The 230,686-nt window shown below is 35.8% G+C and carries 183 protein-coding genes, 3 tRNA genes, 1 other RNA gene and 1 pseudogene (2 of these 188 running past the window's edge); 80 read left to right on the top strand and 108 right to left on the bottom strand.

The window, feature by feature from the left end:
* Together P177_RS05565 and P177_RS05555 are read right to left on the bottom strand one after the other, a co-directional pair.
* A protein-coding gene (locus P177_RS05565; protein ID WP_036152735.1) for a calcium/sodium antiporter crosses the window boundary here: on the bottom strand, nt 1–806 show its 5' portion. 133 nt of this gene lie to the left of the window's left edge; 806 of the gene's 939 nt are visible here — the first part of the coding sequence; it begins with the start codon at nt 804–806; its stop codon lies beyond the left edge, outside the window.
* 727 nt (nt 807–1,533) lie between these two features.
* Nucleotides 1,534–2,037: pseudogene (locus P177_RS05555) on the bottom strand (adenine phosphoribosyltransferase); the annotation flags it as partial.
* An 85-nt stretch (nt 2,038–2,122) separates the two neighbouring features.
* On the opposite strand from P177_RS05555, the gene P177_RS05550 reads away from it, so the two are divergent.
* The 10 genes from P177_RS05550 (at nt 2,123) to P177_RS05505 (ending at nt 19,596) form a co-directional block, all read left to right on the top strand.
* A tRNA-Arg gene (locus P177_RS05550) sits at nt 2,123–2,196 on the top strand.
* Between the two features lie 374 nt (nt 2,197–2,570).
* Nucleotides 2,571–5,330: a helix-turn-helix and ligand-binding sensor domain-containing protein gene (locus P177_RS05545; RefSeq protein WP_036152715.1), complete on the top strand. Its 2,760-nt coding sequence runs from the start codon at nt 2,571–2,573 to the stop codon at nt 5,328–5,330.
* Nucleotides 5,331–5,593: 263 nt separating this feature from the next.
* Nucleotides 5,594–8,632 (top strand): SusC/RagA family TonB-linked outer membrane protein, encoded by a 3,039-nt coding sequence (locus tag P177_RS05540; RefSeq protein WP_036152712.1) that lies wholly within the window; start codon nt 5,594–5,596, stop codon nt 8,630–8,632.
* 10 nt (nt 8,633–8,642) lie between these two features.
* Nucleotides 8,643–10,190 (top strand): RagB/SusD family nutrient uptake outer membrane protein, encoded by a 1,548-nt coding sequence (locus tag P177_RS05535; RefSeq protein WP_036152709.1) that lies wholly within the window; start codon nt 8,643–8,645, stop codon nt 10,188–10,190.
* Between the two features lie 12 nt (nt 10,191–10,202).
* On the top strand, nt 10,203–12,002 hold the full coding sequence (locus P177_RS05530; RefSeq protein WP_036152704.1) for a LamG-like jellyroll fold domain-containing protein: 1,800 nt from the start codon (nt 10,203–10,205) through the stop codon (nt 12,000–12,002).
* Between the two features lie 45 nt (nt 12,003–12,047).
* Nucleotides 12,048–13,406 (top strand): glucoamylase family protein, encoded by a 1,359-nt coding sequence (locus tag P177_RS05525; RefSeq protein ID WP_036152703.1) that lies wholly within the window; start codon nt 12,048–12,050, stop codon nt 13,404–13,406.
* An 83-nt stretch (nt 13,407–13,489) separates the two neighbouring features.
* The gene (locus tag P177_RS05520; protein WP_051941940.1) at nt 13,490–14,839 is read left to right on the top strand and encodes a glucoamylase family protein; all 1,350 of its coding nucleotides are present in this window, start codon (nt 13,490–13,492) and stop codon (nt 14,837–14,839) included.
* A complete protein-coding gene (locus P177_RS05515; protein WP_036152702.1) occupies nt 14,829–15,623 on the top strand; it encodes a carboxylesterase family protein in 795 nt (264 codons plus the stop codon). Before P177_RS05520 ends, P177_RS05515 begins: the two co-directional genes overlap by 11 nt.
* Nucleotides 15,624–15,644: 21 nt before the next feature.
* Nucleotides 15,645–17,915 carry a beta-glucosidase BglX gene (gene bglX, locus P177_RS05510; protein WP_036152697.1) on the top strand — a complete coding sequence of 757 codons (2,271 nt, stop codon included), beginning with the start codon at nt 15,645–15,647 and terminating at the stop codon, nt 17,913–17,915.
* A 43-nt stretch (nt 17,916–17,958) separates the two neighbouring features.
* Nucleotides 17,959–19,596, top strand: coding sequence for a sulfatase family protein (locus P177_RS05505; protein ID WP_036152694.1), 1,638 nt, complete (start codon nt 17,959–17,961; stop codon nt 19,594–19,596).
* A 297-nt stretch (nt 19,597–19,893) separates the two neighbouring features.
* Here P177_RS05505 and P177_RS05500 read toward each other — a convergent pair whose 3' ends face one another.
* The 12 genes from P177_RS05500 to P177_RS05445 all read right to left on the bottom strand — a co-directional run bounded on the left by P177_RS05500 (nt 19,894) and on the right by P177_RS05445 (nt 45,755).
* Nucleotides 19,894–21,066, bottom strand: a complete 1,173-nt coding sequence (locus P177_RS05500; RefSeq protein WP_036152692.1) for a glycoside hydrolase family 88 protein — start codon at nt 21,064–21,066, stop codon at nt 19,894–19,896.
* A 9-nt stretch (nt 21,067–21,075) separates the two neighbouring features.
* Complete coding sequence (locus P177_RS05495; protein ID WP_036152690.1) at nt 21,076–22,653, bottom strand: solute:sodium symporter family transporter; 1,578 nt, start codon at nt 22,651–22,653, stop codon at nt 21,076–21,078.
* A gap of 84 nt (nt 22,654–22,737) precedes the next feature.
* Nucleotides 22,738–23,616, bottom strand: coding sequence for an inositol oxygenase family protein (locus P177_RS05490; RefSeq protein WP_036152688.1), 879 nt, complete (start codon nt 23,614–23,616; stop codon nt 22,738–22,740).
* 165 nt (nt 23,617–23,781) lie between these two features.
* Nucleotides 23,782–27,813 (bottom strand): hybrid sensor histidine kinase/response regulator transcription factor, encoded by a 4,032-nt coding sequence (locus P177_RS05485; protein ID WP_036152686.1) that lies wholly within the window; start codon nt 27,811–27,813, stop codon nt 23,782–23,784.
* A gap of 61 nt (nt 27,814–27,874) precedes the next feature.
* The gene (locus tag P177_RS05480) at nt 27,875–29,770 is read right to left on the bottom strand and encodes a metallophosphoesterase family protein (protein WP_084684636.1); all 1,896 of its coding nucleotides are present in this window, start codon (nt 29,768–29,770) and stop codon (nt 27,875–27,877) included.
* Nucleotides 29,725–32,715 carry a glycosyl hydrolase 115 family protein gene (locus tag P177_RS05475; protein ID WP_036157869.1) on the bottom strand — a complete coding sequence of 997 codons (2,991 nt, stop codon included), beginning with the start codon at nt 32,713–32,715 and terminating at the stop codon, nt 29,725–29,727. Before P177_RS05475 ends, P177_RS05480 begins: the two co-directional genes overlap by 46 nt.
* The gene (locus P177_RS05470; protein ID WP_036152685.1) at nt 32,693–33,757 is read right to left on the bottom strand and encodes a phosphatidylinositol-specific phospholipase C1-like protein; all 1,065 of its coding nucleotides are present in this window, start codon (nt 33,755–33,757) and stop codon (nt 32,693–32,695) included. Before P177_RS05470 ends, P177_RS05475 begins: the two co-directional genes overlap by 23 nt.
* A gap of 2 nt (nt 33,758–33,759) precedes the next feature.
* The gene (locus tag P177_RS05465; protein WP_036152683.1) at nt 33,760–36,315 is read right to left on the bottom strand and encodes a glycoside hydrolase family 3 protein; all 2,556 of its coding nucleotides are present in this window, start codon (nt 36,313–36,315) and stop codon (nt 33,760–33,762) included.
* Between the two features lie 36 nt (nt 36,316–36,351).
* On the bottom strand, nt 36,352–38,679 hold the full coding sequence (locus P177_RS05460; RefSeq protein WP_036152681.1) for a GH92 family glycosyl hydrolase: 2,328 nt from the start codon (nt 38,677–38,679) through the stop codon (nt 36,352–36,354).
* 10 nt (nt 38,680–38,689) lie between these two features.
* On the bottom strand, nt 38,690–40,738 hold the full coding sequence (locus tag P177_RS05455; protein WP_084684635.1) for a glycosyl hydrolase 115 family protein: 2,049 nt from the start codon (nt 40,736–40,738) through the stop codon (nt 38,690–38,692).
* 416 nt (nt 40,739–41,154) lie between these two features.
* Nucleotides 41,155–42,780, bottom strand: a complete 1,626-nt coding sequence (locus P177_RS05450; protein WP_036152675.1) for a RagB/SusD family nutrient uptake outer membrane protein — start codon at nt 42,778–42,780, stop codon at nt 41,155–41,157.
* 35 nt (nt 42,781–42,815) lie between these two features.
* A complete protein-coding gene (locus tag P177_RS05445; RefSeq protein WP_051941727.1) occupies nt 42,816–45,755 on the bottom strand; it encodes a SusC/RagA family TonB-linked outer membrane protein in 2,940 nt (979 codons plus the stop codon).
* Nucleotides 45,756–46,065: 310 nt separating this feature from the next.
* Between P177_RS05445 and P177_RS05440 the strand changes: the two genes are divergently transcribed.
* From P177_RS05440 to uxuA, 5 genes are all read left to right on the top strand, one after another.
* Nucleotides 46,066–47,454: a 3-keto-disaccharide hydrolase gene (locus P177_RS05440; RefSeq protein WP_036152672.1), complete on the top strand. Its 1,389-nt coding sequence runs from the start codon at nt 46,066–46,068 to the stop codon at nt 47,452–47,454.
* 5 nt (nt 47,455–47,459) lie between these two features.
* Nucleotides 47,460–48,815 (top strand): Gfo/Idh/MocA family protein, encoded by a 1,356-nt coding sequence (locus P177_RS05435; protein WP_036152669.1) that lies wholly within the window; start codon nt 47,460–47,462, stop codon nt 48,813–48,815.
* 160 nt (nt 48,816–48,975) lie between these two features.
* The gene (locus P177_RS05430; RefSeq protein WP_051941726.1) at nt 48,976–50,811 is read left to right on the top strand and encodes a family 78 glycoside hydrolase catalytic domain; all 1,836 of its coding nucleotides are present in this window, start codon (nt 48,976–48,978) and stop codon (nt 50,809–50,811) included.
* Nucleotides 50,812–50,815: 4 nt separating this feature from the next.
* Nucleotides 50,816–51,631, top strand: coding sequence for an SDR family oxidoreductase (locus P177_RS05425; protein ID WP_036152668.1), 816 nt, complete (start codon nt 50,816–50,818; stop codon nt 51,629–51,631).
* A 19-nt stretch (nt 51,632–51,650) separates the two neighbouring features.
* Nucleotides 51,651–52,826: a mannonate dehydratase gene (gene uxuA, locus P177_RS05420; RefSeq protein WP_036152667.1), complete on the top strand. Its 1,176-nt coding sequence runs from the start codon at nt 51,651–51,653 to the stop codon at nt 52,824–52,826.
* A 10-nt stretch (nt 52,827–52,836) separates the two neighbouring features.
* On the opposite strand, the gene P177_RS05415 is transcribed toward uxuA, so the two are convergent.
* Nucleotides 52,837–55,071 carry a DUF7133 domain-containing protein gene (locus P177_RS05415; protein ID WP_245233008.1) on the bottom strand — a complete coding sequence of 745 codons (2,235 nt, stop codon included), beginning with the start codon at nt 55,069–55,071 and terminating at the stop codon, nt 52,837–52,839.
* Nucleotides 55,072–55,242: 171 nt separating this feature from the next.
* Nucleotides 55,243–56,061, bottom strand: a complete 819-nt coding sequence (locus tag P177_RS05410) for an SDR family oxidoreductase (RefSeq protein WP_036152662.1) — start codon at nt 56,059–56,061, stop codon at nt 55,243–55,245.
* Nucleotides 56,062–56,456: 395 nt separating this feature from the next.
* Between P177_RS05410 and P177_RS05405 the strand changes: the two genes are divergently transcribed.
* Entirely contained in the window at nt 56,457–57,287 is an 831-nt protein-coding gene (locus P177_RS05405; protein ID WP_262493307.1) for a DMT family transporter, read from the top strand.
* Nucleotides 57,288–57,364: 77 nt separating this feature from the next.
* On the opposite strand, the gene P177_RS05400 is transcribed toward P177_RS05405, so the two are convergent.
* The gene (locus P177_RS05400; protein ID WP_036152656.1) at nt 57,365–57,556 is read right to left on the bottom strand and encodes a hypothetical protein; all 192 of its coding nucleotides are present in this window, start codon (nt 57,554–57,556) and stop codon (nt 57,365–57,367) included.
* A gap of 277 nt (nt 57,557–57,833) precedes the next feature.
* Here P177_RS05400 and P177_RS05395 point away from each other — a divergent pair, with 277 nt between their 5' ends.
* From P177_RS05395 to P177_RS05360, 8 genes are all read left to right on the top strand, one after another.
* Nucleotides 57,834–58,370, top strand: coding sequence for a lipid-binding SYLF domain-containing protein (locus P177_RS05395; RefSeq protein WP_036152653.1), 537 nt, complete (start codon nt 57,834–57,836; stop codon nt 58,368–58,370).
* Nucleotides 58,371–58,849: 479 nt separating this feature from the next.
* Nucleotides 58,850–59,977: a hypothetical protein gene (locus tag P177_RS05390; RefSeq protein WP_036152650.1), complete on the top strand. Its 1,128-nt coding sequence runs from the start codon at nt 58,850–58,852 to the stop codon at nt 59,975–59,977.
* Between the two features lie 67 nt (nt 59,978–60,044).
* Nucleotides 60,045–60,575, top strand: a complete 531-nt coding sequence (locus tag P177_RS05385; RefSeq protein WP_157486467.1) for a hypothetical protein — start codon at nt 60,045–60,047, stop codon at nt 60,573–60,575.
* A 19-nt stretch (nt 60,576–60,594) separates the two neighbouring features.
* The gene (gene csgH / locus P177_RS05380) at nt 60,595–60,993 is read left to right on the top strand and encodes a curli-like amyloid fiber formation chaperone CsgH (RefSeq protein ID WP_036152628.1); all 399 of its coding nucleotides are present in this window, start codon (nt 60,595–60,597) and stop codon (nt 60,991–60,993) included.
* Nucleotides 60,994–61,001: 8 nt separating this feature from the next.
* Nucleotides 61,002–61,772: a CsgE family curli-type amyloid fiber assembly protein gene (locus P177_RS05375; RefSeq protein ID WP_036152627.1), complete on the top strand. Its 771-nt coding sequence runs from the start codon at nt 61,002–61,004 to the stop codon at nt 61,770–61,772.
* Between the two features lie 2 nt (nt 61,773–61,774).
* Nucleotides 61,775–62,173: a curli production assembly/transport component CsgF gene (locus P177_RS05370; RefSeq protein WP_036152625.1), complete on the top strand. Its 399-nt coding sequence runs from the start codon at nt 61,775–61,777 to the stop codon at nt 62,171–62,173.
* A gap of 10 nt (nt 62,174–62,183) precedes the next feature.
* Complete coding sequence (locus tag P177_RS05365) at nt 62,184–63,563, top strand: CsgG/HfaB family protein (RefSeq protein WP_036152624.1); 1,380 nt, start codon at nt 62,184–62,186, stop codon at nt 63,561–63,563.
* A gap of 19 nt (nt 63,564–63,582) precedes the next feature.
* Entirely contained in the window at nt 63,583–65,112 is a 1,530-nt protein-coding gene (locus tag P177_RS05360) for a carboxypeptidase-like regulatory domain-containing protein (RefSeq protein WP_157486465.1), read from the top strand.
* 79 nt (nt 65,113–65,191) lie between these two features.
* Here P177_RS05360 and P177_RS05355 read toward each other — a convergent pair whose 3' ends face one another.
* Both P177_RS05355 and P177_RS05350 read right to left on the bottom strand, forming a co-directional pair.
* Nucleotides 65,192–66,010 (bottom strand): glucose 1-dehydrogenase, encoded by an 819-nt coding sequence (locus P177_RS05355; protein WP_036152622.1) that lies wholly within the window; start codon nt 66,008–66,010, stop codon nt 65,192–65,194.
* Nucleotides 66,011–66,159: 149 nt separating this feature from the next.
* Entirely contained in the window at nt 66,160–67,338 is a 1,179-nt protein-coding gene (locus P177_RS05350) for an aldose epimerase family protein (RefSeq protein WP_036152619.1), read from the bottom strand.
* Between the two features lie 382 nt (nt 67,339–67,720).
* On the opposite strand from P177_RS05350, the gene P177_RS05345 reads away from it, so the two are divergent.
* Both P177_RS05345 and P177_RS05340 read left to right on the top strand, forming a co-directional pair.
* A complete protein-coding gene (locus tag P177_RS05345; RefSeq protein WP_036152617.1) occupies nt 67,721–68,413 on the top strand; it encodes an NUDIX hydrolase in 693 nt (230 codons plus the stop codon).
* Between the two features lie 74 nt (nt 68,414–68,487).
* The gene (locus tag P177_RS05340) at nt 68,488–69,510 is read left to right on the top strand and encodes a LacI family DNA-binding transcriptional regulator (protein ID WP_036152614.1); all 1,023 of its coding nucleotides are present in this window, start codon (nt 68,488–68,490) and stop codon (nt 69,508–69,510) included.
* 75 nt (nt 69,511–69,585) lie between these two features.
* Here P177_RS05340 and P177_RS05335 read toward each other — a convergent pair whose 3' ends face one another.
* From P177_RS05335 to uxaC, 4 genes are read right to left on the bottom strand one after another with little or no spacing between them, the layout of a single operon-like run.
* A complete protein-coding gene (locus P177_RS05335; RefSeq protein WP_036152612.1) occupies nt 69,586–70,881 on the bottom strand; it encodes a TRAP transporter large permease in 1,296 nt (431 codons plus the stop codon).
* The gene (locus P177_RS05330) at nt 70,881–71,339 is read right to left on the bottom strand and encodes a TRAP transporter small permease (RefSeq protein ID WP_036152609.1); all 459 of its coding nucleotides are present in this window, start codon (nt 71,337–71,339) and stop codon (nt 70,881–70,883) included. The genes P177_RS05335 and P177_RS05330 overlap by 1 nt, the downstream gene beginning before the upstream one ends.
* A 6-nt stretch (nt 71,340–71,345) precedes the next feature.
* Nucleotides 71,346–72,323, bottom strand: a complete 978-nt coding sequence (locus P177_RS05325) for a TRAP transporter substrate-binding protein (RefSeq protein ID WP_036152607.1) — start codon at nt 72,321–72,323, stop codon at nt 71,346–71,348.
* A 42-nt stretch (nt 72,324–72,365) separates the two neighbouring features.
* Nucleotides 72,366–73,784 (bottom strand): glucuronate isomerase, encoded by a 1,419-nt coding sequence (uxaC, locus tag P177_RS05320; RefSeq protein ID WP_036152605.1) that lies wholly within the window; start codon nt 73,782–73,784, stop codon nt 72,366–72,368.
* A 529-nt stretch (nt 73,785–74,313) separates the two neighbouring features.
* On the opposite strand from uxaC, the gene P177_RS05315 reads away from it, so the two are divergent.
* Complete coding sequence (locus P177_RS05315) at nt 74,314–74,535, top strand: hypothetical protein (RefSeq protein ID WP_036157855.1); 222 nt, start codon at nt 74,314–74,316, stop codon at nt 74,533–74,535.
* Between the two features lie 126 nt (nt 74,536–74,661).
* Here P177_RS05315 and P177_RS05310 read toward each other — a convergent pair whose 3' ends face one another.
* From P177_RS05310 to P177_RS05290, 5 genes are read right to left on the bottom strand one after another with little or no spacing between them, the layout of a single operon-like run.
* Nucleotides 74,662–74,937: an ATP-dependent Clp protease adaptor ClpS gene (locus P177_RS05310; RefSeq protein WP_036157852.1), complete on the bottom strand. Its 276-nt coding sequence runs from the start codon at nt 74,935–74,937 to the stop codon at nt 74,662–74,664.
* 20 nt (nt 74,938–74,957) lie between these two features.
* On the bottom strand, nt 74,958–75,794 hold the full coding sequence (gene prmA / locus P177_RS05305; RefSeq protein ID WP_036152600.1) for a 50S ribosomal protein L11 methyltransferase: 837 nt from the start codon (nt 75,792–75,794) through the stop codon (nt 74,958–74,960).
* 14 nt (nt 75,795–75,808) lie between these two features.
* Nucleotides 75,809–76,558: a triose-phosphate isomerase gene (gene tpiA, locus P177_RS05300; RefSeq protein ID WP_036152597.1), complete on the bottom strand. Its 750-nt coding sequence runs from the start codon at nt 76,556–76,558 to the stop codon at nt 75,809–75,811.
* Nucleotides 76,559–76,598: 40 nt separating this feature from the next.
* A complete protein-coding gene (locus tag P177_RS05295) occupies nt 76,599–77,696 on the bottom strand; it encodes a BT_3928 family protein (RefSeq protein ID WP_036152591.1) in 1,098 nt (365 codons plus the stop codon).
* Between the two features lie 8 nt (nt 77,697–77,704).
* The gene (locus P177_RS05290) at nt 77,705–78,253 is read right to left on the bottom strand and encodes a DUF1599 domain-containing protein (RefSeq protein WP_036152590.1); all 549 of its coding nucleotides are present in this window, start codon (nt 78,251–78,253) and stop codon (nt 77,705–77,707) included.
* A gap of 103 nt (nt 78,254–78,356) precedes the next feature.
* On the opposite strand from P177_RS05290, the gene folP reads away from it, so the two are divergent.
* Genes folP through P177_RS05275 form a run of 3 tightly spaced genes read left to right on the top strand, consistent with a single transcriptional unit; the run spans nt 78,357 to nt 80,818 of the window.
* Nucleotides 78,357–79,181: a dihydropteroate synthase gene (folP, locus tag P177_RS05285; protein WP_036152589.1), complete on the top strand. Its 825-nt coding sequence runs from the start codon at nt 78,357–78,359 to the stop codon at nt 79,179–79,181.
* A gap of 54 nt (nt 79,182–79,235) precedes the next feature.
* Nucleotides 79,236–80,021, top strand: a complete 786-nt coding sequence (locus P177_RS05280) for a diadenylate cyclase (RefSeq protein WP_036152587.1) — start codon at nt 79,236–79,238, stop codon at nt 80,019–80,021.
* Nucleotides 80,021–80,818: a DUF3667 domain-containing protein gene (locus P177_RS05275; protein WP_036152585.1), complete on the top strand. Its 798-nt coding sequence runs from the start codon at nt 80,021–80,023 to the stop codon at nt 80,816–80,818. Before P177_RS05280 ends, P177_RS05275 begins: the two co-directional genes overlap by 1 nt.
* Here the strand turns inward: P177_RS05275 and P177_RS05270 are convergent, their stop codons facing one another.
* Both P177_RS05270 and truA read right to left on the bottom strand, forming a co-directional pair.
* A complete protein-coding gene (locus P177_RS05270) occupies nt 80,819–82,585 on the bottom strand; it encodes an ABC transporter ATP-binding protein (RefSeq protein WP_036152583.1) in 1,767 nt (588 codons plus the stop codon).
* Nucleotides 82,578–83,327 carry a tRNA pseudouridine(38-40) synthase TruA gene (gene truA, locus P177_RS05265; RefSeq protein ID WP_036152581.1) on the bottom strand — a complete coding sequence of 250 codons (750 nt, stop codon included), beginning with the start codon at nt 83,325–83,327 and terminating at the stop codon, nt 82,578–82,580. Before truA ends, P177_RS05270 begins: the two co-directional genes overlap by 8 nt.
* Nucleotides 83,328–83,484: 157 nt before the next feature.
* Between truA and P177_RS05260 the strand changes: the two genes are divergently transcribed.
* Nucleotides 83,485–83,979 carry a metallophosphoesterase family protein gene (locus tag P177_RS05260; protein ID WP_036152576.1) on the top strand — a complete coding sequence of 165 codons (495 nt, stop codon included), beginning with the start codon at nt 83,485–83,487 and terminating at the stop codon, nt 83,977–83,979.
* Nucleotides 83,980–84,022: 43 nt separating this feature from the next.
* Here the strand turns inward: P177_RS05260 and P177_RS05255 are convergent, their stop codons facing one another.
* From P177_RS05255 to P177_RS05245, 3 genes are all read right to left on the bottom strand, one after another.
* Nucleotides 84,023–84,883, bottom strand: a complete 861-nt coding sequence (locus P177_RS05255; protein WP_036152573.1) for a hypothetical protein — start codon at nt 84,881–84,883, stop codon at nt 84,023–84,025.
* Nucleotides 84,884–85,001: 118 nt separating this feature from the next.
* The gene (locus P177_RS05250; protein WP_036152570.1) at nt 85,002–85,499 is read right to left on the bottom strand and encodes a DM13 domain-containing protein; all 498 of its coding nucleotides are present in this window, start codon (nt 85,497–85,499) and stop codon (nt 85,002–85,004) included.
* 261 nt (nt 85,500–85,760) lie between these two features.
* Entirely contained in the window at nt 85,761–86,171 is a 411-nt protein-coding gene (locus P177_RS05245; RefSeq protein WP_036152568.1) for a DUF4293 domain-containing protein, read from the bottom strand.
* 196 nt (nt 86,172–86,367) lie between these two features.
* On the opposite strand from P177_RS05245, the gene rho reads away from it, so the two are divergent.
* Nucleotides 86,368–88,008, top strand: a complete 1,641-nt coding sequence (gene rho / locus P177_RS05240) for a transcription termination factor Rho (RefSeq protein WP_036152566.1) — start codon at nt 86,368–86,370, stop codon at nt 88,006–88,008.
* A gap of 194 nt (nt 88,009–88,202) precedes the next feature.
* Nucleotides 88,203–88,910: a hypothetical protein gene (locus P177_RS05235; protein WP_036152564.1), complete on the top strand. Its 708-nt coding sequence runs from the start codon at nt 88,203–88,205 to the stop codon at nt 88,908–88,910.
* 787 nt (nt 88,911–89,697) lie between these two features.
* On the opposite strand, the gene rpsT is transcribed toward P177_RS05235, so the two are convergent.
* The 4 genes from rpsT to proS all read right to left on the bottom strand — a co-directional run bounded on the left by rpsT (nt 89,698) and on the right by proS (nt 91,735).
* Nucleotides 89,698–89,949 (bottom strand): 30S ribosomal protein S20, encoded by a 252-nt coding sequence (rpsT, locus tag P177_RS05230; protein ID WP_036152561.1) that lies wholly within the window; start codon nt 89,947–89,949, stop codon nt 89,698–89,700.
* Nucleotides 89,950–89,996: 47 nt separating this feature from the next.
* Nucleotides 89,997–90,068: transfer RNA gene (locus P177_RS05225), tRNA-Glu, on the bottom strand.
* 41 nt (nt 90,069–90,109) lie between these two features.
* Nucleotides 90,110–90,181, bottom strand: a tRNA-Glu gene (locus tag P177_RS05220).
* A 78-nt stretch (nt 90,182–90,259) separates the two neighbouring features.
* On the bottom strand, nt 90,260–91,735 hold the full coding sequence (proS, locus tag P177_RS05215) for a proline--tRNA ligase (protein WP_036152560.1): 1,476 nt from the start codon (nt 91,733–91,735) through the stop codon (nt 90,260–90,262).
* 138 nt (nt 91,736–91,873) lie between these two features.
* On the opposite strand from proS, the gene P177_RS05210 reads away from it, so the two are divergent.
* Complete coding sequence (locus tag P177_RS05210; RefSeq protein ID WP_051941724.1) at nt 91,874–93,148, top strand: hypothetical protein; 1,275 nt, start codon at nt 91,874–91,876, stop codon at nt 93,146–93,148.
* A gap of 33 nt (nt 93,149–93,181) precedes the next feature.
* Complete coding sequence (locus tag P177_RS05205; RefSeq protein ID WP_036152557.1) at nt 93,182–94,687, top strand: OmpP1/FadL family transporter; 1,506 nt, start codon at nt 93,182–93,184, stop codon at nt 94,685–94,687.
* A 59-nt stretch (nt 94,688–94,746) separates the two neighbouring features.
* On the opposite strand, the gene P177_RS05200 is transcribed toward P177_RS05205, so the two are convergent.
* Both P177_RS05200 and P177_RS05195 read right to left on the bottom strand, forming a co-directional pair.
* Nucleotides 94,747–96,192 carry a T9SS type B sorting domain-containing protein gene (locus tag P177_RS05200; protein ID WP_036152554.1) on the bottom strand — a complete coding sequence of 482 codons (1,446 nt, stop codon included), beginning with the start codon at nt 96,190–96,192 and terminating at the stop codon, nt 94,747–94,749.
* 124 nt (nt 96,193–96,316) lie between these two features.
* A complete protein-coding gene (locus tag P177_RS05195; RefSeq protein WP_051941723.1) occupies nt 96,317–98,119 on the bottom strand; it encodes a T9SS type B sorting domain-containing protein in 1,803 nt (600 codons plus the stop codon).
* 133 nt (nt 98,120–98,252) lie between these two features.
* Between P177_RS05195 and folE the strand changes: the two genes are divergently transcribed.
* Nucleotides 98,253–98,933, top strand: coding sequence for a GTP cyclohydrolase I FolE (gene folE / locus P177_RS05190; RefSeq protein WP_036152552.1), 681 nt, complete (start codon nt 98,253–98,255; stop codon nt 98,931–98,933).
* A gap of 14 nt (nt 98,934–98,947) precedes the next feature.
* Nucleotides 98,948–100,426, top strand: a complete 1,479-nt coding sequence (gene cysS, locus P177_RS05185) for a cysteine--tRNA ligase (protein WP_036152550.1) — start codon at nt 98,948–98,950, stop codon at nt 100,424–100,426.
* Here cysS and P177_RS05180 read toward each other — a convergent pair.
* On the bottom strand, nt 100,423–101,346 hold the full coding sequence (locus P177_RS05180; RefSeq protein WP_245233006.1) for an AraC family transcriptional regulator: 924 nt from the start codon (nt 101,344–101,346) through the stop codon (nt 100,423–100,425). The two genes, cysS and P177_RS05180, sit on opposite strands and share 4 nt — an antisense overlap.
* A gap of 195 nt (nt 101,347–101,541) precedes the next feature.
* Between P177_RS05180 and exaC the strand changes: the two genes are divergently transcribed.
* The 7 genes from exaC to P177_RS05150 all read left to right on the top strand — a co-directional run bounded on the left by exaC (nt 101,542) and on the right by P177_RS05150 (nt 107,315).
* On the top strand, nt 101,542–103,065 hold the full coding sequence (gene exaC / locus P177_RS05175) for an acetaldehyde dehydrogenase ExaC (protein ID WP_036152548.1): 1,524 nt from the start codon (nt 101,542–101,544) through the stop codon (nt 103,063–103,065).
* A gap of 13 nt (nt 103,066–103,078) precedes the next feature.
* Entirely contained in the window at nt 103,079–103,453 is a 375-nt protein-coding gene (locus tag P177_RS05170; RefSeq protein WP_036157840.1) for a DUF779 domain-containing protein, read from the top strand.
* Between the two features lie 104 nt (nt 103,454–103,557).
* The gene (yidD, locus tag P177_RS19630) at nt 103,558–103,791 is read left to right on the top strand and encodes a membrane protein insertion efficiency factor YidD (protein WP_245233005.1); all 234 of its coding nucleotides are present in this window, start codon (nt 103,558–103,560) and stop codon (nt 103,789–103,791) included.
* A gap of 288 nt (nt 103,792–104,079) precedes the next feature.
* The gene (gene lgt / locus P177_RS05165; protein WP_036152545.1) at nt 104,080–105,042 is read left to right on the top strand and encodes a prolipoprotein diacylglyceryl transferase; all 963 of its coding nucleotides are present in this window, start codon (nt 104,080–104,082) and stop codon (nt 105,040–105,042) included.
* 2 nt (nt 105,043–105,044) lie between these two features.
* The gene (locus tag P177_RS05160; protein ID WP_245233004.1) at nt 105,045–105,536 is read left to right on the top strand and encodes a DUF192 domain-containing protein; all 492 of its coding nucleotides are present in this window, start codon (nt 105,045–105,047) and stop codon (nt 105,534–105,536) included.
* A 30-nt stretch (nt 105,537–105,566) separates the two neighbouring features.
* Entirely contained in the window at nt 105,567–106,088 is a 522-nt protein-coding gene (locus P177_RS05155; protein WP_036152536.1) for a GNAT family N-acetyltransferase, read from the top strand.
* Complete coding sequence (locus tag P177_RS05150; RefSeq protein ID WP_036152534.1) at nt 106,089–107,315, top strand: ATP-binding cassette domain-containing protein; 1,227 nt, start codon at nt 106,089–106,091, stop codon at nt 107,313–107,315.
* 71 nt (nt 107,316–107,386) lie between these two features.
* Here the strand turns inward: P177_RS05150 and secDF are convergent, their stop codons facing one another.
* The 3 genes from secDF to P177_RS05135 form a co-directional block, all read right to left on the bottom strand.
* Nucleotides 107,387–110,374 (bottom strand): protein translocase subunit SecDF, encoded by a 2,988-nt coding sequence (gene secDF, locus P177_RS05145; RefSeq protein WP_036152532.1) that lies wholly within the window; start codon nt 110,372–110,374, stop codon nt 107,387–107,389.
* Nucleotides 110,375–110,490: 116 nt separating this feature from the next.
* Nucleotides 110,491–111,108, bottom strand: a complete 618-nt coding sequence (locus P177_RS05140; protein WP_036152530.1) for a hypothetical protein — start codon at nt 111,106–111,108, stop codon at nt 110,491–110,493.
* 138 nt (nt 111,109–111,246) lie between these two features.
* Complete coding sequence (locus tag P177_RS05135) at nt 111,247–112,173, bottom strand: malate dehydrogenase (protein ID WP_036152528.1); 927 nt, start codon at nt 112,171–112,173, stop codon at nt 111,247–111,249.
* Nucleotides 112,174–112,453: 280 nt separating this feature from the next.
* Between P177_RS05135 and P177_RS05130 the strand changes: the two genes are divergently transcribed.
* The gene (locus P177_RS05130; RefSeq protein WP_157486463.1) at nt 112,454–112,831 is read left to right on the top strand and encodes a hypothetical protein; all 378 of its coding nucleotides are present in this window, start codon (nt 112,454–112,456) and stop codon (nt 112,829–112,831) included.
* Between the two features lie 184 nt (nt 112,832–113,015).
* Here the strand turns inward: P177_RS05130 and P177_RS05125 are convergent, their stop codons facing one another.
* On the bottom strand, nt 113,016–114,032 hold the full coding sequence (locus P177_RS05125; protein ID WP_036152525.1) for a DUF6588 family protein: 1,017 nt from the start codon (nt 114,030–114,032) through the stop codon (nt 113,016–113,018).
* 71 nt (nt 114,033–114,103) lie between these two features.
* Nucleotides 114,104–116,044: a DNA topoisomerase (ATP-hydrolyzing) subunit B gene (gyrB, locus tag P177_RS05120; RefSeq protein WP_036152522.1), complete on the bottom strand. Its 1,941-nt coding sequence runs from the start codon at nt 116,042–116,044 to the stop codon at nt 114,104–114,106.
* A 396-nt stretch (nt 116,045–116,440) separates the two neighbouring features.
* Here gyrB and P177_RS05115 point away from each other — a divergent pair, with 396 nt between their 5' ends.
* Complete coding sequence (locus P177_RS05115) at nt 116,441–116,626, top strand: CsbD family protein (protein ID WP_036152518.1); 186 nt, start codon at nt 116,441–116,443, stop codon at nt 116,624–116,626.
* 89 nt (nt 116,627–116,715) lie between these two features.
* Here P177_RS05115 and asnB read toward each other — a convergent pair whose 3' ends face one another.
* A complete protein-coding gene (gene asnB, locus P177_RS05110) occupies nt 116,716–118,389 on the bottom strand; it encodes an asparagine synthase B (protein ID WP_036152515.1) in 1,674 nt (557 codons plus the stop codon).
* A 246-nt stretch (nt 118,390–118,635) separates the two neighbouring features.
* Between asnB and P177_RS05105 the strand changes: the two genes are divergently transcribed.
* A complete protein-coding gene (locus P177_RS05105; RefSeq protein WP_036152512.1) occupies nt 118,636–119,175 on the top strand; it encodes a DUF2911 domain-containing protein in 540 nt (179 codons plus the stop codon).
* A 65-nt stretch (nt 119,176–119,240) separates the two neighbouring features.
* Here P177_RS05105 and P177_RS05100 read toward each other — a convergent pair whose 3' ends face one another.
* From P177_RS05100 to P177_RS05080, 5 genes are all read right to left on the bottom strand, one after another.
* Complete coding sequence (locus tag P177_RS05100) at nt 119,241–120,866, bottom strand: amidohydrolase (RefSeq protein ID WP_036157835.1); 1,626 nt, start codon at nt 120,864–120,866, stop codon at nt 119,241–119,243.
* A gap of 99 nt (nt 120,867–120,965) precedes the next feature.
* Nucleotides 120,966–121,394 carry a hypothetical protein gene (locus P177_RS05095; RefSeq protein ID WP_036152509.1) on the bottom strand — a complete coding sequence of 143 codons (429 nt, stop codon included), beginning with the start codon at nt 121,392–121,394 and terminating at the stop codon, nt 120,966–120,968.
* A gap of 78 nt (nt 121,395–121,472) precedes the next feature.
* Nucleotides 121,473–123,290, bottom strand: a complete 1,818-nt coding sequence (locus P177_RS05090) for a DUF885 domain-containing protein (RefSeq protein WP_036152503.1) — start codon at nt 123,288–123,290, stop codon at nt 121,473–121,475.
* A gap of 77 nt (nt 123,291–123,367) precedes the next feature.
* On the bottom strand, nt 123,368–124,129 hold the full coding sequence (locus P177_RS05085) for an NYN domain-containing protein (protein WP_036152502.1): 762 nt from the start codon (nt 124,127–124,129) through the stop codon (nt 123,368–123,370).
* A gap of 79 nt (nt 124,130–124,208) precedes the next feature.
* Nucleotides 124,209–125,513: an MFS transporter gene (locus P177_RS05080; protein WP_036152500.1), complete on the bottom strand. Its 1,305-nt coding sequence runs from the start codon at nt 125,511–125,513 to the stop codon at nt 124,209–124,211.
* Between the two features lie 84 nt (nt 125,514–125,597).
* Here P177_RS05080 and P177_RS05075 point away from each other — a divergent pair, with 84 nt between their 5' ends.
* Entirely contained in the window at nt 125,598–126,380 is a 783-nt protein-coding gene (locus tag P177_RS05075) for an NIPSNAP family protein (protein WP_036152498.1), read from the top strand.
* Here P177_RS05075 and P177_RS05070 read toward each other — a convergent pair.
* From P177_RS05070 to P177_RS05055, 4 genes are all read right to left on the bottom strand, one after another.
* Nucleotides 126,377–127,432 carry an OmpA family protein gene (locus P177_RS05070; RefSeq protein WP_036152497.1) on the bottom strand — a complete coding sequence of 352 codons (1,056 nt, stop codon included), beginning with the start codon at nt 127,430–127,432 and terminating at the stop codon, nt 126,377–126,379. The two genes, P177_RS05075 and P177_RS05070, sit on opposite strands and share 4 nt — an antisense overlap.
* Nucleotides 127,433–127,620: 188 nt before the next feature.
* Nucleotides 127,621–129,633 (bottom strand): hypothetical protein, encoded by a 2,013-nt coding sequence (locus P177_RS05065; protein WP_036152495.1) that lies wholly within the window; start codon nt 129,631–129,633, stop codon nt 127,621–127,623.
* 156 nt (nt 129,634–129,789) lie between these two features.
* Entirely contained in the window at nt 129,790–131,544 is a 1,755-nt protein-coding gene (locus tag P177_RS05060; RefSeq protein WP_036152493.1) for a TonB-dependent receptor, read from the bottom strand.
* Nucleotides 131,545–131,573: 29 nt separating this feature from the next.
* Entirely contained in the window at nt 131,574–134,591 is a 3,018-nt protein-coding gene (locus P177_RS05055; RefSeq protein WP_036152482.1) for a tetratricopeptide repeat protein, read from the bottom strand.
* A gap of 155 nt (nt 134,592–134,746) precedes the next feature.
* Here P177_RS05055 and P177_RS05050 point away from each other — a divergent pair, with 155 nt between their 5' ends.
* The 3 genes from P177_RS05050 (at nt 134,747) to P177_RS05040 (ending at nt 138,846) form a co-directional block, all read left to right on the top strand.
* Nucleotides 134,747–135,430, top strand: coding sequence for a cell division ATP-binding protein FtsE (locus tag P177_RS05050; protein ID WP_036152476.1), 684 nt, complete (start codon nt 134,747–134,749; stop codon nt 135,428–135,430).
* Nucleotides 135,431–135,479: 49 nt separating this feature from the next.
* Complete coding sequence (locus tag P177_RS05045) at nt 135,480–136,157, top strand: hypothetical protein (RefSeq protein ID WP_036152475.1); 678 nt, start codon at nt 135,480–135,482, stop codon at nt 136,155–136,157.
* A 61-nt stretch (nt 136,158–136,218) separates the two neighbouring features.
* Complete coding sequence (locus P177_RS05040) at nt 136,219–138,846, top strand: MGH1-like glycoside hydrolase domain-containing protein (protein WP_036152473.1); 2,628 nt, start codon at nt 136,219–136,221, stop codon at nt 138,844–138,846.
* Nucleotides 138,847–138,852: 6 nt separating this feature from the next.
* On the opposite strand, the gene P177_RS05035 is transcribed toward P177_RS05040, so the two are convergent.
* From P177_RS05035 to P177_RS05025, 3 genes are read right to left on the bottom strand one after another with little or no spacing between them, the layout of a single operon-like run.
* Nucleotides 138,853–139,923, bottom strand: a complete 1,071-nt coding sequence (locus P177_RS05035) for a mandelate racemase/muconate lactonizing enzyme family protein (protein ID WP_036152471.1) — start codon at nt 139,921–139,923, stop codon at nt 138,853–138,855.
* Nucleotides 139,920–140,993, bottom strand: coding sequence for a DUF1611 domain-containing protein (locus P177_RS05030; protein WP_036152468.1), 1,074 nt, complete (start codon nt 140,991–140,993; stop codon nt 139,920–139,922). Before P177_RS05030 ends, P177_RS05035 begins: the two co-directional genes overlap by 4 nt.
* Before the next feature lie 8 nt (nt 140,994–141,001).
* A complete protein-coding gene (locus tag P177_RS05025; protein ID WP_036152465.1) occupies nt 141,002–142,063 on the bottom strand; it encodes a pyridoxal-phosphate dependent enzyme in 1,062 nt (353 codons plus the stop codon).
* A 266-nt stretch (nt 142,064–142,329) separates the two neighbouring features.
* Between P177_RS05025 and P177_RS05020 the strand changes: the two genes are divergently transcribed.
* Nucleotides 142,330–143,235 carry a serine hydrolase gene (locus P177_RS05020; protein WP_036152463.1) on the top strand — a complete coding sequence of 302 codons (906 nt, stop codon included), beginning with the start codon at nt 142,330–142,332 and terminating at the stop codon, nt 143,233–143,235.
* 28 nt (nt 143,236–143,263) lie between these two features.
* Nucleotides 143,264–146,083, top strand: a complete 2,820-nt coding sequence (locus P177_RS05015; RefSeq protein ID WP_036152461.1) for an NTP/NDP exchange transporter — start codon at nt 143,264–143,266, stop codon at nt 146,081–146,083.
* Between the two features lie 62 nt (nt 146,084–146,145).
* Here P177_RS05015 and P177_RS05010 read toward each other — a convergent pair whose 3' ends face one another.
* The 3 genes from P177_RS05010 to P177_RS05000 all read right to left on the bottom strand — a co-directional run bounded on the left by P177_RS05010 (nt 146,146) and on the right by P177_RS05000 (nt 150,430).
* Nucleotides 146,146–148,824: an MGH1-like glycoside hydrolase domain-containing protein gene (locus P177_RS05010; RefSeq protein ID WP_316930777.1), complete on the bottom strand. Its 2,679-nt coding sequence runs from the start codon at nt 148,822–148,824 to the stop codon at nt 146,146–146,148.
* Between the two features lie 282 nt (nt 148,825–149,106).
* Complete coding sequence (locus P177_RS05005) at nt 149,107–149,484, bottom strand: VOC family protein (RefSeq protein WP_036152460.1); 378 nt, start codon at nt 149,482–149,484, stop codon at nt 149,107–149,109.
* Between the two features lie 37 nt (nt 149,485–149,521).
* On the bottom strand, nt 149,522–150,430 hold the full coding sequence (locus tag P177_RS05000; RefSeq protein WP_036152458.1) for an NAD(P)/FAD-dependent oxidoreductase: 909 nt from the start codon (nt 150,428–150,430) through the stop codon (nt 149,522–149,524).
* 242 nt (nt 150,431–150,672) lie between these two features.
* On the opposite strand from P177_RS05000, the gene tnpA reads away from it, so the two are divergent.
* The gene (gene tnpA, locus P177_RS04995; protein ID WP_051941721.1) at nt 150,673–151,134 is read left to right on the top strand and encodes an IS200/IS605 family transposase; all 462 of its coding nucleotides are present in this window, start codon (nt 150,673–150,675) and stop codon (nt 151,132–151,134) included.
* Nucleotides 151,135–151,288: 154 nt separating this feature from the next.
* Here the strand turns inward: tnpA and P177_RS04990 are convergent, their stop codons facing one another.
* The 19 genes from P177_RS04990 to aceB form a co-directional block, all read right to left on the bottom strand.
* Entirely contained in the window at nt 151,289–152,581 is a 1,293-nt protein-coding gene (locus tag P177_RS04990) for an APC family permease (RefSeq protein WP_036152453.1), read from the bottom strand.
* A gap of 18 nt (nt 152,582–152,599) precedes the next feature.
* Nucleotides 152,600–153,148, bottom strand: coding sequence for a GNAT family N-acetyltransferase (locus P177_RS04985; RefSeq protein WP_036152450.1), 549 nt, complete (start codon nt 153,146–153,148; stop codon nt 152,600–152,602).
* 151 nt (nt 153,149–153,299) lie between these two features.
* Nucleotides 153,300–155,567 (bottom strand): ATP-binding protein, encoded by a 2,268-nt coding sequence (locus P177_RS19340; RefSeq protein ID WP_051941720.1) that lies wholly within the window; start codon nt 155,565–155,567, stop codon nt 153,300–153,302.
* 301 nt (nt 155,568–155,868) lie between these two features.
* Complete coding sequence (locus tag P177_RS04975; RefSeq protein ID WP_051941719.1) at nt 155,869–156,399, bottom strand: DUF4303 domain-containing protein; 531 nt, start codon at nt 156,397–156,399, stop codon at nt 155,869–155,871.
* 127 nt (nt 156,400–156,526) lie between these two features.
* Nucleotides 156,527–157,177, bottom strand: a complete 651-nt coding sequence (locus P177_RS04970) for a peroxiredoxin-like family protein (protein ID WP_036152446.1) — start codon at nt 157,175–157,177, stop codon at nt 156,527–156,529.
* Nucleotides 157,178–157,355: 178 nt separating this feature from the next.
* Complete coding sequence (locus tag P177_RS19335) at nt 157,356–158,123, bottom strand: DUF6090 family protein (RefSeq protein ID WP_051941718.1); 768 nt, start codon at nt 158,121–158,123, stop codon at nt 157,356–157,358.
* A gap of 293 nt (nt 158,124–158,416) precedes the next feature.
* On the bottom strand, nt 158,417–159,499 hold the full coding sequence (locus tag P177_RS04960) for a serine hydrolase domain-containing protein (RefSeq protein WP_036152442.1): 1,083 nt from the start codon (nt 159,497–159,499) through the stop codon (nt 158,417–158,419).
* A 152-nt stretch (nt 159,500–159,651) separates the two neighbouring features.
* Nucleotides 159,652–160,305, bottom strand: a complete 654-nt coding sequence (locus tag P177_RS04955) for a hypothetical protein (RefSeq protein WP_036152439.1) — start codon at nt 160,303–160,305, stop codon at nt 159,652–159,654.
* A gap of 82 nt (nt 160,306–160,387) precedes the next feature.
* The gene (locus P177_RS04950) at nt 160,388–161,101 is read right to left on the bottom strand and encodes a haloacid dehalogenase type II (RefSeq protein ID WP_051941717.1); all 714 of its coding nucleotides are present in this window, start codon (nt 161,099–161,101) and stop codon (nt 160,388–160,390) included.
* 24 nt (nt 161,102–161,125) lie between these two features.
* Nucleotides 161,126–161,476: a DoxX family protein gene (locus tag P177_RS04945; protein ID WP_036152436.1), complete on the bottom strand. Its 351-nt coding sequence runs from the start codon at nt 161,474–161,476 to the stop codon at nt 161,126–161,128.
* Nucleotides 161,477–161,505: 29 nt separating this feature from the next.
* Nucleotides 161,506–162,168, bottom strand: a complete 663-nt coding sequence (locus P177_RS04940) for a peroxiredoxin-like family protein (RefSeq protein ID WP_036152433.1) — start codon at nt 162,166–162,168, stop codon at nt 161,506–161,508.
* A gap of 22 nt (nt 162,169–162,190) precedes the next feature.
* Complete coding sequence (locus P177_RS04935; protein ID WP_036152429.1) at nt 162,191–162,835, bottom strand: DsbA family oxidoreductase; 645 nt, start codon at nt 162,833–162,835, stop codon at nt 162,191–162,193.
* A 3-nt stretch (nt 162,836–162,838) separates the two neighbouring features.
* A complete protein-coding gene (locus tag P177_RS04930; RefSeq protein WP_036152427.1) occupies nt 162,839–163,153 on the bottom strand; it encodes an EthD family reductase in 315 nt (104 codons plus the stop codon).
* A 67-nt stretch (nt 163,154–163,220) separates the two neighbouring features.
* Nucleotides 163,221–164,213: a type I glyceraldehyde-3-phosphate dehydrogenase gene (gene gap, locus P177_RS04925; RefSeq protein WP_036152424.1), complete on the bottom strand. Its 993-nt coding sequence runs from the start codon at nt 164,211–164,213 to the stop codon at nt 163,221–163,223.
* Between the two features lie 65 nt (nt 164,214–164,278).
* Nucleotides 164,279–165,004, bottom strand: coding sequence for an SDR family oxidoreductase (locus tag P177_RS04920; protein WP_036152422.1), 726 nt, complete (start codon nt 165,002–165,004; stop codon nt 164,279–164,281).
* Between the two features lie 120 nt (nt 165,005–165,124).
* A complete protein-coding gene (locus tag P177_RS04915) occupies nt 165,125–165,673 on the bottom strand; it encodes a carboxymuconolactone decarboxylase family protein (protein ID WP_036152420.1) in 549 nt (182 codons plus the stop codon).
* A 75-nt stretch (nt 165,674–165,748) separates the two neighbouring features.
* Nucleotides 165,749–166,312: a TetR/AcrR family transcriptional regulator gene (locus tag P177_RS04910; RefSeq protein ID WP_036152418.1), complete on the bottom strand. Its 564-nt coding sequence runs from the start codon at nt 166,310–166,312 to the stop codon at nt 165,749–165,751.
* Nucleotides 166,313–166,464: 152 nt separating this feature from the next.
* Entirely contained in the window at nt 166,465–168,096 is a 1,632-nt protein-coding gene (locus P177_RS04905; RefSeq protein WP_036152415.1) for an isocitrate lyase, read from the bottom strand.
* A gap of 74 nt (nt 168,097–168,170) precedes the next feature.
* Complete coding sequence (aceB, locus tag P177_RS04900) at nt 168,171–169,769, bottom strand: malate synthase A (RefSeq protein ID WP_036152412.1); 1,599 nt, start codon at nt 169,767–169,769, stop codon at nt 168,171–168,173.
* A gap of 127 nt (nt 169,770–169,896) precedes the next feature.
* On the opposite strand from aceB, the gene P177_RS04895 reads away from it, so the two are divergent.
* Nucleotides 169,897–171,375 carry a helix-turn-helix domain-containing protein gene (locus P177_RS04895; protein WP_036152410.1) on the top strand — a complete coding sequence of 493 codons (1,479 nt, stop codon included), beginning with the start codon at nt 169,897–169,899 and terminating at the stop codon, nt 171,373–171,375.
* A gap of 45 nt (nt 171,376–171,420) precedes the next feature.
* Here the strand turns inward: P177_RS04895 and P177_RS04890 are convergent, their stop codons facing one another.
* Together P177_RS04890 and P177_RS04885 are read right to left on the bottom strand one after the other, a co-directional pair.
* Complete coding sequence (locus tag P177_RS04890) at nt 171,421–172,683, bottom strand: serine hydrolase (RefSeq protein WP_036152407.1); 1,263 nt, start codon at nt 172,681–172,683, stop codon at nt 171,421–171,423.
* Entirely contained in the window at nt 172,683–174,848 is a 2,166-nt protein-coding gene (locus tag P177_RS04885; protein WP_245233072.1) for a PEP/pyruvate-binding domain-containing protein, read from the bottom strand. Before P177_RS04885 ends, P177_RS04890 begins: the two co-directional genes overlap by 1 nt.
* A gap of 1,024 nt (nt 174,849–175,872) precedes the next feature.
* Here P177_RS04885 and P177_RS04880 point away from each other — a divergent pair.
* Both P177_RS04880 and ppgK read left to right on the top strand, forming a co-directional pair.
* Nucleotides 175,873–176,178 (top strand): hypothetical protein, encoded by a 306-nt coding sequence (locus P177_RS04880; RefSeq protein WP_036152405.1) that lies wholly within the window; start codon nt 175,873–175,875, stop codon nt 176,176–176,178.
* A gap of 135 nt (nt 176,179–176,313) precedes the next feature.
* Nucleotides 176,314–177,063 carry a polyphosphate--glucose phosphotransferase gene (ppgK, locus tag P177_RS04875; RefSeq protein WP_036152403.1) on the top strand — a complete coding sequence of 250 codons (750 nt, stop codon included), beginning with the start codon at nt 176,314–176,316 and terminating at the stop codon, nt 177,061–177,063.
* Nucleotides 177,064–177,139: 76 nt separating this feature from the next.
* Here ppgK and P177_RS04870 read toward each other — a convergent pair whose 3' ends face one another.
* The 7 genes from P177_RS04870 to P177_RS04840 form a co-directional block, all read right to left on the bottom strand.
* Nucleotides 177,140–178,039: a DUF6503 family protein gene (locus tag P177_RS04870; RefSeq protein ID WP_036152402.1), complete on the bottom strand. Its 900-nt coding sequence runs from the start codon at nt 178,037–178,039 to the stop codon at nt 177,140–177,142.
* Nucleotides 178,040–178,073: 34 nt separating this feature from the next.
* Nucleotides 178,074–178,862, bottom strand: a complete 789-nt coding sequence (locus P177_RS04865; protein WP_036152397.1) for an SDR family NAD(P)-dependent oxidoreductase — start codon at nt 178,860–178,862, stop codon at nt 178,074–178,076.
* 294 nt (nt 178,863–179,156) lie between these two features.
* Nucleotides 179,157–180,959, bottom strand: a complete 1,803-nt coding sequence (gene typA / locus P177_RS04860) for a translational GTPase TypA (RefSeq protein WP_036152395.1) — start codon at nt 180,957–180,959, stop codon at nt 179,157–179,159.
* A 106-nt stretch (nt 180,960–181,065) separates the two neighbouring features.
* A complete protein-coding gene (locus P177_RS04855) occupies nt 181,066–181,251 on the bottom strand; it encodes a hypothetical protein (protein WP_036152393.1) in 186 nt (61 codons plus the stop codon).
* A 115-nt stretch (nt 181,252–181,366) separates the two neighbouring features.
* Entirely contained in the window at nt 181,367–181,612 is a 246-nt protein-coding gene (locus P177_RS04850) for a hypothetical protein (RefSeq protein WP_036152392.1), read from the bottom strand.
* A 51-nt stretch (nt 181,613–181,663) separates the two neighbouring features.
* Nucleotides 181,664–182,248, bottom strand: coding sequence for a hypothetical protein (locus P177_RS04845; RefSeq protein ID WP_036152390.1), 585 nt, complete (start codon nt 182,246–182,248; stop codon nt 181,664–181,666).
* Nucleotides 182,249–182,337: 89 nt separating this feature from the next.
* Nucleotides 182,338–182,904: a hypothetical protein gene (locus P177_RS04840; RefSeq protein WP_051941716.1), complete on the bottom strand. Its 567-nt coding sequence runs from the start codon at nt 182,902–182,904 to the stop codon at nt 182,338–182,340.
* Nucleotides 182,905–182,987: 83 nt separating this feature from the next.
* On the opposite strand from P177_RS04840, the gene kdsA reads away from it, so the two are divergent.
* Nucleotides 182,988–183,806, top strand: coding sequence for a 3-deoxy-8-phosphooctulonate synthase (kdsA, locus tag P177_RS04835; RefSeq protein WP_036152389.1), 819 nt, complete (start codon nt 182,988–182,990; stop codon nt 183,804–183,806).
* Nucleotides 183,807–183,864: 58 nt separating this feature from the next.
* Here kdsA and P177_RS04830 read toward each other — a convergent pair whose 3' ends face one another.
* Both P177_RS04830 and P177_RS04825 read right to left on the bottom strand, forming a co-directional pair.
* Complete coding sequence (locus P177_RS04830; protein WP_157486459.1) at nt 183,865–184,332, bottom strand: hypothetical protein; 468 nt, start codon at nt 184,330–184,332, stop codon at nt 183,865–183,867.
* Nucleotides 184,333–184,399: 67 nt separating this feature from the next.
* Nucleotides 184,400–184,774, bottom strand: coding sequence for a DUF1801 domain-containing protein (locus P177_RS04825; protein WP_036152385.1), 375 nt, complete (start codon nt 184,772–184,774; stop codon nt 184,400–184,402).
* 88 nt (nt 184,775–184,862) lie between these two features.
* On the opposite strand from P177_RS04825, the gene P177_RS04820 reads away from it, so the two are divergent.
* Complete coding sequence (locus P177_RS04820; protein ID WP_084684633.1) at nt 184,863–185,765, top strand: phospholipase A; 903 nt, start codon at nt 184,863–184,865, stop codon at nt 185,763–185,765.
* Nucleotides 185,766–185,785: 20 nt separating this feature from the next.
* Here P177_RS04820 and P177_RS19330 read toward each other — a convergent pair whose 3' ends face one another.
* Nucleotides 185,786–186,769 (bottom strand): helix-turn-helix domain-containing protein, encoded by a 984-nt coding sequence (locus P177_RS19330; RefSeq protein WP_051941715.1) that lies wholly within the window; start codon nt 186,767–186,769, stop codon nt 185,786–185,788.
* Between the two features lie 122 nt (nt 186,770–186,891).
* Here P177_RS19330 and P177_RS04810 point away from each other — a divergent pair, with 122 nt between their 5' ends.
* From P177_RS04810 to P177_RS04765, 10 genes are all read left to right on the top strand, one after another.
* A complete protein-coding gene (locus tag P177_RS04810) occupies nt 186,892–189,183 on the top strand; it encodes a TonB-dependent receptor (RefSeq protein WP_245233003.1) in 2,292 nt (763 codons plus the stop codon).
* Nucleotides 189,184–189,268: 85 nt separating this feature from the next.
* Complete coding sequence (locus P177_RS04805; protein ID WP_036152382.1) at nt 189,269–189,988, top strand: DUF4198 domain-containing protein; 720 nt, start codon at nt 189,269–189,271, stop codon at nt 189,986–189,988.
* 9 nt (nt 189,989–189,997) lie between these two features.
* Complete coding sequence (locus tag P177_RS04800; RefSeq protein WP_036152380.1) at nt 189,998–190,330, top strand: hypothetical protein; 333 nt, start codon at nt 189,998–190,000, stop codon at nt 190,328–190,330.
* 1 nt (nt 190,331) lies between these two features.
* The gene (locus tag P177_RS04795; RefSeq protein ID WP_036152378.1) at nt 190,332–190,631 is read left to right on the top strand and encodes a hypothetical protein; all 300 of its coding nucleotides are present in this window, start codon (nt 190,332–190,334) and stop codon (nt 190,629–190,631) included.
* Entirely contained in the window at nt 190,631–192,193 is a 1,563-nt protein-coding gene (locus tag P177_RS04790) for a PepSY-associated TM helix domain-containing protein (protein ID WP_036152376.1), read from the top strand. The genes P177_RS04795 and P177_RS04790 overlap by 1 nt, the downstream gene beginning before the upstream one ends.
* Nucleotides 192,194–192,413: 220 nt before the next feature.
* The gene (locus P177_RS04785) at nt 192,414–193,049 is read left to right on the top strand and encodes a hypothetical protein (RefSeq protein WP_036152374.1); all 636 of its coding nucleotides are present in this window, start codon (nt 192,414–192,416) and stop codon (nt 193,047–193,049) included.
* Nucleotides 193,050–193,070: 21 nt separating this feature from the next.
* Nucleotides 193,071–193,361: a winged helix-turn-helix domain-containing protein gene (locus P177_RS04780; protein ID WP_027064736.1), complete on the top strand. Its 291-nt coding sequence runs from the start codon at nt 193,071–193,073 to the stop codon at nt 193,359–193,361.
* Between the two features lie 54 nt (nt 193,362–193,415).
* The gene (locus tag P177_RS04775) at nt 193,416–193,868 is read left to right on the top strand and encodes a Coq4 family protein (RefSeq protein WP_036152373.1); all 453 of its coding nucleotides are present in this window, start codon (nt 193,416–193,418) and stop codon (nt 193,866–193,868) included.
* Nucleotides 193,869–193,995: 127 nt separating this feature from the next.
* On the top strand, nt 193,996–195,396 hold the full coding sequence (locus tag P177_RS04770; RefSeq protein WP_036152371.1) for a DUF4153 domain-containing protein: 1,401 nt from the start codon (nt 193,996–193,998) through the stop codon (nt 195,394–195,396).
* A gap of 304 nt (nt 195,397–195,700) precedes the next feature.
* Complete coding sequence (locus P177_RS04765; RefSeq protein ID WP_036152369.1) at nt 195,701–196,093, top strand: ribosomal maturation YjgA family protein; 393 nt, start codon at nt 195,701–195,703, stop codon at nt 196,091–196,093.
* Between the two features lie 14 nt (nt 196,094–196,107).
* Here the strand turns inward: P177_RS04765 and P177_RS04760 are convergent, their stop codons facing one another.
* Nucleotides 196,108–197,313: an NAD(P)-dependent oxidoreductase gene (locus P177_RS04760; RefSeq protein WP_036152367.1), complete on the bottom strand. Its 1,206-nt coding sequence runs from the start codon at nt 197,311–197,313 to the stop codon at nt 196,108–196,110.
* A gap of 176 nt (nt 197,314–197,489) precedes the next feature.
* On the opposite strand from P177_RS04760, the gene ssrA reads away from it, so the two are divergent.
* Nucleotides 197,490–197,889: a transfer-messenger RNA gene (ssrA, locus tag P177_RS19625) on the top strand.
* Nucleotides 197,890–198,099: 210 nt separating this feature from the next.
* Here ssrA and P177_RS04755 read toward each other — a convergent pair.
* From P177_RS04755 to P177_RS04735, 5 genes are all read right to left on the bottom strand, one after another.
* Nucleotides 198,100–198,840, bottom strand: a complete 741-nt coding sequence (locus P177_RS04755) for a DUF1963 domain-containing protein (RefSeq protein WP_036152364.1) — start codon at nt 198,838–198,840, stop codon at nt 198,100–198,102.
* A gap of 9 nt (nt 198,841–198,849) precedes the next feature.
* Nucleotides 198,850–200,106, bottom strand: a complete 1,257-nt coding sequence (locus P177_RS04750; protein WP_036157807.1) for a hypothetical protein — start codon at nt 200,104–200,106, stop codon at nt 198,850–198,852.
* A gap of 46 nt (nt 200,107–200,152) precedes the next feature.
* Nucleotides 200,153–200,794: a hypothetical protein gene (locus P177_RS04745; protein WP_036152360.1), complete on the bottom strand. Its 642-nt coding sequence runs from the start codon at nt 200,792–200,794 to the stop codon at nt 200,153–200,155.
* Nucleotides 200,795–200,974: 180 nt separating this feature from the next.
* The gene (locus tag P177_RS04740) at nt 200,975–201,880 is read right to left on the bottom strand and encodes a DUF6892 domain-containing protein (protein WP_036152358.1); all 906 of its coding nucleotides are present in this window, start codon (nt 201,878–201,880) and stop codon (nt 200,975–200,977) included.
* A gap of 20 nt (nt 201,881–201,900) precedes the next feature.
* Nucleotides 201,901–202,344, bottom strand: a complete 444-nt coding sequence (locus P177_RS04735) for an SMI1/KNR4 family protein (protein ID WP_051941714.1) — start codon at nt 202,342–202,344, stop codon at nt 201,901–201,903.
* 213 nt (nt 202,345–202,557) lie between these two features.
* Between P177_RS04735 and P177_RS04730 the strand changes: the two genes are divergently transcribed.
* Genes P177_RS04730 through P177_RS04705 form a run of 6 tightly spaced genes read left to right on the top strand, consistent with a single transcriptional unit; the run spans nt 202,558 to nt 211,687 of the window.
* Entirely contained in the window at nt 202,558–203,613 is a 1,056-nt protein-coding gene (locus tag P177_RS04730) for an SMI1/KNR4 family protein (RefSeq protein ID WP_036152356.1), read from the top strand.
* Nucleotides 203,614–203,669: 56 nt separating this feature from the next.
* Entirely contained in the window at nt 203,670–206,144 is a 2,475-nt protein-coding gene (locus P177_RS04725; protein ID WP_036152352.1) for a hypothetical protein, read from the top strand.
* A 3-nt stretch (nt 206,145–206,147) separates the two neighbouring features.
* Nucleotides 206,148–206,807 carry a DUF1266 domain-containing protein gene (locus P177_RS04720; protein ID WP_036152350.1) on the top strand — a complete coding sequence of 220 codons (660 nt, stop codon included), beginning with the start codon at nt 206,148–206,150 and terminating at the stop codon, nt 206,805–206,807.
* Complete coding sequence (locus P177_RS04715; RefSeq protein WP_157486456.1) at nt 206,804–209,053, top strand: tetratricopeptide repeat protein; 2,250 nt, start codon at nt 206,804–206,806, stop codon at nt 209,051–209,053. The genes P177_RS04720 and P177_RS04715 overlap by 4 nt, the downstream gene beginning before the upstream one ends.
* 25 nt (nt 209,054–209,078) lie before the next feature.
* Nucleotides 209,079–211,055, top strand: a complete 1,977-nt coding sequence (locus P177_RS04710) for a tetratricopeptide repeat-containing sensor histidine kinase (RefSeq protein ID WP_036152345.1) — start codon at nt 209,079–209,081, stop codon at nt 211,053–211,055.
* Nucleotides 211,052–211,687, top strand: a complete 636-nt coding sequence (locus tag P177_RS04705; protein ID WP_036152342.1) for a response regulator transcription factor — start codon at nt 211,052–211,054, stop codon at nt 211,685–211,687. The genes P177_RS04710 and P177_RS04705 overlap by 4 nt, the downstream gene beginning before the upstream one ends.
* Before the next feature lie 12 nt (nt 211,688–211,699).
* On the opposite strand, the gene P177_RS04700 is transcribed toward P177_RS04705, so the two are convergent.
* Entirely contained in the window at nt 211,700–212,692 is a 993-nt protein-coding gene (locus P177_RS04700) for a hypothetical protein (RefSeq protein ID WP_157486454.1), read from the bottom strand.
* A 154-nt stretch (nt 212,693–212,846) separates the two neighbouring features.
* Between P177_RS04700 and P177_RS04695 the strand changes: the two genes are divergently transcribed.
* Complete coding sequence (locus tag P177_RS04695; RefSeq protein WP_036152339.1) at nt 212,847–213,242, top strand: hypothetical protein; 396 nt, start codon at nt 212,847–212,849, stop codon at nt 213,240–213,242.
* Nucleotides 213,243–213,365: 123 nt separating this feature from the next.
* On the opposite strand, the gene P177_RS04690 is transcribed toward P177_RS04695, so the two are convergent.
* From P177_RS04690 to P177_RS04680, 3 genes are all read right to left on the bottom strand, one after another.
* A complete protein-coding gene (locus P177_RS04690) occupies nt 213,366–213,740 on the bottom strand; it encodes a hypothetical protein (RefSeq protein ID WP_036157803.1) in 375 nt (124 codons plus the stop codon).
* A gap of 68 nt (nt 213,741–213,808) precedes the next feature.
* Nucleotides 213,809–214,222 carry a hypothetical protein gene (locus tag P177_RS04685; RefSeq protein WP_084684632.1) on the bottom strand — a complete coding sequence of 138 codons (414 nt, stop codon included), beginning with the start codon at nt 214,220–214,222 and terminating at the stop codon, nt 213,809–213,811.
* Nucleotides 214,223–214,341: 119 nt separating this feature from the next.
* A complete protein-coding gene (locus P177_RS04680; protein WP_036152334.1) occupies nt 214,342–219,336 on the bottom strand; it encodes a DUF4132 domain-containing protein in 4,995 nt (1,664 codons plus the stop codon).
* Nucleotides 219,337–219,596: 260 nt separating this feature from the next.
* Here P177_RS04680 and P177_RS04675 point away from each other — a divergent pair, with 260 nt between their 5' ends.
* Together P177_RS04675 and P177_RS04670 are read left to right on the top strand one after the other, a co-directional pair.
* Nucleotides 219,597–222,137: a leucine-rich repeat domain-containing protein gene (locus P177_RS04675; RefSeq protein WP_036152332.1), complete on the top strand. Its 2,541-nt coding sequence runs from the start codon at nt 219,597–219,599 to the stop codon at nt 222,135–222,137.
* 90 nt (nt 222,138–222,227) lie between these two features.
* Nucleotides 222,228–222,608, top strand: coding sequence for a hypothetical protein (locus P177_RS04670; protein WP_157486451.1), 381 nt, complete (start codon nt 222,228–222,230; stop codon nt 222,606–222,608).
* 86 nt (nt 222,609–222,694) lie between these two features.
* Here the strand turns inward: P177_RS04670 and P177_RS04665 are convergent, their stop codons facing one another.
* Nucleotides 222,695–223,102, bottom strand: a complete 408-nt coding sequence (locus P177_RS04665; RefSeq protein WP_036152327.1) for a response regulator — start codon at nt 223,100–223,102, stop codon at nt 222,695–222,697.
* A gap of 352 nt (nt 223,103–223,454) precedes the next feature.
* Here P177_RS04665 and P177_RS04660 point away from each other — a divergent pair, with 352 nt between their 5' ends.
* Nucleotides 223,455–224,066 (top strand): SIMPL domain-containing protein, encoded by a 612-nt coding sequence (locus tag P177_RS04660; protein ID WP_036152325.1) that lies wholly within the window; start codon nt 223,455–223,457, stop codon nt 224,064–224,066.
* 188 nt (nt 224,067–224,254) lie between these two features.
* Here the strand turns inward: P177_RS04660 and P177_RS04655 are convergent, their stop codons facing one another.
* The 5 genes in view from P177_RS04655 to P177_RS04635 are tightly spaced (at most 22 nt apart) and all read right to left on the bottom strand, a layout consistent with a single transcriptional unit that may run on beyond the window.
* Entirely contained in the window at nt 224,255–225,340 is a 1,086-nt protein-coding gene (locus P177_RS04655; protein ID WP_036152322.1) for a phosphoglyceromutase, read from the bottom strand.
* A gap of 7 nt (nt 225,341–225,347) precedes the next feature.
* Entirely contained in the window at nt 225,348–226,934 is a 1,587-nt protein-coding gene (locus P177_RS04650) for a purple acid phosphatase family protein (RefSeq protein WP_036152320.1), read from the bottom strand.
* A 6-nt stretch (nt 226,935–226,940) separates the two neighbouring features.
* A complete protein-coding gene (pbfA, locus tag P177_RS04645; protein WP_036152317.1) occupies nt 226,941–228,299 on the bottom strand; it encodes a (R)-1-hydroxy-2-aminoethylphosphonate ammonia-lyase in 1,359 nt (452 codons plus the stop codon).
* Between the two features lie 22 nt (nt 228,300–228,321).
* Nucleotides 228,322–230,016: an alkaline phosphatase family protein gene (locus P177_RS04640; RefSeq protein ID WP_167333095.1), complete on the bottom strand. Its 1,695-nt coding sequence runs from the start codon at nt 230,014–230,016 to the stop codon at nt 228,322–228,324.
* Nucleotides 229,979–230,686: the 3' portion of a SusD/RagB family nutrient-binding outer membrane lipoprotein gene (locus tag P177_RS04635; protein WP_036152312.1), read on the bottom strand. Its footprint extends 846 nt past the window's final position; the window shows 708 of its 1,554 coding nt (coding positions 847–1,554); the start codon falls outside the window, past its right edge; it ends in the stop codon at nt 229,979–229,981. The genes P177_RS04640 and P177_RS04635 overlap by 38 nt, the downstream gene beginning before the upstream one ends.

The raw sequence follows: 230,686 nt of genomic DNA, 5'->3' as shown, positions 1-230,686 counted from the left end.
ATATCATTTGTCAAAAGACCTTCATCCATAACCGATATTGGTGTAATTATAGATGTAATTCCCAATACGGCAAGAAGGTTAAAAATATTTGACCCAATTAAGTTCCCTAAGGAGATTGCTTTTTCCTTTTTAATTACTGCTATAATAGATGCTGCCAATTCTGGAATACTTGTCCCTACAGAAACAATAGTTATGGCTATTACACGCTCACTAACACCAAATATAGTCGCCATACCAACAGCTCCACTAATCAAGAGTTCAGAACCTCCCCAAAGTGCACTTCCACCTAGCCCTAATAATAAGGCTGTTTTGTAAGTAGGCATCATAACATCTGGTTCATCTTCTTCATCTATAACAGCAGGTTTTTGAAAACGCAACAGATATATTAAAAATAGAAAAAGGAAAACTACCATGATTATACCTTCATATTGCACAAGCACACCATCAAAATATATAAAGAAGAAAAAGAGTAAAGAAGCCAACATCATTACAGGCCAATCTGTAGTATAGAAACTTTTACTAACATCAATAGGACTAAGCAAAATAGTTATAGCAAGCACCAAACCTAGATTAGCAATATTAGATCCTACTACGTTACCGAAAGCCAGATCTGGAAATCCGTCTAAAGCGGCGTTTATACTTACAATAAGCTCTGGTGCCGATGTAGCAAAAGATACCACCGTCATTCCAATTACGATTTTAGGAATTTTTAGTTTCAACGATAAATCTACCGCAGCTTTTAAGAGCCAGTTTCCACCTGCAATAAGCAATACCAACCCGCCAACAATAAATAAGAAATCTTGCATGAAAATAATTTTGACAAATATAATTAGAAGATATGTGATGACACATGACAATTGATGGCATCTACGAACTAAAATCTTTACCAAGTAATCATTAAATCTATATGCTAATAATGCATAGCTTATTTACTCAAAAAAGAACGGAAAGGCACTTTTTATGTAATAACTTTAAATTTTAGCTCTACGTTTTCTAAACATCATTAAAAAACGACCTTCAATTATTACAATTCAATACACATACGAATAATACTATTATATATTAAAACTCTATTGTAGATAAAAAGTTACTAATTATAACCTATTTAATTTCCACTCTTACACATTAGTATTCAAAATCATTATTTTAACGATTTTCATTTGTGGGAACACTACTACAATCATATCTTTCGAGAACAATCTAAAAATAATCCACCACTAAAACCTTAAAATATGATTACTGTAATAAAAGTTCTTGTTGTCTTCATCTTAAGTATAATCGTAACCTTAGTATATCACTAAATACTTTATAAAAATATATGCATAGCTACTTAACAACTTGATCAAGCGTTAAGTAATTTATGTATTTTTATAAAAATTTTAATTTGAAAAAGAAGCTCTACAAATTAATAGCCAAGCTAAACAAAGCTATCTTACCTTCTTACAGTAAACAACATTTAGATTTATCTAAAGCTAACAAGCTACAAATGGCTCTAATTGGCTGGCGTTATTTTATTACCAAAAAAGCGCTAGACTAGTATTTTACCAAAGATTTTACGGCATAGTCACCAATTCTAGAACCACCTTCTAAAAAAGTGAGTTCTATTAGAAAATTACATTGAACTATTTCTCCTCCCAATCTTTCTATTAAATTACACGTAGCTTTAGCAGTACCACCAGTTGCTAATACATCATCATGAATTAATACCTTATCCCCTTTCTCAATTCCATCAACATGAATTTCCAAGGTATCTGTACCATATTCTAAATCATAAGTCTCACTTAACGTGGTAGACGGCAGCTTACCAGGTTTACGTACGGGCACAAAACCTGCATTTAACTTATGAGCTAACATAGGACCAAAAATAAACCCTCTACTTTCCATACCAACTACTTTGTCTATTTTTTGACCATCAAGCAAATCATACAAAGCATTTGCCGTTTCATTAAGTGCTTTAGGGTTCTGGAGCAAAGAAGTAATGTCTTTAAAAATGACTCCATCTTTAGGAAAATTAGGCACATCTCTAATAAAGCTTTTAAAATCCTTTTAATATTGTGTTCTTTATTTTGTGGTAAATGTAAAAAGAAATATATTTGCACCCCGCTAAGGGAAAATTAAAAATGGCCTCGTGGCGCAACTGAATAGCGCACTTGATTACGGCTCAAGAGGTTACAGGTTTGAATCCTGTCGAGGTCACTAGCAAAACCAGCAATTCCAAAAAGCTTTTTGGAATTGCTGGTTTTTTATTTGCAGAAAAATTCGTTTTTAATATAAAAAACATCCACTAAGAATTGTATTTTTAATTAAAAGACAACAACTAGGAAAACTATCAATATTAAATCATTAAAAGTAATTCCAACATCCTTTTATTTTAAGGAATGGCAAATTGTAAATATGGATTTTTCAATCTAAAATAATGATTACATTTTGTTGAGAGATTTAATGAACACCTCCCTTTTAGTTCAAAAAGAAAATAACGAATAGCTATGATTTAACTTACAATAAGTTTACATACCTAATGATTCTACTATCTTTATCTTAACAGATAATTACAATACCTCCTTAAATCAATGAACTTTAGATTACTTCTTGTCATCGCCTGGTATATTATTCCTACATGGAGTATCGGTCAAAACTTATTTCCACCAATACGAAATTATAGCAGCTATGAGTATAACGCTGCCAGTAAAAATTGGGGTTTGTCCATTGATGATAACGGAGAATTATATGTAGCTAACAACAACGGACTTCTACATTTTAATGGAGAAAGGTGGACACTCAATAAATTACCCAACAAAACTATTATTCGTTCCGTCACCAATGCTAATGGCAAAATTTTCACCGGGTCTTATGAAGAATTCGGATTTTGGAAAATGAACCCGTATGGTTCTTTAGAGTACACATCATTAACACACTTAATAACCGACCATGAATTTACGAACGAAGAATTCTGGCAAATTATACCGCTTGATGACCAGATCATTTTTAGATCATTTTCCACCGTTTATATCTACAAGAATGAAAAAATTACGGTTTTAGATGCTCCTTTTGTTGTCACCAACATAGCAAAGCATGAAAATAAAATTATAGTTGCCGGAGAGCAAAAAAGATTATACTGGATAGAAGACAATAAGCTTATCCCTCTAGAATCACAAGATATCTTAGAAGGTAAAACCATAGTTGATATGGTCTCTTTTAGAGATCATCTATTAATTGGCACCAAACTCAACGGTTGTTTTTTACTTATAGACGGTCAAGTTAAATTACTCGACGATTCCATAAATAATGAATTAAAGGAACATCAATTAAACAAGGTGTTATCAGTAGACCAAAATACGGTTGCTTTTGGCACTATCAAAAACGGAATTTATACTTATAATTTTAAACACAACACATTTCAAAACCTCAACAAATCTTTAGGGCTGCAAAACAATACTGTTTTGGCAATGTTACAGTTTAAAGATCAATTATGGTTAGGTCTTGATAACGGTATAGATAAGATTCAATTAAAAAACCCTATAACTTATTACACTGACCATTCAGGTGTTTTGGGTACGGTGTATGACCTTGTTGATTACAACAATGAACTGTATTTGGGCAGTAATACGGGTATCTATTATTTTAAAGATGCCCAATTACAATTTGTACCAGGTTCACAAGGCCATGTTTGGGATTTAGAAATTATAGACGGTGACCTTTTTTGCGGACACAATACAGGTACTTTCATATTAAAAAACGGAATACTGAATAAAGTCTCGGATATTTCCGGAGGCTACCAAATTGCCAAAGTACCTGAAACCCAATCCTCATATATTCAAGGAACATATACCGGTTTAGCGAATTACAAAAAAGATAAAAATGGAAATTGGACATCTAACCGGGTTACGGGTATTGATTTTCCGGTGAAGCAATTATGTTTTGAAAACGCAACAACCATATGGGCAGCTCACCCATATAAAGGGCTTTTCAAAATAAAAATGAACGATTCGCACACAAAAGTTCTTACAATAACAGAAATAGAATCGGGTACAATACCCAATACATACAACATTAAGTTATACAACATTAAGAATCAGATAATTCTATCAAGTGAAGATAAATGGTTTAAATATGACCCCATATCGGATATAATTTCAGAATTTGAAGAATTCAAGGATTATGTAAACATGAATCTTGTTAACTATAATGACACTAGCTATTGGTTTTTTGATAATGACAACCAGAAGAAGCTAATCCATACAGATTTGGCGAATAATCAATTCACTTTAGATGACGCACTACTTAGAAAAAGACTGGCTATAGAGACCGAAACCATAGTTAATTACAATGATTCTATTTATTACTTTACCCTTACAGATGGCTTTGGAAAACTTAACCTCAATAAATTTGAAAATGAACTAAAGAACGTAGAATTACCTACACCAAGATTAAGCTCTTTTAAGGTTGAAGACAATGAAAACTATTTATTAACCACCGACTCATTTGAAATACCCTATAACAAGTCTAAATCTTTACTTATAAACGTATCTGCCGGTAGTTTTAAACAGTATACTTATTTCTATGAACTTAAGGGGTCAATTGATCAATCTAATTATTTAAACAATGGCACAATCAATCTTCAAAACCTACCATTTGGAGATTATACTTTAAAAATACATACGGTAAGTATCGGCAACGAACTTTCAGTACCTAAAACCATTGAATTCAAAATATTGAGACCATGGTATTTTTCCAATTGGAGTTTACTAGGGTATTTGCTGTTATTTATTGCCAGTATAATTCTCGTACGTTGGTACAACAAACAGAAATTAGCCAAAAAACATAACCTGTTAAAAATTAAAATGCAACGAGAGCAAGATGAACGCTTGGCACAAATAGAGAAGGAGAAGCTAGAAAAAGAAATTAAAAGAAAACAGACCGAACTTGCAAGAACGACAATGAGTGTTGCCAAAAAGAATGAATTGATTATCGAACTTAAAGACCTTATAGCGCTAAATCAAGATGCATTTACCAACAAACAACGTTTTAGATCACTATCTAAAAAACTAGACAATTCTATGAACGAAGATCAAGATTGGAAACATTTTGAGGTTAGTTTTAAAGAATTGCATGAAGACTTTTTTGAAAACCTTTTAAAGAAGTATCCAAAACTAACTCCAAAAGATCTCAGATTATGCGCTTATCTTAAAATGAATCATACTACAAAAGAGATTGCTCCTTTAATGGGTATTTCAATAAGAGGTGTTGAAATACATAGGTATCGTTTGCGTAAAAAATTGAACATAGACAGCTCTCAAAACCTATCAAACTATCTCATTAAATTTAAATAGAACAGGCTTTTTCCGTTTTTAATACTACTACACATATTAAGAATGCGTTAATTGTCTACATCATTACTACATCATTACGTTAATTTTTACTTTTAAATTAACACATCTACTACTGCAAATGCCCTTATTAAAGGGTTTTCACGCTACACACTCCATTGATGTACTTTTTATGTAGTTCAATAAAAAGTAAGGGCAAGTTGTTTTGATAACTTGCTACTGAAATTAACAACTTGATAATTTTACAACTCAATTTTTAAACAATTATGAAAATAGGAATCAAATTTTTAACATTCTGCATTTTACTGAGCCATTTGACGGTTTTTGCGCAAAATGGAATTTCGGTTTCGGGAACTGTTACTGATGATAATGGGCAACCATTACCAGGCGCTAGTATCATAGTAAAAGGTACTACAACAGGAACCCAAACTGATTTTGACGGTTTATATGCATTAAACGATGTACCAAACAATGGTACACTTGTAATTAGCTACATTGGTTACTCTACTCAAGAAACCGCTGTAAACGGGCAAACAGCTATAAATATATCTTTGTCTGAAGATTCACAAGCTTTAGACGAGGTTGTAGTTGTTGGTTATGGTACCCAGAAAAAAGCGGATCTTACGGGGTCTATTACTACGATTAAAACTGAGGATATCACCAGAACCCCTACTAGTGCCGCCATGCAATCATTACAAGGTAAAGTAGCGGGACTCCAAGTAGTGAGTAGCGGTGCACCGGGTACGGGACCAACAATTAGGGTTCGTGGTATTGGATCTTACGTAGGTGGTGCTTCTGATCCATTATATGTCGTGGACGGTACATTCTTCGATGATATCGATTTTCTAAATACAGAGGATATTGAAACTATCTCTGTACTTAAAGATGCGTCCGCTTCCGCAATTTACGGTGTTCGTGCCGCAAACGGTGTGGTTCTAATAGAAACCAAATCTGGTAAAATAAACCAGAAACCAGAAATCACCTATAATGGCTACCAAGGTGTACAGATAGCGCAAAACGTTGTAAAACTATCAAATTCAGAACAGTTTGCCACCTTGGCAAGAGAATCTGGTTCTGATGCAGAAGCACAATCTATAGACAATGCTATTCAGCGTTATGGCAGAAGCAGAATCAACCCTAATGTACCTGATGTAAATACAGATTGGTACGATCTTATTTTGCGTCATGCATTACAACAAAACCATAGTATTGGCGTTGCCGGTGGAACGGAATCCGTAACATATTCTTTAGGTTTAAACTACTTTGAGCAAGAAGGTATCTTGAATATGAAAAATGATTACGAGCGATTCAACATACGTTCTAAGATCAATGTTGATATTACCGATCGTTTAGATATTGGTATTTCTACTCTTTTTAGTAATGCAACAAGATACCGACCTGAAAGTACCGCGTTTGCATTGGCATATTATGCAACCCCTACAATGCCTGTTCTTGACCCTTCAAAAACAGATGCATATCCTAGACCTTATGCCAATGCACAAGATCTAGGCTACAGAGGTACGCAGAATCCATTTCCAGTAATGGAAAACACAGAAAATAGAGACAAAATCAGAAATACGCTGACTACAGTTGATCTTAACTACCAATTGGTACCCGATAAATTGACTTTAAAAACTGCTTTTTATCACAACTTTGAAACTACCGAAACTAGAGAAGTGCGGTTACCTTACTTTTTTGGAAACGGTAACGCTTTTAGGGAAAATGCAGAATTGGTAAAAAGGAATGCTACATTTTCTGAGCAAACTTGGGACAACACCTTAACCTATAATGACAGCTATGGTAAACATAATCTAACAGCATTGGTAGGTACTTCTTACAGGGATCGCTCTTATGAACAATTAGAAGCTAAAGGTCTTAATTTCCCTAACGGACCAGGAATTGGTGATGAATCTTATTTCTTGGACCTTGCAAATTCAATTGATGTAGATGGTGTTGGTGATGACGGTGTTAGACAATACTTCTTCTCTTATTTTGGTCGTATTGCTTATAATTTTGACAGTAAATACCTTCTTTATGGTACATTTAGAGCTGATGGCACTAGTAAATACCAAGAAAAATGGGGTTATTTCCCAACTGTTGGCGTGGGCTGGGTTGTTTCTGAAGAATCTTTCTTAGAGAACAGCAACGTTATAGACTTTTTAAAGCTTAGAGCTAGCTGGGGAGAATTGGGTAATGCCAATGTAGACTCAAGTACCGGCGGAATTACGTCTGACGCGGTTGATGGTGTATTTGGTGATGTTCGCTATCCCGGGCTTGTAACCAGTAGTGATTTTGAAGCCCTAAAATGGGAAGTAACCGCAGAAACCAACGTAGGTTTAACTGCTAGGTTATTCAATAATAAATTAACGATAGATTCTGACTACTATATTCGAGAAACTCGCGATGCGGTTATACCGGTATCTAGATTATTGGTTCCTGGTGAAACTAGACAAAATGTTGGTGTTATTAGAAACTCCGGTTTTGAAATTGTTGCCAATTGGAATCAGAAAGTATCGGATAATTTTAGCTTTAGTGTAGGTGGTAACTTCTCTACTTTAGATAATGAGGTACTTGATTTAGCGGGACAAGAGAATCTTACCTCTGGCGGTGACACTGCACAACGTACAGTTGTAGGTGGTACTATTAGTCCGTTCTTCGGATTAAAAGTTGACGGAGTATACCAAACCGATGAAGAAATTCAATCTGACCCTGCTGCACAAGCTGCCATTGCCGACGGACTGACCGTTGCCCCTGGCGATTTAAAGTTTGTAGATCAAAATGGAGATATGGTGATTGATGCCCAAGATAGAGTCGATCTTGGTTCTTACCTTCCTACCTATTCTTTTGGGTTTAACTTAGGAATGAATTATAGGGCATGGGATTTTAATCTAAATGTAATTGGGCAAGGTGGAAATGTAATCGCAAACCAAAAGCGTTTTGCTATCCGTCAGACTCCAGATGCCAATATTGACAGGGATTTTGCAGTAAATAGATGGAACGGTGCCGGTAGCACCAATAGTTATCCATCGGCAAGGGGAATTAGAAATCCTTGGAGCAACCAATTTTTAAGTAGCTTTTTTGTAGAAAAAGGAGATTTTGTTAGACTACAGAACGTAACCTTAGGGTATACGTTACCTAAGTTAAACGGAAAATTTAATCCTGATATTAGGTTCTACATCACTGCAGAACGTCCGTTGACATTCTTCAACTACAACGGTTTTACTCCTGAGGTTTCCGATGGTAGAGATACCCAAACCTATCCAATACCAGGTGTGTACACATTTGGTGTAAATATTAAAATTTAAAAATACAGCTATGAAATATATAAAAGTTAACAAACTAACAGTGCTTTTAGCCTTTCTAGGTACTGTACTTATAGGTTGTTCAGACGATCTGGACCAACCTGAACTGAACAATAATTTTGCCGGAGGAACAGATTTTTCACAGACAGATGATATGATTTTGTCACTAATCGGGGTTTACCAATCCGTTGCAGATAGAGGTTGGGAACAGCCACTAGTAGTTGCTACAAGAGGCGATGATGTGAATGCTGCGGGTGACCAACAAGGTCTAAAAAATCAAGATCGCTATGTATACGACAACTCCTTCTTTGGTTCTAGAACCTTATGGGAAACGTATTACGGAGATATCATTGGTGCCCATACGGGTATGGAACAGATAGAAAGATATATGGAGTTTGCAGATGATGAAGGTATCGCCTTGGGCAATCAATATATCGCAGAAGCAAAAGTGTTGAGAGCTGTGCTACTCTTTCAATTATCTCAGGTGTATGGTTCGGTATTTATACCAACCTCATCGAACCTTAATGATTTTGCAGATGTTACTTCGGTACCAAGTAAAGATGAAGTAATGCAACACATTTCTGATCAGATGGATGAAGCAATTCCCTTCTTACTTGACCTAAGACCAAACGAACGTACAGATTTACCTGGCGGAGTAACTAAATACACTGCTTTGATGATAAAAGCGGAAGCTAATCAAGAACTGGAGAATTACCAAGCCGTTGCAGACGCTGCAGGTGAAATTATTGCTTCCGGTAAATTCACGTTGTTTCCTGATTATTATGAGCTATTTAAAACTCCGGGTAAACTTAGTGATGAAAACTTATTCGAATTTCAATACTCTGATTTCGGAAATGGTGAAGGCGACAGGGTTAGTCATTTATATGCTCCTTATGGTCCCAACTCATGGAATCCAGAAGTTGATGGCTCTAGTAACGGATGGGGATTTTTTGAGCCTAGCTTAAAATATGTTGAATTTATGCTTGACAGAGGTGAAACCGAGCGTTTAGAAACGTCTGTTTTCTTTAGCCAAAAGGGTATTGACAGCTTAATAGCTACAACTACCTATACTGCAGAAACTCTACCATCATTTGTTTCTCCAACTACAAGAGATGGTGATGAAAATACATCTACCGTCCGGTCTATATTTTCAAGCGGCAAGCACTATTTACCAACAAATCAACTAATACCTGGTCGTACCGAATATGGTAGTAATAAGAACAATATTGTCTTTCGTTACTCAGAAACTTTGTTGATGTACGCCGAAGCATTGGTGCAAGGAGCGAATAATTCGACTATGACTGCTGATGAGGCGGTTAATCTGGTACGTTCAAGGGCAAATATGGCGCCTTTAAGCGGCGTAACACTTGACCAGATCGTAGATGAAAAATATGCCGAGCTTTCAATGGAATGGGGTAAACGCTTTTTTGATATGGTTAGGTTAGGTAGATACGATGAATTAAGTTTTGATGGTAGAACATTTACCGAAGACAAGGCTTTTGTAACCTACCATCAAGATCAAATCGACGAGTTTCCAATATTGGGTGAAATAGCTAACTAAAAACGAACTACAATGAAACATTTTAAAAACATAATTACTTTTTTGTTGGCTACCTTTCTTTTGGTTGCCTGCGAAGATGGTATCGACTCACTTACCGAGGTTGATCCAGGTGCCGATGAAACGGCTCCTAGTATCACCATAACTTCACCTACAGAAGGTTTAGCGGTAAAAGTGAATGAAGAACTAGCAACCATTACCATAAAATTTGAAGCTCAAGATGATATTGAGTTGGCTTCGGTGAATGTTGCTTTAGATGGAAGTACTATCAAAAGCTATGCAGATTTTTTGGATTACAGAAGATTGATAGTAGATGATTTGGTTTACGACCAACTTGCAGATGGTGAGCATGTACTTACCGTTACCGCAACTGACCTAGATGGTAAAACAACGAACGGTATGGTCAACTTTACAAAAGAACCTGCCTATGTTTCTAAATACCCAGGTGAAATTTTATACATGCCTTTTGATGGTGCGTATGTTGATTTGATCAGTTTTGAAGAAGCTGAAGAATTTGGAAGTCCGTCCATAAGCGAAGATAATATTGCAGGCGATGGGTCTTACCAAGGTGCTATGGATACGTATTTGACATTAGATTCCGAGCGTTTTAAAAATGCCGAGTTCAGTGCAATTTTCTGGATGAAAATTAACAACACACCAGACCGTGCCGGTGTATTGACCTTGAGTCCGCCATTAATTGACGGCGCAAACAATGACCTTTCTAAAGGATTTAGATTTTTCCGTGAAAATGCAAACGGCATGCAACGCTTTAAGCTGAACGCGGGTACTGGTACAGATGGTACTTGGTTCGATGGTGGCGAGGCTGCAGATGTAGACCCTACTACTGGAGAATGGGTAAACTTCGCTTTTACCATTTCTGGTTCTGAAGCGGTAGTGTATATAGACGGTCAAATTGCTAAAGAAGGAGCTTTCGTAGGTATTGACTGGACAGACGTTAACGTACTTTCCATCATGTCGGGCGCACCTAATTTTACAGCATGGGGCCACTTGTCAGATGAAAGCTTAATGGACGAACTTCGTATTTTCAATAGAGCAATTTCTCAAGAAGAAGTTCAACAAATAATGGCTGATGATTCAGGTGAATTCGTTTCTTCCTACCCTCCTACTTTTGACGGTGAAATGTTTTATATGCCATTTGATGGCAGTTACAACGAACGCTTTAGAGACATTGACGCTACCGTTGTAGGTACACCAGGTTATGCCGGTGAAAGTGTAGAAGGCGATAATGCCTATGCCGGTGCAGCAGATTCTTACCTGACATTTCCAACGAATGAATCCGGAGCGCTTACTACAGAGGAATTCAGTGCCACGCTATGGTATAAATTGAATGCAGACCCAACAAGAGGTTCCATCTTAGTTATGGGTCCTGAGGATGTAGATAATGCAGGATACCCCGATGTACAGAACAAACGTACCAACGGGTTCCGATTCTTTAGAGAGGGCGATGCCACACGACAGGTTTTCAAATTGAACGTGGGTAATGGTGAAGGTGAATCTTGGTTTGACGGTGGCGATGCAGCCGCATTAGACCCTACTGCTACAGAATGGGTACACTTGGCATTTACCATCTCTGGCTCTGAATGCGTAATCTATTTTGATGGTGAAGTTGTATCACAAGGCGATTTCACGGGAGTAGATTGGACAGGTTGCGATCTATTATCCATCGGTTCGGGAGCTCCACGATTTACCGAATGGGGTCATGGCTTTGATTTAAGCTTTATAGATGAACTTAGATTATACAACAAGGCTTTGACACAACAAGAAATTCAAGATATAAGACAAGCAGGTCTTTAATTACGATAATAGTTTAGTTTAAATTAGTTAATGCAGTAGATTTTTATGAGGTTATTTTTAATTTCAATGACCATTGCAACTTTGTTAGTGGGGTGCAATGGTCAATCCTCTAAGTCCAAACTTAGAGACCAAAGCGAGAGTGTAGAAAGAATTAAAATCACGGATGAACAATTGTTGGATTCCGTTCAAAAACAGACATTCAATTATTTTTGGGAAGGTGCCGAGCCTACTTCCGGACTGGCACGCGAAAGAATTCATTTAGATGATATTTACCCAACTCACCACAAAGATATTATCACTATTGGTGGTTCAGGTTTTGGTGTTATGGCAATTTTAGTAGGTATTGAAAGAGAATTCATAACACGTGAAATGGGTCTCGAACGACTTGAAAAAGCAGTAGATTTTCTTGACAATGCCGATCGTTTTCATGGTGCATGGCCACATTGGCTAAGTCCTGATGGTAAAATGACGCCATTCAGCAAAAAAGATAATGGCGGTGATTTAGTAGAAACCGCATTTCTTATTGAAGGATTATTGACCGTTAAAGAATATTTCAAGGACGGGAATGATCGAGAGCAAGCCCTAGCACAACATATACAAAAACTATGGGAAGAAGTAGAATGGGATTGGTACACGAAGGGCGAAAATGTACTGTATTGGCACTGGTCTCCAGAATATGAGTGGGATATGAACTTCCCAGTTGGTGGTTACAACGAAGCATTGATTATGTACATTCTTGCAGCGGCTTCTCCAACACATCCTATTTCCAAAGAAGTTTATGATCAAGGTTGGGCAAGAGATGGAGCAATTACAAAAGATACTACTTTTTATGGGCTACCAACTGTTTTGGATCATTATGAAAGTGATGCTTCTCCCGTTGGCCCTATGTTCTGGGCACACTACTCTTTTACAGGATTAAATCCTAAAGGATTAAAAGATCAGTATGCAGATTATTGGGAGTTGAACCACAACCATACTATGATACAATACAAATATGCTGTTGACAATCCTAAGAATTTCAAAGGATACGGTGAAGACCTTTGGGGGCTTACATCTAGTTATTCTATTAAAGGATATGATGGGCACCGACCAGATAGGGATATTAGCGTTATTTCTCCTACGGCAGCACTTTCTTCTATGCCATATGCACCAAAAGAGAGTATGGATTTCTTAAGAAATATGTACATCAATCATGATACCCTTATTGGTAAATACGGACCATATGATGCTTTTAGCTTGGAAAAAAACTGGGTATTACCTAGGTATTTAGCTATTGACCAAGGTCCTATTCCGGTGATGATTGAAAATCATAGAAGCGGATTGTTTTGGATGCTTTTTATGACCAATAAAGATGTAGTTAAAGGATTGGATAAACTAGAATTTTCAGTAGCATCACCAAAATGAAGGGCAAAAACCGATATAAGCACAAAAAGCAAATACTCAAAAAGACGCTCCTTGTTTTCTTGGGAATCTTAACGGTATCCCTAATGTCATGTTCATCTTCTGAACCAGATGCACCAACGGGCGAATCTGAACTTCCGGAAACTCCTACCGAACCAGAAACGGAACCTGAAGTACCAGAAATTTCAGACGAAGAACTTTTGGATTTAACCCAGCAAGAAACCTTCAAATATTTTTGGGATTACGCTGAGGCAAACTCTGGTGCAGCTCGTGAACGTTTTCATCCTAACGAACCTTCTAACGATCCAAATACGGTAAGTATAGGTGGCACAGGTTTTAGTTTAATGGCGCTCTTGGTTGGTGTGGAAAGGGGCTTTATTACACGTAATGAATCCGTAGAACGAATTGATCAGATTTTAAGTTTTTTAGAATCTGCGGATCGTTTTCACGGTGCTTGGCCTCATTGGTTAGATGGCACTAACGGTAACGTTAGGCCATTTAGCGAAAAAGACAATGGTGGCGACTTGGTAGAAACCGCTTTTTTGGCACAAGGCTTGATCTGCATTAAAGAGTATTTTAAAAATGGCAACGACACAGAAAAATCTTTATCCGATAAGGCAGATGCATTATGGAAAGGTGTTGAATGGAACTGGTATACGCAAGACCAAAATAGCCTGTATTGGCATTGGAGTCCGAACTATGGTTTCGACATCAATCTAGAATTGAAAGGGTATAATGAAGTGATGATTACTTATGTAATGGCTGCCGCTTCACCAGAATTTTCTATTGAGAAAGAGGTATATACTAATGGTTGGGCATCAAATGGGTCTATAACAGATGCCACAAGTGCATATAATATTCCGTTGGTGGTGGATCATGCAGGAAATTCCCCAAAGGGCGGACCTTTATTTTTTTCGCACTATTCTTTTTTAGGTCTTAACCCGAACAATTTAAGTGACGGATTCGTCAATTATTGGGACGCAGCGGTAAATCATTCAAAAATCAACTATTTATACTGCGTTGAGAACCCTAAAAACTACATCGATTATGGTGAAAATTGCTGGGGATTAACGGCAAGCTACTCTAGAAATACCGATAGTACTTTAGGTTACAATGCGCATAGCCCAAGCAATGATATAGGTCTGGTTTCGCCAACGGCAGCCATAAGTTCTATACCGTATACTCCCGAAGAATCACTAAAAGCGTTACGCTATTTTTATCAGAACAAAGATGAATTATTAGGACCTGCAGGTTTTTATGATGCGTTTAGTCCGCAAAACAATTTTTGGGTAGCAGAAGCATATTTGGCTATAGACCAAGGCCCTGAAATCGTTATGATAGAAAATTACAGAAGTGGTCTACTTTGGAATCTTTTTATGCAAAACGAAGACGTACAAAGCGGTCTTGATAAACTCGGTTTTACTTATGAAAAATAAACACTTTCTTTTTCTCTTTTTACTAATTATTTGCAACACCATAACTTCTGCGCAAGATGTCAATTTATTCGAAAAGAAAGAATTGATTATTGCAAAAGACACGTTGCGATATAGAATTCTATATCCAGAAAACTTTGATGTAGAAAAAACATATCCGCTAGTACTATTTTTACATGGTGCAGGTGAACGAGGTAATGATAACGAAAAGCAACTAACGCACGGCAGCGCTCTTTTTCTAGATCAGAATAACAGAACGAAATTCCCTGCGATTGTAATTATGCCCCAATGTGAAATAGATGATTATTGGGCACAGGTAGAAGTTGATCGTAGCAAATACCCCGTACAGTTAGATTTTCAATTTAAAAAAGGACCTACCAAAGCAATGGAAATGGTCTTGCAATTACTGAAAAACTACCAAAAAGAAAGCTTTGTAAATAAAAACCAAACTTATGCCATGGGTCTCTCCATGGGCGGTATGGGAACATATGAACTTTTAGCAAGGCAACCAGATCGTTTTGCTGCTGCCATAGCAATATGCGGTGCAGGTGATCCTAAATACGTAGCTAACTACGCGAAAAAAATACCCGTTTGGGCGTTTCACGGTGCAAAAGATAATGTTGTAGATCCATTACGTTCTATGGAAATGGTTACGGCACTACTGAATGAGGAAGCTTTCCCCCGGCTTACCTTATATGATTTTGCAAACCATAATAGTTGGGATTCTGCCTTTGCAGAACCAGAATTATTACCATGGCTATTCTCGAATGCTATTAACCAAGAGTAAAAGCAACTAAAACTGACATCTATGATCAAAACATATAAAATACTCCCCCTACTTTTATTGACATGTATAGGCTTCAATGGTATTGCACAAGAAAAAATTCCTGAGGTTGAAGCACTATTGAGCAAAATGACCTTAGATGAGAAAATAGGACAGCTGAACTTATTGACTCCCGGTGGTGGTATTGCTACAGGATCTGTTGTTAGTGAAAATGTAGAGGCAAAAATTAAAGCGGGTCAAGTTGGTGGCTTATTCGGTGTATCTGGACCTGAAAAAGTTAGGCAAGCACAAGAAATTGCCATTAAGAATTCTAGGTTAAAAATTCCGCTATTGATAGGTTCCGACATTATCCACGGGTATAAGACCACCTACCCTATTCCATTGGGTGTAGCTTCTAGTTGGAATATGGAATTGATTGAAAGCGCTGCAAAAATGGCTGCAAAAGAAGCTACCGCAGATGGTATCAACTGGAACTTCTCACCTATGGTAGATATATCTCGAGATGCCAGATGGGGAAGAATCTCTGAAGGTTCGGGCGAAGATCCTTACTTAGGTTCAGCTATTGCAACGGCAATGGTAAAAGGGTACCAAGGAAAAGATTTAAGTGATGCCTATACTATGATGGCTACGGTAAAACATTTGGCGCTATATGGTGCCGTGGAAGCTGGGCGTGATTATAATTCGGTTGACATGAGCAAGGTGAAAATGTACAATCAGTACCTACCACCATATCAAGCTGCAGTAGATGCAGGTGTTGGTAGTGCCATGACCTCTTTTAATGATATTGACGGTATACCGGCTACAGGAAACAAATGGCTGATTACAGATTTATTGAGAAAGCAATGGGGATTTAAAGGATTTGTAGTTTCCGATTACACCTCTGTTAATGAAATGACCGCTCATGGCTTAGGAGATTTGCAAACAGTATCAGCACAAGCGCTCAATGCAGGATTGGACATGGATATGGTAGGCGAAGGATTTTTGACCACGTTAAAAAAATCTGTTGAAGAAGGTAAAGTAACCGAGGAAGCAATTACTATGGCATGTAGAAGAATTTTGACCGCAAAACATCAATTGGGACTGTTTGATGATCCCTATAAATATTCCGATACTTCTAGACCAGAAAAAGACATTCTTACTGCCGAAAATAGATTAGCATCAAGAAAAATTGCAACGCAATCTTTTGTACTGCTAAAGAACGAAAACAATGTGCTTCCGCTACAAAAGGATGCTAAAATTGCATTGGTGGGACCATTGGCGAACGACAAAAACAATATGTTGGGTACATGGGCTCCTACGGGCGACCCGCAACTATCAATACCAGTATTGGAAGGATTAAAAAATGTTGCTCCAAAAGTTAAAATCAGTTATGCCAAAGGCGCAAATATTACTAATGACACCGAGCTTGCCAAGCGTGCCAATGTGTTCGGTTTAAGGGTAGACATCGACAAAAGAACTCCTGAAGCTATGTTATCGGAAGCTTTAAAAAACAGTAAAAATGCAGATGTAATCGTAGCCGTTGTGGGTGAAGCTTCAGAATTTGCCGGGGAAGCCGCAAGCAGAACCGAAATATCGATACCTCAAAGTCAGAAAAAATTAATTAATGCCTTAGTAGAAACGGAAAAACCGGTAGTATTGGTTTTATTTAGCGGTAGACCATTGACCATTTCCGATGAGTTTAATTTGCCTGTTAGTATTCTACAAGTATGGAATCCGGGTGTTGAAGCTGGTAATGCCATTGCAGATGTACTTTTTGGAGATTACAATCCGTCTGGGAAACTTACCGCAAGTTGGCCTAGAAATGTAGGTCAGATTCCTATTTATCATAGTATGAAAAATACAGGTAGACCAGCGCCCAAACATCAATTCGAAAAATTTAAATCTAATTATCTCGATAGTGAAATTTCGCCATTATTTCCTTTTGGTTTTGGTTTGAGCTATACCTCTTTTGAATACAGTGAGATTACAGTTGATAAGAATAAAATAAATCAAGGGGAATCAATAAAGGTCTCTATAACCGTAAAAAATACGGGAGACTACGATGGAGAAGAAGTGGTACAACTATATTTAAAAGATGAGATTCGTAGCATTACCCCACCCGTAAGACAACTAAAAGGATTTCAAAAAATATTTCTAAAAAAAGGAGCATCAAAAACCGTGACCATTACCCTATCTGCAGATGATTTAAAATTCTACAACAGCGAATTAAAATTTGTAGCGGAGCCAGGAAAATTCAAGGTGTTCGTTGGTAGCAATTCAGATACAGAAATGTCTGCCGAATTTGAATTAGAGTAATCCCTTAACCAACCATTATTTACAATTAAAAATTAAATTGACTATGCGCATAGTTATACTCATGCTGGTAATTGGGTTGTCACATATCAGCTGTAATACAAAAGCAAAAACTGTAACAAAAACCGATCAGAAGCCAAATATTGTTTTCATTATGGCCGATGATCATGCCATACAGGCAATTAGTGCCTATGGACATCCGATCAGTAAATTAGCGAGTACTCCTAATATTGATAGACTAGCTAAAAATGGTGTACTATTCAACAATAGTTTCGTAACTAATTCTATCTGTGGACCAAGTAGAGCTGTTATATTAACAGGAAAACATAGTCATATTAACGGATTTAGACAGAACGGAGACCACTTTGACGGTAGTCAGCCCACATTGCCAAAAATGTTTCAGCAATCAGGATACGAAACCGCTGTTTTTGGCAAATGGCATTTACACGGCTACCCTAAAGGTTTTGACCAATGGAAAATTATCGTCGACCAGGGGAACTATTATAACCCAGATTTTATTGAAAATGGTGACACCACCCGTATTGAAGGTTATGCCACCGATATTATTACCGAAGATGCACTACAATGGTTACAGCAAGACCGAACAGATTCTCTACCGTTCTTTTTAATGGTGCAACACAAAGCACCCCATAGAAATTGGATGCCAGCCTTACGCCATGCTAATTTGTATGATTCTGTACAGTTTCCACTACCGGAAAGTTATTTTCCAGAATTCAATAAACAATGGGCTCGCAAAGAACAGTTACAGACCATTTACAACGACATGTACGAAGGTCATGACCTAAAAATGACTACGGCATTTGGGAGCACCCAACTTTTGAACAACCCTTGGAAGACCGATTTTGATAGAATGACCCCAAGCCAACGCAATGCATGGGACACCGCATATTTAGCGAAAAACAATGCTTTTCATAAAGCCAGCTTAACTGGAAAGGATTTAGCTATTTGGAAAGGGCAACGTTACATTCAAGATTATATGGCGACCATTGCAGCCGTAGACGAAGGTGTAGGTGAAATTCTAGATTATCTGGAAGAAAGTGGTCTCGATGAAAATACGCTAGTGGTATATACTTCTGATCAAGGTTTCTGGATGGGAGAAAATGGATGGTTTGATAAGCGATTTATGTACGAGGAATCTTTTAAAACACCACTATTGATGCAATTACCTGGTACCATAAAATCTGGAACCAAAATTGACGCCATGGTTCAAAACCTAGATTTTGCACCAACGTTTTTAGACCTCACCGGATTATCAGATTTCAGCACTGAAATGCAAGGAGAATCTTTTGCTGGATTATTGAACGGCACCTCAAATCAAGAAGATTTTAGAGATGTGGTATATTATCATTACTACGACTACCCCGCTTTTCATATGGTGAAAAAACATTACGGAATTAGAACAAAACGCTATAAACTCATCCACTTTTATGATGATATAGATGCTTGGGAACTATATGATCTGGATAAGGACCCTAAAGAGAAAAACAATTTAATTTTGGATACGACATATGCGGAGACTTTGACTTTAATGCACAAAAAGTTAGACAGCGTTCAAATGCATTATGGGGTTACCGAGAAAGAATTTAAAAAAGCACCAAAAGAGAAAGTAGACAAAGCCTATAAACAATTTGAAAGGTTAAGAGGTAAACCTTCATTCAATTAAATCGTTCTTTAAATGCCTTTAAGATTAACTGGGATACCCATAACTTATTTCTACGTGTACCTGAACATATATAAATGTTATTGCTCATAACCAACTAGTTTCTGTAAACAGGTTACATGCAGAAAAATATTAATATTAAACCAGCTATATCCTTGAAAAAGTAAGATTAACACAAAATAGAGTAAGTACAAACAACATGCAATTATTGATTACGACTCAAACACCTAAAGATTTGAATCCTGTTGAGGTTACAACAAAAAGTGACTTACTATTATGGTTTTTCACGCTTGCTATTTTCTACTTTAGCAATAATTCTAAAAAATAGTAGTCACCATAGTTTATTGATACATCCATCTCATCTTTTTTAGGCCAGTTACCTGTACTATGGTTCAGAACAAAAGGAGCTTCTATGTCTACTGGTAAAATATAGTTCTCACTTTGTAAAGTACTTAACACTTTATCCGCATAAGTGAGATAAGAAGTGTCATTAGTATAAGAAAACAATTCTACCAATGCAGATGCTGTAATGGCAGCTGCAGAAACATCTTTCACCACATTTGGTATTTCAGTGTCATTAAAATCCCAATACGGAATTCCGTCTTCAGGCAAGTTTTCATGATTCAAATAAAATGCAGCAGATTTTTCCGCTTGTTCCAAATAAAGAGGATTCTTGGTATACCTATAGCACATCGTAAAACCATAAATACCCCATGCCTGCCCCCTAGCCCAAGCAGACTTATCACTAAACCCTTGATGGGTAACTTTGTCTTTTATACCTCCTGAAATAGTATCATATATAACAACATGGTAACTACTATTATCTTTTCTAAAATGGTTTTTTAAGGTAGTATTCGCATGTTTAACCGCAACTTTATGAAAGGTACTATCACCTGAAATCTTAGTGGCTTCAAACAAAAGCTCTAGATTCATCATATTATCGATAATTACCGGAAACTCCCAAATATCCTTATTAAAGTCCCAAGATCGTATGCTACCTACTTTATCGTTAAATCTGGTTACCAATGTTGTTGCACTTTCAATAATTACCTCTTTATACTTTTCATTACCGGTCACCTCATACCCTTCTCCAAAACTGCAATATATTTTAAACCCCATATCATGGGTGCCATCATTATACTTCTCTTTCTCCATAACAGAGGTCCACGCAATTGCCTTAGACCTATAAGCTTCATCACCCGTCAACTTATAGAGCTGCCAAAGATTACCAGGGTAAAATCCGCTTGTCCAATCTTTTGATGCTACTTTGAATACCTTATTTGTTTTAGGATCATAACTTCTAGGAATGGATATTGAATCAATAGGATAATTTAAAAGTTTCTGATAACGTATATGCAATAATGAATCTACTGGAAGAATATTTGCAATTTCTTTTTTGTTGGTATTCTCTTTACAAGAAAGCAGGGTTAAAATAAAGAATACACCAAAGCCTTTTACCCATAATCTACCCATAGCAAAGTCTTAATTTGTGCCCAATAGCACATAAATTACAATTGTAATAATACACAAAATTATTGCCATTGGTTTTGTGTACTTCCATTCTTTCATCTCTACAAAATCATGTGCTTCTTCTTTAATAGCTTTCTTGTTCGGGTAGAAGTAAGAAACTATAAACATTACCAACATATTCAACACAAATTCTATTCCCCATATATGCACAAAATGAATGTCTACTTTAAATATAAAGGTTGTTAAAATATAAAACAACAAGCCTACGAGCAAGGCTACTTTAGCTGCTGTGGCCGATATCTTTTTTAAGAAAAACCCTGCCAGCATTATAGATGCTATGGGTATAAAGAAAATACCATTAAGCTGTTGTAAAAGTTGGTAAAGACCGTCTGGTGCATTGGCTACCATTGGCGCTACCAAAATGGCAAATACCGCAAGTATAGTTGACGTCAATTTGCCTACTCTTACCAACTTTTTATCACTTGCATTTTTACCAAAATGTCTTTTAAAAACATCTATACTAAATATGGTGGCAGCACTATTTAAAACACTATTAAAAGTACTTAGTACAGCACCCATAATTATGGCTGCAAATACCCCGACAAAACCAATGGGTAACACCTTTTTAACAAGCTCAGGATAAATCATGTCTTGATTGTCATAAAGGGAATCACCAAAGTAATAAAAGGCAATTACACCTGGAAGTATAATAATTATAGGTACTAAAATTTTTAAAACTCCCGTAAAGAGAAGCCCCTTTTGAGCCTCTACCAAATTCTTGGCACCAAGTGCTCGTTGAATAATGGTTTGATTCATACTCCAAAAATATAATTGATTAATGATCAAACCCGTAAAAAGCACTTCAAATGGCAAAACAGAATCCTTAGCTCCAATGACATTAAATTTTTCTGGACTATGGTTAAACACTGTAGACAAACCTTCTAAAGGATTGCCATCACCAATACTTACCAGTGCAATTATAGGTATTGCCAAACCACCGATCAATAATCCATACCCGTTAATCGTATCTGAAATAGCTACAGCTTTTAAACCTCCAAATATGGCATAAACAGATCCTAAAACCCCAATACAAACTACTGTCACCCAAAGGCCTTCTTCTTTGGTTACATCTAGAACTTCAGAAATATTAAATATACTCTCAATATTTATGGCTCCGGTATAAAGTACAATTGGTAATAACGTTACTACAAATGATACCATTAAAAATAACGCCACCAATGTTCTGGTAGTACTGTCAAACCTTTTTTCTAAATACTCAGGTATTGTGGTCAGACCCATTTTTAAATACTTTGGCACAAAATAGATAGCCGCAACTACCAATGCCAAAGCCGAAGTAACTTCCCAGGCAATAATGATAAATCCGTTTTTGTAAGACGAGCCGTTCATACCTATTAAATGTTCGGTAGAAATGTTTGTCAACAACATTGACCCGGCAATAACAACGCCTGTTAAACTTCTTCCACCAAGAAAATAACCGTCTTTTGAATCTAGTTTTTCTTTTCTCAGTTTATACCATGAGTAAAGTGCTACAAAAGCGGTAAAAGCAATAAATGTAATAGCTGTATACATATCGTTAGTTGGTTTAATAAATAGATGAAGGCAAAAAAAATGCCCTAGTAAAAATGCTAGAGCATTGCCAAACTCAAATAAAAATTAAAAACTCAACTTTTCAGGTAGGTATTTCGCTACCAGTTTTTTATAATATGGAAGTAATTTTTTCGCATCTGGCGGTACAGGTGCTTTAGAGTATAGATCATAAGGGTTGAATTTCTTGACCCACTCAAACATTTCAATATCTTTTGCCGTCATTAAATGTTCATAATCATTTTCTCTATGTTGCGAATAAAAAGAATGATATCTAATCATATATAACGCAGGTTCGGGCAAATAATCTTTCATTATTTGGTATAGATATTCATCATGCCCCCAGCTCATTTTCACGTTGTCCAATCCACAATTTGGTTCGTAGACTCCATATTTTGTATTGTATTTTTCGTTTGTGGCATCTGGGTTTGCACTAAAAAACTCTGGATATACAATCTTATCAGAATACGCACACCCAACAGGGAAGGTATCGCCCACAACAGCCCATTGAGGCTCACCGAATAGGCAGAGAATTTTTCCTAGATCATGAATAAAACCTGTAAGCACAAACCAATCTGGATGACCGTCAGCCCTTATAGCCTCTGAAGTCTGCAATAAATGTTGTAATTGATCTAAATCAATATCCGGGTCACTATCGTCTACCAATGTATTTAGAAAATCAACGGCTTCCCAAATCGACATTTCTCTCTTATTGAATTGTAGAAATTCCTTTTCCTTTTCAACTACAAAGTCATACGTTTGAAATTCATGATTTATTTTATAAAATTCTTTGACCGTATCTAACCTTTCTGAGTCTACATAATTTCTAAACTCTTCTTTTTCTTTTGTTGGCTCTTCTGGATCAGGGTATCTCTCCAATAAATTATCTTCCCAATCATCAATGTTATCCATAGGATGATCCTGATTGTTGTTCAACGCTTTTTTCATACAAGTCGATATTAAAGTTTTGAATAAGTTGATTTGTTGTTGTTGTTGTTGTTGTTTTGACAGTTAAACTATCTATATGCAATTTATAGTATAAAAATTATAATTTGATGGATAAAACAACCATAAATATGGATTTAACAGCTAACTACAACAACATAAACTATTCTACTTCAATAATTTACTAGGAGGAAAACCAAATTGTTTTTTAAAGCATCTGCTAAAATATAATGGATCATTAAAACCTATTAAATCTGTTACTTCTGAAACGTTGTATTTTTTAGTCTTCAACAGTTGTGCTGATTTCTTTAATCTAATGGTTCTAATAAATTCGTTTGGTGCCAAATCTGTTAGCTCTTTTATCTTACGGTATAGTTTTGAGGAACTCATCCCTAATTCCTGGCAAAGGTAGTTGGTAGTTAAATCAACATCATCAATATGCTCTTCTATGATATTGGTGACTTGATCCATCAATTCTTTGTCAATCGGGGAATGGGTAAGCAGACCAACTTCACTTTCCATTTCATTAGAAAATTTTGCTTTGAGTTCTAATCGTGTTTTAATAGTATTTACGATCACCGATTTTAATAACGAAGGGTCAAAAGGCTTCACCAAATAAGAATCTGCACCAACATCATATCCTTTAACCTTGTCCTCATTTTCAGAAAGCGCCGTGAGAAGAATTACGGGTATATGACTTATAAATTCGTCGTTCTTTAATACATTACAAAATTCTAAACCGTCCATAACCGGCATCATAACATCTGCTACACATAACATGGGTTTAATTTTTCTACAAAGTTGTAAACCTTCTTTTCCATTTTCTGCCTCATAAACCTTATAGTAGGCAGACAAGTAGTCAATAAGATATTTTCTTAGTTCTATATTATCTTCAATGACCAAAACTTTATCCTTGATCTCTGTATTTGTAGTCTTTCTTTTTGCAGGAACAAATATTTCTGGCTCATCTACCTCTTTATTTGAAATAAATTCAAATACTTCTTTCTTAGTATAGCTTTCTCGGTCGATAGGAATTTCAACTGTAAACGTACTACCCTCATTAGGTTTACTTATAACGACAATAGTACCTTTATGTAATTCAATCAAAGATTTTACAAGTGATAGACCAATACCAGAACCCGTATTGTTTTCTTTACTATTTGTAGCCTGATAAAATCTGGTAAAAATCTTTTCTTGACTTTTAAGGGGTATACCGATACCATCATCACTTACTTCAATAACCAACGTATTTTTATCGTTTTCCTTAAGCTTGACAAAAAGATCCACGTGACCATATTTGTTGGTAAACTTAATGGCATTAGACAATAAATTGTATAATATCTTATCGAACTTATCTCGGTCTATCCAGCCAAATAAATTTTCTACTTCACTGATAATATTTAAATCAATTTGCTTGTTAAAGGCAAACTCCTTGAAGGAATCAAAAGTATTGGTCGTGAACAATAATATATCTGTTTTGGACACCTTTAGCTTAAGTTCCCCGGTTTGTGCCTTTCTAAAATCTAAAACTTGATTTACCAAATTCAAAAGTCTACTGGCATTTTGGTGAATTAAATTGAACCTGCTTTTCTGATAATCGCTACTGTTATCATTACTTTCCTCCAAAAGCTGTTTTGCCGGTCCCAAGATCAATGTTAAAGGCGTTCTTAACTCATGTGATATATTGGTAAAAAAGCGAAGTTTTTCATTATTTAGTTTAATATCACGCTCTCTATTTACTTTTTCAGTAACCAATTCTTGCTTCAACCTAAGTCTATTCTTCATTTCTTTTCTAATGAAGTATATAATCAAAATCAAAAGGGCAAGAAATAAGAATAATGCTTGATAGGTTAACCAAAAAGGAGGTTTTATAGTAATATAATAAGCATTTACATCGCTCCAAAAACCGTCGCTATTACTTGATTTTATTTTAAAGGTATAATCACCAGGAAATAAATTGGTGTACTGTACCGTTCGTGAATTACTGGTTGTTGAAATCCAATCTTCATCAAAACCCTCTAACATATACTCAAACCTATTCAGCTTTTCCTTTACATAAGAAGGAGCTGAGAACTGAAGCGAAAAATTTCTGTTTTTATATTCTAAAGTGATATCCTTAATATCATTTATATCTTTTATTAATGGAATTTGACCGTTAATCTCAACCCCTGGTTCAATTTCCTCATTCTGAATTTTAAACTCAGTAATCATGGGAGTTTTAGCAATTTTATTTTCGCTAATGGCGTGAGGCGAAAAATATATAATACCGTTTTTACCTCCTAAAAATATATTTGAATCATTGAAATTGTAAAAACCACTGGAACTGAAAACATCTAATCTATTGCCACTTTCAACGTCGTAAACGTTATGATTTTTTAAATCGGATTTTAACCTGGCAACATTGTTACTGTTCATATTAAACCAGATATCACCATTAGCGTAAGTAAGCATATCTGTTATCCACTTATCACTAAGTTCTGCTGGTTCCTGCAGAGGTTTAAACCATTTAGTATCGAAATCAAATAGACTAAGACCTTTTCTTGTTGCAGCCCATAAACGCCCCTCATTATCAAACATGATATCGCTTACATTATCATGAGGCAGTCCAATATCTGATGTAGAAGTGGATGAGTAGTATTCAAAAACATTTTTATCCTTAAGATAATTTACCAAACCTGTCTCTGTAGCAAACCAAATACTAGAATCATTTTGCTTTACAATTTCATTTATTTGGTAACCTTTTAAAAACTGATCTGTTTCAGTTTCATTCTTAAGGCTTGTTGTATTTAAAATCACTACCCCTTCACCAAAAGATCCTATTAAAAGTTGATTTTCTGAAAAGGTTTCAAAAGCAAAAATTGGTGACTGTTCAAATCCCACCGAAATTACTTTAGAGGAATTTTCCCTATAATTATACACCAGTAGTTTACCATTCCATAAACCACAATAAAATGTAACGCCATCTATAGAATAAATACTGGCAATATCTTTTTGGTTGTTATACAGTGGTGAAAAAGCATCTTCGTTTGATATAAAAAGTCCGTTGTGCCTAGTAGCAACAATAACTTTATCATCATAGGTTTTACTAAAACCTCTAATTCTAGGCACTTGATTATCTATATGTAAAGAGATATCCTTATTACTATTAAATTGATTCTCAAATGGATCGTACTTATCCAAACCATCTTCAGTACCGATCCACAATACACCAGACGAATCAAAGAACAATGCCGACACCTGGTTATCTACTAAAGAGGTATCATCTGTTAGTACTGAATAATACCACTTATAATCCCCCTTTTGTATATCTTCTAATTGATTACAAACCAAAAGTCCGCCTAAAGTACCTACCCAATACTTGCCATCATCTGCTTGGGTAACCGAAAGAAAATAAGGCCCTAGACCATCCTTAATTTCTGTATCCTTTATTTCTAGATTTAAAAATTCATTAGAAGTTTTGTTCAATTTATACAAGCCCTCTCTAGTACCTATAAAAATATCGGATTTTGCATCTTCGTAGATAAAATTTAAATACGGATTCTTTTCAGCCGAATTAGGTATTGAAAGCGTATAAATTAGTTTTTGGGAGATTTCACCTTCAGCATCAAGAATTAATTTGGCGACACCGCCAGATTCGTAACTACCAATCCATAAATCACCATTCTTATCTTCAACAATAGCTTTTATATAGTTAAAATTTGCAATTTCAACCTTTTTAAAGTTGCCGCTTTCTACGTTTAATATATAGAGTCCACTATTCTTTGTACCAACCCAAACTCTCTTAAACCTATCTACAAAAACAGACCTTATTTCCCCTTCGGGAAGACTTTCTTTATTATTCTCATCTGGTAAATAGGTGTTGAAAGTGTGCGTACCAGTATTGTATAATGAAAGTCCGTCTCTTGTACCGATCCATAGATTATTTAATTCTTCATCTAGAACTAACGCTGTAATATCATCATTATTCAGATTAGTTATATCGCTAGAACTTAAATAAGATTTAAATTCATAACCATCAAACCTATTTAAACCGGCGAAGGTGCCTAGCCATAAAAACCCGTGTTTATCTTGTACTATATGCCTAACGGCATTATGAGACAAGCCACTATCATCATTATAATGCTCAAATTTTATGTCTTGTGCAGTTAAGCTAGCTACAAAAAATATGGTACTAAAAAATATGCCAAAAAGATTTCGCATGTGTTGTTTGAGTCGTTGAGTTAAGTTGTCTATAAATGTACAAAAGCTTAAAGTAAAAGAATTAAGGTGATTTTCTGTTTATTTCACCTAGCTCCAAATCAATTACAAAGTGATTCGAAGGTTCTCCCTTTCTACTTTTTTCAAATATTTCTGCCCATTCTTTTAAATATGGATCATCTATTATTTTTAATTGACTACAGACCATTTCATATTGCTGTAAGCGAATTTTACCAATGTCGTCAAAAGCCAATTCATCTGCGCTTCTTAATCTATAAAAATCATAAATCATATGAAACCCTGTCCATGTTCTAAAATTTTCAAGATTTAGATGAGCAGATACTAATTCTGTCACAAGACTATCTTTATTCTCTGTGGTTGATAATAGTAATTCTGCCCCTGTTTTATTTAAAAATTTTTCAGAGAAATCAACAGGAAAATCATTTGGTAAAAATCGTAATCGCACCAATTCTTTTAAATGCCAAGCAGTAAATTCTTTATAGTTCTTGGTAGACAAAATTTCTTTGTCCCAAATAGTAGAAGCGTCTATTTCTTTTAAATATTCATATTCTTTATTATATAAAGGGAACAAGTTATTAAAACCTTTTACAGATTTCAACACTACAGTTTCTACTTGAAATTTCGTATTAGATTTTATGGTCAACACCTTATAAGCTGGTGCATAGGCAGCTAACGACGGTGTTTGTATATTGAATAATGTATTGCCATTATTATTTTTTCGTACACCTGTATCATTAATATGCATATGACCACCAAAGTGTATTTGTATACCGGCATTTGCAAATGTTTCTGCAACTTCTTCATTTGGTACTCGATGCAATTGCATTTTACCTTCTCCAAAAAAATGTTTCATTTCTTTTGAAGCATCATCATTAAAATCTATCATTGGGTAATGACTAAAAGCTATCAACACCTTGTCTTTCTCTTTTGCTTGCTCTGCAACCTTTTTTACCCAAGTAATTAAATGTCTTTTTTGTAATAAAACATTGTTATAGCCAATACTTGCACCTGAAAAATCTTTTGCGTTTTCAGAAATCGCAGATAGTTCTTTATTTGGCATATAAACATTCGCATCTATTGCCAAAAGCCAAACACCCCCTTTTAGCTCTACTAAATAACTAGCATCTGGGTGTTTATTAAATTCATCTATTGCATAAGTTCTATTTTCTAAAGCTGAGGCATTTGTTGCTTTTTCAAATGAATAGTTTTCGTAATTGTATTTAGAAAAGGGAGTTTCCCAATACACGTATTCTTTCTGCGGATAAAACCCAAAGGCAGACATTTCGTTTAAAATATCTTTATAACCCCATTTTTTTATTTCAGTCGTTATAATTGGAGTGAGCTGCCCAGCTACAGTATCCTTAATATTTTCAACAGTACTAGTTATAATTTGTTCTTTACCCCCCGCTCCCAGAAAATCTGTTTTACCAGATTCTTGTGTAAATGGTTTTACTGGGTCATGATTACCTGTGGTGGCAAAAAATAAGATCCCGTGGTTTTTAGAGTATTTGTCTAAAATCTTCCGTAAACCTTTAACGTGAACGGGTTGACCATCATCACTAAAATCACCAGGTAATGCTACGTATTTTATTCCTCTGACAACAATATCATCTAAGGCTTCAATGAATGCAAAGTAGTTTTCATTGAATATTCTGGTCGATTGCAATTGCGCATTCATGGTACGAATATTCACAAAGTCGCCCGTTTCTGGGTTTTTGATTCCTTTGTAATCGGCATCTTCAAAATGTGCATATATATCTTGAAAATGTGCATCTGCAATGAATGCAATTTTCACTTCTTCAAATTCCTTTTCCTTTTTATTGCCACAAGAAGAAATCAAACATAGCAGAACAACACATAGAAATCTATACTGCTGTTTTATACTAAATTGATTTATTTTTTGACCGTTTCTTTCGGAAACGCATAGCTCTTTTTCCATCCTCCTAAATCTATCAACACTTGATCTATCATTACTCCAGGGTCTACCATCCATATTTTTAATGTGTGTTTCCCTGCTTTATTTACAATTTGCTTTGCAGATTTTACCGATGCGTTTTTAAGCACATTCTCTTTCCATTCATCACTACGCCCTACAGTTTCAAAATCTACAAAAACCGGTGTAGCATCATCAATAGAAACTGCACAACGTACACCAATTCCATTATATGGAGCATGAGTGGGCACTGCCTGTAAATTCACCTCAACTTCACCAAAATTAAAAGTATAAAAATCATATTCTAAAACCGGACTATTCGCTTTAATTTCTTCCATGTCCACTAAAGGCATTGCAGTTCTAGGCAGTGCGGTAATTACTTTATTGGTATACCCCATACCTTCAAAAAAGGTCCAATTTGCTTCTTTACCATCCTTTTTTCGGGTATAATTCTCTGCATTTATAGAGACATAACCTTTATCTTCTACAAAACCATTATAGTTATTTAATGCTTCAAATTTAGGATTGTAGGCTGATACCCCAATGGTGGTAGTTTTCCCCTCTGATTTAAAATCGATAGCGCTATTCACCTTGAAACTTGGCGGAATCAATTGAAAGTCGTGCCCTAAAGGAGCTTCTTTTTTATTCTCCCCTTGCGGAATTTTACTCCAATCGATACTTACCCAAATTCGTTTTTCTAAACTATCAGTATTTAAGATTCCTTTACTCTCTGATAGCAGAATCCAATCTGCCTTTGGTTTTGCTTCCCAATTAACTGTACCCTTTCCATTTCCAAAAAGATCAATAAAATAAGTACTGTTCGTGTAGCTATTAAAAACAGGAAGCACATCTGCATAGCTATTAATGACCTTATCGTTAACCTCCATTTGATAGCCTTCTAAAGCTAAACCAAGACTAGCTTTTTCACTATTAGTAACATTTGATGTTGCCGGTTGCGCAAAAACCGGAAGAAAACGCGGAGCCATCGTCATTATATGGTTCCATTTCCCATTTTTAAGCGCTGTATTATAGTAATCTGTTTCTTTGACAATACGATCATAGGCTTCTTCTGATAATGTTCCAAATGCATTAGCACTCTGCCTACCTTGCTTAGCTGTGAACTTATTCTTAAAACTATATAACCATTTCTGATTTAATTTTGATGCACCAATTACTGGGTAATAGACTAATTGATAAAAAGCATCTTTTCTAAATACCGGTATTTCATTATATATATTTTCAGTAGCATCAATTATTTTTTGATAGCTTTCTATACGTCCCGAAACTTCATCACCATAATGGTACTGGGTCAATTCCGTTTCCCCTTCTTTTGTCACAGGTTCAACTTGGCTCCATGCCATAAACTCAGGTCTTCTTATATATGCCAGTCGGTTATTCTCAAATAGAACATCTGTAATTTTAGATGCAGATGCCTCTCCAAATTCGCGCGATGCCCAATTCTTGGTATGATTTTTTATCGACGAACTTTCTTTAAAGTCATCTATATTCCAAGCCATATCTAAAAAGAGCTCAATATTATATTCGTGTGGTTTAATATCCCCACAGTTCAAAATCCATATATCACGAGATTGAAACTCGTATGCTTTTGACATTTCTTCCCACATTAAAACTGGGTTGGTTGAATTTAACCAGAGATAATCATGTGGTCTTCCCCAATAAGAAGTGTGATAATATACCCCCGCACCACCAGACCTTTTTTGTTCTTTCGGATTGCTTAACTGACGTATATACCCATAATTATCATCGGTCCATACAAGGCTTATATCTTCAGGTAATTTCAGTCCGCTTTGGTAGTAGTTCAACACCTCTTTATAAGGCACAAAAGCTTGCGGAATATTCTTTGGTTCTTTCTTCGTTTCCTTTTTTAAGATGTCACGCTGATCGGTTATAACACGTTCTAATAAACTAACCTGTGCATCGGTATCATCTTCGCCAACGATCATTGGCGAGTCATGCTCACCACGCATACCAGTGGTATATATACCTTCCAATTTTGCGGTCTCTTTTACTCTTTTAGTAAATAGGCTCTTAATGGTTTCTGAATTGGTATCATATCGATATTCTCCCATATTGTCATGTTTCCATTCAGTATTTATATTACTAAGCATAGGCTCGGCATGCGATGTACCGATTACTATAGCATAATCATCTGCAACGAATTTGTTTTCTGGATAAGAATAAAAAGGTTTGGTACTTGAATGCATGGCAGGCCAAATAGTATTTGCTCTTAACCGTAATAACAATTCAAAAACCTTTGCATATGTTTTAGGACCTATATCACCAATTTCTGGCTCATAATTTAAAGCTGCCCAACGCTGTAACCCCCAATCTTCGTCATTTAAAAAAACTCCTCTATATTTTACGGTAGGAGATTTTGATACTTCTTTTGTAATTGAAATTGAGAGTGACTCTTTTTTTTCTGGTGTAACATCTGCCCACCATTCCCATGGAGAAACACCTATTTTTCTTGAAAGTTCTAGTATACCATAGGCAGTACCTCTTCTATCACTACCTACAACAACCAAAGCCTTCTTAATAGTTGATATTGGGTTTTCAACTATTTGAATACTATATTGTTCCCATTGATTCTCTATCTTAGAAACATCAATTTTACCTATAGCTATCATATCATCAATCCACTTATTTTTACCAATGGTACCAGCAATAATTGTAGGTGTAGATTTATTATTTTTAGCGGAAATTATAGGTTCTTTACCAGTAATTTTTTCAACATCATTGGCAAAAATATCTGACGCTATTGTGACTACTTTTGCATCATTTTTATCGATTAAAATAGATGCTACGGTATTCTCTGCAACAACTGTAAAATTAGAAGTTGTTTGCTTTTGTGCTATTAACAATGACACTTGAAAGCAAAAGAGCAATACAGCTACATTTTTAATTAGGTTATTCTTTCTTAACTTTTTCATACGTTCCATCTTCAAAAATCACTTTATAATCAGAATCAAATAATGTTGAAGGCACATAATAATCTGTAGAAATTACTTGCGCTCCAGATGCCTTTGCTTTTTCAAACTTTTCATAATCATTTGTTCTTGCTTCTTTAGTACTGGCATCTGCCCTTGTACGAACCATATATCCTTTGGAAACCAGTTCTTTTATATACGCTAACTCTTTAATAGGATTGTTTACAATTCTAAATGCTGCTTCTGGATTGCCTTCTTTACTATTCACAAAAAGTACTCTTCCTTTTAGCGATTCATGACCTAATAGGTAGTTATTAATTCTCTCCTCCTTTTCGTCCAGAACAAATAAAAACTTTCCTTTTACGTTGTTTAAGCTTGGCCATCCTTTAGTCAAAATAGCTTTTTCAAGAGAATCAAAATCGCCCCTAACATCATCGGGAGTAAGTAATCTACTTACAGAAAAAACACTTTCTATTTCGCTGTCAAGCGCATCTAAAGCATTCTTATCAAACAGTAATGGCTCTCTTGTTTGCGGTACTTTTTGATCTTTAGTATTAATAAGGATGATTACAGGTGTGTGATTTGGATTATTATCTGACCAGTTTCTCAACGCCAATAATCCGTCTTTAAACAAAAGGTAGTGACTTCTAAAATCAATATCTTGAACATGAAACATTTTTAGTCCGGGTTGTTTTAGCTTTTCTTCCCTGTCATAAGCTATAGGCTCTTGACCAAGAGATTTTACTATCTCTAATCCTTTAGGCTTAGAAAAATGCCCACCCTTTGGATCATAAAAAACGTCCAATTCTAAATTTCGTAAACCTAAATTCAATTGTTCCTCTAAAGAAATATGAGTGTATTGCAAGCTTTGCATTTGCTTTGGCTCAATGGTATGCAAATAGTCATACAAAGGACCCTCTATAGCTATTTTATATGAATTATGACTACCTATTATTTGAATATCGTTTAGTGTTACCTCGTTACTTTTACAGCTAACAAATACAAAAACTAAAAGCATTATAAATAAAGTAGCGAGCTGTTTCATTATTATAAGGTTTTTGATGTTTGAAGTCGAATATCTTTAGAAGACGCCCCTATCATAAACTGATACTCTCCCTTTTCAAATGTCCACTGTTTAGAATTTTCATCCCAATACTGCAGGTCATTTTCAGATACTTTAAATTGCACAGTCGTAGATTCATCTACAGCTAGTTGAGTTCTTTCAAACCCTATCAATTTTTTTATCGGTCTTTTTACAGTAGAATTATTTACGGTATAATATAATTGCACCACCTCATCGCCATTATAATTTCCAATATTTTTAATTGTTGCGGAAATTAAAATACTATCATTTGTAGTCTTCACTTTTAGTTTATCATATGTAAACTTGGTATAACTTAACCCATAACCAAAGGGATACAATACATCTCCCTTAAAATACATATACGTTCTACCATTAGACACCTCATAATCATCCATATCAGGTAAATCTGAAACCGACTTATAAAAGGTAAAAGGTAATCTACCCGCAGGGTTATAATCGCCGAATAACACATCTGCAATTGCGGCACCACCCGCTTCACCAGGGTACCATGCATCTAAAATTGCAGGGACATTTTTATCCATCCAATTAATAGCCAAAGAACTACCTGCAACCAAAACAACAATTAAATTCTTATTCTCAGCATAAATCTCTTTTAAGTAATTAACCTGATCTTCTGGCAATCTTAATGAAGTTCTATCGCGACCTTCTTTTTCTATAGATTTATTAATTCCCATTACGGCAATGACATAGTCGCTCTCTTTGGCTACTTGTTTATCTTCTTTATATAAATCGTCAGTTGTTGTAGGCACTTCCCAAAGCAATTGACAAATAGCGTCGCCTCCATTATCAAAGTACTCTAGTTTTATGGCGTATTTTTCTCCCGCCTTCATATCAATTTCTACCTGATCGGTAGTCATACCACGATTGTGCCATTCATCTACCACCAATTCGCCATTCAACCACATTCTAACACCATCATCAGAATTTACTCCGATTTTATACACTCCTGAGAAGTTAGGAGTTATATATCCGGACCAGCGCATAGATTTATGCCGGAAGTTGGTATAAGGATCTGGCGGGTTATTAACCGGGTCAAAATTCACTACTTTGTCTACACGTGTTTGTGGTGTACCCTCTAAGAATTTATCATCATAATATTCGCCGTACAAACCAGATTCACCAGTTTGGTCATTCACCAAATTTTCGGCTTCAATTAAATTTAGATTTCTAGCTGCCGTTTTCCATTTTACGTACGTAACCTCAGCATTATCGCCAACTTTATTTCTTATACCTTCTAACGGAGATATGGGTTTAATAACTGGTAGACCGCTATAATCACCAAAAACAACTTGGTTTGCATTAAAGCCAACAACCGCAATTTTTTTAATATTCTTTACATTTAAAGGCAATATATTATTTTGGTTTTTTAATAAAACCATAGATTGTCTTGACGTTTCCAATGCCAGTTCTTGGTGCATTTTAGAACCAATAGCATCAGGAGAAATTTTGGCATAAGGGTTATTATCAACACTATCAAAAATTCCTAACTTAAAGCGAGCGGTTAAGACCCTTCTCACTGCCTTATCTATGTTTTCTTGAAAAACCAGCCCTTTTTCATATGCCTGCAGCAAGTGTTCAGCATAAATATCATCTCCGCATTCCAAATCTAGCCCTCCTTCCAAAGCTACTTTAGCAGCCTGTTCTTTGGTCGTAACATACTTGTGCGATTTCTGAATATAGGTTGGCGCACCACAATCGCTCACTACATAACCTTCAAAACCCCATTCTTTTCTTAGAACAGTATTTAAGAGCCAATTATTTGCTGTACTAGGCACACCGTTTAAAGCATTATAGGCGCTCATAATAGATTGTGCGTTTCCTTCTTGCACTGCTACTTTATAAGCAGGAAAATAATATTCTCGTAAAGACTTTTCTGAAATATTGGCATTGTAGGCAAACCTATTTTCTTCTTGGTTATTGGCTACAAAATGTTTTGGTGTTGATACTACCTTTAAATACGTATCATCATCGCCCTGTAATCCCTTGACAAAAGAAACTCCTATTCTACTTGTTAGATATGGGTCTTCACCATAAGTTTCTGGTGTTCTACCCCAGCGTGGATCTCTAGCCATATTTATTGTGGGGGACCAAAATGTCAATAAATCGCTGTACACATTCTTTTGATCCTTGCCTTGGTTATAGAAATTCCATTTACCTCTAGCTTCATCTGAAATAGCCGTTGAAACTTGATGAATTAAATTTGGATTCCATGTTGATGCTAAGGCCACAGCTTGTGGAAAAACAGTAAATCGGCCGCCTTTTACTACACCGTGCAAGGCTTCATTACCATGGTAATAATTCTCTACTTCTAATCTTGGAATTGCCTCTGCAGTAGATATCATCATAGATATCTTTTCTTCAATTGTCAGTCTCTTTATTAAATCGTTCACCCTTGTTTCTACAGGTAAATTTTGATTTTGAAACTCCCATTGATCTTGACTTTGACTTAAAACAGGCAATAAGCAAACAATTATCAAATACAAAAATCTCCTCTTCATTAATCTAGTTCTATGTTACACTCTGATTATTTTGATCTAGTTTATAGGCTTTGCTACCATATTCAAATTCAGCTCACCCCCTTTTACAATGTCCTCATGTCTAAGGCTATTAGCTTCTAATGACACCCCATTAAATTCAGCTTCTGATACATAAAAATTAGCATCATTATTATTGTTCGCTTTAATGGTGAACATGCCATCATTATAATAATCAGCATTCAATTTAATACGAACTTCATCAAAGATGGGGCTTCCAATTTGGTACTCTGGGTTAGCCTCTGTACCACCGTTCATTTGAAAAAGACCAATTTTCATCAGAACAGCAAGACTGCCCATTAACCCTTGATCTTCATCACCGTTATAACCGGTTGATGGAGATAAGCCGCCAAAAACTGTTTTTGCCACTTTTCTTGACCACAGTTGGGTTAAATCTGGTCTATTTAATTGACTAAAAATAAAAGCCGTCTGTATAGAAGGTTGATTACCAAAATTGATTGGAATTCTACTATACTCTGGATGCAACTCTACCGAATGCGAGGTACCTGCCGTAAAACCTAAGGTTTCAGCAGTTTCAAACTGTATATTCAACTTTTCAATTGCGGCATCTTGACCCCCCATTAAATTGGCTAAGCCTTTGATATCATGCGGAACAAACCATGTAGATTGTGCACCGTTAGATTCTATAAATCCATTTTCTGCTTGGTATGGATCATAATTCTTCTTCCATTGACCTTCAACATCTTTTGGTCGCATCCAACCTATTTGAGTATCGAAAACATTTTTATAGTTAGTAGACCTTTTCATGAAATAATCATAATCGTCTGTATGCCCCAATCTTTTTGCCAACTGAGCTAAAGTCCAATCTTGATACGCATATTCCATTGTTAGACTTGCCCCATCTTGATGGCTACCAAATTTACCTTCAGGAATAGGGTAAGGTACATAACCTTGATTTATATAATATTTTAAACCACCGCCAACATTTGTTTTGTGCTCATAACCAGATTTCCCCATAATTCCGCTAGGCATATGATTCTTCTTTAAAGCTTTATAAACACCTTCTAAATCATCATTCAAAATGCCTTTTTGAATTGCCGATACCAGAAAAGGTGTAGTGCTTGCCCCTGTCATTACATATGTATAATTACCACCTGACGGACCCCTTGGCACCAAACCACCATCTTTATAATACTGAAGTAAGGAATTTGAAAATTCATCCATAATTTCAGGATACACCAATCCCCAAAGTGTATTTAATGTCCATTGTGCACCCCAGAACGAATCTGAGTTATAATGATTGAATTTAGGGACACCCTTAGCATCTAATGGCAATTGCCCAACCCTTAACTTATCTCCTGTATTATCAGGATAAGCACCATTAATATCACTTATAATTCTACGTCCTTGCAACGCGTGCCATAAGTCTGTATAAAATCTTCTTTGATCTTGCTCAGAACCACCTTTTACATCTATTCTGCTTAACAGATTATTCCACTCTTTCTTTGCATCGCTTCTCGTTTCATTAAAGTCCCAATCGGGTAATTCAGATGCTATATTAATTGAAGCGTTGGTAACAGAGGTATAAGAAATACCAACTTTCATTAGCACATCGTTTTTATTTCGATCTAAACTAATTAAATAATTACCCGTTCGCTCATCTTTATCTAACGAAGATATTTCAGTGTTTAGTTCCACCTTAAAATAAGCAGTCATTGGTTTGGGTCTTCTATGTGTAGACTCCATAATTATATAACCAGACAGTTCATTTTCAGAAATTTGCTCTAAAAAGCCATCTATGTTTTTACTTGGTCCTAAAAGTGTATTCAAATTAAAAAGAAGTCCTTTCTCCTCTTCATTATCCGGATAAGAATAGTGATGAAAACCTACTCTTTTAGTACTGGTAAGCTGCGCTTTTATTTGATACCTCTCTAATTCAACCTTATGATAACCTGGTGTCACTACTTCTGTTTCATGACTAAATTTTGAATAAAAATCATTAAAAATATCTTTTTTAGTTGTGTCATTAATGGTCACTGGCATAACCGAAATACCCGACATTTGCCAAGCATGAATATGACTAAAACCTTTAATCGTATCTGTCTTATATCGATAACCACTACCCCAGGCACCTCCTATTTGCGTGTCTGGACTTAAATTGACCATACCAAACGGACGACTGGCAGAAGTAAAGTAAAACCATCTTGAATTCTCTGAATCTAATAATGGATAGACCTTAGCAGCATAATCAGTTCCTTCAACAACAACCTTTTTAGTTGTGCTAGGCTGCTCTTTACAAGAAACTAGAAACAAAAGCGAAATAGCCAGAAACGCAATGCTGTTTTTATATGTTTGAATAAATGTCATTAATTTCAATTTACAGGGTCATTTTAGTAAGATTAGCCTCTATTGCCGCTAACATATCATAAGTAGGAAAACCGTTATTTTGTCTTCTATTAGCTATAGCGTACCAATTTTTCCATTTGGTATCGATATCGCCAGAGCTTCTACGGTCAAAAACGATTTTAAGTTTGCTTTTTGCTGTTGGCAACAAAGCAATTGCCTCATTCAGATACTTTTTATCTTTAGTAGTCTCGTATTGTTTCTTCAATAGAGACATTTTATGAAGTTCAGTTTCAAAAGCTATTAAATCTGAGTATAACTGTGCAGGTAATAGAATATATGATTGATAGAAGTTAGCGTCTCCATTCATTTTATCATACCCTAATTGTGCCTCTGAAAGTGATTTCTTTAAAACTTCTTTTACTTTTTTGGTATTCTCTATATCGCCAATTACACGATTATAATCATATGGAATTGGAGATTTACCTGGCCTCACTATCGGTGCATTAGAAAGATAAGATACAGCCTCCCTAATTTCCCATAAGTGTTCTACATAGCCTTTTCTACCTTCTTGCGCCTCATGCAGTAATTTCATTGATGACACTGCGTGTTTAGAGGCTTCCGTAGAAAAATACCGCTGTGTCCATGTGGTATAAAAATTATCAGCATTAAAGTCTTTGGGGCTATAACACACTTGGCTATATGCCTCTAGATTCAATAGAAATGGTCTAAAATTTTGCCCATTTACCAGACAATATTTATCAGCACCGTATTGCTGAAACATATCTTTCATAACCGACTCTACCTTTTCAGGATATGGATTATGTACGGTATGATTCAACCAATAACCTGCATGCATGTAAGTACCAAATTCATAGCCTTTGGTATCTTTTAATTCATGATCAAAAGTGCCAAAACCATGATCAGACCATACTACTGTCCAATCTTTTGGCGGGTTAAAGCCCTCATTAAACATCTCCATACCGTCACTATAACAAATGGCTACTTTTATAGCATCTTCGTTATATTTATCGACCAAGAGACCAAACTCTTTATAAACTTCATTGAAAACTTCAATTTTACTTTCTCCACAAGAGCTTTTATATTCCCAATCCCAAACTTGATTTCTAGGTCTCAGAACAAAAATATCGGTCTTACGTAATGGCGTTTCTTCTAAATAATATTTCCAGGCAGTGAGCCAATCTTCTTTATATTTAGACCAACAATCTGCCTTGTTCTCATCCATAGGATGTATTTGATAACCTAACTCAAAATCTACTTGAATTTTCATTCCTTTTGATTTGGCGTAGTCGATCATTTTGTCCAAATATTCAATATCGATCTGGTAATTAGGGTTCAATTTTTTATACTCAGGTCTTACATAAAATTCTGGTCTACCTAGCATATCAAAAAATTGGATGGCGTTATAACGTAGGCGTACCAAAGAATTGATCATCTCAGTATAACTTTCCCAATCGTACTCTAAAAGCTTACCTCTATAATTGGCTAGTTCATCGACATCATTTTCAAAATAAGCCAAGATCGGCACCTTTGGTGGTGCAATGGTTTTTGGGGTGAAATTGAAAACATCGACCAAAGTCTTTTTGCTCGGTAGTTTCCCCGTCCAATACTCCAATGGGTCAACTCCTAAAACTTCTTTGCTGTAATCATAAACCGCATATTGTAGCCCTTGAACATCTGAACCAGCCAATACAATAACCTCTGTATTATTGGCATATGTTTTCTTAGACCAAATACCACCACGTGGACCGGGATTTATGTTAGACAATTCCAAACTATTCTTGGTTATCAATTCTGTAAGTATCGTATTTGAGTCTAGTGTTCCTAACACAAAAACAACTGTATTTTCAGGTATTATAGTTCCCTCTTTTACTATCTGGATTTCTTCTTCCAATACCTTTTTAAGGTCTGTTTTTAAGTCCCTAATTGTAGAAATCTCTACATCTGTAGCATTTTTACCTTGAATTAAATAAATAGACGATTGCTGTTCTGCATCATTATTACAAGACATGCAGAACATAAGCAATAAGAGAAATGGTATTATTATAATTTTTTTAATCATTTGTTCAGGTCTTTCTATTACTAGAAGTTTTGGCCACTATTTTTTAGTTCTACAAATATTAAAAATGTAGATTTTATGAAATGAAAATCTGCAATACGGTAATTTCATACTGCAGGAATTAAAATAAATTGCATTTTTTCATTCGATGTGAATTAACCATTATATCATTAATAATGAACACCTCTTTTAAATAAGGCAAGCAAAATCAAACGAATAATAAATGTTCAAAAATCATGCATCTCTATAATCGTTGAAAAAGAATAATAAAACGAACAACCTCATGAGAATATGAATAACATTTAATTATATAAAGATTTTGAAAGTGATTATTAAAATATAGGCAGGGTTTAATACCTGCCTATATTCACTCAATTTAAACTAACTACTTAACTGAATATATTTAATGATATATTGAATTAGTATCCAGGGTTTTGAACCAAACCAGGGGTCTGAGCTAATGGCCCAGGAGGTATTGGAAATAGTCTTTTATTTGGATCTGAGTCTGTTTTATCTAACCAAGCATCTTCCCATGTTTCAAATCGAATTTGATCGGTTCTTCTATGATATTCCCAATAAAAATCAAAGCCTCTTTCTAAATACACATCATTCAACGTTGCACTACTTAGAGCAAAATCAGCACCGCCACGAGCAACTCTAACAGCATTGATATCCGAAAGTGCATCTCCAGAACCTAATCTTAATTTAGCTTCTGCTCTCATTAAAAATAAATCGGCCAATCTAAATACTGTAATATCGACACCTGTATCATCTCGGTTAGCTCCTAAATCTTCAATACTCCATTTAGAAACACGTACACCTACAGATTGGTTTTCAGCAATTAAAGAAACTTCACGGGTATGATCGGCAAAAGTAAAATCTCTTGTAAATAATTGTACAGGTACAATATCAATAGTTTGATCATCATTAATTACAGGTGAACCATCTTCAGTTTTAATACCATAAAGTTGTCCTTCTAAAAACCCTCTATTAATTTCATAATCATCTAGAGCTATAGTACCTTCTTCATTAGGGTAATTTTCTTTGAAATATCTAGAGTCATTAACCGGATCGAACGTATCTAAAAACTCTGGTAATGCACACCCGGCATCTGAGCCTTCTTCCCAACCACCATCTACTTTATATAATAGTCCTCTTGAAAGACCATTTGTAGTATTTCTTGACACACTTCTACCCCCTATAACAACAGAAGTTTTTTCATTCTTTACTGCCCAAATAATTTCTGAATGGTTCTCATTATCAGGGTCGAACATACTGAAGTAATCATTGCTTTCTAACGAATGCGCACCACTTTCAATCACTTCTGTAGTTAAATCAATTACGCTCTGCATATCTTCATTTGAAAAAGAAAAGTTAGCAGCATATCGATCCTCATAAACTGCTTTGTTCAAATATATCCTTGCCATTAAGGATTTAGCGGCATCTTGAGTATAACGTACCGTATTTTTACCTGTAGGAAGAGCTGGCATAACCGTTTCTAAATTTGTAATAATGGTCGATATAGCTTCACTTCCCGTAAGTACTTGTGGATCAGCATTAAAATTGATATCAGAAATACCACGGTAAGGTACTTGACCATAAGCATCTAAAGCCACCCACATAAAATGTGATAATAAAGCTACTGCTTCTGCATATTCTTGCGTTCCTTCATCTAAAAAACTAATTGCCTGAGATGAAGTTGCTAATCCTGCTGTAATATGTTCAAATGTTTCTGTCGTATAACGGTGAGTTGGTGTCCAGCTATGCGTGTGCAACTCTTGAAAAACACCTCCATCAAACCAATCACTTCCTCTGGTTGGTAACATACCTTCATCTGCAGAAAACGTTTGCAACGCAAAAAACCAGCGGTGACCATAAACTCTTCGCATATTATTGTACGCTGGCGCCAGCAAAGTAGCTGTATCAGCGTTAGTTAAAAGCTCTTCTCCAAGAGCTTCATCAATAATTTCTTCTTCAATATCGCATGATTGAAACCCAAAGAGAGTCATCATCATTAAACTTAAAATAATAGCCTGTTTTTTCATAACCTTAATATGTTATATTACTGTATAATTTTTAATTAAAATGAAAGATCTAAACCTAACAAAAAAGTTGTTGGTCGTGGGTAACCACCAAAATCTACTCCATAAACATTTTCACCACCTGTATTAATTTCCGGATCATAACCAGTATAATCGGTAATCACAAAAAGATTTTGTCCTGTAATATATACTCTTAAGGTGTCTAAAAAAGTTTTATTTTCTATGTTCCATCCTAAAGTTGCGTTGTTCAATCTAAAAAAAGAACCGTCTTCTATATATCTTGAAGATGTAACAGGTGCTATAAGTGGACCTTCATTTACATCAAGATATTCTCTAAAAATATTATTCCCGTTTTGACTTAAAGAAGCTGCACTAGAATAAGCTCTTGCTGTGTTATTAAAAATATCTAAATCACCAACGCCATTAAAACCTAATGCTAAATCAAAATTCTTATAAGCTGCATTAATATTTAAACCATATATTGTACCAGGTAATGCATCGCCTACTACTTCTGGTTCATCTGATAAAATTTCTAAACCTTCAGCATCAAATCCGTCAAATCTACGTAGATAGAATGCCCCAGCAGATTCTCCGTTAGTAAAAATGCTACTGGTTTCACCCGATGTCCCCGGACCTGTAATTTCCCCTACAAATATGTCAGTTTCAAGTCCTTCAATATTATTATCCAAGAAAGATATATTACCAGAAAAATCAAGAGAAAAATTATCAGTTCTAACTGCATTCACATTTAAAGCAAATTCGAAACCTTTATTTGTAATTTCCGCATCAGAATTAATAAAAATAGAATTAGTCAAAGCTGGTACTGGAGCAGAAACTTCTAGGAACAAATCAGTAGTAGTTTTATTAAAATAATCGAACGTACCGCTAACTTTACCATTTAATATACCCCAATCAATACCTACATTATACTGTTCCGTTACTTCCCATTTTAAATCTGGATTAGCCGTACGTGTAGTATTTACTCCATTTACAACCGTTGTCCCATCAAATGTAAAACTATCATCAAAACTAGTCCCCACAGAGGATTGTGCTGCACCTACAGGAACGGCTTGGTTACCCGTTTGTCCCCAACCTAATCTTAATTTCAAATTGGAAATCACATCAGAGTCTTGAAGGAAGGCTTCTTCATTAATTTTCCATCCTAATCCAACAGCAGGGAAATAACCGTACTTATTATTATCACCGAAAACAGAAGAAGCATCCGCTCTAAATGATGCAGTGATCAAGTATTTATCTAGAATATTCGCATTTGCCCTACCAAAGAACGATTGTAATTTACGTTCAGAATTATCTGAAGACACCGTAGTATTATCTTGAGAGGCAATACCTAAGTTGTAAATTGGATCAATTTCTGTAGTACTAAAATCAAAACGTTCAATTCTTAAACCTGTATTTGTAAACGTTTGATATGAATGTCCTGCAAGAACATCAAAATCCCATTTATCATAACTCTTTTTGTAGGTAAGAAAATTTTCAATTAATAAATTAGTATCTTCTCTTGCATCTAAAACCACTTGGTCTTGGGTAATATCTCCCCCTTCGTCTGCATTGTTGAATAATCTGAAAATACGATCTGTATCTGAATTTTCATAACCTAAATTCAATTTATAATCCAAACCATCAACTATAGTATAAGTAGTAGAAAAGTTAGCTAGAACTTTTTTACTTTCCGCTCTATCACGATACAAATCAAAAAATGAGACGGGGTTATCTGTAGCACCAGCTCTGGTCGTCACTTGACCATCTCCTTCATAAACAGCAGATGTAGGGTTAGCTCTAAGTGCACCAATAATTACACTACCTAAAGCCTGGCTCTCGTCTGTAAGATCGGCCACGGTAACATTAGCTCTTAACTTTAACCTATCTTCTAACAAAGAAGTACCTATATTAATTCTACCCGTAAAACTTTCATGCCCTGTAGTTTCAACAACACCCTCTTGATCTAAATAACCTAAAGAAACATTATAGGTTGTGGTACCTGCCCCACCAGAAAACCCTAAATTATAATTACTGATTTGTGCAGTTCGATAAATTTCATCTTGCCAATCTGTATCTGCATTAGCCGGATCGATATAACTACTAGCTTCTCTACCAACAATTGGTGCTAAACGTGCTGTTTGCTCTCTATATTCACTTGCACTTAATAAATCAATATCTCTTTCTACAGTTGAAAAACCGGTTGAAGTACTAAATGTAACTTTAGTTTTACCTACCTTACCTTTTTTAGTTGTAATAAGAACAACCCCATTTGATGCTCTTGTTCCATAAATTGCAGTGGCAGAGGCATCTTTTAAAATAGTTATACTTTCTATATCTTGGGGATTAATAAAATTTAAAGGACTTTTAGGTCTAGAAGCTCCTCCAATACCATCTAAACCGTCTGAACTAGAAGAACCACCATCTAAAGGCACGCCATCAACCACGAATAAAGGATTACTTGAACCACTTATAGAATTTACACCTCTAATATTAATATCGATAGCACTCCCAGGTTCACCAGAACCAGTTGTTACATTTACACCAGCAATTTTACCTTGTAATAATTGACCAGGTGAATTTGAAACACCTTTGTTGAAATCTTCGGCTCCAATCACTTTTACAGATCCGGTTAAATCTTTTGATTTTACACCACCGTAACCTATAACTACAACCTCATCTAGTTTTGAGGCGTCTTCTACCATAGTAACTGTTATGTTAGACTGACCAGTATAAGCAACATCTACAGACTTATACCCTAAATACGAGACACTAAGCACATCTCCATTCTCTACTGAAATACTAAAATTTCCATCAAAGTCTGTCGCTGTTCCATTTGATGTTCCTTTTACTACAATAGATGCTCCTGGAATTGGTAGACCTTGGTCATCTGCCACCGTACCTGTAACGCTACTCTGCGCTAATAATACAGATGACATGCCCAATAAAAGGAATACCATTAATAGTTTAAGTTTTTTCATTTTTTTATTGTTAAGTTAATTGACTACTAATGTATTGTTAAGACCTTGTTAATGAATGGACATATTCATCGAAAATATGGACAGCGGCAAAAAAATCATTTATTTTCACAGTACTAATTTCATAAAATACAGCTTAAATAATTACGAAATTCACATAGTTAGTAGAGTCGAAATTTCATATTTTCATTTTTCAAAGAAATGACCAAATTTTTGATTAGAACGCAAAATCCATGCTTTGTACTAAAATGTCCATCTCAAAAAATTATAAAACTTCTACTTTGTAAAGCCTTATTTAATCAATATAACAACAATGAAAAATTACCCATTAAAAAGTAAACTATTACTTGTAGCAACTACCGCCTTAATATTTAGTTGCGCCGAAACACCTAAAGACGATGCCCCTTGGGTGGATCTTTTTGACGGAGAAACCTTAAACGGATGGCATAAATTAGGTGGAGATGCCACTTATGCCGTAAATGACAAGGCCATAGTGGGCACCACTACGCACAATACACCCAATACATTTTTAACTACCGATAAAATGTATACCGACTTCATATTAGAATTAGATTATAAGGTAGATTCTTCCATGAACTCAGGTATACAAATTAGAAGTAATAGCATACCAACTTATAGAGACGGAAGAGTTCATGGCTACCAAATTGAGATAGACCCCTCTGACAGAGCATGGAGCGGTGGTATTTATGATGAATCTAGACGTGGTTGGCTTAACCCAATGACCGATAATCCAGCAGCTCAAAAGGCTTTTAAACAAAACGAATGGAATCACTATCGCATTGAAGCTATTGGAGACACTATTAAAACATGGGTAAATGATGTACCTGCTGCCTATTTAATAGATGACAAAACATCAGAAGGATTTATCTGCTTACAAGTTCACAGCATTCATGATGACCAAAAAGCAGGTACCGATATCATTTGGAAGAACGTAAGAATCCTTACTGATAGTGTTTCTAAATATTCAAGAAGTTCTCCTTTAGATCCTATTATCACTAAAAATCAATTGACCATCGATGAAAAGAAAAATGGATGGAAATTACTATGGGACGGTAAGACAACCAATGGTTGGCGAGGCGCCAAATTAGAAGAATTTCCTGAGCAAGGATGGAAAATTGAAGATGGTGTTTTAAGCGTTCTTTCTTCTGGAGGAGCTGAATCTGCTGCAGGTGGTGATATTGTAACCACAGATCTTTATGAAGATTTTGAACTGAAAGTAGATTTCAAACTAACACCAGGAGCCAATAGTGGTATTAAATATTATGTAGATACCGAAATTAACAAGGGCGAAGGATCTTCCATAGGTTTGGAATATCAAATACTGGATGACAATCTACATCCTGATGCCAAAAAAGGGAACCATGAAGGTAGTAGAACAGTTAGTTCTTTGTATGATTTAATAAAAGCCGATGTCAATAAACCTATTAAACCAATTGGAGAATGGAATACAGCTTACATTATTTCTAAAGACAATCATGTTGAGCATTGGTTAAACGGGACAAAAGTTCTTGAGTATGAAAGAAAGAGCGATGCCTTTAGAAAACTAGTATCTGAAAGCAAATACGCTAAGTGGCCCAATTTTGGCGAATTGGGCAAAGGTCAGATTCTACTTCAGGATCATGGAGACCTAGTATCCTTCAAAAATGTAAAAATTCGTGAAATCAGTAATACAAAAGAATAAATACAATGAGTTCAAACAGAAGAAATTTCATTAAAAAAACGGCTCTTGGTGCAGTAGGCGCTACAATAGCAAGTACTACTGCAAATGCTATGTCTGCAAAGAGCTATTCTAAAATAATAGGTGCAAATGACAGAATAAATGTAGCAATACAAGGTTTAGGCAGGAGGTATGGTGCCTATATACCCGCAATTGCACATAAGCAGAATAATATTGAGCTAAAATATTTGTGCGATGTCATGAAAAGTCAGCGAGAAAAAGCTGCCGCTAACTTGGCTTCAAAAATCAACTATAAGCCAAAACTAGAAAATGATATTCGTAAGATTTTAAACGATAAAGACGTGGATGCCATTTTCATGTCAACACCAGATCATTGGCACACACCAGGTGCCTGTATGGCCATGCAGGCCGGCAAACATGTTTTTTTGGAAAAACCTTGCAGTCATAACCCTAAAGAAGGTGAATTGGTAGTGGCTTATCAAAAAAAGTACAACAAAGTGGTGCAAATGGGTAACCAACAGCGCTCATCACCAGAATCACAAGAAATTATTAAAGAAATTCACAACGGTATTATTGGTGATGTCTATAAAGCAACTGCTTTTTATTTAAGTGCAAGAGGTCGTGTTCCTCACCAAACTAAAGCTAATCCGCCAGAAGGTTTAGATTGGGACCTTTTTCAAGGTCCTGCACCAAGAAGAGCCTACACAGATAACACTTGGGATTATAATTGGCATTGGTACGGTTGGGATTTTGGTACGGCCGAGATGGGTAATAATGCTACTCATGAACTTGATATTGCACGTTGGGCATTAGGTGTTACATATCCAGAATATGTATCTGTTGACGCTGGTAAATATCATTATAAAGATGATGGTTGGGAAATGTATGATACCATGGAAGCTACTTTTAAATTTGCAGGCAACAAGACCATAAAATGGGATGGAAACAGTAGAACAGGTTATCATAAATATGGAAATAAATATGGTAGAGGTACTATAATTGACGGTTCTAAAGGTACAGTATACATTGACCGTGGTGGATATAAACTTTTTGACCTTAAAGGTGGGCTTATCAAAGAAAATCTTTCTTCTGGCGAAGAAGCCGGTACCGCTCTTGGTGGCGGTGGTGATATGTCTACGTTACACACTGTAAACTTTTTTGATACTATCAGAGGTAAAGCAGAACTAACATCCCCTATAGATGAAGGAGCTATTAGTCAAATGTTAACACATTATGCCAATATAGCTTCTAGAATTGATGACTCTTTTGAAATTGATGAAACTACAGGACGCATATTTAATAGAGAAGCTATGAAATTATGGTCTAGATCCTATGAGCCAGGCTGGGAAATTAAAGATGTTTAATTTGCCCTTTTTAAAATAAATAATCTAAAATGTAATTATTCTTTTTAGCTGGAGAAAAATTATGTACTCGTATTTCTACATTTAGTTATTAGACTAGATACTATGTTGAACTAGCATAGTATCTGGTTCTAATTATCATATCCAACTTACCGAAAACACTATGAAAAAGCATATTTATTTATGTCTTACATTACTATCTATATCTATATCTCAAGCTCAAAATAACCTTGGGAATATTGACTTGAGAACAACAGATATACAACCTACCAAGGTCGATAAATTAGATGATGAGAGTTACTTAATAGATTTTGGAAAAGCATTCTTTGGCACCGTACAGTTAAGCAGTACTATAGGGCAAGGAGATTCACTAGTTGTACATTTAGGTGAAAAACTAAATAAAGATAATAGAATAGACAGAAATCCGGAAGCCACAATTAGATATCAAAAAGTAGTCTTAGCAAATTTACCTGCTAACCAAATAATTAAATTAAAACTAACACCTGACAAACGAAATTCAACCGGAGCTGCTATTTTATTGCCTGATAGTATAGGTGCGGTTATGCCTTTTAGATATTGTGAGATAGAAAATTTAAAAATTCCATTTAAAAAATTATCAGTACATCAAAGTGCATTGCACAATAAATTCAACGACAATGCCAGTTCATTTTCATCATCGAACAAAATATTAGACTCCATATGGCAACTTTGTAAACACACGATTAAGGCTACAAGTTTTACAGGTTTATATGTTGATGGTGATCGTGAGAGAATTCCATATGAAGCAGACGCCTACATAAATCAATTAAGCCATTACAGTGTAGATAGTCTATACAATATGGCCAGAAGAACAAATGCATACTTTATTGAAAACCCAACTTGGCCAACGGAGTGGTTATTGCACACCGTACCCATGTTTTACACAGATTATATGTATACGGGCGATTTAAAACCCTTACAAGAGCATTATGAAAATCTAAAATTAAAAACCTTAATGGATTTAGAACGTGCGGATGGACTAATTAGTTCTTCTTCACCTAACCTGAATAAAGAGTTAATTCAAAAACTAGGCTTTAAAAAACCAGATACAAAAATAAAGGACATCATTGACTGGCCACCTGCACAGAAAGATACAGGATGGGAACTTGCCACTGCAGAAGGTGAAAGAGATGGTTATGAAATAGTACCAGTAAATACTGTGATTAACTCCTTCTACTATTATAATCTAAAATTGATGAGTGAAATAGCCGCTTTTTTAGGTAAAGAAGAAGATGTTAAATTTTTTAATAAGAAAGCAGGTATTGTAAAATCTGTTATCAACACTTTATTCTTTGATGAAAAAAAAGGATACTATATAGACGGAGAAGGTTCTACTCATTCTTCTTTACATGCCAATATGATGCCCTTAGCATTTGGTATTGTGCCACAAAATCATAAAAAATCAGTTACAGATTTTATCAAAACTAGAGGTATGGCATGCAGTGTATATGGCTCTCAATATTTACTGGAAGGATTATATAATAGTAATGAAGCCCAATATGCATTAAACTTAATTACAGAAACTGAAAACGATAGAAGTTGGTGGAATATGATTCAAATAGGTGCAACCATGACTTTAGAGGCTTGGGATGTTAAGTACAAACCGAATTCTGATTGGAACCATGCATGGGGAACAGCTCCTTTGAACATTACTACACGTTATATGTGGGGCATAAAGCCAAAAACGGCAGGTTTTAAGGTTGCCGAAATAAAACCACAATTGGCTGATTTAACTTTTTCTAACATACAAGTACCTACCAAAAATGGAGTTATCATAGCAAATTTCAAAAAAGGTAATAATACTTATAATTATACCATTACAATACCCAACAACATGACAGCAGAATTTATAGCTCCCCCTAATTTTAGGTTAATTGAATTAAATGGTAAAAAACTAAAATCAACAAATAACCTCATCCATCTAAAAAGTGGTAATCACACAATTAAATTAAAATATTAATAACATGAATCTATTCAATATTGACAGTAAAGTAATTTTAATAACAGGCGGAGGCGGAATTCTTGGTGGTGAAATGGCCAACTATCTAATACAAAATGGCGCCACAGTAGTTATTTTAGATTACAAAGAAGATATCGTCAATAATGCAATAACAAAACTTAAAAAGAAAGGAGATAACGTATCTGGTTTTGTATGTAATGCTTTAGATGAGCAAAGTTTAAAAAACGTTTCAGACAAAATAATGGCTCAATATGGAAAAATTGACATCCTAATAAATGCTGCAGGCGGTAATATGCCCGGTGCCACTATTGGTAAAGACCAGACTATTTTTGATGTAAACATAGACCACTTTAAAAAAGTGGTAGACTTAAACCTATTTGGCAGCATTCTACCAGCATTGGTTTTTGGTAAAGAAATGGCCAACAATAAACAAGGTGTTATTATAAACATCTCCTCTATGACTGCGCAAAGTGCAATAACTAGAGTGGTTGGTTACTCTGCATCTAAAGCTGCTATAGATAATTTCACCAAATGGTTATCGGTAGAACTAGCAACTAAATTTGGTGAAGGTTTACGTGTAAATGCAATTGCTCCAGGGTTTTTTATAGGAAATCAAAATAGAAATCTTTTAATTGATGAAGAAACTGGTAATTTTACAGATAGAGGCGATACTATAATACAAAATACACCCATGAAAAGATTTGGTGAAACAGATGAATTAAATGGTACTATTCATTATTTATGTGCCGAAGCATCAAAATTTGTAACAGGTGTAGTTGTCCCTATTGATGGAGGTTTTAGTGCTTTTAGTGGAGTTTAATAAATTATAACAAAGAAAAATGGAACAAACATGGCGTTGGTACGGACCAAACGATCCCGTATCATTATTAGATATTAAACAAGCAGGTGCAACAGGTGTAGTAAGTGCATTACATTATATACCTAATGGTGTAGTGTGGTCTGTAAATGATATAATGGAGCGTAAGAATATAATAGAAGCAGCAGGTTTAACTTGGTCTGTTGTAGAAAGTGTTCCTATTCACGAACAGATCAAGACCCAAAATGGTGATTATAAGACCTACTATGAAAATTACAAACAAACACTCACTAATTTAGGAGAATGCGGTATAGATACGGTTTGCTATAACTTTATGCCGGTACTTGATTGGACCAGAACCAATTTAGATTTTGAAATAGAAGACGGTTCTACAGCTCTTAGATTTGAAGCTGATGCATTTGCAGCCTTTGAATTATACCTACTAAAAAGACCAGGTGCAGAAAACACTTATACAGACGCTCAGAAATCTGCCGCTAAAACATATTTTGATCAACTTACCGAAGAAGGAAAGAAAAAGTTGATAAGCAATATTATTGCAGGGTTACCAGGGGCTGAAGAAGGGTATACATTAGAAGAATTCAATACCATTTTAGCTACCTATGATAAAATAGGACCGAATGAATTGAAAGAAAATTTATTCGAGTTTTTATCCGAAATTATTCCGGTTGCGGAAAAATCAGGTATACGTATGTGTATTCACCCAGATGATCCACCTTTCCCTATTCTAGGCTTACCACGTGTTGTAAGTACAGAGCAAGATATTGTTGACCTATATAAAGCAGTGGATAGCCCAAACAACGGATTAACTTTCTGTACAGGTTCATTTGGTGTTAGACCGGATAATGATTTACCAGGCATGGTAGAACGCTTAGGTAATCGCATTCATTTTATCCATTTACGTAGCACACAACGCGATGCTGATGGAAATTTTCATGAAGCCAACCATTTAGAGGGAGATGTTGACATGTATGGTGTTATGAAAGCTTTGATCAAAGAGCAGGATAAAAGAAAAGCTTCTGGTCGTAAAGATACCAGAATGCCTTTGCGCCCTGATCACGGGCACAAAATGCTAGATGACTTGAGAAAGAAAACCAACCCTGGGTATTCCGGTATTGGTAGACTAAGAGGCTTAGCCGAATTAAGGGGCTTGGAAATGGGGATTAGAAAAAGTATGTAATCAGTTTAGATTAATTATCAAGTGCTTGAAGTTCTTTTTCTGTAAATTCCATACCAGAAGAAGACTTCACACTTCTTAATTCTTTTATACGATTGGTGCTTAACCTTTTCGGTTTATCAGAAAAAGCATTGGTTACGTATGATATTATATTGGCTATATCCGTATCTGTTATAGTTTCATTTCTAATAAGACCAGGCATTGCTAAATTAATATTATAAACTTCACCATTTACATGCACAGGACCTTCAAGTCCATGTAAAATTATAAGTGCTAGTCTCTCTGTATTTTTAACGTGTTCGGAATTCATTAAAGGAGGTGCTAAACCTTCAATTCCCTTACCACCGGCACCATGGCAAGATGCGCAAATCTGAAAAAACATTCGAGCACCACTTGTACGTGTATCTTCAGTAGTTTTCTCAATTGTAAAAATGGCATTCATCTTATCCGCTTTTTTATCTGAAATAGTTCTTGCCAGTTTGTTTACAAAAGGGGTATGTTTTAGGCTATCCATAACAATAGCATTGGCATAAATATCAGAATCAACAGCGTCTAAACCCGAAATTACAGCCTCTACTATAGTTATATTGTTTTCTCTTCTATTTAAAATTTCCATCATAAATGGTAAAAAATGATCTTCATCAATCTTAATCCAACTACCTAATGAACTACCTAAATAAAGATCCAAACTAATAGTATCACGCTCCAAAACAGTTTTAAATATTGATATAGCTTCTTCTACATTTTCTTTGGTTGCAAATCCTTTTAAAAGTAAAAGAGCATGAGAGGCTACATTTTCATCACTTCTTATGATAACCTCTGTCAAAAATTCAAATGACAATGCTTTCCAACCTTCAAGCACGTACAATGCATGAATTTGACTTAATGGCTTTTTAGAATTCAATGCAATTTCTTTTACTTCATCAATTACAGCATTAAATTTTTTAAAGATTAAATAATGCTGGGCACGGTCGCGAACCCAACCATTATCGTTCAATAATAACTTTACCAATTCACTACCGTTCAAACTATTAAAGTCTGGTGTAACATTCACCTCAGCATTTTCATGGGATACTTTTAAGATTCTTCCAAAATTCACAATAGTATCTAATTCCTTTGCTTTCGCATTATCCCTTAAATACGGACTCATATAAGCATGATGACCAATCATACCTCTATGCATATCAACAACATACATATTTCCATCAGGTCCATTTTTTAAACTTACCGGTCTAAAGCCTTCATCTGTAGACGTAATAAATTCTTTCTTTTGCCAGGCTTGTTGTGCAATGGTAGAATCTCCAGTAAAATTTAAAAGCACTCGCTTAATTAAATTACCTTCAGGAATACAGACAAAAATATTTTCGTCATATGACTCGGTAAACTTACCACCTCTATAAACCAGCGGACTACAAGCAGCTGTAGCATTAACTAAAATACTATCCGCATTTAGCACTCCCTTTGCGTACCCCCTATTTACAGACCCTGCAAAAGCAGGATACACTCTTTGATCATTGGTAAGAAGTTTATCAACGCTAGCATTAGGTGTAAAATACTTATTTTCTATTACGGTATTAGGCAGCACATAATCTCCCAACAAAATTCTTGAATTGTCATTGTAATAAAGCCTACCAAAATTATCATGGGTAATACCCCATTGCCCTCTAAAGGTAGTAGGTTCCTTTTTCCATACCCCGTCAATTCTTCTATACCTGAAATTAGACTTTGCATTGTAAATCCAGTTATCAATATTCAATTCCAATCCGTTTGGTTGATGCTCTGGGTTTCCTTCAACCGCATAAATAGAATCGACCATAACTTTATTTACCGGTTTATCGTCTTCTATATCAACAAACCATAAATACGGAGGCTCAGCATATAGTAAACCACCATATACATGTGCCAGAGCACGAGGCATCACCAAGCTATCCATAAAAATTTTTGAATGATCCGCAATTCCGTCTTCATCCAAATCTTCAAGAATTATAATACTACCGGTTGGATCTTCTTCACCAGAACCTTGTAAATCATTCATGTAACCGGGCATTTGAGCAACCCAAATTCTACCCTTTGCATCAAAATCTATAGCAACGGGAGCCTTTAACAATGGCTCAGCTGCTAAAACTTCTAAATTAAAACCATCTTCAACAGTATAAGGTTCTAAAGAAACTTGAGTCTCTTTAAAGCTGGTTTGACAAGAAATTAAAAGACAGAAAGTGATAAGAAAACCAATATGAATAATACGCATGAAAACTAATTATGTAAATAGCGAACTTTATATTTTAGATAGAAAAAAATCACCAAAAACTAGGTAAAATTCGACCACTAAAATCAGTTTTAAAGTTAGGTAATCGATTACAAAAAACAGTTAAAACAAATCGATATTAACTATTTTTTGTAATCAAGATGAATTTCAAAATTATACACCGGAAAATGATGTAAAACCACCATCAACATCAAAAATGCTCCCTGTAACGAAACTTGAAGCATCACTAAGCAGATAATGTACCATCCCATTTAATTCTGACGCATCTCCAAAACGACCCATTGGGGTATTCTTAATAATACTATTTCCTCTTTCTGTGAAAGAACCATCTTCGTTGGTAAGTAAGCGTCTATTTTGATTTCCTATGAAAAACCCAGGCGCAACTGCATTAACCCTAATTTTATCTCCATGTTTAGACGCTAATTCATTTGCCATCCACTTGGTAAAAATATCAACTGCACTTTTTGCCATGGAATATCCAAGAACTCTAGATATGGTCTGCTTGGCTGCCATAGATGAAATATTCACAATAGAACCATAACCTTGTTCTACCATTAATTCACTTAAAACTATGGTAGGTATAACGGTACCAAATAAATTAATATCGACTACTTTTCTGGTATCGCTCATAGCAATGTCTCTAACAGTCTGATCTGGTTTTACGGTTGCCCCTGGTATATTACCACCCGCAAGGTTTACTAGTCCGTCCAGATGACCGAAGTCTTCTTTAATTTTATTTTTTAACGTTGTAAGTTCACCTTCATCCATTACATCGACCTTGAAAATAAATGTACTTTTTGGAACCAGTGTATTTAATTCCTCTTGTTTGTCCTTTAATTTATCTTCAGACCTACCTAGTAATAAAACTTTAGCACCATTCTCTACCAAATATTTGGCAATAGAACCACCCAAGGTTCCCGTTCCGCCAGAAAGGGCATAATTTTTATCTTTCAAGGATAATAATTCGTTCATTTATTATGTATTTATTTAGTTGTAATTATAATTTAAAAAATAATAACTTGCTATTTGATTAGACAATTTATATTGTGATGCCAAGTTAAGAGAATTATGAAAAACTATCTCTAACCTTACCTCTATTATAACTTTTACATACGGTATTATTAACCATAAATATGATTGACAGCGTATTTTGGAAGTACAACTAGTTTTTGAGTCTCATAAATGTCAAAAAATGACTCTCTTTATTTCTAGTATGATGAATATACTTCAATTACACCATTGAAAAACAACCTTTTATTAGCTAATATTATCAGAATGATAAAACTTAAGAATAACCCACAATTATCACAAATTTACTCGGGGATATCTATAGTGCCCCTTTAACTTTGCAAGGACAATTTTGGACTGTGAAGAAGGCAATTTTATTTATGAGCATTAGTACGTTTTCATTTAGTTTAATGAATTCGTTTATAAAATATCTAGAACATATTCCCACCTTTGAAATTGTATTCTTCAGAACCATAGGTTCCCTAATTTTAGGAACAACATATATACTAGTAAAAGGCATTCCTATATTAGGCAACAACCGTAAGTTTATGATATTTAGAGCTCTTGCAGGTTTAACCGCAATGAGTTTGTTTTTTATGTCCTTAAAATATTTACCTGTGGGCACAGCTGTATCACTTAGGTATCTGGCTCCTATTTATGCGGCTGTATTTGCTGTTTTTCTGCTTAAAGAAAGATTAAAACCTATTCAATGGTTTTTATTTTTATTTGCATTTGCCGGTGTTCTAGTATTAAAAGGCTTTGATAACACTATAAATACCACCGGTTTATTATTGGTATTGGCAGCATCTGTTTTCAGCGGCTTAGTATATGTACTGATTAGAAAAATAGGAAACGGTGATCACCCGTTAGTCATCGTAAATTACTTTATGTTCACAGGTACTATAATAGGAGGTATTTTAAGTATTAAAGATTGGGTAAATCCTATGGGAATTGATTGGTTATTATTATCAAGCTTAGGTCTATTTGGTTTTTTTGGTCAAGTATTCATGACAAAAGCTTTTCAGATTGCCAAGACTAATTTAGTTGCTCCTTTAAAATACATAGAAGTAATATTTACCATTTCCGTTGGTATTTTTTGGTTTGGAGATATTTATTCTCCTTGGAGCTTATTAGGCATAGTTATGATAATAGCTTCATTAATAGCCAATGTAATGATTGGCGAGAAGTAACAACCAACAGGCTAAAAACAAATATGGCTGCCAATTCTAATGAATTGACAGCCTATAGTTATGGTCAGAAATTTTAATTATTTGTGAGCAGTCTCCTGCTCTACCAAACTATTGTTCACATCTTTTAAAGAAGATACGATAACAGTATTTACTTCATTTTCAATTTCATCGGAATAATTGAAATAATATATGGCAGTAAAAATCAAAGCGAAAGCTATTAGAAAGTTTGCTATCATTTTCGAATCAAAGAAGTTCTCTTGGTTTTCCATCGCCTATCATTTTTAAAATATGATATGAATATAAAATTAAAACCTATAATTAACAAATTTTTAAGAAATATGTTCTATCTATAAATCCCTTTAATTAAAATACTTAGACATTATAACAGTAATTTAAAACATAATTTTAACTTACAATTAACTGATTTACAAATAATTAAAATGTATTTGAATCAAATTTTTTATGGATAAGAACAAACATTACTTTCAATTCAGTTTAACTTTGTGGTATAGAAACAATTCTTATTAACACATAAAATTAGAACAAATGAAAATTTTAAAATCTATAACAGCCGCAGCCTTCTTATTCTTAGCTGTAGGTGTAAATGCGCAAAGTAGCAAAGACAAAAAAATAATTAAGGATTCAGATAAAGCGAAAGAGAAATTAATGACTATGGAAGTTGGTTTAGACCAATTCTTTAAAAATTCAGCTGGATATGTAGTTTTTCCAAACGTAGGTAAAGGTGGTTTCATTATTGGAGGTGCATCAGGTAATGGTGTAGTATACGAAGATGGAACTATGGTTGGTATGGCTGATTTAAAAAAATTAAGTGTTGGTCTACAAGCAGGTGGACAAGCAATTACAGAAGTAATCTTTTTTGAAACAGAGGAAGATTTAGCCGAATTTAAAGAAGGTGATTTTGAATTTTCTGCTGAAGCATCGGCAGTAGCAATAAAATCTGGAGTTGCAGTTAACGCAAAATACAGAGATGGTGTTGCCGTATTTGCTTTACCAAAAGCAGGTTTAATGGCGGATGCATCTGTAGGTGGTCAAAAATTTGATTACAAGCCAATGATGAAATAATTTATCACCAAATAATATAAAAAAAGCCACCCAATTGGGTGGCTTTTTTGTTTTAAGTATGGTGACGACAGTTATAAACAATTTGACAATTATTTAAAATTACGATAACTTTTAGTTATTATTCAATTATAAATCCAAATTTTATGATTTCAACAAAAAATAAGTTAAAATGTTACTTATCTGTTAAATTTGTATTTCAACGATTATTTTAATAAATAATCGTTGAAACAGATAAACTTGTTGAAGAATTGATAAGCAACTGAAATTTAAAATAATTAGTTAGTTATTTTTTATTGCACGAGTTTATCCCCCGTAAAGCTTTCCCCCCGTACATTTTAAGATTTATCTAATGACTTTTAGTTTCAACTAAAAAGGCATATCCCCTTTCCTTTATTAGTTTTTGTTTAATTCTTATTTCTACTTGTTAGGAATACCCCACAAAGAGTTATAACCAATAATTAATATTTAAATTAAATTTTATGAAAAAAGTAGTTTTAAGTGCCATGGCACTAGCAATGGGGTCATTTGTAATGGCGCAAAACAACACTAGCACTGTAACCAATGGAGGAGTTGGAAGTAATGGCTTGATTTTCACTGCAACTGATGCAAACGTTGAGGTGGATCAAAAAGGATTAACCAACAGGTCTAGTGTTAGAATGAACGGTACCAATAATGATGCAAAAATTGTACAAAGAGGTACTTCGAACAGAAACAGTGCTCAATCTGGAGGTCTTAACAATAATACGGATGTTGATCAAAAAGGTACAAGTAATTACACTAGGTCATTTGTGGTAGGAACAGGAAACAAGGTTTTCATTGATCAAATTGGTAATTTAAATAATAGTTCTAGGGCAGGTGCCTCACCAAATGCTACAACGGAGATTCGAGGTGACGAAAATACTGTACGTTCAACACAAAATGGAACCAACAATTTGGATGTTACTTATATTTCTGGAGATAATAACATAGCTATTATAGACCAAGATGGAACCGATAACCAAGTTTGGAATACTGTAACTGAAGCTAATGGCGGTTCAGAAAATTATTCTAATACAGAACAAGATGGTCAAGACAACAAAGCCTACAATAATCAATCTGGTACTCAAAATGACATTTTTGTAAAACAAGTTGGATCGACTAACACAAGTACAGTCTATCAGGATTTTGGCAACTCATTAGCTAATGTTGATCAAAATGGCACAAACCACAACAGTACTGTTACTCAAGGATTAGGCGTTAACGAAAAAGCATATGTAATTCAAAAAGGGGATAATCAAGAAAGTACTATCACCCAATTCTCTGGTAACAATAATTATGCTAAAGTTGATCAACGAGGAATGAACCATATCAGTGATATAATGCAACATGGTGATAACGACAAGGCTTATGTTGACCAAAGAGGAAATGGCAACCTAAGTAATATAGACCAAGACAGTGCAGGATCTATCGCAAGAATAACACAAAATGGTAACGGTCACGAAAGTAATGTATTACAAAGAGTAGCAGCTGGAAACAAAGCAATTGTAACTCAAACAGGTTCTGGCCAAATGAGTACAGTAGCTAGTTATGGTGCTACCAACGCAGTAATTGTTAACCAAGCAAACTAATCAATTTTTTATTTAAGATTACGGAACATTTAGTTTAATGTTCCGTAATTTTTTTAATCTCTATAACATGAAAGTTACCCGTTACAATCTACTACTCCCATTAATATTACTTTCATTCAATTTGGCTATTTGTCAAGGCATGATAACAATTAATAACAGTGAGGTTGCAACAAGAATTGGAACTAGTCAAGAACAGCTAAACTATTTTTCTCAACAATCAAATGCAGCCCTGCTACCATCAGAAATCAATGTAACCAATACCGGAATATTCATTCAACAAATTGGCAACAACAATTATTCTGATATTACCACGCAATCTACAATAAGTGATGTTCAGTTAAATCAATTTGGTAACAATAACAATATTGATTTAAAATTAAAAGCTGAGATAATAGATTATTCCGTAACCCAAAACGGGAACAACAACACACTAATAGAATACAATACTTTCAACAACAAACAACTTTTAGAAAGAACTGTAGAGCAAAACGGTAACGGACAAAACCTAGTAATAGAGGGTAGTAACAGCATCGTTGACAAAATGAGAATTAGCATGGATAATGGATCCCAAAGTTTAATAATCAGAACTGTAAACTAATCTTTTAACCTCATTCTAAATGACCAAAAAAACCTACATATTACTGCTTGTATGCATTTCAGTATTTTCAGGAATTTCCCAAGAAACTAGTACTGTAACGTCAGATATAGTACTAACACCACAAAAAAATAATTTGGTTTCAATTAGCGGAGTGTGCAGTAATAACTCCTTACAAATCCAAAATTTGAATTACACCTTAGATGTTCAAAAAATAAGTAAATCCGGTAATACTAGTAACAACAAACAAAGTGGAACTTTTACTGTAGACCCTAATCAGAAAACTACACTCTCTACCACAACCATAAATATCAACCCTAAAGATCATACTAAAGTCATATTAACCCTCTTCAATTCAAAAAACATCCAAATAACGCAGCAGCGCAAAGTGATAACAGCTAAAGAAACTACTAAAAAATAAGCATACAATTGAATAGAATATCCCTCATATTCACATGGGCATTATTTGCTCTACCCTATACACTTTTAGCTCAGTTTAATAGTGAGGTTGAAGCGCATATAGCAATTGAAACTGAAAATGTACTTACAAACATTACCTTCTCTGCTTATAATAAAACTACGCTAAAAAAGAGTTTAAGCTACAAAGCACTAATTACCACAAACAAAAAAATAAACTCACAACTTACCCAGTTCAAAGATGAACAATTCTTTGTTATTGAACCTGGAGAGCAAAAAAACATAAGTACAGCAACCTTAGACCTCAGTCAAGGAGAACGAACAATCATTTTTGTATTGGTATATGAAGATGAAAAAGTAATTGGTAAAGACAGAATTGTTATCAATGGTTTTGAAGGAGAAGATGAAATGAAGCCCAAGGTAATTACCAAAGAAAAACCTGCCTCAAAACAAAAAAGCCAACATGCACAAGATATAGATTTACTTACCGGTTTAGTATTTGAGAATACAAAAACTAAACCTGGCAGAGATTTTTATCAAATGTTTTATCTGGCTTATAATAACAATAATATTAAAGGGAATAAGATGGTAAAAGTCGATGAAGTGCTAGCCATTGGTGGTAATACCCAGATTCAAGTTTTTGCCGGTGACGACTTAGTTGTTCAGTTCTTTTTAAATCCAAGAAGTTCATATATCAAAGAAATGGTAAATCAGTCAATCGCAAGAGTTAACTACTACTTTCAGCAAAATAAAGCCATTAGGCAGAATACAATTCAATATTAATTATGAAAAAAACCATACTTCTATTTCTTTTATTAGTTGCTACTGACTACTGCCACTCGCAGCAATTTGTGTACACCCCTAAAAATCCGAATTTTGGAGGAGAAACATTTAATTACCAATGGTTGCTTAGCTCAGCAAATGCTCAAAATTCATTTACCGCAGATAGCAATTTTGATAACGACTCTTCTGAGCTTGAGGATTTTCAAGAAAGTTTGAACAGGCAATTACTTAGTCAACTTACCCGATCAGTATTTGATTCTGAATTAGGTGAAGGTCTTGAACCTGGCACCTTCAATGTAGGTAGTTTATTATTAGAAGTTTTTGAATCTGGCGAAGGTCTTGTTATCAACATTTTAGATACTTCAACAGGTGAACAAACTCAAATTATTGTACCCAACTAAGCAAACATTCATGACATTACTTCGAAAAATCTATATAATAGCTTTGCTGATTTTACTTAACAGTTGCGGAGCATATTACAACCAACCAGTTGCCCCAAGCACATCAAGAATTGGTGAAACCACTACAGAATCTGCATCATTAAAAAACCTGCCTTTACCCAGTGAACCCATAGTGGTTGGTGTATATAATTTTAAAGATCAAACTGGGCAATATAAAAGTGTAGAAAATGCGAGCACTTTTAGCACTGCTGTTCCACAAGGTGCGACAACTATGCTTATTAAGGCATTGGAAGATTCTAAGTGGTTTACACCTATAGAAAGGGAAAACCTTTCAAACTTATTAAATGAGAGAAATATCATCCGGTCCACGAGGCAAGAATATACTGGTGATCAAAGTAATAAGCCCAACCTGCCACCATTACTATATGCCGGAATATTATTAGAGGGTGGCATAATCTCTTACGACACCAACATTATTACTGGTGGTTATGGAGCACGCTATTTTGGTGTTGGTGGCTCCACACAATATCGCCAAGATAGAATTACTATTTATTTGAGAGCTGTATCCACATCTAACGGTAAAATTTTAAAGACAGTCTATGTTTCTAAAACGATATTATCCCAAGCTATTGATGCAAGTCTTTTTAAATATGTAAAATTTCAAAGATTATTAGAAGTGGAAACTGGTATTACAAAAAATGAACCTATTCAATTAGCCATACAAAATGCTATTGAAAACGCGGTGGAGTCTTTAATAGTAGAGGGTGTAGAAGATAATCTTTGGAGCACTGCTGAAGGAACGGTTAAAAATGATTCTTTAGTATCTACGTACAATTTAAGAAAAGCTGAAGAAGAGTCTACTCTTCTATATAACAGAACCCAGGCAAGCGAAATTTTAAATTCAGGAATATCAGTAAAAGGTAACGCTCCCATATTTAATGGAGATTTCACAAATAAATCTTTTGGATTTGGTGGAGGCATTAAATACAGTCGTTATTTATCTCCCAAGTTTGACATTGGGATAAAAGGAGATTACTTCTACTTTAGGGGAGGTCAAAATTTCCACAAAGAGTATATGAGCGGAAACTTAACTCTTGGGTATACTTTTCTTCCTTTAGACAGATTAACCCCTTATGTATATGGTGGTGTTGGTGGTATTTTTGACATTAGAACTCCTGATCCAAATATTGCCGAAGATACTTCTGGTATCAATTTACAATATGGTCTTGCATTAAAATACAATATAAATCCTAGACTATCCTTTTTTATAAGTGCTGAAAATAATCATACAACAAGTGATGCCATTGACGATATCGTAAATGGAAAACGAGATGATTTCTACTATAATTTCAGTGTAGGGATGGAATTTAGAATTGGAAAAAAACTTTAATAATTTAATTGAATATAGAATGGTTCATTTTAAAAATATTTACTATTTCACTGTAATAATTTCATCACTTCTATTTTTATCTTGTGAAGAAGAAACTCTTGGTGATCAAACATTTGGCTCTCTTGAAGGTAAAGTGGTAACCAATGGAGACAATCTTCCTCTAGAAAATGTAAAAATAACGACCAATCCAGCTTCAAATACCGTATTTACGGATAGTGAAGGCAATTTCACCATTCAAGATATTCTAATTGGCGATTACTCAGTGCAGGCAGATAAAGATGAATATGAAACCTCATTTGAAGCCGCAAGCATATTTAATGACAAAGCAACTACTATAATTTTTGAGATGGATAGTACCTCTGCTTCAAATCTACAACCACTAACTCCACAGTTATATTTCCCTGCTGACAAACAAATAAAAGTTAAAAGTCCCGTAGAATTTTTGTGGTCATCTGCATCTAGTGATGATGATGATATTGAATATACCCTTGAACTTAGAAATGGAAACACAGGTGAAACGCAATTGTTCAGTACCGTAGCAGATACGACCTATACCGTAGAAAATTTAGCTATTGGTGCTACTTATTTTTGGCAAGTAACTGCAAGTGATAATATTACTGACCCAGTTCAAAGTAAAATCAGCAACTTTCAACTAGAAGGAATAGAAACCAATAGATTTCTTTTCGTAAGAAAAATAAATGGAAATAATGTGATATTTTCAGGAGGAGAGCCTGTAGACAGTAATAGTCAAGAAGTAAATCAAAATGAGGTACAGCTAACAACTGACAACTTAAATTCTTATAGACCTAAAACAAATAGATTAGCTGAAAAAATAGCTTTTATACGAACCGTTGGAGGTGAATCACATTTATTTACTATGAATTTAGATGGAACCGATCAAAAGCAATTGACTCAAGAAATACCAATTGCCGGTTTCAGACAAGATGAAATTGAATATGCATGGCATAATAATGGTGGGTCTATCTACTATTCTAACTTTAATAAATTATATACAATAAATATTGATGGATCAGGTAATAGAATGGTATATGAATCTTTAAATGAAGAATTTATAACAGAGGTTGCTACCAACCCGGCAAACGAACAAGTGGTTATAAAACTTAATAATTCTGAAGGGTATAATGCGCAGCTAAGAATTGTAAATCCTGATTCTGGCTTAGGCACTCAAACCATTATAACAGGAATAACCGGTGCTTTAGGAGGAATAGATTTCTCTCTGGATGGTAATAAAATTTTATATACAAGAGATGTCTCAAATACTGAAAATGCACAATATCGTCAGCTAGATACTAGAATTTTTGAATATGACCTAACGACAAGTACATCAACCGAAATAAATACACAAAAACCAACCGGCTTTAATAATCTAGATGCGAAATATGCTCCAAATGGCGGATTTGTAATTTTTACTTATACTTCTAACGATGGTATTTCAGAAAACAGCATTGTTCGTAAACAATTTGATACTGTAGATATTATTGAAAACGAAGTACTTTTTACAAATGGCTATATGCCCAATTGGGAATAAAAGTGCTTTTAAAAATAATATTACTAAATGCCATGAAAATTAAACTTTCATGGCATTTCTTTTATTATTCAGTGATAACCTACCCATTCGCAGTAAAACCAGGGTAGCATGTCATACCACCATCAACGAATATAGTGGTACCATTAATATATTCAGATTCATCTGAAGCCAACCAACTTGCAACACTACCTATATCATCTGGCACACCTATTTGCTTGTAAGGTATTAATTTTAACATTCCATCTTTACCCTCTTGCGTACTCCAAACATCTTTATTGATATCTGTTTTAATAGCACCTGGCGCAATGGAATTACACCTTACTTTATTAGGACCATATTCTTGACAAATGGTTTGCATTAACATAACCAATCCGCCTTTTGATGCCGCATAATTTGCGTGACCCGCCCACGGAATTACTTCATGAACAGAACTCATATGTATTAGTTTTCCCAAAGAATTAGATATCTCTGGTCGCATTCCTCTTCTTTTAAATTCAATAATGGCTTCTTTAGCGCACAAAAATTGTCCGGTAAGATTTACATCTATAACCCGTTGCCAATCTTTTAAAGGCATTTCATGAAGTGGATGATCTAACTGCAGACCGGCATTGGCGACACAAACATCTACAGTACCAAATTCAGAAACTGTTTTTTTGAACATGCTCTTGACCTCATCTTCTTTGCTAACATCACATTTTACAACAATGGCATTACCACAACTAGAATTATTACTGATCCAATGTGCAACTTCTTCAGCTTCCTCTTTACTACTATGGTAATTAACGACCATATTAGCCCCTTCCATTGCCATAGATTTTGCAACCGCCTCGCCAATTCCATCGCTAGAGCCGGTAACAATACATGTTTGTCCTTCTAATCTTTTATTAGGTTTTTGCATGATGTTTCTTTTTTATGAATAAATATATTCTGAAATCATGGTATTAATTATCTCAATAACTAAAATTAATAGCACAACGTATCCATGTAAAAATTCCAGCTTACTAAAATAAAACCCGATAAAATGCAAGAATTGATCCGAATACGGATTTAGTATTTAGTAGAGAATTTAAAAGTTGTTTTAGTTCTATACTTTTCTCCCGGAACAAGAGTTGTACTAGGAAATTTAGGTTGATTTGGAGCATCGGGAAAATGTTGAGTCTCAAAACAGAATCCGCTTCTTTTATTAAACACCCCTCCATTTGGTGCTGGTAATGTTCCATCTAAAAAATTACCAGTATAAAACTGCATTCCTGGTTGATCTGTTAGTACTTCCAATACCCTACCTGATAAAGAATGGTATGCCTTGGCAACGGAGCGATACCCCTTTGATACATTATTTAAAACCCAACAATGATCAAACCCATCACCTATTTCAATTTGCTCATGATTGTTTTTAATGACATCACCTAGTAACTGAGCTGCTCTAAAATCGAAAGGTGTATGTTCTACGGAAGCTAATGTACCTGTTGGTATTAGCGATTTATTTACAGGAACGTATTTATTGGCGTTAATCTGAACTTCATGGTCCAATATTGAATTTGAGCAATCTCCTGACAGATTAAAATAAGAGTGATTGGTTAAATTGACAATGGTAGTTTTATCGGTTATTGCTTCATAATGAATATTTAAACTATTATCATTATTTAAGGTGTAAGTAACCGTAGTTTGCAAATTACCAGGAAAACCTTCTTCCATATCTTTACTTAAATAAGCTAATTTTACAGAAACAAAGGAGGGGGTTTCTTTTACTTCCTCCACAATCCAAACCACTTTATCAAAGCCTTTTAACCCTCCATGTAAGCTATTGTCCCCATTGTTTTTTGCCAATGTATATACTTCACCTTCTAAACTAAACCTTCCATTGGCAATTCTATTCACATAACGACCAACTGCAGCTCCAAAATATGGGTTCTTTTTTTCATACTGACTTAAACTATCAAAACCTAAAACAACATTATCCATTTTACCCTGTAAATCAGGGCACTTTATTGTCGTAACTCTACCACCAAAAGTAATAACCTCTACATAAATACCACCTTCATTAATAAGTTTAAATAGCGTAACTTCTTCTTTGTCGACGGTCGTGCCATAATAACACTTTTCAATTCGCATAACACTCTTTTGCTTCTTTAATGACTTATGATCTATTTTCTTCTTACATGCTAAACATAACATCAAAATGATAAAAATGTTTATTGAAAAGCTATTCAGTTTTGCTAGTCTCATACTTTACGCGATTCTGAAGTGCTTTAAAAATATTCAATATCTTTTTATAAAACTAATTAAAATAGCGTTGTTGCTTTAAAAATTCCTATCGATTTTAAAAAAAATAATGTCGCTAAAAAAACCTTTTATTTATAATGAAAAAAATTAAAGATATTCAATATTAACACAATCAATGAAAGTTAGCGAGCTCTGCATTTTTCACTTGCTAACCTATTGTTCAACAATAAAACAATAAAGTATTAAACCCTAGTAAACAACTATACAAATAGACTAACTAACTTAAATATAGTGCACTAAATGGAGGGGATTATGAACCATTTCGTATTTTCTTCATTTTTTATTTCATTCATTCTTACTAATTTAGGCTCGCAAAAATTAGAACATGGTTTTGAATAGTTATTGCAAAGAGGACAAAGTCTTACTTGCTGTAGATTGTATTATTTTCGGATTTTACCAAGAAGAATTAAAAATATTACTTGTTGAAAGAGATTTTGAGCCAGCAAAAGGCGAATGGTCTTTAATTGGTGGTTTTCTTAAAAAAGAAGAGAATTTAAATAATGCAGCTTCAAGAATTCTTAATCGTTTAACCGGTCTACATGATATTTATATGGAGCAGGTTCATACCTATTCTAAATTGGACCGCGACCCCAAAGAAAGAACAATTTCTGTTTCGTATTTTGCACTAATAGATATAGAGCATCACTGTAAAAATCTTTTAAAAAACAACCCCATTAAATGGTTTGATATTAAAGAAAGGCCAGATCTAATATTTGATCATAATAAAATGGTGAAAGATGCTCTTGCATCACTTCGCAGCAGAATATCCAATAAGCCCATTGGTTTTCAACTTTTACCTGAAAAGTTTACAATGCGCCAACTTCAAAAAATGTACGAAGCTATTTTAGATACCGAATTGGATAAAAGAAATTTTATAAACAAATTCAATTCTTTTGACCTGCTAAATAAATTAAAAGAAAAAGACATGAGCTCATCTAAAAAAGGAGCCTTTCTATTTGAATTCGATGAAGACAAATACCAAAAAAAGGTAGAGGAAGGTTTTTGTTTTAAAATTTAATTACCCGTTAACTTTAAGCCGCTTTCAGAAACAATTTATGACTCAATAATTGTAAATTTGTTCTACACTTTTTTATGAGCAAGAAAGCCACCATCTACGATATTGCAAAAGAGCTAAAAATAACCGCAGCTACTGTCTCTAGGGCGTTGAACAACAACCCTAAAATAAGCGAAAAAACTCGCGATTTGGTTCTTGCCACAGCTGAAAAATTAAATTACAAACAAAATAGACTTGCAGTTGCTCTCAAAAGTGGTAGGAGCAATAATGTAGGTGTGGTTGTGCCATTTATTAATAAAAACTTTTTTGCGTCGGTAATTAGAGGCATTGAAGAAGAGCTCTACCCTAAAGGGTTTCATGTCATCATCTGTCAAACACATGAAGAAAGTGATCGCGAAAAGAAGATTATTCAAAATTTAATTAATGCACAAGTAGACGGTATTCTAGTTTCCACCTCATTTACAAATAAGAATAAAAATCAATTAAATCAGGTTTTCAAAAAAAATTCGCCTTTTATATTTTTTGATCGTGTGTTAAATTTTGACGGCATAAGCACAGTAACCATTGATGACTACCAAGGTGGGTTTGATGCTACTGAGCATCTTATAAACCAAGGTTGCCAAAGAATTGCCCATTTTAACGTAGATCAAAATATTGAACTATATAATAACCGATTTAATGGTTACAAGGATGCACTTTCAAAACACGGTATTGCGTATAAGAGCGATTATGTTATAACGCTAAAAAATGATATGGAGGCAGGTAAAGAAGCTGCAAAAAAATTAATGGAACTACCCGTACCACCAGATGCTATTTTCTCTTCTACGGATAACGGATTGTTAGGTGCTGTTAAATATTTACAGAGCAAATCTATAAGAATACCAGAAGATGTTAGTGTTGTAGGATTTAGTAATGAACCATTTACTCAGTTTTTAGAACCATCTATCAGCTCCGTTGACCAATCACCAGTGGAAATGGGAAAAATGACCGCTAAAGTATTCTTGGAGCAGATTGAAAATAAGCAATCTATAAACACACAAAAAAAGGTAGTACTCCCTGCTAAATTGGTTGTTAGAAAATCATCCAATAAAACCAAATAGCTGATAAACTACAATTTCTGATTTTATTTATCCTCCTTGTACTTTAAGTATACTTATTAATAGCTTAGCATTCTTCTACAAATCAAACAAGCTAGGTAACCATAAGCTTAATTGCGGAATATAAGTAACCAAGAAAAGAGCAATAATCATTGCTATAAATAAAGGCAACAAGGGTTTAAATACCTTTTCAATGGTTGTTTTGGCCACACCTACCCCAACAAATAAAACAGACCCAACCGGTGGTGTACATAACCCGATACAGAGATTCAATACCATTATAATCCCGAAGTGGACAGGGTCCAAACCTAATTTGGTGACCACTGGCAAGAATATGGGAGTAAAGATTAATACAGCAGGGGTCATATCCATAAAAATACCCACAAACAACAACAATAAGTTAATGATCAAAAGAATAACAATCTTATTATCACTTAGGCTTAGAAGTCCGGAGCTGATATCTTGGGGAATGTTTTCATAAGATAATGCCCAAGACATACACATAGACGACCCTATCAATAGCATTACAATTGCCGTTGTTGCAGAAGAATCCAATAAAATTTGAGGCAATTTTGGCAAGGTGATCTCCTTGTAAATAAAGCCAAGAATTAAACTATACAAGACTGCAATGGCAGATGCTTCTGTAGCCGTAAAGATTCCTGTAACAATACCTCCAATAACCACAACTAACATAAAAAGACTAGGTAATGCATCTATAAATGTTTTCCCTACTTCTTTTAAACTGCTTCGTTTTCCTACTTTATATTTCTTCTTTTTTGCCCAGAAAGCTGCTACGATCATTAGAAATAATCCCGTCATTATTCCGGGGATATATCCCGCTAAAAATAGTGCTGCAATAGATGCACCACCACTGGCTAAAGAATAAACTATTAATACATTACTTGGTGGAATAATTAAACCGGTTGTTGCGGAAGTTATATTGACCGCTGCCCCAAATTCTTTAGAATAGCCTTCTTTTTCCATCTCAGGACCTAAAATACTACCCATAGCAGAAGCAGATGCCATTGCTGATCCTGCAATTGCACCCATTAACATAGCCGCTATGACGTTTATTAATGCCAATCCGCCAGGAAAGGAACCTACCAATGTCTTTGCAAAAGCGATAAGTCTATGGGCTATACCTCCCTTATTCATGAGCTCGCCCGATAGTACAAAAAATGGAATTGCCAACAATGCAAAACTATCTAGACCTGTAGCCATTCTTTGAGATACCGTTGTAAATGCAGGCATTGCAGGTATACTAACCAACATGGTCAATAAAGATGAAATTGCTATACTCCAAGCTACAGGTGTACCAATAGACAATAAGCATATAAAACTTAGTACTAAAACGATAATCGGTAAATGCTCCATCATGAGTTGATATTTTTGAGGTCAGATATTTTGTAATACATAATCAACAAACCGCTGATTGGAATTATAAGGTAGACCACTGCAAGAGGTAATTGCAGAGCCGGTGATTGTTGCCCTAGCACATAAGAGATATATACTAATCTGGACCCACCTATTACAAAGGCGAACAAAACAAATAGTATAATTAATATGGTGACTATTATCTTTAATTTTTTCTGTGTCTTTTCACTTTGCCTAAGCGGTAGAATATCTATGGCTACATGTAAATTTTTACCAGAAACATATGCAGCTCCCAGTACTCCGATCCAAATCATTAAAAAGCGTGCTAGCTCATCTGTAAATGAACTAGGGTTGCCAGTTACGTATCGTGTAAAAACTTGCCAAAGTACATTGATGACCATGACGGCCATAATAAGTACTAGTGCCTTGCCTAAAACGGAATCTATTTTATTTCGCATAGTAAACTATTTGGTTTCTTGAATTTGTTTGATAAGCGGGTATATTTCTTTATCATCTTTATAGCTTTCAAAAATACCTGCTACTTTTTCTGCAAAAAGAGATTTATCTGGTCTCGTAATTTCAACACCTGCTTTTTGCACTTCGCGCAAAGCTTCTGCCTCGGCCTCTGCCCAAAGAATACGTTGATATTTTACAGATTCTTTTACTGATTCATTCAACCATTTTTTCTCTTGTTCATTCAACTTATCATAAGCATATGTACCTATCAATAAAACATCTGGCAGAACGGTATGTTCATCTAAGGAGTAGTACTTACAAACTTCATAATGTCTAGAAAGGTAAAAACTGGGTGGATTATTCTCGGCACCATCTACCACTCCTTGTTGTAAGGATGTATATAACTCGCCCCATGAAATAGGTGTTGGGGAACCACCTAGCGCTTTCACCATGTTTACGGCCGTAGCACTTTCCATTACGCGTATTTTTTCACCCACTAAATCTTCAGGTTTTTCAATTGGTTTGTTCATAGTATAAAAACTTCGACTACCGGCATCATAATACCCTAAACCCTTTAACCAGTATTTCTCACCATCGTTCAATAACATTTCACCTACCGGACCGTCAAGAACATTAAACGAATGTTGACGATCTCTAAAAAGAAATGGTAGTCCCAGCACCTTCATTTTGGGAGCAAAATTTTCTAACACACCAACAGAAACCTTGGTCATATCCAAACTACCTATTTGTAATAACTCTAGGCATTCTCTTTCAGTACCCAATTGTTGACTTGGGTAAATTTCAAGTTTTAATTTACCACCGGATCTTTCAAACAAATCTTCACTCATTTTAACCATTGCCTTATGCACAGAATGGCTAACATCTAACCCATGACCCAAACGCAATGTTTTTACATCAGTTTGAATTTCACAGCCCAAAAAGGGTATCATCAGAATAAAGAGCAGTAGAAATTTTATACTTTTCATAGAAATGTTTTAAACGGATAAGAATAGACCGATCCTTTTTGATTAAAATTTGAAATACTCCTTGGCATTGTTATAACTAATATCCTGTATTATTTTACCCACCAATTCAAAATCTTGGGGTAGTTCTCCCTTCTGCATTTCTTGTCCAAATAGGTTACAAACTATTCTTCTAAAATACTCATGCCTTGGGAATGAAAGAAAGGATCTAGAATCTGTCAACATTCCTATAAAACAGCTAATTAGACTCATATTGGACAATGCATTCAATTGTCTGGTCATCCCATCTTTCTGATCCATAAACCACCAACCAGAGCCAAATTGCATTTTACCTTTTATTTTACCATCATTATAGTTACCGATCATGGTGGCTAAGACTTCATTATCTGCCGGATTTAGATTATATAATATAGTTTTGGTAAGCTTGTCTTTAGAATCCAAAGCATTTAAAAAGCTTGAAAGGGTTCTTGCTTGCGAATAATCCCCTATAGAATCCCAGCCAGTATCCGGACCAAGAATACGGTTCATTCTTGCATTATTATTACGTAATGCGCCAAGGTGAAATTGCTGTATCCATCCGCGAGAATGATATTGCTCACACAGGAATAACAATATAGCGGTTTGAAATTTTTCGTCTTCTTCCAAAGACAATTGTTTATTTTCTACCCTCTTTTGAAAAATATTTTCAATCTCGGCATCTGTAAACATCCTGAAAGGCACATAGCTTAAACCATGATCAGACAGCGTACATCCATTTTCTTCAAAGTAATCTAAACGGAGTAAAAGGGCGTCGCACAAAGATTTATATGAGTTGATGTTTACTTTACTAACTGCAGATAACTTCTCTAAATATTCTAAATATGTATCGTTAGAAATAACAATAGCCTTGTCTGGTCTAAAAGCAGTACTCACTTTTACATTAAAATCACTTTTCTTTAATTTGACATGGTTATCTAGACTATCAATAGGATCTTCTGTAGTGCAAATAACCTCTACGTTCATTTTGTTAATTAGACCCTGACAGCTATACTCTGATGTTTGAAGTTTTGCCGTAGCTTCATCATAAATATCATTTGCGGTATCTGCATTCAACAACAAGTCAATATCAAAATAACGCTGTAGTTCTAGATGTGTCCAATGATATAACGGATTTCTTAATGTATACGGCACTGCTTTACCCCATTCAAGAAACTTCTCTTTATCTGGTGCGTTGCCGGTAATGAATTTCTCATCAATACCAAAAGTCCTCATGGCACGCCATTTATAATGGTCGCCGTCATTCCAAACTTTTGTCAAATTCTCAAAATGTCTATTATTCGCAATCTCATCTGGTGGTAGATGACAGTGGTAATCGATAATAGGCATTTGTGATGCATATTCATGAAATAATCTCTGTGAGAATTCATTCTCTAAAAGAAAATCTTCTGTGATAAATGTGTTATTCTTTATAATGGAACTACTCATTAATTTTTATTTGTAAGGTTTAAAACTCTTAGCTATTCTTTAATACCAAGATTATTTACGTATCGATCCTTATGAAAAATGTAGGATATAATTGATTAATTGAAATTAACTGACGCTATTCATATTTAAATATTCTAAAGCTATATTCAGCTAATAACCACTCACTGCAAAATACATTGAATATTTATGCAATCGATTACACAAATATATTCCAAATTACAGATTTAGCAAGTATTTCAATTAAAAATGTGATAAAAAATAATTTTCAGAAGAATATTTATCTAATTCTTAATGGTATTTTTCATAATCTTAAATTATATACAATTCTTTTATTCAAAATGTTTATTTTTTGATTTTGAAAAATAAAATCCCCTAAATTCTCTGTCAACAACTAAAAAAAGGGTTCAAAACACCCTATTATCGTTAAATTGTTCATAAATACTATTATCTAATACCCTCATAACTATATACAATTGACAAAGAATTGCGTAATTTGAATATTATGTTAACTTTGAAAAAAAAGAAGCAAATGGAGTTACTTGAAAAAGCTCAAGAATTTATAGGTCGAAAAATGAGTAATATGTCTACTAGTGACCGAGTAGAAGCGTCGAGAGAGGCAAAAGCACTTATTTTAAGTATTAATGAAATATACAAGGAAACGAAAGATTCTAACTTAATGGATGTAATGAAAGAAGTTACAGTCAAAAAGAAGAAGATTGAAAAACGATTGAACGGAGTACCTTTAGTATAATTTTGATTAGAATACAGACTTGTTATAATTTCTTTTAAGAGTTTAATTGAAATAAAAAAATCCCTTGAACAAATTCAAGGGATTTTTTTATTTCAATACTTTTCGTAAAATCTATACACCTACACTTTATACAATTTCTGCACTGAGGCCGGCTTGCAGTAATTTAGAACATTTTGGTTTCAGCTCTTCATACTCGCCAGTCTTAACAGTACACTTGCCTTTATAATGTACAATTAATGAGCATTGCTCAGCCTGCTCAGGCGAATGTTCACATACAGACATTAATGTATTTATAACATGATCAAACGTATTGACCTCATCATTAAAAAGTACGATTTCATTCTGTTGAACCGTTTCTTCTTCTAAAAGTAACTCTTCGGAAATTTCTTCTCTTGTGCTCATCATATTCCAATTAATACCTTCTAATTTACATATTTTGCGGCAACCCAATTATTGCGTTCAAGATTTTTTTCGAATTTTAACGCCAAATCAGTGCATTTTTGCGAAATCATTTCTAAATCCTCTTTATAAAAACCACTTAACAATAAAACACCCCCTGTATTTAAAGATTTTTCATAGCTAGGTAAATCTGCCAACAAGATGTTTCTATTGATGTTTGCAATAATCAAGTCGTACTTCTTACCTTCAAGTAAGGCAACATCGCCTTCATATACAGAAATAAAGCCCATGCCGTTACGCTCAACATTCTCTTTTGCATTCAGATAACACCAATTATCAATATCGATGGCATCTATTGTAGTAGCACCACGCATACCGGCAAGAATAGCCAAAACACCAGTACCGCTACCCATATCCAAAACAGTTTTTCCTTTTACATCTAACTGCAGAATATGCTGCAGCATCATATGGGTTGTTTCGTGATGACCTGTACCAAAACTCATTTTTGGTTCAATTACTATGTCATACTCTACGCTAATAGCGTCATGAAAAGGAGCCCTTATCATACAAATATCATCAACAATGATAGGCTGAAAATTTTGCTCCCAAGTGGCGTTCCAATTTTCCTGCTCAATTTCTTTATAGTCATAAGTAAACTTATATCTATGATTATGCAAAATTGGTAAATCTTTTAACATACCCTCAGACCAATCAGTTTTTTGAATGTATGCCAGAACATCATCATCCTCTTCAACAAAACTTTCAAAACCAACTTCACCCAATTCCGCAATAAGAAGGTCTGAAGCTGGATCTTTTGGTTCTACCGTAAAACGGTATTCAATATATACTGTATCGCTCATTTATATATACTAGCTTAAATAGCTTTTATGATAGCAATAAAATCGTCTGCTACTAAAGATGCACCACCAATTAAACCACCATCAACATCTGGTTTAGAGAAAATTTCCTCAGCATTACCTGGTTTTACACTACCACCGTATAGAATAGTTACGTTGTTTGCTATTGTAGCATCAAAAGCCTCCGAAATAGTTTTACGAATAAATGCGTGCATTTCTTGAGCTTGCTCAGGAGAAGCCGTTTCACCTGTACCAATTGCCCATACCGGCTCATAAGCCAAAACAATTTTAGACCAAGCAGATGGTTCTAAATCAAAAAGAACGTTCTTTAACTGACTCTCAACTAAATTGAAATGGTTACCAGATTTACGATCTTCCAATTCTTCACCAAAGCAAAACATAACACGTATACCTTTGTTCAAAGCAGTTGCTACTTTTTTTGAAAGAATTTCATCATCTTCTCCAAAATAAGCTCTTCTTTCAGAGTGCCCGATAATAGCAGTATCAATACCAATATTCAATAACATATCTGCAGAAATTTCTCCTGTAAATGCTCCGCTTTCAGCATAATGCATATTCTGGGCTATAACTTCTATTTTAGAACTTTCTAAAGCATGAACTGCACTTGTTAAATTCACATATGTTGGCGCTACCATAACTTCTGCATTGGTATCTGGCAATTTTGCAGATAACTCTGCTAAAAGTGTTTCAGTCTCAGCCAAATTCTTATTCATCTTCCAGTTACCTGCTACTATCTTTGCTCTCATGTTGTTTTTGTTTCTAATTATATTATTTCAATGTAATATCTTAATTGAAGATCAAATCTTCTAAATCGTTATAATGTACTTTTTGTTTTATGGTACCCTTTTCTAAAACCAATACTCCCGGGTTAGATCGAACAATGGTTTTCAATGTTGTCTCATCTGTAAAGTAAAAATCAAAACCTAAGTTATTCTCTTTTACCAAAGCATCAGTTTGGTCTGGTCCAGAGGCCGACATACCTATTACTTTATATCCAGCTTTTATAGCCTTATCGGCTACTGTTTTTATATTCTTGAACTCTTCTAAGTTCGATTTTCTTAAATCGTAGGCTATGACCATAACCAATTTAGATTCTTGTAATAAAGACGCCGCAAAATCTTCTCCCGCTTGCTCTATGGTAAAATCATGAACAGGTGGTTCATACCCCGCTTGTATCTCTTCTGTTTCAACATCGATAAATTCCCCATCTACTGTTGGGTAATCTCCATTACTAATATGAATTTCTTCTTTACCATTTACATCGAACTTCCATCTGTATTCGAAAATAGCTTTAGGCGCATCATCTGGCGTACTCATACCCTCTTCAATATTTTTTCCTATTTCATAAGGTCTAAAATCTATTACTGGCAAATGATTTAATACATAGTATACATAACCTACACAAGCAAAAAACGACACCGTTAATGCGGTCATTAAAACTTTTGAATTTACTAACGGAGTAATGTATTTTCTTCCGACATAAATAATCAATATCAAAACTAACAGTACTACATCTTTTGTAAAAGACTCCCAAGGTGTCAGTTTTATGGCATCACCAAAGCAGCCACAATCGGTCACTTTATTGAAATACGCGGAATAAAAAGTCAAGAAAGTGAAGAACACGATCATTGCAATCAATGTCCATACGGTAATTTTACGCTTATACCCAAGTATCAGCATTACACCTACCATCACTTCTACGATGACCACAAGAATAGAAATAGCTAATGCGAACGGAGTTAAAAAAGGAAGATCCAAAACACCTTGACTAAAGTATTCCTCTAACTTAAAAGAAAAACCTACAGGGTCATTCAATTTTATAAATCCGCTTATAATAAAAAGTATACCAACAAAAATTCTAACGACCCCTACTAAATACTTCATTCTTATTATTATTTTTCTGATTCTGAACCTAGGTGTATCAATGCAAAAACCGCATAATTGATCATGTCTTGATAATTGGCATCTATACCTTCACTTACCAAGGTTTTACCTTTATTATCTTCTATTTGTTTAACACGAAGTAGTTTCTGTAAAATTAAATCTGTAAGTGAACTAACTCTCATATCTCGCCAAGCTTCACCATAATCGTGGTTCTTGTTTAGCATCAATTCTTTGGTAATTTTAATATGCTTAGCGTATAGCTCAACAGCTTTTTCAGTAGTTAAATCAGGTTGATCGGCAAAACCTAATTCAAGCTGAATTAAAGCCATTACAGAATAATTTATAATACCAATAAACTCTGATCGCTCACCTTCATCAACCTTACGTACGTCATTTTCTTGAAGACTACGTATGCGCTGTGCTTTTATAAAAATTTGATCAGTTAATGATGGTAAACGTAAAATGCGCCAAGCACTACCATAATCTGACATTTTTTTTTGGTACAGATTTAAACAAACCTGAATGACCTCATCGTATTCCTTTGCCGTATCTAGCATGTAATTCTATCTAATTTGTGTAAATTTCGCTTAAAAAATTGTAACCATCAAGATAGATGGTTTAAACTTGGGAAATGCCACAATTTCCTGATAATAATTAATAATGACCATAAATTGCAACGGTAAACTTATATCACTAGACCAGCCTAAGGTAATGGGCATTTTAAACGTTACTCCAGATTCTTTTTTTGATGGCGGAAAATACAAGGACGAATCTAGTATTCTACATCAGGTTGAAAAAATGCTTAATGAAGGTGCCACCTTTATTGATATTGGTGCCTATAGCTCTAGACCCGGAGCTTTAGAGGTAGATGAAGCAACCGAATTACAGCGAATTACACCCATTGTCAGTTTAATTCTAGAAAAATTCCCTGATACTGTGCTTTCCATTGACACTTTTAGAAGTAGCGTTGCTAAAGCATGCATAGAAAAAGGTGCTGCCATTGTCAATGATATTTCTGCGGGGTTACAGGATGAGAATATGTTATCCACAGTTGCAAAATTGAATGCACCTTACATAATGATGCATATGCGTGGCACACCACAAAACATGCAAAAACAAACAGATTATGAAGATATTCTAAAAGAAATCCTGTACTTCTTTTCAAAAAGATTATTTGCAGCAAAAGCATTAGGAATAAAGGATATTATTATAGATCCAGGTTTTGGTTTTGCAAAGAACATAGCACAAAACTATAAGCTTTTAAATCAAATGGAAGTCATGAATATCATTGAACACCCAATATTAGCCGGCATAAGTAGAAAATCCATGATTTACAAGACTTTAGATACTACTGCAGACCAGGCATTAAACGGATCAACGGCTCTACATATGATATGCTTACAAAAAGGTGCTAAAATACTACGCGTGCATGATGTTAAAGAGGCTATGGAATGTATAAAACTTCATGAACAATTAAATGCCTAAGTTTATATGAATTTCTTGTCAACTAATTTCTTAATTTTACTAAAACGGTACTGATTGGATTTTTTAAATTTTATTGACTTTAAGATTACGGATGTTCTTGACATCATTTTTGTCGCCGTACTTCTTTACTACATCTACAAACTAGTTAGAGGGTCTGTTGCCATCAATATTTTTATTGGGATTGTTATAGTTTGGGCTTTTTGGAAATTGACCGAATTATTAGACATGCAAATGATCAGCAGTATGGTCGGTGCATTTATGCAAGTCGGACTTATTGCATTGATCATAGTTTTTCAGCAAGAGATCAGGAAATTTCTTTTAATGATAGGCTCTACCAATTTTGCCAATAAAAGAAATTTTGTAAAGCATTTCAAATTTTTAAAACAAGAAGGTTTATCTACCGATACCGATGTAGATGCTATACTAAAAGCCTGCGAAAAGATGGCGAGCAGTAAAACGGGAGCTATTTTGGTTATTGAAAGAAACAACTCCCTAGATTTCATTAAGAGTACGGGAGACCGTATGAATATTGAGATCAATCAACCAATTTTAGAAAGTATCTTTTATAAAAACAGCACATTACATGATGGAGCTGCTGTTATCGTTGGGAATTACATAGTTGCTACCAGGGTAATTTTACCTGTATCCAATGAGCGTAATATTCCGCTTCGTTTTGGCTTACGACATAGAGCAGCTGTGGGTATCAGTGAAAAAACCGATGCAATAAGCATTGTGGTTAGTGAGGAAACCGGGCTTATCTCTTACATTAAGAATGGAGAATTTGTGCTGTATGACTCCATTACACAATTAGGGAATATGATCAAACAAGATTTGGTGTAATGAATTGTAAGAACTGCCAAAGCAACTTAAGAACGGATTTTAGTTATTGTCCTGATTGTGGTGCTAAGGTAATACGGAACAGACTTACAGTGAAGAATCTGATTAATGATGCCACTGAACGATTTTTCAATGTTGACAATACCTTTCTCATAACTTTCAAACACCTTTTCACGAAACCAGATGAAGTTATTGGTGGCTACATTAACGGTGTTAGAAGGAAATACTTAAATCCAATAAGCTACCTCACCATAGCAATTACTTTTGGAGGACTTTTTGTTTATGTCTGTACAGAGTTCTTCCCCAATGCTTTAGATTTTGATTTTAGATATGAAAATTCTTCGTCTTTAACCGAAGCCGAAAAATTTGGACAAGATTTTCAGAAAAAATGGAATACATACCTATTCAAATACCAAAGTCTCTTTTACATAGCTATGCTTCCATTTTTAGCATTTATTTCTAGACTTGTATTTATCAATAAAAAACAATTTAACCTTAGCGAACATTTTGTTATAAACATCTATGCTTACTCTCATTTATCCATAATTATCAACACCGTTTATATGTTGGTTTTATGGAATTCCAAATTGCTTTACTACGTTTCCATGGTCAATGTGGTATTTCAAATTGGCTTCTTCACATGGGTATTTTACAAACTTTTTAATTTGACCATTAAGCAGACCATATTAAAACTTTTACTCTTTCTTGTTTTATTCGCTGCGGTTTGTTTTTTGCTATTTATAATTGGGATGGTCTATTTAGCCCTTTTCACCGACACTTTTCAGAAAATAGCATCATAATTAAGCAACCTCCTCAGCTAAGAACTGAGCTTCGTAAAGATTACTATAGTAACCACCTTTTTTAAGCAACTGTTTATGTGTACCGGTTTCTACGATGTTACCGGCATCCATTACAATAATCTTATCTGCTTTTTTAATCGTAGCCAAACGGTGGGCAATTACAATAGAAGTTCTGCCTTGGGTAATTTTATCTGTAGCTAATTGTATTAACTGTTCAGAATAAGTATCGACAGAAGATGTCGCCTCGTCTAAAATTAAAATACTAGGGTTACTAACATATGCTCTAAGAAAAGCAATCAATTGTCGTTGACCGCTTGAAAGCATAGTACCTCTTTCTTTTACATTGTAATGATAACCACCAGGTAGACTAGAAATAAACTCGTCAACACCAATAGCTTTTGCTGCATTCTCAATATCTTCAACTGTGATATTAGGGTCTTTAAGAGAAATATTATTGGCGATGGTATCGGCAAACAAAAATACATCTTGCAACACTACGGCAATATGCGATCGTAAAGAAGCTAAATCATAATCTTTTATATCCACACCATCAACGGAGATAGCACCGGAATTAATTTCATAAAACCTATTCAACAAATTAATGATGGTACTTTTTCCTGCACCTGTTGCACCAACAATAGCAACGGTATCCCCTGCTTTTACATCAAAAGAAATTCCGTGTAAAACCTCTTCATCCTCTAAATATCCAAAATGTACATTATTAAAACTGATATCACCATTTACGGTTTTCTTTTCATAAGAACCTACATCTTGTATATGACTATCGGTATCTAAAATTTTAAACACTCTATTTGCTGCAACCATACCCATTTGTAGGGTATTGAATTTATCTGCAATTTGACGAAGCGGTCTAAAAAGCAAATCTATTAACATGATAAATGCGAAAATAGTACCTGCTATATCCGTAGAAATATTGGCAACATTTTGCAAACCTCCATACCATACAATTAACCCCACCGTAATAGAAGAAACAATTTCTGCGATAGGAAAGAAAATAGAGTTATACCATACCGTTTTCAACCAAGCCTTTTTATGCTTTTCATTTATTTCCCTAAACTTGTCACTCTCAATTTTTTCCCGGGTAAATAGTTGAACTATTTTCATACCCGTTATACGTTCCTGAACAAAGGAATTTAGATTAGAAACCTCTGCCCTAACCTCTGTAAAAGCGACTTTCATGGCTTTTTGAAACCACCTTGTAGCATATACGATTATAGGTAATAATGCAAAAACGATAAGGGAAAGCTTCCAGTTGATAAAAAGCATTACCATTGCAGCAACCACCATTTTCAGCAAGTCCGCTACAATAACAAAAAATCCTTGACTAAAGATTTCACCAATTCGTTGCATATCGGCAACAGCCCTGGTCACCAAAACCCCTAAAGACGAATTATCAAAATACGTCATTTTAAAAGAGAGCATCTTTTTGAACAAGTTGATGCGTACATCTCGTATAACGGATTCTCCCAACCAATTGGCGTAGTAGTTAAAAGCCAGCTGACATATTACTTGGCCAAGTAACACTCCCAACATCGCAATAGTTAAATAAAGAAGCATCTCATCATTACTGCCCTTAATAGCCTTATCTATGATTTCTTTTACGATCAAAGGTGTAAGAATGGCAAAACCGGATAATGATATAGCAGCCAAAGCAACGCCATAAAAAGTGATTTTGTACGGTTTTGTGTAGGCGAGTAAGCGTTTAAAAAGACGAGTGTCAAATGCTTTGCCAGAATCCTTATCCATTCTTTAAAATAGTATTGGGGTAAACAATAGAGGTCAAATATAGTCCTTTTGCAGGAACAGAAACACCTGCTTTTGTTCTATCCTTGCTTTTTAATATGGTATTAACATAGTCTGCCGGGTATTTACCTAATCCCACATTAATTAAGGTTCCCACAATGGCTCTCACCATGTTTCTAAGAAATCTATCTGCAGTAATTTTAAAAACAAGTTTGTCGTCTACCAACTTCCAATGTGCTTCCCGTAAATCACATATATTAGTAAAAACATCTGTATTGGATTTTGAAAAACATTCAAAATCTTTTTTACCTAACAACAATGCTGCTGCGGTATTCATCTGTTCAATATCTAAATCTTTCTTTACAAAATGAGCCAGATCAGTAGCAAACGGATTCTTCTTTTTATCAATATGATATTCATAGGTTCTAGCCGTAGCATGAAAACGGGCATGTGCATCTTCTTTTACCTCAAATATGCGATCAACAGCAATATCATTAGGTAAGAAAGAATTTAATCTAAAAACGTATTCTTTAATATTTTCTAAGGTATCAACATCAAAGTGAGCATACATTTCTTTGGCATGAACACCCGTATCCGTACGACCGGCACCCATGAGCGAAACCTTAGAATTTAAAAGCTTAGACATACCATTCTCTAGTACTTCTTGTACGGTTATGGCATTTGGCTGATTCTGCCAACCATGATATGCTTTACCGAAGTATGAAAATTGAATGAAGAATCTCAAAAGGATGTGCTAGTTTTGTATCGCACAAAGGTATTAAAAAGGATACGTTTTAACATTGATTAGATTAAGCTGTAATTCTAAACTTTAGAATATCAATTCTAAGTAATTATTTAACTATAAAATTCAATCTTTATATCCCCCATAACTAAAAATAAATATGACCAAAATACTCTTACTTTCCGACACTCATTCACATATAGACGATGCTATTTTAAAGCATGTTAAATGGGCAGATGAAGTATGGCACGCTGGCGATATTGGCTCTTTAAAAGTTACCGATGCCATTGCAAAACTAAAGCCTCTAAAAGGTGTGCATGGTAATATTGATGATCATATCATTCAAAAAGAATTCCCGGAAAATAACAGATTTTTCTGCGAAGGAGTAGATGTTTTAATCACCCATATTGGTGGATACCCACCTAAATATAATATTAGAACAAGAGATATTATAAAGGAAAATCCGCCAAAATTGTTTATTTGCGGTCACTCACATATTTTAAAAGTAATGATGGACAAAAAATTAGGCGTTTTACATATGAATCCTGGAGCATGTGGAAAACATGGTTTTCATCAAGTACGCACCATGTTACGTTTTGTAATAGAAGGTGACAACATTAAAGACTTAGAGGTTATAGAATTGGGCAAAAGATAAAATACAGGATTTTGTTATTTAACCAAATCCTGTATCTAGCTAATTAATATTCAAATGAAACTCCCAAAGAAATTGTACCACCATCGTAGACATTTTTTCTATCTACAAACAAACCCGAATAGTCAGAGTACTGTGCAACCAAATTAAAATGGTCGGTAATCTTATACATTGAAGTAATACCGTAGTTTGTAAAAGTAGTACCCTCTCCAAATAAGAAAGAACCACTTTGTACATTATTTTCAGAAGATAAACGTTCTTGAATTTTCAATTTTCCAATAAGATACAGCTTATTAAAGAACAAATGTCCTAACTCAACCCCGGCTTGAAATTGGTTACTGAATCCTTCAGTTCTAAAATTTACACTTGAAAATGCCGATGCATATGTTTTACCATTTTTAAAACCATGAGATGCGGCCAAGGTTGTCCAGATATTAAATTCACCATCAGAAACAGGTAAATTTATTTCATCAAATTGACCAAAGGCATTAGGCTCATTAGATCTCGCAAAGTTGGTACCATCATTAGTAGGTATATCCAATGCCACTTGTAAAGACAAAGGAAAACTTTTAAGAAGTTTATACTTAACTCCCAATTGCACATTACCAACACCCGCAACAGTTTCTGTAGTGCTAAAACTATTTAAACGAACAATAGGTAAATCTACGATTGCTGTAAACCTATCTGATATACCGTATTCACCATAAAGCAAAAGTCCGCTTGTTCTAAAATCACTACCTTGATCAGCCAATCTGCCCTCGGTAGTATAATAATTATTAGAAGAAAAATACGATGCCGACGCTTGAAGGTAAAATCCTTTTGCCTCCCTCGTCCATCCACTTTGTGCCTTTAGACCAACAGTAAGCAAGCAAAAGCAAATACCTAAGAAGATTTTTATTTTTTTCATAATTCTGTTATTTCAAATTATAGGTCTGCAACATTGAAAACCCATAAAAAAAAGCCTTTGGGAGACATAGAAAAACAGAATCATGTGTCTCTATTCCCAAAGGCGGTAATACATTATATTAGTTTAAAGCAACATTACCAAATGGTATGTTAGCAGTAGCACACCAAAGTATAATGTGCGTATATTTAGCATCTGGGGTAGCATCTAGCTTAATGAACATTTCACCATTGTCAGCCACGTTACCAATTAACATTAAATCTGGATTTCCGTTTGCAGGATCTGGGGAGAAAACTTCTGAAGTAGACAAAAAGATACCTACAGTACCTGTACCCAATTCAGTAGTAAAATCATCTGCAAAACGAACAAAGTTTGTACTTTCTGAATCTACACCTACCTCTACTAGTCCTTGCGTAGGCGTACCACTTTCAGCAACTAGATTACCACTTAGGGTCACCATTAAATCACCAACCGGCAATGACGAATCCACTTCTACTGTTTCGGTTTCAACTACTGTTTCAGTAACTGTTACTACTTCACCATCATCATCTGAACAACTGATAAAAAAAGTAGTCATAACACTAGCTAACAATACAAGAGTAAATTTTCTGTTTTTCATAATTTTAACTTTTAAAATGTTTAGTTTAAAACAGGTAACTAACGACTATCGTTAGCCTTGCTGTTTCTTGGGACAAACATAGAAATGGGGTATCACGAAGAATTCAAGAAAAAGTAAACAGTTTATCACATTAGGAAGAAAAGCTGCAATAGTTTTGTGATATTTAAAGAAGATACATTGGTTAAATGGAAAAATCAAGGCATAAAAAAACCCGGAAACTACCCCGGGTTTTAACGCACTAATACTACTAAGATTATAGGCTTAACGCAAGCGATCAACAGATTTTACAAGATCTTCATCCTTCTTTATAGCTCTATTTGCAAGAACCAAAAAAATGATAGAAAATACTGGAATCAGCATCCCAATACCCTTCTCAGAGACCAAGATCTCTCCGGATAAGTTTAGTGATCGGTAAACGAAAAATCCTAATAAAAAAACATTCAATATCATGTTCAGCCTGTTAATGACAAACTGAGATTTTCTATTTTTAAATTGTACTATAGCCCAAACAGCTAGAACAGTACTTGCGTAAAAGGAAATAGAAATAAGCATTTCATTATTTGCAAATACCTCAACACCATCAATATCTATCCATAGGTTAAAGAAGAACGGTAGAACACCCGTAAGTATTGCTACAACTATCAAATAAAGGCTTTGTATTCTTTGAATCATATATCAATTACCAGTTTACGATGCAAAAATACATGTCTTTTCAAAAAATATACCCCTTTTATTCAAAATAATTTGTAATATTGCTACGTTATCACGTCATAACACCTACCACTAAGGAAATTATCTCCTTAAGATTATCCAAATAAAATAGTTACTTCTTACAATACAAACTACTTATAATTTATTCTACTACTTAATGTTTGAGATTTCAGATTTAAAATCAAAAAAGCTACCTGAGCTTCAGGAAATTGCTAAAGGACTAAAGGTTCCTAAATTCAAGACCTTAAAAAAACTAGATTTAGTTTATCAGATTTTGGACGTACAAGCAGCGAATCCGAAAGTTGCCGCTGCTATAGTTCCTGCTGCAACAGAAGAGGCTAGCAAACCTGCCGAAACAAAACCAAAACCTAAGCCTAGACCTAGACCACGTGTTGCTCAAAACACGAATAAAGAGGTTAAAGCACCAGTAAAACCAGCTCAGGAAAAAACTACTCCTGAAAAAGTTGCTCCGGTAAAGAAAGAGAATAATACGGAAAGTGTTTCTAAAGAACCTGTAGAACAAAAAAGGCCAAGACCAAGGCCAAAGGCTGCAAACCAGCCCAATAAAAAGAATTCTAATCAGAATAACAATCATAATAAAAAACCTAATCCTAGATCCAATCACGACAAAAGTAATTTTGACAAAGATTTAAAGAATAGGTACAAGGAACCAGAGTATGAGTTTGACTCCATTATTGCTAGTGAAGGCGTATTGGACATCATGCAAGACGGCTACGGATTCTTACGTTCTTCTGATTATAACTATCTATCATCACCAGATGATATTTATGTTTCTCAATCGCAAATTCGTCTTTTCGGTTTAAAGACTGGAGATACCGTATTAGGTAACGTAAGACCACCAAAAGAAGGTGAAAAATATTTTCCTCTTATTAAGGTGAATAAAATTAACGGTATAGACCCTCAGATTGTTCGTGATCGCGTATCATTTGAACATTTAACCCCGTTATTCCCTCAAGAAAAATTTAATCTGGCAGAACGCCAAAGCACCATATCTACTCGTATAATTGATTTGTTCTCGCCTATTGGTAAAGGACAAAGAGGTATGATCGTATCGCAACCAAAGTCTGGTAAAACCATGCTTTTGAAAGATATTGCGAACGGTATAGCGGCAAATCATCCTGAAGTATATCAAATTATATTACTAATTGATGAACGACCTGAAGAGGTAACCGATATGCAGCGTAATGTACGTGGTGAAGTTGTAGCTTCTACCTTCGACAAAGAACCAACAGAGCATGTACGTGTAGCAAACATCGTTTTAGAAAAAGCGAAGCGTTTAGTTGAATGTGGTCATGATGTGGTAATTCTTCTAGATTCTATAACACGTTTAGCAAGAGCATACAATACGGTTCAACCAGCATCTGGTAAAGTATTAAGTGGTGGTGTTGATGCGAATGCCCTACACAAGCCAAAAAGATTCTTTGGTGCTGCCCGTAATATAGAAGGTGGCGGATCATTATCTATTATTGCTACAGCTTTAACAGAGACAGGATCTAAAATGGATGAAGTTATCTTTGAAGAATTTAAAGGTACAGGTAACATGGAGCTTCAGTTAGATCGTAAGATTGCTAACAGAAGAATTTTCCCTGCAATTGACCTTACTTCTTCCAGCACACGTAGAGATGACATGTTATTAGACGAAAACACCTTACAACGCATGTGGATTATGCGTAAGTACCTTGCAGATATGAACCCGGTAGAAGCTATGGAGTTTATAGAGCAACGTTTTAAACAAACTAAGAATAACGAAGAGTTTTTGATGACAATGAATCAATAGAACTTTTTCAACTATTATAAAAAAATCCCGATTTCTTCTAGAAATCGGGATTTTTTCTTTTACACTCTTTTCTTATTGATATACAAGCTTTTGCAATGCCTCTATTATATTTTTAATATCTTTATTGTTCAACAAAAGAACTCTCCCCAGTCTTTTAGCAATTTTCTTTATTAACCAATAATAAATTTCAGAAAATGAAAAGACAATTTAACCTCATCAGTAAGATTTTATGTGCATTCACCTTTTTAGCCTATATAGGTTGTAATGAACAAACCAGCGAAAAACCTAAGGACCCCGTTCAAGGAGACAAAAAAACAGTAAAACCGCCAAATGAAATCATAGCCATTTCAGATGCTAAAAGTATGTACGAATCATACGAAAAAAGAAGAGTGCCTTTAATTCAACAGTACGAAGATTCAATAAATACGGAAAAAGGCATCAAAAAAGAATTTGATGTGGGTAGGTTTGTTTATTACGATTACAAAACAATTAAGCAATACTTAGCTTATATAGAACAAGAAGCCAAAGATGCAAATGTAGAAATCTCTACGTTAAGACTTTACTACTCCAATTACCCTGATGAAGAAGTTTTCCCAAATTCTAAGACTACTATTAAACACCCCAGACAGAATAGTTTAATGCTATCACCCACATATAACGATGGCGAACGCGATTTTCTATTTTACATAGCCCAAGGTCCTGAAGGCAAACAAGCAGTACCTTTGAACAATAGTTTTGAACCCATAAAGGGATATGGATATATTAACGATACCAATACTAAAGCATACGCATCATTTGCACCAAATTTAAACAGCGCTAATGTTGCACCAGCTGTTTTACAAGGAAAAGAAAGTCTAACACTAAATAGAGGTACCGGTGTGCCCCCACCAAAAAATCAATAAGGGCTCAACAAAAAAATAGACTATTAAGCTATGCTGCAGTATATTCTAGATAATTATTTCATCTTACTCTATTTTATAGCGCTGGTTTTATCCGTTATCAAGTATAGGCTGTACTATGACACGGTTTTAAAGTATTTGCCAATTATTCTAGGCTATGTTCTAATGTCTGAAATACTAGGTGCGATCGTAAGGGACATCGATGATATACAATTGGTTTACATACCAGAATACTACAATTACAACACTATAATTTTCAATATTTTCGACATCGTATTTTACCTATACTTTTTTTATGTTTTTTATCAATTATCCGATAAAACTCGAAATAAAATTATTATCAAATACGGAAGTATTGTTTTCTTGATTTCTTGTTTAGTGAATCTATTTTTTCAAGATTTCTATACCGAACCTCAAAACTATGCAATTATAGTTGGAGCCATTGTATTAATATTTGCTTGTTTAACTTATCTATATAAGATATTTACAGAAGAGCAAAAATTTGTTCCCAGAAAAAACCTTCTCTTTTGGATCAGTTTAGGCTTATTGTTTTTCTACACATATTACCCAATCTCTATGTATATCTTATCATTTAATTATGACCTATATAGTACGTATAACATTACAAAATATCACTATGTATGCATATCGGTTTTATATAGCTGTTTTATTATTGGTTTCACATCAATGAGACGATTACGGCTACCAATAAAACAAACAGAATAAATATTCTCGTAATAAAAAAAGCCTTCCAAATTGGAAGGCTTTAAAATATTATAATAGCAAAAATTTACAATGCAGCAACGTGCTTTGCCAATTTACTTTTTAAGTTGGCAGCTTTGTTATCATGTATAATATTACGTTTAGCTAAACGATCGATCATACTAACAACACTTGGAAAAAGAGCCTCTGCATCTTTCTTAGATTCTTCTGCACGCAATCTTTTGATAGCATTACGTGTAGTTTTATGCTGATATCTGTTACGTAAACGAACTGCTTCGTTTCTTCTAATTCTCTTTAATGCCGACTTGTGATTTGCCATTTTATTCTTTGTTATAATATTTTCGGATTCTCATCCATTTAATTTTGTAGTCCGTAGGGGAATCGAACCCCTGTTACCAGGATGAAAACCTGGCGTCCTAACCCCTAGACGAACGGACCATTATGTCAATACTTGGAAATACATCCAACGGTTTAATTAGTAGTCCGTAGGGGAATCGAACCCCTGTTACCAGGATGAAAACCTGGCGTCCTAACCCCTAGACGAACGGACCATACTTTGCGCAATTGCGGATGCAAAAATACAAATATTTTTCACTATCGCAACACCTCTTTATTATTTTTTAAAAAAATTAATACGCTTTAGCAAATAACACCCTTTTATTAGACGGTTTACCCGTCACCATACAAGTGCCTTCTTCTTCCTTTGCATCTATGGGAATGCAACGTATAGTTGCCTTTGTCTCATTTTTAACTCGTTCTTCGGTTTCTTTACTACCGTCCCAATGTGCAGAAATAAATCCGCCTTTTTCTTTTAAAACTTTTTTAAATTCATCATAAGAATCTACCTCAGTGATATGATTAGTTCTATAATCAAGTGCTTTTTGGTACATATTCTTCTGAATATTTTCCATTAAAAATTCAATTTTAGCCACTACATCTGTCGCCGCAACAGTCTCTTTTTGCAAAGTATCCCTTCTTGCCAGTTCATATGTGCCATTTTCAAGGTCTCTAGGACCAATAGCCAACCTTACCGGAACACCGCGTAATTCGTACTCATTGAACTTAAAACCGGGCTTGTGGGTATCTCTATTATCGAATTTTACAGAAATACCTTTAGCTCTTAATTCTTTAACTAAAGGGTTAACTGTTTCCGAAATTTTATCCAGTTGATCTAATCCTTTATAAATAGGTACAATGACCACTTGTATAGGTGCTAGTTTTGGCGGAATCACTAAACCGTTATCATCACTGTGCGTCATGATCAACGCCCCCATTAATCTTGTTGACACTCCCCAAGAAGTTGCCCAAACATATTCTTTACTACCTTCTTTAGTTGCAAATTTTACATCAAAAGCTTTTGCAAAATTCTGTCCTAAAAAGTGAGAGGTACCAGCTTGCAACGCCTTACCATCTTGCATTAATGCTTCAATACAATAGGTTTCAATAGCACCTGCAAAACGTTCGCTTTCCGTTTTAGTACCTTTTATTACCGGTACTGCCATATGGTTTTCTGCAAAATCGGCATAAACGTTCATCATTTGTTCCGCCTCTTCAATTGCTTCCTTTTCGGTAGCATGTGCCGTATGGCCTTCTTGCCATAAAAACTCTGCCGTTCTCAAGAACAATCTTGTACGCATTTCCCAACGAACAACATTTGCCCATTGATTAATAAGTAGCGGTAAATCTCTATAAGATTGAATCCATTTCTTATAAGTATCCCAAATGATGGTTTCAGAAGTAGGTCTTACAATAAGCTCCTCCTCTAATTTAGCATCTGGATCAACTATAATTCCGCTTCCATCTTCTGCATTTTTTAATCTGTAATGTGTAACCACAGCGCACTCTTTGGCAAAACCTTCCACATGGCTTGCCTCTTTACTCAAATAGGATTTTGGTATAAACAAAGGAAAATAGGCATTTTCATGACCAGTTTCTTTAAACATCTTATCTAAACCAGCTTGCATTTTTTCCCAAATACCGTAACCATATGGTTTTATAACCATACAACCTCTTACACCAGAGTTTTCGGCTAAATCTGCCTTAACTACCAATTCGTTATACCACTTGGAATAATCTTCGCTTCTCTTCGTCAACTTTTTACTCATTATCTGGACTTTGGCACAAAATTTGTGATTATTGCTATGTAATAATTGGGTAAAACTAGTTATTTTTAATATGTTCAACAATATAATTTTGATCCGATGATATATTCACTACCCCACAACAAACTTCGCAACATTACAATGTTGGTGACCCTAGCTGCTTTTGTAGCATCTTGCGGTTCTTATCAACAATCATCTTACTATGGTAATGATGGTATTTATTCTGATGATACCTCAACCACTGTAGAAAGAAGACCAGAACAAAGAAATTACACTCAGAATAATCCTGAATCTGACACCTACACCAACTATTTTGGTGAAAAAGCTGATGAATATGGTGAAATATTAGGTGATGAAATATTCACAGATGTAGATTCTTATTCCAGCAACAATCTAGATGCGGAAATACAAGATGACCAATTAACAGATTATTACGCTAATGCAAACGACTATGAAGGCTATGGTAGTTGGGGTAGCAATAATGCTGATGTAAGCATCTATATTCATAATAATGGCTGGAACAATTGGGGTTATGGCAATCTTTATGGATGGGGCTGGAACAATATTGGTTATGCAGGTTTCTACGGTGCCGGATGGGGTCAGCCTTGGGGTTGGAACAGATGGAATAGATGGAACAACTGGGGTTATGGCGGATTTGGATTTGGCTGGAACAACTGGGGATACGGATGGAACAGACCTTTTTACGGTAATAATTTTGGATATGCATATGGTTACGGTTATGGCAACAGATACTATAGTCGCAACAATAGATACTCCAATAGACGTTACGCAGTAAACAATTCTAGAAGAGGAAATTACACCAGGCAAACATCTAATAATAGTGGACTTTCCGCAACAGCAGCAAGAGGTCGGTCTAATGTGAGTACTAGAGGTAATTCATCTAGATACAGAACTACGACCGGTAGATCTACTACAGCTAGAAGCTCTGCCAATACACGTAGTTCAAGAACTTATTCAGGTAGTTCTACAGCAAGAAGAACCGTAGGGGTAGATCAAAACAGAGCCTATAGAACAAGTAGAAGTACAAGAGCAACGCCTAGATATAGCAGTAGTTCTTCTAGAAATTATAGCAGCAGGTACAGTAGTAGCCCTAGAACATCTAGTTCTAGAACAGCAAGATCTAGTAGCAGGGTTGCAGTACCAAGAACCTCTACATACCGAAATTCAGGTAGCAGCTCTAGAAGTTATTCTTCTGGCAGAAGCTCTAGTGGATCAAGTAGCAGATCTTACCGTAGTTCTGGAAGTAGCTCTAGAAGTAGTAACTACAGCTCGGGCAGAAGCAGTTCTAGCGGTAGTTCTTACAGAAGTTCTGGAAGCAGCTCTAGAAGTTCTAGTAGCGGGTCTTCATCTAGGTCTTCCGGTTCATCTAGAAGCAGTAGCAGCAGAAGAAACTAAAAATCGAACATTTATCAAACTTGAAATATTGTTATGAAGAGATATTTAACTTTCGTAATACTAATGGCATGTGCCGTTGGTAGTGCACAAAACATAAATGAAGCTTTACGTTACGGTACAGAAAACCTTCAAGGAACCGCTCGCTTTCAAGCTATGGGTGGAGCGTTTGGCGCCCTAGGCGGGGATTTATCATCACTAAACATTAACCCTGCGGGCTCTGCTGTTTTCAATAATAGCCTATTTACCATCACAGGTTCTAACTACCATACAAATAATGACGCCCGTTACTTTGGTGACGCCTTAATAACCAAGAATAACGACATTGAACTAAATCAATTAGGTGGTGCATTTGTATTTAAAAACACCGATGCTAATTCTGATTGGAAAAAATTTACCTTGGCTTTTAATTATGACTTGGTCAATAATTTTGATAACGAATACTATGTTTCTGGAAGTGCAACAGAAGGTATTGATACTTATTTTCTAGAATTCGCAGGTGGTACACCTTTTGGGTCAATTTTATTACAAGATGGCGAATTTTTAGAAGAAGCATATTTAGATATTGGTGCAGCTCAAGGTTTTAGAGACCAACAAACATTTTTAGGCTACTATGGTGGAATTCTCGACCCAGAGACTGAAGATAACAACAACACAAATTACATTAGTAATTCTCTCTATGACTTTGTTGATCAAGATTTTTTAAGAAGAACTACGGGCTATAATAGTAAGTTTACCGTTAACGTTGCTTCTCAATACAAAGAGAACATCTATTTGGGAGCTTCTTTAAATTTTCACAGCGTTCTATATACTCAATATGATCAGTTTTCGGAAGATGGTTACGAGCCAAATTCTGAAATTACCAGAACTACTTTTGACAATTATTTAGAAACTGAAGGTAACGGATTCTCATTTACCTTAGGTGCAATTGCCAAATTGAACGATAATGTACGTTTAGGCGGTAGCTACCAATCACCAACATGGTATCGCTTGGAGGACAATACTTCGCAACGTGTAAATTCTGATTTAGCGGATGCGGATATTAATTTTATCAACTTTACTATTGTAAACCTTTTTGAAGAGTACACGGTTAAAACACCTAGTAAGCTTACAGGTAGTTTAGCTGTAATATTCGCAAAAGACGGTTTATTAAGTTTCGATTATGGATACCAAGATTTCTCACAATCAGAATTACGCCCTACAAACGACCCAAGCTTCCAAACAGTGAACTCAGAAATTGCGAGTGATTTAGGAGCCGTTTCTACTTTTAGACTTGGCGGTGAGTACAGAATTCAGCAAGTAAGCCTAAGAGCAGGATACCGTTTTGAACAGAGTCCGTATGCCAATGGAAATACAATTGGAGATCTAAATGCCATTTCTGGTGGTATTGGGTATAACTTTGGCGGAAGCAAATTAGACTTTTCCCTAAGTCGTTCTCAACAAGATGTAAGCGAAAGATTATTTAATGCCGGTATTACAACACCCGCAATGATTGATAGAGGAATTATGAATGCTACCTTAAGTTATACGATTAACTTTTAAGACAAAAAGCAAATACATTTACATAAAAAAAGGGGAGCGTTAGGCTCCCCTTTTTTTATCTATCTTTTTAATGTAAAATGTGTCTTTCGAGTTTTAGCAACCAATAGATCATCTTCCATTTCTCCATATTCAAACCTGAACCAATAATCTGTAGATGGCATTTGCTGTCCGTTAAAATTACCGTCCCAAGTATCCGTAGGCCCTAATTGTTTCAACAACTTACCGTACCTATCAAAAATAAATACTGCAGGATTACTTAGAGTTTCTATACCTTTAATATTCCATGTGTCATTAATACCATCTCCATTCGGAGTAAAAAATTTAGGATATCCAACTACCAAAAATTGATACGGTTCTGAAGTACCACAGTCATTATTATTATCTCTTATTATTACTGAATTTTCACCAGCTGGAACATCATAAAAAACGGGACTATCTTGAAAATCCCCATCATTAATAGCATATTGAAAATCCCCATCACCTTCAACAAAAATTTCTATATTATTTTGATCGGGATCAACAGAAAGATTAGTTTCCAATATTTCTATTCGATCTCTAATAGGAGTACCATAAAAAGTAACCAGCACTCCACTATCATCACGATATGTTAATGGACCACCAGAAGACGCATTAGTATAGACCGTAGCGAAATAACGTCCTGTATTGGGACTAATTATTACTAATTCTGCATCAAAATCCCCTGAACCAGCAGGGTAATCATCAATTACACCATCATCATCATAATCAACCTCCCATTCTACCCTATCAATTGCATCACCGGCAGGAGAACTCATAGCACTAAGCGTTATTGGATCATCGCCTTCACAAGCCACAATATCCAGTCCTAAAAACTCATCACGAAAATCACAATCCAAAGCAGTATCCGCATCAGCATTTACAGAACTACCCGTAAAGGTTAACATAAATGGTTCAGGATCTTCCGTAAAATTATCTGCAAAATTATTTATTAGAATGTAATAAATTTCACCAGGCAAAACATCTAAATATTCATCATAAGTATTCTGACTACCCGTTAAAGATGCACGACCCTCTTCCCCACTTTCAGGGTTTACTCCTAATCCTGTAAAATTAGTATCGTTCACTTCATAATTACAACGAATAGGTTGTGCCGTACCATTACTAATATCCGCACAATCCACATCTGGTCCATAGACTGCAAAATCCCACTCTGCTGTAGGTGTTGATCCAGTTGATGGTAAAGCTTCAATATCAAAACCAACTTGACCACCCGTACCCGCTCTAAATACAAACCATGAAGTATTAAACTCGATATTTGCTGATGAAAGACTTCCTTTTTCAAGACACCCAGTTTGTAGTATTACATCTGGGTCAAAATCATCTACATCACCAGTTCCGCCAGCCAAACCCATTATAGGTTGATCAGCACAAACAGGAATAGCCGTTCTACAATCGGCTGAATTCTGTGCAGTTACATTCCAATAGAAAAGAAACAAACAACATATAGAACAAAGAAGTGTTCTCATAAAAGTGCAACTATTTAGTATACGTAATGTATATTATAACTACACATGACTTGCTTTAGTATCTTACAACGGATATTCTTACGTTTAATCGATAAAATGCACTTTTTATACCTAAATATCAGGCTTAGCGCTTTAAAGCAAAGTGATTATTGATATAAGATGCATTTGTGTCTTCACCTAAAGAATTGGTATAGGAAAGCTTGAACCAATAGTCAGATTCCGGTAAAAATATACCGTTGAAAGAACCGTCCCAACCACTGGAATTCTCAAATAATTGATGCAATAATTTACCATAGCGATCATAGATCGTTATTACAGGATTATCTAAAGCTGACAAACCATCCACTTTCCAAGTATCATTTACATTATCTCCATTAGGTGTAAAGAATTTTGGAAAACCGACTACGACAATATCTCTAGTATCCGATCCACAACCATTTGCATCGCGCACAGTGATAGTATGCTCACCAGGGAATAAATTATTGAATACCCCACTACTCTGTGGCATATCACTATCAACTTGAAACTCAAAATCACCATTTTCTTCCAAGAACACATTGACCACATTAGAAGCATCATCTTCATATTCTATGGTAATATCTGAAATTACAGGCGGACTAGAAAAAACCACGGTAACAGAACGTACGGTAATACATTGAAGCAACCCTTCTCTGTTCGTTACCGATAATGTATAAACACCAGGCTCTGCAACGGTAATTAATGATGATGTTTGACCTGAGCTCCATTCATACGTAAAATCATTGTCGGGAATTCGCTGCCCAATTGTTACAATTGGTTCCTCTCCACAAATAAACACCTCTGTTTCAAAATCTAGAACAGGTAATTCAATTCCGTTCACATCAAAAGTTTCAGAAGCATCAAAACACATAGAATTTTCTATTGATGTCGTTCTAACATATATGGTTTGCAAAACTTCTGTTGGTATAAATTCTTTTGAAAGTGCGTTTGCACCGTCAATTGCATCTTCAAAGCTTTCATGATAAGAAACCCGAAACTCCATTGAACTTTGCCCTCCTAACGCTTCAGTATCCTTTGTATTAAAATCGATAGCCGTACCGTCTAGACAAGCAGTTTCATCTTCTAATTCAAATGTTTCAGGAGTAGGTGCATAAGCAACTTGAGTTTCACTAATTAAATTATTTCCCAGTGGTCTAACTACTAAAACACGATACATACCTGAAACCGCAATAGAAAGTTCTGCATCACTTTCGCCCGGTATACGTTGGTAACCCGCACCAGCATCTAAATACCACTCATAATCCAAAGCATCAACAGTAGTTGCATCTAAAACCACGGTTTGATTATCACAAGCAATAACCGGCGGACCTAATAAATTGTCTATAATATCACAATCTAAAGCTGAATTTGGAAACTCAACAAAAATGTTTCCTGAAAACTGAATTGAAAAACCGGAGTTTTTATTACTGAAGTTATTTATCATCAAGAGATATTCTTCTCCTGGTTCAACAGTTAACCAATCATCATATTGTATATTATCTATACCTGTAGGATCCTCACCAACACCTATATAACTACTATCATCAGAATTATCAAAGTAATTACATCGAACAGGATCTCCTAATGAAGTACAATCACTTGTTCTATATAAGGCAAAATCCCAATCTTCGTTAGAATCATGTCCTATATTAAAACCTAATTGACCAATTTCACCAATTTTAAATTTGTACCAAGCAGAATTAGTTTCTATAGTACCACTGCCCTGCGTAATACAACCAGAAATAGTAGCTCCGTTAAAATCATCGATTCCAAAACCATTGGTACCGCCATTTACAGGTGTATTATAGCAAATAGGAACCGCATTTGCACAATCAGCAGCTACCTGTGCAAAACAAGTGAACATGCCAAAAAAGCAAATTAATAAAGTAGATATTACATACTTGGCCATAGGGGACTTCTGATTTGGAAAATAAAATTAACTAGACCTTAACGTTATGGCTAATTTATGTTGTGTAATGCCCGTTATTAGTTATAAAGTGGCACATATTGTATATCTTTGCAGCTTCTAAAAGATTGATAAAATGAAAATTGAGGATACACTGGAAGATCAATTTGATGAATTAGGAAACGATCATATTTCTACATCAGAAGATACTCCATTACGTTCAGACGCCTTTGATCTGGACGATGCCGAAAAGATTGAACGCATTCGCGATAATGTACGCGAAATTATGCTTACGTTAGGTTTAGATTTAACCGATGATAGTTTAAAAGGAACTCCAAACAGAGTTGCTAAAATGTATGTAAACGAAATATTCGGAGGTTTAAACCCTACAAAAAAACCTAAAGCCTCTACTTTTGACAACAAGTACAAGTATGGGGAAATGTTGGTTGAAAAGAATATTACCCTTTACAGCACTTGCGAGCATCATTTGTTACCTATTGTAGGTCGTGCACATGTTGCCTATATTTCTAACGGTACTGTTGTAGGTCTTTCTAAAATGAACCGTATTGTTGATTACTACGCAAAACGCCCTCAAGTTCAAGAGCGTTTAAATATTCAAATTGTAAGGGAATTACAAAAAGCCTTAGGCACGGAAGATGTTGCTTGTGTTATAGATGCAAAACATCTTTGTGTAAATTCTAGAGGAATTCGCGATATTGACAGTAGCACCGTAACTGCAGAATATGGCGGTAAGTTTAAAGAAGAATTGGTACGCCGCGAGTTTTTAAATTATCTAAATCTAGACACCCACTTTTAATAGCATATAGCTTCATGCAATTGTTCGAAAATCAGGAAATCAAAGTATATAATTCCTTAACCGGAAAAAAAGAAGTTTTCAAACCTATAAACGAAGGCTATATAGGCATGTATGTTTGTGGGCCAACCGTGTACAGCAATGTACATTTAGGAAACTGCCGAACTTTCATGTCTTTTGATATGATTTTTAGATACTTTAGACATCTTGGCTACAAAGTAAGATACGTACGTAATATTACAGATGCAGGTCATTTGGTAGATGATGCGGAAGATGGCGAAGATAAAATTGCGAAAAAAGCACGATTAGAAAAGTTGGAACCTATGGAAGTAGTACAGCGTTACACTGTAGATTTCCATAATATTTTAGAGAAATTTAATTTCTTACCCCCCAGTATAGAACCTACGGCAACCGGTCATATAATAGAGCAGATTGAAATTATCAAGGATATTCTTGAAAAAGGATTTGCTTATGAAACTAATGGCTCTGTATATTTTGATGTTGCCAAGTTTAACCAAGAACACGAATACGGTAAACTTAGTGGTCGTAAGCTTGAAGACATGATTGCCAATACCCGTGATCTTGCAGCTCAAGACGACAAGCATAATCCGCAAGATTTTGCTTTATGGAAAAAAGCAGAACCACAGCATATTATGCGTTGGCCATCGCCATGGGGCGACGGTTTCCCAGGATGGCATTTAGAATGTACTGCTATGAGTACAAAATACTTGGGCGAAACATTTGATATTCATGGAGGTGGAATGGACTTAAAATTTCCACACCACGAATGTGAAATTGCACAAGCAGAAGCTTGCAATGGTCAAAGTCCGGTAAACTATTGGTTACATGCCAATATGCTGACCTTGAACGGTAGAAAAATGGCAAAATCTACGGGTAATAGTATTTTACCGGGAGAAATATTTTCTGGTGAAAATGAAATTTTAAGTAAGCCTTTCTCGCCTTCAATGGTTCGTTTCTTTATGATGCAGGCACACTATACCAGCATTTTAGATATGAGTAATGATGCCTTATTGGCATCTGAAAAAGGGTTCAATAAGTTGATGGAAGCTATCAATTCCCTTAAATCATTAAATACTGGCAAGACTACCTATTTTGATATTACGGCTTGGAAAGCATCTTGCTATGCTGCCATGAACGATGATTTTAATTCACCAATACTAATTGCGAAATTATTTGATGCCGTTAAGCATATTAACCTCATTAAGGAAGGCACTGAATCTATTACCGCAGAAGATAAACTAGAATTAGAAAGCACTTTACATGGTTTCGTTTTTGATGTTTTAGGTTTAGAAAACAAAAATAGTTCTGATGCCGATACAGAAAAATTAGGTGGTGTTGTAGAGCTATTGATTGTATTACGTAAATCAGCTAGAGAAAACAAAGATTTTGCCACATCTGACCAAATACGTGATCAATTGGCGGCACTAGGTATTCAATTGAAAGACGGTAAAGAAGGTACAACGTATAGCCTTTAATCTAAATATTTAGATTTATGAATTTTAGACTGGTATTCACCAGGTGCTAGGTGTTGCCTAGTTTTAAAGACCCTGTTAAAGTAAGACCTGCTCTCAAATCCGCAATCTAGATAGACATCTTTAATACTACGCTTCGGATCCTGCAATAAACCCACAGCTAGTTTTATACGCTCGTTATTTATAAACTCTACCGGAGAAATTCCTAATTCTAACTTAAAGGTCCTGTAAAAATGTGAAGGACTCATACATGCTAACCTACTTAGGTCATCTACACTTAAAGACTTGTGTACATTATCTCTAATGTAGCGTATAACTTCAGTAAGTCTACTTTCTTTTTTAATGGACAAAGTTGCGTTACTGTATATTTTATGCTCATTGGTCTGCAAGATTCTAATGATAAGTTCACGTAACATGTTATCTACAAATATGTCTTTGGATGGATGATCTTCAGAAAACAAAAACAAGAGGCGCTGAATAATTTGAAATATCCCCCTATCATTCACAAAATGAAAATTATAATCCATTAAACCCCATGCCTCTTTATTACTCTTGGGCATATTCTCATTCATGAACTGTAATACCTTGTTTATTTTATCTTCTGAAATAGCCATTGCCAAACATCTTGTTGGGTTCTTTGCCATAGCTTCGGGGAAATCTATACACATTCCTTCATTTGCAGGTAAAACTAAAGACTCTCCCGGCAAAAAATCAAATGATTCATAATCTCTTAGGTGCATAATTTTCTTTCCCTGTATCATACTAGCTAATACGGGTTGCTCAAATTGCAATAATACACTTGCTGCCTGCTCATGTGTTTCAAAAACATGCATAGCGGCATTGTTCATAGTATAAGAGGTTTGGTTCTCGACCAAAGTCTCTAAACGCCTTCCATTAAAGAAATTATCTGATAAATGAATCACACTAATTTTGATTTAATTTTAAGGAATTTACAAAATTATATACTTAAAAAAATCATAAAATGAATTTTTGATAGAATAGTTCACATTATTCGTAGTATTCTTCAGATGAATTGAATATGTGAGAAGTACATTTAGAATATCGTATTGGCACTACCAATACAACAAGACTTCTATTATTAACTTAAATCATATATTATGAGCACAACAGCAGCAGTAGAAAAAGATGTACTTCAGAAACCTAAATTTAAAAACCAGTATGAAAATTTTATTGGCGGCAAATGGGTTGCACCAAGTAAAGGAGAATATTTTGACAACATCTCTCCTGTAGATGGAAAGTCATTCACAAAAATACCAAGATCAACAGCTGAAGATATTGAAAAGGCAATTGACGCCGCTTGGGAGGCAGCACCATCATGGAACTCTTCATCAGCAACGGAAAGAAGTAATATGCTTCTAAAAATTGCAGACAAAATAGAGCAAAACTTAGAAGTTCTTGCCAGAGCAGAAACATGGGATAACGGTAAAGCCATTCGTGAAACTATGGCTGCAGATTTACCTTTAGCAGTTGACCATTTTAGATATTTTGCCGGAGTCATTAGAGCAGAAGAAGGGTCTGTCAGTGAATTAGATTCTAATACGGTGGCATTAAATGTCACGGAACCACTAGGTGTCGTCGGTCAAATTATACCATGGAATTTCCCATTATTAATGGCTACTTGGAAATTGGCTCCAGCATTGGCTGCCGGTAACTGTGTAGTTTTAAAACCTGCCGAACAAACCCCTGTTGCAATTTTAATTTTAATGGAAATCATTGAGGGAATTTTACCTGACGGTGTATTAAACATTGTAAACGGATTTGGTGCAGAAGCAGGTAAACCATTAGCCTCTAGTCCAAGAATTGATAAAATTGCCTTTACCGGTGAAACCACTACCGGGCAATTGATTATGCAATACGCATCTAAAAATATTACTCCGGTTACCTTAGAGTTAGGTGGTAAATCTCCAAATGTATTTTTTGAAAGTATTATGGATGCTGATGATGAATTCTTTGACAAGTGTTTAGAAGGCGCCAATATGTTTGCCTTGAACCAAGGTGAAGTTTGCACTTGTCCGTCACGTATGCTGGTACAAGAAAGTATTTATGACAAGTTTATAGAACGAGTAATAGAACGTACCAAGGCTATTAAAATGGGACACCCTTTAGACCCAAACACAATGATGGGCGCTCAAGCTTCCAACGATCAGTTCGAGAAAATCCTTAGCTATATACAAATAGGTAAAGAAGAAGGTTGCGAGGTACTTACTGGCGGTTCTCAAGCGTATAACGAAGGTCTAGAAGGTGGTTACTATGTTGAACCGACTATCTTAAAAGGGAATAATAAAATGCGTGTTTTCCAAGAAGAGATTTTTGGACCTGTACTTTGTGTGACCACTTTTAAAGATGAAGCCGAAGCTATAGAAATTGCAAATGATACTCTATATGGCCTAGGTGCAGGCGTTTGGACACGTGACACCCACCAAGCCTATCAAATATCAAGAGCGATAAAAGCCGGTAGAGTTTGGGTCAACTGCTATCACCTGTACCCTGCTCATGCTCCATTCGGTGGGTATAAAAAGTCAGGTATTGGTAGAGAGAACCATAAAATGATGTTGGCACATTACCGTCAAACCAAAAACATGCTTATCTCTTACGATAAGAAGAAAATGGGCTTCTTTTAAAAAACAATTTATGATGAAAACAAAAAGAGTATTAGTAACCGAAAAAGCGGCTGAAATAATTGCTCAGCTAAAAGAAAGGCATGGCGAACTTATGTTTCACCAAAGTGGTGGCTGTTGTGATGGTTCATCTCCCATGTGTTTTGAAAAAGGAGATTTAATGCTCGATGATAACGATGTTTGGTTGGGCACCATAGAAGGTTGCGATTTTCATATGTCTAGAGATCAGTTTGAATATTGGAAACACACGCAACTAACGGTTGATGTTGTCCCTGGCATTGGTTCTAGTTTTTCATTGGAAATTCCGTTAGGACTTCGATTTTTAATCAAATCTAGATTATACTCTGCAGAAGAAGCCGAACATCTAGACCCCATAAGAATAGGCGCCTAAACCGAAACCATTTCATTTTCAGAAGTCCGGATGCAACTCATCCGGACTTCTTATTTTACACAGTTAGTTGTTTTGTAGTAAATTTGTATTATCAATTTGTCATCGTGAAAATCTCATTAAAAAAAATTCTTATTGCTCCCTTGGTATTTCTAGTCCGGTTTTACCAAGTAGCTATCTCTCCGTATACTCCAGCAACATGTAGATACTCCCCTACTTGCTCTCAGTATACACTTGAAGCATTAAAAAAACACGGTTTATTCAAAGGCGGATGGATGGCAACCAAACGAATTTTTAGCTGCAACCCTTGGGGCGGAAAAGGATATGACCCAGTTCCTTGATTAAGCTTTGAACGCAAATTCAAATACAAAGTTCAAGTTCAAGGCTCAAGTTCAAGGCTCAAGTTCAAAAATTAGATAGTTAAAATAAAGATTCATTTGGTCATGAGATTTTGATATCGTCAGACAATATAATTTTTTAATTTCTATTTTCTCTTCTCTTTTTTCTATACTCATTATTCCCCACTATATAAACTTAACGCTCTTTTAACCTAGAACAAAACCGATTTCCACAATCTAAAGCCTACGTAGATTTCTATTTTATTATCTTAGCCTTTCAAAATTCAACACATGCATTTCTTAGGAATTACTTGGAATCCGAACGAGACACTTTTCAACATCGGATTCATACAAATTAAGTATTACAATCTTCTTTGGATTACAGCCTTTGCATTAGGTTGGTTTATCATGAAAAAGATATTCCTAAATGAGAAAAAATCTGTAGAACAATTAGATTCGCTATTTATCTACACGGTTCTAAGTACAATGCTTGGTGCAAGATTGGGGCATGTATTCTTTTATGACTGGGCGTACTATTCCAATCACCTTATAGAGATTTTAATTCCGGTTCGCGAAAGTGATACAGGCAGTTTATTATTTGGCTTAATAGGTGGTTATGAGTTTACAGGCTTTGCCGGTTTAGCCAGTCACGGAGCTACTATTGGTATCATAATCGGCACGTATCTGTACACTAGAAAATACCCGGAATTTAAAATGCTTTGGATATTTGACAGAATGGCTATACCAGTGGCAATTGGTTGTTTCTGCGTACGTCTAGGTAACTTTTTCAATTCTGAAATCAATGGGAAAGTGGTAGATGAAAACTTCATATTCGCAACCAAATTCATTCGAGATTCAGACGACTTACATCCATCAAAAGCATTAGGCATTACGCAAGAAAAAACATTGAATGCCGCTTATGCAGCAATAGAAAACAACCCTCAGTTTTCACAGTATTTAGCTGAGATACCATATCGTCATCCGGCACAATTGTATGAAGGCATAGGTTACTTGTTCATATTTATTCTATTATATTTCCTATACTGGAAAACCGACAAGAAGAATAAGCCAGGTTACCTGTTCGGCTTGTTCTTTGTATTACTTTGGACAGTTCGTTTCTTTGCAGAATTTGTAAAGAAAAGTCAAGGTGGGTTTGAAGAATCTTTAGGCTTACTTTCTACCGGGCAATGGTTGAGTATTCCTTTTATTCTAATTGGATTATACTTCATGTTTAAAAAAACTAAAACCGCATAGTATTGAAAACGATATATAAAAGTTCGGTTATTTTAATGGCTGTTGCACTACTAGCTTTTTCTTGTAAAGAAGAACCTAAGAAGACTATTGCCACGCAAAGTATAGATTTCACTCATGAAGGAGATATAACCATCTTTTTAAATGCAAGTGATACCGTAAAAACCAAATTCAATATTGAGTTTGCAGAAACGGATTACGAAACCCAAACGGGACTTATGTACCGCAAGGGAATGGAAGATGACCAGGGTATGCTATTTATTTTCCCTGACCAGAGAATGCATTCTTTTTACATGAAGAATACAGAGTTTCCTCTAGATATTATTTATATAAAAGATGATTTAAAAATTGCTAGTTTTCAAGAAAATGCCCAGCCACTTAATGAGACCGGTTTATCTTCACAAGTACCTATAAAATATGTTCTTGAAATTAACGGTGGTCTAGCGCAAGAATTAGGGCTATCTATAGGTGACAGTATTAGCTTTAGCAGAAAGTAATTACCGCTTCTAATATTTTATTACGAAATAATGCCAAAGCACGTATTATTCAATGAAGAATCTGAACGCTTACTTTTTAAAGAAGTACAACCTTCAGATTTTCAAAATTGGCTCCCTTTTCATGAAGAACCTTTATGTACCCAATATTGGTCAGGTTTACCAACCGATCCTATTGTGGCATGCCAACAACAATTTGACAGAATATTTGAGCGCTATAATGAAAACTTAGGTGGCATGAACGCTTTATTCTTAAAAGACACCAATACACTAGTAGGTCTTTGTGGAATACTTATACAAGAAGTAGATGGTAAAAAAGAGTTTGAAATAGGTTATTCCATTCTCCCAAAATATTGGCGGCAAGGCTTTGCTTTTGAAGCTGCCAAAAAGTGTAAAGAAATAGCTTTTCAAAAAGGATGGACCAAAAGCTTAATTTCAATCATACAAGTTGATAATATTCCCTCGCAAAAAACAGCTATAAAAAATGGGATGTTTTTAGATTTTACTACTTCCTATCACAATAACGAAGTTCATATTTTTAGAATAAACGCATAAATGAGTCATTGGGTAATATATTTAGATAACAATTCTAATAAGAAAGGCTTCATTAAAGACTTTCAACATGGTAACATACCTGTAGCGCTTCAAGAATTCAAACCTAAAAACGGTCGATTATTTTCTGCTTTTACTTTAGACAAACTTATTGACGAAGAAGATAAGCATGACAAAAAGTTTATCAGTTCTGAGCATCAAGCGCTAGAAACTATGTCTAGTGGGGAGCAAAAAAAAGCACTACTAAAGTATCTATTAAACGAAAAACCAGATTATATAATTCTTGATAATCCTTTTGACAATTTAGACATTACTTTTCAAGAAGAATTAAAATCAATACTAAAACAACATTCAACAGAAATTGCATTTATTCAACTGGCGAGCAGAAAAGAAGACACCCTTTCTTTTATCAAACATTTTGGCAGCCTTAAAAAAAATGAATTTACAGTATTAGAGAAATCGGTATTGAACGAGAATGCAAATAGCCACACATTCAATGCTATAAATATACCTGCATCAATCACCCCCATTACCAACCTAGATAATATTTTGATCGATTTTAAAAATGTAAGTATCTCTTATGGTGAGAAGCGAATATTGAACGATATCAACTGGACAGTAAAGAAGGGTGATTTCTGGCAACTTTCAGGTGCGAACGGTAGCGGGAAATCTACCATGCTTTCCATGATATTTGGTGATAACCCAAAAGCATACGGTCAAGAAATTTATCTTTTCGGAAATAAAAAAGGTAGTGGAGAAAGTGTTTGGGACATTAAAAAGAAAATAGGGTATTACGCACCCGCAATGACACTTAAATTTAATGGCAGGCATTCTATAGAACATATGCTCATTTCTGGCTTAACGGATTCGGTAGGGCTCTACACCATACCTACAGAGCTACAAAAAAGAATAATTGATCAATGGTTGACCCTTTTAGAATTACAAGATCTAAAAAAGCAATATTTCAATACATTATCTACTGGGCAACAACGTTTGGTAATGACTGCGCGAGCCATGGTCAAAAGACCTCCAATTTTAATATTGGACGAACCAACAGCAGATATGGATGATGAGTCTGCCGGTTTATTGGTCGCTTTAGTTAACAAATTTGCCAAAGAAACCGATACCGCCATTATTTTCGTTTCGCATAGAAAAGAAAAAGGTCTAAAACCGAAACGGACTTTAGACCTTATACCGAGTAAAAATGGTTCATCTGGTATTATAAAATAAAAAGAGACCTTCCCAAACAAAAAAAGGCCGCTCATTTCTGAGCGGCCTTTCTACCTGAGTTAGTTATAAATTTATTCTACTTCAGCACTAGGCTTAGCGTCACCAGAAGTAATTTTCTTGCTCAATGCATCGAACATTACAGGAGTCGCAATAAATACAGATGAATATGTACCTACAAGTACACCAACAATCATTGCAAACATGAATCCTCTTAACGATTCACCACCGAAAATGAAGATCGCCAATAATACCACTAGTGTTGTTAATGATGTATTCAATGTTCTACTTAACGTACTATTGATAGCATAGTTAATGTTAGAACCACCTTTCCAGCCACGTTCAGCCAAAGTTTCACGAATACGGTCAAATACTACCACGGTATCATTCAGCGAGTAACCAATAACGGTTAGTATCGCCGCAATAAACGCTTGATCGATTTCCATATTAAATGGCATCAGCTTACCAAATATAGAGAATACACCAAGTACAATCAATACATCATGGAATACTGCAGTAACAGCACCCAATGAGAATTGCCATCTTCTAAATCTTAATAAGATATAAAGGAAAACTACAAGTAATGAACCTAAAATAGCCAAGAATGCATTTTTCTGAATATCATCCGCAATTGTTGGTCCAACCTTTACAGATGCCAAAATACCGACAGCTTCTTCATCAACACCTCCTAATACAAAAGCCTCTTTACTAAAACCATCTGGCAAGTACTTTTGAAGCGAAGTATATAGTTTATCTTGAATTTCAGTATCAACTTCAATACCCTCTACATCTACTTTATAAGGTGTTGTAATTTTTACTTGGTTAGACTCACCATATGTTTTAACATTTGTTCCGCTACCGAATACTGTATTTAATTCTGATGTTATTTCAGAAGGATTAACAGGATGCTCAAAACGAACCGTATATGAACGTCCACCTATGAAATCTACACCTTTTTGTAATCCAGGTCCTGCTAACAATGAGAATAAACCAACTGCTATTAAAATTCCAGATATTACATAAGCAATTTTTCTTTTCTTCAAGAAATCAACATTGATCCCTTTGAAAAGGTTTTTAGTGATACCAGTAGAGAAATCCAAGCTTCTACCTTTTCCACTAATATACCAGTCGATCAACAAACGAGTGATGAATATTGCAGTAAATAAAGATGTTATAATACCAATAAGTAAGGTAGTTGCGAAACCTTTAATAGGACCAGATCCAAAAATAAATAAGATAACCGCAGTTAAACCGGTAGTAATGTTCGCATCTAAAATAGAAGATAGTGCATTACCAAAACCATCAGCTACAGCTTGACTTTTGCCTTTACCTTTCGCTAATTCTTCTTTAATACGTTCAAAGATCAGTACGTTCGCATCAACCGACATACCAAGAGTTAAAACGATACCAGCAATACCAGGTAAAGTTAACACCGCATTTAAGCTAGTTAAGACACCAAATATTAATAAGATGTTCAACATTAAAGCGATATCAGCAAATACACCTGCTTTACCGTAATAACCGATCATCCATAAAAGAACGATTATAAAAGCAATTAAGAATGACATGAAACCACTATCAATAGCTTCTTGACCTAATGAAGGACCAACAATTTCCGATTGAATAATTTCCGCAGAAGCTGGAAGTTTACCTGCTCTAAGTACGTTAGAGATATCTTTAGTTTCGTTTACTGTAAAATCACCCGTGATTTCTGAACGACCACCAGAAATAGGACCAGAAGAAACACCAGGAGCAGTATATACTTTATTATCTAAAACAATTGCTATTCCAGTCTGGTTGGTGTAAGCATCTCCAGTTAATTTTTCCCATTCTTTAGCACCTTTCGTATTCATGGTCATAGAAACAGCAGGCTTACTGAACTGATCAAAATCCGCTCTAGCATCACTTACTACATCACCACTAATTCTTGGCGTACCTTCGCGATTAGATTTTAACGCGTATAAATCGATAACTTCAGTTTCTTCTGTAGATGGTCTTTCCCATACAAATTTTGTAAACTGAATATCCGCAGGTAATAATCTTCTGATTTCCGGCATTCTTAAGTAAGAACCAATAGTTGCCGTATCCTTAATAGCAGCACGGAACATTGCATTTGATCCTGGGTTAGCAGGAATCAATAATTCGTATAAAGGATTTACCTGTGTAGCTAAATCTAAAGAATCAGCAGAAACATCAGATAATAAAGAATCTAATTCAGACTCTTCTTTAACTTGTTCTGGTTGCTTAACCTCAACAATTGTTTTTAATTTTTCGTTTGCCTGAATCAAAAACGTACTAAAGCTTGTATTACTTTGCTTGTACGTTTCCCAAAACTCTAATTGAGCGGTACTAGATAAAAGATCTTGTGCACGAGCGATATCTCTAGCACCTGGTAATTCAACCAAAATACGACCAGAGTTACCTTCTCTTTGAATGTTTGGCTGTGTTACACCAAAACCATCAATACGTTCTCTTAATACTTCAAAAGCAGAAACAATAGACTCATCTATTTTTCTACGGATGATTGGCTTAACCTCATCATCAGACATTTGAAAGTTGATTTCATCACTAAGACCTTTGTTAGCGAAGATATCCGGCGAAGCTAATTTAGTATCACCTTTGATGTTATCGAAAGCTTCAAAAAACAAATCGATATACGTATCATCACTATTACTAGAAGCAGCATCCGCGTCTGCTAATGCTTTATTAAATACCGGGCTCTTTGTATTATTTGCTAATCCTTTAAGGATATCCTTAATGGAAATCTGTAATGTAACGTTGATACCACCTTTAAGGTCAAGACCTTTATTAAGTTCTTTCTTTTTAGCTTCATTGTAATTGGTATACCCAAATAAAGGGTTATTACCAATAGAATCAAGATAGCTAGCAGCTACTTCTTCTCTTTTGGCCACATAGCCATCTTCTGCCTCAGAAACTCGGCTTGCAGCGAAGGTAGTCGCTTCTTTTTCTACTTTACTGGTTACGAAAGTATAGGATAGCTGGTAAATACTAACTAACCCAAATAATAAAGCAAACAGCTTTATAAGTCCTTTGTTTTGCATTTTAATAGTTTATTTAATTTATGTTGATTAAGATTATATGTATGTTTAAAAAAAGGGCAAACAACTTTTACGTAGAAGTTATTACGCTCTTTAGTACTAGTGTATGTTATCGGAAATTAGCTATTTCCACATGAGTAAGGTCCTGCCCTTACTTCTGGAATTATTTGTGAAGTATTATCTATTGCAAATGCAATAGTTCTATTAATCTTATAAGCCGTAGCTACAAGAACATCTTGCTCTAATTCTACAGCACTACTAAACGGCAATAATACCGGGTTAGTCAATTTTTTAGAATCCTGCTTTTGAACGGCAACTAGAGTTGCATTCAAAGTAACACCGCTATCTGCTTGCTGATGCAGGTCAGATACTACTAAATTATATGTTTCAGGTAGTTGTTCTTTTGGGTAGTCTGAAGGAAATTCTTCTTCATTGGTTGTTAGCGGTTGATTTTCTTCAGAAAGAAACTCTTTAACACTAAGTGCATCAACATCGCTATAATAACGAATACTTAATTGAGCACCGTCATTTTCTATAATTTCAACACCATCAACACCTAGAACTTCTAGTTTCTTGGTGATTTCTGCTAAAATCTCATCATGGGCAGATTCCGAAGCTAATTCTACATCAGCAAATTGTAGTACAATTTGCTGATTAGAAGCTTTAGTTTGCTCTTGACTTAGCCCTAATAAGGCTAGAATAATAAATAAAGTACTTACGCACCATTTTGCATTCATGCGGCAAATATAAAAAGAAAGATTATTCTAGGTAGTATATTTTTTACAATATATAATACCAATGCTCACCTATTAATACAAATAAAGCCCTTATAGTTAGACTATAAAGGCTTTGTTTTATGTTTAAGAGTATATAAACTACAACTCTAAAAGACCATTGGTTTTAGTAACACCAGCAGCACTTTCTTGCATTTTCGCTTTTTCAGCATCGCTTAATGGAATGTCAACGATTTTTTCAATACCATTTTTACCTAAGATTACAGGTACACCTATACAGATATCGTTTAAACCATATTCTCCTTCTAGCATTGTAGAACAAGGGAACATTTTCTTTTGATCACACGCAATAGCTTGAACCAAAGCAGAAACTGCAGCTCCTGGCGCATACCATGCACTTGTACCTAACAAACCTGTTAAAGTAGCACCACCAACTTTAGTATCGGCAGCAACTTGCTCTAATCTTTCATCAGATAAAAATTCAGATACACGAATACTGTTTCTAGTTGCATGAGAAGTTAAAGGCACCATACCTTTATCACTATGACCACCTATTACCATACCGTCAATATCAGAAATAGGAGCTTCCATAGCCTCTGCTAAACGATACTTGAAACGAGCGCTATCTAAAGCACCGCCCATACCTATAATTCTATTTTTAGGTAAGCCAGTAGTTTTGTGAACCAAATATGTCATAGTATCCATAGGGTTACTTACTACGATAATGATAACGTTTGGAGAATGCTCCAATAAACTGCTAGAAACCGTTTTTACGATACCAGCATTTATACCGATCAATTCTTCTCTTGTCATACCTGGTTTTCTTGGAATACCAGAAGTAATTACTGCAATGTCGCTATCTGCTGTTTTAGCATAATCATTTGTACTACCTGTTATCTTTGTATCAAATGCGTTTAAAGAGGCTGTTTGCATTAAATCCATCGCTTTACCTTCAGCATAACCTTCCTTAATGTCCAAAATAACCACTTCTGATGCAAAATCTTTAATGGCAATGTACTCTGCACAACTAGCACCTACCGCACCAGCACCTACAACTGTAACTTTCATTTATTTCTATTTTATGAATTATTATATATAAAATGGTATGTCCACTTTATGTCTATTGAATTTCCGTTCCAAAAATAGGTATTTATTGACGAATTATGCTATGGAGCAGCTGATTTAATTGGGCTGAAAAGCATCGACAAAATGCATATTTTGTTAAAAAATTTTGCGCTTTAACGAAGAAATCGTCAAAAAGCGACCGTACATCGAATTAAAGTAATATCCCAAAATTAGTCACGTTAATTACTGTGGATCCCAAATCCAAAAATAAATTAACCTACTTATGACTAAGAAGTTCCTCTCTTTGTTGGCGATATGCGCCATAGTATTTCTTGCGAACTGTTCTCGCATCGAACAAAATACCGATCCCATTATAGGGATATGGTCACAATCCGAATTAATAGTAACCGAAAGTTCCTCAAAACAAACTGTTAGAAAAGAATGGATATTCAATGATGTTTTTTTAGGAAGATATCATGAAATCGACGGTTCTACCATTACCCTAAAAACAGATTTCAACTGGTCTAAACAAGGCGATATTTATACTGTGGAGTATAAAGGTCTTGATGGCAAACCCAACAATGTAATTACCATTAAAGCAACTGATGAAGGTTCATATCTTCAAAAGAAAGATGGTGCTACATTGGCAATAAGGGAATAAACGATTTTAACAGGGCCATGGGAAAAAGGCTGTCCGGAGGGATCTGGGCAGTCTTTTTTATACCCATTGTTGTTCTAAAAACAGCTTTTAACAAGTATTACCTACGCTTATTTAAAGCACAAAAAAAGGTCCGACGGAATTAGAGATAATTCCTATCGGACCTTTTTAAATTTAAAACTTGTCTTTATCTAAAACCGAAGTTAACACCAACCGTTGCAGTATTAAACTCTCCTAAATTATATTCAGCATTCAACCTAAAGAAACCTAATTTTAGTTTAGTACCTAAGGTACCAGTTACACCATTTACCTTTTTGGTAATTGAAAAAGGGTCTTCATATGTATCTGATGCAAATGGACCGCTTGTAACTCTATATGTTCCCAGTACATCTGTCACAGATTTACCGGTAATATAATTTACACCGCCATAAAAATTAATGATAGGTAATTTTGTTGAAACCACCGCACCAAAAGCCCAGCTACTGATTTCAGCTTCTATTCGCTGATCTTCACCATCGATTAATCTCGCATTGGTCAAATCATAATCTCCACTTATATTGGTATATCCTATAACAGCCGAAATTGCAACAGGTAAAATCTTATCTGCTGGTAATAATTTTGTGAAGTCATGTTGAATACCTACACCAAACAATCCTATAGATGCATCTTCATATTCTATTTTAGGAAGGAATCTTGCCTTTATCTCTGTTCCTTTGATTAACCCTACACTTCCTTGTAAATATCCTGAAGGGATAAAATCGATATCTTCTCCTGCTAATCCTGATGGCAGTTCAAAAGTCTCACGAACCGTTACCCCTAAAACTTCACCTTCAACGAATACCTCTGTTCCAGAAATATCGCCTAATGCAGTTGAAACTTCTCTTGCAACACCTGGGTTATCCACAAAATCCAAATTCTGGTAATCGTTTGGATCTAGGATAAATGTCTTTTTATCTTCTTTATTCTTAAAACCGGTTATGTTACCTATAATTGAAATTTCAAATCCGCCTAAGGGTTTTGCATCGGCAGTATTATACCAACCTGTTGACATGCTATACACCACACTTTCTGATAGTGGAGACATGTAATCCGTAGTAAACCTTTCCGCATCTTCAACTCCGGCTGAAAGCACATTATTGAAATCTGCTTGAGCAGTCGCCGTTAAGCATGTTCCAACTAAAATGCAAGTAAGTAGATTTTTCATATTTCTAATTTTACCTAAAACTAAAAAACCTGCGCTGTAGGCGCAGGTTTTTGTTGTGTAAATGGTATTTTCTATGTGTCAATGTTTGCATAAACAGCATTTTTCTCAATAAATTCTCTTCTAGGCGGTACTTCGTCACCCATAAGCATAGAGAAAACACGATCTGTTTCCGTCGCATTATCTATTTGTATTTGACGTAATGTTCTAAACTCAGGATTCATTGTAGTATCCCACAATTGCTCTGCGTTCATTTCACCAAGACCTTTGTAACGTTGTATACTAACACCACCACTGTAGCTATCCGCAATTTCGTCACGCTCTTTATCACTCCAAGCATATCTCTTCTTTTGTCCTTTTTTAACTAAGTATAAAGGCGGAGTTGCAATATAAATATGTCCTTGTTCTACCAACTCCCTCATGTAACGGAAGAAGAAAGTTAAAATCAGTGTTTCAATATGACTACCATCGACATCGGCATCACACATGATGACTACTTTATGATATCTTAACTTATCTAAGTTCAATGCCTTACTATCTTCTTCGGTACCAATAGTTACCCCCAAAGCAGTATACATATTTTTGATTTCTTCGTTTTCAAAAACCTTGTGTTGCATGGCTTTTTCAACATTCAAAATCTTACCTCTTAATGGCAAGATCGCTTGAAAGTTACGATCACGACCCATTTTTGCAGTACCACCTGCCGAATCTCCCTCGACAAGGAATATCTCACATTTTTCAGGATCTTGCTCAGAGCAATCAGATAGTTTACCAGGTAAACCACCACCGCTCATTACATTCTTACGCTGTACCATTTCACGAGCTTTAGAAGCTGCATGTCTAGCTTGCGCTGCAAGAATTACTTTTTGAACAATAGTTTTAGCATCGTCCGGGTGTTCCTCAAGATAATCCGTCAACATTTCAGACACTGCCTGACTTACTGCTGCCGAAACCTCTCTGTTACCTAATTTTGTTTTTGTCTGACCTTCAAATTGAGGCTCAGAAACTTTTACGGATACAATTGCCGTAAGACCTTCACGGAAATCATCTCCTTGAATTTCAAACTTTAATTTATCCAACATACCAGAAGCATCCGCATATTTCTTTAAAGTAGAAGTTAAACCTCTTCTAAATCCAGATAAATGCGTACCACCTTCGTGCGTATTAATATTGTTTACGTAAGAGTGAAGATTCTCTGTATAACTAGTGTTATATATCATAGCTACTTCAACAGGAATGTCATTCTTTTCCCCTTCCATAGCAATAACCCCTTGTATCAAAGACTCACGGTTACCATCTAAAAACTTAACAAACTCCTTAAGACCTTCATTAGAAAAGAACGTTTCTCCAACGTACTCTCCTTTTTCATCTTTCTGGCGCTTATCCGTAATACTGATAGTTACCCCTTTGTTCAAGAAAGAAAGCTCACGCATTCTATTTGCCAAAGTTTCGTAGCTATATTCTATAGTTTGTGTGAATATGGTATCATCTGGGTGAAAAGTCACCTCTGTACCTCTCTCCGTAGTTTCTCCTATTCTTTTAACAGGATACAAAGCCTTACCTCTAGAGTATTCTTGTTGCCAAACAACACCATCTCTATAAACCGTTGCCGATAAATGATCAGACAATGCATTTACACAAGAAACACCAACACCGTGTAGACCACCAGAAACTTTATAAGAATCTTTATCAAACTTACCACCTGCACCAATTTTGGTCATTACAACCTGTAATGCAGATACGCCTTCTTTTTTATGAAGATCTACAGGAATACCCCTACCGTTATCTTTAGTGGTTATGGAATTATCTTCGTTTATGATTACGCTAATGTTGTCACAATGACCACCCATAGCCTCATCAATAGAGTTATCTACTACTTCATATACTAAATGGTGCAAACCACGGACCCCAACATCACCTATATACATGGATGGACGCATACGTACGTGCTCCATTCCCTCCAAGGCCTGAATACTATCTGCCGAATAATTTTTCTTATTTGCTTCTTCGCTCATAAAATTAAGGTTGTTTTACTTCAAATTTTGCAATCTTACAAATATACGCAATACCCCATGAAATATAGCCTTTCTAAGGATTGGACAAATGCAAGTTATCAACAATAATTGTGGAAAATTAGCCGCCAGACCCTAAATAGCGGCACAAATCATAAAACACCCCTAAAAAGAAGAACGAAAGCCTAATAAACCATTAAATGCGACCTATGTGACACCGTAAATTGTTCTTATGATTTTATTAAAATTCGTCTTATAATTTGTGAAATGTTAACATCTAACAGCTGAAATTAACGGAATAAAACTGATTACTTGCCCTATCGCTATTCATAGCAAAATATTAAGATATCCTTTAGATATGGATAGTAATTTAGAGGTATAATCTTAAAACAATCTATTATGAACGAAGAACAATTCAAAGGAAAGTGGAATATAGCTAAAGGAAAACTTAAACAGAAATATGGCGACCTTACCGATGATGACCTTACGTACGCAGAAGGAAAATCTGATGAGCTATTAGGAAGAATTCAAGAAAAGACCGGAGAGTCTAAAGAGAAATTAAAAGAAATGATCGATAGTATTTAAACGGTAAAACCATACACGCATAAAAAAGCAAACCCCGCCTACAGAAGTAGACGGGGTTTTTACAATAGATTTATTGACTAATTCAAACTCTATTGTTTAACATATGCTTCGTCATGTACGTTAGCTATTGCTCTACCAGAAGGGTCATTCATATTTTTAAACGCTTCATCCCATTCCAAAGCTGTTGCCGTACTACAAGCTACACTTGCTTCTTGCGGCACACTCAATGCTGCAGCATCACTAGGAAAATGTCCTTCGAAAATAGTTCTATAGTAATATTCTTCTTTGTTCAATGGTGTGTTGATAGGAAAACGGAATGCCGCATTTTTAATTTGCTCATCTGATATTTCTTTCTCAACCAATTCTTTTAAGGTATCGATCCAACTGTAACCTACACCATCACTGAATTGTTCTTTTTGTCTCCAAGCTACGCTTTCCGGTATCATATCTTCAAATGCCTTACGTACTACCCATTTCTCCATACGTTCACCGTTGATCATTTTATCTTGCGGGTTGATACGCATAGCTACATCCATAAATTCTTTATCCAAGAACGGCACACGTCCTTCAATTCCCCAAGCAGCTAAACTCTTGTTAGCTCTTAAACAATCATACATATGAAGCTTATCTAACTTACGTACGGTCTCTTCATGAAACTCTTGTGCGTTTGGTGCTTTATGAAAGTACAAGTAACCTCCAAATATCTCATCTGCACCTTCACCAGACAATACCATTTTAATACCCATAGACTTAATAACACGTGCCATTAAATACATAGGTGTAGAAGAACGAATGGTAGTTATGTCATATGTTTCTATGTTATAGATAACATCTTTAATAGCATCTAAACCTTCTTGAATGGTAAACTTGATCTCGTGGTGTACGGTACCTATATGATCTGCCACTTTCTTTGCAGCAGCTAGATCTGGCGAACCTTCTAGACCAACAGAGAAAGAGTGTAATTGCGGGTACCAAGCATCTGTAGTATCTCCACTCTCTATACGTTTCTGTGCATATTTCTTTGCAACCGCAGAAGTTACGGATGAATCTAAACCACCTGATAACAATACACCGTAAGGTACATCAGACATTAATTGTCTGTGAACTGCAGCTTCTAAAGCTTCCTTAACTTCTTGTATGCTAGTTTCGTTTTCCTTTACCGCATCATACTCCATCCAATCTCTAGAGTACCATCTTTTTATTTCTCCGTCAGCACTATGCAAGTAATGCCCTGGAGGAAATAATTCTATTTTGGTACAGGTACCTTCAAGTGCTTTTAATTCTGATGCTACATAGAACGTTCCGTTTTTATCCCAACCCATGTACAAAGGAATAATTCCCATATGATCACGAGCTACAAAATATTCATCTTTTTCGGCATCATAAATCGTGAAACCAAATATACCGTTCAATTCATCTATAAAATCTACTCCCTTTTCTTGATACAAAGCCAAAATAACCTCGCAGTCAGATTCTGTTTGAAAGTCATAAGTACCTTCAAATTGCTTACGTAATTCTCTATGATTATATATTTCTCCGTTCGCAGCTAATATCAATTTACCATTTGGACTCAATAATGGTTGTTTACCAGAAGCTGGATCCACAATAGCCAAACGCTCGTGCGCCAAGATGGCTTTATCATCTGCATAGATACCACTCCAATCCGGACCTCTATGTCTTATTTTCTTCGACATTTCTAAAAGTTGAGGCCTAAGTAACTCCGTACTTTCCTTAACATCAAATGCACATACTATTCCACACATAATCTAATTATTATATCATTTCGAATACAAATATCTATTTATTGTTTCATTTAACAAACACATAATACAATTATGATTACATATTATAACTATAAATTAATTTATTGATTAAATATGACATGTATTCTATATTTATAGCGTTTAAAACATGCTGGAATGTAACTATCAAAAAATTTAACTTCTTTTTATTAATCGGACTGTAAGGAACTGCTTAGTTTTATGACCTAGAAAACCAAAACAATTATTATGAAAAAAGTATTTACACTAGCTACACTTATTTTTGCCTTAGTTTTAACCTCTACGGTATCTGCACAAGAATTTTCTGGAATTGACAAAAGTCCAATGGATATGGCTGCCTACCCTACAGATTACAAAGTTTCTGAAAAGGCGGTACGTATTATTTACGGAAGACCACAATTAAAAGGTCGTTCTATGGAAGAATTAGCTCCTACAGGAAAAGTTTGGAGAACAGGTGCCAACGAAGCTCCTGAAATTACATTCTACAAAGATGTTACATTTGGCGGTAAAGCTGTTAAAGCTGGAACATACTCTTTATTCACCATACCTGGTGGAGATGAGTGGACCGTTATTTTGAACAAAAACTTAAACCAATGGGGATCTTATTTTTATGATGAAGCTGCAGATGTTGCTCGCGTAACGGTACCTAATGGTTCTGACGCTGCTTCTTTAGAAGAATTTTCAATAGCTTTTAAAGATGCTGGTGACGGTGCACACTTGGTAATGGGTTGGGACAAAACAAGAGTTGCAGTTCCTATTACTATGTAATTAGAAACAACATATATTAAAAAAGCCTCGGTCATTGACCGAGGCTTTTTTTTTGCTCTTTTTTATTATCTAACTATACCATTTACAAAAGTCTGTTCAGCACGTATAGTAGGTATTTCAGATACCGGAACCGTCATCATATCTTTATCGTAGATGACAAAATCCGCTACCTTACCAGGCTCAATGCTTCCTTTTTCATCTTCTTCAAAATTAGAGTACGCTGCCCAAATGGTCATTCCCTTCAAAGTTTCTTCTCTAGATAACGCTTCTTCCATTTGAAAACCTCCCTTGGGATATCCACTAGTATCTTGTCTTGCAACAGCTGCATAAAATGTCAAAAAAGGACTTACATCCTCTACAGGAAAATCGGTTCCTAGTGCAATTGTACCTGCTTTGTTCAATAACGTTTTATATGCATAAGCACCTTCTACTCTCTCCCCTAAACGATCTTCTGCCCAATACATATCACTTGTTGCGTGTGTTGGTTGAACTGACGGAATAATGCCATCTTCAAAGTAATCGAAATCACCTTCTGTCAATACTTGTGCATGTTCAATTTTCCATCGTCTATCCTCTTTGCCTTGAAGTACATTTTTGTAAGCTCTCAACACAGCAATATTTGCAGAGTCGCCAATAGCGTGCGTGTTCATTTGATATTCTGAATTTGCTAGTTTTTCAGCCAATGCCTCAATATCTGCAACGGGAGTAATCATAGCTCCAAAGTGCTTAGGTAAGTCACTATATTCTTCTTTTAAAGCCGCACCTCTAGAACCTAGAGCTCCATCACCATACACCTTAATTGACCTGACATTTAATTGATCTGTCTTAACAGGTCCTTTCTTGATGTAATAATCAACATCCTCTTTGTTATTGCTCACCATAGCATACACCCTAATGGACAATATGCCAGCCTGCTGTAAACTATCGATCAACTCAATAGTACTTCTATCTAAACCCGCATCATTAACAGTTGTAAGTCCGTGGTTAAGACTAATTCTTTCTGCATCTTTCAACGCCTTAATTTTATCTTCTAGTGTTGGCAATGGCATAATACTATCTATAAGTGTCATAGGATTATCCACTAAAACTCCGGTAATACCAGAATAGCCATTAGCCCATTTCTTTACAATTTCTCCACCTTCAACCTTGGTACTCCAGTCAATACCTGCCATATCCAAAGCTTTCTGATTTACCAAATATGCATGACCGTCTACACGTTCCAAAGCTACCGGTATATCAGGAAAAATAGTATCTAACTCTGCTTTTGTAGGAAATTCTTTGATTTCCCAATCATTTTGATCCCAGCCTCTACCTCTAACAAAAGACTTTGGGTTAGCTGTATGAAATTCCCTAACGCGCTCCAACACCTCTTCAAAACTTGTAGTACCAACTAAATCTACTATTTGTTGATTAAGTCCTAACCCATAAAAATGGCAATGTGCATCGATTAAACCGGGAGTTATAGCTCTACCATCAGCATCGATCAACTGATCAGAAGTATACACATCTCTTATTTCATCTGTAGTACCAACGGCAATAAATTTACCATCCTGCACGGCAAATGCTTGTGCTTCAGAAAAAGAATCGTCTACGGTATAAACTTTGGCATTAACGATTACCAGGTCAACTTTCTCTTTCATGAGTTCGCAACCAGATAATAAAACAAGTAAAATTGGCAGTAGTTTTTTCACAACAAAATAGTTAGTTAGCAAAATAGAAAAAGTAAGCACATACGTCCCCACTTCAAATAATATTGAAAACTAAGTATTTTTTCGGAAAGTTTTAAATCTTTATTGTCCAGGCAATTGGCGAACACCTAAAATTTCACTAGTGCCCTTGGCAGAATAGCCTTCTCCCATTATTACATCGCCCTCAACTTTTAATACGAACGACACCCTTTTTAGACCTTCAAAATTTACATTGAAATTAATACTATTATTTTGAACAACAATATCTTGACCAGTAAGTACACCTGTACCTAATTTTACGGCTACGTCGTAAGAATCCCCTTTTTTGGTAATAAAAAACATTCCCTTTTCATACGGTTCATCAACATTTGTCATGGTATACTTCCAAACTCCCAAGACAGAAGTTTTGCAATTAGTTTCTTCAGATTTTTGTTGAAATGGTTCTTTCAATTCATTGGTCTCTACTGACGAGAAGGAGCAAAACACTAATATGAGCAAAAAAGCTTGTAAAAGACAATGGTTGGTTTTCATTAATGGTTGTATTATACTATGTATTCTAAACGAAGATTCTTTTTATATATTTCATGTGATTGCCAGGTAATTACAACATTATTTGTCTTGCTCAATAATCCAGCTATCTATTTTTTCTTCTAATAACACCAAAGGCAAACTGCCTGAATCTAAAATTTGACTATGAAATTCCTTGATATCAAATTTATTGCCTAATATATTTTCAGCCTTAGTTCTGAGTTCCCTTATTTTCAACTGACCAATTTTATAGGATAACGCTTGCCCTGGGGTAGCCATATATCTTTCAATTTCTGCGATTATACTTTCTTCTGACTCCGCCTCATTATCCAACGAAAATTGAATGGCCTTTTCTCGTGACCACCCTTTTGCATGAATACCCGTATCTACCACTAGTCTAATTGCGCGGTGCATCTCCATACTTAGCATACCAAAATATTGATAAGGGTCTGTATATATACCCAATTCTTTACCTAAAGATTCTGCATACAACGCCCAACCTTCTACAAAAACACCCATACTTTCTGGATGTAAAAACTCAGGAAGCTTATTATTTTCTTGCTGCAAACTTAATTGAAAATGGTGCCCAGGTATAGCTTCGTGTAAAAACAAAGCTTCATCATGTACCTTGTTATAACTCTTTACATCAGGAATTGGGACATAAAAAATTCCTGCTCTAGACCCATCTTTAGAACCCGGCACATACTCCGCGCTTGCTGATGCTTCTCTAAAAGCTTCTGTTCTACGCACATTAAAATCTGCTTTTGGAGTCAGGGCAAACAAAGAATCTATACGCAATGCAATGCGGTCATTTATAGCATTAAAACTTTCGATTACCTGTTCAGGTTCTGAAAAAGGCATCAATTCTTTTTTATTACGAAGAGAACCGAAGAAGGATTTTAAATTGCCTTTAAATCCTATTTCATTCTTTACAGCCTCCATCTCTTTAGAAATACGAGACACTTCAAACAATCCCAATTCATGGATTTCATCTGCAGTCATGTTCGTAGTCGTATGCAATTTAATTAAATATTGATACGTTTCTTTTCCGCTAGGCAAGTCCAATAATCCGTCAGTATCCCTACAAGCTGGTAAATACTCCTTGGTTAAAAACTGATTTAACTCAACATATTTAGGTGTTAGTTTTTCTTGAATAAAATCTTCGAAATTACTTTGAAGAATATCCATATCAACATCAGACAGTCCGTCTGGGAAATTCATTATTGGTTTATAGAATAGGTTTTCTTCTAAAGGAACATCAATAAACGATTGAATCTGCGGCAGCATTTTTAGCATAAGTTCTTTAGGCAGAACAACACCTTTATCCATACCAACTTTCATTTTCTCAATAGATGTATCTAAAAATGCGAGGTAATCTTCTAATCTCTCTAACCAATTGCTATAGTCTTCAATACTACTAAAGGGCTGCACACTTGTACCACCGCCCAATTGCGCCACATATAAATGCAACGACTGTATCTGAAAAAGCGGCATCAACTCAAAACTTGGCAAATCATAAATAGGTGAAGCAATAGTGACTACAGGATTCATTACGCCCTCCAATTTCACATTACAATCCCACTCCATAACACGCATACTCATATAATCTGCAGCACTCACTTGTGTAGAATCGTATGTACCCAACTCTTCCAAAAAGTAGGTATAGCGGTCTTTTAAATGTAAAATGTAATCATCAGAAATATAATTGGCTACGGTATCATTATAAGTCGAATAACCCGCTTTTGTAGCTTCTATAGGGTTGATGCTTTTCTTAAACTCGTAGAACTCGGCAAAAACCTCAGCAATTGGTTTCGTTGTAATAGGCTGTTCTTGTTTTGAAGAATCTTTACAAGAATAAATAACAACTACGAATAATAAGAGCCAAAGTGTACGAACCATTGAATTAGATTTTGTACTGAAAAATACAAAACTATTATGATTGATCAACCTCTATTTTATTGAATTTAAAAAAGGAATTACTTCTTTGATTTAGAATTCGCCTTCTCCTTAATTTTTACGTAAATCAATTTTTTACGCCCCTTAGAATCCTCTCTACGTTCAATTTCGAAATGCGGAATAGAATTGATGAGCGGTGTCAGTTTTTGAAATCCGTAATTACGAGAATCGAAATTTGGTTGCTTTTTTTGTAACAAGCTACCAACATCACCTAAAAATGCCCAACCATCATCATCAGCAACATCATCAATAGTCGTTGAAATAAAACGCAATGCCTTTGGCGTAATCTTATCTACCGTATTCTTTTCTGCAGGTGTTTTATTTGCAGCATCAGTCGTTTCTTCTTCTGATCTACCTTTTAAAATTTCTATGTATATGAATTTATCACAAGCTACAATGAACGGGTTAGGCGTTTTGCGTTCTCCTATACCAAAGACTTGCATGCCTGCTTCTCTAAGTCGGGTCGCCAAGCGAGTAAAATCACTATCACTACTTACAATGCAGAAACCATTGACCTTGCCAGAATATAGCACATCCATAGCATCGATAATCATAGCAGAATCGGTTGCATTTTTCCCTTGGGTATAGCCATATTGTTGAATGGGCGTAATAGCATTTTCAAGCAATACATTTTTCCATTTCCCTAATCGTGGGTTGGTCCAATCTCCATAAATACGTTTAATGGTAGGGTTACCGTATTTAGCAATCTCCTCCATCATTTCCTTTACATAGGCAGACGGAATGTTATCACCATCTATTAATACTGCTAAATTCAAATCCATTTGTAGTGTTTTATGTAAAGATAGATTGATTTATACTTGAACGGCAACATGTTAAGCGATAAAGTTAAAAATGATTTTTTTATTGCGGATTATTCGCCTGTATAGAACCAATTGCCAGAAACACTAAAAATGCTAACCCTAAATACCCCACCATTTGGTAAGACCCAAATGTAGATAGGCAAAGACTAAAAATACTTGGCGCTAGGGCACTGCCTAAAATTAAAAAACTCATAATTTTTCCTGTAATGCTTCCTAAATGTGCCCTGCCAAAAAATCGGGGCCAGGCAACTGCATTAAGTACGGCAAAGAATCCACCAAGAATTCCAAAACCTGCAATTAACATAGGTACACCCGCTACAGTTGGTAAGAACAAAAATCCGAGAGAAGCTAAAAATCCGCCTAACAACATTAAATACAAATACAATTTTAAAGGCAGATAATCACTCAAAAAGTTGAAAATGGTGGAAACGGTAACGGCAACAACAGACCCAGGTAAAAAGATAGCTATGGCATCTTCTTTTACAAAACCTTCGTGTGTAAAAATTGAAACCACGTGAAAGGTAAGACCGGTAATAAAAAAGGAATTGAATGCAAGTGTAAGACCATACATCCAAAACGCTCTCTCTTTCTTTGCTTCTTCTAGAGTGAACTGCTTAGGTAACACTTTTTTCTCTTTCTCTTCTGAAGATAAAGCCGAAGCACCATCTGGTAATAATCCATGTTTCTCTGGCGATATTTTGTAAAAGATGTAAATAAACACACTAAAGATCAGTAAACCTATCGCTAAAATCTGCCAAGTATTTTCCCAGCCATACCCTTCAATTAGGGCATTTACCCAAAGTGGAGAAGAAGAAAACCCAAAAGAAAGCGCCACACTGCTAAATGAATTGACCTTACCCCTATTCTTATCGAACCAGATCATAATGACATTTCTAGATGCCATAGTCAAAACGCCCTGTCCCGCAAAACGCAGCATAAAGAATAACACCGTCATTAAAATGAATGGTATCACCCATGTATCTATTGACAGAAGTTCTTTAATATACGAACTCATAATTGCAGACCATGAACACAAAAATAAGGTTAGCCCTAAAGAGATGGCTGCAAAAAATGCAACATACCGCGCTCCATATGTATCAAACCAAACGCCTGCCCTACCAATAACCAAAGAACTGACAATGGTACCGATCATATAGGCGTTACTGAATTGGTTACGTGACAATCCTAAGGCATCTTTCACCGGATCTGTAAAAACAGACACACCAATTGTCTGTCCTGGAATACTGCAATAAATACCAATGGTACCGATAACAAGAATAACGTAGCCATAGAAAATGGGACTTTTAGCTGGATCAATAAGTGGTTTTTGAAGAAAATTCGCCATAGTAATTGTGCTTCTACAAAAGTACACCATAGCCTTCACTCAATTTATTATTAACTTGTTAATCTAAAAACAAATTCAGATTTCATGAAACATAAATTTCCCTTACCTCTATTACTACTTTTACTAACGGCAATTACCTCTTTTTCAAGCCTTGCTCAAGAAAAAGAATACTATGAACTAAAAACATATACCATAAAAAATGAAACCCAAGAGAACATGGTAGATGATTATTTAAGAAATGCATACCTACCTGCATTAAAAAGAGTGGGTATTGAAAATATAGGCGTTTTTAAGTTGCGGCCAGATAAATTTAAAGTCAGCGATAAAATATATGTACTAATACCCTTTCAATCTCTTGCAACTTTTGAGAACCTAGAAGAAATGTTAGCGGTAGATAAAACGCACCTTTCCACTGGGGCAGATTATATACATGCCACACATGACAAAAAGCCATATGAAAGAATTAGTTCTGTATTGCTACGTGCCTTCCCAGATATGCCAAAAATGAAACCCAGTGAAGTTGAAGGTACACGAGCAGATAGGGTTTATGAGTTAAGAAGCTATGAAGGACCAACCGAAGCCATGTACCGCAGAAAAGTAGATATGTTCAACGAAGGTGGTGAAGTGGAGCTTTTTGAAAACCTAGGGTTTAATGCCGTTTTCTATGCCGATGTAATATCCGGTGATAAAATGCCCAACCTTATGTATATGACCACGTTTACGAACATGGAAAAAAGGGATGCCCTTTGGAAAGATTTTGGAACGTCTGATAAATGGAAGGAAATTTCTGTGATAGATAAATATCAAAACACGGTAAGCCATGCAGATATTTACCTATTGTACCCAACGGAGTATTCAGACTACTAATCTGGTTTGCTCAACACAAATTCTACACGCCGGTTGAGAAATCTTCCGGCTTCTGTGTTATTAGTAGCTATGGGTTTTGAACTACCAAACCCTTGTGATGAAATTCTATTTTTTTGAATACCGTTTTTTGTCAAATATTTTACTACTTCTTTTGATCGTCTTACGGACAATTTTTGATTAAAAGGATTAGAACCTACATCATCTGTATGTCCTAATATTTGGATTTTTATAGACGGATTTATCATTAAATATGAAAGTAAGGATTCCATTTCTTGCTGATGATTTCCTCTAATATCAGCCTTATTAGAATTGAAATAAACATCTTTAAATACATGAATGCTATCTAACACATATTCCCTTTTTTGGATGACAGCAGTATTTTGAAGTTTCGATTTCACATTACTCACAGAAACCATATCTAGATAGTAGTATGAACCTTTGGTAATTTTTCTTTTGGTCTGATATTTCTGAGTGCGTTTATTGTTTTTGAAGTTGCCGATGATCATATAATTTTCTGTGCCTGTGGCTTCAAACTCCGTCGTCAATTTCACCCATTTTATTTCATCGGAATAATATTTGGAATAGGATATTTCTAATGCTGCGGATGCATCGCCTTGTAATTTAGAAAAATGCATTCCTGATAAGACTTTGCTCGTCTCCACCTCAACAGGAAACTCTGTAAACCGGATGCCAAATTCCTTCACCGCAAAATCTGACCGCTCAGCCAAACTCACATAAAAAGAAATCGTATAACGTTCTCCTTGCTTTAAAGTCGTGCTTAATTTTGCCTGAATATATTCTCTATAATCGTTTGGGGCATACATGTAAAACCCCACATAACCTACGCCAAAATTAGCGGGTTGCTTTCCGTTAAAATTTTCAGGGGTTCCCATGGCCGTGCTACATCCATTAAAATAATCCGTAGACCCCAAAGTGGGCATATTCCAATCTACCACATCCTTTTCTAGATTACCCAAAGTAACGGGGCAATTTCTATAGTTTTCAAAACTAGGATTCAATACTAAATTCTGACAAGTCAAAAAAAATGGCATACACAGCGCAACCAATAGCAAAAAATAAGAATGTCGTCTTTTAAGGTGCATGCATTTCAAATAGATTCCCTAAAATACAGAAAAGATAAAATATAGTGATATTGCCAAATCTAGGGCACAAAAAAAGCCCTTCTCATCTCAAAAGAAGGGCCTTACTAACAATAAAAAACCAAACCTTACTTTAACTCTTAATTGTTATATAAGTAAATAGATGCAGCAGACGATAAGTCATTACTAATAGCTGGTGCAACATTACCACTAGCATTTAATGCATCTGAAAAGGCAAGTACCTTACCATTACCAATCTCTGCAATAAATACTGTTTTTGTTTTATGGTCATAAGCAACATCAATAGGGTTACCCATTTCTGTCATAGAACCAGCAACTCTTGTTTGATCAGAAAGTGCCAATGTTCCGCCATTATCCACAGCTGCTAATTTTGCCGCAAAATCTTGAGTTACTTGAAATCCGCCATCTGTATTTGCATCCGTAGCATCACCTATATCTGTCATTACCAAGACATCATCAGCCTCACTGTAATCTATACCATGTGTTCTTACAATACCGTCAACCGTAATTCTTTTGGTCGGAGTAATTGCACCATCCGCAGAAAAGTCGGTCAAGAAATTATCGTATACTGCTAAATCGCTCGTAGCATCAACAACGGCCAACAAAGTGTTCCCCATAAATGTGATACCCCAAGTATCAAAACCGGCATCAAACGTATTCAATAGACTAAAGCTAGAACCGTCATACTCATAAACATAAAATTTGTTTTCTGAGTTACTGGAAACAACTACTTTATTTCCAAAAACAGCAATCTCCCTTGGACTAGCCAATTCTGCACTACCTGAAAAATCTGCTGTAATATTTGCTAAATTCGTAACCGCATTGAAACTACCATAAGCCTCTAAAGCCAAGCCAGATCTTGAAGCCTGAACAATAGCATCGTTAAACGCGTCATAGTAAATACCTTCTGTAGCATCAGAACCTGTAGCTACTGTTTTTGTCAACATACCAGAACCATCATATACACTTACATTTCCGTCAGCCGTACTTGTAGCATATAATCTTGTTGCTCTAGCTTCACTAGAATCTCCCGTATTTCCGTCAGTTTCATCGCTACTAAATTGAATTGATGAAGCCATTGCTAAATCTTTATTGAAAGACGGAGACAAATCTCCACCAGAACCTATAGAAGTAAATCCTAATACTTTACCATTTCCAATTTCAGAAACATAAACGGCATCGGTTTCAGAATCATAGGCAACATCAATTGGGTTACCCATTAATGTTGAAGAACCTGCAACACGCACTTGCATACCTATTGGTAATAATTCACCATCAGACAAGGCATCGAATTTAGAAGAGAAATCAGATATTACGTGAAAACCACCATCTGTATTTGCATCTGTAGCATCACCAATATCGGTCAACACCATTACATCATCTGTACCATCATAAGTAATACCGTGTGTTCTTACAATACCTTCGATTGTTACTCTTTTCGAAGGATTTAAAACCCCATTGGTAGCGTTAGTAAGAAAATCATAATACACCGCTAAATCTCCCGTCGTATCAACAACGGCATATAAATCATCACCTTTAAAAGTGATACCCCAAACTGGGAAAGGTACCTCAACAGTACTAGTTAAGGAAAATCCGCTTCCTGTATTTTCATACACAAAGAACTTGTTGGCACCATTATCGGCAACTACGAAAGAAGATCCGTTAACCGCTAATTCCCTTGGACTCTCCAAGTCTGCACCACTTGCATAAGCAGGGGCAACTGCGTCACCATCCATCATAGTGCTTACATCTGTAAAAGCTTCTAATTGCAAAGCACTTCTAGATGCTTGAAAAACTACATCTGCAGTAGCATCATAATAAATACCTTCGGCAGCAGTCGTTGTTGTCATGAATGTGACCAAAGAATCTCCGGTTACACTATATCTTGAAATATTTCCGTTATCGTTATTGGTTACGAAAAGGTCTGTTCTACGACCTAAAACCGTCATACCATCACCGCATGGCTCACAAAAGGAACCACCACAGTCAATACCGGTTTCGTCTCCGTTCATAATACCGTCGTCACAGGTTACATCTGGTGTAACATCGACTATAGCATCATCATCGTCACTGCAAGAGGCCATAAATAAAGCGCCTGCAAAAATTGCTAAATAAATTATAGATTTTTTCATATTGTATTTTAGGTTTTATTAGTTGAACCACCAATACTTACGAAGAGACTTAAAGAGGGTTTGCTTTCATTTGTTAAATATATATTAAAACCAAAAACACCTAAGAACCAGACACTTCTGACACTTAGGTGTAAATAAAATTATAAAAGATATTTTTTAGAAGTCGAACTTATAAGTTGCTCCTCCCAAAATCTGAATTCCCTGAACTTGAAAATTAGCCCAGCGTTGGTAATCATTATTAGAAAGATTTGCTCCCTTTATAAAGAAAGACCACTGATCTGTATATCTATAACCAATATGTGCGTTAGCATCAAAATAACCATCTAAAGTTATTAGTGTAGCAGGAAAATCACTGGGCTGCACATTTTGTACTACCGATGATGAAAAATCATCTCGCTCACCAACATAGAACAAGTTAGCACCTGCGTACCACTTCTCCCCTATCTGATAATCCATAAACAATGACGCTTGTAGATTCGGCAAGTTCCAAGCCGGATTACCAGTTTCTGTATTGTAATCATACACCTCAACATTTACACCAGCGGTAAAATTACGGTTGACATCAACATTCAACTCCCCAAAAATTCCCAAGGTTTTAATATCATCATAGAACAAGCCAAATGAATTACCATAATAGTACCCTTTGTCATCTGACCTAAAATCATTTCTAGGATTCAATGTATACAGCGGTCTGTTGTTCTCAGCGGAATAAGACCCTTTTACATTATAGCTTAAATTAGGTAGCAACTGACCTTTAAAACCAACATAGGCATTGTACTGACTATCTGTAGGCGCAATATTTAATGTTGGAGAAACAAACGGATTACCCTCTACTAAATCATAATAAGAGTTCTGCTTTAATTCACCTGTCACTCCCCCATAAGCAATCACCGTTTCATCAAGCAATCTGTAAGATGCCGTTACTGCAGGGTAGATATAAAAGTTACTTTCGCTATTCTCCAGGTCCATGCCGTATACCAAATTCACTCCCAAATTCAGTGAAAGATCATCACGTAACATGGTTAAAGACGGATTGATACCTACTTGTAAATTCCCATAAGAAATTCCTGCATCGTTGGTACTACTATTTAAATCGGCATTCTCAAAAGTACCACCAACGTAATCAACGTTTACTTTAGCATTAAAGGTCTCTTCATTTACTGGAAATTCAAACCCTGTATTGAAAATTGCTCTGTTTTCCCCAGAACTTACCGCATCAAAAAATCTGCGATATTTTAAATCCGCTCTTTTGAAATAAGCATCTTCCACATTAATATGTCCGCTTACTTCGCCCATGTAATAATTTTGACGTTCATCAATACTATTAATAACCGTTTCACTGAATACTCCTGGCTCAATACCGTACCAATTGTACAATTGATGTTGCAAACCAATTGCTGCACCCCAATCTAAATCGCGATCACGTTTTGCGTATGATGCGTCTAATTTGGTATCATAGAACGTATCGCTCAATTCTACACCATCTATACCGCCACGAGAAGATAAGTGATTGAAGCCAATATCAAAATTCTCATCCCTATTAATGGTTCTACTGGTATAAAATTCACCCAACACATTACCATACAATCCCGCACCTAAAGAGGCATACGAATTATATAGTACCGGTGGTGGCAATCTTTCAACTTTAGATGCCGTACCCTTATTAGGTGTAAACGTAGATGCTACGGGAACAGAAAAAATACTATAATTAATAGGCTTTTTCTGTAAGACAATAGAGTCGTTCATATTCGGAACCGACTTAATCTTAAAAGCATCTGAAACGGTTGGCGTATATGCTTTAGTTACCGTTACGGTCTCCGTGCCCAAATCTTTTTCCTCTTCTTCTTGAGCAAAAACAACTTGAAAGCCAAGCGTTAAAATTATAAGCGTAAATATATGTTTGTTGTACATAGATGTTCTTTTACTGGTGTACGTAATTTTTAGTTAGGATCAACCGATGAGTTACTTTTAGCCTCTTTAGATTTTATGATAGCCAGCTCTGCTCTTGCCTCGGCAACAATTTCTGGGTACTGTGTAAAGTTTGTTATGACACTTTCAAGAATATATGTCGCTTGGTAGGCATCATTTAAAGCGTAGTAGTTTTTAGCCATGAGCACTAAACCTTTACCGCCCCATTCTTTGTAGGCTGCATAGTCTTTCGCTAATTTCTGAACTGCAATATTAGAGTTCTCATAGGACCCGTCTAAATTTTCAAAATAGGCATTGTAATACAGTGCTTCTGCCGCTGTTGCCCCAGATGCAATTTTCAATACCTCCGCGTAGGCAGATTTTGCTTTTGCTTCGTCATTTGTAGCAATGGCAGATCTTGCGATCATAATTTGCGCATCACTCTTAATTCTATTATCAATATTCGAAGTTGCCAATACTTTGTCTGCATATTCCAAGGTCTTCGGATAGTTCTTTTGCTTGTAATACCCTTTCATTAAGTTAGAGCGAGCAAATGTTCTGTTCTGTGAAATGTTTGCCTGACTCTCTAATTTCAATAAATATGGCAATGCAATTTGATAATCATCCTTAGAAATATAAACTTCACAAACACGAGTCAACGCCTGTTCTGCATATTCGCTAGTGCTTCTATCGGCAACATATTTGTAATACGGTAAAGCCGATTCTTTTTCTCCTTTCCCGAAGTACAACTGTGCTAAGCTAAAATTGGCATCTACGGCATGTAAACCAGTAGGGAACTGTTGAATGTAATTTTTATAACCTTTAATGGCTGCATCAACATTACCTTCTAAATTCTGTTTTTGCGCAGCGTCGAAAGTAGCATTGTCCAGTTCCGCATCGGTCACCTCAACAAAATCTAGTCCGCGAACCCACTCAGCATATTCGTTTACGCGCCCCATATCCACATACACCAATTTAGCCGTTGCTACAGCTTGTATTGCTTCTTGTGTTTTTGGGAAATCGCGTACAACGGTTTTAAACTTCACCAAGGCAGCTTCGTTTCTAGCGGCATTATAATTTACCAGACCCTGTCTCATTAATGCTTGCGGTACTAAAGAGCTTCCTTTGTATTCACTGATCAATCGGTCATAAGCTTCTAGACCTTTGTTCTCCTGACCTTGCGCAACATAGGTATTCCCCAATTCAAACAAGGCATCATCCCTAAAACTAGACCTTGGATATTGGCTTACAAACTCTTCTAAGTTTTCAATTTTACTTGCACCTTTATCTACATAACCATAGCTCATGGCTTTTTGGTAGAAAGCATAATCTTTCTCCGGCCCCGTTAACGCCAATGCTTTATTATAAGTTTCAATAGCTGGCCAATATTTACTCGTGGCGTAGTAGCTATCACCCAATCTTAAATAACCATCATGTAATTTCTCTACTTCTGCATCTCCGTTGGCTGTAAACGAATTGAAATAGGTAATGGCATCAGAATAATCTTTTTGTTTAAAATAACCATATGCCAAATTATAATCTACATCGGCATACATTTCTGTATTCTTTGCGGATGGATTATTCTTGAACGCCGTATAACCCTGTACTGCTTCACTAAAACGATTAGATAGATAATCAGATTCTGCTTTCCAGTAATTAGCTCTTGCTTTAAATAGCATGTCTTCCGCACTATTTAAAGATTTATTGAAGTTTTCAGCTGCAGCATTATAATCGCCTTCCATAAAAAGTTCGATACCTCTGTAATAAGCTACTTTTTGATAGACAGCCTTACTGGCGTAGTTTTTATTCTCCTCTAGCAATGTCATTGCACCTTCAAAGTTCTTTGAAGTAATGTATGAATCTACCAACAAGGTCTGCATCTCATCTTGATGCTCATCTTTAGGATACGTTTTTAAATAATTTGTAATTACCTGCGGAACCGGCTCATAGGCATTACCCACCTCATAACTTAAACGTGCATAATTTAAAAATGCATCTTTTTGGATCTCGGCACTATAATCCATTTGAGAAGCATTTCGGAAAGCATTTAAAGCTTCCTGCTTTTTATCCAACTTCAAATAGCATTCTGCCAAATGATAATAGGCATTTTGTGCAACGCTATTGGTACCTCCTATAATTTTATTGAATTGAGCTATGGCACTGGCATAGTCACCACCTTTATAGTAAGCGTAACCTAAATAGTAATAATCCGTATTATTCCACTTACCACCTTTACCGTTGTATTCCGTTAGGTACGGAATTGCATTTTCATATTGCTTCAAGTTGAAATAACTCTCCCCAATAATCTTGTTCAGTTCAGATACTTCTCGTCTGTCAGCTTTTGGCAGTTGTTTTTTCGCCAAAGCAATCGCTTCATCGAACTTACCGAGCTTAAAATTCATATCAGCCTGATAATAGCTCAACTTCTCTTCCAATACATCTTGATCGGTAATTTGATCAAAACGCTGATTTGCCGTTTCGTAATCATCTTCTTGATATGAGATATAACCCAGGTAATATTTTGCCTGAGAACCGTAAACTGGTGAAGTAGTAACCTTTTCTAAGTATTTCTCTGCATCTTTCGTTTTTCGTGATGAGAATAAAGAGTAACCGTAATTAAAGTTGAACTTATCCATCTCCCCACGAGAAAGGGAGCTTTGATCTACTTTGTTGTACCACTTTAAAGCATATGGATATTTACCTGTTTGAAAGTAGTACTCTGCCACATCTGCATAGGCAGAATTACGTTTGGTAGAAGTGGGATATTTTGCCACGAAATCTTCCATCAATCTATCTGCACCCGTCTGGTTCAAGCGCACTGCCGCGTTGGCAGAATAATAAGCGCTATTGGCAGCAGTCTCCTCATCTTTTGTAGACACTTTGACCTTATCAAAAATGGTCTGTGCCGCTTGATATTGTTCGTTGTTGTAAAGCGCAAGCGCGTCTTGAAAAGCTTTATGTTCGTGGGTATAGATCTTTGTCTCTTGGGCATTGGTCAAAGCAACCAAACCGAATACCATTGGAATAAAAGCGGTGATTTTTTTAAGCATAGTGTTCTGTTACTATTTAGTAGTACCGTTATCACATGTGATAACGTCAAAAATTGTACCTAAGTATGTGTAATACCCACACAAAATAAAAGATTTTAAAAAAGGGTTCTCTAATATCAAATGGAACTTATTACTTTTATGACAACATTTGCGTTATGGAAGAGATTGTTTTAGAACTTAAGGATGCGGCTATTTTTCAAAAAGAGAGCTTGGTGTTGAGTGAAGTAAGTATAAAGATTGCCAAAGGGGAATTTGTATACCTTATTGGTAAGACCGGTAGCGGTAAAAGTAGCTTCATGAAAACGCTGTATGGCGATTTACCTTTGCAAAAAGGTGAAGGTCATGTGGTTGACTTTGACCTTAAAACATTGAAAGAAAAAGATATTCCGTTTTTACGTAGAAAACTGGGTATTGTTTTTCAAGATTTTAAACTACTTCCAGACCGAAATATCAACCAGAATATGTTTTTTGTTTTAAAGGCAACCGGATGGACAGATAAGGCAAAAATGGATGACAGGGTTTCTAACGTACTGGAAAAAGTAGGTATGAAAACCAAGGGATTTAAGTTTCCGCATGAACTTTCTGGCGGGGAACAACAACGTATTGCCATTGCACGTGCATTATTAAATGATCCAGAACTAATTATTGCCGATGAGCCTACCGGAAACCTTGATCCACAAACCAGTGTAGAGGTTATGAAGGTATTACAGGAAATCAATAAATCTGGCAGAACTATTTTAATGGCAACTCATGATTACGCATTAATACTGAAATTCCCATCTAAAACAATTAAGTGCGACGCCAACAAAGTATTTGAGGTGGTGCAGAGAGCGGTTTAAATAGAATCCAAAATTCCGTTTTAGATTTTTCTAGGAAATAGATAACTATATGTCCCAAAATAAAAAGGAAATTTCATACACACTCCTAAAAGCTGGTATAGCATCTATCCCTGTACTTGGAGGTGCCGCTTCTGAAATTCTGCCTCTTCTTTTAAAAAATCCAATTGAAAAAAGAAAAGAATTTTGGATGAAAGAAGTTGGAGAAAAGTTGAAAATTCTTGAAAAATCTAATACAATAAGATTGACTGAATTATCTAAAAATGAAATATTCATTGACACGGTTATTAGAATATCAACAGAAGCTCTCAAAACTAGTGAACAAGAAAAATTAAAATATTTTAAAAATGCACTTATAAATACAGCAATACTCGAAAATTTGGATATTTCCGAGGTTAATATTTTTACACGATTCATAACTGAATTTACTATTTGGCATATCCAAATTTTAAATCTTTTTGACAACCCTACAAATTGGTTTAAAAGAAATGAAGTTGCCTTTCCTGAATTTTCATCAGCACCATTATCTAAAGTTCTCGTTAAAGCCTTTTCTGCACTAAAAGATCGAAATGAGTTTTATAATTTAATCTGGTCAGACCTTTATAGAGCTGGGCTAATAAATACTGCCGAGCTAAATGTCGGTATAACTTCAAATGGGTTAAAATTTTCAAGAACTACTCCTTTTGGTAAGAAATTTTTGTCTTTTATTCAAGAAGATGAAATTCAATAAATAAAATAAACGATGTAGCGAAAAGCGCACCGCGATTTGCGCGCAGCCTTAAAATTATCTTATGAAAAACCCTGAAAAAAAACGTTTAGATCAACAGCATACCGAAGAAAAAGATTGGTTAAAATGGGGTCCTTATTTAAGTGAACGCCAATGGGGAACGGTACGTGAAGATTATAGTGCAGGTGGCGATGCTTGGAACTACCTACCACATGACCATGCAAGAAGTCGCGCTTTTCGTTGGGGAGAAGATGGTATAGCTGGTATTAGCGACCGTTATTGTAATATGTGTTTTAGTATTGGTTTATGGAACGGTAAAGACCCAATTATAAAAGAGCGTCTTTTTGGTTTAACAGGACCGCAGGGAAATCATGGGGAAGATGTAAAAGAACTGTATTACTACCTTGAGAATACGCCGTCTCACTCTTATATGAAGTATTTATACAAGTATTCGCAGAAAGCATACCCGTATAACCTATTGATTGACGAGAACCAAAAGCGTAATCGTAGAGAGCTTGAATTTGAGTTACTGGATACCGGTATTTTCGATGATAACACTTATTTTGATGTCAGCACCGAATATGCAAAAGGTGATGAAACCGATATTCTTATAAAAATTACGATTACCAATAGGCATTCAAAACCGGCACCTATCACTTTATTACCACAAATGGTAATGCGTAACCACTGGACATTTAAAGAAATGTCTAAAAAGCCTGTTATTACTCAAAAAGGAACAAAATCGAATCCTTTCGTAAACATTGACCACCCGTATGTAGGCAATTATAATCTCTATTTTCAAAAGGCAGTGCAGTTATTCTTTACAGAGAATGAAACTAACAAAGAGACCATTTATAAAGAGAAAAACGACCATCCGTTTAAAAAAGATGTCTTCAATAATGCTGTCTGCAACAATGATTTTGAGTTAGCGACAAAGAATAATTCAGGAACAAAATTCGCTCCACTATATCAAGTTATTTTGAATGGTGGAGAATCAAAAACATTTCAACTTCGTTTAACCGAAGAAACACTTGAAGCACCTTTTGCCGACTTCGATTCCATATTTAAAAAGAGACAAAAAGAGTGCGCACAATTCTATGATGAAATAGCCCCAAAGGCAAGCGAAGACAGAAAGGCGATTTTAAAACAAGCCTTTGCCGGTTTACTTTGGACGAAGCAATACTATAACTACGAAGTTGAGAAATGGTTAGAAGGTGATTACAAAACCACTCCGCCGCCAAAAGAGCGTAAACATGGCAGAAACAGCCAATGGAAGACTTTACGAAATCATGATATCCTTTCTATGCCAGATGCGTGGGAATACCCTTGGTATGCTGCGTGGGATTCTGCATTTCACTGTGCCTCGTTCGCCTCTATTGATCCAGAATTTGCGAAAGACCAATTGCTATTGTTCACCAAAGAATGGTACATGGCACCTAACGGACAAATACCTGCGTACGAATGGAATTTTAGTGATGTAAATCCGCCAGTACAGGCATGGGCAACCTTACAGATTTACGGCACCGATAAATCTATTACAGGAGTACCGGATATTAAATTCTTAAAACGGATGTTCAATAAACTCAACTTGAACTTCAACTGGTGGGTAAACCGTTTAGATAGAAATGACAACAATGTCTTTCAAGGCGGATTCTTAGGCTTGGATAATATCGGAGTCTTTGATCGTAGCCATGGTGTACCTGGTGGTGGTTCTTTAGACCAAGTAGATGGTACCGCTTGGATGGCGATGTATAGTCTAAACATGCTAGAAATCAGTTTACGTATTGCAGAACATGACGATTCGTATGAAGATATGGCAACCAAATATTTCGGCCATTTCATATTCATAGCCGAGGCATTAAATAAAATGGATACCGATAAAGCCAATACCTGGGACGATGTTGAAGGTTTCTTCTATGACCGCTTAACGTTACCTGACGGACAATCAACCACCATAAAAGTTAGATCTATTGCAGGTATGTTGTCATTGGCAGCTGTACTTACGATCAAGAAAAGTGTGTTAGATAAATTCCCGAAATTTAAGGCAAGTGTTCTTTGGTTTAAAAAGTACCGTGCAGAGAATTTAAAATATGAAGTGATACAGCAGTATGAAGAAAATGGTGATTTACTTCTATCGTTAGTACCAAAAGACAGAATGCAAAAATTAGTTGCTACACTCTTAGATGAGAAAGAATTTTTGAGTGAATATGGCATTCGATCATTATCAAAAATACATGAGAAAGCATATCAAATTCATATAGATGGTATAGATTATTCCATTGATTACGAACCTGCAGAATCTACAGTATCACTCTTTGGTGGTAATTCTAATTGGCGTGGACCTATTTGGATGCCAATGAACTATTTATTCATTCAGGCATTACGTGAGTACCAGTGGTATGATGGTAATGATTTTCTTTTTGAATACCCTACGGGAAGCTCAAAATTGCTGAACCTGAAACAAGTTAGTGATGAATTGAGCAAACGCTTGATCCACATGTTCGAGAAAGATGAAAAAGGCAATAGAGCCATCAATAAGAACTACGAAAAATATTACCAAGACCCTCATTTTAAGGACTTGATTTTATTCTACGAGTATTTTCACGGAGAAAATGGTCGCGGTTTGGGAGCTTCGCACCAAACGGGTTGGACCGCTTTAGTAGCCAACCTTATTGAGCAGTTAGAAGAATAAAGAAATCTACATAATATCCGACTCAGAGAAGCCTAATCCGTGTTTTTCGTTCGGATATAAGATTCCTTTTTCCAATTTAAAAATGGAGTGATACGGGTCGTCAATAATATCTAAATGTCCGTCTAAATCTGCGTATTTAATATTTGGTCTTGATAGGGCAAAATGTAAACCGGCAGCGATACCTAATCCGCATTCATCTATACAACCCACCATAGCATCTAATTTAGCTGCCTTGGCAACGGAATTGATATGCATACCTACCCAAATACCCCCTACTTTTTGAAGTTTGATATTTACCATATCTACACGCTCGTTTTGTGCCAAACGAAATGCATCTGTCAAAGTTTTTAAGCTTTCATCTGCCATTATGGGAACATTTACCTGATCCATAACTTCGCCCAAACGTTCTTCAGCCTCAACTTTTGTTGGTTGTTCAAAAATCTCGACCCCAATAGCTGCAGTTGCCTTCACAAAGGCGACCGATTCTTTTACGGAGTAGCCCTGGTTACCATCGAATCTCAATTCAATATTAGGATACTTTTCATGAATCATTCTCATCTTGGCAATATCCTCTTCAAGATTTGAACCACCTTTTATTTTTAAAATAGTGAAGCCTTGGTTTACAAATTCGGTCGCTTTCAGCAATGTTTCATCTACTCCCATAATACCAATAGTAATACTGGTAGCGATGCTATTACGATAGCCGCCTAAAAATTTATACAAAGGCACCTCAGCCTTTTTTGACATGATATCAAACAAAGCCAAATCTACCATTGCAAGAGCCGATGACCTTTTAGCCAATAACTCCTTCAGCTCTAATAACAACAATGCATACGTAAATGGATCCTTACCCAATAAATACGGAATAATGATATTATTAATAGCATAGGTAACATCACTTGGCGACTCATTAGTAACCACAGGGTCAGGTGCTGCGCAACCATAACCCACAATTTTAGTATCGGTTTCAAGCTTTAAGATAAAATTACTTGTACGGTCAATTGTTTCGTAAGCAATAGTATAAGGGTCAGACAATTTAAGGTCTAAACGCTCAAAAGAAATATGGGTTATTTTCATTTTAATTTTGTCATTAAAAGTGCAATTAATTCTTCTGCACCATACTCTAAAACATCAAAGGCAGGTAATTTAGTTTCTAAGGTGATTGCCTTACAAACATCAAGAATTTCCTCTTTTTTCATATCCTCATGGTTCACGGTAATCGCAATCACTTCTTTTCCAGAAATCACTTGAATAGCATTGATCTGCTCTTCTAACGAGTGCATCTTATAACCTGGGAATCCGTCATATTCCAATCTTTTTGGCGCGTGTTGCAGAATTACATAATCTGGTCTACCGGCAGCAAGAATTTCAAATCCGCCAGGGTAAGCAGGATTCATTAAGCTCCCCTGCCCTTCAATAACAATAACATCTGGGTCTTCATTATCATATGCACTGACCACAGCATGTTCAATTTCACCCGAAACAAAATCGTTGATACAGCTATCCATCACCATACTATATTTAGCACCTTGCATCCATCCTGTTTGTCCGGTTCCGATCATTTCTGCCTTTTTACCTGCATTACGAAATGCATGAACCAAAATCCAAGCCGTAGTACGTTTCCCCAAAGCAGAATCCGTTCCTAAAACCGCTAATTTTAAGCAGTCCACTTTTTCAATATCACCTGTAAAAAAATGTAATTGATCACGATCAGGCGTCTTTCTAATATCTCTAATTTTTACATTCTTCTCTTTAGCTAATGCCACCAGCTCAGAGTCATTAGTTAAGAAATCATGTAACCCACTATCTACGTTCCACCCTTGTTGCAAAGCAGCTTTAATGGTCGCTTTGGCAACTTGTGGTAATCTACCACCATCTGGCGCAAGACCGATAACCAAATAACTTGGCAAATTATTACTTGCTGTAAGTGCAACAATGGCAACTTCTAAATCTTTAAAAACAGGAATTCCGTTAGGTCTACCATCCAAAACATCACCGGCATCACTACCTGCATATTTTGCATCTAAAACACCTACAACCTCATAACGCTCGGTAAAGCGAACCAAACCATGTGCTGTTTTACCATTGGGAGTATTAAATGCACCCTCACAATATACCAATGCCTTACCATCAATAACTTTTTTCATTTTTATAATTAATTTTTTGCAGTGAGCACCGCCACAAATCGGTCGGGCTCAAAATTCATTTTTTCGTCTAATTCTAGGAGTCCGATCAAACCCGCTGTAGATGCCGGTAAAATTCGAAATCCTTCTTTCTTATATAAAAGAGAAGTCATCTCCTTCAGTTTTTTATCACTGATATTAAAAGCTTCTCCTTCAGATTCTTTCAATGCGTACAGCGCCTCTTCCCCATCGAAACTATGCCAGTTGATTAGAGGTTCATTGTATTTCGTTTCTTTGATCGCCGCCGGGTTCAAATCTTTACAGTGATCCAAACCTTGCAGATACGATTCTACAATCGGGTTCTTATGCGATGATGATGCGGCTATCATTTTAGGAATACGAGACGTCTTCCCTCTTTTATAAAGATTTACAAAGCCCCTATAAATACCTGCGAACAACGTTCCGTTAGAAACGGGTACCGCACAGTATTTTGGAGCGTCACCCAAATCTTCAAAAATCTCTTGTGCGATCTGCGCATAGGCAGAAATCTGTAGCGGCGTATTGGCACCGCCCGGGTTTGCGTCATACCAGCCATGTTCTGCCGCCAACCTTGAACTTTCCGTAACCACATCTTCATAACTACCAGGTATACGAATAATCTGGGCGCCTAGGCTTTTCATTTCAATCACTCGATCGGTATGGTAACTTTCCGGTATATAAATCTTACAAGCTACACCCGCCAGGTCCGATGCCAACGCCATTGCCACACCATAGTTACCGCAGGTAGCCAAGCTTACCACGCTAAACTCGCGACGTAGCGCATCATACAACTGAGCAAATGCAATACGATCTTTCTGGGTACCGGTAGGGTTATCACCTTCGTATTTTAAATAAAGCTGACGAACATCGAACTCACGTTCTAAAGACTTGGCACGGTGCAGACCGGTATCGCCTACTTCTAAACTTATAATATCTTCAAAGCACTCTAAGCGATCTACCAAAGATTTACGCTTATCCCTGACCATATCACTAAGTCTACGTGCCTCTGTAGACACCTTGTTCTCAGCCGTTTTTACGCCATCTTTAAGATTCATAAGTCTGTATAAATTCCATTTTTTAAGATACAGTAATTTTATTGAAATTAGATATAAATTTTTAACCCATTTACCCTCAAAAAAAGGGACGCATAGGTACTATTTAATCCGAAATTATTTTAAAAATTAACAACCTATTTTATGCGATATATGTCTTTATATTGATTTTACGGTGATTTTAAAAAATGTACTAAACACAAAAATTAACATATAGCCAATGAGTGCTTTACCTAATTTTGACTACATTTTTAAATAAGCGAACGTCAATGAGATCATCCCCTGTTATTTTCTTTTTTTTCATTCTATGCTGTACCGCAGTACAAGCACAAAATGAGCTGCCACTTCGTATGGACAATTCGAAGATCAAATCCCTGCAAAAATTGTTGGACAGCTCACTGCAAACCAATTTAAGGGATGAACTGGCTTCTCACCAAGAATGGAACGATCTTATAGTGCAAAAGAAAATGGCTGTTGGACTAGTTGATCTGAGCAATCCGGAAAAGGTGAGATTTGCAAGGGTCAACGGCAACCATATGATGTATGCTGCCAGCCTACCTAAAATTGCCATTCTATTGGCGGCCATGGATGCTATTGAAAAAGGCGAACTAAAGGAAACTGCAGAAGTAAAGAAAGACATGCGTTTAATGATTAGTAAATCTGACAATGCCGCATCTACCAGAATGATCGATCGCGTGGGGTATGAAAAATTAGAATCAGTGATGTGCGATCCCAAATATGCCTTTTATGATGAACAAAAAGGAGGCGGTCTTTGGGTAGGCAAACGTTACGGCAGTGGTGGAGAAACCAACAGAGAGCCCTTAAAAAATCTGAGTCACGCCGCATCTGTAACCCAAGTCTGTAGATATTATTATCTGTTGGCGAACGGTAAGTTGGTCAATGAAAAACGATCCAAGCAAATGCTTGATATTATGGAAGATCCAGAACTGCACCATAAATTTGTAAATACGCTGGATAAGATCGCTCCCAATGCCAGGTTGTTCAGAAAATCGGGCTCTTGGCGTACCTATCATTCAGATTCCATATTGGTTTGGGGCGAAGACAGCAATAGAAGATACATTTTGGTTGCACTCATAGATGATGCCAATGGAGAACAAATAATAAGAGATTTAGTAAAACCAATTGAAAAGGTGTTAAAAAAGCCAGTACTTTAGATCTTGGAATACAGATGCCCATTTCTTGATGGTAGAAAGACTGATTAAAAAAATATTCGATGTACGTGAAGGCGAGTTCAAAGTATCTCTTTGGATGCTCGCCTACATTTTTTTGGTCATTGCCGTATTACTGATCATAAAACCTACGGTAAACGCTCTTTTTCTTTCTGAACTAGGTGTTGAACAATTGCCTTTTGCTTTCTTGTTAGTTGCAATAACTGCCGTAGCTACCTCTTATTTCTATTCAAAAGCAGTATCAAAATTTCCGCTTAAAAAAGTAATTGAGGTTACTATTATTAGTTCTATTGTCATTTTAATAGGCTTGGGTATACTGCTCTCGCTAGATGTGGTCAGCGGTGTGTTGCTCTACTTCTTTTATATATGGGTAGCAATTTATGCAGTATTATCTGCATCACAATTTTGGGTATTGGCAAACTTGGTATTCAATATTAGAGAAGCAAAACGATTGTTTGGCTTTATTGGATCAGGAGCTATTATTGGTGGTATTTTCGGCGGATATCTTACCTCTATTCTCGCTCCATTAATCGGTAATGAAAACTTAATGTTCGTTGCTGCCCTGCTCCTTTTCTTTTGTATTCCATTACTAAGAAGAATCTGGAATATCAGAGTACGAAAAAACGGAAGCGTCAAAAAACATAAATCGGCTACCAACCTTAGTGAACCGCCTTTAAAACTCATATTAAAATCCAAACATCTCACCTATATTGCCAGCATTGTAGCCGTTAGTGTCGTAGTCGCTAAATTGGTAGATTATTTGTTCAGTGATTTTGCGTCGTCGTCTTTTACGGATGCCGATGAACTTACCGCATTTTTTGCTTTTTGGTTTTCTACGTTCAATCTACTTTCGCTGATAATTCAGCTATTTTTCACCCATAGAATTGTGGGCATTTGGGGTGTAGGGTTTTCACTCTTATTATTGCCCATCGGTATATTTGGTGGTAGTATTTTGTTTTTAATGCTTCCTGAACTTTCTGCTGTTGTAGTCATTAAAGCGATGGATGGCATATTGAAACAATCCATACATAAAAGTGCCTCTGAACTGTTGACCTTGCCCTTACCTTTTGAGCTAAAAAACAAGACCAAATCATTTATTGATGTGGTGGTGGATAGTTTGGCTACAGGAATTGCCGGATGCCTTTTAATATTCGTTGTGCGTGGGCTTGACCTACCCTCTTTTTACATTGGCATTCTTATAATTACTTTGGTATGTCTTTGGCTCTATTTTATTTATAAAGTACGTATTGAATATTACAAAACGTTTAGAAACAATTTAGAAGTACTGACCGACTCTTATAAGAAAACCAAGAAGGTCACGGACACCAAAGTATCTGTAGTTGCAGGCATGCGCACCGTTTTTAAGAAAGGTACAGAAGAGCAAATTCTATTTATGTTGGATAAATTGATGGAAGTTAATGACAAACGTTTTGCCGACGATGTGGAATTATTATTGGAACACCCTAGCAACAAAGTGAAGTTATCGGCGATTCAGAATCTATACTTTTTAAACTCAAGGAGCATGACTGCCGAGGTCTCTGAGTTATTAAAAATCGATGATAGAGAATTAACCATTGCTACTTTGGCTTATGTTTTAAGTTTTGCCCATAAAGACAAATCTTTCGTATTTGATGCGTATTTAGAACATTCTAATGAGCGAATTGCCATGGCAGCGCTATTCTGTTTAGCGAGAGCCGCAAAAAACAACTACTCTTTAAAGCAACGTTATTCGTTATTGGACCGTATTTCAGTTGCTATCAAAAACATTGAAGCAAACCAAAAAGATTACTCTTACATAGTAGCTGTCATTGAAATTTTAGGCGTGGCCAATATGCCTATATTTTACAATAAGCTCATTGCCTTTCTACATCATGAAAATGAAGAAATCATAATAACGACAATAAAGACCATTGGGGTAGCAACTGACCCAACATTAGCTCAACATATAATTCCGTTTTTAGCACAAAAGAATTATAGACCAACTGTACTAGAAGCTTTTAAACAATATGGGGTACAGATTTTACCTTTGTTACGAAACAATGTGCAAGAACGTTTACAACCCTTAACGGTACTTCGGTTTATACCTGCAGCAATGCAATCTTATCATTCAAAAGAAGCTGTGCATCATTTATTAGCCATTTTAACAGATAATGACCTTACCGTTCGTTTAGAAGTAATTCGTGCTTTAAGTGCCATAAGAACAACGCATCCGCAATTAAAATTCAATAGATATAAAGTGGTATCGGTCATTTTTGATGAATGTAAACTACATCATCAGACCTTATCGTCTATGCATACGCAGATTATCATATCGTACCGAAATAGAAATAAATCTAAAAAAGAAATTAGCGATGCCGAACGCGATGCTCGCACCAGTCTTTTAGAACTTTTAGAACGCCGACTAGATTCTGGATTGGAACGTATTTTTAAACTCTTAGGCTTACGGTATCATCAAAAAGATGTTAGTATAGCTTATGAAGGTTTATTGAGCGAGAAACAAGAAGCACAGCACAATGCCATTGAATTCTTAGACAACCTTTTGACCGGTGAACTTAAGCGAAAACTGTTGCCTATTATTGAAGAATCTGCTTTAGATATTTCATCTGAAGAAGAACTTCAAAAAATAAAGCATAAAATACCTACAGAACTGGAATGCTTTAAACTGTTATTACAAGGCAACGACCTTAAAATAAAACTTGCAGTACTTTACCTTATTGCTCAGCAAAAGGAGCCTCGATATTTGAGTATAGTTGAAAGTTATTTAAATGATGAAGACCCTAAAATTAGGAGTTTTGCAGTAGAGGCACATGAAGCTATCACATCTGTAGTATAGTATCAAAAACAAAAAGCGAGGTGTAAAAACACCTCGCTTTTCATTTCTATACTAGTTTATGTTTAACTATTTTGTTCTAGCTCCATGATCAAATTCGCAATTAAGGCAGTCCACCCTGTTTGGTGAGATGCACCTAACCCTTTACCGGAATCGCCATCAAAAAACTCATAAAAGAAATGCTCTTTTTTAAAGTGCTCATTTTTAGTGAATACATGATTAGTATCTTCTGAATGGTACACAAACTTACCATCTTCATTAGGCTCAAACAATTTAATCAATCTTTTAGAAATCTCATTTGCAATTTCGTTCAAGTTTAATTTTACCCCAGAACCTGTTGGAAACTCATAAACATATTGTTTACCGTAGTATGAATAATATTTACGAAGCGATTGTACAATCATATAATTTAAAGGCAACCAAATTGGTCCACGCCAGTTAGAGTTACCTCCAAACATGTTAGATTGACTTTCCCCAGATTCATACGAAATGTGATGATGCCCGTTATGTTGAAAAACATACGGATGTTCTTCATGATACTTTGAAAGTGAGCGAATACCATAATCGGACAAGAATTCTTTCTCGTCTAACAAGCGATGTAATAATTTCTCAAGCCTGAATCCACGCATAATGGAGAACAAGTAGTTTCCATCAGAATTAAACTCTTCAATATTAGAAATCAATGAAGCCAAATCTGGTCTTGTTCGCACAATCTCGGCAGCCCTAACTTTAAAATGCTTTAGCTCATCGAACAAATCTTTATGAATGATCTCTACAGCGAACATGGGTATGATACCAACTAATGACCTTACTTTTAATCGGTCTGTATTTCCATTAGACATTTCTACCACATCATAATAGAAATTATCTTCATCATCCCAAAGTGAAATATCTTTTTGACCAATGTGATGCATTGCCCATGCAATGTTCAAGAAATGTCTAAAGAACTTAGCCACACTATCCTCATAGTTTGGATTAATGGTTGCCATCTCTAGTGACATACGCAGCATGTTTAAGGTAAACATTGCCATCCAACTTGTAGCGTCTGCCTGCTGCATACGTGTAATACCTTCAGGCATGTGGTTTCTATCGAATACGCCAATATTATCCAAGCCTAGGAAACCGCCTTCAAAGAGGTTGGTTCCGCTTTTATCCTTTTGGTTGACCCACCATGTAAAGTTGACCAATAGCTTTTGATATGCCTTCTCTAAAAAATTAAAATCTCCTTTACCGTTTCGCTTTTTATCTTTTTCATAAACGGTCCACACCGCCCATGAATGCACAGGAGGGTTTACATCACTAAAATTCCATTCGTAAGCGGGAATTTGTCCATTAGGGTGCATATAGCTTTCCTTAAGCACCAAGAGCAATTGTTCTTTTGCGAAATAGGGATCTATTTCTACGAAAGAGGCCATATGAAAAGCAAGATCCCAAGCGGCATACCAAGGGTATTCCCATTTATCCGGCATTGAAATAACATGCCTATTGGTAAGGTGCTCCCACTTAGCATTTCTAGAATCGGCTCTATGGGGCTTAGCTTCACCAGGACCACCAAATAACCATTTATATACGTCATAGTAATAAAACTGCTTTGTCCACAATAGCCCAGAAAATGCTTTTCTAGCGATCTCTTGTTGCTGTATAGGCAGCTCTTTCTTCAAAATATAACCATAAAACTCTTCGCACTCTCTAATTCTCTTTTCGAAGATATTATCGTAATCGCCCCAAGGATCAATAAGTTTCTTTTTACTTAGACGGACTTTGATTGTTTTTTCCTCACCAGATTTTAGACGAAGCTTATGCCAAACGGCAAATTTTGAGCCTTTCTTATCTGGGTTTACCGTTGGTTGTCCTTCTACCACATGGTTATTAATACCATCTTTTACATATTCCACTTCATTTGGCACACCATAAATACGTTGGTTGTTGGTCTCATTCTCACAGAAAAGTTGTTCACCTTCTTCATGATAAAAATAGTAACGCCCATTTCTTGTACTACGAGACTGCACAGCACCATTTGAGATAGCTTTCATCTCTGGCCTTTCAAACCTTTGGTTATGTTTCCAGAAATTACGAAACCACAAATGTGGTAATACATGAATATTTGCAGCTCTGGGTCCTCTATTTATAACTGTAACTTTCATTAAAATATCACCAACATCTTCTTTGGCATATTCAATAAAACAATCAAAATAAGTATTATTGGCAAAAGCTTTGGTATCTAAAATCTCAAATTCAGCTTCTTCGCGATTTCTACTCTTATTCTTTCTTACCAGTTCTGTATATGGAAATTTTTTATGGGGGTATTTGTATAAATATTTAGCGTAAGAGTGCGTAGGTGTTGACACTTGATGAAAATAAAGTTCCTTTACATCTTCGCCATGATTACCTTCATCATTAGTGAGTCCGAATAAACGTTCTTTTAAAATTGCATCTTTTCCGTTCCAAAATGCAGGAGCCAGACACAAAATTTCTCTAGAATCACAAAAACCACCAATACCCTCTTCTCCCCATCTATACGCATTACTACGTGCTTTGTCATGACCAACAAAACTCCAAGCATGCCCTTGCGGACTATAATCTTCCCTTACCGTTCCCCATTGACGTTCAGCCAAATAAGGACCCCATCTTTTCCAATTTTTATAATTATCCTCAACGGCTAATCTTTCTTCTTCAGCATTTTTATGAGCCATATAGTCTATTTCAATTATACTGTCTTTTTCAATTTCAACTGCTTTGGGCAATCTTAAAACTTGGGCAAAGTTAATATCCTAACATAGGACACTATGTTAAAAATACTATATGTAAAAGTATTTGTTTGGTTAACGTGGACATCAAATGAATAGTATTACTTAATCATTACAATTAAGACAAATACACTATTAACTTGTTAAATTTAACTTGGCTATTCTATGAACATCATAATTGAACATCATAAAATTATATTGACATTTATAACTCTTTGTTATGAATGTAAAGATTAAGACGTATTCTTAGTTCTAATATTATTTCTATCAACTCAAAAACTAAGTAATTCGCCACGGTGGGTTCAATCTATTCTCACCGCCAAAGAATAATATAAGTTGATTACCGTCTAGGTCTTTTAACCTTGCCTCTCTCCATAACCATTTTTCATCAATGGGCTCTTGGTCAAATTTAACTCCTTTATTTTTAAGCAGTTCTACTTTATCATCAAGATTATCGCATTCAAAATAGACATACACCCCAGTTCCTTGAGGCAATTTATCTACCAAGTGAATAGAAAACGTAGAGTTTCCATCAGGACACTCAAATCTTGCATAGTTAGGAAGTGATTTTACAATGAGCTGTAATCCTAATTTTTCATAGAAAGCTATTGCATTCTCCACATTTATAGAGGGAACGGTAATTTGATTTAAGTTCATGATTGCAATATAGAATTATCATTTCACACCTAAAGAATTAAAAATTCTCTTTTACCAATTCCAAATTAACAACCGCACCCACCATGGTACCTGACGCTACAGAATTAGCCAATGACCTCATTTTTATACAATTATCACCACAAGCAAATACGTTTTCAATAGTAGTTCTATACATGTCATCTACCTTAATAAAACCCTCTTCATTTAATTCGCAGTCTAACAAATTTGAAATATTACTATGTTGAACAAAAGGCAACGCGGCATAAATAGCATCAATAACCTCTTTACTTCCGTCATCGAAAATGATTGCTTTAACGTTTCCGTCTTTGTGCTCTACCTCAACAATTTTTTTATCAATAACACTTATGCGGTTATGTTCTAATTTACTCCATTCTTCTTTAGAAAAAGAAGCAGGTTCATTGGTTAAAACATGAAGATTTTTGGTAAGGTTCCCAACCATTGATGCCAAATGATAAGCACGCTCACCATTGGCCATTATACCCGTTTTCTTATTCCTAATCTCATATCCATGACAATATGGACAGTGAACCACAGAGATACCCCAACATGCGGCGAAGCCCTTAATATTGGGCATGACATCTTTAATACCAGTAGCTAAAATGAGTTTTTTAGCACTATATGTAATTCCTGATTTTGTACTTACCGAAAAGCTAGTTTCATTATTAATTGCGTGTATAGCTTCATCTTCTAAAAAGTTTACGGTTTTGTATTCTAAAACTTGAGATTTAGCAATACTACTAATTTCACTAGGTGTCTTACCGTCTTGGGTTAGAAAATTATGTGAATGTGGTGTTTGTTTATTACAAGGCTTACCACTATCAATTATCAATACTTTTCTTAATGATCTGCCCAAGGACATTGCCGCTGCTAAACCAGCGTAACTACCACCTATTATGATTACGTCAAAATTATTTATTGCCTGCATATTCTTGTATTAAAAATGGATTAAAGAGAAATAACACACTTTATCTAAAAACTAAAATGAGCTATATTTTTATTGCTTTACATTAATTATTGCAACTTAGTTGCAATAATATGCATTTTACATGAAAAGAAGAATAAAGCAGTAAAACATGTTATACTCTCAGTTATAAAATCGCCTCTTTATTCTGGGAGGGTAAATACCCCGAGGCTTGCCTCGCGTGAAAAAAACAGTAATCTTTGAGCGTGAGCTCAAGTAAGCATTTTCATAAAAGTCATAACGTATCATTGTTGCTTTACCATTTGGTATGTTCAACAAAGTATCGCCGATTTGTATTGAGTCCAAAAGTTGACCAGATATTGAAAAGGACTTGTATTGAAATAGAGGATAGATATGAAATTCACTTTCTGGAAATAGGCTCTGACAAGAATCATGTTCATTTTCTATTGCAAAGTGTTCCCACTTTTAGCCCTACAAAGATTGCAAGAACAATTAAAAGTATTACTGCTAGGGAAATTTTTTCTCAAGCTCCTGGGGTTAAACGAGCATTATGGGGTGGAGCCTTTTGGGGCAGTGGTTTCTATGTTAATACTGTAGGAAGACATAGTAATGAAAAAGTAATAGCTGCATATGTAAAAAATCAAGGATCCGAAAAGGATTATCAGATCTTACATAAAGACAATGGCATTCAATTGAATCTTTTCTAAACAAATGCCTCGGGGCTTGCCCCGAGGATTATTTACTTTAACTCAAATGATCATCTTAAAAGCCAATGATAGTAGATTAAAACATAAGAGTATATCATGATTAAACTTATAAAAAAACCGAAAGAAGTAAGTTTAATTCCATTTTTTCTGGACACTAGCCTATTTTAGCTTCTGTCTTTTTGTAAACTAGCTCAAGAATAAAGCAGAACGCTATAATACCCAAAGCAGTAATTACCCCAACTCTATTAACAGAAAACTGTTGAATAATCAAAGTAACGAATGCCAACAAACATAATATACAAGCAAATAAATGTACATAACTTTTAGAATCCAGTTCCTTATGTTTTTTGAATCCTATATAATTTACAATGCAAAAAATCAATAAGAACCCTGCACTGCCTGCCGTAGAAATACTTTGAAGATTAAAGGAGTTGACCAAGGCAATAGAAAGTATTGCGGTTATTAAAAATCCAACAGGTTTACCCCAAAACATATGGCAAAAATATTTGGGTAATTCATCATCTTCAGCAATATCATAATTTACCCTACCACTGCCTAAAACAGTTGCATTAATAGCAGAGAAAGTAGAAATCAATGCTGTAATGGTTATAATTGTAAAGCCAATTTGCCCAAGCGTTGGCTCAGCTGCTTTTGCCAACACGTAATCTTCGGCATTGGCAATTTGATCAAACGGTAAAGCCCCAACGGTTACAATTGCAATTAAGATATATAATACGATTACGAAGCCTACGGCGCCAAAATATGCTTTTTCGGTATTCTTTTCTCTGTCTCTTAGGTCCGATATAGAATTAGCAATTAACTCGAATCCTTCATAAGCAACAAAAATGACCATACCACCAGAAAGAATTAATAACGGACTTTCCCAATTACTTGGAGACAATTGTTTTAAGTTTTCTGGATGGACGGATAAGCCATAAAAACCGATACCTATAAATGCTATTAAAATGGATAGTTTAATAATTACCGCCAATGACTCAATTTCACTAACCAGTTTAACACTCAGATAATTGATCAATAAGGCAATCAGTAAAATAACGGTCTGAAATATGCGTGTATCTATTTCTTTTGACCCTGAAAGCGAGATTAGTTCACTAGCATACGACCCAAATGCCGATGCATATAATGCAAGCATAACAATATAGCTGACCCATAATAGATTGTTGATACCACCGGCAAAAATACCGCTACCAAATTGTTGATGTACAAATTTTACCGTACCACCATTCTCAGGATATTTCTTTGAAAGCTTGGCATATGAATAAGCTGTTAACATAGCAATGATACCTGCCCAAAGAAATGCAACAGGTGTTGCTCCTTTTGCCAAAGAAACCGCAAGACCAAGAACGGCAAAAATACCACCACCGACCATACCGCCTATACCTATAGAAATTGCATCTTTGAGTCCTATTTTCTTTTCTACACCCATCTTCTTTACCTATTATTTTTAAATACGGTCATCCCTTTCCAACATAGCATATTCAAAACTATCTGACCATCCTTTTTTTAAGGGAAGTATTTGTCTTCTAAGACCTTCTTTCTTCATCCCTACTTTTTCTAGCACCCTGGCAGAGGCTATATTATCTACCGCACAACCTGCTTCTATACGATGAAGATTAAGCACATTAAATCCGTAATCCAATATTTCTCTAACCATTTCAGTAGCAAGACCTTTATTCCAATAATCAATATGTAGTTTATACCATATTTCTGCTCGTCTATATTTCTTAGAACCTAACCGTAAACCCAATAAACCAACAAACTCATTATTCACCTTATTTTTGATAGCTAAAGTATAATTACGTATTTCACTTGCATTATTCGCTTTGATCCATGGTTCTATAATCCTTTTTGTTTCCTCTAAACTTTCTGGAATGCCTAGCGTATTGAATTCATCCGTTTCCGGTATGGAATGTAAGCGATGAATATCCTTCACATCTACCATTTCAATTAGCCTTAACTCCAATCGATCGGTCTGAAGTATTAGTTTTTCCATACCATATGAATTCTTAGTAGTTTTTTAAAAATACCTTTTTTCTTAGAATCATGCATGCAACTAAAGCACATGAATTCAACTTTCCTATATAAAAAAGCAGGAAAGAAGTGCTAAGCGATTTATGAAATCACTATTATCACAAATGAAAAATTTAGTTGACCGGTAAATAAATTACGAATGTAGACCCTTTGTCTTTTTTACCTATGGCATGAATATGCCCATGGTGTTTTTCTACTATCTTTTTGCAAATAGAGAGTCCAATGCCCGTACCCGAATATTCCGTTTTAGAATGTAGTCTTTGAAATACCTCAAAAATATTAGTTGCAAATTCAGGTTCAAAACCAATACCATTATCTGCAAATGAGATTTTATAATAGTATTCTGATAGCTTGCTGAAATTTTCTGTGATTTGTGAATTACGAACCTTTTTAGCGCTAATGACTATTTTAGGAGCTACATCCTTTTTGCAATACTTTATAGAATTACTAATAAGATTAGTACATAGTTGCTCTATCTTAAAAGGTATGCCCTGAATTATAGGCAAATTGTTATAAGAAATAGAGGTGTCAGTATCTTTAATGAGCTGTGAGAGCTCATCCTCAATTTTACTTAGAATATCAGCAAGAGGAATATTTTCGAAATTTGAATTGATCTTATCTATTCTAGAATACGAAAGTAAATTCTGTATTAATTCTCGCATTCTAAAAGTACCTGATTTAATTTTAGAGAAATACTTTTGATGAGCAATAGACAAACCTTCTTCACCCTCATCTTCTATGCGAGAAATAAACATTTGTATTTTCCTAAGCGGCTCTTGTAAATCATGACTGGCAACTCTATTAAAAGATTCTAATTCTTCATTACTAACCTTCAATTTTTCAAAACTGTCAATAAGTGCTTTATCCTTTTCTACACGACTAGTTATATCTTGTACAATACCCACAGAAACTGGTCTATTATCTATTTCAACGTATCTACCTTTTAGATCTAAATGCTTCACCACTTTTTCTTTGGTAAGCACTCTGTATGCCAAAACGGTTGAGACCTCGTTTTCTTCTGCATTCTCACTAAGCGACTCAAAAATGCCAACATCTTCTGGATGAACAAACTCTTTGTAAGCCTCAAAATTAACTTCAAAGCTTTTTGGCTCTACTCCTAAAATCCTGTAAAAATTATCAGAAACAGTAGCACTACCATCATCTAAATACCAAATAAAGCTACCTACGCCAGCAACATTTTCTGCCTCTTTAAAAATAGTATTCTGTAGGCTTAAATCTTCATTGAGTTTTTGAAGGTTTTTTTCTGCTTCTTTCACCTTAGTAGTATCCCAAGCGGTATTGGTAATACCATTGGCAGATTTAACAATGGCATTAAAGATGTATTTAGATTGCCCCTCAAAAGTGTAAATACTCTCATGTTCTTGAGTATTTCCACTTAAATAACACTCTTTCATTAAATCAAAAAGTCCATTCTCCAAGACCATTGGGTACATTTCTAAAAGAGAGCCGCCAATTATATCGTCTTGCTCTGCCCCTGTTATCTTTTCTATTGCATTTGAGGTATACTTAAATTGAAAATCGGTTATATTTTTATCTGTATCTAAAACAGGCTCAAAATGACTAATAACATTATTTGAACTTTTATAAACACCTATTAAAAACTCCTCTGTTTCCTGTAGTTTTTTATTCTGTATAAAAATCTGGCTACTTACTTCTTCTATTTCTCCTTTTTGTTTGTAAATGCTTATAAAGCCTATTAAAAAAATAATCAAAGCCGTTAATGCCACCAATAAAGATGACATTGGTGTTAAGAACGATTGCGATGTGTATTCTTCTTTACGAGAAACCATTAAATAGTTCTCTTCTGCCAGCATCCTATCCTTTATAAATTGAGATTCTGCAACAATTTTAGATATTCGTTCCTTACGTCTAAAGGGTAAACTAGCAAAATTAACTACAATGCTGTCTTTTACTGACAGACTATCTGCTACAACAGTACTATCAACCAATATTGTAGTATCTATTTCTTTCTTAATTTTTTCATGCAGCAATTGTAAAGCTTTTACACGTTCTTGCTGTGCCTGGTTATCTTTGGTAAGAATTTTTAACCTATCTAATGATTGCCCTATTTCTGTAATGTTAATTGCGGTAAAGTTACTTTCTTCTTGGAATAGGTTTCTAAGCTGAATCGTTTCTACTTCTAAAAAATTAGCTGAAAGTTCTACAATAGTTCGCTGTACTTCAAGAGTATGCGAAACCAGGTCACCTGTTTTATGAAGTCTATTTACTTGTTTGTACCCTACGGTAACGGTATATAATAGCAGGGTAATTGCTAATACCAATAGTATAATATAGGTTTTAGTAGAAGCAATTAGTGACTTTAACTTCATTATAGATTCTCTAACAATTACACTTGTCATTTTTAGTGTCAGGTTAAAAGGGGAAATTACCCATCATTAAAATTTGAAAGAATGAATATAGCTCATTTTACGATGATGATATTGAAAAATGTATACAAATATGAAGTTGGCTTTTTGAGTTATAAAGTCCGAATAAAATTATTGGATAAAACACGGTTAGCATAGGTATCATTGAGAATCAAAATAAAAAATTTAAATTTTCTTTTTCTACATAAAAAAAATAAACCCCATCTCTTACGATAACGATATGGGGTTTAAAATAAAATTAAAAATCCGACTAATTTTGTAACACAATCATTCGCTAATCACTCAAGTACTTTTCAAAGCGTTTGCTCTCGCTAGCTGAATTTAGGCGCTTCATCCATTGTAATAAATTCTCATTAGACTCAGAAGTATCAGAAATACTGAACATCAACAAAATATCTCTACCTAATTCTTTATGAAAGAATTTTTCTAATCGAAGTTTTTCTAAAACTTGAGTACAAGTTTCAAATAAAGAATTTCTAAAATCTTCAAAATCTAATTCTTCATTATCAATTGCTTCGCAAAGCGTTTTACATATCGCATAGAATTCATTATTTGCCCCACCGGATGCAAACCACTCTGCAGGCTCAAACTCATATGTTTCTTTATACTCGGCATCTTCTGACTGCATCTTTTCTAGATGCTCATTAGTATTTATATAGGGCACTACTGTCATTGCACCATCATCACTAACCAATGAAAAAGCACAAATATCTGTACCATATTTCTCAATGTTTTCTTTGAAAGCTAATTTTGTAGCAATTTCAATTTCACTTTTTAAATCCTGAAAATTTATAGTAGGGCACATTTTTATTTATCGTATTTATCACAAATTCGAGGCTATCTTAAACAGTAATTTTCCTTCTATAACTTTCTGCAAAGCTTTCACTATTGTATATCTCAGAAAAAACTAACCTTATTGATTGTTTTACCACCTAAGACAGCTTTTTTAATTCAGCTATAATCTCTTCAGGTTCTGAACGTGTTCTGTAATCAACATTTACATAGCTCCATTTTACAACGCCATCCTTTCCTAAAATAAATGTTGCGGGTATTGGCAGTACACTTCCATTCCCATTATTAATGGCTTCCAAATCTAAATTACGATCTACGCGCATATGATCTAATAAAAACTCCGGCACCTCCCAAGCAACCCCATATTCAGAAGCAACTTTTGCATTTTGATCGGACAAAACTATAAAATCCATCTCACTGATTTCACTTTTTGTCAATGATCCGTCTGGTACTTGCGGACTTATAGCAACCAACGTAGCACCTAATGCATGTATTTCACTTAACCTTGCTTGTAAAGCTCTCAGTTGCAAGTTGCAATACGGACACCAATCGCCACGATAAAATGTCACAACAACAGCACCTTTCTCAAGTAAACCTTCTAGTGAAATCAATTCATTCTCAGCGTTTGGAAGCTTGAAAATTGGAGCTTTTTGCCCAACCTTTACTGCTTTTGCTCCTTTTTCAAAAGCTTTTGCTTCCTCAATCACCTCATCAACGCCTTTCATGAATTCAGGTTTAGCCAATCTGCCAGAAGCAATTTTAGCATCGGTTTGTTCTTTTAAACTTTTCATTATTTTAATTTCTTTAGTATAGCCCGTAAAGTTATTAAGAGTAAAGGTGAGCAAAGAATATTTCTCATCAATTTAACACTGTGACGAAAACTTGATAGTCTTGTTTTTCTACTAAGTTGATTACAGGAAGACTTGAGAATTTAATTATTGATTATCTCAGTTCTTTGGCGTACTATCTTTATTTTTCTAACTCTTTTTCAATTTCTTTTATAATGGTCTCTATTTCAGTCTTCACACGTCCAAATAACTTTGGTCCATTCGTTACTTTAGCCGATAGATAGTAGGCTAAAAGATAATTTTCAAATTCAGCTGATTCGAATAATTGTTTGTTATCTATCTTTTCGGAAATTGACTTGAAATCGGAATTCATAAATCCTATATCCATCACAAGTTTTCGTGTACTTCCTTTTTTATAAAAAATAGTACGTAAATTTTCTTCTGTGAAATCCATTGCATTTAACTGAATGTCTAAATAATCCAATGAACTATTAAAAGAGGCTATGTTTTGTCTTAATTTTTTATTTAAAAGGATATTGAGCTTACCTGAACTAATGATGTCTTCTAAAACTCCTGTTGCAGGTATATAGCTAATTGAACTACCGAAAATAGGGGCAAATTTTTGAGAAATTCTCTGACTACTGACTGTGTCAAGCACATTTTTATCAAATAAATTCAATAGATATTCAAGTGACTCTATACGTTGCTCATTTTCTTGAATAGAGGCATTTATTATTTTTAAGTTATTTTTAAATTCTGTTTGTATGGATAATAAATACTCTTTCTCTAGACTTCTTTGTTCGTTGTAATTATTATTGTTATTAATCTGTAAAGCTATTAATATACCAATAACAACAAGTATTATTTCTCCAACAGCATAAAGCAGATATTTACTGAATTTATTTTCAGTCAACATTTTTTGTCTGATTTTTCTAAAGAATTTTATCATTGATGTGGTTGGTTTTAATGAAGCACTACACACAAATAAGTGCAATTGACGTTATAACTAAGAAAGATACAATTTTCATTCAAAGTCAACCTACATAGTTATTTGAAAATAATTCAATAATTGATTAAAAAATACACACATTAACTTAGTCTATAACTACCGTTCATTTAAGGTGATACATAAAAAAAAGCCAATATTTAAAATACCGGCTTTCTATAATTTATTAATGAAGATTCGTTGATTTTCAAAAGTCTTTTAAAAGACAAAAAGATATCTTTTAGTTCTATTTTTTTCTAATTAATTACCTCATTAAATTTCTCCCAAAAAACATTGTCGAAAGATGATAATGCAAAATTTTCTTCAGATCCCGTAGCCTCACCCATTCTTATAATTACCAAATTCTCACTAGGTACAATGTAGATGCGCTGTTCATCTTTACCTAAAGCTGCAATCATATCTGTTGGTGCATTTGGAATAAGAGATCCCGGAAATTCTGTTTGCGTAGATGGTAACATGAAGTCACTTTTTCCATTTAACCACCATAAATATCCATAAGCCGGGTTTATATCTTGAGAAGTTGTTGTGCTTTCCAAAAAGAAATCTTCATCTACAATTTGATCTCCGTCCCAATTTCCATAATGTGAAGCAAGTAATCCAAATCTTGCCATACTTCTTGTATTACTATGGTATATGCGATAGATAAATCCGTTATTCCAGAATCCATCCATACCTATTTTAGCAGCTAATTCGGTATTAAAATAAGTTCCAAATTCAGTTTCACTGGCATCTTCGACTACATTCATTAGTCGTTGAAATACGTTACCATAAGCCCAGCGTGTACCCGCATCGGCAAGCGAAACCAAATTCGCTTTGATTACCAATTGAGGTTCGTCGTCTAAACCAGAGGTCATTGTCAACAAGCTCTTTACGGTAATTAAATTTTCTTGTTCTATTGCGGCACTTGTCCACTCGGTACCAATGTAATCAGACACCTTATCATCTATATCTATTAATCCTTTTTGTTGCGCAATACCAGTGGTAGCCGTTACCAGAGTTTTCCCGGCACTATTCCACTGCCAAGTATCGTTGACCGTATGTTCGTTATAATATTCTTCTACCACAATTTTACCATCGACCAACACCATGAAAGATTTGGTATTATCGGCAATAAGAATATCTTCTAATTCTGCAAGTTTATCTGCATTCCAATTCAATTCTGATGGTGATATACTTACCCACTCATTTGTATTAATGGGCGGAAAATAAGTAGCGGCTTCTGTTGGGTTTGGCTCATTTGTATCAACCGAGACGGAATCATCTGATTGACAGCTTAAAAGTACAGATAGAATACCTATATAAATTAATCTATGTATCATGGAATTTACTCTTTAGAAAGGCTTAAAATATTTAACGCACTGGAATCTAATTTGTTGCGTAAATAATTGTCTATTCTAAAGAATGTAAATGACAAAAAAAAGCCAGTATGAACACATACTGGCTTTCTTCTAGGAAAAACTAAAAATTTAAACTATTCTTCCCCTAATTCGGTAATTTTCTTCTCGTATAATTTCTTACTCTCTACAACGGCAACGTTTAATTCTTGCATAATACCGTCTACACGACCTTCAATGCTTTTCATTTGATCATTGATATTATCGAAAGAGTTAAGGGCTGCAGCCACTTCTAATGCTTTAACGACCTCAACAGCATCGCCATGCAACAACCTTAATTTTTCTATAGCCGTAGAAGTATTCGCTAATGTTGCGTTGTATTTGGTTCGTGCCTTTTCTATAGCACCCAAGAGTGTTTTTTTACTCTTTTCATCACTTAGGCTTTTGGTCTGTGTCTCCATTGCCGTGAACAGATTGGAAGCTTTCTCTTTTAAGTCTTCGTACTCCTTATTCAAGTTATTAACCCTACGATCTACTTTTTCCCAATCCCCATATACTTTGGCAAATTCCTTATCTTCATTCTTGGTATCTTCCAAAGCGCTTTTTAAAGCGTTTAGAGATTCTAGACCTTTATTTACATTTTTGTTCGCGGTCTCTTTCTTATTCTCAAAATCGTCTACTTGAGACTTGAATTTATCTTTTAAACGAATAAGGTCTTCCGGACTTTTATCTTTCCAACAAGAAGTTAAGGTAAGTGCAATTAGGGCAACAAATAGTGTTCTTTTAAACATGTAATACTTTCTTTAGTTAATGGTACACCAAAGATACATATTCTAATATGCTTTTAATTTGAAAATGAAATGGCAAGAGTCTTTACTTGTAAGTAATTAAAATGTCCGCTGCTTTTTTTAAATCAGACACTACTATTTCTGTTTTGGGCGCTAAAGGATATTCTTGCTGCCCTGGTCTACCTATAAACGCTGCTCTCCAGCCTGCCCAAAGTGCTCCAGCAACATCCCAGCCATGGGCTGCGATGAGCATACACTCTTCTAGTTCCAAGCCCATTTGTTTTGCTCCCCATGCGTACGTATCTGTAAAGGGTTTGAATTTTCCTGTTGGTTCTACACTTAGCATTTCATCAAAATACTCGGTCAATCCGGCATTTTCAAATTGCTTTTTTAATCCTTCTTTAGATGAATTGGTGAATGCGACTAATTTGTATCCCGCGTTTTTTAATTGTGCTAGCGCTTCCTTGACCTCAAGATGCGCAGGCAAATTACCCATAGACTCAGAAATGGTTTTGCGCGCATCTTCTTCCGTCAGGTTTATATTATGATTTGCAGCTACCATTTGCAATGCTGCAGCACCAATTTGACCAAATGGCTTGTATTGACCACTAGCCGAAGTCACTAATGAATACTGCAACATTGTTGTAAACCAAAGAGAAAGTAAATCTTCTCTTCCGCCTAATGCTTTGCCTACTTCTTTTTTAACTTTAGTAAGATCTAAAAGCGTTTCGTTGACATCAAAGAACAACACTTTAGGCCTGATAGTTTTTGAATTTTTATGTTTCGTAGTATTATCCATAACCCTAGTTGTTTTTAATTGTATTTATATTTTTTTACTAAAGATATAAGAAACAACCAATGCCAACCAAGCAATTACAGCTGCCATTTGTTCTCCATCACTTACCATAATGTGAGCAAAAAATGCTAAGGTAACCGCAAAGAAAAATGCGGCATACGCCCATTCTTTTATAATATGAAACTTAGGATTCCATATAGCAAATAACCCGATCAACTTTGCAGTAGCGTACGGATAAATTAAATATGTAGGGTAGCCCAAACTCGTAAAGGCTCCTTTAATATATTCATGATTAAAAAAATACATGCCTGCAGAAAACAGTATGACCAAGGTAAAAATACCTGTAGCTACGTAATAGATTATTTTGTTCGCATTCATAATTATTGGTAGTTAACTAGTTGCTTATACTATTTCAACTTTTCTAAAGCCGTTAATATTTCTGACACTTCTGCTCTTTCGGTATAATCTGCATCTAAAAATGCATATTGTATAATGGCATCGGTATCGATCACATAAGTTGCAGCCAATGGTAATTCATTACTATCATCTCCATTTACCTTACTTAAACCAAAACCTGCTTCATACATTGCAGCAACCTCATCGGTCAAGGAATATACTACACCATATTCTTTTCCAACAACATTACCCACATCGCTCAAAACAGAAAACTTTAAAGAATTCTTTTCCGCTGTACTTAGTGAGTTATCTGGCAACTCTGGTGTAAGTGCGATCAAAGTAGCACCTGCTTTTTGAAATTCAGGTAGTTTTTCTTGCAAATAGTGTAGTGTGATGTTACAATACGGACACCAGCCACCTCTATACCAAGTAACAACTACAGGTCCGTTTTTAAGTTCCTCATACAAAGAAACCGATTTGCCCGATGCATTTTTCAAGGTGAAGTTAGGTGCTTTACTATTGACATTGAGTGCATTTTCCAATACACCAGATGCCGCAACACTACTAATACCCTCAGCATAGGTTTGCTTTTTCTCATCAGTAAACTTCACAGCTGCTTCTTGGCGTTTTACAGCTAATAATGCATCTAGCTCCCCTTTATTTGTTGTGCTCATGATAGACGAATTTATAATTTTATTAATCGGCAATTAGTTCGCCAAGTATTTGTTTAAAAGTACTAACGGGTTGTGCACCTGTTACTGCACTTTTCATATTAAAGACGATAGTAGGCACAGAGTTTACACCCATATTCTTCCATTCGCCTTGTTTGTTTCTTACCTCAAATCTCGCTTCTTCACTGTCTAATCTAGCAAGTGCCTCATCTGCATTTAAACCGACCGCTATTAAAGCTTCTTTCAAAACAGCTTTATCAGAAACATCTTTTCTTTCGGTAAAGAAAGAAGTAATCAATCGCATTTTAAGTTCGGTCTGTTTACCAAAATCTTTGGCATACTCCAATAATACGTGAGCATCAAAAGTGTTTGCCATACGCATACCTTCAAAATAGTCGAACTTAAAACCAAGTTCTTCCCCAATATCGGTCATGTTCTGTTGCGATGCTTGTTGTTGCTCTACAGTAGAACCATATTTCTCGGCAATATGTTCAGTAAGGTCTTGACCTTCTGGCGGCATGCCAGGGTTTAGCTCAAACGGTTGCCATTCAATCTCTACCTGGTCTTCAATACCTAGTTCTGAAATCGCTTTTTCCAAACGCTTATACCCAATAATACACCATGGGCATACTACATCAGAAACGATATCTATTTTTAATTTCTCTTTCATCTCTTAAAATGTTACAAATTCACTGATCTGAATCTCACCTTGTACATTGCTATAATTTTTAACATCTGCCGCAAATGTCGCTGCATGAGGACCAAATGCCGCTTGAAAAGAAGCTACATCCTCAAACTTTAAATGAGCAATGGCTACATAGGGTGCAGCTTCGCCTGGCGCTCTGCCACCAACACCAAGATCTAATTCCAATCCTTTCAATGCACTACCCACTAGTTTTTGAACCATTGGCAAGTGTGTATTTTTATAATATTCCGTATCGAACTTTACGCCTTCGCTGTTCGGATACATTACAGATACCTTTATCATTTTCTGAGTTTTTAAAGTTGAAAAAAGTAGCGGTTCTATTCAATCAAGAAACGCTACCTAGTATATTCTAGTTTTCTGATAAAATTTGACGAATCATTTGATTGGTGAATCCCCATTCGTTGTCATACCAGGTCATCACTTTTAATAAATCGCCATCTACGACTCTAGTCATACCTAAATCTACTGTAGATGCATGCGGATTTTTCACAATATCAGAAGACACCAAAGGCTGATCTGTTGTAGCAAGAACATATTGATATCTTTTAGTAGCCGCTTCTTCCCTAAAAATAGCATTAATAGCTTCTGGTGTAATATCATGTTCCATTACAAATGTTAGATCGGACATTGAACCTACTGGAATAGGAACACGTAAAGCAACACCATCAAATTTACCGGCTAAACCTGGCAAAGCTTTAGTGGTTGCAATTGCTGCACCAGTAGATGTTGGTACTATATTCGCCGCACCGGCACGTCCCATTCTTAAGTTTTTCTGTGATGGAGAATCTACAATACCTTGAGATGCCGTATAGGCGTGTACCGTAGTCATGATAGCTTTCTTAATACCAATTCTACGACTCAAAATCTCAACAACAGGACTTATGTTATTTGTTGTACAACTGGCACATGAAAATATGTTAGTTTCTCCAGCTTCCGTATTTACACCATGAACTACCGTTGGTATGTCCTCACTTTTTGTTGGTGCAGAAATAATAACAGATTTAGCACCTGCTTTAATGTGTTTTTTAGCGTCTTCGCTTTTGGTAAAGAAACCAGTACTTTCAATTACGACATCAATTTTATGTGATGCCCAAGGTAAATCTTCAGGACTACGTTGCGAGTTATATTGAATTTTTTGACCATCTATGATCAAGTTGTTATCATCATGAGAAACCTCTTTTTCATAAATCCCATAAACTGAATCATACTTAAGTAAATAAGCTATATTCTCTATAGACACGATATCGTTTACCGCCACTAACTCTAATTCTGGAGTATCCAAAATCACCTTTAAAGAAGCGCGACCTATACGCCCCATTCCGTTTATTGCTATTTTTTTCATTTCGATGTATTTAGTTTAATAAAATTCAATCCTACTTACGCAGAACCCTTTAATTCTTGTTTGTTCTAATCCGTTAAAACTATATTTTCTGCAAACCCTTGATAAGCTCCTTCAAATTGTTTTGCCATATCGTCTGGAAACAAGTGAAAATCTCCTACAGCCAATGATTTTACAATACCTTCCGATACAATTGAGGTAGCCGCTGCACCCTCAAATCCCGCTTTTGCAGCCATATCAGTATCTATAGGACCAGGGTGCACACTTAAAATGCTAACTCCTTTTGCTCCTAAATCCGCTCTTACACCTTGGGTCAAGGAATAGGATGCCGCCTTTGAAGCTGAATAGGTAGATAATTGAGGGAAATTTTTAATAGATGCTACAGAATTTAATTGAACCAACGCTCCTTTTTTATCCTCTAATGTTTTAGCGAATGCATTGGCTACGCGTAAAAAACCAAAGGCATTTACCTGTAATTGTTGCATGAAATCTTTTTCTACATCTTCACCTACAGTGGTATAAGGTGTACCTATACCCGCGTTATTAACAACGATATCTACATCGTTTGCCTGTTTAGCCAAATCTTGAATAGATTTTGTGTCGGAAACATCTGCATTCAGCGTCACTACCTTATCACCGTATTTCTCTTCTAATTCTTTTGTAGAATCCGTATTACGTACTGCCAAATACACTTTTTTAGCACCGTGATTTATAAATGACTCTACTATCGCTTTACCGATACCTCTATTGGCACCAGTTACTAAAGCTACTTTATTTTCTATTGTTGTGCTCATATATAAGTTTAAGTTTTTGATAAATTTGTTCGAGAAAAAAATAGCCTTCCGCCTAAAGACGGAAGGCTACAAATAATCACTCAATCAACATATGGTTTCGGGGGAAAACTGAAACCTCAATTATTTAGACCATGCAAAGCCTTGAAAAGGTGCGTCTACTGGCGTATGTGCAATATGGTTTGTGTAGTTACTGATCACTTTTTGAGATAAGCCTAAGATAATTTCCAATACTTGTTGCTCACCATAACCAGCTGCATAAAAAGTATCTAGATCTTCTTGCGTTACATTACCTCTGTTACGAACAACACTTAATGTGAACGTACGTAAAGCCTCTAATTTTTCATCTGCCAAAGGAGTTTCGTTACGTAATGCTTCTGTAATAGCATCATCAACCTTCATCATTTTAGCAATACCCGTGTGCGCTGGTACACAGTAATGACAAGCATGCTCTACATTGATTGTCTGCCATACTACTGTCAACTCATCGTTGTTAAAAGAAGTTTCAGTAAATAGTTTATGTAATGTCTGGTATGCTTCTAAAATTTGTGGAGAAGCCGCCAACACCCCGTGCAAACCAGGGATCATACCAAATGATTTTTGAGAGTTCTCTAATAATCCTTTGCTACCTTCTGGTGCAGATTCAATGTCGTGTACTTTTAAAGTTGTCATAATCTTATTATTTCTATTAATTATTATATTTATGTTAAATCTAAGCGACTGCTTAGTTATTGCTCAAAAAAAATGTTATAAGTGTAAAAATGTAATCTTAATAATGTCTTTTAGCTGTTCCTCTTTAAACACTTTCGATGAAATGGATAAACCTAAAAGAGCATTCATTAAATAGTCTGCTTGCGCTTCTATTTCTTTTACATCCCTTAAGTCGTCTTGTTTTAGATTCCTTACAAACAATTCTCTAATATTTAAAGAAAAGCGTTTTAACGCCGCCATAATTACAGGGCTGGAATCTTCTTTAATTTCATTTACAGTATTAGTAACCAGGCATCCTTTAAAAATTGCGCCTTCTCTAGAAAAATCAAGAAAATCAAGAAAATATTCCTTAATACCTTCTACTCCATTATTAGAGTTTTCCAAGGTATTGGTAATGGTTTTAATTTGATTATTATAAAGTTTGATGCTTTCTAAAAAAACACCCTCTTTATTTTTAAAACTAGAATATATGGAAAACTGGTTAATACCCATTTCTTTCTCCAACATACGAACCGATGTGCTCTCATAGCCATTACGCCAGAACAGGCGCATTGCCTTTTCTATGACTTCAGCTTCGTTATATTGTTTTTTGCGTGCCATGATTTCTAATTCCACTACAAAACTAAGCAAGTGCTTTGATATATAAAGAATTTTAACTTCTATTTAGTATTTGACAGAAGTAATGAATAAAAAAAAATGAGCCAACCCGTAGGTTGACCCATTTAAGGAAAGTAAGCAAAACCATAATTATATTAAGACATAACTTCTACCTCTTTTACCTTCTTCTTACTTTTTGATCCGGCGTTGAACTGGTTAGAGGTATTCTTCTCGCCACCTGCTTTTAAAGCCTTATCGCCTGCAAAGAAAGATTTATGATCATCACCAAGATCAGACCCCGCCATTCTCTGGTGTTTTACACAAGAAACACCTTTACGAATTTCTTGTCTTTGTACCCCTTTTACATACGCCAACATACTTTCTTCACCAAAATATCCTTTGGTAAGATCGCTCATATGCAACGCCGTTGTATGATAGGTTGGTAATGTAATTAAATGGTGAAAAATACCGGCATCCCTAGCTCCATCTACCTGAAAGCTTCTTATTTTCATATCTGCACGGAATGATAATTCTGAATCATCATATGCTTCGTCCATTAAATTATTTCTATCGTACTCCGTCATATTCTCACCTTTTGCAAGCATTTCATCATATGCCTGACCACGGAAATTTAAGGTCCAGTTAAACGATGGTGAATTATTATATACCAATTTTGCATTAGGTATCACTTCTCTAATTCTATTTACCATATGTGCAATTTGCTTTACATTAGGTGTTGGTGTTTCTATCCAAAGTAAATCTGCACCATTTTGCAAACTTGTAATACAATCCAAAACTACCCTATCTATATTGGTGCCTCTTCTAAATTTATACAATCCGTTAGGCAAGCGAATTGGGCGTACCAATTTACCATCCCTTTTTAATAGTACATCATCTTCACGAGCATCTGAAATCGCAATCTCCTCTGCCTCTACAAAAGCTAAATATTGTGATGCCAAATCACCCGGCTCTTGACTTACCGGCAATTTCCGTGTAAGTCCCGCACCTTCAGAATCTGTTCTGGCTACGATTACCCCATCGTCAATTCCCAATTCAATAAAAGCATATCGCACTGCATTTAACTTAGCAACAAAATCTTCATGAGGTACGGTTACCTTACCATCTTGGTGTCCGCATTGTTTAGCATCTGACACCTGATTCTCAATTTGAATGGCACATGCACCCGCTTGAATCATTTTCTTAGCCAATAAATACGTAGCCTCTTCATTACCGAAACCAGCATCGATATCAGCAATGATCGGTACGATATGAGTTTCATAGTTATCGATTTCATCTTGTACATCTTCCCCTTTCTCCAATCTTCTGAACAAATCGTTCAATTCAATAGCATCTGCCTGACGCAAAAAGTCATAGATTTCTGCAATTAAACTAGAAACCGCTGTTTTTTCATGCATAGATTGGTCTGGTAAGGGTCCAAATTCTGAACGTAATGCAGCCACCATCCACCCAGAAAGGTATAAGTATTTTTTACTGGTAGTTTTGTGATGTTTTTTCACGGCAATCATTTTTTGCTGTGCCACAAAACCATGCCAGCAACCAAGAGATTGGGTGTAATTAGATGAATCCGCATCATAATCTGCCATGTCTTTTCTCATAATCCCCGCTGTATATTTCGCAATATCCAATCCGGTTTTAAAACGATTTTGAGCGACCATTCTAGCAGCATTTTCTGGGTTGATATCATTCCAAGTTGCCCCGTACTTTTGCTTTAGGTTTCTTACAGTCTCCAATGCAGAACTGTACTTGCTTTGTTCTAAATTTTTCATAATTTTGAAATACGTTATTTATTATTGATAATGAGATCCTGTACATTGTTGCCGCAATGGCAGGATCGTTTTTATTAAATGAATTTATAAGCTGGTAAGGTTAAGAATTCCTCGAAATCATCTGACACGACAAGTTTATCGAACAGTTGTATCGCCAGTTCAAATTTGGTGTTCTTCAAATTATCCTCACCAACTTCGGCAATTAGTTTTTCTACCTCATCATCGAATATTTCCATATATAGACCTTTATTCAATTGGCGCCCATCGGCAAGAATAACTTCATTCTTCAACCACTGCCATACTTGGGTTCTAGATATTTCTGCCGTAGCAGCATCTTCCATTAAATTATATAATGCCACCGCACCATGTCCTCTTAACCATGCTTCGGTATATAGAATACCTACATTGATGTTTTTTCTAATTCCGGCTTCCGTAATAGTTCCTCTAGGTATTTCCACTAAATCTTCCTCCGTAACATTTACATCTTCACGCAATACATGCATCTGGTTAGTTGTTGGCATGTGTTTATTAAACTCGTTCATAGCAACCGCTACCAAGGCTGGGTGAGCCACCCAAGTACCATCATGACCGTTTTGAACTTCGCGTTCTTTATCTTTTCTAACTTTCTCCAACGCTTCGGCATTTGCCTTGTCATCGTTCTTAATCGGAATTTGAGCCGCCATACCACCAATAGCAAGTATGCCACGTTTATGACATCGTTGAACCACCAATTTTGCATAGGCATCCATAAATGGAGTGGTCATAGTCACCTGATCTCTATTTGGTACCACGAACCCAGGGTGATTTCTAAACTTTTTAATATAGGAGAATATATAGTCCCAACGACCACAGTTCAACCCAACGATATGATCTTTTAGTTCGAAAATAATTTCGTCTAATTGAAAGCTTGCTGTTATTGTCTCTACCAAAACAGTTGCTTTAAAAGTACCTTTTGGCACACTCAAATACTCCTGGGCAAATTCAAAAACCTGGTTCCACCAACGTGCTTCTGTATAATGCTCTAATTTTGGTAGATAGAAATAAGGTGCAGTACCGTTGGCCATCATAGTTTTGGTGTTATGGAAAACATATAATCCAAAATCTACCAAACTACCAGAAGCCTCTTCTTCATTTATTAATAAGTGTCTTTCGTTAAGGTGCAAACCTCTTGGTCTAACTAACAACACCGCAGTGTTTTCATTCAATTCATAAGATTTCCCTCTTTTAGTATCTGTTAAACTAATGGTCTTCGTATTGGCGTCCATCAAATTTTGCTGTCCTTCAATACTATTTTTCCAACTTGGCGAATTGCTATCCTCCAAATCTGCCATAAAGGTTTTGGCTCCAGAATTTAAAGCATTAATAATCATCTTACGATCTACAGGTCCGGTAATTTCTACCCTTCTATCCTGTAAATCTTCAGGTATGTTTCCTGCGGTCCAAACTCCTTCCCGTATCGTTTTGGTCTCTTTAGGAAAATGAGGAAACTGACCACTATCAAAGACTTCTTGCTGGACTTCACGGTTTTTAAGTAATTCTAATCTTTTCTCATTAAAGTTCTCATGAAGCGCTGTTAGGAATTCTAAAGCACTGTCTGTTAGAATCTCAGGATAGTAATGACGTACCTGATTTGCGAACTGAATTTTTGGATGTTTTAAAATCGTGTTTTCCATTATTAAAAGTTTTTGTTGACACAATGATAGAATAAAATATTTTACAAAACAAGCGAACGTTCGCTAAATATATAAAATTCACTTTTTTTACGATGTACGCAAAAAGTAGTATCTTTAAAGTCTAGATATGGAACAAGAATATATTAAACTCATTTTCGGCTTAAAACTGAAGCAAATACGAACAGATAAAAATTTATCGCTATTTGGTTTATCAAAAATTTGCGGACTTTCTAAATCGTATTTAAACGAAATTGAGAAAGGAAAAAAATATCCGAAGCCAGATAAAATCATTTTACTATCAGAAAAATTAGATGTGCCATATGATCAAATGGTCTCTTTAAAGCTTGATAAAAACTTGGCACCAATTGGAGATTTGCTTCGCTCCAAGATATTAAAGGAGATTCCGCTAGAGCTGTTCGGCATAAAAGAAAGCGACCTAATAGATATTGTTGCTACGGCACCTGCAAAGGTCAATGCCTTTATAAGCACCATTATAGAAATAGCACAGCACTATAGTTTTAGTAGAGAAAGTTTTTTCTTGGCATCTTTACGTTCTTACCAAGAGGCAAATAACAATTACTTTGATGATATTGAACAGCAAGTTTTAAAATTTGCCAAAGCCTATCATATAGATTTATCCAAAACGCTTTCTTCAAAAGATTTAGAGGAAATACTAATTGAGGAATATGGTTATACTATCAATAATGGGGAAATAAAAAAATACGAAGCCTTAGAAAATTTAAGATCCTTATTTGTTCCCGAAACCAAAACACTGTTACTCTCTGCAGATATTAACGAGCCACAGCGCGCATTCATTTATGCTAAAGAAATTGCCTATAACTTTTTAGCCTATACTGATCGGTTATATACTTTTCCATGGATAAAATTCGAAAATTTTGACCAGGTTTTAAATAATTTTTACGCCTCTTATTTTGCCGGTGCACTAGTTATACCTAAAACTCTTCTTGTTCCTAAAATTGAAGCGGTTTTTTCAAAAGAAACTTTTGACCCTAACAAATTCTTAGCACTTATTAACGGCTTTAACGCCTCACCAGAATCTGTTTATCAGCGACTCACTAATATTTTACCCAATTCCTTCAACATACAGAACTTATTCTTTCTCCGTTTTACCCATAGATTAGGCAGTACAAAATACCATCTTAAAAAAGAGCTGCACCTATCTCATCAACATTCGCCCAGAGCGAATGAAACCAATGAGCACTACTGCCGTCGGTGGGTGTCGTTAAAAGTATTGAACGATATTAAAATGAGCCAGAAGGACCATGAATTCGATTGTCAAATATCTGAATATGATGGTGAGGACAATAACTACATTGTTTTCTCTTCTGCAACCAAAGATCCTTTTAAGGATAATCAGTACAGAAGCATTAGTATAGGGCTGCTCATGAACAAACAGCTAGCACGTAAAATTAAATTTTTGAACGACCCAAAATTTAAGTCTCAAAAAGTAGGCGTTACTTGTGAGCGTTGTGCCATTAAGAATTGTAAGGAACGTCAAAATTCTGCCATTGTTTTAGACCGGATCGACAAAAATAAAAATGTAGAATCTATTGTAGAAGAATTGCAGGCTAAGTTTAAATCCTAACTAAAATCATTCAACAAAGTTTTGTGCTTACTCGAACTTATGCTTTTACCCTTTTTTAATAATCTTATCAATATTACCCGCTAAATACATATGATCACTGGCAGAATTCTTACGTAGCACATTCGTCATTAGCACTACCATATACCTACAATTATCTGGGTGCTCAACGATAATAACAGAATTCATGAAATTGGTCACGTTACCCATATATTTACCACAGGCTTCACCTTTACTTCTATCGCATTTGTATAGAGAGCCCGATTTAAAATACACTGCAGCATCTTTCAATGCTGGCGATTGTGCGTATCTAATTCTACGATCGGTGATGTACATTAATCGCTTCATTTCTAAACTAGAAGCTTCATCAACCACCTTACCTTGTTCTAATTGCAGCAAAAATTTCATTAATCCCTGTGGTGAACCTATACTACCGCCCTTATCACCTACATATGTATTTGCACCTCTAGTGAAGAAACTACCTAGTCGCCATTCATCAGATGTGATACCTAAATCGCGCAACGGCAAGTTGACAACATCATTACTTAAGTCCGTTAGCTCCTTTTTAGGTGTTTCTTTAAAGTAAGTATCCGCATCTTCTTGGGTCATCTCTGGATATTTTTCACCGAAAGCCGCCATCAAAAGTGCTTCTCTCCAAACAATACTTGCAGCACCGTTGTTACTAACAGACAGCATGTGATCTGCCCATTCATATAATGAAAAAACATCGCTAGCAATTACTTGGCGCTTCACCAAAGTATTTTTTTCAATATTAAATATTGGGATTGTATGCTCATCTGTCAACCCCCAAACACCTGATTTTACAGATTTATTTTTTAGAAGCTCCGTTCTTTTTTCGAATGAATCTGGATAAATTTTTTCTAACTGCGTGAACAATCCTAATAATACCGCCAATTTACCTACACTACCGGGCTGATAACCTGCAGTTTCATTTCGTTCTGCATAGCGTACATTTTCTGGGTCAGAAATATCTAAAACAGTCAATGAATAACTTTTATCTAAACCACGGAAGAGTGCACTGATTTCTTTCTGAAAATCTTCGTTCACCTGCATTAAACCCATGGCACTATCATTCTTTCTAGAAAGTAGATTTAATTGAATGTCATTGTAAGATTTCATTGCTCCTGCAGGTAAAGCGGTCGCATCCTTTATCTCCCCACTTTTAATCATTTCTAAACGCTTTAAACGTTTAATACCTGTTCGCTCGTAACCATCTATTGGATAATAGGTAGATGTTGTAAATGCAGATGCACTTATAACTACAATCAATAATATTAGTATTCTCTGCATTACAATTTTGTATTTAACGAGATTTCTTTCTCTGTATTAATTCTCGGTGTAATAGATTCTAGATACCCAGAACTCAATGCTTTTTTATTTTCAACAAATGGTCTTATTTGAAACAACCATAATTTATCTTTTTTAAAACCAAGCTCTACATCATAAGCACCTTCATAATTTGAATTTGTTTCTTTAGGTAAAGTTTCACGAATGGTATTCGCTAATATTTTAATATCTCTCATGTTCTTTTCATTCACTACTCTATTCTGGAACGTTGCCACTTTCTTGCCCGTACCACCGTTAGATGGTAAGGTATTGTACATTGGTTCACGAGCCGGCGCCAATAAACGATAACCATTACTATCGTAAATAGTATATGTTTCTGCGGACTGACCATCTACTGCACCGCCTGCTCCTCTACTGAAAGCTACCGTTAAATCTTTATCGTTACCCGAATTGATTCCTTTTGTAATTAGAACTCCCGAATAATCTACATCTACACTTGGTATCACCAAAATAGAAGGAAATACATTCTCAGGATTCAACAAATACACTTGTCTCCATTTAAAACTACGTTCAGTATATGGTGAAGCCCAAACATCTTTTATGCCTTCTAAAACTTTCTCTTTATCCAGCACATTGAATAATGTTAAGTTTAATCCTGCGCCAGTAAATTCTTTAAGATCCTCCATATTGGTATCGCTACGCAAGAACACGGGTATTTTTCCGAAGTCCGACCCAAGAACAGATTTGAATTTGCTTTCAAGCTGATTCATAAAATCTTCTTTCAACGGCATTTTTTTGATAGCACCTCTTAAGGTTTCTAATTGTCGTAACTGATAATTCTCAACTTCGGGTTCTAGCACATCTGCATTTCGCATGCGATCGGCTTCTTTGAACATGGCATTCAAATATTCCCAATACGAGCTATTTTCACCAGGCATTTGTTGATCCATATGATCCCTAAAAATTCCGAACGGAATCACCAATCCCTCAACCACCTGCTCAGGAAACATCTTTTTCAACTGCCCTAGGTTAGCCGCTTTTGGTCCGCATAAAGCTCCTGAATCGCTAGCATCAACATCGCGCATGTTTAAAACATCTGTATTGCCTAATTGAATCTTTTCAACAGGCACTTCAATCTTATCGGTATTACGTTCTTTCTTTACGAATAGTCCGCGTTCTTGATCCGTCATCTGCGATTCTGGTTTCAAGATCACATTTCCCTTATTAGAAACCGCATAAAACACGCGGTCACCATCATATTTCTTTAAACTTTGAAGATTTTGGTCAGATAAGGCAGCATTCGGTATACCTAAATTACGTGCCAATAACTGCACGTGTGAAACCATATTACCCTCTGCCACAGTTGCAATACCAGCTACAGGTTTTAAATCTGATGGTGATCTTTGAAAAATATAAATCTTATCTGCCGATACTTCAATATCTTCAGATGAGCCATCAACAACGACCAACTCCCCAAATGCATACCCAGGGTTCAACCCTCTAAATGTACTTTGGTTGGCAATGTCCATCACTTTATTCGTCAAAGCAGATTCTTGTGAAATAAAATCACCAAGTTCACCTACACTTTGCCCTAAATGTAAGGCAACAGAACCTCTAATTCTATCATCTATAAATGCATATGCTTTGGGCTCAAATGTGGTATATGTATTAACCACTTCCTGATAATTCGCTTTTACCATAGCTGCGCTCCACTCTACTGCAGCTCTTGCCGTTTCTAATACCTGTGTTAGTTCTGCCAAGCTCAATTGGTCTTGATTGAACTTACTAAGTGCACCAGAAATTTGCTCCCATTCCCACAGTTCTAAATACCCTGCACCAACCGATGCCGTTGTCAACGCACAAATCTTTTCTAATTGTCCGCTTACCGTTGTTGGTTGCCAATTCGGTGCATTTTGAAATAATAGCTCTTCTAATTTTAAAGAAATGTCCAATAACTGCAAACGTGCCAAAGAACGCTTTTCTGTTAACATTTCTTCTCTAATCTCTAAAAGCAATTGTGCCGTTTCATTTACCGAATATGAAGCGGTTTCATCATTCGACCTACCATTAACAAATGACTGTACCTTATCGCCTAAAGTTGTGCCTTTTATTAATTTTGATTTGTTCAGCAAAGACTGAACATCTACAGGCTTAAAGAACGTATTCATCGTAGCTACCAAACCGTCAAGTTTTTTATTTAAATCGGCAGTTAAAGATTTTTGATTTTTAGCTTTAAAGTCGATTACTTTCTGAATATCTGATTTCTCAGGCTGACTGTGAATTTTTGTTCTTAGATCCATAAAAGGAACATACAAATCTGAAATCACCTTAGATTCGCTTCTCATCAACTGCGCTACATTATCATCACCATTATGAGGAATATCTTTTAAAGATTGACGAATGAGATAGAAATTATCTGTAACCACAGCATCTTTGGATAAAATGGTTTTATAAAAATCGATACCCCAAGCTTCTTCATCTTCTACCTGAACCGAACCTCTGTAGAACTGTCCTTTTTGATTGATCCATCCGTTATCGACCAATCGCAAATATTTATCTAATTGATATTGTTTTAACCGAGAATGATTGTGGCTGTTATCCCATAATTCATCTATGGTTGTATAAGCCAAAATTTGACCTAAATAAACATGATTGCTTTTACCCAAAGCAATTACTTCATCTTTATAACGTGCATGCTGCACACCAGGACCAATATTGTCTGGGCAAGGATCTTTTGGCTGACGAATACTACCATCGACACAAAACCATCGAATATCTTTATATGGACCTCGAGTATCACTTTTATATTTCTCAACCAATGTCTGAACATTTTCAACCGCTAAAGGTGATTGCGCCTGAGCACTATGAACCAATGTAAAAAGCCCACAGACCAATGCAATAAAGAGGGTATTTAAATTACTTTTTTTCAATTGAATTATATTATTTTATTTATCAAAGGTACTATCAAATATGATTATTTAATTTGCTAACATATAATTATTTTAAATACAATAATGTAAAAATACCTAACTGAATTACAGAAGGTTAAGATTTAAAAAAAGATTCATAATAAAATGATAAAATTATTCGTTATTCAACTAATTAGATTTCATTTGTATCAACTTTTTAAGTGGATAAACAAGACTTAAAAAAAGGACAAAAAAAATCGATAATTAACTTAACAAGAAAAAAATGAAATCACTTTTAATTGTATTGTTCGTAGCAGTTTCTTCTTTAACTACTTTTGGACAGGAAACGAGTACCATGAACGGAACTTACGAGGGCTATATCGATGGCGCTTATGTATTTTCTGATGACGAAGGTTACAAAACAGAATTCAATAATGTAACCAGTGAAGTAATTGCGGAATATGACCTAAATGGTCAAAAATTTGTTGGTAGGCAGTTCTCTATAACTTTCACAGTTGATTCTGAATTGGATGAAGATGATGAAGAAATTCAAGTAAGCACGATTACCGGCTTGCTCATGCCTATATAAAAACATCAAGGACCTAAAAAGGTCCTTTTTTTATGCCTTATAACGAACATAAAAGGTAAAAAAAATGACAAATATAATCTCAGTTCAAAGAGCCGAATCTTTTTCGTTTCTTTGTAATTCATAACAAAATATAAAATGACTTTACTAGGTATTGATGTAGGTGGTTCTGGAATTAAAGGAGCGTTAGTTAATTCTGAAACCGGAGAAATGATTTCTGAACGTTTTAGAATACCCACTCCCATACCTAGAACCCCAGAAGCAATGACCGATGTAATTGCCCAAATTGTGGACCACTTTGACTACAAAGGCAAAGTTGGCTGCGGTTTCCCTACCATAATCAAAAATGGTGTTTGTAAAGCAACCGGTAATCTTGACAAAAGTTGGTTGGGCGTAAATGTCGAAGAAATATTGGAAAAGAAAACCGGACTCGATTTTACCGTTATCAACGATGCAGATGCAGCAGGCTATGCCACTATGAATTATGGTATAGGAAAAGGTGAAAAAGGTTTTGTTGTAATGATTACCATAGGTACCGGTCTAGGTAGCGGTGCTTTTTTAGATGGTAGGTTGATTCCTAACTTTGAGCTAGGTCAAATACCTTATAAAAAATATTCTAAAATTGAGAAATGGGCAGCTGGATCAGCTAAAGATCGTGAAGGTCTATCTTATAAAAAATGGGGCAAAAGATTCAATACTTTTTTAGAGTATGTGGAATTGATCGTATCACCAGACTTAATTATTCTTGGCGGTGGTGCTTCTAAAGATTTTAAGGAATTTAAATCTAGAATAAAAATAGACACAAAAGTAATCCCTGCCGAACTACAGAATCATACAGGTATTATTGGTGCAGCCGTGGCATCGCAATACAAAATAACTAAGAAGTAAGGCTTCATTATAAATCAATAAAAAAAATCCCAAAGAGAACTTTGGGATTTTTTTTATACTGAATAGTAAACGATAATTACTCTAAAATTTTTGCCCCCTCCGGAACATCAAAAAAGTCTTTTGGTAAATCTGATTCAAAAGACACATCTGTGAAATCAATTTTAGTAATATAGTCACCTGGTTGATTGTCCTTAACCGTCCAGTACGTTTTAAAACCGCCCGGCATGGTAATACCATCTACAGTTTGCTCACCAACAAATTCAGTGAATTTTTCTGGGGCATGACCGCCATCTTTAAAATACTCTGGGTAAGAAACAATATATCTCATAACCGCAATTTTATTCGTCTCTTTATTAACATACAAAATGTAATAGTCATCTGGCGCATCACCGGTACCGGCAGCAAACGTAACCTTTACAGCATTGTAATCTTGACCTTTAAAGGTTGTAGGCTTTAACAATTCTAAGCTAACCCCTTCCCCACTTAACACAAAAGGATGCCCAACAAACCATAATGGTGTCAAGGCCCAGAACTTTGTATCATAAGCAAATGCTGTACTGTCCTTAGCTTTTACCCAGGCTTGTTCACCTGTCCAACCAAATTTCGCAGAACTATCCGTCGCGCTTGTATGTACAGATCTATTGCTCCATGTATCTACTGTTTGGTAACTATCTCTAGCAGTTTTACCATTTAAAGGCTGATAATTGAAACGAAAGGTAATTGGTCCATTAGCATACCAAGTATCCAATCCGCCATGTGCTTCCATAGCATTCCAAATAACTTTTCCTGCTTCAGTGCTATTTAGTCTTTCTTTTGCTTTTGAAACTCTAGAAGACACCCAAGAATCAGGGTAAGCAATTACATTGGTTTCAGCAACCACTTCTTTAGCGGTTTCATTTGTTTTTTTAGGAGTTTCTTTACAGGATACAATAACTGCAAGTACTAATAATAGTGATAGTTTGTAAAGTAGTTTCATAGTTGTTCGCCGTTTATTAATTTCCCAGTATAGATTATACGGCTTTATGATCTAAACTGGCCATTTTACGTTCCTCATAATTCTCGGCAACCTTCTTATCCAATTCTGCAGGTGCTTCAAAATTCAAGGTATTTTCCTTCAGTCGTTCTTCACCTCCAAAAATAACTTGAATCTCTTTATTAAATAATCCTTCAAGTGACCTCTCTGCAACATATTCAGGAGCATCCATCTTTCTACCTTTAAATTTCTGCATCATCTCAGTATCCGTAGCTGTAGGAAAAGCACAGGTAACCGATACTTTAAAAGGTGCCAATTCTCTTCTCATAGAGTCTGAAAACTGACGTATAGCTGCTTTGGTGCTCCCGTAGACCGCATAGAAAGGCATACCTATTAATCCTAGTCCAGATGAAATATTCAAGATATAGGCATCTTCAGAAAATTTTAAAAGCGGAATACAGTACTTGGTCAATAACATTACAGCGGTAAGGTTTACAGCAACCTGATCATAAAGGTCTTCATCTTGTATATCTTCTAAAGGACCAGCAGCCACAATACCCGCATTATTTATCAATATATCTAAATGACCCCATTTATCTTCTATACGTGCAGCAGCATCGCGTAAAACCTGAATATTAGCTATATCACCAGCAATGCGAATAAAATTTACTTCTGGATAAGATAACGATAAATCTTTTAGATTCTTTTTATCGCGTGCAATGATCGCAATATTAGTGACTTCATCTTTGATGAGCTGTTGGACCATGCATTTTCCAATACCCCGAGTACCTCCGGTAATGAGTACATTTTTCCCTTTTAGTTGCATAATAATGTTAGTTTGAGTTGTGATTAAATTCTACTTTAAATTAGATAAAATTCTATGTAGAAACGAAGAAAAATGCAGGATGAACGCATTATTAAGAAAGTAGGAAAATCTATCATAATTTTTTGCATATTTCTTAGTACGATGGCACTAATTAACATTATATCAACCCAGTAAAGACTTTAAAGATTTTACTTTCAAATGAACTTGAGAGCACTACAAACAAAAAAAACCACCTAAATAGGTGGTTTCTATATCTAAAAGCAAAAAAAACTCCTAATGAAGGAGCTTTAGTACTTATGCTATTTTATTACGCTTACGATCATTCTCCGTCAAATAGATTTTACGTAAACGTAAAAACTTAGGAGTAACCTCAACGTACTCATCTTTCTGAATATATTCCAATGCTTCTTCTAAAGAAAACTTAATTGCAGGAACAATCTTAGCTTTATCATCAGCACCAGAAGAACGAACGTTAGATAATTTTTTAGTCTTTGTAATGTTAACGGTCATATCATCTCCACGAGAGTTTTCACCAATAACTTGACCTTCATAGATATCTTCACCTGGATCAACAAAGAACTTACCTCTATCTTGTAATTTATCAATAGAATAAGGAATTGCTTTTCCTGTTTCCATAGAAACCAAAGAACCATTTTGTCTTTGTGGAATATCTCCTTTCATTGGTTGATACTCTAAGAAACGGTGTGCCATAATAGCCTCACCAGCAGTAGCGGTCAACAATTGATTACGAAGACCTATAATACCTCTAGAAGGGATGATAAACTCACAAATCATACGCTCACCTTTAGCTTCCATACTGGTCATTTCACCTTTACGCATAGAAACCATTTCAACAGCTTTACCTGAAACAGCTTCTGGTAAATCTATAGTCAATGCTTCAACCGGCTCACATTTAACACCATCAATTTCTTTGATGATAACCTGTGGCTGACCAATTTGTAATTCGTATCCTTCACGACGCATTGTTTCAATTAAAACTGAAAGGTGTAATACACCACGACCGAATACTAAAAATTTATCTGCACTATCCGTTTCGTTTACACGTAACGCCAAGTTCTTTTCCAATTCTTTTTGAAGTCTATCGTTGATATGACGAGAGGTAACGAATTTACCATCTTTACCAAAGAACGGACTATCGTTAATGGTAAACAACATACTCATTGTAGGTTCGTCAATTGCAATAGTTTTCAATGCTTCTGGGTTTTCAATATCAGCAACGGTATCACCAATCTCAAATCCTTCCACACCAACTAAGGCACAAATATCACCAGTTTCAACTTCTTCAACTTTCTTACGACCAAGACCTTCAAAAACATATAATTCCTTGATTTTTGATTTCACGATAGAACCATCGCGTTTTACCAAAGAAATTTGCTGATTTTCTTTCAAAGTTCCTCTTTGTAATCTACCGATAGCTATTCTACCAGTAAATGAAGAGAAATCTAAAGAGGTAATCAACATTTGAGTATTTCCTTCTTTTGGTTCAAAAGTTGGAATATGCTCAATTACCATATCCAATAATGGCTCAATGTTTTCAGTTTCATTCTGCCAATCTGTACTCATCCAGTTGTTCTTTGCAGAACCATATACTGTAGGGAAATCTAACTGCCACTCTTCAGCACCTAATTCGAACATCAGATCGAAAACTTTTTCATGTACTTCTTCTGGAGTACAGTTTTCCTTATCTACTTTATTGATAACCAAACAAGGCTTTAAACCAAGATCGATTGCTTTTTGAAGTACAAAACGTGTTTGTGGCATAGGACCCTCGAAAGCATCTACCAACAACAAAACACCATCTGCCATATTCAATACACGCTCAACTTCACCACCAAAATCGGCGTGACCAGGAGTATCGATAATATTTATTTTCGTGTCCTTATATATAACGGAAACGTTCTTAGAAGTAATGGTAATACCACGTTCTCTTTCCAAGTCGTTATTATCCAAAATTAAATCACCTGTATTCTCGTTTTCACGAAACAAGCTACAGTGGTACATTATTTTGTCTACCAAGGTTGTTTTACCGTGGTCAACGTGCGCAATGATCGCAATATTTTTTGTAGTAGTGGACATAAAAGGTCTTATTTAAGCGTGCAAAGATACTTTAAATAATAATAGCCACACTTAAACTTATGTTATTTTTATCTTATTGATTTTGAGAGAGTTCTATAAGTCTGGACTACTTTTTTCTACCACCAATCACCCAACCTAGTCTTATATCTATTAAAATGCCCGCATCTACATAAAACTCATCGGCAAAAATACTTGGTCCAAAAGCCAATCCCCAATAAAATCCCTTTTCGTACGTACGCTGCATACCATAAACAATCGCCGCGTTATAAAAGTAGTCAGAAGCATATTCCAAATCACCTATAATTGGCGTTCCAAATTGAAGCTGATTTAAAAATGCAACGTAGTTACCCGTATTGCCAGATATATTCTTTCCTTTCTACAATCTTTTATTAAAATTAACGTATTGCCTAACGTCTTGCCTCTAGACCAGGATAAAGTCCAAAACTGGTCTCCCTATCTGAGCCTCCATTAAGTGCAAAACCTAAAAACGCCTCTAAGGTCAAGGTAGTTTTATCGGCGACCCCTACTTCATAAGATACACCTGGCGCCAGCAAGTTGATTTTAAAAAGTCCGTCTTCCACTTGTTTGTTAGACTGTGCGTTTACATAAAGAACCGATAAAAGAATTGCTGTTAAGCAGCTAATTTTTTTCATGAGTGTTTTGGTTTGATTTTATCAATGATGAATATCAAATATCAGACCATATTAATCAAACGTAGGTTTTCTAGATTTTCGTTTTGTCGCTACCCAACCAAAATTAACATTCAGCAAAAAACCATGTCCACTATCCAAAGTTTTTGAGTCAAAATAACCATATCCTACTTCTGCATTTATATTAAAGCCCTTTCTATTGGTACGCTGTATACCGTATACTCCGCCATAGAAAGCAAAGGCATAATCAATATTTCCATCCGTGATATTATCAACAAACTGCACAGGTTCCCAAAATACACTACGTGCAGGACCAATATAATTCGCAGAATTACCAATTACATTTTTATTTACATCTAAGCGTTCTTGAAAATTATGGTAATATCTAATTCTGGTATGCCAAGCATAACCTAAAGTATAGCCTTCCTGATATCTAGAAAATGCTGGAGTAAAACTAGTTGACGCGCTTACATTTTTAAAAAGACCTAATTCATATCGAATACCAGGACCTAATAAGTTAATTGTAAATTGATGTCGCTCAAGGTTTACCAGTCCGTTGCCTTTTTCAGAGAAATCTCTAATCTGAGCTTGCGTTACCGTGACGGTTAAAAACAGAAGAATTACCGTAATTTTTTTCATGTAGTTTGATTGATGTTGCAACTAAAACTACATGTTTCTAAAAACTTAATCACTAGATTTAATGAAATATTAAGAAAATACTTACGTAATTAACGACCTACACACCAGCGCTTTTCACTTATGATAAACCCGATGCTCAAATTAGCTACTGGATAAATTCCGCCTTCAAATTGTCCGTCATAATAAGCTGCACCTACATCTACAGAAAAGTTGAATCCAGAATCAAAACTACGTTGTATACCAGTCACCAATCCGGCATAACCGAAAGCCCCTTCTACATTTTCATTGGTAATAGTTCGTGAACCCGGAAAGAATACCGCTACAGCAGGTGCCACATAATTAGCAGAATTACCATAGATCTGTTTTCTTTTACGCTGACGTTTTTCAAAATTATAGTAGTACCTATATTGACCAGCTATTGCAGGAAAAATTCCAAATTCACTATAAACATCTGGCAATAATGGGTCCAAAGCAACTTGAATTCCCGCTTTTATATCAAGGGTAGTATTGGTACCCAAAGCCATTTCATATTCAAGACCGGGATTAAGTAGATTGATCTTCACCTGCCTAAGTTCACAGTTTTTACCAAACTGAGCATGAACATTACCAGCAAAACATATCAGCAATATTAAAATAAGAAACTGTTTGATTTTCATTTCGATTTGGGGTTTCGACAATCTTATCTTAATAGAACAGTAAGCTTCTTAAAATAGTATCTTTGTTTAAAAATATTCGACGAATGAACCTATCCTTAATACCCCAAATAAAACATACGGACAGTAATAACTTCTTTCTACTTTCAGGACCATGTGCCATTGAAGGTGAAGATATGGCGATGCGCATTGCAGAACATATTATTACTATTACCGACGAGCTTAAAATTCCTTATGTATTTAAAGGAAGTTTCAAGAAGGCAAATCGTAGTAGATTAGATTCATTTACCGGTATTGGAGATGAAATGGCATTAAAAATTCTAAGAAAAGTTTCTGAAACTTTTAAAGTACCCACAGTAACAGATATACATACAGAACAAGATGCTGCCATGGCTGCAGAGTATGTAGACGTATTACAGATACCTGCATTCTTAGCTCGCCAAACAGATTTAGTTGTTGCTGCCGCACAAACAGGAAAAACAGTCAACATCAAAAAAGGACAATTTATGAGTCCTGAGAGTATGAAACATGCCGTAAATAAAGTTACCGAAACTGGTAATGAGCAAGCTATTATTACCGACCGCGGCACCATGTTCGGTTACCAAGATATGATTGTAGATTTTAGAGGTGTACCCACTATGAAACAATATGCACCTGTGGTTTTAGATGTAACGCATTCGTTACAACAACCGAATCAAACTTCTGGTGTTACAGGTGGTAGACCAGCTATGATCGGTACTATGGCACGTGCAGGTGTTGCTGCAGGTGTAGACGGACTTTTTATAGAAACTCATTTTGATTGTGCCAATGCAAAAAGTGACGGAGCCAACATGCTGGATTTAGGATTAATGAAAAAACTGTTGACAGATTTGGTGGCGATTCGAACAACTATTAATGAACTATAAAGCATAAAAAAACCAAGTGTAGCTCACACTTGGTTTTTCTGTTTTTATTATTAAACTTTTATTGACAAATTGGAACGGTAAAGGAACCTTCAAAGCTACTGCCTTCAGCAATGTCGTTAGAATTACGCTCCAATTTTAATTTACCAGAAACTTCTGTTTCAGTTAAAGAAGTAATCTCCACTGTTCTATCTAAATTGTTAAATGGTGTTTCATCATTTTTAATATCAACAATATTGATATCCGTATACACCCCAACACCAACAGGAACCGTAAAACTAATTCTTAAATCAAAATCACCTATAAAATCTTCACAGGTAGCACTTACATTGGTAAGATTGATATTTAAAGCCTCTTCATCATCAAAAGTAATCGTATCAAAAGATTTACCATCTACAAAAGTAAAAGACTCGCCTTGTAATATTCCAGTTAGGGGTTGGTCTGAAATTCCAATTTCTCCAGAATCTTCATCATTTGAACAGCTAACCAGAAATATACATAACATTGTGATTGATAAAATTTTTCTCATGTGAAAATTATAAAGGTTGAGTTTATCTAACGGAGATTAGCCCTATAAATTATCAAAAGTTTAATTATCAGCCTTCTCGTTTATAAAATCCGTTTTTACGGACAGCATAAGCATCCTGTAAAACATCCACTAGAATATCGTTATCAATATCTTCAAGGGTAGTATAACGCAAGGAACGTACTACTTTTCTATTTTCAGAAATTAGTACGTTCAAATGTTTTGTAAGGTGTGCCGAGTTCCAAAAAGCAATGTCAACAAACTTCTTTTTGTGCGATGCATTCAAATAACAAATGGGAGATTTACCAATATAAAAGCAAGGAATATTCCATTTAAATTTAAGTTCAACCTCTGGCAAAGTCGTTTCAATCATCATTTGCAAATGCATTAAAATACTTTTATAAGGTTCTGGTTGATTGAAAATATAATTCTCAGCTGGTTTCATAATTAAATCGATTGTATTAACTTAAAATACGAATACATTTACTAATACGCATCCAAATATATAATTTTACCATCTCTAAAATTTATTGATGTTACATAAAACAACAATCTTAATATTTGCTTTTATAACAAGTATCGGTTCTCAATGTTTTTCACAAGAAGATCATGATCACAATTGGTATTTCAACAATAGTAAAAGTCTGACCGAATTATGGGAACTAGACGACGAACACCATCGTGGTAATTTTATACTTACCTCTTACAAGCCCATTTATATGAGCCTAGCCAAATACTCCACTAACCCAAACGAGTTTCCCGTAGCCGAAAATTCAGATAAAGTCTTAGATGATCCCAATAGTTTAAATGCTGTGGAAGCAAAGTTTCAGATCAGTTTAAAAACGAAGATTTTTCATAATATGCTAGGCGGTCATATGGACCTTTGGATGGGCTATTCTCAGACCGCCTACTGGCAAATTTATAATACCGAGCGATCAAGACCTTTTCGTGAACTTAATTACAAACCAGAAATTATTGCCAATTTCCCGATAAATTTCCCCATACTAGGTTTTGATGCAAAAATGGTGGGTATTTCGGTAATACATGAATCTAACGGTCAGTCAGACCCTATTTCTAGAAGTTGGAACCGTATTGCCCTCCACGCCGGGTTTGAAAAAGGCAACTGGCAGGTAATGCTGAAACCTTGGTTACGCCTAGGTAGTAAGATTGATGATAACGAGAATATATCCGATTATATAGGGCGTGGTGAAGCCGATGTTGCTTATGATTGGGGCAGACAACGCTTTAGAGCCATTGCCCGACATTCCTTAAATTTAGGAGATAAAAGTAGGGGTAGCTTACAATTGAACTGGTCTTTTCCTATTCATAAAAACTTCAATGGCCATGTTCAATTCTTCGATGGATACGGAGAAACTTTAATCGACTATAACCATAGGCAAACTACATTGGGTATAGGTGTTTCATTGATCAACTAACACACGAGTATTACCAGTAATTAAACGCTAGTTTTAAATTTTTTAGGTGAAGTGCCTTCTTGACGCTTGAATGCGGCAGAAAAATGAGTGGCATTCTTATAGCCGATCAGCTCAGCTATTTCGTAAATGGGCATATCTGTATTTAACAATAGATACTTTGCTTTTTCTATTTTTTTATCAATACTATATTCATGAACTGTAAGACCAAATACCCTTAAAAACTCCCTATTTAATACCGTTTTATTCATGCCAACTTCTTTAGCCAGATTAGCAACTGAATAATTGATTCCTAAATTTTCATTAATTAGTTTTTGTATGCACAGTAGCTTCTTTATACTAGGTTTATTTTGGGGCGTATTTTTATGATGCTCTTTTTTATAGTTCGTTACTTGAATAGCCAACATTTCAAAAACCTTTGCCTTTAAAAAAATAAGTCTAGCTGTGCCTTCAAAATTTAATTTTTCAAACGATTCTAAAATTGCCATCATCTCATTGGTAATGGGTACAACCAAATTATCATCTATAAGCTCCTTCAATTTAAGATCATTAAAAAATCCGTGCTTAGACAAAAATGCGGCAGACAACCTTACTTTAATTTCTTTATAGGTTTTATTACCTGTAATCTTAGATGTACCGTGAAACGACTTAATATTCGCCATATAGGAATCACCGTTCGCAAGAAAAATATCCTCACAATTGGCAACGGATACTATACGCTCCCCTTCGATCAAAAAAGTAAGTTGCACAAAGTCTACCGTTAGTTTTTGCTTTAAGACTATATCTGCTTTCAACCTTAAAAATAATGTTGATATGATGACATCCTCAAATTGAATTTCATCTATAGTACCCTGACCATAACGTTCCTTTATGCGATACACCTTGTGGTCAATATCATCATCTTTATTTACCTCGGTACAATCTGCAATTTCACTATACAAATTGTCTTTCGACTCAGATAAGTCAACAATCTGTACATCTGTAAAATTGCGTCTTTTTTTTACCATTTTACGTCATTTCTTATCCAAGACTTGGTTATAAATTCGCATCAAATTTATTTAGACTAATTAAAAATAACAAACAATACATGAAGAATCTTTATACTATACTACTCTTACTAATCTGCTCAATGAGTACGTATGCGCAGTCTGGAAGCCTGTCTGGGTTGGTAGTAGATCAAAATAAAAAACCATTACCAAATGTAAATATCACTATATCTCATACCAGTTTAGGCACCACTACCAATGCCAAGGGTAAATTTGAAATCACAAATCTTGCCGTCGGTTCATATACCCTAACATTCTCGATTATGGGTCATGACACTAAACAAATTGAAGCGAATGTAGTTGCGAATAGAATAACCGAAATACGTACGGTTTCATTACCAGAAAAAAGCGAACAATTGAACGAAGTTGTTGTTAAAGGGCATCATAATAAATATGCCGTTAAAACACCCTCTTCATCATTACGGCTTAAAACAGAGGTTGCCAAACTTCCACAAAACATACAGATCATAAGTAGCGAGCTTCTTCAAGACCAACAAGCTACCAGTATCATGGACGGGGTAATCAGAAATGTGTCTGGTGTAACGATGCTAGAACATTGGGGTAATTTTGCTAGGGTAAATATGAGAGGTTTTAGATTACCTGCCTTTAGAAATGGTTTTAACGTGCAAGATTCATGGGGGCCATTATCTGAAGATATGGCTTTTGTAGACCAAATAGAATTTGTAAAAGGACCTGCAGGTTTTATGATGTCTGCCGGTGAACCTGGCGGATTCTATAATGTGGTAACCAAAAAACCAACTGAAAAAACCATACGTCAAGTTTCTTTTATGGCGGGTAGTTTTGACAATTACCGTGCTACATTGGACCTTGGAGGCAAAGCGACCGAAAACGGAAAATTATTGTATCGTTTTAACGCCATGTACCAAACATCTGACAGCCACAGAGGAAATGAAGATGCCGAACGTTATGGCTTTGCCCCTGCCCTTACCTACAACCTATCAAAAAAGACATCCGTTACGGCAGAACTAAATGTACAGCAGGCAGAAAGCTATATGGGTGCCGCATATGTTTTTGCTCCAAACGACGATGGTTATGGTAGTTTGGACAGGGACTTTAAATTTACCGATAATAACTACCCAGCATCCGACATTCAAGAAGTCACTTTCTTTGGTACTATAAAACATGATTTTAACAAAGACTGGAGCTGGGAGACAAAGTTCGGTTCTTTACGCTATGATCAAGTAGGAAATTCTACTTGGGTATGGTCCTTAGAAGAAAATGGAGATGCTGTAAGGTATATTAGTAATTGGGATGCACTATCCGTTGGAAAATATTTTCAAAGTTACATTTCCGGAGCATTCAATACCGGTGGTATCACCCATAAGCTACTTGGAGGGTTTGATTACAGCCAAAAAGAATACTGGGCAGATTTTAACCAATTTGCCATTACCGATACCGAACAACCCTTTAATATTTACAACCCCGTTTACGGCAATACCGAACTGCCTGTTTTTAACAAGTCGGTTCCTGTACAATACCGCGACGATATTTACAATTATGGCAGCATTAACCGTTCTGTATACCTACAAGATGAAATCGGATTTTTCAATGACAAAGCCCGCTTAACACTTGCAGGTCGATACACTTACCTGTTCACTAGAGGTAAAGACGAAACAGATTCAAAAGTTACCCCACGTATTGGTCTTAGTGTAGATATACTACCAACCTTAACCGCGTACGGACTTTATGACCGCTCATTCATTGGGCAAAGTGGTGTTAGTTTCACCGGTGAAGCTTTTGACCCTGTAGACGCAAATGATATTGAAGGAGGTTTAAAAAAGAGCTTTTTCAATGGCAGATTAAGAACATCTTTAGGTGCCTACCAAATTACCAAACAAAACGTATTGGTTACCGATCCTGAGAATCCGAATTTCTCTATTCAGTTAGGTGAAATACAATCAAAAGGTATCGAGTTTGATTTGCAAGGTGAGGTTACACCAGAGTTAAATGTGATTCTGAACTACGCCAATACGAACGTAGAAATTACAGATGATACCGACCCAGAAAATATTGGTCTACGTGTAGCTGGTCATGCCAAACACATTACCAACGGATGGTTAAATTATAAATTCGCTGACACCTCTAAATTACACGGTTTTGGTGGGTCATTGGGTTACCAATACCAAATAGACCGATCTACATGGTCTTGGGGTGCAGACAATGAGTCTCAATTACCAGATTACTTTAGGCTAGACGGAGCTTTATCTTGGAGCAATGATAAATTGAGAGTGCAACTTAATGTTAATAACCTGTTAGATGAATACCTGTATTCCGGATCAAATTATGCCACTTACCTATACTGGCAGTCTGAACCCGGTATCAACGGTAGGGTAACAGTAACCTATAATTTCTAAAGGCATTATAAACAATTTTTGTTGAGTTAGTTCAAATTGGTTATCCCTCAGTTTTACTGAGGGTGTAACCTTAAAATAAAAAATTATGAAAAGAATAATCATTACACTCGCCTTATTGGTATTCACCGTATCGCCAATGTTCGCCCATTACCTATGGCTTGAAACAGACCGTACAGGAAAATTAGAAAAAGAACAAGAAGTTAGGGTCTATTTTGGCGAATATACACATGGGGTCATTGAAAAAGTCAAAGGAGAAAATTACCCCTCTGTTTCAAAGTTCAATTTGTGGCTTATTCATCCAGATGGTACAAAATCAGCTTTAAAGACCTCTCCAAAAGAAAACTTTTATGTAGCTCACTTTACCCCAAAAACCAATGGAACATATACAGTTGCTTTAAACAATGACAACATTGAAGTTCTGGATTATACGGAGTGGGATTTCGGAATTTTCAAGACTCACTACCAATCTACCGCAAAAGTTCAGGTAGGTAATAAAATTAGCGATACCAAAACCTTAAATGAAGATGGTATAGTCATTAAAGAATTGGCAAACGAAGATGATGAAATTAAACTACAAGTATTATTCAGGGGAAAGCCATTAGCAAAAAATGAATTTAAAATATTCGTTTCAGATCTATGGAGCAAAACCCTAGAGACAGATGAACATGGTGAAGTAAGCTTTGCCTTGCCCTGGAACACCAAATATACTATGGAAACTACTTTTGAAGAACGAATTCCTGGTACGTACAATGGCAAGGACTATGAATTTGTTTGGCACTGTGCTACGTATTGCATTAACAATTAAATAAAACAGATGATTACCATAATTCTAATACTAAGCTTTACAGGTTTCTATTTGGGCTATGCCACAACAAAAAGACAAAAAGTACCTGTACACTTATATATTGAAAACTGGTGCCAACAGAAAAGTAAAGCAGCAAATTCTTTAGGTTATGTTTTGCTGCTGTTTGCCTGCTCCCTAACCATATATCAATTTGGTTGGGGTTCAGGTATTTTTACTTTTACCATCATCTTAATGACCATAGCAAGCCTCATTATACTCTTACAACCCTTGCATCTAATGACCTATAAAACACTAAGCCCAACTTTTGTACTCATATTCCTAATGGAATTTTTATTTTTTTAATATGCCCGCTAATTCAAAATACCTGAATCCGTCTTTTTGGCCACGCTTTTCAAAAATTACCGCCGCAATTATAGGTGGCTTTATAGTATCTATTCTTTTCCACTTGGCAATTGCAAGTTGGTTTGACCATGTAAACGTAATTATTACAAGTACCTATAGTTCGTTGATACTTTGGATAGGGTTAATGATTATGGCGTTTTTAGCTAAAAGCGGATGGAAAATTTGGGGTATCTATATACTTATATCCATCATTTTGGCAATAGTAATATTTTATGGTAAAGCATTAAATCCACTTGTATAATGAATAAAAGAACTTACAATATTTTATTTCATTTACATACGGTTAGCGGCATTGTTATTAGTGTTGCCCTTTATGTTATTTTCTTTACCGGTTCATTTGCATTCTTTAGAGATGAAATCGCAAATTGGGAACGAGGGCACACCGTTGAAGTAGCAGAAGAAATACAGCTAAATTTTGATGAGACATTTCAAGAAATGTCTAACGAAAAAAGCCTTTACAGTAGAGATATTGAATTAAAACATTATTACAACGAGCAGAACATCGGAGTGAATTTAGGCGCATCTAAAGACACCCTGCTTTCGAAAGAAAAAGCTGCTCGTTCTTTTTACTATCTGAATACCAAAGACAAAACTACAACAGACTATGTAAGCTCATATTCATTAGGTGAATTTTTATACAGACTACATTTTTTTGCACAACTACCTCACCCTTTCGGGTATTATTTATCAGGATCCGTTGCTTTCTTTTTCCTCTTCGCCTTAATAACAGGTATCGTAGTTCATTGGGATAAAATTATTTCTAATTTCTATGTATTCAGACCAATGACAAAATTGAAAACGGTATGGACAGATGCGCATACAGCTTTAGGGGTTATCGGTTTTCCCTTTCAATTTATTTATGCTGTAACCGGTACGTTCTTTATGCTAAAAGTGCTTTTAATCGCCCCAACAGCACTGGCATTATATGATGGTGATGATAACAAGCTATATGAAGATCTGGAATATACGCATCCAGAATTTGAGTTCCAAAACACTCCTTTAAAAAGTCCGGTTAGCATTAACGCATTGGTACAACAGGTGAAAGAAAACTGGAAAGGGTTTAAAGTAAATGAGGTTCATATTTTCAATTATGGAGATACAGGTATGCATGTATCGGTAAGCGGAAATTTAGACTATAAAGATAAAATTAATGGATACGGCTACACTATATTCAATGCTGCCGACAATAGCATTCACAGTGTTAAAGACCCAACTAAAAAAACATCGTATTTAGATACCGTTAAAGGTATATTCTATAGGCTTCATTTAGGTGATTATGGTGGATACGGATTACGCATTATATCATTTATACTTGGTTTAATAGGATGCTTTGTTATACTAAGCGGAGTACTCATTTGGTTAACTGCACGCAACAAAAAGAACGTACCGCCCAAGAAAAAGAAATTCAACGAGGCAGTAGTACGTTATTATTTAGCCATATGCTTAAGCCTTTACCCAATAACCGCGCTTTCATTTGTTTTGGTACAAGTAATTAACCCTGCGGGGATGAGCTTATTGTATAAATTTTACTTTATTGGTTGGTTATTGATTACCATCTTCTTCATTATTAAAAAGGACAATTATTTGACCAACAAATACACCTTGCTTTCCGGTAGTTTAATAGGTTTAACTATACCACTGGTAAATGGTTTCTGTACGGGTAATTGGATCTGGGTAAGCTACGCAAAAGGGTATGATCAAGTACTTTTCATCGATGCATTTTGGATTGTACTCAGTATTGTAGGGCTATTAATTGTCGGTAAATTAAATGTGAATGAAAAGAATAAAAAATCCAAAAATTAGCAGACGGATTATTATCTTTTAAATGGTGATATTCTGTAGTAAACACTATGTATTTAGAATAACATAGCACATTACTATTATTCCTCTTCTACCTCAATAGTTTAATAAGGTTTTATCTTAAAATTGAAACAAGTCACGACATAGTAAATTCATTTTTCCTTGTCAAAATTAGGACAGAATCAAAATTTTAAATTAACTTTGTATTTCAAAGTACTTTAAAATGGAGACAAATAAGTATCTAAACGATATTACCGAAATCAAGAATATAATGAATCGTTCTTCACGATTTATTTCATTAAGCGGACTCTCAGGAGTACTCGCGGGTATATATGCATTAATTGGGGCAGGATTTGCTTATGTTAAGCTGAAAAATACTTCAGCAGCCAATTATGAAAACTTTTCCGGTAGGTCTTCATCACTTTGGGGTTCAGATACGGTTAGCGAACTAACGTTAATTGCTATTGCAGTTTTGGTGGCAGCTGTTATTACCGGTTTTATTATGACCTTGAAAAAGTCTAAAAAAAGTGGAGAAAAAATTTGGGACAGCACTAGCAAGCGGTTAGTATTCAATTTTGCTATTCCGTTAGTAGTAGGCGGACTTTTTTGCTTGGTACTTATGCAACAAGGTATTGCTGGTCTTGTTGCTCCTGCAACGCTTATATTTTATGGTCTGGCTTGTGTTAACGCAAGCAAGTACACCATGGGCGATGTTAGATATATGGGTTTGGTTTTTATTGGAATAGGACTAGTTAGTACGCAATTTATAGGATATGGATTGTATTTTTGGGCTCTAGGGTTTGGCGTTTGCCACATTCTTTATGGTGCATTAATGTATTATAAGTACGACAGAAATTAAGATTAGCCTAGCTATTAATATATGAGTTTAATTGACAACATAAACAAAGCTTTTGATCACCGAATAAGACTGGGAATTATGTCTATTCTAATGGTGAACGATTATGCTGATTTTAAAATGCTAAAAGAGCTTTTAGGTGCTACAGATGGCAATTTAGCCAGTCATACCAAAGCGCTTGAAAAAGAGGAATACATAAAAGTGGAAAAGCAGTTTATAGGTAGAAAACCTAATACTCGCTACTCTGCAACCCCACTTGGTAAAGCGCAGTTTAAGAAGCATATTAATGCTTTAGAAAAACTAATAGGTAAGTAGTATATTTTTTTATCATTTTACTTTGAAATTCAAAGTACTTTTAAAACAACAAAAATGAGAGCAGCCATATTAGAAAAATTATATAATTGGAGTGTGGTACCCTATCAATACTTCAAAAAGAATGAAGCTTGGCAATTTAATGCTGAAGAATTAAAAGAATATCCAAGCGACTCATTAGGCTATCATATGGGCAAATTTCTTGTTGCCAACAGCTTTCAGTTACAAGAAAAACTAGAGAGTCATGATGTATTTCATGTACTCACCGGAACCGGAATTACGGTTCCTGAAGAAATAAGCATGCAGTTTTATTTAATGGGAAATGGAAAAAGAAGTCTTTACTTATTTACGGTCATATGTATTGGCTCTATGCTGTATCCGGAGTGTTGGAGGCAATTTTCATCTAAATATAACTGTGGAAAATCTGCACTACCCTTTCATCAATTAGATTTTCAAAAGCTGCTAAACCAACCCATCCAACGGATAAAGTCCACTTTTTTAATTCATTAAAATCATGATACTAAAACTATCTAAAAACTCAAAAACCCGTAAGACAGTACACTTGATTCTTGGTTAGTATCTCTTATGAATAATCGAAAAATTTAAATCATTAATAACCTTTTAAATACATCATATTATGAACGTTCATATAAAATCACTGTTATCTGCATTAGCCTTTAGTTTACTATTCTACAGTAAAAGCTTTGGACTAAATTTATTTTTAATTTCCATATTGGTAGTGGTACTTGTTTCCACACTTAAAGGCACACGTAAGGTTTCATGGGTTTATGCCCTCACTTATATTCTTACATCGGTTTTTGTATTGATCAATCCTACAGGGTTTACCATATTTGTTCATTTTATGGCATTAATGGTCTATGTAGGTAAATCTATTTCTAACCAAACATCTTTATACCTCTCATGGCTATTAGGCTTCATGAACATACTAATAGCAAGTATTTCGAATTTCATTCAAAGACAAAATTCAGTCAACGAAAAGGATATAAAAAAGGAGACGTCACCAAAATTATTTAATCGTTTAAAAGGTAGTTTTTTCGCAGGGGCATTACTCATTTTGTTTGCTGCGCTGTACAAAAATGCTAATCCTGTTTTTGAGAACCTTGTAAATCAAATCAATTTTGATTTTATAAGTATCCCTTGGGTATTCTTTACATTTCTTGGGTACATTATATTTCTTAACATTTTGCGCCCATTAGATGCACAAGAAATAATTGCGGTGGATGCATCTCAAAAAAACGAATTGAAGACTCCCTCCGAAATAGAAATCATTGGGCAAAAAAAGCAATTGGAAAGTGAGCATACCTTAGGCTCTTTTATATTTTTCGCCCTTAATTTATTACTGGTATTCTTTTTAGTAACTGATGGAATTTACCTATTCCAAAAAACCGAAATTTCTAATGCAGAATATTCGGCATCTGTACACCAAGGGGTGTATGCGTTAATGTTCTCTATAGTACTAGCCATTATACTAATTCTTTATTTCTTTAGAGGAAACCTCAACTTCTATAAAGAAAATACACAAATAAAAACACTTACATACGCATGGATCTCGCTGAACATTATATTAATTGTTTTTACAACATACAAGAACTTCACCTATGTTGAAGCCCTGGGTCTTACCTACAAGCGTATTGGTGTATTCGTATATCTACTACTTACCCTTACCGGCTTAATTACAGGTTATATTAAAGTGGCGGAAGTAAAAAGCTTTATTTATTTAGTGCGTACAAACATTGCAACTGTATTTGCTTTCTTAGTGCTAAGTGCTGCGGTGCCATGGGATAGAACAATTACGTATTTCAATTTAAGTTCACTTGAAAATCCTGATATTCATTATCTCTTGGATTTGGGAGATACTAATAGTATTCAGCTATACAAATATGCTAAAGAGAAGAGTGCAGACTATGATTTAAAAATCAGTATTAAAGATAAATACGAAGATTATATTACACAACAATCAGAAAAAACGTGGCAAGAATATACATTAGTTCAGCTTGTTCAACATAACTTAAAATGATAGCCTTATTTAAACATAAATGGAACCGTAGAATTGTGAGAGTAGTTTCATTGTATTTTCTACTCTCATCTTTACTACTGTGTATTGCCTTAATACCAAAAACAGAGTTCACTGTCATTGTAGGCATTATGCTATATCTGAGCTATATCATCGTTACCTGTATAGCTTTGATTATAATTTTGGTAAATGTACTTAGGTTTTCTAAGGCTATACAAGAGCATACCATGACGCTTATTTTACTGATTATGAATTACCCAGTAAGTATACTTTATATCTATTTAACAAACGCATAAAATTTCAACAGATGAAATTCAAATTCAACCATATCTACTTTATATACTTTCTTGCACTATTAGGAATCGAAATCTTAATTGCCATATTTTTAAAATCCGGATTTATTCGACATACGTTTGGAGACTACCTTGTAGTCATTCTCTTATTTTTCTTTTTCAAAGCCTTCATAAAGGCAAGTGATATTGCAATCGGCATTGTCACCTTATTAATTGCTTTTGCCATCGAATTTTTACAACTCACCAATATGTTAAGCTACTTTGGGTTGGAGCATTCTAAATGGGCAAATTTAATTTTCGGAAACTATTTCAGCATTCAAGATTTATTGGCATACACCCTAGGTATACTAACCGTAACAAGTTTAGAAATCAAAAAACGATTCTTGCTGAAACAACCTATAAACTAATATGAAAGGTTTAGCTATTCCTTACCATCAACATAATCCTGTAGATATGCATAACGTTCTGTCAGCTTCCCATTTTTGGTCATTCTTGCTCTTTCGAGAACGCCATCTTTATCGTCGTTGAAAAAAGCAGGAATCACATTTTTTATAAAAGCTTCTCCAAAACCTTCACTGGCATCTCTAGGTAATTCACACGGTAAATTATCTACCGCCATGACCGCAATTGCGTCAGCATTTTTAAAATCTGTCTCGGTCTCCGTTACCGAGTTATAACCATAAATAGGATCAGCAATAGTAGAAGGTTTAATAGTAGAAGCAACGGGTCCGTCAATATCACAACTGATATCGGCGACAACCTTCATATTGAAATCTTCATGTTTAGCATCTTCCCTAGTGAATAAATAAGGAGCACCTTGACCATAAAAATGACCGGCTATATAGAAATCGGTCACCTTGGCAAATCTAAAAAAGTTCGATTTATACTCTTCCGGGTGAGCGAAGAAATTGGCTTTATTGCCACGAACTCCGTCTTTTCGTTTATTGTATTCACCAGCATCTATTTGACAATATACCGGTTCATTAAAAGTATCTTCTAAATACTCGGTAACATTTACCCTACGCATACCCATACCATCTAACATTTCTCTAGAACCATTACCGACTCTGCCCCTGCCAGTAAGAAGCACCTTTATATTAGGTAATTTTAGTTTTTTTAGTTCTTCGATTAAAGCCTGCTGATCTGGAAGGTCGCTAGCCTTTGGCAATTGAAAAGCATCGTATTTGAGTCCGTATGCACGAAATCCGTTATATGCCCCAACAATACCTGCATATCTACCAAAAGCAACAACGCGTTGTTCTTGCTTGTTGGTAATAACCTCATGGTCGTACATTTCTATATTCTTCTCTAAAATAGCACGAAGCAAGTCTCTGTTATAAGGTTGTTTTTTAATGGTGTGCGAAAAGAAGAAGTATTTTTTATTAGGAATTAACGCATCAATAGGCACTTCCTTGACTCCTAAAAGCACCTCACAATCATTCATTTTGTCTGCAACCGTGATACCTAAATCTTGATAATCCGCATCTACATAAGCCCTAATTGAAGAAGGTTCTACAATAATTTCAGCCTTAGTATATATACTTAAGACTTTTTGACATGCTTTTGGCGATAATACTACACGCTTATCTGGCGGATTCTTGCGTTCTCTTATAATTCCGAACTTCATATGGGTTTGGTATAAATATTGCACTAAATTATGCAATTAGAAACACTTGGCTTAGGTCAAAATAAAAATTATATGGGATCGTAAAGTTTTGTTAGCTTTGCTGCCCGCTATTTAATAGTTGAAGTCAATTGATTTGACGTAGCTAAAATTTAGCATAGTAAGTTCTTTTACATATTGGGGCCGACCGGTTTTGACAGCGAGACCAGTTGGAATGTAAGCATGTCGAGCGCTGGGAAATAGCTCGTTAATCTCATTTTTCACACTTTTAATTGGCGAAAATAATTACGCTCTTGCCGCTTAATCTGAATCATAGTAAGATTAGCCTCGTCCCTACAAGGTAGGGAAGCGAGATGTTCCTGAATAGCCCTTGTTGATGGCGATTCTTATAGGAGCACCAGAAAAGTCAACATAAGGGTGTCCGCTCGCTTTGGCGACACCACCAAAATCTTAAGAAGATAAGTGTGTATTGGGCGGTTTCTGGTCAGGTGCACATCGAAAATTAATCAGATTCTAAGCATGTAGAAAGCATTTTAATTGCTTGTTTGGACGAGGGTTCGAATCCCTCCGGCTCCACAATCACTCACAACTGTTATGTGAATAAAAATAAAAAATCCCATCAAGTTCACTTGTTTAGGATTTTTGTTTTTATGCACCAAGGCTTTTTTCAGCCTTGACAGTTGTACTTGCAAAACGGAAGCTTTTGGGAACACCGTAAGGTAATCTTCTGGCTCCACAAATAAAAACCACCTTTTGGGTGGTTTTTTTCATTACAACAAAACTTCCTCCCTACCCAGCATTAGATTTAATATTAGAGAAATCTCCTTTTGCCAATTTCTCTTTTTCTATAAATAGCATTAAATAACCACGGTCGTTCCAATATAACCCAAAACCAGATTGATAACGCAAGGTTAATAATGATGTCCAATTTTCGTTTTCCCTTGGGTCGGCATCTAATGAATTGTAATAGGGGTAGCCTAATAAATAACTATCATATCTTTTATCTGTCCGCTCTAGCACTTTAGTACAGACATAGTTCATTTGCTTTTTGTTGAGACCTTTGGTTGAGTATAATTCCGGTTTAAAAGGTATATCCACTTCCTGTTTAAAAACCACATCAAGCGAATATTTATCAGGAAAATTAGGATTGTCATAAGGTTTTAAGTCCTCAACATTTTCAAAATAGAAAACCTTCGCATAGTTATCATCTGTCCAAGCCATAGTATTTTCCTCGTCATACGCTGCAAAAATGCTTAACAAACCTTTCTTTGGAAGTTGATTTTCACCAGGCGGTATTTCACTTAGATGAAACTGCGCTATAAATCTATAATCCCCGAATTCTTGCTTGGGCCATTCAAAATTATCGGGCACAAGTGGATTGCCACCATACTTGCTTATTCCCTTTTCATCAAAAACCGTTGCTTGCTCAATGACAATGGCTGGCAGCATGACGGACCTTAGAAATCCCTCTTTCTGGTCCAAATCATATTTCCCTTCAATAACAATCCCATTAAAATCCCTGATATCCATATTATCGTATTACCATTTTAAAATTGGCTCATCTTTCCATATCACCAACCTGAAATCTTCATAATGTTTTCCCGTTGCAATGGTATGATCGTCTCTAAGTCCTTTATCTAACTGTAGTTTATGCAGCATACCCGATGACGACCCTACCCATAAAGTTTTCTCATTATCTGAAATGGCAATTCCGCTAAGGCTAGACCCTAAATAGTATCTCCAAAGAGCATTACCTTGTGTGTCACTAGCTCTTATATAACCAAAGGCATCTCCTAGAATGTAGTATTTTGATGTTGCTATACCACAATAGACTCTCATTTCTTCATCTATAACCGTATATTGCTCACTTTCTTCGTAGGCGGGTATATTCAAGTTTTCGAGTTCGGTGGAAGGTACACCTATGGTAACTCCGTTATAAAAGTGGCAGGAGTTTGTTATAAGCTGATTATCATCTTTTGAAAAAAGGCAAAAATCTGGGTAAGATGATTGCGGACCAACCTCACCTATCTGAATTCCGTTGGCATCCAACACTCTATGGTCACTACACTGGTCGCCTACAACAATGTGTTTGTTATCATTGGAAATGGTGGCGTTCTCCATGTCCATATAAGGTTCCCATTCCTCATCTTCAGGATCTGGCAATGGGTGAATCATTTTCTCGGTATTTTTAGTAATTATGAAAATACCGTCAGAAGTTATCAGGAGGATTTTTTGCCCATCATTAAAAGGAATTAATTCCGTTATCCCTAAATTCTTTGCTTCCTCTAAATTAAATGTTGCAATAATTTCACCTTCCCAACCTTGCGTGGTTACAATGGTGTTGTTAGATGCAATGGCAAAAACATTATTCTGCTTTGACTTTCCAATAGCCTCAATAGAAGCATCCAATTCAATAATTTCATCATCTTTAAGAAGATATGCCTGCCTTTTCTGATATGCGGTACCCACTAAGAATACTATCTTCTGACCGTCTATAAAATGTAATTGCTGAATACTTTGCGCCTTTGCTTTCATAAACTGCACCATTGGGGCGTGCGCCGGCGGAAAATCATTTCTAAAAGCATCGACCGTATTATTCTTATTGGCATCTTTTAATAATTGAAATACTGCTTCTGCCAAGTGATCTCTTTTGTCTTCGGGCTCTTTTCCTTTCCAATTTTCCCATCCGTTGGTTTCACCAAATTCAACCATTTTATTGATATCGGAAACGTATCTACTACCTTTTGTATTCCATTCCGCTTTAATATCATCTATATTCTTCTCTGTTAAATTCATATCTGATTTTTTTAATCTATTTAGTAATGAGCCTAGAATGGATGTTCTAATTAAAAAGAATAGCTGTGTTGTTATTGATACTAAATTTAGCAGCATCAATTAGTGATGCGCATACTAAAATTTCAATCCAGAAATCGCCATTTCTCTGTATTATTTCATTTAACTGTTGAACGTTCATAATATCATTGTTATCATCCAACTCAATACCCAAATGCTTGGTGAGACCTTTTAGTTCTTCGAGCAAGCTGTAAGATGAGCCGATCATGGCACCGGGTACACGAGCTTCTTCGATATCAAAAAGCACTTCTGACATTTCTACGGGAAGGTAAAAACCCTCGGCATCTGAATGGGTCAACAAGTGACTTTCCATATACGAATAGTGATTTTCTAAAATTGAATCCACACCAGGGTCTTCATTTGCAGAAAAAGGCTTAGGCTCCCAATTCTCGTCGCCTTCATTTTCCCAGACATGTGCTAAAAAGCGTCTTAAATAGTGTAAAAAACTATAAGGAAAACCGCCAAATTGTAACGCTTCATTTTCCATCTCCTCCGGTTCATTATGTGGTTCTAAATTATTAGCAGCAAGAACAACATTGATATTTTGAAAGATTTTTTTATATGTTTCATAGGCTTCAGGCTCACTACCTTTAAACTCTGCCAACATTCCGCTTGTAATTTCTAACCCCATAATTTTATCTGTTTTTTATACAAATCAAATGTATAGATAACATGGTTTTTATACATCCCTGAAACTAATGAATTCTTTACCTCCTAGATTTCTACTGTAACTGTTTACTATTCGCATTAAATGAAAAAAGTACGCTAATTAGGACGTACTTTTTTGATTATTGATTTTTACGGAATCCATTTATATCCACTCGGCATCAATACCAAGAATTACGAATTCATCACATATATGTTCTTGTGCATAACACAATGTGGCTTTCTTTAAATTGGGAAAATGCTTCACATCATCGCTACGTTCAATATCCCAATATTCTACAGCTCCCCCAGAAAAAGGTGATAGGTTCATATAAATATCGTTTCCGCCATCTTGATAGATTTCAGTAATCTCCGAAGCCAAACGTTTGGGAATAGGCAAATCTTTAAAATACTGGGTTACTTCAGCTATGGGCTCATAACCTTCTTCGTCAATATCTATTTCACGACCCTTATACCAATCTGCAAACTCATACAAATCAAATTTCGGTTTCAACAGTCCTTTCATATACATCAACTCTTCAATGATGGAAAGTTTGAATCCGAAATCAGAAAACTCTATTTCCTCTTCATCTATCGGCTTAATTATGTACTTATCTGCTGCAATGCCTTCACCACGCACATAAGGTTTGTGAAGACTTACCTCAATAGCTTGAATAACATCCTTCTCTACGCTAAACCAAGCACTTAACCCGTTCTGCACCAAGGCACCGGGATCATCACCTTTAAATGTTTTTTCACGTTCATTTTCATGTGTTTTATAGTACTCAATAATATCTTCACCATTGAAAGTGAACGTTCCGCTAAAAACTGCTTTAGGACTGAAATCATAGGTTGAAATTTCCAATTCAAATCCCAAGGAATCTACCGCATCCCCATCGGATGAATACCCGATAATCCCCAAATTTTCCCAAACAAAAAGTGTTTTATTTTTTCCTTTATGTTCTTTACAATCAGGGAAAATACACGTTTTTAAAGTTGCAAGGGGTATAGGGAATTCTACCGCAACGGAGTTGATTTGAAAGCTATCCGAAGAAAATTCTATGTGAACCATAAGTGTTTGTAATTATTATATTATAACGGTTTTTGAGTTCTTAAAAGTTCCGAAAAAGACTTAGATATTAATGCTACTTCGCCCCCATCGTGGTAATATGCCCAAACCGTAAATTTGCATTCGGGGTCTAAATATAGGTAATCGCCATTCTCCTCACCTATTACAAAACCTTTGGCTACGCGCTCTAATTTTACAGAGCGAAAATGTGCTGAAGGTGCCGTGAGCTCCATCCCTACTTCTTCTTGAACTTGTGTATACAGTTTTAAACATTCGTAGTTGGTTGCTTCACCTACACCTTTCATTTTCCATCTTTTTAGCAATGCCTCCGTCCCCATTAGATTCCAAGTGCGCTTATCCCACCTACTATTATTTTTCAGTGGTGCACCTTTTGGATTTTCCTGTAGAAATTTTAAGTATTTCACCGGTAATCTTTGCTGAAAAACATCGCTCATTTCCAATTTCATAAATACTGTTTAATTGATTTGACAGGATGTAAACGTAAACTACAAAGATGCGTGTAAAGTTTCTAGTTTCACTAACCGTTTTCCGTGATATTGCTGCCCAAATATGTCTAATTACAATTTAAACGTTCTTTATTGAAATATAAAATCACCCTTTTCGGGGATAACCTCCCCATTATTCTCAGGTACCTTAGCGGCATCAATAAATAAGTGAAGATGAGAAACAGAATTGCGTTTTCAGAGCATGTGGAAGAAATGAAATGGGAAGGTTTTCATTTTGATGTGATGCCTGTCAACACCTTACCACCGTTAGAAGACCCAGAGGATATTGACAATAGCTTTACATTTTGCGATGCACTAATAGATGCATTTAAAGAAGCTACAGGTAAAGAGGTTTTAAAACTTCTCTTTATAACTCCAGAAGACATATCCAATTCTAAGTACTTCGGCATCGCTTATTTAGAAGGCAAGGAAATCTTCACAGCTGAAATAGAAAACACGTATTTGTTCAACGAATGGTTCTCCGTTGTTGATGAGCGAACGAGCAGAAACGAAATCACCACCTCAAAAGTGTATTTTTTTGGTGCCAACTCTTTTAGTTGTCAGCCAATTTCCAACTTTAAAAACAATATGGTTTTTGATAAGACCGGCGTTTTTATTTCGGATGAAATACCCAATGAATTTATCGCGGAAAAATTAGCGAAGGAAAAAGCGGACTTTATAGCTCCGTTTATTCAATTAGACGCTGAAAGCCGTTTTGAGAAAGTAGTGCAACAATTTGTGCAATTGGTCCATACGAAAGGACTCACTATTATTCCACCTAAAAACAATGATGCTATTTATGCGGAGTTTGAGACTGCTTCAGGATATCCTTTCCCGACTATCATAAAAGAATTTTTAACCCTACATAACGGTGTACAAAACTCAGCGATTATGGGTGCCGAGAAAATTTTTCAAGAATGGAAAGATTGGCAAAGGATATATAACGATTGGACGCAAAAGGAGTTGTTGGACACCTACAGTACCAACGAAGGCAAAACATTACTAATGTACACTACGCCCTATTGGATTCCGTTTTTCGATTTGCAGAACGGTAATTTTTTGGCGTTCGATTTTGCTCCGGACAAAAAAGGTACTGCGGGACAAATCATCCGTTTTGGTGCGGACCAAGAAATTGGTTACATACAGGCTGATAGTCTAGATTTATTTTTAGCGAATTTAATGGATGACGAAGGAGATATTCAAGATTATGAATGGTTCAGAAGTGAATAATCCAACCATAAACTACCACCAAAATCAATTTACAACCTACCAGAACATCTAATTACATGTTAGAAATTTTCAAGAATAAAGTAATTCCGAAGTTAGACCTCAAGGAGCTGGAAGCACCTAATACAAAAGCTTTACTACAGGTTTTAGAATTACAAGACTGCCAAAACACCGAAGTATTTGAGCAACTAAAAAATAGTGTGGACAATCAAAACATTGAAACTGTTTTTACGGAGGATTTGGCACAACAAATCTTTTATCATCCAGAGATATATGCCGATGAAAAAGAGGGTGCAGCATTCGTAATCTCTTGGCTTCCACTATTAGAAAACGGGTTTTATCCTGATATAAAAAGCACAGAAAAACTGATTGCATTTCTGTATTTTAATCTTGGTTTTCTTCAAAGCGAAGCTATTTCAGAAGATGAGCTAACACAAATTTTTAGCGTTTTAAAAACATTGGTGCACAGCGAATCTGCCGCTTCGCTGTCCGTTGCGCGCTTTTTGATGCATCGTGCTCTTGATATTCGCGATTGTGTGAATTCAGATTTTATCATACAGAACTGCATTACTCATGAGATTCTTGCTGGAACCTATTCCGTTCGCAATGCAGATAAAACATTTTCAAAATATCCCTTCAGAATTAACAACGAATTTGTTCAACATTTTTATGAAGGAGATTGGGATGTATTGTTAAACACTATACACCAAATGCTGCCGGTTGGTAAAGTATATCTGCCAGGCGCTTACAATGTAATGCAAGCTTGGTTCAGTGAAGAACTAGCTGCCTTTTATTATGAAAATACAGAACTGGCACATGCAGCACATAAAGCTTTAAACGAACGGTTCTTATTTGTAGAGGATGAAGGTTTAGCCTTATTGAACCTGCAGACTTCTGAAGGTATTTTTCCGTTAATTACAGCTTTAGGCAGTAAACAATGGGATGCTGGCGACGTACTTCTTTTCAATAACCGAGATAAAAACATACCGCAAGAACAACTGGACCAATGTTATCTAAGGTTTTTAGATTGGTTAAACGCCGATGGAGGTAGTAATTTTTATACCGAAGCTTTTCAAGAGTTCGGAAAGCATATTCTAACGGAAGAAAATTCCGCCGTACTTCCAATCGACTTTATTCCGTTTTGGTTTGAAAAGTGTAATCCTAAAACAGGTATAGCAGACCAAATTGAACTGTACAACGGTTTATTTTCTAGATTTCTAAAGGCAAATTCAGACGGAAAACTTCCGGTGGTTCGTTTGGGTTATGAAGACGTTCAGCTTACGGGTGAACATCTTATTACAGAAGTATTTCAAATTACCGACAACCTTACTAACTGGATTTCAGCCTTGGCATCATCGAACATATCAAATCCTTTAAATCAGTTTTTGATTCTAACTTTTTATGATGTTCGTGAAACTTTACCGACACTTTTCTATTCAGAAAACCAAGAGGTTCTATTCGGTTATCTAGAAAAAATGGCATATTCCGCCAAAGAAGCAACGGAAGAAATCAGAAAAGCGAACCTTCCATTACTCGTTAAAACGCTAACGGCACTATTTGCGGAAACCAACAATTTTACCCGTGTAAATAAAATTTGGGCATTAAAAAGTATAGACGACAGTGTACTGAACTTGTGTAATAATTATGTGCAATTGCAGTATGTAAATGAAAATCGCCCTTTGTTCTTGGGTCTCCTACAAAGCTGGTATAATTTCTTAAGCAACTACTATTATAGTTTGGGCAGCGAGTCTGTTTGGGTGCCACATATGCTGAATACACAAGGTAGACGCAGTGCCGCCTACCTTAATGAATTGGATGAAAACGTAACGTCTTTCGTGAACAAAGCTTTATTGCATCTTTCTGATTTCCATAAAAAGAGCAAGCAGAAAACTGAATCCAACACATTATTTCAATCCATCCAAACGGATATTGAAAACTACCTCGAGGACTTCCTAAAAGAATTAATGGAACACAACCTTGCAAAAGAAACGGCAGAAAACATGTACATCTACAGTAAAGCACACTTTGCGCATCGCAAAACATTACAAGAGGCTATCAACAAATTCCATGACCACCATAAAGTAGAAGCCCCAAAATCTGAAAAAGCCGTGCTTATTGAACAGCTACAGACATCTGAAATTGATTTTTCACAAGTAGCGTTCGACCCTAAGTATGCCGATGCGGTCTTACACAACCTAGAAAATTATAAAACCGAAGGAGCATGCGACAGTAAACTACTTGAGGTTTTAGACACCAACATATCCGAATTTAAAACTTGGTTAGCAGAAGCATCTGCCACCGAAGCAAAGTTTATACAAGCTCTTTACATGACCTTGCTTGATAAAGATCTAGCACCTGAAACCCCTTTAGAAACTTACGGAAACTTGTGCAGAAGCCTATTCGTAAAATTGGCTAAGGGCAGTAAAATGGCAAGTTCGTACGAGATGGGGTTAAAGGCGATGGCAAATTCTGGAGCCTATCCTGAAAACTTAACAGCTGCTTTGTTGCAGGTAGTTAACGACTTAAAAGCATAAAGAATGACAGCAGAAATAACACCTCAAATTCAAGACTGGCTCAACCTTTCTGCCTTGGTTTTGATGAACAATTACAAAAAGGCGGACCTAAATAGTTGGTACGGATTTGACATTGAAGACCATCTACAATTGAAAAATGTAGAGCGTATTGCCAAGTTACACGGCATACTTTCTGGCGTGCACCTTCGTAACAGTTTGCACCGCTACGAAACAGGTGAAATGGCGTCAAACCCTTTTGAAAAACTGGCAATGGAGCTGCGTAACGAAACTACCAACACTTTTGAAGCCAAGTACAATGCCTTACAAAATCCGTCAACAAAAAACGCCTATAAAATGGTATGGAAGTACCGTTTTAGTCTCAAAAATGAAAAGCTCTACGGCTATGAATTTGCCTATTACATTTTTCTAATGCGCATAGGCGGTGCCTTAGGTTTTATAAAATCCGAAGAAATAGCAATGCGCTTGGAAGATGTTAATACACGATTGAAAAAAACTTTTTCGAATTGGGGCGAATTTCACCGTAATGTGTGTATTGGCAATGAATTTATGAGAGGTGCCGCCGAACCGGATATCAGTAAATTTCCAGGTACCGAAACACTTTGGGAATGCTACCAACGATTGAATATTCACCATGCCGACAGGTTTAAAGAATGGAACATATGAGCTTAACAAGAAAAGAGGTCGTACAATATATAGAACAAGCGCATAGCCTTTTAAGCGAAAAAAAGTTTGCCGAATTAAACCCGGTTATTACGGCTATACAAGACAATTTAGATGTTTTGGGATATACGTACCCATCGGATAATGCTCGTTATTACCGCTTTTTCATGTTGTACATGGGTGCTTTTGAAAAGGTGAATATAGAGGTGATGCATTCATATGTAGAAGCGCTTGAGCAGGTTGGTCAAATATTGGCTTCCGACTATGAATACATCTGCAGCTATTACCAAACATGTCCGGAAGCGGTTTATGAAAAAGCATTACAAAAGTATCAGTATAACGAAACACTTCACATACATTTTGCCTTAAAATTACAGGTGGAAAAACGGTATACCGAAGCTATTTCCGTGCTGAAATACATTCTGGAATGTTACCCAGCCACTACCGAAGCACGATTTTTACTATGGGAAATTCAATCGGCTCAATTAGACGATTTAATGACCTCAACCGAGGAAGCAGACTGTTATCAATTGCTAGATTTAGCCTCTGCAACCCATAATCTACAAGTCTTAAAGGGGCTACAATTAGACACGCGTTTAGACAAGAAAACTAAAATACTCACCTATATTCAAGTTGCCATATGGGAGAACAGGTCGGTTGAAGTAATCGAGCTTTGGAAGAGCGAATGGAAAACGCTAGACCTCACGGACCAGAGTCGTTATGTATTGGCAGACTATGCCAAGGCCTTTATGATGTATGACCTGGTTCCCCAAATATTAAAAGCACCTCAGAAACCAGATTTTCCGGAAACCAATTTCACCAACTTTTCCGAATACAAAGTCTTTATGGAGGCACTTGTCAATTCCGGCTGGCAACTAGCGCAGCATCATTATTTGTTATTGGGGAATGCCGCGTATTTTCATTCCAATAACAGCAATGCGGTAGAAATTTGCTTAAAACAAGGTTTGGCGCTCAACGAGAAAAATCCGTTGTTGTTAAACTTGAAAGCAATGTACCTTAAAAACCTAAATAAATATCAAGAAGCTGGGGCAATCTACCATGAGGCGTTTAGAAACGGACTTACCATGGATAATTATTTGCTGTATTTAATTGAACTGAACAACAGAATTGAAAGTTACCAGGGCGTTCTAGATACCGTAAAGCAATTTCATATAAGACATACGCCCACATTAAAATCCATGTTTTTCAAGGCAAGGGCTTTGTTTAAATTCCACCGAGATGATGAGGCGTTGGTAGTACTGAACGAAGCGCTTCAAGATTTTCCGTTACACTCCCGCTCCTATGCTCCGTGGATGCTCCACTACCGTATGATCATCAATAAAAGAAAACGAAACTACACCCAGTATTTCATAGATCAACAAGCAGAAATCAATTACTACGTTGATGGAGACGACGACTATTTCAACACGACCAACCTTGCCGTTGAAACCATTTTTGAACAGGGAGAATACGAGGAATGTTACAAGTACGCCATTTACAATCACGAACAGGGGAAACTGGCAGAAGAGTTATATCCTATTTTTCAATGGATTTGTTTTTATGATTTTTTACTTGAAAAACCAGAAGATTTACAAGATGTAACGGAAGCAAACATAAATCAACTACCGGAAACCTTTGAAGATTTTAGAAATAATGGCTTAATCTATTGGATGTTGGACGACCATACTGCAGCTGCAGAATCGTTAATGATAGCAGCATCAAAAGCCATCAACAAGGCGCTTTATCTAAAACTAGCACTAACATGTGCACAAGAAGGTTTTAAAAATTCACTCTGCCTCACTATTATCGAAACCATACAGAAAGAGGTTCCTGAAGCACGCGAGTTCAAAACGGACTATACCTACGCCAACATTTTAAATGATGAACAGCGACATCAAGAAGCCTATGAAGTCCTTCTAAATGTTTTAAAAAGCTATCCGGAACGTGCGTTTTTTGAATTCCCGAAAGATTTTAATTACCTGTTGCACACTTTAAAAAACAACGCCAAAGCATTGGAAGATATGGGTGGGTATAACAAATATATTTCCATGCTTTTAAGTAGGGACAATCCTATCGAAAATCAACTCAGGGAGCAGCAAGAATTGGCAAAATCGCAAAGCGAAGAAGACCTTTTTCTACAGCACAACCTCATGGATAACCTAGCACGATTAAATTTTGAAATGCACCCAGAGGAACGAGAGGAATTAAAGGAAATGAAAAAGTACATTAAGGCTGCCCATTTCGCTTAAAGGTGGTAATTTTGCCCATTCTTAAATGAAGCTAATTACACTACATAAAATTCTCATCGTCTTCCTGTTTTTAGGGGTTTACACGAATAGTTGGTCGCAAAACAAAGAAGAAAACAAGCTAATTGACTCGCTTTCATACGTTTATCAAAAAAACGTGTATTCGCAGCCCCTATTGGCAAAAGAAGCTGCACAAAAATGGCTTAAAGAAAGTGAAAAATTAGGGCTGAAAACACATACTATCAGGGCGCATTACGCACTGGCGAATCTGGGCAATATTTCGGGCGATTATAAAACTGCGGTGAGTGAAACCCAAAAAACCATTGAACTGCTAAAAGAGCTAGAGATGGAAAACGGCTTGGCGGCAAGCTATAATATTTTGGCGTTGGGCTATAAAAATCTTGGCAATTACCCCAAAGCAATGGAAAGCTTTTTGGAGTGTTTACGGTATGCCGAAAAAATGGACGATACCCAGCAAGAAGCAAATGCCTACCAAAATATAGCCACCCTTTACGTTTTACAAAAAGAATATAAAAAGGCGACCGAAAATTTAGACCGTGCCGCTGACCTCTACAGAGAATTGGGAGATGATGACGGCGTACTGGTAACCCTCTTTAATTATGCGAGTATTTTAAAAGAGCAAGGAAAATATGATGCAGCTCGTGAGCATTTTAAAACCGTTCTAGACTATCGTGAAAAAGAAGGGAACAAAGCGGTAGTTACGTATATCAACATGAATCTTTCACAAATGTTGGTCAAAGAGAACAAGTATAAAGAAGCGGTTATTTCTTTAAAGAAAACCTTGACCCTTTTAAAGGAAGTCGATTTTAAATCGGATATGGTCATTATTCTGAACGACCTTGGTTTGTGCGAAAGTAAATTAGGGCATACAAAACAAGCCATTTCCTATTTTGAACAAGCTTTGGAAATGGGCGAAGAACAATCCATCAGACAATACAAATCGGACATCTACAAGAACCTTTCTCAATTATATCAAGATAAAGGTGATTACAAAAAGGCACTAGCATTTTACGAAAAAGGAGTGAGTACCCTTTCGCAGCAAAACTCATTGGATAAAGAAAAGTATGTTGCCGAGCTACAAGAGCGCTATGAAACACAATTGAAAGAAACGCGAATAGATTTACTTGAAAAAGAACAAAAACTGGGCGAAGCCGAACTGCAAAAGGCAGAACTTACGGTAAAAAGACAACGTATTATTAGAAATGCTTTTATTGCCGGATTTGTTTTGGTCCTGATTTCCCTGCTTATACTTCGCCACCAATATTTCAAGCGCTTAAAAATTCAGCAAGAACTAAGTATGCAACGCGAAGAAAATGCCGACCAGAAAATAAACCAGATGATCAAAGATTACAGGTTATCTGCGGCAGAAAAGTACCAACAAGGTCAAGATGAAGAACGTGCACGCCTGGCACGAGAAATTCATGATGGTATAGGCAGTGATTTGGCAGGAATTAAAATAGCTTTTGAGCATTACATAGAAGACCAACAAGAAAAACCGCAGACCAAAAGAATATTAATGGCAATAAACAATGCGTGTACAGATGTTCGCGGACTCTCCCATCAATTACATCCGCCTGCTTTTGCATCGTTGGGATTCACAAATTTTCTTGGTGATTTTATTGACCAAATTTCTGAAAATGCAACCATAGATTTTCAAACATTTTTCTATCCAAAGGAAAATATTAATCAATTGCCCGATGCCTTTCTTGCCGATGTATATCGCGTAGTACAAGAACTGGTTAACAACATTTTAAAACATGCAGAAGCTACCAATGCAGAAGTACAGCTTACCAAGCATGAAGACCATTTGAATATTGTGGTCAACGATAACGGAAAAGGTTTCCATGAACATAAAAAACAAGGTATAGGACTGCGAAACATTAAAGAACGTTTACAGAAAATGAAAGGTTCTTTAGACATTGACACCAGTACCAACAGCGGAACTACTATTACCATCGACATTCCTTTAAAACAGACATTGTGAAGAAAACAAAAATCATTATAGCAGACGACCATTTAATGTTTTTAGAGGGTATCAACACCATTTTAGTCGACATGCCCGAGATTGGAGAAGTACATCTTGCGACAGAAGGAAAACAGGTTGTTCGGTTACTGAAGCAGTTTGAAATAGGATTGATTATCAGCGATATCAATATGCCAAAAATGGACGGTATTGAATTGTTGACCGAGATAAAAAAGAAACACAGTACCGTAAAGATTATCATGTTGAGCATGTTAGATAATCACAGAACGGTACACAAGGTCATTCAAAAAGGTGCCGACGGATTCGTACCAAAATTCACCAGCAAAGAAGAATTGCAAAAAGCGGTACGCACGGTTTTAGATGGCGAGCAATACTTTTCTGAAGTCATTAAGCAGCGATATATGGAAAGTATTTTTGAGCGTAAGAAGTATAAGAATATTGAGCTTTCCCCACGAGAAAAAGAAGTGCTTAGCCTGTTAGCAGACGAACTGACCTCCAAAGAAATATCAGAAAAACTATTTATATCGGTAAATACAGTAGAAACGCACAGAAAGAACATTCTTCTAAAGACAGGGTCAAAAACAACTACTGGAGCCGTGAAATACGCCATTGAATCTGGCTTGTTCGACTAAACTCAGCCACTTTCACATTTGAATTCCTTCGGCTTCCACTTTTAATTTGATAAGGGCTTGCGTCTCCTCAAAGGAAATTTTATCGTTTTCCTGAGATATCATTTCCCCAAAATATAAATGCCCCGTATCTATATCGTAATAGGTAACATAAAGTCCGGTTAAAGGGTTTTGCCACTTGTCGTTTTTATCATTGTTCACCGTTTTATCGTTCAAGTATTGCACCCAAGCAATTTTTGACAAACTGTTTTTATCCAAAATAATTTTATGGTAATTATCGTCTATTTCATAATTGGGGTACAACTTATCTAAATCGGACTGTACGCGCTCTTTTATATTATTTTCTATGGTATCAAAATCGCTCATTTTGGGTGAAAGCATAAACATTTGCGGCTGCCATTGATTTTCAATACTCTCTAGCGGAATATCAATATATCCTTCGGGATGGGCTTCGGTCTTAATGAACAAAGACATGGTGTAGGGAATATCCAACTCCTCATAAGAGTTGTTCAATCTTGCGACAAACCTATCTATCAAATCATGTAAAGCAGTTGTTTTCATTTCCCCGGGAACAAAAATTTCAAACCTATCGTTCTCGAAATTGATTTCAGGAATTTCATTTATAAAATCGGCTTTTACCTTTTGTCGCGTTTCATAGCGTTTACGTTCTCTTTCGTAGAGGTCCCCAATTTTCAAGTTTTCCGTTCCATAGTATGATAATATATCGTTCTCTAATAGCTCTTTCGGGTTCACATGGCAGTAGAATTCAATTTCAGGTATTTCTTTATGGAAAATAACTACGGTAAACATATTCGGGTTCATGGTAGCTGCATTAAAAAACCGATTTAGTTCTCTAAAACCAAGCTCATCATTATGTTCTTTTTCTAAGTAATGCTCTAGATTCTCAGCAGCCTTATTCGTTGATATTCCGCCCATAAATCGTGAAAAGTTACTTACGAATATGACAAACAGCAAAATTAAAACGCCTATAACAATCAATGTTTTCATAGCTAAATTTATATAAGGTGAAATTAAGTTGATTACAATCCAATCAACTCACGGTATTCCGTGAGTTTTACATTTCACTTAAATGGGGTGCTAAACAGCTAACGTTCTAAAATACCTTTGAAGTATTGAAAATTACTTCTTAAAAACAATCATAATGGGATCACAAGAAAAAAGAGTTGCTAAAGCTATCGAAGAACAGTATGTAGGAAGTTACCAAATAGAAATCAATGAAATAGTATGTAAAGAATTACCGGTGAACATTAATTGGGATACTTTTGAAATGGATTATATAAAATTTGTACCATGCGTATGTTTACAACGTGTAACAGATGCTTTCAAAGAAGTATGTTCAGACCATTTAAGGAAAGAAACTATTGCAGAAAACATTAATAGTATTGAAATATACTGCATTGCCAACGAAGGTGCAGAAGACAAAAAAGAATTGAAGATAGCAGATGGAGTATTCTCACTTACAGCTTGCTGGGGAGGTCACCACAGCGGGTATTTCTCTGATTTGGTCATTAGAGAATTCTTAGAGAACAATCTTTAAGAATAATGGTCTATAAAGACTATGTTGTTAGTAAAAAAGGAAAGCCTAATTGGCTTTCCTTTTTTTGTTTATTCTAAAATCGACATGTTACCACATGGTCAAGCTTAATATAACACTGAATGACTATTCAACTACTTGATCTATAACCGTCATTCTTTTTAAAAGAATAGGCACGAACAAAGCAAATTTAGCATTGAATTCTTCTTGCGATGCAGCCGTGTTTATGGTCTTTACCATACTGCCCCAACAATTGAAAAGTGCTTCTTCGGCATTTTGACCGTCAGTATCTATATTCATGGCTTTTACCAGTTTAAAATTTTCATCTTCGTTGTAAAAACCGGTGGTCTTTACCTTTTCAAAAATGTTCTCTAGGATGCTTTGCGTAGCCAAAAGTTCGGTAGCGCTAAGTGTTACCTCTTGTGATGTTTTAATAGCTTCAAAAACGTCTATCATTAAATTCTGTACCTCATCATTGATGCTCTCGTCTAAATATGTCAAAATTGTATGTGTTTTAGTTGTTTGTTTCTGTTCTGTATGGAGATTATGACTTGCTGGCTTTCCGAGCACTACCAGTACGTACCTACTAAAAATGTCATTCGTATAAAGGCGATAACGCTTTCTGAAGTGAGTTCTATGGGCGCATTTAAATCGGTTATCTCATCATCATCCAAGAATACAACGAAGAGTCCGTCTTTAAAGGCGAGCAACACATTTTCTATCGCTTTTTGCTCGTTGGCGAGGTCTTTGTTCGCTAAATCACCAAAATCTACTTTACCGCTCTGTGCCTGGTCCTGAATTTCTGCGGGACTCAAAAAACCGACCACATTGACATCCATCCGTTTCTTGTTAAACGCCGTTACTTGGTTTTTAACACAACCGATTAAAAGTTCTTCCAAGTTTTTTGGAGTTTCTCCTAAGGTGAAAGGCACTTGTTTAACCTTTTTCTTACCGAGTCTTTTTAGCTGTAATGTGATTTCCATTGATCTCTAGTTTGTTTTGCGTTAGGGGTTGTCGTGGAAAGCCCACAGTGCGATAGCACGCGGACTTGCAACAAAAGCCCGACCCCACCTAAGTGGGGTAACGCCCTTATCATTAACTTTTAGCTGTTTATCTGTGCCAAAATTGTTGGGTCTTGTATTTTATTGTCTTCCGATAGCAACTTCATTTTTGAAATGATCTCGGCAGATTTTGGGTCGTCGTCCACGAAGGGTAAAAACATGCGACCCCTGTGCTGACTGTGCACGGGAATGATGGACAACGACAAGCCGTTTTTACTCACCTGACCGCTACCCAAATGTAAGCTGTACTCGCCTAACGTGCCCCGTATAAATATGTGGCGCTCTTTGACCGTTATGTTGTTGAGCTTGAACAGTTTTGCCGATTCTTCGGCTAGGGCTGCGCGCATTTGCATGGTACTGTGGCTCGCCTCTGGGTCTACGCCGCCAACGTGGGCAACACTTACCACAAGGTCCATATCTCTCATGATCTCGCTAAAAACCACTGGCGGAATATCGGTCAGCGGAATGCGTTCGTGGGTTTCAATGGAATGGAAACACACTTCTTCTAGCGTTGGCGCTTCTACATCTGACGGGGAATACCAGTCTGCCATGGCATACATAGTGGCGATGAAACCGCGTTTGTGATATACTTTCTGCAAGCCCTCTTCCCTACTCACCGTCCAGCCGCGACCTCTCAATAGTGCCACGGTCTGCTTGGGCTGAATTTGGTGCCCTTGGTAACGCTCAGACCTATTGCTGTGCTCGCGTTCATCTTCGGTGAGTAAATACAGTTCTCTGAAAACTTGCTTGAACGGCTGCACCATACGCTCTGCAAAGAGGTGTTTCTGGTATACATCCCACTCCACCGCGGTGTATAAATGCGATGCGTGGGCAATGACTAACTCGTCTTCTTCTCGTAATTTATGATTTTTGCCAGAAACATCGGTAAGGCTACCATCGGTATAAAAACCAGAAATTTCCTTTTCTGGAGCGAACAGCACCAACTTGCTCAACATCACCTTAACGATAGGATGCAGCATCATGTTATGAATCTCCAAAGCGGTAAACTTATCTTCGTTTACCATGGCATTTTCTAAGGACAAACGGGTTCTGCTATATTGCCTAGATAAATAGGTTTTGCTTTCCTTAAGCGCGACTACCTGCTTGTCTTTCCTTAGTTTAGCAGGAATCGATTTTAAGGATTTATCGCCTTTAGTGACTTTAATTTCGGCTTTACCCAGGTCATTGATGACCAAGGTAATCTCTGTATCTTCAATAGTCAATACCGCATTTTCCATAATGGTCTGGGTTGCTTTCGCCTCCATTGCCCAACTGAAACGTACACGGTCTTGGTAACCGGCATTTCTAGATAAATTATCTAAGGCAATTTCTACCGCAGCCTTTTCGCTTTCTTGGCGCTGTGCCCCAAACTGCTTGCTTTCTTTCAGGAAATCTTGCAACAAGTTGTACCGCTTCAACAAATCTTTTTCAGGTACGGTTTTGCTCAACGGAATCAACCCTAAGGCACGCACATAATCCTTATCTCGCTTATCCTTGATTTTCTTTAAGGTCTCGGTAATTTTCACCTCGCCCAACATTACGCTAGAATATAATTTTACCAATCTGTGTGCATTACCATCGGTAATATACTTGGCGGCATCGTGCAGTATTTTCCAGTTGGCTTTACCCAAACTGCCGTACACTTTATTGAACCAATCGATATCTATGGCACCCAATGAAAAGTCGGATTTTGGAATGTTGGAATACCTAGAAATAATGGTTTCTTTCTCGCTGCTCATATAATCAGAAGCGTGGGCTTGAAACCACCAAACGGCATCTTCCAGTTTTTCCAATCCTAAATATTCACCGATAACGCCTGCCCATTGTGTAGCGTAGCACGCCACTTCTATCAGTCGTTTTTTGGGTATTTTATGTTCGTCAGCCAATGTTACAAAATCGGCATAACTCTCGGTTTCCTTAAAGGTTGTTTTCTTTAAAATAGAGCTGAAAAGCGACCTTTTACTATTGCCATAATAACTATAGCCACGCTCAAAGGTTTCTTTACCCAAACGTTGCAATACCTTAAAAACATAGTCTACCCCTTCTACGGTATGTATAGGAAAAATAAATTCCGTTGCCGGAGTCACTAAATCACCACGTTCCAGCTCGGTTTCCAACAAGTTTGTTTTTAAAGGTAAAAACACATGTTTGGGAACGGGATTTTCTGCAATAGTACTTCTGCGGAATCTATAGTTAGAACCACCATCAATGATGGACATGAGCTCGTTGGAATACAAGGCTTGAAAAAGAAGGTCATCGTCATTGATCAATCCTTCTTTATATAATTTTAAGGTCACCTCAATATCTGGAAACTTAAGGTTGCCCGAATTTCGTTTCTCCCTGGTTATTTCCTTTATTTCGGTTACCGTATCTGGATGACCAAGGTCTTGCGCTACCAAATACATATGAAGGTCCCAATATCTTTTTAGGTCTTCTTTAGAAAGCAATTCAATTTCATTTGCACTTAAATTACCTGCAAACGTAGTTATAATATGTGCCCAATTTGCCGTAATGGAATGGTGGTAACCACTTAATTGAAACTGTAAATATCGTAACCGTTCCGGAAAGGTAGCGACCATATCCTCAAAGACATCCAACTTATACGAAACAACGGTACTTCTATCTGCGTACGCTTTAAAAAGACGCCCAATAATGGTACTATACGTTCTTATTTTAGTGTAATAGTTTTCATTGTCATTAAGGTGTAGCCCCGTTAAATCGGGAAAAAACTGTTTCATAAAAGGTATCAGTTCTTCATACTGCCCAAAGGGATAACTTTTATGGTTTAGATAACGCAAGACGGCACTCATTTCAAAATCGTTCAGCTGACTTTTCTCGTACCAAGCCACCCAAATTTTTGATAATGGTAAATTATGCAAACGGTCTTCTGCCGTGGCATGCTCGTCTAGTCTTTTGATATCATGCAGCCCACGGTTAATAAAAGTAGTATCGGTTTCACCTTGATAGCCCTCCATCTGGTATTCATATTTTCCGTTTTCGTTCACCAAAGCAATTAGGCTGTTAACGGTGGCTATGATTTTATTGATATCGATAATATCCTTAAACTTAAAGTCCGAGGATATGGAGCCTTTAATACCCAATTTATCCAAGAAACTAGATTTAACTTCAAAGCGCGGTTGCGGTTGGTACACGGCACTTAGATTATCATAATCGATAGCTCCAAAACCGTTGCTAAAATTGTATTCATCCTTGTTTTTAACGAACTTATTTAAAAGTACCTGTTCGTTTTTAGTGATTTTAGGTCGCTCGTTAAAGGCGGCTACTTGCGCTTCAACAAAATCTGGATATCTGTTCTCGGCATCTAAAATGGTGAGTATCTCCAAACCTGCCAACCGTTGGTCTATACTTTTTGCCTTTACCAGATTGGTGGCACTTGTTTTTACATCATCATTAGGCAAACTGACCAGTAGTTGAATTACTGCGGTACGCATACTTTTACCTTTGCGTTTCAGCAAATCTTCTGCAATCTCCAAATCTGTATCATATAAATACATCTTTCGGAAAATGTTGAGTCCCGTAGCCATAACACACTCATTTCTATTGTACACCGCCTTTCTTGCCAATGCCCTACGCCATGAGTATTTATCGTAGTCCAACTTTACTTTTTTCTCGTCGGTCTTATAGTGGTGAAACGCATAACTGTAATGTATTGGAAAAACTTTACGAATGTAGGTTTCCCTAAATTCCGATGGCAATTCATCTAAATCGTTCGCCATTAGCTCCAGCTGTTGTTCCGTAGCTTCATGCAATAAAAACTGATAGAAATATTGTGAGCTAGGGGTAAAACTCCACCAAGAAAAAATCTTGCTTTCAAATGTTTTTCCCTTATTCCCAACTGTTTTTGCAACCTCGAACAATTTTACGAACGTATCATTATCCAACTGCATTTCCGGTAAGTTTACCGCCATCCAATGGTCTAGCGCATAATCTTTCCCTAATTCTTGTATGAAATAAGGTACCAAAGAATCATTGGTACGCTCGGTTTTACTCATAAAGTAGAGCGCTAGAATCTTCTTATTTCTATCTGCTGAAGAATACACGATATCCAAGGCTTTGGCATTGGCTTTATCCGCATCTAAAATACCGATTGCCCATAATGCCACCAACACCTCAATATTATCTTTGCTCTGCAGCAGCGTATCTACTTCCTTCAGGTTTAATATCAGCGAATGCGCCAATTCTAAAATTCTATTGATGACCGATTTCTTAGGGGCGTCCCAATTTAATCCGAACCAAGTGTTTACCGCCCGTACCACACTGCTGAAACGGTTAAGGTCGTTCTCCAACACCACATTGATCATGTATTTTAAAGACTGGAGTCCCGCTTCATCCATAGATTCCAAAATGGACTGTCGTAAACCTTCTTGGCGCTGTGCCGCCAACAATAATTTACCCACCATTTCCCAATGCTTTTCATCTTCGGATAATAACAAAGCTTTGATAATATCTTGACTTACACCCCCAATTTCATCTTCGCCTTGAATAATATCGTTCAATAATTCATTGAACATATCACCACTATTCTGCAAAACAATAGCTAAAAAAACACTGTTAGAATGTGGGTAATACGTGCTGTATTGAAAATGTTCTTGCAAGGTGAGTCCGCAAAAACCAGAACGGCTAGCGCTTAAAAAATTACTGAATATCGTTAGTTTATTCTGTAAAATATCTTCACTAGGTTTAGACCTAAAAGCTTTGCGATCATAGCTTCTTTGGTAAGGCATGGTATTAATAAAATCCCACATGGCAGCTAAATACGGTGCCTGCACCAAACCAAATAATTGCATACCCAAGCGCATGCCTTCTTCCGTTGCCCAAGGGTTGATTGTTAAAGGATCATCAAACTCGCTAATAAAGTCACTTATATCATAGTATATATACTCCTCTTTTTTTATTCTTCCAAGAATTTGCCCAAGCCTTCTGTAAGGTTGAGAAAAGGGACGAAATTCAAAACGATCTACTGCTGGTTTTTGATGTTTACCTATATATTTATAAGCTTCTTCTGCTGGAATCATATGATGCTATTCTTTATGCTTTTTATTCTGAAAAATTGATTTGAAAACAATGTGACATCATATAAACTTATGTTGCCCAATGTTATTTTATAGTTTCAAATATTTTATGGCAAGGTAGCCGGATTTCAACTTTTCTTTCTAACGGAATTTGGGGATTTTTTCAACTACAGGATTTTTTTGGTTCTTAATATCACTGAATGCAGTGACAAAAATTCGGATGCATTTAGAAAACTTTGTACATCTAAACTATTACGTGTGTTATGCCGAATACAAACGAAACTCCTCAATTCGATTTTTTTGAGATAGATGCATCTTTTGAAGCAATTAAAAAGAGTGCCAGCTACCCTGAAGATTTTTACTATGAAATTTTTGTTATAGCAAAAACCACGGCTAACAAAGAAATTAGAACGGAGTGTACCAAAATTATAAAAAAGCAAGCACCGGAGAATTTACAGGAGGCATTTAAAAGCCGAAAAAAGATAAGTCAAAAAGGAGGTGTGAAATCCGTAGATTCCAGATTGGTTGCTATGTTGGAATACGGATTACTTTCTGATGAACTAGACCTATATAAACTACACTCGTTATTATTCAAAGAACCCGAATTAGGACTATTCAATTTCACCAAAAACTTTTTAGACCGTTTGGTAGAACACCCGAATATATTAGGCAGATTTAACGGGATTCAAAAATTAGAAATCTCTCTAAAAGATGAGGGAAACACCTATAATTCTATTCTAATGTATTTGCCACAATTGAGGAGCTTAAAAGAATTGGAAATAAAGGCAGATTTTGAGCAACTACCAAAAGAGTTGGGCAACCTAAAGAACTTGAAGCAAATGAAGCTGAACATGCCTTACCTAAAGCAAATACCTACTTCAATAGGTAAACTAAAAGCACTAGAAGAATTCAACTTTAAAGGAGGTTACTCTTTTGGAGGCAATGATACCAATACCCATTTAAAAGATTTCAATTGGCTCTCACACCTCACAAGTTTAAAAGTGCTAAAGCTGCAAAATGTAGGAGTAGAAGATTTGTCTGAAGTTGTATTTCCATCCACTTTGAACAAGATAGATTTGTTCGGTTTAGATGAGCTTACAGCATTGCCAAAGGAAATGAAAAACCTGCCGAAACTAGAAAAATTTAAAGTAGTTTCAGACAGTTTAGAAACCTTGCCAACAGGGTTTGAAGCAATGCCAGAGTTACAGCTGTATGAGCTTATAGCCCCTAAAATAACAACCATTTCTGCAGATTTCTTTTTTGGTTTTGAATCGAAACCGAATTTGGTTACAAAAATTGGCAACCGCAATGTAGACATTGCACCAATGACCAAGAAATCAACACGAAAAGAATTGGTTTTAGATACCCCCAAATTGCTTAATTATGTTTTGGACAATGCGGAGTTTTTTCCAGAATTGACCACCATTTCAATTGATTGCGAAGCTCCGGAAACAAAGCATACAAACACCTTGGCAGCATTTAAAAACCTAGCCAACATAACCTTTAAACTAGTACCCAACTTAGATTGGATTTTTGATGAAATAAATGAATCGGAAACAATAGAAAGCATCACCCTGTATAAAAACACTTCGTATGCCATACCTGTAGACGAAGCACCTAGTTCGGCAATTGTACCCATAGTACTTTCTAAAATTGAAAAGCTAAAACAATTCACCGTTCAGTTCGAGAATCATTTGGAATTAAACACAGATGCATTGCCAATACATACAGAGCAGCTGACCATAAAAGGTTTAAAAGGAATTGTTCCTGGAAAAATGAAACGCTCGGCAACTCAAGTGTATGTTGAAAATACTCCTATATTCGATTTAAAAGCATTTTATAATGTTTTGGATGCCGAACAGATGGACTTAGGTAAAAACAACTCCTATATCGCAGATGAATTGGGATTCGGGTTTCTTAAAAATCCAGAGAATATTAAGAAGTACGAATATACCGGTCCCGCTACAAACGTTGCGGAGCTGTTAAAAACTTGTCCGAATTTAGAGTGCCTGTTTATTGAGTTCCCCGAAGATAAACCAGGATTCTGCGCGGGACTTTCTGGTTATAAAAACTTAAAATTAAAATCCTTACAAATTAATAATTACAAAGGAGATAGTGCCTCATTGCAGTCAGTTTTGGAGCAAACTCCCAATCTTGAACATCTGGAGCTAAGAGAGTGCACAGGAATCAATCATTTTCCAGAGGTGAGTCTGAACAAGTTAAAAATACTAGAGCTATACAGCTGTGATGTTCAAACCGTAGCTGCCTTAATGGTTCCAAAAATAGAAGCCTTTAAAGTTAATTTCTGTGATGATTTTGGATATGAAGCCATTGAGACCATAACTCATTGGAAAACCTTAAAATACCTTTGGTTAGAACATATATCCAAAGAAATGAAAACCTACCCAGAAGCAATAGCCACTTTAAATCTGGATACTCTTCGTATCAGTGGTAAATACAGCGAAAGAGAAATTCCAAAATGGATTGGCACAATGAAATCGCTTCGTGTTTTGGCAATAGAAGGTTTTAAACAAGTCACGCTACCCATAGAATTAGCAACGCTCACCCAATTGGAAGTTTTGAGTATAACTGGTTGTGAATTTCAAGAGCGCATACCGGAAGAGTTCACCAGTCTTAATTTAAAGAAATTGATTTACTGGACCTCTAAATTTTCGGGTAGTAATATGAAATATGAACTATACGAGCCACTTATAGGCAAGTGTATTACTCAAAGATATTTGGATGATAATGATAAAATAACTCCATTTAAACTTGCTAACAAAGAAGTTTTAAATGGTTTCTAAATATCACATTTTTGAGATATTATATTGTGCAATAACATTAATAAACATTAACCTTAAAAACTATATTATGATGAAACTATAAATTTAAAAATGATGGACAAGCAAGAATTATTGGGAAAAGAATTAAGTAACCTGTATGCCATAAACAAGCAGGTAAACCATTATTTCAACAATTGTGACATTAGCTTTTTAGATGGGCATAGACAACAAGCCATTAAAGACTACATAAACGCCAATACTAAAAATGAAGAATTGGTAGCCAAAACATTGCGGTCGTTAGAAGTAAACCCGGGCAACACAGTAGACTCTATAGTGAACGAAATCATTGAGAACCTACAAGAAATCTGCCTGAAGAAAACAGATAACAAAGCATTGGACGGTTTAGGTTATATGATGTCTTTTAATAGACTGGTAAGCTATCACAAGGCAAATGTGGTCAATATTAAATACATTCTCGAAGAGCTAGGTTAAATAAAAATAGGCTGACCTATGTAATAGATCAACCTATTTTAAAACACTAACCAAAGTCTTCTAATTTAATATTCGCTAATTAAGATTCATGTTATTGAAATTTTACTCATAGTAAGAATGTCATTCAAATTTTTTGAGATCAATGGTTTTGTGATAAAATCACGAACCAACTCATAATCTTTTGCCCTTTTCATTTCATTTTCGCCGTACATAGAACTAACAATATACACTTGAGGTTTGTTCTTTAGTGGTAATTTTGAAAATTCATCCAAAAAACCCCAGCCATCCATTATGGGCATGTTAAGATCCAGTAATATAACATCTGGCATTTGCTGCCCTTTGTTCAATTGGGCGGTTAAATTAGTTAGCGCTTCATCTCCATCCTCATAAACAAGAATATCAGCACTCATAAAATTATTATGATTCAAAAGTATTTTAGTACCATATACGCAAATAGGGTCGTCATCTATAATACAAACTGTATCTATTTTCATAGCTAATTACATTTGTTAATTCCAAGGGAATTTTGATTATAAAAAATTAACAGGATTTAACTTACAAATATATTTTGAAAATAACTAATGATTTACATACAAAATGCAATACATAATAGGAATATCAAAGAATTTGACTAGAGATTCCATAAAATATACAGTAGAACTTTCATAATACAACTTCAAAACGCTTTATAACCTATTAAAAAATAAAAAAATAGATGCTCAAATAAGAATTATGTAAAAATTTATGCCCCTCAAAACTTAAGCCTTACTTGTCACATAAACAACTGACAATATGCTTCCTAACAATTAATAATTACAAATCAAACTTTTAAAATCACAAACACAAATGAGAAAAATTAGCTACATCCTATTATTGACCCTTTTTGGAATTACCGCTATGCAAGCACAGATCAACACAAATGCAAAAACCGTAACTGTTACTGCCAGTGCCCCTTTAGAAAAAACAATTGTAAAATACCGTGTTAAAGCCACACTAAGTATGGATCAAGTATATTATGCAGACACCAGAGTAGAAAACCTAGAACAGTTAAAAAAACAATACTTTCAAGAACTGAAAGATTTAAATATTGACACGGCTATCTTTCAAGAAAAAGAAATGGAATATTTTTCTTTAGGATATCAACGAGATGGTACTATCTTATACTATGAGACCGACTCTAAAGAGTTAGCCATGAAATTATTAAAAACTAATTTATTAGGCGTACAACTACAATTTCAAGTAAAACAAATAGTATCGTCAGGGAATAATAAAATGGCAATAAACGCTGCATTGGAAAATGCACAAACGTATGCTACTGAACTATGTAAAACCATACACACCAATTTAGGTGAAATTAAAGCTATTAGCAGTAGTTCTAATTATAATGATGATTGGACAAGTTTTTATGCAGACTACCAAGAACAACTAACGGTCAACGTTGAATACCACATGAATTAGAAGCTTTATCTCTTAATTATTAAAAGGGCTGTTATTAAAAATATAACCGCCCTTTTAATTTTTAATTAGTTACAAAAAAACCAACACCAAAATTAATTGGCATTGGCTTTTTAACAACTCTAAATTATTCTAAACTCACCGTAAAAATGGCGATTAACACTATCTTTTATTTAAAGAAATTGTCAATGTTATTTTAAGTTTATGGGCTTTGCCGACATTGACTTATCATCCGATTTTAAGCTTAGGATTTTAACTACCGTTGGTGCTATCTGATCTGCAAATAGTTGACCATTGCTCACTTCACCAACAGGATTTACATTTGGTCCCAAAATAGCGATCCAAGTGTGCTCGGCTCCTTTTACATCTGTACCGTGACTTGTCCATTTTGAATCTTCTTGCGCACCTTCTCCCCTACCGTGATCTGTGGTAATTATAAAATAAGTATTGTCTTTATAAAAATCATCGTTCTGTACATAGCTCCATAAATCGGAAATCAACGCATCTGTATTTTGTAAAGATTTCATGTAGAAATCAAATTGTCCTCCATGTGCAAAATCATCGGTTTCACCATAGGAAATATATACCAGTTTCGGATGATTCTTTTTAACATACTCCTTCGCAAAGTGATGTGTAAAAACATCTAAGCGAACACTTTCCCAAACAATCGGTGCCTGACGCTGTATTTCATTCAAAAATTTCTCTTTTTCATTCAATTCTCCAACAGCATCCATATAACCGGCATTAACCGGTACCCCACTTCTTTTATCATTTATGATGAACGGAAAAACATCCCAACTAGCGAAGGCTGCTACTTTGTCCTTATATTCATCTTGGCTGTTTGCCAATTCTAAAACCGTTACGTTCTTATTATAATTTTTATCGTTACTATCTATGTTTGCATCGTCTGCCTTACCCGTTAATATTTCATTATAGCCCGGATATGAGAACAACATTTTATTCGTAAGATCTACATTACTACCTTTATTTCTATTTCCATACAGTTGCCCTTTTTCTGCAATGGTATTCCAAAAAAATGGCATCAACATTTTTCTATTTTCCTCTTCAGATTGTCCAAGGAATTTTTCAGTAAGCAACTCTTTATTTTGGGTGTAATCGCTATTTAACAAGTTCATATCAATGCCCGTAAAAACATCTTGCCAACGTACACCATCCAAAGTAATTAAAAACACATTAGGCTGTTTATCTTCTTGAGCTATAACTTGGGTCGAAGCAAAAAATACTAGTACTAAAAGGGTATTTACAAATAGTTTCATCAGTAGTTTAGTTTTTGGTTTTAAATACCTGTATTTGCGACCAATCACTCCAATTTAGATGTTGATCACGATAACGTACGCGCCAAAAGTAATTGGTATTTGGTTGCAATCTTCTGGTAGGTTCATCGGTCAAATCATCTCCTTTTTGACGGTTTTCTAAGTAATACCAGTTTTCAGACTGTTTCCAGCTATCCAACACCAATGTACCAAAATCTTTTTTTGTGGATATTTGCCAGTGAGATGCTGCATGATAGGCATTAACTAATGAACTATTGAACGGTTGCGCCTTTAACATATCGCCCGTAAATGCAATTTCATCTTTAGGTGAAACCACCGTTGGTGTTTCCGGTTTATGCTCGTTTGCGTAAATGGTAATTTCATCGGTCTTTTCATTTTCCCTGAACACATGCTCATTACCACGGCTAATTCTTTTGATCGTAAATTTAGGATTGTCTTTGTTACCATCTACCTCAACCATAACAAAACCATATTCATCTTGGGTTACACTGAATTCATCATAATCCCTGCCTTCAAATTCCCCCCAATTATCAATAGCGCCACCTGCAGTGGCAACATTTATCCATAAGTGTTTATGATCTTTTGATTGACCTCTAGAATACCCATGCGTATGACCAAAAAAGTGCAAACTGGGTTTACCGGTTTCGGTTGTGAACTCTTCTAACATTTTTACCACTTTACCTGAGGATTCTTCTTCACCAGGAATCCATAATTCTGATTTATGTGGATGATGTAGCTGGGCGAATACAAAATCGATTTCCTCATTCTTTGCCGTCTCTTCGAGTAAGGATTTTAACCATGCAAATTGTTCTCTGCTATCACGATAACCTTCATTAGAATTTAGCCCGATGATTCTCGTATTGCCATAATCTTTATACCACCAATGTTCTGCATATGCAGGCGTACCGTTCTTTGGTAGACTGAAATACTTGAAATAATAGTTGGAGTTTCGTTCATGATTTCCCAATACAGGATACACCGGCACTTCAGCAAATAGGTTTTGCGCGGGCTCAAAGAAGTCATTCTGCCATTGCTCATATTTTGCTCCGTTTTCCACCAAATCTCCGGGAATCAATACCATGGCCAAATCATCTGGCACGTCATTTCCATATTCCGACTTTAAAAAAGGAAGCACTCCTTTATTTACTATTTCACTGAACTTATCTGGATTCTGATGATCTATTTGCATATCGCTCATCGCCAAAAAGTTGAACGATTCGTTATCACTGGCAAATGGAGGAGTTTTAAACTGAAAAATATTGGATACCAGCTTACCAGTCTTTACCTGATAATAATACGTAGTAAACCTTTTGAGTCCGGTTAGGTGCACTTCATGAACGCGAGATTCATTAAAGTTGATATCATTGGCAATTCCGTTTGCTCTTTTTCCTAATTTTGGCGAAGTGCCATATTCCACAACACTTTCTTCACCTAACGATGTCTCCCACATAATGGTAATTTCGGTAGGGTTCGCATCTTGCAAATAAGGCTGAACTAAAAAAGTTGCCTTTTCTTGGGCATACATTACAGCTCCCCACAAAAGGGCAACCATCACATTAAATTTTATTGTTTTCATACGTATCTATTTACTCACACTATCCAGTGCATTTTCTAAAATTAGTAAAGCTTCTTTTAATTCTTTTCTTGAGATGGTCAAAGCTGGCGCCAACTGTAGTACGTTGCCGGCAGACACCTTAAAACTCAATCCGTTTTTAAGGCATTCGTACATTACCTGTTCTGCTTGCTGCACCGCCTTTTCTTTTGTTTCCCTATCGGTAACCAATTCAACACCCCACAGTAGACCTCGACCACGTATGTCACCGATCAGTTCATACTTTTCTTTTAATATGGTCATTGATGTACACATGTTAAGCGAGTCACCGGCAACCTTATGCAAGATTTTTTCGTCCTCAATAATTTCTAAGGTAGTTAAAGCTGCCATGGCACCTAACGGACTTTTCTCATGGGTATAATGACCCAATGAAATATCTGGGAATGTGTTATACCTATCTCTGGTAACGATACATGCCTGAGGAAAAATTCCGCCGCCCAATCCTTTGCCCAAACAAAGAATATCTGGTTCAATGTCATAATGCTCAAAAGCGAACATTTTACCTGTTCTACCCAAGGCGATGGGAATTTCATCTAAAATAAGTACCACTCCGTATTTATCGCATAAAGTACGTGCCTCTTGCCAAAATTCCACCGAAGGTAATTGCACATCGGTATTTCTGACGGTTTCGGCAACAAAGGCTCCAATATCACCTTCTTTGGCGAAAACATATTCTAAATACTGCAAACATTTGGCTTCATTACCTTCAAAAATTCCACGATAGGTTACTGGTGGCGGAATGCGTTCAACACCCGGCATCATGGGACCCATATACTCCCTAAAAACAGCTTCCCCACCAACACTGATCGCATCTAAAGAAGCGCCATGAAAAGAATCCCAGAAAGAGACCACTTTAAACTTGCCCGTAATGGCTCGTGCCAGTTTTAGGGCAATCCCGATTGCCGAACTACCATTTGGGGTCATTAATACCCGATTTAAATCTGAAGGAAGTAAGGAGGCGAGCTTCTCTGCAAATTTTATAGCAGGCTCGTTCGTATATCTTCGGGTAGAAAAAGATAAGCCCTGTAATTGCTCGGTTAAACGCTTTACCAATTTAGGATGCGAAAACCCTAATTGATGCACATTGTTACCATGAAAATCAAGATATCGCTTACCAGATATATTTTCTATATGCGCGCCGTTACAATCACCGAGCACATCTAAGCACGGAGTAGATAATGCTTGATGAAAAAAGTAACGCGCATCTTTTTCCAAAAGCTTTAAGGTTTTAGGATCGGTAATGGTTTCATGCCATTCTTTCCTCCCTGCCGTCAGATTAATATCGCCTTCGGTACGCTTGTTCAGTAGTTTATCTTGTTCTCGCTTCATAAGGGTAGAATGTTGTATGCTTCTAATTCTTTCCTAAGAGATTGGTCGACAATATCTGATTGGACATTTCATCACTTTTCACATACACATCTAACCAACCGTCACCTCCGCCATTAAACCAAAGTACCTCAACGGTATGCTTCCCTTTTTCAAGTTCAATGCTTCCGTTTTTTGTTCTTACGCCGTGGTCACCATCGTTATCTACCACCAAATCACCATCAATAAATAACTGACTACCATCATCTGATCTTATGGCAAAATTATAATTGCCATCCGCAGGTATTTCAAGTATACTTTTAAAGCGGAACAGCGTATTTGATTGAATATGTTGACGTACCTCTTCCGATGAAAATTCGAATACGGCACCTGTAGCATCTGGTTTTCTATTGCCGATGGATGGAATAAACGACAGGTTATTCAAATGAAAAACCTCATAAGAAATAGGTGCTTGAAGTGTATTTGGTTTTATTCTGAAATAGGCTTCACTAACCGCACTACTTAATTTTCCATCTACAAAAACAGCGCTTTTTACCACTGTATTTTCTTTAAGCAACTTTGTTGCCTTGAAGGTATCAGCATCAGGTTTTGGCATACTACCATCTAATGTGTACTTTATTTCACCCTTGGCATTCGGATTCTTTAAAATTAGTTCTGCGGAATCATTATACAATCCGCCTTCAGCAGCATAGCCTTTTGGCGGATTAGACAATTCCGGTTTTTTCAATTGTACCAGAACAGGATAATCATCTTCTATTGTTTCACCCTCAAATGCCTCAAGTACAGGTCTTCCAATCCAAGCACGCGGTGTTTTTATATTCAAGGCATGAGCAACGGTTGCTGCATTATCATATTGATATACCGGGTATTTAATTTGGTATTCCTTTTTAATACCCTTTCCCCAAAGAATAAAAGGAATTTCAACCTCATCTAAAGATTCACCACCGTGACCTTTTCCTGTACCCCCGTGATCGGAACTAATGATGACCATGGTATTATCTGCCATATCAGATTCCGCTATTGCTTTCATAATCTCAGCCAATAATGAATCTCCCTTTTCAACAGATGTATAATACTCTTTTGTACCATGCCCAAACTCATGACCTGCGTGGTCAATATGGTCAAAATGAATAAACGTAAATAACGGTTGTTCTACTTTAATATAACTACTCGCATTCACGGCAGTCTCTTCTTCCGTAGCCGGATTTTCATCAAAATCAACGGCACTTTTTTCAAATAAGCGACCAAAACCGCCCCAATGATAAATGGCTCCGATTTTCTCCGATTTTCGTTGTTCACGTATCAAATGAAAAATACTAGGAAATAAAAACGGCTCGCTCTGCGTAACTGCCGGTAAAACTAAATTATCCTTCTCCCATGAATTGGAAGTAATACCGTGTTGCTCTGGTCCTGCACCCATAATCATAGAAGCCCAATTGGTACTAGAACTTGTTGGCAATACCGCCCTAGCATGCATGGTAGATGCACCTTCTTGCATTAGTTTATCGAAAGTAGGCGTATCTGCATTCTGGAGTCCGTCTGGGCTCAATCCATCAAAACCGATGACCACAACGTGGGTATTTTCCGCACCCATATTATCCAACTTGTCATAATCACAAGACCATAGGGAGGTCATCCCTATGGTCAGTGCAATAATTGAAGTGTATTTGTTAACCCTATGCTTAATCAACATCCCACCAAAGTTTGGTATTAATATCATCTGCACCCATACTTTGTACAGCGGCATTGTAGTTTTCGCTGTTCGTAGATTTTACAGAATTAGGATATTGAAAACGAACCGGTACCATACCATCGTTCACGGCATCAGGACCAGGAATTACCTCTGGCATACCCGTTCTTCTCCAATCTGACCATCCTTCAAAACCTGTATAGAAAAGAGAGATCCATTTTTGAAGGGCAATTTTAGCCAAGTTATCATCCGTTGCACCAGTAAGTGCAACATCAGCCTGAGCTACATACCCATCTAAATCTGTAGCCTGCATGGCATTGGCAATATCTGACCATCCGCCAGCGGCAACTCTTTCTGTGTAGTACTCAAAAGAAGCTCTAATTCCGTTTTCATAATACGTTGCCGCATTACCAGAAGAAATAAATCCTCTTTCTGCCGCTTCCGCCAAAATAAACTGTAATTCAGAATAGCTCATAATGATGGTCTGTGAAGCGGTAGCAGAAGCTTCTTCTGGGTTACATGCTCTACAGCCTAACAAAATACCCAACCTGGAAATGAAATTAGATCCGGACTCATCTGGGTTTCCAGACGGACTATAGCCTAATGCAGCCTCATCATCCAATCCGTTAGGCATACCAACGTAATCATCAAAATCTTCAGAGAAAATTCCCTTCTCAGAAGCTGTAGTAGGCTGCGCGAA

Origin of the sequence: Maribacter forsetii DSM 18668 (genome assembly GCF_000744105.1) — a bacterium.
Taxonomy (GTDB): Bacteria; Bacteroidota; Bacteroidia; order Flavobacteriales; family Flavobacteriaceae; genus Maribacter; species Maribacter forsetii.
This window is presented reverse-complemented; position numbering and strand designations above follow the sequence as displayed.

Bases quoted from the DNA above. Each gene is read 5' to 3' on its own strand.
- P177_RS05365 (WP_036152624.1), top strand. From the start codon at position 62,184: ATGACATTACTTCGAAAAATCTATATAATAGCTTTGCTGATTTTACTT.
- P177_RS05325 (WP_036152607.1), bottom strand. From the start codon at position 72,323: ATGAAAAGTATAAAATTTCTACTGCTCTTTATTCTGATGATACCCTTT.
- P177_RS04675 (WP_036152332.1), top strand. From the start codon at position 219,597: ATGCCGAATACAAACGAAACTCCTCAATTCGATTTTTTTGAGATAGAT.
- P177_RS04970 (WP_036152446.1), bottom strand. From the start codon at position 157,177: ATGAAAAGTTTAAAAGAACAAACCGATGCTAAAATTGCTTCTGGCAGA.
- P177_RS04660 (WP_036152325.1), top strand. From the start codon at position 223,455: ATGAGAAAAATTAGCTACATCCTATTATTGACCCTTTTTGGAATTACC.
- P177_RS05095 (WP_036152509.1), bottom strand. From the start codon at position 121,394: ATGAAAACCAACCATTGTCTTTTACAAGCTTTTTTGCTCATATTAGTG.
- P177_RS05040 (WP_036152473.1), top strand. From the start codon at position 136,219: ATGAAAAACCCTGAAAAAAAACGTTTAGATCAACAGCATACCGAAGAA.
- P177_RS05360 (WP_157486465.1), top strand. From the start codon at position 63,583: ATGGTTCATTTTAAAAATATTTACTATTTCACTGTAATAATTTCATCA.
- P177_RS04710 (WP_036152345.1), top strand. From the start codon at position 209,079: ATGAAGCTAATTACACTACATAAAATTCTCATCGTCTTCCTGTTTTTA.
- P177_RS05170 (WP_036157840.1), top strand. From the start codon at position 103,079: ATGAAAACAAAAAGAGTATTAGTAACCGAAAAAGCGGCTGAAATAATT.
- P177_RS05400 (WP_036152656.1), bottom strand. From the start codon at position 57,556: ATGGAAAACCAAGAGAACTTCTTTGATTCGAAAATGATAGCAAACTTT.
- P177_RS04655 (WP_036152322.1), bottom strand. From the start codon at position 225,340: ATGAAACTATTTGTAAATACCCTTTTAGTACTAGTATTTTTTGCTTCG.
- P177_RS04840 (WP_051941716.1), bottom strand. From the start codon at position 182,904: ATGAAAATCAAACAGTTTCTTATTTTAATATTGCTGATATGTTTTGCT.
- cysS (WP_036152550.1), top strand. From the start codon at position 98,948: ATGCAATTGTTCGAAAATCAGGAAATCAAAGTATATAATTCCTTAACC.
- P177_RS05295 (WP_036152591.1), bottom strand. From the start codon at position 77,696: ATGAAGTATTTAGTAGGGGTCGTTAGAATTTTTGTTGGTATACTTTTT.
- P177_RS05245 (WP_036152568.1), bottom strand. From the start codon at position 86,171: ATGATTCAAAGAATACAAAGCCTTTATTTGATAGTTGTAGCAATACTT.
- P177_RS04740 (WP_036152358.1), bottom strand. From the start codon at position 201,880: ATGGTTCACATAGAATTTTCTTCGGATAGCTTTCAAATCAACTCCGTT.
- P177_RS05050 (WP_036152476.1), top strand. From the start codon at position 134,747: ATGGAAGAGATTGTTTTAGAACTTAAGGATGCGGCTATTTTTCAAAAA.
- P177_RS04845 (WP_036152390.1), bottom strand. From the start codon at position 182,248: ATGAAAAAAATTACGGTAATTCTTCTGTTTTTAACCGTCACGGTAACG.
- P177_RS19340 (WP_051941720.1), bottom strand. From the start codon at position 155,567: ATGACAAGTGTAATTGTTAGAGAATCTATAATGAAGTTAAAGTCACTA.
- P177_RS05485 (WP_036152686.1), bottom strand. From the start codon at position 27,813: ATGCGAAATCTTTTTGGCATATTTTTTAGTACCATATTTTTTGTAGCT.
- P177_RS05530 (WP_036152704.1), top strand. From the start codon at position 10,203: ATGAAACATTTTAAAAACATAATTACTTTTTTGTTGGCTACCTTTCTT.
- P177_RS04990 (WP_036152453.1), bottom strand. From the start codon at position 152,581: ATGGGTGTAGAAAAGAAAATAGGACTCAAAGATGCAATTTCTATAGGT.
- P177_RS05455 (WP_084684635.1), bottom strand. From the start codon at position 40,738: ATGATTAAAAAAATTATAATAATACCATTTCTCTTATTGCTTATGTTC.
- P177_RS19330 (WP_051941715.1), bottom strand. From the start codon at position 186,769: ATGGTAAAAAAAAGACGCAATTTTACAGATGTACAGATTGTTGACTTA.
- gap (WP_036152424.1), bottom strand. From the start codon at position 164,213: ATGAAAAAAATAGCAATAAACGGAATGGGGCGTATAGGTCGCGCTTCT.
- P177_RS05440 (WP_036152672.1), top strand. From the start codon at position 46,066: ATGAAAAATTACCCATTAAAAAGTAAACTATTACTTGTAGCAACTACC.
- P177_RS05465 (WP_036152683.1), bottom strand. From the start codon at position 36,315: ATGAAGAGGAGATTTTTGTATTTGATAATTGTTTGCTTATTGCCTGTT.
- P177_RS04720 (WP_036152350.1), top strand. From the start codon at position 206,148: ATGACAGCAGAAATAACACCTCAAATTCAAGACTGGCTCAACCTTTCT.
- secDF (WP_036152532.1), bottom strand. From the start codon at position 110,374: ATGCAAAACAAAGGACTTATAAAGCTGTTTGCTTTATTATTTGGGTTA.
- P177_RS05235 (WP_036152564.1), top strand. From the start codon at position 88,203: ATGAAAAGACAATTTAACCTCATCAGTAAGATTTTATGTGCATTCACC.
- P177_RS04935 (WP_036152429.1), bottom strand. From the start codon at position 162,835: ATGAAAGAGAAATTAAAAATAGATATCGTTTCTGATGTAGTATGCCCA.
- P177_RS04715 (WP_157486456.1), top strand. From the start codon at position 206,804: ATGAGCTTAACAAGAAAAGAGGTCGTACAATATATAGAACAAGCGCAT.
- P177_RS04890 (WP_036152407.1), bottom strand. From the start codon at position 172,683: ATGCAGAGAATACTAATATTATTGATTGTAGTTATAAGTGCATCTGCA.
- P177_RS05080 (WP_036152500.1), bottom strand. From the start codon at position 125,513: ATGGCGAATTTTCTTCAAAAACCACTTATTGATCCAGCTAAAAGTCCC.
- P177_RS05275 (WP_036152585.1), top strand. From the start codon at position 80,021: ATGAATTGTAAGAACTGCCAAAGCAACTTAAGAACGGATTTTAGTTAT.
- P177_RS05015 (WP_036152461.1), top strand. From the start codon at position 143,264: ATGGTAGAAAGACTGATTAAAAAAATATTCGATGTACGTGAAGGCGAG.
- P177_RS05535 (WP_036152709.1), top strand. From the start codon at position 8,643: ATGAAATATATAAAAGTTAACAAACTAACAGTGCTTTTAGCCTTTCTA.
- P177_RS04810 (WP_245233003.1), top strand. From the start codon at position 186,892: ATGAGTACGTATGCGCAGTCTGGAAGCCTGTCTGGGTTGGTAGTAGAT.
- P177_RS04975 (WP_051941719.1), bottom strand. From the start codon at position 156,399: ATGTGCCCTACTATAAATTTTCAGGATTTAAAAAGTGAAATTGAAATT.
- P177_RS04790 (WP_036152376.1), top strand. From the start codon at position 190,631: ATGAATAAAAGAACTTACAATATTTTATTTCATTTACATACGGTTAGC.
- P177_RS04945 (WP_036152436.1), bottom strand. From the start codon at position 161,476: ATGAATGCGAACAAAATAATCTATTACGTAGCTACAGGTATTTTTACC.
- P177_RS05500 (WP_036152692.1), bottom strand. From the start codon at position 21,066: ATGGGTAGATTATGGGTAAAAGGCTTTGGTGTATTCTTTATTTTAACC.
- P177_RS05115 (WP_036152518.1), top strand. From the start codon at position 116,441: ATGAACGAAGAACAATTCAAAGGAAAGTGGAATATAGCTAAAGGAAAA.
- P177_RS05030 (WP_036152468.1), bottom strand. From the start codon at position 140,993: ATGAAAAAAGTTATTGATGGTAAGGCATTGGTATATTGTGAGGGTGCA.
- P177_RS04775 (WP_036152373.1), top strand. From the start codon at position 193,416: ATGAGAGCAGCCATATTAGAAAAATTATATAATTGGAGTGTGGTACCC.
- P177_RS05475 (WP_036157869.1), bottom strand. From the start codon at position 32,715: ATGAAAAAGTTAAGAAAGAATAACCTAATTAAAAATGTAGCTGTATTG.
- P177_RS05390 (WP_036152650.1), top strand. From the start codon at position 58,850: ATGAAAAAAGTAGTTTTAAGTGCCATGGCACTAGCAATGGGGTCATTT.
- P177_RS05045 (WP_036152475.1), top strand. From the start codon at position 135,480: ATGTCCCAAAATAAAAAGGAAATTTCATACACACTCCTAAAAGCTGGT.
- P177_RS04745 (WP_036152360.1), bottom strand. From the start codon at position 200,794: ATGGGGTTAGAAATTACAAGCGGAATGTTGGCAGAGTTTAAAGGTAGT.
- P177_RS05450 (WP_036152675.1), bottom strand. From the start codon at position 42,780: ATGAAAAAACAGGCTATTATTTTAAGTTTAATGATGATGACTCTCTTT.
- P177_RS05470 (WP_036152685.1), bottom strand. From the start codon at position 33,757: ATGAAACAGCTCGCTACTTTATTTATAATGCTTTTAGTTTTTGTATTT.
- P177_RS05055 (WP_036152482.1), bottom strand. From the start codon at position 134,591: ATGCTTAAAAAAATCACCGCTTTTATTCCAATGGTATTCGGTTTGGTT.
- P177_RS04685 (WP_084684632.1), bottom strand. From the start codon at position 214,222: ATGGAAATCACATTACAGCTAAAAAGACTCGGTAAGAAAAAGGTTAAA.
- P177_RS05335 (WP_036152612.1), bottom strand. From the start codon at position 70,881: ATGGAGCATTTACCGATTATCGTTTTAGTACTAAGTTTTATATGCTTA.
- P177_RS05200 (WP_036152554.1), bottom strand. From the start codon at position 96,192: ATGAGAACACTTCTTTGTTCTATATGTTGTTTGTTTCTTTTCTATTGG.
- P177_RS05075 (WP_036152498.1), top strand. From the start codon at position 125,598: ATGAAACATAAATTTCCCTTACCTCTATTACTACTTTTACTAACGGCA.
- P177_RS05060 (WP_036152493.1), bottom strand. From the start codon at position 131,544: ATGTACAACAAACATATATTTACGCTTATAATTTTAACGCTTGGCTTT.
- P177_RS05310 (WP_036157852.1), bottom strand. From the start codon at position 74,937: ATGAGCACAAGAGAAGAAATTTCCGAAGAGTTACTTTTAGAAGAAGAA.
- P177_RS05210 (WP_051941724.1), top strand. From the start codon at position 91,874: ATGTTGGTGACCCTAGCTGCTTTTGTAGCATCTTGCGGTTCTTATCAA.
- P177_RS05495 (WP_036152690.1), bottom strand. From the start codon at position 22,653: ATGTATACAGCTATTACATTTATTGCTTTTACCGCTTTTGTAGCACTT.
- P177_RS05545 (WP_036152715.1), top strand. From the start codon at position 2,571: ATGAACTTTAGATTACTTCTTGTCATCGCCTGGTATATTATTCCTACA.
- P177_RS05445 (WP_051941727.1), bottom strand. From the start codon at position 45,755: ATGAAAAAACTTAAACTATTAATGGTATTCCTTTTATTGGGCATGTCA.
- P177_RS05155 (WP_036152536.1), top strand. From the start codon at position 105,567: ATGCCAAAGCACGTATTATTCAATGAAGAATCTGAACGCTTACTTTTT.
- uxuA (WP_036152667.1), top strand. From the start codon at position 51,651: ATGGAACAAACATGGCGTTGGTACGGACCAAACGATCCCGTATCATTA.
- P177_RS04880 (WP_036152405.1), top strand. From the start codon at position 175,873: ATGAAATCACTTTTAATTGTATTGTTCGTAGCAGTTTCTTCTTTAACT.
- P177_RS05520 (WP_051941940.1), top strand. From the start codon at position 13,490: ATGTCATGTTCATCTTCTGAACCAGATGCACCAACGGGCGAATCTGAA.
- P177_RS04725 (WP_036152352.1), top strand. From the start codon at position 203,670: ATGTTAGAAATTTTCAAGAATAAAGTAATTCCGAAGTTAGACCTCAAG.
- P177_RS05330 (WP_036152609.1), bottom strand. From the start codon at position 71,339: ATGCGAAATAAAATAGATTCCGTTTTAGGCAAGGCACTAGTACTTATT.
- P177_RS04930 (WP_036152427.1), bottom strand. From the start codon at position 163,153: ATGATAAAGGTATCTGTAATGTATCCGAACAGCGAAGGCGTAAAGTTC.
- P177_RS04680 (WP_036152334.1), bottom strand. From the start codon at position 219,336: ATGATTCCAGCAGAAGAAGCTTATAAATATATAGGTAAACATCAAAAA.
- ppgK (WP_036152403.1), top strand. From the start codon at position 176,314: ATGACTTTACTAGGTATTGATGTAGGTGGTTCTGGAATTAAAGGAGCG.
- prmA (WP_036152600.1), bottom strand. From the start codon at position 75,794: ATGAGCGATACAGTATATATTGAATACCGTTTTACGGTAGAACCAAAA.
- proS (WP_036152560.1), bottom strand. From the start codon at position 91,735: ATGAGTAAAAAGTTGACGAAGAGAAGCGAAGATTATTCCAAGTGGTAT.
- P177_RS19335 (WP_051941718.1), bottom strand. From the start codon at position 158,123: ATGATAAAATTCTTTAGAAAAATCAGACAAAAAATGTTGACTGAAAAT.
- rho (WP_036152566.1), top strand. From the start codon at position 86,368: ATGTTTGAGATTTCAGATTTAAAATCAAAAAAGCTACCTGAGCTTCAG.
- folP (WP_036152589.1), top strand. From the start codon at position 78,357: ATGACCATAAATTGCAACGGTAAACTTATATCACTAGACCAGCCTAAG.
- uxaC (WP_036152605.1), bottom strand. From the start codon at position 73,784: ATGAGTAGTTCCATTATAAAGAATAACACATTTATCACAGAAGATTTT.
- P177_RS04820 (WP_084684633.1), top strand. From the start codon at position 184,863: ATGTTACATAAAACAACAATCTTAATATTTGCTTTTATAACAAGTATC.
- gyrB (WP_036152522.1), bottom strand. From the start codon at position 116,044: ATGAGCGAAGAAGCAAATAAGAAAAATTATTCGGCAGATAGTATTCAG.
- P177_RS05065 (WP_036152495.1), bottom strand. From the start codon at position 129,633: ATGAAAAAATCTATAATTTATTTAGCAATTTTTGCAGGCGCTTTATTT.
- P177_RS05415 (WP_245233008.1), bottom strand. From the start codon at position 55,071: ATGCGTATTATTCATATTGGTTTTCTTATCACTTTCTGTCTTTTAATT.
- P177_RS04785 (WP_036152374.1), top strand. From the start codon at position 192,414: ATGGAGACAAATAAGTATCTAAACGATATTACCGAAATCAAGAATATA.
- P177_RS05480 (WP_084684636.1), bottom strand. From the start codon at position 29,770: ATGGAAAAAGAGCTATGCGTTTCCGAAAGAAACGGTCAAAAAATAAAT.
- P177_RS05255 (WP_036152573.1), bottom strand. From the start codon at position 84,883: ATGAAAAAAATAAAAATCTTCTTAGGTATTTGCTTTTGCTTGCTTACT.
- P177_RS05460 (WP_036152681.1), bottom strand. From the start codon at position 38,679: ATGACATTTATTCAAACATATAAAAACAGCATTGCGTTTCTGGCTATT.
- P177_RS04825 (WP_036152385.1), bottom strand. From the start codon at position 184,774: ATGAAACCAGCTGAGAATTATATTTTCAATCAACCAGAACCTTATAAA.
- P177_RS05250 (WP_036152570.1), bottom strand. From the start codon at position 85,499: ATGAAAAACAGAAAATTTACTCTTGTATTGTTAGCTAGTGTTATGACT.
- P177_RS05000 (WP_036152458.1), bottom strand. From the start codon at position 150,430: ATGCAGGCAATAAATAATTTTGACGTAATCATAATAGGTGGTAGTTAC.
- P177_RS04755 (WP_036152364.1), bottom strand. From the start codon at position 198,840: ATGGATATCAGGGATTTTAATGGGATTGTTATTGAAGGGAAATATGAT.
- P177_RS04910 (WP_036152418.1), bottom strand. From the start codon at position 166,312: ATGGCACGCAAAAAACAATATAACGAAGCTGAAGTCATAGAAAAGGCA.
- P177_RS04780 (WP_027064736.1), top strand. From the start codon at position 193,071: ATGAGTTTAATTGACAACATAAACAAAGCTTTTGATCACCGAATAAGA.
- P177_RS04665 (WP_036152327.1), bottom strand. From the start codon at position 223,102: ATGAAAATAGATACAGTTTGTATTATAGATGACGACCCTATTTGCGTA.
- P177_RS04895 (WP_036152410.1), top strand. From the start codon at position 169,897: ATGGAACAAGAATATATTAAACTCATTTTCGGCTTAAAACTGAAGCAA.
- P177_RS05355 (WP_036152622.1), bottom strand. From the start codon at position 66,010: ATGCAAAAACCTAATAAAAGATTAGAAGGACAAACATGTATTGTTACC.
- P177_RS05345 (WP_036152617.1), top strand. From the start codon at position 67,721: ATGGTTTTGAATAGTTATTGCAAAGAGGACAAAGTCTTACTTGCTGTA.
- P177_RS05140 (WP_036152530.1), bottom strand. From the start codon at position 111,108: ATGAATGCAAAATGGTGCGTAAGTACTTTATTTATTATTCTAGCCTTA.
- P177_RS05130 (WP_157486463.1), top strand. From the start codon at position 112,454: ATGACTAAGAAGTTCCTCTCTTTGTTGGCGATATGCGCCATAGTATTT.
- P177_RS05395 (WP_036152653.1), top strand. From the start codon at position 57,834: ATGAAAATTTTAAAATCTATAACAGCCGCAGCCTTCTTATTCTTAGCT.
- P177_RS05435 (WP_036152669.1), top strand. From the start codon at position 47,460: ATGAGTTCAAACAGAAGAAATTTCATTAAAAAAACGGCTCTTGGTGCA.
- P177_RS04650 (WP_036152320.1), bottom strand. From the start codon at position 226,934: ATGAAAACAATAAAATTTAATGTGATGGTTGCCCTTTTGTGGGGAGCT.
- pbfA (WP_036152317.1), bottom strand. From the start codon at position 228,299: ATGAAGCGAGAACAAGATAAACTACTGAACAAGCGTACCGAAGGCGAT.
- P177_RS04955 (WP_036152439.1), bottom strand. From the start codon at position 160,305: ATGTTTAAAAGAACACTATTTGTTGCCCTAATTGCACTTACCTTAACT.
- typA (WP_036152395.1), bottom strand. From the start codon at position 180,959: ATGTCCACTACTACAAAAAATATTGCGATCATTGCGCACGTTGACCAC.
- P177_RS04850 (WP_036152392.1), bottom strand. From the start codon at position 181,612: ATGAAAAAAATTAGCTGCTTAACAGCAATTCTTTTATCGGTTCTTTAT.
- P177_RS05025 (WP_036152465.1), bottom strand. From the start codon at position 142,063: ATGAATCTTAAAGATGGCGTAAAAACGGCTGAGAACAAGGTGTCTACA.
- P177_RS05085 (WP_036152502.1), bottom strand. From the start codon at position 124,129: ATGGATTTGAATTTAGCAGTATTAATAGATGGTGATAACATTCCGTCT.
- lgt (WP_036152545.1), top strand. From the start codon at position 104,080: ATGCATTTCTTAGGAATTACTTGGAATCCGAACGAGACACTTTTCAAC.
- P177_RS05430 (WP_051941726.1), top strand. From the start codon at position 48,976: ATGAAAAAGCATATTTATTTATGTCTTACATTACTATCTATATCTATA.
- P177_RS05035 (WP_036152471.1), bottom strand. From the start codon at position 139,923: ATGAAAATAACCCATATTTCTTTTGAGCGTTTAGACCTTAAATTGTCT.
- P177_RS04865 (WP_036152397.1), bottom strand. From the start codon at position 178,862: ATGCAACTAAAAGGGAAAAATGTACTCATTACCGGAGGTACTCGGGGT.
- P177_RS04885 (WP_245233072.1), bottom strand. From the start codon at position 174,848: ATGAATACGTTCTTTAAGCCTGTAGATGTTCAGTCTTTGCTGAACAAA.
- asnB (WP_036152515.1), bottom strand. From the start codon at position 118,389: ATGTGTGGAATAGTATGTGCATTTGATGTTAAGGAAAGTACGGAGTTA.
- P177_RS04700 (WP_157486454.1), bottom strand. From the start codon at position 212,692: ATGAAAACATTGATTGTTATAGGCGTTTTAATTTTGCTGTTTGTCATA.
- P177_RS05135 (WP_036152528.1), bottom strand. From the start codon at position 112,173: ATGAAAGTTACAGTTGTAGGTGCTGGTGCGGTAGGTGCTAGTTGTGCA.
- P177_RS05260 (WP_036152576.1), top strand. From the start codon at position 83,485: ATGACCAAAATACTCTTACTTTCCGACACTCATTCACATATAGACGAT.
- P177_RS05270 (WP_036152583.1), bottom strand. From the start codon at position 82,585: ATGGATAAGGATTCTGGCAAAGCATTTGACACTCGTCTTTTTAAACGC.
- bglX (WP_036152697.1), top strand. From the start codon at position 15,645: ATGATCAAAACATATAAAATACTCCCCCTACTTTTATTGACATGTATA.
- P177_RS04805 (WP_036152382.1), top strand. From the start codon at position 189,269: ATGAAAAGAATAATCATTACACTCGCCTTATTGGTATTCACCGTATCG.
- csgH (WP_036152628.1), top strand. From the start codon at position 60,595: ATGACCAAAAAAACCTACATATTACTGCTTGTATGCATTTCAGTATTT.
- P177_RS04915 (WP_036152420.1), bottom strand. From the start codon at position 165,673: ATGACAACTTTAAAAGTACACGACATTGAATCTGCACCAGAAGGTAGC.
- P177_RS04830 (WP_157486459.1), bottom strand. From the start codon at position 184,332: ATGAGAAAAATTTTATCAATCACAATGTTATGTATATTTCTGGTTAGC.
- P177_RS05540 (WP_036152712.1), top strand. From the start codon at position 5,594: ATGAAAATAGGAATCAAATTTTTAACATTCTGCATTTTACTGAGCCAT.
- P177_RS04920 (WP_036152422.1), bottom strand. From the start codon at position 165,004: ATGAGCACAACAATAGAAAATAAAGTAGCTTTAGTAACTGGTGCCAAT.
- P177_RS04985 (WP_036152450.1), bottom strand. From the start codon at position 153,148: ATGGAAAAACTAATACTTCAGACCGATCGATTGGAGTTAAGGCTAATT.
- P177_RS04870 (WP_036152402.1), bottom strand. From the start codon at position 178,039: ATGAAACTACTTTACAAACTATCACTATTATTAGTACTTGCAGTTATT.
- P177_RS04770 (WP_036152371.1), top strand. From the start codon at position 193,996: ATGAACGTTCATATAAAATCACTGTTATCTGCATTAGCCTTTAGTTTA.
- rpsT (WP_036152561.1), bottom strand. From the start codon at position 89,949: ATGGCAAATCACAAGTCGGCATTAAAGAGAATTAGAAGAAACGAAGCA.
- P177_RS05505 (WP_036152694.1), top strand. From the start codon at position 17,959: ATGCGCATAGTTATACTCATGCTGGTAATTGGGTTGTCACATATCAGC.
- aceB (WP_036152412.1), bottom strand. From the start codon at position 169,769: ATGGAAAACACGATTTTAAAACATCCAAAAATTCAGTTCGCAAATCAG.
- P177_RS05150 (WP_036152534.1), top strand. From the start codon at position 106,089: ATGAGTCATTGGGTAATATATTTAGATAACAATTCTAATAAGAAAGGC.
- P177_RS05370 (WP_036152625.1), top strand. From the start codon at position 61,775: ATGAAAAAAACCATACTTCTATTTCTTTTATTAGTTGCTACTGACTAC.
- P177_RS04640 (WP_167333095.1), bottom strand. From the start codon at position 230,016: ATGATATTAATACCAAACTTTGGTGGGATGTTGATTAAGCATAGGGTT.
- P177_RS04940 (WP_036152433.1), bottom strand. From the start codon at position 162,168: ATGAGCACAACAAATAAAGGGGAGCTAGATGCATTATTAGCTGTAAAA.
- P177_RS04765 (WP_036152369.1), top strand. From the start codon at position 195,701: ATGAAATTCAAATTCAACCATATCTACTTTATATACTTTCTTGCACTA.
- kdsA (WP_036152389.1), top strand. From the start codon at position 182,988: ATGAACCTATCCTTAATACCCCAAATAAAACATACGGACAGTAATAAC.
- P177_RS05410 (WP_036152662.1), bottom strand. From the start codon at position 56,061: ATGAACGAATTATTATCCTTGAAAGATAAAAATTATGCCCTTTCTGGC.
- P177_RS05005 (WP_036152460.1), bottom strand. From the start codon at position 149,484: ATGAACTTAAATCAAATTACCGTTCCCTCTATAAATGTGGAGAATGCA.
- P177_RS05070 (WP_036152497.1), bottom strand. From the start codon at position 127,432: ATGCCATTTTTTTTGACTTGTCAGAATTTAGTATTGAATCCTAGTTTT.
- P177_RS05525 (WP_036152703.1), top strand. From the start codon at position 12,048: ATGAGGTTATTTTTAATTTCAATGACCATTGCAACTTTGTTAGTGGGG.
- P177_RS04950 (WP_051941717.1), bottom strand. From the start codon at position 161,101: ATGGATAATACTACGAAACATAAAAATTCAAAAACTATCAGGCCTAAA.
- P177_RS04760 (WP_036152367.1), bottom strand. From the start codon at position 197,313: ATGAAGTTCGGAATTATAAGAGAACGCAAGAATCCGCCAGATAAGCGT.
- P177_RS05515 (WP_036152702.1), top strand. From the start codon at position 14,829: ATGAAAAATAAACACTTTCTTTTTCTCTTTTTACTAATTATTTGCAAC.
- P177_RS05105 (WP_036152512.1), top strand. From the start codon at position 118,636: ATGAAAAAAGTATTTACACTAGCTACACTTATTTTTGCCTTAGTTTTA.
- P177_RS05205 (WP_036152557.1), top strand. From the start codon at position 93,182: ATGAAGAGATATTTAACTTTCGTAATACTAATGGCATGTGCCGTTGGT.
- P177_RS05340 (WP_036152614.1), top strand. From the start codon at position 68,488: ATGAGCAAGAAAGCCACCATCTACGATATTGCAAAAGAGCTAAAAATA.
- P177_RS05290 (WP_036152590.1), bottom strand. From the start codon at position 78,253: ATGCTAGATACGGCAAAGGAATACGATGAGGTCATTCAGGTTTGTTTA.
- P177_RS05385 (WP_157486467.1), top strand. From the start codon at position 60,045: ATGAAAGTTACCCGTTACAATCTACTACTCCCATTAATATTACTTTCA.
- P177_RS04960 (WP_036152442.1), bottom strand. From the start codon at position 159,499: ATGATACATAGATTAATTTATATAGGTATTCTATCTGTACTTTTAAGC.
- P177_RS04730 (WP_036152356.1), top strand. From the start codon at position 202,558: ATGAGAAACAGAATTGCGTTTTCAGAGCATGTGGAAGAAATGAAATGG.
- P177_RS05350 (WP_036152619.1), bottom strand. From the start codon at position 67,338: ATGAGACTAGCAAAACTGAATAGCTTTTCAATAAACATTTTTATCATT.
- P177_RS05090 (WP_036152503.1), bottom strand. From the start codon at position 123,290: ATGGTTCGTACACTTTGGCTCTTATTATTCGTAGTTGTTATTTATTCT.
- P177_RS04735 (WP_051941714.1), bottom strand. From the start codon at position 202,344: ATGAAATTGGAAATGAGCGATGTTTTTCAGCAAAGATTACCGGTGAAA.
- P177_RS04695 (WP_036152339.1), top strand. From the start codon at position 212,847: ATGGGATCACAAGAAAAAAGAGTTGCTAAAGCTATCGAAGAACAGTAT.
- folE (WP_036152552.1), top strand. From the start codon at position 98,253: ATGAAAATTGAGGATACACTGGAAGATCAATTTGATGAATTAGGAAAC.
- P177_RS04795 (WP_036152378.1), top strand. From the start codon at position 190,332: ATGCCCGCTAATTCAAAATACCTGAATCCGTCTTTTTGGCCACGCTTT.
- P177_RS05490 (WP_036152688.1), bottom strand. From the start codon at position 23,616: ATGAAAAAAGCGTTGAACAACAATCAGGATCATCCTATGGATAACATT.
- P177_RS04800 (WP_036152380.1), top strand. From the start codon at position 189,998: ATGATTACCATAATTCTAATACTAAGCTTTACAGGTTTCTATTTGGGC.
- P177_RS04905 (WP_036152415.1), bottom strand. From the start codon at position 168,096: ATGAAAAATTTAGAACAAAGCAAGTACAGTTCTGCATTGGAGACTGTA.
- P177_RS05020 (WP_036152463.1), top strand. From the start codon at position 142,330: ATGAGATCATCCCCTGTTATTTTCTTTTTTTTCATTCTATGCTGTACC.
- tpiA (WP_036152597.1), bottom strand. From the start codon at position 76,558: ATGAGAGCAAAGATAGTAGCAGGTAACTGGAAGATGAATAAGAATTTG.
- P177_RS04670 (WP_157486451.1), top strand. From the start codon at position 222,228: ATGATGGACAAGCAAGAATTATTGGGAAAAGAATTAAGTAACCTGTAT.
- exaC (WP_036152548.1), top strand. From the start codon at position 101,542: ATGAGCACAACAGCAGCAGTAGAAAAAGATGTACTTCAGAAACCTAAA.
- P177_RS05195 (WP_051941723.1), bottom strand. From the start codon at position 98,119: ATGGCCAAGTATGTAATATCTACTTTATTAATTTGCTTTTTTGGCATG.
- P177_RS05425 (WP_036152668.1), top strand. From the start codon at position 50,816: ATGAATCTATTCAATATTGACAGTAAAGTAATTTTAATAACAGGCGGA.
- P177_RS05125 (WP_036152525.1), bottom strand. From the start codon at position 114,032: ATGAAAAATCTACTTACTTGCATTTTAGTTGGAACATGCTTAACGGCG.
- P177_RS05315 (WP_036157855.1), top strand. From the start codon at position 74,314: ATGGAGTTACTTGAAAAAGCTCAAGAATTTATAGGTCGAAAAATGAGT.
- P177_RS04750 (WP_036157807.1), bottom strand. From the start codon at position 200,106: ATGAATTTAACAGAGAAGAATATAGATGATATTAAAGCGGAATGGAAT.